This window comes from Streptoverticillium olivoreticuli subsp. olivoreticuli, from assembly GCF_003391135.1.
GTDB lineage: Bacteria > Actinomycetota > Actinomycetes > Streptomycetales > Streptomycetaceae > Streptomyces > Streptomyces blastmyceticus.
In genome coordinates this window covers 1,885,913-2,109,709 of record NZ_CP031455.1, presented here as the reverse complement: position 1 = coordinate 2,109,709, position 223,797 = coordinate 1,885,913, and the positions used below count along the sequence as shown (strand labels likewise).

213 protein-coding genes, 5 pseudogenes and 2 riboswitches (2 of these 220 only partly in view) are annotated in these 223,797 nt (G+C 71.9%); of the genes and pseudogenes, 109 read left to right on the top strand and 109 right to left on the bottom strand.

The annotated features are described in order from the left end of the window. Nucleotides 1-304, top strand: the 3' end of a protein-coding gene (locus DXZ73_RS08840) for an alpha/beta fold hydrolase (protein ID WP_116210467.1). It extends 527 nt beyond the left edge of the window; 304 of the gene's 831 nt are visible here — the last part of the coding sequence; the start codon falls outside the window, past its left edge; its stop codon occupies nt 302-304. A gap of 3 nt (nt 305-307) precedes the next feature. Here DXZ73_RS08840 and DXZ73_RS08835 read toward each other — a convergent pair whose 3' ends face one another. The 8 genes from DXZ73_RS08835 to bioB all read right to left on the bottom strand — a co-directional run bounded on the left by DXZ73_RS08835 (nt 308) and on the right by bioB (nt 8,844). Beyond that, nucleotides 308-1,114: an SGNH/GDSL hydrolase family protein gene (locus tag DXZ73_RS08835; protein WP_116210466.1), complete on the bottom strand. Its 807-nt coding sequence runs from the start codon at nt 1,112-1,114 to the stop codon at nt 308-310. A gap of 83 nt (nt 1,115-1,197) precedes the next feature. Next, nucleotides 1,198-2,211 carry a hemolysin family protein gene (locus DXZ73_RS08830; protein ID WP_116210465.1) on the bottom strand — a complete coding sequence of 338 codons (1,014 nt, stop codon included), beginning with the start codon at nt 2,209-2,211 and terminating at the stop codon, nt 1,198-1,200. Further along, a complete protein-coding gene (locus tag DXZ73_RS08825; RefSeq protein ID WP_116210464.1) occupies nt 2,208-3,551 on the bottom strand; it encodes a hemolysin family protein in 1,344 nt (447 codons plus the stop codon). Before DXZ73_RS08825 ends, DXZ73_RS08830 begins: the two co-directional genes overlap by 4 nt. 197 nt (nt 3,552-3,748) lie before the next feature. Continuing rightward, nucleotides 3,749-4,627: an LLM class F420-dependent oxidoreductase gene (locus DXZ73_RS08820; RefSeq protein WP_116210463.1), complete on the bottom strand. Its 879-nt coding sequence runs from the start codon at nt 4,625-4,627 to the stop codon at nt 3,749-3,751. 76 nt (nt 4,628-4,703) lie between these two features. Further along, nucleotides 4,704-5,411 carry a class I SAM-dependent methyltransferase gene (locus tag DXZ73_RS08815; protein ID WP_116210462.1) on the bottom strand — a complete coding sequence of 236 codons (708 nt, stop codon included), beginning with the start codon at nt 5,409-5,411 and terminating at the stop codon, nt 4,704-4,706. 100 nt (nt 5,412-5,511) lie between these two features. Beyond that, nucleotides 5,512-6,231 (bottom strand): dethiobiotin synthase, encoded by a 720-nt coding sequence (gene bioD, locus DXZ73_RS08810; RefSeq protein WP_116210461.1) that lies wholly within the window; start codon nt 6,229-6,231, stop codon nt 5,512-5,514. Between the two features lie 116 nt (nt 6,232-6,347). Then, a complete protein-coding gene (locus DXZ73_RS08805; protein ID WP_116210460.1) occupies nt 6,348-7,652 on the bottom strand; it encodes an adenosylmethionine--8-amino-7-oxononanoate transaminase in 1,305 nt (434 codons plus the stop codon). Next, nucleotides 7,645-8,844, bottom strand: coding sequence for a biotin synthase BioB (gene bioB, locus DXZ73_RS08800; protein ID WP_116210459.1), 1,200 nt, complete (start codon nt 8,842-8,844; stop codon nt 7,645-7,647). The genes DXZ73_RS08805 and bioB overlap by 8 nt, the downstream gene beginning before the upstream one ends. A 197-nt stretch (nt 8,845-9,041) precedes the next feature. Here bioB and DXZ73_RS08795 point away from each other — a divergent pair, with 197 nt between their 5' ends. Then, on the top strand, nt 9,042-10,193 hold the full coding sequence (locus DXZ73_RS08795; RefSeq protein ID WP_116210458.1) for an 8-amino-7-oxononanoate synthase: 1,152 nt from the start codon (nt 9,042-9,044) through the stop codon (nt 10,191-10,193). A 2-nt stretch (nt 10,194-10,195) separates the two neighbouring features. On the opposite strand, the gene DXZ73_RS08790 is transcribed toward DXZ73_RS08795, so the two are convergent. Both DXZ73_RS08790 and DXZ73_RS08785 read right to left on the bottom strand, forming a co-directional pair. Further along, a complete protein-coding gene (locus tag DXZ73_RS08790) occupies nt 10,196-10,450 on the bottom strand; it encodes a DUF397 domain-containing protein (RefSeq protein WP_116210457.1) in 255 nt (84 codons plus the stop codon). Between the two features lie 9 nt (nt 10,451-10,459). Then, on the bottom strand, nt 10,460-11,329 hold the full coding sequence (locus tag DXZ73_RS08785) for a helix-turn-helix domain-containing protein (protein ID WP_116210456.1): 870 nt from the start codon (nt 11,327-11,329) through the stop codon (nt 10,460-10,462). 241 nt (nt 11,330-11,570) lie between these two features. On the opposite strand from DXZ73_RS08785, the gene DXZ73_RS08780 reads away from it, so the two are divergent. Then, a complete protein-coding gene (locus DXZ73_RS08780; protein ID WP_116210455.1) occupies nt 11,571-12,011 on the top strand; it encodes an ATP-binding protein in 441 nt (146 codons plus the stop codon). A 62-nt stretch (nt 12,012-12,073) separates the two neighbouring features. Here the strand turns inward: DXZ73_RS08780 and DXZ73_RS08775 are convergent, their stop codons facing one another. Further along, a complete protein-coding gene (locus tag DXZ73_RS08775) occupies nt 12,074-12,544 on the bottom strand; it encodes a C40 family peptidase (RefSeq protein ID WP_116210454.1) in 471 nt (156 codons plus the stop codon). Between the two features lie 4 nt (nt 12,545-12,548). After that, nucleotides 12,549-12,714: riboswitch (cyclic di-AMP (ydaO/yuaA leader) on the bottom strand. An 801-nt stretch (nt 12,715-13,515) separates the two neighbouring features. On the opposite strand from DXZ73_RS08775, the gene DXZ73_RS08765 reads away from it, so the two are divergent. The 8 genes from DXZ73_RS08765 (at nt 13,516) to DXZ73_RS08730 (ending at nt 20,732) form a co-directional block, all read left to right on the top strand. Then, the gene (locus tag DXZ73_RS08765; protein WP_116210453.1) at nt 13,516-13,818 is read left to right on the top strand and encodes an urease subunit gamma; all 303 of its coding nucleotides are present in this window, start codon (nt 13,516-13,518) and stop codon (nt 13,816-13,818) included. A 14-nt stretch (nt 13,819-13,832) separates the two neighbouring features. Then, nucleotides 13,833-14,144: an urease subunit beta gene (locus DXZ73_RS08760; RefSeq protein ID WP_116210452.1), complete on the top strand. Its 312-nt coding sequence runs from the start codon at nt 13,833-13,835 to the stop codon at nt 14,142-14,144. Further along, a complete protein-coding gene (locus DXZ73_RS08755) occupies nt 14,137-15,858 on the top strand; it encodes an urease subunit alpha (protein ID WP_116210451.1) in 1,722 nt (573 codons plus the stop codon). Before DXZ73_RS08760 ends, DXZ73_RS08755 begins: the two co-directional genes overlap by 8 nt. Continuing rightward, nucleotides 15,858-16,550, top strand: a complete 693-nt coding sequence (locus DXZ73_RS08750) for an urease accessory protein UreF (protein WP_116210450.1) — start codon at nt 15,858-15,860, stop codon at nt 16,548-16,550. Before DXZ73_RS08755 ends, DXZ73_RS08750 begins: the two co-directional genes overlap by 1 nt. A gap of 269 nt (nt 16,551-16,819) precedes the next feature. After that, nucleotides 16,820-17,515 (top strand): urease accessory protein UreG, encoded by a 696-nt coding sequence (ureG, locus tag DXZ73_RS08745; RefSeq protein ID WP_116210449.1) that lies wholly within the window; start codon nt 16,820-16,822, stop codon nt 17,513-17,515. Then, the gene (locus DXZ73_RS08740; RefSeq protein WP_116210448.1) at nt 17,512-18,309 is read left to right on the top strand and encodes an urease accessory protein UreD; all 798 of its coding nucleotides are present in this window, start codon (nt 17,512-17,514) and stop codon (nt 18,307-18,309) included. The genes ureG and DXZ73_RS08740 overlap by 4 nt, the downstream gene beginning before the upstream one ends. Nucleotides 18,310-18,484: 175 nt before the next feature. Then, nucleotides 18,485-20,077, top strand: a complete 1,593-nt coding sequence (locus DXZ73_RS08735; protein ID WP_205519137.1) for an alpha/beta hydrolase — start codon at nt 18,485-18,487, stop codon at nt 20,075-20,077. 262 nt (nt 20,078-20,339) lie between these two features. Then, entirely contained in the window at nt 20,340-20,732 is a 393-nt protein-coding gene (locus tag DXZ73_RS08730) for an SSI family serine proteinase inhibitor (RefSeq protein ID WP_116210446.1), read from the top strand. Between the two features lie 31 nt (nt 20,733-20,763). Here DXZ73_RS08730 and DXZ73_RS38005 read toward each other — a convergent pair whose 3' ends face one another. From DXZ73_RS38005 to DXZ73_RS08710, 5 genes are all read right to left on the bottom strand, one after another. Continuing rightward, nucleotides 20,764-20,922, bottom strand: a complete 159-nt coding sequence (locus DXZ73_RS38005; RefSeq protein ID WP_162890123.1) for a hypothetical protein — start codon at nt 20,920-20,922, stop codon at nt 20,764-20,766. Between the two features lie 102 nt (nt 20,923-21,024). Next, nucleotides 21,025-21,975 carry a cytochrome c oxidase assembly protein gene (locus DXZ73_RS08725; protein WP_116210445.1) on the bottom strand — a complete coding sequence of 317 codons (951 nt, stop codon included), beginning with the start codon at nt 21,973-21,975 and terminating at the stop codon, nt 21,025-21,027. Between the two features lie 103 nt (nt 21,976-22,078). After that, nucleotides 22,079-23,104 (bottom strand): 6-phosphofructokinase, encoded by a 1,026-nt coding sequence (locus tag DXZ73_RS08720; RefSeq protein ID WP_116210444.1) that lies wholly within the window; start codon nt 23,102-23,104, stop codon nt 22,079-22,081. A gap of 131 nt (nt 23,105-23,235) precedes the next feature. Further along, on the bottom strand, nt 23,236-23,964 hold the full coding sequence (locus DXZ73_RS08715) for a type 1 glutamine amidotransferase (protein WP_116210443.1): 729 nt from the start codon (nt 23,962-23,964) through the stop codon (nt 23,236-23,238). A 32-nt stretch (nt 23,965-23,996) separates the two neighbouring features. After that, nucleotides 23,997-25,235, bottom strand: coding sequence for a MurT ligase domain-containing protein (locus DXZ73_RS08710; protein WP_116210442.1), 1,239 nt, complete (start codon nt 25,233-25,235; stop codon nt 23,997-23,999). Between the two features lie 166 nt (nt 25,236-25,401). On the opposite strand from DXZ73_RS08710, the gene def reads away from it, so the two are divergent. Continuing rightward, nucleotides 25,402-25,944 (top strand): peptide deformylase, encoded by a 543-nt coding sequence (gene def, locus DXZ73_RS08705; protein WP_116210441.1) that lies wholly within the window; start codon nt 25,402-25,404, stop codon nt 25,942-25,944. A gap of 92 nt (nt 25,945-26,036) precedes the next feature. On the opposite strand, the gene DXZ73_RS08700 is transcribed toward def, so the two are convergent. Continuing rightward, a complete protein-coding gene (locus DXZ73_RS08700) occupies nt 26,037-26,693 on the bottom strand; it encodes a TetR family transcriptional regulator (RefSeq protein ID WP_116210440.1) in 657 nt (218 codons plus the stop codon). A 162-nt stretch (nt 26,694-26,855) separates the two neighbouring features. Here DXZ73_RS08700 and DXZ73_RS08695 point away from each other — a divergent pair, with 162 nt between their 5' ends. From DXZ73_RS08695 to DXZ73_RS08685, 3 genes are all read left to right on the top strand, one after another. After that, nucleotides 26,856-28,073 (top strand): acyl-CoA dehydrogenase family protein, encoded by a 1,218-nt coding sequence (locus tag DXZ73_RS08695; RefSeq protein WP_425315905.1) that lies wholly within the window; start codon nt 26,856-26,858, stop codon nt 28,071-28,073. A 139-nt stretch (nt 28,074-28,212) separates the two neighbouring features. Next, nucleotides 28,213-28,827: a DUF4352 domain-containing protein gene (locus tag DXZ73_RS08690; protein ID WP_162890122.1), complete on the top strand. Its 615-nt coding sequence runs from the start codon at nt 28,213-28,215 to the stop codon at nt 28,825-28,827. Nucleotides 28,828-28,991: 164 nt separating this feature from the next. Then, a complete protein-coding gene (locus DXZ73_RS08685; RefSeq protein ID WP_116210437.1) occupies nt 28,992-29,756 on the top strand; it encodes a thioesterase II family protein in 765 nt (254 codons plus the stop codon). 82 nt (nt 29,757-29,838) lie between these two features. On the opposite strand, the gene DXZ73_RS08680 is transcribed toward DXZ73_RS08685, so the two are convergent. The 3 genes from DXZ73_RS08680 to DXZ73_RS08670 all read right to left on the bottom strand — a co-directional run bounded on the left by DXZ73_RS08680 (nt 29,839) and on the right by DXZ73_RS08670 (nt 34,228). Further along, on the bottom strand, nt 29,839-31,980 hold the full coding sequence (locus tag DXZ73_RS08680; protein WP_240351272.1) for a PIG-L family deacetylase: 2,142 nt from the start codon (nt 31,978-31,980) through the stop codon (nt 29,839-29,841). A gap of 290 nt (nt 31,981-32,270) precedes the next feature. Further along, on the bottom strand, nt 32,271-32,957 hold the full coding sequence (locus DXZ73_RS08675; RefSeq protein WP_116210435.1) for a response regulator: 687 nt from the start codon (nt 32,955-32,957) through the stop codon (nt 32,271-32,273). Beyond that, the gene (locus DXZ73_RS08670) at nt 32,954-34,228 is read right to left on the bottom strand and encodes a sensor histidine kinase (protein WP_116210434.1); all 1,275 of its coding nucleotides are present in this window, start codon (nt 34,226-34,228) and stop codon (nt 32,954-32,956) included. Before DXZ73_RS08670 ends, DXZ73_RS08675 begins: the two co-directional genes overlap by 4 nt. A 177-nt stretch (nt 34,229-34,405) precedes the next feature. Here DXZ73_RS08670 and DXZ73_RS38000 point away from each other — a divergent pair, with 177 nt between their 5' ends. From DXZ73_RS38000 to hemC, 5 genes are all read left to right on the top strand, one after another. Next, complete coding sequence (locus tag DXZ73_RS38000; protein ID WP_162890121.1) at nt 34,406-34,570, top strand: hypothetical protein; 165 nt, start codon at nt 34,406-34,408, stop codon at nt 34,568-34,570. A gap of 40 nt (nt 34,571-34,610) precedes the next feature. Beyond that, nucleotides 34,611-35,186, top strand: coding sequence for an IS607 family transposase (locus DXZ73_RS08665; RefSeq protein WP_116210433.1), 576 nt, complete (start codon nt 34,611-34,613; stop codon nt 35,184-35,186). Next, complete coding sequence (locus DXZ73_RS08660) at nt 35,179-36,633, top strand: IS200/IS605 family element transposase accessory protein TnpB (RefSeq protein ID WP_116210432.1); 1,455 nt, start codon at nt 35,179-35,181, stop codon at nt 36,631-36,633. The genes DXZ73_RS08665 and DXZ73_RS08660 overlap by 8 nt, the downstream gene beginning before the upstream one ends. 128 nt (nt 36,634-36,761) lie before the next feature. Then, a complete protein-coding gene (locus tag DXZ73_RS08655; RefSeq protein WP_116210431.1) occupies nt 36,762-37,199 on the top strand; it encodes a cupin domain-containing protein in 438 nt (145 codons plus the stop codon). Nucleotides 37,200-37,409: 210 nt separating this feature from the next. Next, complete coding sequence (hemC, locus tag DXZ73_RS08650; protein WP_116215500.1) at nt 37,410-38,345, top strand: hydroxymethylbilane synthase; 936 nt, start codon at nt 37,410-37,412, stop codon at nt 38,343-38,345. 34 nt (nt 38,346-38,379) lie between these two features. On the opposite strand, the gene DXZ73_RS08645 is transcribed toward hemC, so the two are convergent. Then, a complete protein-coding gene (locus tag DXZ73_RS08645) occupies nt 38,380-38,697 on the bottom strand; it encodes an ArsR/SmtB family transcription factor (RefSeq protein WP_116210430.1) in 318 nt (105 codons plus the stop codon). A gap of 108 nt (nt 38,698-38,805) precedes the next feature. Between DXZ73_RS08645 and DXZ73_RS08640 the strand changes: the two genes are divergently transcribed. The 4 genes from DXZ73_RS08640 (at nt 38,806) to DXZ73_RS08625 (ending at nt 43,072) form a co-directional block, all read left to right on the top strand. Then, nucleotides 38,806-39,504: an SDR family oxidoreductase gene (locus DXZ73_RS08640; RefSeq protein WP_116210429.1), complete on the top strand. Its 699-nt coding sequence runs from the start codon at nt 38,806-38,808 to the stop codon at nt 39,502-39,504. Nucleotides 39,505-39,606: 102 nt separating this feature from the next. Then, on the top strand, nt 39,607-40,698 hold the full coding sequence (locus tag DXZ73_RS08635) for an alpha/beta hydrolase family protein (protein WP_240351271.1): 1,092 nt from the start codon (nt 39,607-39,609) through the stop codon (nt 40,696-40,698). Between the two features lie 133 nt (nt 40,699-40,831). Then, nucleotides 40,832-41,389, top strand: a complete 558-nt coding sequence (locus DXZ73_RS08630; protein ID WP_116210428.1) for a flagellar hook-length control protein — start codon at nt 40,832-40,834, stop codon at nt 41,387-41,389. A gap of 114 nt (nt 41,390-41,503) precedes the next feature. Beyond that, nucleotides 41,504-43,072: an alpha/beta hydrolase gene (locus tag DXZ73_RS08625; protein WP_240351270.1), complete on the top strand. Its 1,569-nt coding sequence runs from the start codon at nt 41,504-41,506 to the stop codon at nt 43,070-43,072. A gap of 18 nt (nt 43,073-43,090) precedes the next feature. Here the strand turns inward: DXZ73_RS08625 and DXZ73_RS08620 are convergent, their stop codons facing one another. Continuing rightward, a complete protein-coding gene (locus tag DXZ73_RS08620; protein WP_116210427.1) occupies nt 43,091-44,140 on the bottom strand; it encodes a polyprenyl synthetase family protein in 1,050 nt (349 codons plus the stop codon). Nucleotides 44,141-44,192: 52 nt separating this feature from the next. Further along, the gene (locus DXZ73_RS08615) at nt 44,193-45,224 is read right to left on the bottom strand and encodes a tetratricopeptide repeat protein (protein ID WP_116210426.1); all 1,032 of its coding nucleotides are present in this window, start codon (nt 45,222-45,224) and stop codon (nt 44,193-44,195) included. Between the two features lie 342 nt (nt 45,225-45,566). Between DXZ73_RS08615 and DXZ73_RS08610 the strand changes: the two genes are divergently transcribed. Next, entirely contained in the window at nt 45,567-47,195 is a 1,629-nt protein-coding gene (locus DXZ73_RS08610) for a phospholipase D-like domain-containing protein (protein ID WP_116210425.1), read from the top strand. 70 nt (nt 47,196-47,265) lie between these two features. On the opposite strand, the gene DXZ73_RS08605 is transcribed toward DXZ73_RS08610, so the two are convergent. After that, entirely contained in the window at nt 47,266-48,465 is a 1,200-nt protein-coding gene (locus DXZ73_RS08605) for a serine hydrolase domain-containing protein (RefSeq protein ID WP_116210424.1), read from the bottom strand. A 206-nt stretch (nt 48,466-48,671) separates the two neighbouring features. Here DXZ73_RS08605 and DXZ73_RS08600 point away from each other — a divergent pair, with 206 nt between their 5' ends. Next, the gene (locus DXZ73_RS08600) at nt 48,672-49,358 is read left to right on the top strand and encodes a maleylpyruvate isomerase family mycothiol-dependent enzyme (protein ID WP_116210423.1); all 687 of its coding nucleotides are present in this window, start codon (nt 48,672-48,674) and stop codon (nt 49,356-49,358) included. Here the strand turns inward: DXZ73_RS08600 and DXZ73_RS08595 are convergent. Continuing rightward, nucleotides 49,298-50,041 (bottom strand): TetR/AcrR family transcriptional regulator, encoded by a 744-nt coding sequence (locus DXZ73_RS08595; protein WP_162890120.1) that lies wholly within the window; start codon nt 50,039-50,041, stop codon nt 49,298-49,300. The two genes, DXZ73_RS08600 and DXZ73_RS08595, sit on opposite strands and share 61 nt — an antisense overlap. A 157-nt stretch (nt 50,042-50,198) precedes the next feature. Here DXZ73_RS08595 and DXZ73_RS08590 point away from each other — a divergent pair, with 157 nt between their 5' ends. Next, entirely contained in the window at nt 50,199-50,981 is a 783-nt protein-coding gene (locus DXZ73_RS08590) for a phosphatase PAP2 family protein (protein ID WP_116210421.1), read from the top strand. A gap of 137 nt (nt 50,982-51,118) precedes the next feature. Then, nucleotides 51,119-52,306 (top strand): acyl-CoA dehydrogenase family protein, encoded by a 1,188-nt coding sequence (locus DXZ73_RS08585; RefSeq protein WP_116210420.1) that lies wholly within the window; start codon nt 51,119-51,121, stop codon nt 52,304-52,306. A 183-nt stretch (nt 52,307-52,489) separates the two neighbouring features. Here the strand turns inward: DXZ73_RS08585 and DXZ73_RS37995 are convergent, their stop codons facing one another. Then, nucleotides 52,490-52,636, bottom strand: coding sequence for a hypothetical protein (locus DXZ73_RS37995; RefSeq protein WP_162890119.1), 147 nt, complete (start codon nt 52,634-52,636; stop codon nt 52,490-52,492). Nucleotides 52,637-53,484: 848 nt separating this feature from the next. On the opposite strand from DXZ73_RS37995, the gene DXZ73_RS08580 reads away from it, so the two are divergent. Next, entirely contained in the window at nt 53,485-53,805 is a 321-nt protein-coding gene (locus DXZ73_RS08580; protein ID WP_116210419.1) for a hypothetical protein, read from the top strand. 40 nt (nt 53,806-53,845) lie between these two features. Here DXZ73_RS08580 and DXZ73_RS08575 read toward each other — a convergent pair whose 3' ends face one another. Next, complete coding sequence (locus DXZ73_RS08575; protein ID WP_116210418.1) at nt 53,846-54,388, bottom strand: GNAT family N-acetyltransferase; 543 nt, start codon at nt 54,386-54,388, stop codon at nt 53,846-53,848. A 358-nt stretch (nt 54,389-54,746) separates the two neighbouring features. Between DXZ73_RS08575 and DXZ73_RS08570 the strand changes: the two genes are divergently transcribed. The 3 genes and pseudogenes from DXZ73_RS08570 (at nt 54,747) to DXZ73_RS08560 (ending at nt 60,904) form a co-directional block, all read left to right on the top strand. Next, nucleotides 54,747-57,125 (top strand): FxsB family cyclophane-forming radical SAM/SPASM peptide maturase, encoded by a 2,379-nt coding sequence (locus DXZ73_RS08570; protein ID WP_116210417.1) that lies wholly within the window; start codon nt 54,747-54,749, stop codon nt 57,123-57,125. 34 nt (nt 57,126-57,159) lie between these two features. Then, a complete protein-coding gene (locus DXZ73_RS08565) occupies nt 57,160-59,244 on the top strand; it encodes an ATP-binding protein (protein WP_162890118.1) in 2,085 nt (694 codons plus the stop codon). A 724-nt stretch (nt 59,245-59,968) separates the two neighbouring features. Then, a pseudogene (locus DXZ73_RS08560) lies at nt 59,969-60,904 on the top strand (NAD-dependent epimerase/dehydratase family protein). Nucleotides 60,905-60,929: 25 nt separating this feature from the next. On the opposite strand, the gene DXZ73_RS08555 reads toward DXZ73_RS08560, so the two are convergent. Next, a complete protein-coding gene (locus DXZ73_RS08555) occupies nt 60,930-61,853 on the bottom strand; it encodes a LysR family transcriptional regulator (RefSeq protein WP_116210415.1) in 924 nt (307 codons plus the stop codon). Between the two features lie 71 nt (nt 61,854-61,924). On the opposite strand from DXZ73_RS08555, the gene DXZ73_RS08550 reads away from it, so the two are divergent. Beyond that, a complete protein-coding gene (locus DXZ73_RS08550; protein ID WP_116210414.1) occupies nt 61,925-62,809 on the top strand; it encodes an SDR family NAD(P)-dependent oxidoreductase in 885 nt (294 codons plus the stop codon). Nucleotides 62,810-62,835: 26 nt separating this feature from the next. Beyond that, a complete protein-coding gene (locus DXZ73_RS08545; RefSeq protein ID WP_116210413.1) occupies nt 62,836-63,768 on the top strand; it encodes an SDR family NAD(P)-dependent oxidoreductase in 933 nt (310 codons plus the stop codon). Between the two features lie 31 nt (nt 63,769-63,799). On the opposite strand, the gene DXZ73_RS08540 is transcribed toward DXZ73_RS08545, so the two are convergent. After that, nucleotides 63,800-64,543: an SDR family oxidoreductase gene (locus DXZ73_RS08540; protein WP_116210412.1), complete on the bottom strand. Its 744-nt coding sequence runs from the start codon at nt 64,541-64,543 to the stop codon at nt 63,800-63,802. Nucleotides 64,544-64,699: 156 nt separating this feature from the next. Here DXZ73_RS08540 and DXZ73_RS08535 point away from each other — a divergent pair, with 156 nt between their 5' ends. Next, nucleotides 64,700-65,542, top strand: coding sequence for a helix-turn-helix domain-containing protein (locus DXZ73_RS08535; RefSeq protein ID WP_116210411.1), 843 nt, complete (start codon nt 64,700-64,702; stop codon nt 65,540-65,542). Nucleotides 65,543-65,576: 34 nt separating this feature from the next. Here the strand turns inward: DXZ73_RS08535 and DXZ73_RS39380 are convergent. Continuing rightward, nucleotides 65,577-65,993: pseudogene (locus DXZ73_RS39380) on the bottom strand (FAD:protein FMN transferase); the annotation flags it as partial. On the opposite strand from DXZ73_RS39380, the pseudogene DXZ73_RS39375 reads away from it, so the two are divergent. After that, a pseudogene (locus tag DXZ73_RS39375) lies at nt 65,993-66,175 on the top strand (ATP-binding protein); the annotation flags it as partial. The pseudogenes DXZ73_RS39380 and DXZ73_RS39375 overlap by 1 nt on opposite strands. A gap of 13 nt (nt 66,176-66,188) precedes the next feature. Here DXZ73_RS39375 and DXZ73_RS08525 read toward each other — a convergent pair. From DXZ73_RS08525 to DXZ73_RS08520, 3 genes are all read right to left on the bottom strand, one after another. Next, a complete protein-coding gene (locus DXZ73_RS08525) occupies nt 66,189-67,526 on the bottom strand; it encodes a PP2C family protein-serine/threonine phosphatase (protein WP_240351269.1) in 1,338 nt (445 codons plus the stop codon). A gap of 50 nt (nt 67,527-67,576) precedes the next feature. Beyond that, nucleotides 67,577-67,702 carry a hypothetical protein gene (locus DXZ73_RS40060; protein WP_275898573.1) on the bottom strand — a complete coding sequence of 42 codons (126 nt, stop codon included), beginning with the start codon at nt 67,700-67,702 and terminating at the stop codon, nt 67,577-67,579. Nucleotides 67,703-67,818: 116 nt separating this feature from the next. Then, on the bottom strand, nt 67,819-69,393 hold the full coding sequence (locus DXZ73_RS08520; RefSeq protein ID WP_116210409.1) for an AMP-binding protein: 1,575 nt from the start codon (nt 69,391-69,393) through the stop codon (nt 67,819-67,821). 105 nt (nt 69,394-69,498) lie between these two features. Between DXZ73_RS08520 and DXZ73_RS08515 the strand changes: the two genes are divergently transcribed. The 4 genes from DXZ73_RS08515 (at nt 69,499) to DXZ73_RS08500 (ending at nt 75,476) form a co-directional block, all read left to right on the top strand. After that, on the top strand, nt 69,499-70,446 hold the full coding sequence (locus DXZ73_RS08515) for an oxygenase MpaB family protein (RefSeq protein WP_116210408.1): 948 nt from the start codon (nt 69,499-69,501) through the stop codon (nt 70,444-70,446). After that, on the top strand, nt 70,428-72,674 hold the full coding sequence (locus tag DXZ73_RS08510; protein ID WP_116210407.1) for a serine/threonine-protein kinase: 2,247 nt from the start codon (nt 70,428-70,430) through the stop codon (nt 72,672-72,674). The genes DXZ73_RS08515 and DXZ73_RS08510 overlap by 19 nt, the downstream gene beginning before the upstream one ends. Nucleotides 72,675-72,743: 69 nt before the next feature. After that, a complete protein-coding gene (locus DXZ73_RS08505) occupies nt 72,744-73,877 on the top strand; it encodes an NAD(P)H-dependent flavin oxidoreductase (RefSeq protein ID WP_116210406.1) in 1,134 nt (377 codons plus the stop codon). A 48-nt stretch (nt 73,878-73,925) separates the two neighbouring features. Continuing rightward, nucleotides 73,926-75,476, top strand: coding sequence for an acyl-CoA synthetase (locus DXZ73_RS08500; protein ID WP_116210405.1), 1,551 nt, complete (start codon nt 73,926-73,928; stop codon nt 75,474-75,476). A gap of 6 nt (nt 75,477-75,482) precedes the next feature. Here the strand turns inward: DXZ73_RS08500 and paaK are convergent, their stop codons facing one another. The 3 genes from paaK to DXZ73_RS08485 all read right to left on the bottom strand — a co-directional run bounded on the left by paaK (nt 75,483) and on the right by DXZ73_RS08485 (nt 80,512). Then, complete coding sequence (gene paaK, locus DXZ73_RS08495) at nt 75,483-76,778, bottom strand: phenylacetate--CoA ligase PaaK (RefSeq protein WP_116210404.1); 1,296 nt, start codon at nt 76,776-76,778, stop codon at nt 75,483-75,485. A 63-nt stretch (nt 76,779-76,841) separates the two neighbouring features. Then, on the bottom strand, nt 76,842-78,749 hold the full coding sequence (locus DXZ73_RS08490) for a phosphocholine-specific phospholipase C (protein ID WP_116210403.1): 1,908 nt from the start codon (nt 78,747-78,749) through the stop codon (nt 76,842-76,844). Nucleotides 78,750-78,889: 140 nt separating this feature from the next. After that, nucleotides 78,890-80,512 (bottom strand): acyl-CoA synthetase, encoded by a 1,623-nt coding sequence (locus DXZ73_RS08485; RefSeq protein ID WP_116210402.1) that lies wholly within the window; start codon nt 80,510-80,512, stop codon nt 78,890-78,892. Between the two features lie 195 nt (nt 80,513-80,707). Between DXZ73_RS08485 and DXZ73_RS08480 the strand changes: the two genes are divergently transcribed. The 5 genes from DXZ73_RS08480 (at nt 80,708) to DXZ73_RS08460 (ending at nt 85,050) form a co-directional block, all read left to right on the top strand. Next, the gene (locus DXZ73_RS08480) at nt 80,708-81,511 is read left to right on the top strand and encodes a crotonase/enoyl-CoA hydratase family protein (protein WP_116210401.1); all 804 of its coding nucleotides are present in this window, start codon (nt 80,708-80,710) and stop codon (nt 81,509-81,511) included. 56 nt (nt 81,512-81,567) lie between these two features. Then, complete coding sequence (locus DXZ73_RS08475) at nt 81,568-82,512, top strand: Zn-ribbon domain-containing OB-fold protein (protein ID WP_116210400.1); 945 nt, start codon at nt 81,568-81,570, stop codon at nt 82,510-82,512. Beyond that, the gene (locus DXZ73_RS08470; protein WP_116210399.1) at nt 82,512-83,567 is read left to right on the top strand and encodes a thiolase domain-containing protein; all 1,056 of its coding nucleotides are present in this window, start codon (nt 82,512-82,514) and stop codon (nt 83,565-83,567) included. The genes DXZ73_RS08475 and DXZ73_RS08470 overlap by 1 nt, the downstream gene beginning before the upstream one ends. A 20-nt stretch (nt 83,568-83,587) precedes the next feature. Continuing rightward, a complete protein-coding gene (locus tag DXZ73_RS08465; protein ID WP_116215496.1) occupies nt 83,588-84,739 on the top strand; it encodes a thiolase domain-containing protein in 1,152 nt (383 codons plus the stop codon). A 74-nt stretch (nt 84,740-84,813) separates the two neighbouring features. Next, nucleotides 84,814-85,050 (top strand): DUF397 domain-containing protein, encoded by a 237-nt coding sequence (locus tag DXZ73_RS08460; RefSeq protein WP_116210398.1) that lies wholly within the window; start codon nt 84,814-84,816, stop codon nt 85,048-85,050. 44 nt (nt 85,051-85,094) lie between these two features. Here DXZ73_RS08460 and DXZ73_RS08455 read toward each other — a convergent pair whose 3' ends face one another. From DXZ73_RS08455 to DXZ73_RS08450, 3 genes are all read right to left on the bottom strand, one after another. Further along, nucleotides 85,095-86,111 carry an isopenicillin N synthase family dioxygenase gene (locus DXZ73_RS08455; protein WP_116210397.1) on the bottom strand — a complete coding sequence of 339 codons (1,017 nt, stop codon included), beginning with the start codon at nt 86,109-86,111 and terminating at the stop codon, nt 85,095-85,097. A gap of 162 nt (nt 86,112-86,273) precedes the next feature. Then, nucleotides 86,274-86,357, bottom strand: a complete 84-nt coding sequence (locus DXZ73_RS40550; RefSeq protein ID WP_367621043.1) for a putative leader peptide — start codon at nt 86,355-86,357, stop codon at nt 86,274-86,276. Nucleotides 86,358-86,588: 231 nt separating this feature from the next. Beyond that, nucleotides 86,589-86,987, bottom strand: a complete 399-nt coding sequence (locus tag DXZ73_RS08450; protein ID WP_116210396.1) for a rodlin — start codon at nt 86,985-86,987, stop codon at nt 86,589-86,591. A gap of 475 nt (nt 86,988-87,462) precedes the next feature. Here DXZ73_RS08450 and DXZ73_RS08445 point away from each other — a divergent pair, with 475 nt between their 5' ends. Beyond that, the gene (locus DXZ73_RS08445) at nt 87,463-87,963 is read left to right on the top strand and encodes a hypothetical protein (protein ID WP_116210395.1); all 501 of its coding nucleotides are present in this window, start codon (nt 87,463-87,465) and stop codon (nt 87,961-87,963) included. A 77-nt stretch (nt 87,964-88,040) separates the two neighbouring features. On the opposite strand, the gene DXZ73_RS08440 is transcribed toward DXZ73_RS08445, so the two are convergent. After that, nucleotides 88,041-90,053: a peptidoglycan recognition protein family protein gene (locus DXZ73_RS08440; protein WP_116210394.1), complete on the bottom strand. Its 2,013-nt coding sequence runs from the start codon at nt 90,051-90,053 to the stop codon at nt 88,041-88,043. Nucleotides 90,054-90,290: 237 nt separating this feature from the next. Then, complete coding sequence (locus tag DXZ73_RS08435; RefSeq protein ID WP_116210393.1) at nt 90,291-91,400, bottom strand: aminoglycoside phosphotransferase family protein; 1,110 nt, start codon at nt 91,398-91,400, stop codon at nt 90,291-90,293. A gap of 235 nt (nt 91,401-91,635) precedes the next feature. On the opposite strand from DXZ73_RS08435, the gene DXZ73_RS08430 reads away from it, so the two are divergent. Continuing rightward, on the top strand, nt 91,636-93,165 hold the full coding sequence (locus DXZ73_RS08430; RefSeq protein WP_116210392.1) for a hypothetical protein: 1,530 nt from the start codon (nt 91,636-91,638) through the stop codon (nt 93,163-93,165). A gap of 57 nt (nt 93,166-93,222) precedes the next feature. On the opposite strand, the gene DXZ73_RS08425 is transcribed toward DXZ73_RS08430, so the two are convergent. Beyond that, the gene (locus DXZ73_RS08425; RefSeq protein ID WP_116210391.1) at nt 93,223-94,710 is read right to left on the bottom strand and encodes a PP2C family protein-serine/threonine phosphatase; all 1,488 of its coding nucleotides are present in this window, start codon (nt 94,708-94,710) and stop codon (nt 93,223-93,225) included. A 571-nt stretch (nt 94,711-95,281) separates the two neighbouring features. On the opposite strand from DXZ73_RS08425, the gene DXZ73_RS08420 reads away from it, so the two are divergent. From DXZ73_RS08420 to DXZ73_RS08410, 3 genes are all read left to right on the top strand, one after another. Further along, nucleotides 95,282-96,712: a HEAT repeat domain-containing protein gene (locus tag DXZ73_RS08420; RefSeq protein WP_116210390.1), complete on the top strand. Its 1,431-nt coding sequence runs from the start codon at nt 95,282-95,284 to the stop codon at nt 96,710-96,712. Nucleotides 96,713-96,720: 8 nt separating this feature from the next. Then, nucleotides 96,721-97,293, top strand: a complete 573-nt coding sequence (locus DXZ73_RS08415) for a hypothetical protein (protein ID WP_240351267.1) — start codon at nt 96,721-96,723, stop codon at nt 97,291-97,293. 191 nt (nt 97,294-97,484) lie between these two features. Further along, nucleotides 97,485-97,688 (top strand): DUF5302 domain-containing protein, encoded by a 204-nt coding sequence (locus DXZ73_RS08410; RefSeq protein WP_116210389.1) that lies wholly within the window; start codon nt 97,485-97,487, stop codon nt 97,686-97,688. A gap of 12 nt (nt 97,689-97,700) precedes the next feature. On the opposite strand, the gene DXZ73_RS08405 is transcribed toward DXZ73_RS08410, so the two are convergent. Continuing rightward, nucleotides 97,701-98,138, bottom strand: coding sequence for a hypothetical protein (locus tag DXZ73_RS08405; protein WP_162890117.1), 438 nt, complete (start codon nt 98,136-98,138; stop codon nt 97,701-97,703). Nucleotides 98,139-98,513: 375 nt separating this feature from the next. Between DXZ73_RS08405 and DXZ73_RS08400 the strand changes: the two genes are divergently transcribed. Next, the gene (locus DXZ73_RS08400) at nt 98,514-99,527 is read left to right on the top strand and encodes a polyprenyl synthetase family protein (RefSeq protein WP_162890116.1); all 1,014 of its coding nucleotides are present in this window, start codon (nt 98,514-98,516) and stop codon (nt 99,525-99,527) included. A gap of 18 nt (nt 99,528-99,545) precedes the next feature. On the opposite strand, the gene DXZ73_RS08395 is transcribed toward DXZ73_RS08400, so the two are convergent. The 6 genes from DXZ73_RS08395 to DXZ73_RS08370 form a co-directional block, all read right to left on the bottom strand. Then, on the bottom strand, nt 99,546-100,295 hold the full coding sequence (locus DXZ73_RS08395; protein WP_116210386.1) for a Mut7-C RNAse domain-containing protein: 750 nt from the start codon (nt 100,293-100,295) through the stop codon (nt 99,546-99,548). Nucleotides 100,296-100,345: 50 nt separating this feature from the next. Then, the gene (locus DXZ73_RS08390; RefSeq protein ID WP_116210385.1) at nt 100,346-100,993 is read right to left on the bottom strand and encodes a PhzF family phenazine biosynthesis protein; all 648 of its coding nucleotides are present in this window, start codon (nt 100,991-100,993) and stop codon (nt 100,346-100,348) included. Between the two features lie 38 nt (nt 100,994-101,031). After that, nucleotides 101,032-101,310: a hypothetical protein gene (locus tag DXZ73_RS08385; protein ID WP_116210384.1), complete on the bottom strand. Its 279-nt coding sequence runs from the start codon at nt 101,308-101,310 to the stop codon at nt 101,032-101,034. Nucleotides 101,311-101,397: 87 nt separating this feature from the next. Further along, nucleotides 101,398-101,751 carry a hypothetical protein gene (locus DXZ73_RS08380; RefSeq protein WP_116210383.1) on the bottom strand — a complete coding sequence of 118 codons (354 nt, stop codon included), beginning with the start codon at nt 101,749-101,751 and terminating at the stop codon, nt 101,398-101,400. A 99-nt stretch (nt 101,752-101,850) separates the two neighbouring features. Further along, a complete protein-coding gene (locus DXZ73_RS08375; RefSeq protein ID WP_116210382.1) occupies nt 101,851-102,969 on the bottom strand; it encodes an alpha/beta hydrolase in 1,119 nt (372 codons plus the stop codon). A gap of 156 nt (nt 102,970-103,125) precedes the next feature. Further along, nucleotides 103,126-104,118 carry an NAD-dependent epimerase/dehydratase family protein gene (locus tag DXZ73_RS08370; RefSeq protein WP_116210381.1) on the bottom strand — a complete coding sequence of 331 codons (993 nt, stop codon included), beginning with the start codon at nt 104,116-104,118 and terminating at the stop codon, nt 103,126-103,128. Nucleotides 104,119-104,964: 846 nt separating this feature from the next. On the opposite strand from DXZ73_RS08370, the gene DXZ73_RS08365 reads away from it, so the two are divergent. The 8 genes from DXZ73_RS08365 (at nt 104,965) to DXZ73_RS08330 (ending at nt 114,461) form a co-directional block, all read left to right on the top strand. Further along, nucleotides 104,965-107,142: a hypothetical protein gene (locus DXZ73_RS08365; protein ID WP_116210380.1), complete on the top strand. Its 2,178-nt coding sequence runs from the start codon at nt 104,965-104,967 to the stop codon at nt 107,140-107,142. 67 nt (nt 107,143-107,209) lie between these two features. Further along, a complete protein-coding gene (gene pelF, locus DXZ73_RS08360) occupies nt 107,210-108,757 on the top strand; it encodes a GT4 family glycosyltransferase PelF (RefSeq protein ID WP_116210379.1) in 1,548 nt (515 codons plus the stop codon). Continuing rightward, nucleotides 108,754-110,211 carry a hypothetical protein gene (locus tag DXZ73_RS08355; RefSeq protein WP_116210378.1) on the top strand — a complete coding sequence of 486 codons (1,458 nt, stop codon included), beginning with the start codon at nt 108,754-108,756 and terminating at the stop codon, nt 110,209-110,211. The genes pelF and DXZ73_RS08355 overlap by 4 nt, the downstream gene beginning before the upstream one ends. Before the next feature lie 52 nt (nt 110,212-110,263). Continuing rightward, nucleotides 110,264-111,265, top strand: coding sequence for an SDR family NAD(P)-dependent oxidoreductase (locus DXZ73_RS08350; protein ID WP_116210377.1), 1,002 nt, complete (start codon nt 110,264-110,266; stop codon nt 111,263-111,265). Nucleotides 111,266-111,319: 54 nt separating this feature from the next. Further along, on the top strand, nt 111,320-112,033 hold the full coding sequence (locus DXZ73_RS08345) for a nucleotidyltransferase family protein (RefSeq protein ID WP_116210376.1): 714 nt from the start codon (nt 111,320-111,322) through the stop codon (nt 112,031-112,033). Nucleotides 112,034-112,042: 9 nt separating this feature from the next. After that, nucleotides 112,043-112,945 (top strand): NAD-dependent epimerase/dehydratase family protein, encoded by a 903-nt coding sequence (locus tag DXZ73_RS08340; protein WP_116210375.1) that lies wholly within the window; start codon nt 112,043-112,045, stop codon nt 112,943-112,945. Beyond that, the gene (locus DXZ73_RS08335; RefSeq protein WP_116210374.1) at nt 112,942-113,631 is read left to right on the top strand and encodes a spherulation-specific family 4 protein; all 690 of its coding nucleotides are present in this window, start codon (nt 112,942-112,944) and stop codon (nt 113,629-113,631) included. The genes DXZ73_RS08340 and DXZ73_RS08335 overlap by 4 nt, the downstream gene beginning before the upstream one ends. After that, a complete protein-coding gene (locus DXZ73_RS08330) occupies nt 113,628-114,461 on the top strand; it encodes an endo alpha-1,4 polygalactosaminidase (RefSeq protein WP_116210373.1) in 834 nt (277 codons plus the stop codon). The genes DXZ73_RS08335 and DXZ73_RS08330 overlap by 4 nt, the downstream gene beginning before the upstream one ends. Nucleotides 114,462-114,484: 23 nt before the next feature. On the opposite strand, the gene DXZ73_RS08325 is transcribed toward DXZ73_RS08330, so the two are convergent. Beyond that, nucleotides 114,485-114,886, bottom strand: coding sequence for a YchJ family protein (locus DXZ73_RS08325; RefSeq protein WP_116210372.1), 402 nt, complete (start codon nt 114,884-114,886; stop codon nt 114,485-114,487). A 47-nt stretch (nt 114,887-114,933) separates the two neighbouring features. After that, complete coding sequence (locus DXZ73_RS08320) at nt 114,934-115,974, bottom strand: YncE family protein (RefSeq protein WP_116210371.1); 1,041 nt, start codon at nt 115,972-115,974, stop codon at nt 114,934-114,936. Nucleotides 115,975-116,205: 231 nt separating this feature from the next. On the opposite strand from DXZ73_RS08320, the gene DXZ73_RS08315 reads away from it, so the two are divergent. The 3 genes from DXZ73_RS08315 to DXZ73_RS08305 all read left to right on the top strand — a co-directional run bounded on the left by DXZ73_RS08315 (nt 116,206) and on the right by DXZ73_RS08305 (nt 119,988). Continuing rightward, entirely contained in the window at nt 116,206-116,931 is a 726-nt protein-coding gene (locus DXZ73_RS08315; protein ID WP_116210370.1) for a polysaccharide deacetylase family protein, read from the top strand. A 136-nt stretch (nt 116,932-117,067) separates the two neighbouring features. After that, the gene (locus DXZ73_RS08310; RefSeq protein WP_116210369.1) at nt 117,068-119,212 is read left to right on the top strand and encodes an FUSC family protein; all 2,145 of its coding nucleotides are present in this window, start codon (nt 117,068-117,070) and stop codon (nt 119,210-119,212) included. Between the two features lie 125 nt (nt 119,213-119,337). After that, nucleotides 119,338-119,988 (top strand): response regulator, encoded by a 651-nt coding sequence (locus DXZ73_RS08305; RefSeq protein WP_116215494.1) that lies wholly within the window; start codon nt 119,338-119,340, stop codon nt 119,986-119,988. A gap of 10 nt (nt 119,989-119,998) precedes the next feature. Here the strand turns inward: DXZ73_RS08305 and DXZ73_RS08300 are convergent, their stop codons facing one another. After that, nucleotides 119,999-121,537 carry an FAD/NAD(P)-binding protein gene (locus DXZ73_RS08300; protein WP_162890115.1) on the bottom strand — a complete coding sequence of 513 codons (1,539 nt, stop codon included), beginning with the start codon at nt 121,535-121,537 and terminating at the stop codon, nt 119,999-120,001. A gap of 211 nt (nt 121,538-121,748) precedes the next feature. Here DXZ73_RS08300 and DXZ73_RS08295 point away from each other — a divergent pair, with 211 nt between their 5' ends. Further along, the gene (locus DXZ73_RS08295; RefSeq protein ID WP_240351266.1) at nt 121,749-123,305 is read left to right on the top strand and encodes an MFS transporter; all 1,557 of its coding nucleotides are present in this window, start codon (nt 121,749-121,751) and stop codon (nt 123,303-123,305) included. 49 nt (nt 123,306-123,354) lie between these two features. On the opposite strand, the gene DXZ73_RS08290 is transcribed toward DXZ73_RS08295, so the two are convergent. Then, nucleotides 123,355-124,410: a PhlD gene (locus DXZ73_RS08290; protein WP_116210367.1), complete on the bottom strand. Its 1,056-nt coding sequence runs from the start codon at nt 124,408-124,410 to the stop codon at nt 123,355-123,357. An 82-nt stretch (nt 124,411-124,492) separates the two neighbouring features. Further along, nucleotides 124,493-125,317, bottom strand: coding sequence for a helix-turn-helix domain-containing protein (locus tag DXZ73_RS08285; protein ID WP_116210366.1), 825 nt, complete (start codon nt 125,315-125,317; stop codon nt 124,493-124,495). 429 nt (nt 125,318-125,746) lie between these two features. On the opposite strand from DXZ73_RS08285, the gene DXZ73_RS08280 reads away from it, so the two are divergent. Then, on the top strand, nt 125,747-126,979 hold the full coding sequence (locus tag DXZ73_RS08280) for a sodium:proton exchanger (protein WP_116210365.1): 1,233 nt from the start codon (nt 125,747-125,749) through the stop codon (nt 126,977-126,979). A 40-nt stretch (nt 126,980-127,019) separates the two neighbouring features. Here DXZ73_RS08280 and DXZ73_RS08275 read toward each other — a convergent pair whose 3' ends face one another. Then, nucleotides 127,020-128,102: a carboxylate-amine ligase gene (locus DXZ73_RS08275; RefSeq protein ID WP_116210364.1), complete on the bottom strand. Its 1,083-nt coding sequence runs from the start codon at nt 128,100-128,102 to the stop codon at nt 127,020-127,022. 351 nt (nt 128,103-128,453) lie between these two features. After that, a riboswitch (cyclic di-AMP (ydaO/yuaA leader) is annotated at nt 128,454-128,610 on the top strand. Between the two features lie 3 nt (nt 128,611-128,613). Between DXZ73_RS08275 and DXZ73_RS08270 the strand changes: the two genes are divergently transcribed. Next, a complete protein-coding gene (locus DXZ73_RS08270; protein WP_116210363.1) occupies nt 128,614-129,087 on the top strand; it encodes a C40 family peptidase in 474 nt (157 codons plus the stop codon). A gap of 95 nt (nt 129,088-129,182) precedes the next feature. Here DXZ73_RS08270 and DXZ73_RS08265 read toward each other — a convergent pair whose 3' ends face one another. Together DXZ73_RS08265 and DXZ73_RS08260 are read right to left on the bottom strand one after the other, a co-directional pair. Further along, nucleotides 129,183-130,079 carry a S1 family peptidase gene (locus DXZ73_RS08265; RefSeq protein WP_240351265.1) on the bottom strand — a complete coding sequence of 299 codons (897 nt, stop codon included), beginning with the start codon at nt 130,077-130,079 and terminating at the stop codon, nt 129,183-129,185. A gap of 455 nt (nt 130,080-130,534) precedes the next feature. Next, nucleotides 130,535-130,714, bottom strand: coding sequence for a hypothetical protein (locus tag DXZ73_RS08260; RefSeq protein WP_116210361.1), 180 nt, complete (start codon nt 130,712-130,714; stop codon nt 130,535-130,537). A gap of 178 nt (nt 130,715-130,892) precedes the next feature. Here DXZ73_RS08260 and DXZ73_RS08255 point away from each other — a divergent pair, with 178 nt between their 5' ends. From DXZ73_RS08255 to DXZ73_RS08240, 4 genes are all read left to right on the top strand, one after another. After that, nucleotides 130,893-133,874: an AfsR/SARP family transcriptional regulator gene (locus DXZ73_RS08255; protein WP_116210360.1), complete on the top strand. Its 2,982-nt coding sequence runs from the start codon at nt 130,893-130,895 to the stop codon at nt 133,872-133,874. Nucleotides 133,875-134,002: 128 nt separating this feature from the next. After that, nucleotides 134,003-135,091, top strand: coding sequence for a cellulase family glycosylhydrolase (locus DXZ73_RS08250; RefSeq protein ID WP_116210359.1), 1,089 nt, complete (start codon nt 134,003-134,005; stop codon nt 135,089-135,091). A gap of 104 nt (nt 135,092-135,195) precedes the next feature. Continuing rightward, nucleotides 135,196-136,212, top strand: coding sequence for a cytochrome c oxidase assembly protein (locus DXZ73_RS08245; protein ID WP_116210358.1), 1,017 nt, complete (start codon nt 135,196-135,198; stop codon nt 136,210-136,212). A gap of 41 nt (nt 136,213-136,253) precedes the next feature. After that, a complete protein-coding gene (locus tag DXZ73_RS08240) occupies nt 136,254-136,817 on the top strand; it encodes a DUF4291 domain-containing protein (protein ID WP_116210357.1) in 564 nt (187 codons plus the stop codon). Nucleotides 136,818-137,070: 253 nt separating this feature from the next. On the opposite strand, the gene DXZ73_RS37990 is transcribed toward DXZ73_RS08240, so the two are convergent. Continuing rightward, nucleotides 137,071-137,271, bottom strand: coding sequence for a hypothetical protein (locus DXZ73_RS37990; RefSeq protein WP_162889877.1), 201 nt, complete (start codon nt 137,269-137,271; stop codon nt 137,071-137,073). Beyond that, the gene (locus DXZ73_RS37985) at nt 137,268-137,408 is read right to left on the bottom strand and encodes a hypothetical protein (protein WP_162890114.1); all 141 of its coding nucleotides are present in this window, start codon (nt 137,406-137,408) and stop codon (nt 137,268-137,270) included. Before DXZ73_RS37985 ends, DXZ73_RS37990 begins: the two co-directional genes overlap by 4 nt. A 143-nt stretch (nt 137,409-137,551) precedes the next feature. Between DXZ73_RS37985 and DXZ73_RS08235 the strand changes: the two genes are divergently transcribed. Further along, entirely contained in the window at nt 137,552-137,977 is a 426-nt protein-coding gene (locus DXZ73_RS08235) for a hypothetical protein (RefSeq protein ID WP_116215492.1), read from the top strand. Between the two features lie 44 nt (nt 137,978-138,021). Then, the gene (locus DXZ73_RS08230) at nt 138,022-139,791 is read left to right on the top strand and encodes a tetratricopeptide repeat protein (RefSeq protein ID WP_116210356.1); all 1,770 of its coding nucleotides are present in this window, start codon (nt 138,022-138,024) and stop codon (nt 139,789-139,791) included. A gap of 435 nt (nt 139,792-140,226) precedes the next feature. Here the strand turns inward: DXZ73_RS08230 and DXZ73_RS08225 are convergent, their stop codons facing one another. The 3 genes from DXZ73_RS08225 to DXZ73_RS08210 all read right to left on the bottom strand — a co-directional run bounded on the left by DXZ73_RS08225 (nt 140,227) and on the right by DXZ73_RS08210 (nt 141,958). Continuing rightward, nucleotides 140,227-140,526, bottom strand: a complete 300-nt coding sequence (locus DXZ73_RS08225) for a hypothetical protein (RefSeq protein WP_240351264.1) — start codon at nt 140,524-140,526, stop codon at nt 140,227-140,229. 569 nt (nt 140,527-141,095) lie between these two features. Next, the gene (locus tag DXZ73_RS08215; RefSeq protein ID WP_116210354.1) at nt 141,096-141,299 is read right to left on the bottom strand and encodes a hypothetical protein; all 204 of its coding nucleotides are present in this window, start codon (nt 141,297-141,299) and stop codon (nt 141,096-141,098) included. A 200-nt stretch (nt 141,300-141,499) separates the two neighbouring features. Then, nucleotides 141,500-141,958 (bottom strand): ATP-binding protein, encoded by a 459-nt coding sequence (locus DXZ73_RS08210; RefSeq protein ID WP_205519135.1) that lies wholly within the window; start codon nt 141,956-141,958, stop codon nt 141,500-141,502. A gap of 300 nt (nt 141,959-142,258) precedes the next feature. Here DXZ73_RS08210 and DXZ73_RS08205 point away from each other — a divergent pair, with 300 nt between their 5' ends. Next, on the top strand, nt 142,259-143,629 hold the full coding sequence (locus DXZ73_RS08205) for a sporulation protein (protein WP_116210352.1): 1,371 nt from the start codon (nt 142,259-142,261) through the stop codon (nt 143,627-143,629). 7 nt (nt 143,630-143,636) lie between these two features. Here DXZ73_RS08205 and DXZ73_RS08200 read toward each other — a convergent pair whose 3' ends face one another. Then, complete coding sequence (locus DXZ73_RS08200) at nt 143,637-144,557, bottom strand: phosphotransferase enzyme family protein (RefSeq protein WP_116210351.1); 921 nt, start codon at nt 144,555-144,557, stop codon at nt 143,637-143,639. A gap of 218 nt (nt 144,558-144,775) precedes the next feature. Between DXZ73_RS08200 and DXZ73_RS08195 the strand changes: the two are divergent. Beyond that, nucleotides 144,776-144,955 (top strand): annotated as a pseudogene (locus tag DXZ73_RS08195) (DUF4291 family protein); the annotation flags it as partial. 343 nt (nt 144,956-145,298) lie between these two features. After that, the gene (locus tag DXZ73_RS08190) at nt 145,299-146,225 is read left to right on the top strand and encodes an FG-GAP repeat domain-containing protein (protein WP_205519134.1); all 927 of its coding nucleotides are present in this window, start codon (nt 145,299-145,301) and stop codon (nt 146,223-146,225) included. A gap of 111 nt (nt 146,226-146,336) precedes the next feature. Here the strand turns inward: DXZ73_RS08190 and DXZ73_RS08185 are convergent, their stop codons facing one another. Next, nucleotides 146,337-146,522 (bottom strand): hypothetical protein, encoded by a 186-nt coding sequence (locus DXZ73_RS08185; RefSeq protein WP_116210350.1) that lies wholly within the window; start codon nt 146,520-146,522, stop codon nt 146,337-146,339. Between the two features lie 13 nt (nt 146,523-146,535). Then, nucleotides 146,536-147,747, bottom strand: a complete 1,212-nt coding sequence (locus DXZ73_RS08180; protein WP_116210349.1) for a glycosyltransferase family 2 protein — start codon at nt 147,745-147,747, stop codon at nt 146,536-146,538. 515 nt (nt 147,748-148,262) lie between these two features. Between DXZ73_RS08180 and DXZ73_RS08175 the strand changes: the two genes are divergently transcribed. Further along, nucleotides 148,263-149,624, top strand: a complete 1,362-nt coding sequence (locus tag DXZ73_RS08175) for a cellulose binding domain-containing protein (protein ID WP_116215489.1) — start codon at nt 148,263-148,265, stop codon at nt 149,622-149,624. A 200-nt stretch (nt 149,625-149,824) separates the two neighbouring features. After that, complete coding sequence (locus DXZ73_RS08170; protein WP_116210348.1) at nt 149,825-150,328, top strand: hypothetical protein; 504 nt, start codon at nt 149,825-149,827, stop codon at nt 150,326-150,328. A 66-nt stretch (nt 150,329-150,394) separates the two neighbouring features. Here the strand turns inward: DXZ73_RS08170 and DXZ73_RS08165 are convergent, their stop codons facing one another. The 4 genes from DXZ73_RS08165 to DXZ73_RS08150 all read right to left on the bottom strand — a co-directional run bounded on the left by DXZ73_RS08165 (nt 150,395) and on the right by DXZ73_RS08150 (nt 153,841). Then, nucleotides 150,395-150,985, bottom strand: coding sequence for a TetR/AcrR family transcriptional regulator (locus tag DXZ73_RS08165; RefSeq protein ID WP_116210347.1), 591 nt, complete (start codon nt 150,983-150,985; stop codon nt 150,395-150,397). 152 nt (nt 150,986-151,137) lie between these two features. Continuing rightward, entirely contained in the window at nt 151,138-151,767 is a 630-nt protein-coding gene (locus DXZ73_RS08160) for an MBL fold metallo-hydrolase (protein ID WP_116215488.1), read from the bottom strand. Then, nucleotides 151,767-152,852, bottom strand: a complete 1,086-nt coding sequence (locus DXZ73_RS08155) for an S-(hydroxymethyl)mycothiol dehydrogenase (protein ID WP_116210346.1) — start codon at nt 152,850-152,852, stop codon at nt 151,767-151,769. The genes DXZ73_RS08160 and DXZ73_RS08155 overlap by 1 nt, the downstream gene beginning before the upstream one ends. A 104-nt stretch (nt 152,853-152,956) precedes the next feature. Beyond that, a complete protein-coding gene (locus DXZ73_RS08150) occupies nt 152,957-153,841 on the bottom strand; it encodes a LysR family transcriptional regulator (protein WP_116210345.1) in 885 nt (294 codons plus the stop codon). 291 nt (nt 153,842-154,132) lie between these two features. Here DXZ73_RS08150 and DXZ73_RS08145 point away from each other — a divergent pair, with 291 nt between their 5' ends. Next, entirely contained in the window at nt 154,133-154,672 is a 540-nt protein-coding gene (locus DXZ73_RS08145) for a hypothetical protein (protein ID WP_162890113.1), read from the top strand. 159 nt (nt 154,673-154,831) lie between these two features. Here DXZ73_RS08145 and DXZ73_RS08140 read toward each other — a convergent pair whose 3' ends face one another. The 3 genes from DXZ73_RS08140 to DXZ73_RS08130 all read right to left on the bottom strand — a co-directional run bounded on the left by DXZ73_RS08140 (nt 154,832) and on the right by DXZ73_RS08130 (nt 155,924). Continuing rightward, a complete protein-coding gene (locus DXZ73_RS08140) occupies nt 154,832-155,365 on the bottom strand; it encodes a hypothetical protein (protein WP_116210343.1) in 534 nt (177 codons plus the stop codon). Then, nucleotides 155,362-155,607 carry a helix-turn-helix transcriptional regulator gene (locus tag DXZ73_RS08135; RefSeq protein ID WP_116210342.1) on the bottom strand — a complete coding sequence of 82 codons (246 nt, stop codon included), beginning with the start codon at nt 155,605-155,607 and terminating at the stop codon, nt 155,362-155,364. Before DXZ73_RS08135 ends, DXZ73_RS08140 begins: the two co-directional genes overlap by 4 nt. Before the next feature lie 74 nt (nt 155,608-155,681). Beyond that, nucleotides 155,682-155,924, bottom strand: a complete 243-nt coding sequence (locus tag DXZ73_RS08130) for a DUF6372 family protein (RefSeq protein ID WP_116210341.1) — start codon at nt 155,922-155,924, stop codon at nt 155,682-155,684. Nucleotides 155,925-156,125: 201 nt separating this feature from the next. On the opposite strand from DXZ73_RS08130, the gene DXZ73_RS08125 reads away from it, so the two are divergent. Next, nucleotides 156,126-156,332, top strand: coding sequence for a cold-shock protein (locus DXZ73_RS08125; protein ID WP_116210340.1), 207 nt, complete (start codon nt 156,126-156,128; stop codon nt 156,330-156,332). Here DXZ73_RS08125 and DXZ73_RS08120 read toward each other — a convergent pair. The 4 genes from DXZ73_RS08120 to DXZ73_RS08105 all read right to left on the bottom strand — a co-directional run bounded on the left by DXZ73_RS08120 (nt 156,323) and on the right by DXZ73_RS08105 (nt 162,123). Then, on the bottom strand, nt 156,323-157,729 hold the full coding sequence (locus DXZ73_RS08120; RefSeq protein ID WP_116210339.1) for a selenium-binding protein SBP56-related protein: 1,407 nt from the start codon (nt 157,727-157,729) through the stop codon (nt 156,323-156,325). The two genes, DXZ73_RS08125 and DXZ73_RS08120, sit on opposite strands and share 10 nt — an antisense overlap. A gap of 63 nt (nt 157,730-157,792) precedes the next feature. Continuing rightward, a complete protein-coding gene (locus DXZ73_RS08115) occupies nt 157,793-158,953 on the bottom strand; it encodes a MalY/PatB family protein (protein WP_116210338.1) in 1,161 nt (386 codons plus the stop codon). Nucleotides 158,954-159,001: 48 nt separating this feature from the next. Then, nucleotides 159,002-161,383, bottom strand: coding sequence for a glycoside hydrolase family 65 protein (locus tag DXZ73_RS08110; protein ID WP_116210337.1), 2,382 nt, complete (start codon nt 161,381-161,383; stop codon nt 159,002-159,004). Then, nucleotides 161,380-162,123 carry an HAD family hydrolase gene (locus DXZ73_RS08105; protein ID WP_116210336.1) on the bottom strand — a complete coding sequence of 248 codons (744 nt, stop codon included), beginning with the start codon at nt 162,121-162,123 and terminating at the stop codon, nt 161,380-161,382. Before DXZ73_RS08105 ends, DXZ73_RS08110 begins: the two co-directional genes overlap by 4 nt. 109 nt (nt 162,124-162,232) lie before the next feature. Between DXZ73_RS08105 and DXZ73_RS08100 the strand changes: the two genes are divergently transcribed. Together DXZ73_RS08100 and DXZ73_RS08095 are read left to right on the top strand one after the other, a co-directional pair. After that, nucleotides 162,233-162,742, top strand: a complete 510-nt coding sequence (locus tag DXZ73_RS08100) for a hypothetical protein (RefSeq protein WP_116210335.1) — start codon at nt 162,233-162,235, stop codon at nt 162,740-162,742. A 127-nt stretch (nt 162,743-162,869) separates the two neighbouring features. Then, entirely contained in the window at nt 162,870-163,337 is a 468-nt protein-coding gene (locus DXZ73_RS08095) for a hemerythrin domain-containing protein (protein WP_116210334.1), read from the top strand. 35 nt (nt 163,338-163,372) lie between these two features. On the opposite strand, the gene DXZ73_RS08090 is transcribed toward DXZ73_RS08095, so the two are convergent. Together DXZ73_RS08090 and DXZ73_RS08085 are read right to left on the bottom strand one after the other, a co-directional pair. Then, a complete protein-coding gene (locus DXZ73_RS08090; protein WP_116210333.1) occupies nt 163,373-165,121 on the bottom strand; it encodes a glycosyl hydrolase family 18 protein in 1,749 nt (582 codons plus the stop codon). 144 nt (nt 165,122-165,265) lie between these two features. Then, a complete protein-coding gene (locus tag DXZ73_RS08085; protein WP_162890112.1) occupies nt 165,266-165,685 on the bottom strand; it encodes a hypothetical protein in 420 nt (139 codons plus the stop codon). A 297-nt stretch (nt 165,686-165,982) separates the two neighbouring features. Between DXZ73_RS08085 and DXZ73_RS08080 the strand changes: the two genes are divergently transcribed. The 4 genes from DXZ73_RS08080 (at nt 165,983) to DXZ73_RS08065 (ending at nt 169,592) form a co-directional block, all read left to right on the top strand. Beyond that, nucleotides 165,983-166,564, top strand: coding sequence for a TerD family protein (locus tag DXZ73_RS08080; RefSeq protein ID WP_116210331.1), 582 nt, complete (start codon nt 165,983-165,985; stop codon nt 166,562-166,564). A gap of 205 nt (nt 166,565-166,769) precedes the next feature. Next, nucleotides 166,770-167,297, top strand: coding sequence for a DUF6542 domain-containing protein (locus DXZ73_RS08075; protein ID WP_116210330.1), 528 nt, complete (start codon nt 166,770-166,772; stop codon nt 167,295-167,297). After that, nucleotides 167,290-168,855 carry an LCP family protein gene (locus tag DXZ73_RS08070; protein ID WP_116210329.1) on the top strand — a complete coding sequence of 522 codons (1,566 nt, stop codon included), beginning with the start codon at nt 167,290-167,292 and terminating at the stop codon, nt 168,853-168,855. Before DXZ73_RS08075 ends, DXZ73_RS08070 begins: the two co-directional genes overlap by 8 nt. Nucleotides 168,856-168,941: 86 nt before the next feature. Further along, complete coding sequence (locus tag DXZ73_RS08065; protein ID WP_162890111.1) at nt 168,942-169,592, top strand: transglycosylase SLT domain-containing protein; 651 nt, start codon at nt 168,942-168,944, stop codon at nt 169,590-169,592. A 55-nt stretch (nt 169,593-169,647) separates the two neighbouring features. Here the strand turns inward: DXZ73_RS08065 and DXZ73_RS08060 are convergent, their stop codons facing one another. After that, nucleotides 169,648-171,294, bottom strand: coding sequence for a M4 family metallopeptidase (locus tag DXZ73_RS08060; RefSeq protein WP_116210328.1), 1,647 nt, complete (start codon nt 171,292-171,294; stop codon nt 169,648-169,650). A 430-nt stretch (nt 171,295-171,724) separates the two neighbouring features. On the opposite strand from DXZ73_RS08060, the gene DXZ73_RS08055 reads away from it, so the two are divergent. Then, entirely contained in the window at nt 171,725-172,126 is a 402-nt protein-coding gene (locus DXZ73_RS08055) for a hypothetical protein (protein ID WP_162890110.1), read from the top strand. Between the two features lie 182 nt (nt 172,127-172,308). Here the strand turns inward: DXZ73_RS08055 and DXZ73_RS08050 are convergent, their stop codons facing one another. The 9 genes from DXZ73_RS08050 to DXZ73_RS08010 form a co-directional block, all read right to left on the bottom strand. Further along, on the bottom strand, nt 172,309-172,836 hold the full coding sequence (locus DXZ73_RS08050; protein WP_162890109.1) for a hypothetical protein: 528 nt from the start codon (nt 172,834-172,836) through the stop codon (nt 172,309-172,311). Beyond that, the gene (locus DXZ73_RS08045) at nt 172,833-173,990 is read right to left on the bottom strand and encodes a ferritin-like domain-containing protein (protein WP_116210325.1); all 1,158 of its coding nucleotides are present in this window, start codon (nt 173,988-173,990) and stop codon (nt 172,833-172,835) included. The genes DXZ73_RS08050 and DXZ73_RS08045 overlap by 4 nt, the downstream gene beginning before the upstream one ends. Further along, entirely contained in the window at nt 173,987-175,978 is a 1,992-nt protein-coding gene (locus DXZ73_RS08040; protein ID WP_116210324.1) for a GMC family oxidoreductase, read from the bottom strand. The genes DXZ73_RS08045 and DXZ73_RS08040 overlap by 4 nt, the downstream gene beginning before the upstream one ends. After that, on the bottom strand, nt 175,975-176,442 hold the full coding sequence (locus DXZ73_RS08035; protein WP_116210323.1) for a hypothetical protein: 468 nt from the start codon (nt 176,440-176,442) through the stop codon (nt 175,975-175,977). Before DXZ73_RS08035 ends, DXZ73_RS08040 begins: the two co-directional genes overlap by 4 nt. A gap of 163 nt (nt 176,443-176,605) precedes the next feature. After that, nucleotides 176,606-177,319 carry a L,D-transpeptidase gene (locus DXZ73_RS08030; protein ID WP_116210322.1) on the bottom strand — a complete coding sequence of 238 codons (714 nt, stop codon included), beginning with the start codon at nt 177,317-177,319 and terminating at the stop codon, nt 176,606-176,608. 118 nt (nt 177,320-177,437) lie between these two features. Continuing rightward, complete coding sequence (locus DXZ73_RS37980) at nt 177,438-178,079, bottom strand: hypothetical protein (protein WP_162890108.1); 642 nt, start codon at nt 178,077-178,079, stop codon at nt 177,438-177,440. Nucleotides 178,080-178,256: 177 nt separating this feature from the next. Further along, entirely contained in the window at nt 178,257-178,844 is a 588-nt protein-coding gene (locus tag DXZ73_RS08020; RefSeq protein ID WP_116210320.1) for a sugar O-acetyltransferase, read from the bottom strand. A 152-nt stretch (nt 178,845-178,996) separates the two neighbouring features. Continuing rightward, nucleotides 178,997-179,326, bottom strand: a complete 330-nt coding sequence (locus DXZ73_RS08015; RefSeq protein ID WP_116210319.1) for a putative quinol monooxygenase — start codon at nt 179,324-179,326, stop codon at nt 178,997-178,999. A 172-nt stretch (nt 179,327-179,498) separates the two neighbouring features. Beyond that, nucleotides 179,499-180,317 carry an ATP nucleotide 3'-pyrophosphokinase gene (locus DXZ73_RS08010; protein ID WP_116210318.1) on the bottom strand — a complete coding sequence of 273 codons (819 nt, stop codon included), beginning with the start codon at nt 180,315-180,317 and terminating at the stop codon, nt 179,499-179,501. 273 nt (nt 180,318-180,590) lie between these two features. On the opposite strand from DXZ73_RS08010, the gene DXZ73_RS08005 reads away from it, so the two are divergent. Both DXZ73_RS08005 and DXZ73_RS08000 read left to right on the top strand, forming a co-directional pair. Then, the gene (locus tag DXZ73_RS08005) at nt 180,591-182,426 is read left to right on the top strand and encodes a glycosyltransferase family 2 protein (RefSeq protein WP_275898614.1); all 1,836 of its coding nucleotides are present in this window, start codon (nt 180,591-180,593) and stop codon (nt 182,424-182,426) included. A gap of 11 nt (nt 182,427-182,437) precedes the next feature. Next, complete coding sequence (locus DXZ73_RS08000) at nt 182,438-183,097, top strand: NADPH-dependent FMN reductase (protein WP_116210316.1); 660 nt, start codon at nt 182,438-182,440, stop codon at nt 183,095-183,097. Nucleotides 183,098-183,125: 28 nt separating this feature from the next. Here the strand turns inward: DXZ73_RS08000 and DXZ73_RS07995 are convergent, their stop codons facing one another. Then, nucleotides 183,126-184,187: an ATP-dependent DNA ligase gene (locus DXZ73_RS07995; RefSeq protein WP_116210315.1), complete on the bottom strand. Its 1,062-nt coding sequence runs from the start codon at nt 184,185-184,187 to the stop codon at nt 183,126-183,128. Nucleotides 184,188-184,301: 114 nt separating this feature from the next. On the opposite strand from DXZ73_RS07995, the gene ligD reads away from it, so the two are divergent. The 5 genes from ligD to DXZ73_RS07970 all read left to right on the top strand — a co-directional run bounded on the left by ligD (nt 184,302) and on the right by DXZ73_RS07970 (nt 188,427). Then, a complete protein-coding gene (ligD, locus tag DXZ73_RS07990) occupies nt 184,302-185,333 on the top strand; it encodes a non-homologous end-joining DNA ligase (RefSeq protein WP_116210314.1) in 1,032 nt (343 codons plus the stop codon). Between the two features lie 152 nt (nt 185,334-185,485). Then, the gene (locus DXZ73_RS07985) at nt 185,486-185,881 is read left to right on the top strand and encodes an SH3 domain-containing protein (RefSeq protein ID WP_240351262.1); all 396 of its coding nucleotides are present in this window, start codon (nt 185,486-185,488) and stop codon (nt 185,879-185,881) included. 345 nt (nt 185,882-186,226) lie between these two features. Then, nucleotides 186,227-187,390: a hypothetical protein gene (locus tag DXZ73_RS07980; protein ID WP_162890107.1), complete on the top strand. Its 1,164-nt coding sequence runs from the start codon at nt 186,227-186,229 to the stop codon at nt 187,388-187,390. A gap of 88 nt (nt 187,391-187,478) precedes the next feature. Further along, entirely contained in the window at nt 187,479-187,679 is a 201-nt protein-coding gene (iscX, locus tag DXZ73_RS07975; RefSeq protein WP_116210312.1) for a Fe-S cluster assembly protein IscX, read from the top strand. A 70-nt stretch (nt 187,680-187,749) separates the two neighbouring features. Further along, nucleotides 187,750-188,427: an AIM24 family protein gene (locus DXZ73_RS07970; RefSeq protein WP_116215485.1), complete on the top strand. Its 678-nt coding sequence runs from the start codon at nt 187,750-187,752 to the stop codon at nt 188,425-188,427. Nucleotides 188,428-188,506: 79 nt separating this feature from the next. Here DXZ73_RS07970 and DXZ73_RS07965 read toward each other — a convergent pair whose 3' ends face one another. From DXZ73_RS07965 to DXZ73_RS07940, 6 genes are all read right to left on the bottom strand, one after another. Further along, nucleotides 188,507-189,136: a hypothetical protein gene (locus DXZ73_RS07965; protein ID WP_116210311.1), complete on the bottom strand. Its 630-nt coding sequence runs from the start codon at nt 189,134-189,136 to the stop codon at nt 188,507-188,509. Between the two features lie 265 nt (nt 189,137-189,401). Further along, entirely contained in the window at nt 189,402-189,839 is a 438-nt protein-coding gene (locus DXZ73_RS07960) for a CBS domain-containing protein (RefSeq protein ID WP_116210310.1), read from the bottom strand. Between the two features lie 153 nt (nt 189,840-189,992). Next, a complete protein-coding gene (locus tag DXZ73_RS07955; protein ID WP_116210309.1) occupies nt 189,993-190,301 on the bottom strand; it encodes an MTH1187 family thiamine-binding protein in 309 nt (102 codons plus the stop codon). Between the two features lie 67 nt (nt 190,302-190,368). Beyond that, nucleotides 190,369-191,526 (bottom strand): MAB_1171c family putative transporter, encoded by a 1,158-nt coding sequence (locus tag DXZ73_RS07950; RefSeq protein ID WP_162890106.1) that lies wholly within the window; start codon nt 191,524-191,526, stop codon nt 190,369-190,371. Then, nucleotides 191,511-192,044, bottom strand: coding sequence for a hypothetical protein (locus tag DXZ73_RS07945; RefSeq protein ID WP_116210307.1), 534 nt, complete (start codon nt 192,042-192,044; stop codon nt 191,511-191,513). Before DXZ73_RS07945 ends, DXZ73_RS07950 begins: the two co-directional genes overlap by 16 nt. 310 nt (nt 192,045-192,354) lie before the next feature. Then, nucleotides 192,355-193,581 (bottom strand): aromatic acid exporter family protein, encoded by a 1,227-nt coding sequence (locus tag DXZ73_RS07940; protein WP_116210306.1) that lies wholly within the window; start codon nt 193,579-193,581, stop codon nt 192,355-192,357. 188 nt (nt 193,582-193,769) lie between these two features. Between DXZ73_RS07940 and DXZ73_RS07935 the strand changes: the two genes are divergently transcribed. After that, a complete protein-coding gene (locus DXZ73_RS07935) occupies nt 193,770-194,450 on the top strand; it encodes a ScbR family autoregulator-binding transcription factor (RefSeq protein WP_116210305.1) in 681 nt (226 codons plus the stop codon). Nucleotides 194,451-194,649: 199 nt separating this feature from the next. Next, entirely contained in the window at nt 194,650-195,192 is a 543-nt protein-coding gene (locus DXZ73_RS07930) for a hypothetical protein (RefSeq protein WP_116210304.1), read from the top strand. A 28-nt stretch (nt 195,193-195,220) separates the two neighbouring features. On the opposite strand, the gene DXZ73_RS07925 is transcribed toward DXZ73_RS07930, so the two are convergent. Next, a complete protein-coding gene (locus tag DXZ73_RS07925) occupies nt 195,221-195,742 on the bottom strand; it encodes a DM13 domain-containing protein (RefSeq protein ID WP_116210303.1) in 522 nt (173 codons plus the stop codon). Between the two features lie 84 nt (nt 195,743-195,826). Continuing rightward, nucleotides 195,827-196,534: an AAA family ATPase gene (locus tag DXZ73_RS07920; RefSeq protein ID WP_116210302.1), complete on the bottom strand. Its 708-nt coding sequence runs from the start codon at nt 196,532-196,534 to the stop codon at nt 195,827-195,829. A 177-nt stretch (nt 196,535-196,711) separates the two neighbouring features. On the opposite strand from DXZ73_RS07920, the gene DXZ73_RS07915 reads away from it, so the two are divergent. Beyond that, the gene (locus DXZ73_RS07915; protein WP_116210301.1) at nt 196,712-196,945 is read left to right on the top strand and encodes a hypothetical protein; all 234 of its coding nucleotides are present in this window, start codon (nt 196,712-196,714) and stop codon (nt 196,943-196,945) included. 73 nt (nt 196,946-197,018) lie between these two features. On the opposite strand, the gene DXZ73_RS07910 is transcribed toward DXZ73_RS07915, so the two are convergent. Beyond that, the gene (locus tag DXZ73_RS07910) at nt 197,019-197,468 is read right to left on the bottom strand and encodes a MarR family transcriptional regulator (protein ID WP_116215484.1); all 450 of its coding nucleotides are present in this window, start codon (nt 197,466-197,468) and stop codon (nt 197,019-197,021) included. Nucleotides 197,469-197,664: 196 nt separating this feature from the next. Here DXZ73_RS07910 and DXZ73_RS07905 point away from each other — a divergent pair. The 3 genes and pseudogenes from DXZ73_RS07905 to DXZ73_RS07895 all read left to right on the top strand — a co-directional run. Further along, nucleotides 197,665-198,339: pseudogene (locus DXZ73_RS07905) on the top strand (NADPH-dependent F420 reductase); the annotation flags it as partial. Nucleotides 198,340-198,497: 158 nt separating this feature from the next. Continuing rightward, nucleotides 198,498-199,607, top strand: a complete 1,110-nt coding sequence (locus DXZ73_RS07900; RefSeq protein ID WP_116210299.1) for an alpha/beta hydrolase — start codon at nt 198,498-198,500, stop codon at nt 199,605-199,607. A gap of 192 nt (nt 199,608-199,799) precedes the next feature. Beyond that, nucleotides 199,800-202,505: an AfsR/SARP family transcriptional regulator gene (locus tag DXZ73_RS07895; protein WP_116210298.1), complete on the top strand. Its 2,706-nt coding sequence runs from the start codon at nt 199,800-199,802 to the stop codon at nt 202,503-202,505. Here the strand turns inward: DXZ73_RS07895 and DXZ73_RS07890 are convergent. The 4 genes from DXZ73_RS07890 to DXZ73_RS07875 form a co-directional block, all read right to left on the bottom strand. After that, nucleotides 202,481-203,668 (bottom strand): DUF5005 domain-containing protein, encoded by a 1,188-nt coding sequence (locus tag DXZ73_RS07890; RefSeq protein ID WP_116210297.1) that lies wholly within the window; start codon nt 203,666-203,668, stop codon nt 202,481-202,483. The two genes, DXZ73_RS07895 and DXZ73_RS07890, sit on opposite strands and share 25 nt — an antisense overlap. Before the next feature lie 61 nt (nt 203,669-203,729). Further along, entirely contained in the window at nt 203,730-204,407 is a 678-nt protein-coding gene (locus DXZ73_RS07885) for an alpha/beta fold hydrolase (protein WP_116210296.1), read from the bottom strand. A gap of 73 nt (nt 204,408-204,480) precedes the next feature. Next, nucleotides 204,481-205,665, bottom strand: coding sequence for a flavin-dependent oxidoreductase (locus DXZ73_RS07880; protein WP_116210295.1), 1,185 nt, complete (start codon nt 205,663-205,665; stop codon nt 204,481-204,483). Next, on the bottom strand, nt 205,662-206,030 hold the full coding sequence (locus tag DXZ73_RS07875; RefSeq protein WP_116210294.1) for a YybH family protein: 369 nt from the start codon (nt 206,028-206,030) through the stop codon (nt 205,662-205,664). The genes DXZ73_RS07880 and DXZ73_RS07875 overlap by 4 nt, the downstream gene beginning before the upstream one ends. Before the next feature lie 88 nt (nt 206,031-206,118). On the opposite strand from DXZ73_RS07875, the gene DXZ73_RS07870 reads away from it, so the two are divergent. Both DXZ73_RS07870 and DXZ73_RS07865 read left to right on the top strand, forming a co-directional pair. Beyond that, nucleotides 206,119-207,057 (top strand): LysR family transcriptional regulator, encoded by a 939-nt coding sequence (locus tag DXZ73_RS07870; protein ID WP_116210293.1) that lies wholly within the window; start codon nt 206,119-206,121, stop codon nt 207,055-207,057. 101 nt (nt 207,058-207,158) lie between these two features. Beyond that, nucleotides 207,159-207,962 (top strand): thioesterase family protein, encoded by an 804-nt coding sequence (locus tag DXZ73_RS07865; RefSeq protein ID WP_116210292.1) that lies wholly within the window; start codon nt 207,159-207,161, stop codon nt 207,960-207,962. A 15-nt stretch (nt 207,963-207,977) separates the two neighbouring features. On the opposite strand, the gene DXZ73_RS07860 is transcribed toward DXZ73_RS07865, so the two are convergent. The 4 genes from DXZ73_RS07860 to DXZ73_RS07850 all read right to left on the bottom strand — a co-directional run bounded on the left by DXZ73_RS07860 (nt 207,978) and on the right by DXZ73_RS07850 (nt 211,206). Next, nucleotides 207,978-208,949 carry an LLM class F420-dependent oxidoreductase gene (locus DXZ73_RS07860; RefSeq protein WP_116210291.1) on the bottom strand — a complete coding sequence of 324 codons (972 nt, stop codon included), beginning with the start codon at nt 208,947-208,949 and terminating at the stop codon, nt 207,978-207,980. Nucleotides 208,950-209,112: 163 nt separating this feature from the next. After that, nucleotides 209,113-209,226, bottom strand: coding sequence for an MFS transporter small subunit (locus DXZ73_RS40545; RefSeq protein ID WP_425315821.1), 114 nt, complete (start codon nt 209,224-209,226; stop codon nt 209,113-209,115). After that, the gene (locus DXZ73_RS07855) at nt 209,223-210,599 is read right to left on the bottom strand and encodes an L-lactate MFS transporter (RefSeq protein ID WP_116210290.1); all 1,377 of its coding nucleotides are present in this window, start codon (nt 210,597-210,599) and stop codon (nt 209,223-209,225) included. The genes DXZ73_RS40545 and DXZ73_RS07855 overlap by 4 nt, the downstream gene beginning before the upstream one ends. Nucleotides 210,600-210,723: 124 nt before the next feature. Beyond that, the gene (locus DXZ73_RS07850; RefSeq protein WP_116210289.1) at nt 210,724-211,206 is read right to left on the bottom strand and encodes a VOC family protein; all 483 of its coding nucleotides are present in this window, start codon (nt 211,204-211,206) and stop codon (nt 210,724-210,726) included. A gap of 615 nt (nt 211,207-211,821) precedes the next feature. Here DXZ73_RS07850 and DXZ73_RS07845 point away from each other — a divergent pair. The 4 genes from DXZ73_RS07845 (at nt 211,822) to DXZ73_RS07830 (ending at nt 216,184) form a co-directional block, all read left to right on the top strand. Continuing rightward, nucleotides 211,822-212,571: a transglycosylase SLT domain-containing protein gene (locus DXZ73_RS07845; RefSeq protein ID WP_116210288.1), complete on the top strand. Its 750-nt coding sequence runs from the start codon at nt 211,822-211,824 to the stop codon at nt 212,569-212,571. A gap of 131 nt (nt 212,572-212,702) precedes the next feature. After that, nucleotides 212,703-213,713 (top strand): S41 family peptidase, encoded by a 1,011-nt coding sequence (locus tag DXZ73_RS07840; protein ID WP_240351261.1) that lies wholly within the window; start codon nt 212,703-212,705, stop codon nt 213,711-213,713. 144 nt (nt 213,714-213,857) lie between these two features. Continuing rightward, nucleotides 213,858-214,910 carry a chitinase gene (locus tag DXZ73_RS07835; protein ID WP_116210287.1) on the top strand — a complete coding sequence of 351 codons (1,053 nt, stop codon included), beginning with the start codon at nt 213,858-213,860 and terminating at the stop codon, nt 214,908-214,910. A 185-nt stretch (nt 214,911-215,095) separates the two neighbouring features. Beyond that, nucleotides 215,096-216,184 (top strand): amidase domain-containing protein, encoded by a 1,089-nt coding sequence (locus DXZ73_RS07830; protein WP_338059113.1) that lies wholly within the window; start codon nt 215,096-215,098, stop codon nt 216,182-216,184. Between the two features lie 82 nt (nt 216,185-216,266). Here DXZ73_RS07830 and DXZ73_RS07825 read toward each other — a convergent pair whose 3' ends face one another. Next, nucleotides 216,267-217,235 (bottom strand): SDR family NAD(P)-dependent oxidoreductase, encoded by a 969-nt coding sequence (locus DXZ73_RS07825; RefSeq protein ID WP_116210285.1) that lies wholly within the window; start codon nt 217,233-217,235, stop codon nt 216,267-216,269. A 22-nt stretch (nt 217,236-217,257) separates the two neighbouring features. Here DXZ73_RS07825 and DXZ73_RS07820 point away from each other — a divergent pair, with 22 nt between their 5' ends. From DXZ73_RS07820 to DXZ73_RS07805, 4 genes are all read left to right on the top strand, one after another. Continuing rightward, nucleotides 217,258-217,443, top strand: coding sequence for a hypothetical protein (locus DXZ73_RS07820; RefSeq protein WP_116210284.1), 186 nt, complete (start codon nt 217,258-217,260; stop codon nt 217,441-217,443). A 231-nt stretch (nt 217,444-217,674) separates the two neighbouring features. Further along, a complete protein-coding gene (locus DXZ73_RS07815) occupies nt 217,675-219,048 on the top strand; it encodes a cryptochrome/photolyase family protein (protein WP_116210283.1) in 1,374 nt (457 codons plus the stop codon). A 106-nt stretch (nt 219,049-219,154) separates the two neighbouring features. After that, nucleotides 219,155-220,669: an SDR family oxidoreductase gene (locus DXZ73_RS07810; protein ID WP_116210282.1), complete on the top strand. Its 1,515-nt coding sequence runs from the start codon at nt 219,155-219,157 to the stop codon at nt 220,667-220,669. Nucleotides 220,670-220,675: 6 nt separating this feature from the next. Further along, complete coding sequence (locus DXZ73_RS07805) at nt 220,676-220,945, top strand: hypothetical protein (RefSeq protein WP_116210281.1); 270 nt, start codon at nt 220,676-220,678, stop codon at nt 220,943-220,945. A gap of 16 nt (nt 220,946-220,961) precedes the next feature. Here DXZ73_RS07805 and DXZ73_RS07800 read toward each other — a convergent pair whose 3' ends face one another. Further along, a complete protein-coding gene (locus tag DXZ73_RS07800; protein ID WP_116210280.1) occupies nt 220,962-221,681 on the bottom strand; it encodes an MBL fold metallo-hydrolase in 720 nt (239 codons plus the stop codon). A 495-nt stretch (nt 221,682-222,176) separates the two neighbouring features. On the opposite strand from DXZ73_RS07800, the gene DXZ73_RS07795 reads away from it, so the two are divergent. Beyond that, nucleotides 222,177-223,418 (top strand): alpha/beta hydrolase family protein, encoded by a 1,242-nt coding sequence (locus DXZ73_RS07795; protein WP_205519132.1) that lies wholly within the window; start codon nt 222,177-222,179, stop codon nt 223,416-223,418. Nucleotides 223,419-223,576: 158 nt separating this feature from the next. Here DXZ73_RS07795 and DXZ73_RS07790 read toward each other — a convergent pair whose 3' ends face one another. Beyond that, nucleotides 223,577-223,797, bottom strand: the final stretch of a protein-coding gene (locus DXZ73_RS07790; protein ID WP_116210279.1) for a hypothetical protein. 502 nt of this gene lie beyond the right edge of the window; 221 of the gene's 723 nt are visible here — the last part of the coding sequence; its start codon lies off the right edge, out of view — the gene reads right to left on this strand; the stop codon is at nt 223,577-223,579.

Below are 223,797 nucleotides of genomic sequence, written 5' to 3'. Positions count from 1 at the left end.
CGCCCGGCCCGCGCGCCGTTCGCCCGACGCCGTGATCGCCGAGACGCGGGCCCTGCGCGAGGCCACCGGCTTCGACGCGACCCTGGCCGTGGGCCGCTCGGCGCGGTTCACCCACGACGTGCCCGACGTCCCGGTCACCATAGGCTGGGGCAGCAAGGACCGGCTGCTGGTGCCGCGGCAGGGCATCCGCGCCAAGAAGACGATCCCGGGCGCCCGGCTGCTGCGGCTGTCCGGCTGCGGGCACGTGCCCATGAACGACGACCCGGAACTGGTGGCCCGCGTCATCCTCGACGCGTCCCGCTGAGCGTCAGCCGTCGGTGCGCGACGGGCCCAGGACCACCGGCCGGGCCACGCCCAGCCCGGCGTCGAAGTGCGCCCCCACCCGTCCGTCCCCCGACGAGCGGCCCGTCAGCCGGCGCCCGACCCACGGCAGCAGGTGCTCCCGGGCGAACCGCGCGTCGGAGACCCGGCGGGCGGCCCAGCCGGGCCGGACGAACGGGGGCAGCGGGGCGCGCCAGTCGAGCTCCGGCTCATGGCCGAGCGCCTGCCACACGGCCTCGGCCACCCGCCGGTGGCCCTCCGCGTTCAGGTGCAGCCGGTCCTCTGCCCACATCCGCGGGTCACCGAGCACATCGGCCCCGAAGAGGTCCACCACCAGCGCGCCGTGCCGCGCGGCGAGCTCGTCGACGAAGCCGAAGAGCTGCTCCATGCGCGGCCGGAACCGCTCAAGCACCGGACCGTGCCGCCCGGGGCTGCGCATCAGCACCAGCTGCTTGCAGCTCGGCGCGATCCGGTCCGCCGCCTCGGCCAGCCGGGCGCACACCAGGTCCACGTCGCACTTCGGGCGCAGCACGTCGTTGAGCCCGCCGACCAGGGTCGCCAGGTCGGCGCCCATGGCCGCGGCGGCGGCCGACTGCTCGTCCGCGATCTGGCCGATCAGCTTCCCGCGCACGGCCAGATTGGCGTAGCGGAAGCCGGGCGCACGGGCCGCCAGCCGCGCCGCGAGGAGATCGGCCCAGCCGCGGTAGGAACCGTCGGGCAGCCGGTCGGACATCCCCTCGGTGAAGGAGTCGCCGACCGCGACGAAGCTGGTGTATGTGGCATTCATCTGCATGGCGCCGCGATCCTACTCCTGCCCGCTCCGGTCGGGCGGGCGGCCCCGGGGCGGTGCCATACACCGCCCCGGGGCGCGGGCCTCTACGGGCGCTGCCCGACCAGCTCGCGCAGCACGTCCTCCAGGGTCACCAGCCCCACCGGCCGGTCGTCGTCACCGATGACCGCCGCGAGATGGGTGCCGGTGCCGCTCATCGTCGTGATCACGTCGTCGAGCGGGGTCGCCGCCCGTACGGTCGCGATCCGGCGCATCCGCTGCAAGGGGAACGGCTGGTCGCGCGGGGTGGTGTCCAGCGCGTCCTTCACATGGATGTAGCCGATGAGCCTGCCGGTGTCGTCGAGCACCGGGAAGCGGGAGAAGCCGGACTCCGCGGAGAGCCGCTCCAGCTCCTCGGGCGTGACCCCGAGCGGGACGGAGACCACCTGCTCCACGGGGGTGACCACGTCCTTCACCGGGCGGGTGCCCAGCTCCAGGGCGTCCCGCAGCCGCTCGGTCGCGCGGTCGTCGAGCAGCCCCGCCGCGCTGGAGTCGGCGACGATCCGGGCCAGCTGGTCGTCGGAGTAGGTCGCCGCCACCTCGTCCTTCGGCTCGACCCGCATCAGCTTCAGCAGGGCGTTGGCGAGCGAGTTGATGGTGAAGACCACCGGGCGCAGCGCCCGCGCCAGGGTGACCAGCGGCGGGCCGAGGAGCAGGGCGGTGCGCACCGGCTCGGCGAGCGCCACGTTCTTCGGGACCATCTCGCCGAAGAGCATGTGGAGATAGGTCGCCACGGCCAGCGCGATCACGAACGACACCACGTGGATCAGCCCGACGGGCAGTCCGACCGCGTGGAAGACCGGCTCCAGCAGATGGGCGATGGCGGGCTCGGCGACCACACCGAGCACCAGGGTGCACAGCGTGATGCCGAGCTGGGCGGCGGCCATCAGCGCCGAGATGTGCCGCAGGCCCCACAGCACGCTGCGGGCCCGCCGGTCGCCCAGGTCGGCGTGCGGCTCGATCTGGCTGCGGCGCACGGAGATGAGCGCGAACTCGGCGCCCACGAAGAAGGCGTTGACCACGAGGGTCCCCAGGCCGACGATCAGCTGGACGACGGTCATCGGCCCGCCTCCTCACCGGTGCGCGGGCCGTTGCCGGGCGCCGGGGCCGCGAGCCGGACCCGGGCCGCGCGGCGGCCCGTGGCGTCGACCACGTCGATCCGCCAGCCCGCGATCTCGACGGTGTCGCCCGCGGCCGGGATCCGGCCGAGCTCGGTGGCGACCACTCCGGCGAGGGTCTCGTACGGGCCGTGCGGCGCGCGCAGCCCGATGATCTCCAGCTGGTCGGTCCGGACCGCGCCGTCCGCGTCGTAGAGCCGACGGCCCTCGGGGTCCGTGCCGGCGGGCGCCAGGTCGGGCAGCTCGTCGGGGTCGTGCTCGTCGCGGACCTCGCCGACGACCTCCTCGACGATGTCCTCCAGGGTGGCCACCCCGGCCGTGCCGCCGTACTCGTCGATGACGACGGCCATGGTGCGCCGGCCGGACAGCCGGTCCAGCAGCCGGTCCACGGTCAGCGACGTGGGGACGAGCAGCGGCTCGCGCAGCATCGTGGTGACGGGGTGGTGGGGGCGCTGCTCCGCCGGTATCGCCAGGATGTCCTTGACGTGGGCGGTGCCGATGACGGAGTCGAGGTTGCCGCGGTAGACGGGGAAGCGCGAGAGCCCGGTCGCCCGGGTGGCGTCCACGACGTCCTGGGCGGTGGCGTGCGAGTCGAGCGCCGTGACCTGGACGCGGGGCGTCATCACGTTCTCGGCCGTCAGCTCGGCGAGGTTCAGCGTCCGGATGAACAGCTCGGCTGTGTCCGCCTCCAGCGCGCCCTCCTTGGCGGAGTGCCGGGCGAGCGCGGCGAGCTCCTGCGGGCCGCGCGCGGAGGCCAGCTCCTCGGCGGGCTCCAGGCCCATCCGGTGCAGGGCGCGGTTCGCGGTGTTGTTGAGGTGCCGGATCAGCGGGCGGAAGGCGGCGCTGAAGGCGCGCTGCGGCCCGGCGACCTTCTTGGCCATCGGGAGCGGGCGCGAGATCGCCCAGTTCTTGGGGACCAGCTCGCCGATCACCATGAGGACGACCGTGGAGAGCACGGTGCCGAGGACCAGCGCGGTCGAGGAGGCCGTGGCGCGGGACAGGCCGAGCGCCTCCACGGGGCCGGTGAGCAGCGCCGCGATGGACGGCTTGGAGATCATGCCGATGATCAGCCCGGTCACCGTGATGCCGAGCTGGGCGCCGGAGAGCTGGAAGGTCAGGGTGCGCACGGCCTTGAGCGCGCTCTGCGCGCCGCGGTCGCCCTGGGCGGCGGCCCGCTCCAGCTCGCCGCGCTCGACGGTGGTGAGCGAGAACTCCGCCGCGACGAAGACGGCGCACGCCAGCGTCAGCAGCAGGGCCACCGCCAGGAGCAGCACTTCCATCATCGGTTCCACACCTCCGTCCCATGATCGGGCAGGGCAGGGAGGATCGCGCGATGTCGGCTACTGGGAGGCTCGCCCATGGGCGGACGCTCACACCTTTCGAACAAGTGAAGGTACGGGTGACCATCCATGGTAAAGGACGGGCAAAGCGGCGAGTGGATCAGGGGGCGCGGCACCCGCGCCCCCTTCCGGCGTGGGCGTCAGGCGCGCAGCTCCTCCATCACCCGGGCGAACGCCTCCATGTTCGGCTCCAGGATGGTGAAGTAGGTGAAGCCGTACCGCTCGCGGTGCCCGCGCACCTGCTCGGCGATGTCCTTGACCGAGCCGGCCAGCACCGCCGGGTGCTCGATCAGCTCGTCCTCGGTGAGGTCCGGGGCGTGCTCGCCGAGCTTGCGCGCCGTGGCCCGCCGGTCCGCGTCGACGGCCACGACCTGCGACAGGTAGTTCAGCTCGGCGGGCGTCTCGCGGTCGGCGGCGAACTCGTGGTAGACGGCCATCCGCTCCTCGATGACGGCCGGGCTCAGCAGCCGCAGGGCGCCGGAGTCGGTCGTGATCGCCCCGGTGAAGGCGGCGATGTCGGCGTATCGCGCGGCGAGCCGCAGCATGCGCTTGCCGTTGCCGCCGAGCAGCAGCGGCGGGCGCGGAGCCTGCGCGGGCTGCGGTACGTGCTCCGGGTCGCCCAGCAGCCGGGTCAGCTCGGTGACCGTGTGCTCCAGGTGGTCCACGCGCTCGCGCGGCGAGCCGAACGGCAGCCCCGCCCTTTCGTGCTCCTCCTTCACATAGCCCGCGCCCAGCCCGAGTTCCAGGCGCCCGCCGGTGAGCTGGTCGGTGGTCGCCACCTCGCGCGCGAGCAGGGCGGGATTCCACAGCCCGGCGTTGAGCACGAAGGTGCCCAGGCGTGGCCGCTCGGTCGCCTCCGCCGCCGCGACCAGCGACGGGAACGGCGCGGGCATGCCGAGGTGGTCGGGCACGAGGATGACGTCGTAGCCCAGGGACTCGGCCCGGCGGCACTTCTCGCGCCACTCGGCGGCGGAGCCGGGCGAGAGCATGTTGACGGCGAAACGGAACGGACGTGTCATGAGGGCCCCCTTGATCGTTCTCTGCCCGGAATATTAACGGAGGTTCCCTCCGGTTGTTGTCCGCGGGTGATCCGGTTCACGGACCGACGCCGTCGCCCGGCGCGGCCCGCTCCCGCTCGGCCGGACGCCGGGCCACCCCCAGCACACAGGGCGAGGCCGGGGTCGGCACCCTGCTCGCAGGGACCCGCAGCCGCCGGTACTCCCCGAGCTCGAAGCCCGCCGCCTCGATCGCCGCGAGCGGCTCCCTGGCCGTGTGGCAGCCGCCGAACAGCACGGGCCACACCGTGGCGTCCAGCGCCCGCTGCACCGTCCCCAGCACCGGGCCCTCCGCCCGGCCGTGCTCGAAGAACCGCAGCTCGCCACCCGGCCGCAGCACCCGCCGCAACTCCGCGAGCGCCCGCCGCACATCCCGTACGGAACACAGCACCAGCGACGCGACCGCCGCGTCGAACGCCTCGCTCTTGACCGGCAGCGCCTCCGCCGCCCCCGGCACGACGTCGACCGGAACGCCCGCCCGGACCGCGGCGTCCACCGCGCGTCTGCGCAGCAGCCGTTCGGGCTCGATCGCCACCACCTCGGAGACCGTGTTCGGGTAGTGCGCGAAGTTCAGGCCGTTGCCCGCGCCGATCTCGATCACCCGGCCCGACAGCCCGGCCAGCAACTCCTGCCGGTGCGCGGCCACGCCCGCGCGCTCGTCGACGACCGGGCTCAGCTTCGCGTAGAACCGGGCGAACACCGGATGGTGCACGGTGTCGTGCGGCGTCGTGGTGGACCGGAGCGGCATGGCACACCCCTTCCCGGGGATACGGCGGTTACCGCGATTCTTCCCCCGCCCGGCCCACCCGCACCTTCGGCACGCCGCCGGGTTCCGGGGCGCGCCGGTGCTACCGGCCGTGCCCGGCCGCCGCGAAACGGGTCGCGTCCCAGGTGCCGTTGAGCTCCGGCGCCAGCCAGCCGGGGGCCGCGGCGCGGAAGTCCGCGGGCGGCAGCGCGCCCGCGCCCTCCGGCACGGCACCGAGCAGCGGCGCGCCCGCCGCCTCGGGGAGGTCCGCGAGGTTGCAGCGGGCCGCGAGGCCGGGGTCCGCCGGCCAACTGCCGATCACCACACCCTGACAGCGCAGGCCACGGGCGCGCAACGCCTCCGCGGTGAGCGCGGTGATGTTGAGCGTGCCGAGGCCCGCCTGCGCCACGAGCAGCACGGGGGCGGCCAGCAGGCCCGCCACGTCCGCCAGCGTCGAACCGGCCTCGTCGAACCGGACGAGCAGCCCGCCCGCGCCCTCGACCAGGACCAGGTCGTGATCGCCCGCGAGACGGGTCGCGGCCCGCTCGACCTCGCGCGGCCGCACGGGCGCGCGGCCCGCCCGGCGGGCGGCGGTCGCGGGGGCCAAGGGGTCGGGGAAGCGGGCGAGTTCGGCGCCGGTGACCGGGCCGGCGAGCCGCCGCACTTCCGCGATGTCTCCGGGTTCGTCGGGGGCGACGCCGGTCTGCGCGGGTTTGAGGACGGCGACGGTGCGGCTCGCTGCCAGGGCCGCTGCCGCGATGGCCGCGGTGACGACGGTCTTGCCCACTTCGGTGTTGGTGCCGGTGATGACCGTGACGGTCATGGTTCTCTGCCTCCGTTACGTTGTTGGGGGGCAAGCCCCCAGACCCTCAGGGGCGCACAAATTCAGCCCGTCCGGCGCTTGGGCGCTCCCGCCGCAGGCGGCAACCGGGGAGCCGCCTACCCCACCCGCGCGGCAGCGCACACCGCCGCGCAGATCCGGGCCACATCCGAATCACCCGTCACATACGGCGGCATCGTGTAGATGAGGTTCCGGAACGGGCGGAGCCAGACCCCCTCGCGCACCGCCGCCCGCGTCGCCGCGACCACGTCCACCTCGTGGTCCAGCTCGACCACGCCGATCGCGCCGAGCACCCGGACGTCCCGTACCGAGGGAAGCGCCGCCACATCGGCGAGCCCGTCGCGCAGGGCGGACTCGATGCGCTTGACCTCCGTCTGCCAGTCCTGGGACAGCAGCAGGTCGATGGACGCGCACGCCACGGCCGCCGCCAGCGGGTTGCCCATGAACGTCGGGCCGTGGGCCAGCACCGGGACCTCGCCCCGGGAGATGCCGTCCGCGACCCGCGCCGTGCACAAGGTCGCGGCCATCGTGAGATAGCCGCCGGTCAGCGCCTTGCCCAGGCACATCACATCGGGGGTGATCCCCGCGTGCTCGGCCGCGAAGAGCCTGCCCGTACGGCCGAAGCCGGTGGCGATCTCGTCCAGGACCAGCAGCACGCCGTGCTCGTCGCACGCTTCGCGCAGCACCCGCAGATACACCGGGTCGTGGAAGCGCATCCCGCCCGCTCCCTGCACCACCGGCTCCACGATCACGGCGGCCAGCTCGTGCGCGTGGCGCGCGACGACCTCCCTCAGGTGCGCCGAATAGGCGGGCACCGCGTCCGTGTCGTAGTCGTGCGGGGGCGCGTCCGCGAACACCTGCCGGGGCAGCGCCCCCGACCACAGCTCGTGCATCCCGCCGTCCGGGTCGCACACGGCCATCGGCTGCCAGGTGTCCCCGTGGTAGCCGCCGCGCCAGGTCATCAGCCGGCGCTTCTCCGGCCGTCCGACCGAGCGCCAGTACTGCAGGCACATCTTCACGGCGACCTCGACCGACACCGAACCGGAGTCGGCGAGGAAGACGTGTTCGAGACCCTCGGGCGTGATCTCCACCAGGCGGGCCGCGAGCCGCACGGCGGGCTCGTGCGTGAGCCCGCCGAACATCACATGGCTCATCCGGCCCAGCTGTTCCTGCACGGCCGCGTTGAGGACGGGGTGGTTGTAGCCGTGGACGGCGGACCACCACGACGACATCCCGTCGATCAACTCGTCCGCGCCGTGGGCCGGTTCGGCGAGCCGCAGCCGCACCCCCGACGCGGACGCGACGATCAGCGGCTCCGTACGGCCCGGCATCGGGCCGTACGGGTGCCAGACGTGCTGCCGGTCGAGGGCGAGCAGCTCACCGGGGGCGAGGGGGTCAGGCATTGGGCGGCAGGTCCGTCCCCGCGCCGCGGCGGCGGACGGCGACCAGATCCGTGCGCACCTCACCGGCGCCCGCGGCCGGCGCGCCGGCCTCCGCGACGGCGGTCTCCGGCACGGCCTCGGCCCCGCCGTCCCCGCACGGCCCGCAGCCGCCACCGCCGTGCCCGCCGCAGCCGCCGGCCAGGGCGTCGGCGCGGTGCTCGGGCAGGGTCGTGGTGTCCGCGCCCTCCACCTCGAAGCCCGCGTCCTCGATCATCGCCAGGTCGGCCTTGCCCTCCTGGCCCTCACTGGTCAGATAGTCGCCGAGGAAGATCGAGTTGGCCAGGTGCAGGGCGAGCGGCTGCATCGACCGCAGGTGCACCTCGCGCCCGCCCGCCAGCCGGACCTCCACGTCCGGGCAGACGAACCGCACCATCGCCAGGATCCGCAGCGCGCGCTGCGGGGTGAGGTTCCACTCCTTCGCCAGCGGCGTCCCCTCGAAGGGGATCAGGAAGTTGACCGGCACCGAGTCCGGGTCCAGCTCGCGCAGCGAGAACACCACGTCGACGAGGTCCGCGTCGGTCTCGCCCATGCCCGCGATCAGCCCGGAGCAGGCGGACATGCCCGCCGCCTGCGCCTGCTGCACGGTGTCCACGCGGTCGGCGTAGGTATGCGTCGTGGTGATGCCGCCGTACGTGGCCTCGGAGGTGTTCAGGTTGTGGTTGTAGGCATCCGCACCCGCGGCGCGCAGCCGCTCCGCCTGCCCGGCGGAGAGCAGCCCGAGGCAGGCGCACACCTCGACGTCCTCGTTCTGTTCCTTGATCGCCTCGATGGTCCTGGTGACCCGGTCCACGTCCCGGTCCGTCGGCCCGCGCCCACTGGCGACCAGGCAGACCCGCTTCGCACCGCCCGCGACGCCGGCGGCCGCCGCCTGCGACGCCTCCTCCGGCTTCAGCCAGGTGTACTTGAGGATCCCGGTCGTGGAACCGAGCCGTTGCGAGCAGTAGGAACAGTCCTCGGGGCAGAGCCCGGACTTGAGATTGACCAGATAGTTGAGCTTCACCCGGCGCCCGAACCACTTGCGGCGCACCTTGCCCGCGGCAGCCACCACATCGAGCAGTTCGTCGTCGGAGGTCGCCAGTACGGCGAGCGCCTCTTCACGGGTCGGCAGCTCCCGCCGCAGCCCCTTGTCCACCAGCGTGTTCAGCAGGTCCATGGCGGAGATCCTTACGCACCGCACCGTCCCGGGCCAATGGAGATATCGCACAACAGCCACCTTTTGAGGTGTGTGTATTGCCACACCCTGCCCGGACACGGCGAGGACTACGTTCTATGCACTGCATACAAACCGGGCCCCTCGGGCCCCACACTCCCGCCGGCGATCCCCCCGCCACGGAACGAGAAGGACGGCCGATGCCCCAGGACCCGTTCGACTGGATCGACCGGCACCACGAGCGCCGCCTCGCCGCCGGTCTGGTGCGGGACCTGCGCCCGCGCCCCGCCGATTCGCCGCTGGTCGATCTGGCGGGCAACGACTATCTGGGACTCACCCGGCACCCCGAGGTCACCCGGGCGGCCGCCGACGCCGCGCTGCGGTGGGGCGCGGGCTCGACCGGCTCGCGGCTGGTCACCGGCAGCACCGCGCTGCACGCCCGGCTGGAGGAGGAACTGGCCGATTTCTGCGGGTTCGAGGCGGCCCTGGTGTTCTCCTCGGGCTACGCGGCCAACCTCGCCGCCGTCACCGCGCTCACCGGGCCGATGGACAACGGCACCCTGGTGGTCTCCGACGCGGGCAACCACGCCTCGCTCATCGACGGCTGCCGGCTCGCCCGCGCCGAGACGGCCGTGGTCCCGCACGCCGATCCGGCGGCGGTCCGCAAGACGCTCGACGCCCACGGCGGCCGCGCGCTGGCCGTCACCGACTCCGTCTTCTCCGTCGACGGCGACGCCGCCCCGCTGGCCGCGCTCGCCGAGGCCTGCCGGGCGCACGGCGCGGCCCTGCTCGTGGACGACGCGCACGGTCTGGGAGTGCTCGGCGACGGCGGCCGCGGTGCCGTGCACGCGGCGGGGCTGGCGGGCGCGGGCGACGTCGTCACCACCGTCACCCTGTCCAAGTCGCTGGGTAGCCAGGGCGGCGCGGTCCTCGGCCCCGCCCGGGTGATCAGGCACCTCGTCAGCAACGCCCGGACCTTCATCTTCGACACCGGCCTCGCCCCGGCCGCCGTGGGCGCGGCCCTGGCGGGCCTCGGGGTGCTGCGCCGCGAGCCGCGGCTCGCGGCCCGCGCCCGCCACGTCGCCCGCGAGCTGCACCGGAGGGTGACGGCCGCGGGTCTCGAAGCCGTGCGGCCCGACGCGGCGGTGGTGTCCGTACGGGCGCCGTCCCCCGAGGCGGCGGTGCGCTGGGCGGCCGACTGCCGGGCCGCGGGTCTCGCGGTCGGCTGCTTCCGGCCGCCGTCCGTGCCCGACGGGGTCTCGCGGCTGCGGCTGACCGCCCGCGCGGACCTGTCGGACCGGCAGGTCGAGGAGGCGGCCGGCACGGTCGTACGGACCGCACCGGCCGCCTGACGTCAGGACGCGACGTCGGGGCGGTCGAGGGGACGGAGGGAACCGTCGCACAGTCCTCCGACGAAGGAGGACCAGGCGGCGGGGGAGAACAACAGGGCGGACAGGGCGGTGTTCTTCGAGTCGCGCACGGCCAGGAGCCCCGGGCCCAGGCCGGCCGTCTCCACGCAGTTGTTCATTCCGGTGCTGTAGCTGCTGCGTCGCCACACTGCGCCGCACAGAGCCGATGGAGAACGTACGTACCGAGGCATTGCGGACATGGTGCCTCCTTACGCGCCGTCGTTGATCCCGGCGATGAAATCCAGCGAGTTCTCGTGCGAGAGGGCGTGCGCCCGCAGCGTCGTGAATGCCGCGCCGTACGCCCGGAGGTCTTCTTTCCGCTCGAGGTAGAGGCTACTCGTCAAATGGTCGAGAACAACCACGTCCAGATCAGCAATGCGCGGAAATGAGAAGATAACAAAAGGCCCTGTGATGCCAATATGACCGCTGCTGGAGAACGGCAGTACATGCAGCCGCACATGGCGCAGCGAACCCGTTTCCACCAGGTGTCGCAACTGCCCGGCCATGACCTCCCGTCCGCCGACCTCGTGGCGGAGCACCGCCTCGTCCAGCACGGCGCACAGCTCCAGCGGACTGTCGCCGCGGAGCACCGACTGCCGCGCCATGCGCACCCGCACCAGCTTCTCCACCTGCTCCGGCGGCGGGTCGTTGAGCGCCGCCCGGGTGACGGCCCTGGCGTAGGCGGGAGTCTGGAGGAGCCCCGGCACGACCGTGGTCTCCAGCGTGCGTAACCGCGAGGCCTCCGATTCCAGGCTGATGAAGTCCAGATAGGCCGGGGGCAGCAGATTGCGGTAGGCGTACCACCAGCCCCGGCGCGCGCCTTCCGCATCGGCGGTGCCCGCGCCGCACAGCGCCCCCAGCAGCGCCCGCAGTTCGGGGTCCGACACCCCGTACGCATCCAGCAGGAGCGCCACGTCCGAGGACTTCACGCCACTGCTGCCCGTCTCGATCCGGCTGATCTTCGACTGGTGCCAGCCCACCGAGTGTGCGGCCTCCAGGCTGGTCAGCCCGGCGAGTTCGCGCTGGCGGCGCAGCTCCCCGCCGAGTTTGCGGCGGCGCACCGCGGGTCCGTTTCGCATAGCCCTGCCTCCGCCCGTGGTGAACATGGTGTTTCTCGTCAATAGACCAGTGTGCCGTCGATATCCGGTCTCCCGTCGCAGAGTTCACCGCTTCGAGCGACAGATATATGCACATCTTGAGGGATCGCCCGCATCACCACCGTTTTCGGTGGCAGTCTGTCGCTCAGAGCCGTCCGGGAACGCTCTCGACTTCACGACGCATTGCGTCGGAGTCCGTACCCGGCGGGAAAGGGACAGCGTCATGGCAGACCACCAAGAAGCCACCGTCACCCTGCCGAGCGCCCCCGCCTCGGTCTCCACCGCACGCCGCTATGTGGCCGGTGTGCTCGCGGACTGGGGGCTGCCGGGCGACACGGACACCGCCGAGACCGTACGTCTGATCGTCTCCGAGCTCGCCACCAACGCCGTGCAGCACACCCGGGGCCAGTCGCCCACCTTCACCGTCGACGTCCGGCTCGAACTCGACCGGCAGTTGCGGATCGGGGTCACGGACAGCCACCCGCGCTTCCCCCGCCGGCTGCCCGCCGCCGTCCAGCAGGACAACGGGCGGGGCATGGTCATCATCCGCTGTCTCACCGCGGAGCGCGGGGGAAGACTCTTCTTCACCCCGAACCCGGACGGCGGCAAGACCGTGTGGATCTCGCTGCCCTGGACCGTGCCCGCCCTCAGCGCCGAGCGCTGAGGCGCGGGCCGGGCCCCCGCACGCCGTGCGGGGGCCCGGTGCGGCGCGGCGCGTGGGGCCGGTCAGTCCACCCGGCCGTAGAGGACGCTGTTGCTCCAGATCCGCTCCAGGCGGACCACCGCCCCGGTCCTGGGCGCGTGCCAGATCTTGCCGTCACCCGCGTATATGCCCACGTGGTAGACGCCCCGGCCGGACACGAAGAACACCAGGTCCCCTCGCTCGCGGTCGCCGCGGGAGATGTGGGTGGTCCGGTTGTACTGCTCGGCGGCGGTGCGGGGCAGGGTCTTCCCGGCCCGCTTGAAGGAGTAGAGGGTCAGGCCCGAGCAGTCGAAGCGGTAGGGGCCGGTCGCGCCCCACTGATAGGGGGAGCCCTGTTTCGAGGCCGCGATGTGCAGTGCGTTGGTGGCGACGGTCGATGCCTCTGCCCCCGTCGCGCCGCCCGGCACCAGCACCGTGGCGCCGACGGCGGCGAGCGTGAGGGCCGAGGCTGCGCCGGCCCTGGACATCATTGACGGACGTTTGTGCGCGCCCATGTGCCAACCCTTCGTCAGCCGCCTGTGAAGGATGACCTGTCGGGTTCGGGCAGGCGAAGAATGCCCGGCCGTGTCAACGGCTTCACCCCAAGGGCCGACCGCACTACTCTTGGTCGTCCCACCGTGCTCGGGTCCTCCATCCCCACCGGTGCGTTCGGTCGACCCGGCATCCAGACAGCGGCGGGGTTCGGCGTCCGCCTGGACCGCCCCGCCGGGATGGCGGGGTCTTGTCGTCGACGGGATCTTGGCGCAGCCCGGGTACGGATTCCGAGCGGAACCAGAGGTATGTGAGGCTGCTCACTCCCGGGCAATTCCGCTGGACACGGCGGGGATTGTCCGGTTCGGGAAAACCCTGTTGAGCCCCTGGCCTGGGGCCCGTCGTCACCGCTCCGGCGCGGCGTGCGTGCCCGGTTGAAATCGATCACCGCGCGCCGTCTACGACACCGTCCGGCGTCTGGGGGAGCGGTGTTTATTCGCCCGCCGACCCGTGATCCATGGGTGTGGGCGGGAGTGTGAGCGGGACAGCGCCCCGACGCGCCCGCCGAGCCCCCGCCGGGACCGGCATCGGGCGCGCCAGGGTGCCCCCGAGCAACTCCCGCCCGCTGCCCTCGAACACGGCTGCGAGGGACTTCGGCGGCCCGGCGCCGGCGACGGGCGCGGTCTGCTGTGCCCGTAGCCCGCCGTACGTGTCGTGCGGGTGGAGCGGAGTGATCCGGCCCAGGAGATCCCGTAGGTGCAGACGGCAGCTGCACGAACCCTTGGCCCTGACCGCCGGGCCGGCCCGGCCGGACCCGCGCCCTCACCTCTGGCCATGGATGCGCAAAGAGTCAGTTAACGCGTTGGAAAAGGTTCCGCTCTAATCTGCAATCCCTGGCTGTCCGATGAAGAACCCCAGGTCAACAGTGTGTAGAACTCTTGTGTGCCCCCGTTGGGTTCCGCTAGGGGGCCTGGTTCGTCAGTGAGGTGGACGCATGCAACTCTCCCCGCATGAGCAGGAACGCCTGCTTCTCCATGTGGCCGCCGACGTAGCCGAGAAGCGCCGCGCCCGTGGGCTGCTGCTCAACCACCCCGAGGCGGTGGCCCTGATAACCGTCCATGTCCTCGAAGGCGCCCGCGACGGCCGGACCGTCGCCGAGCTGATGTCCTCCGGGCGCAGGGTGATCGGCCGCTCCGAGGTGATGACGGGCATCCCCGAGATGATCCGCGAGGTCCAGGTGGAGGCCACCTTCCCGGACGGCACCAAGCTCGTCACCGTTCACGAACCCATCGGCTGAGGGAAGGGCCCACCGTGATACCCGGAGAGATCCTCCTCGCCGACGCGCCCGTCGCCCTCAACCAGGGGCTCCACCGCACCCGCGTCACCGTGCTCAACGCCGCCGACCGGCCCGTACAGGTCGGCTCGCACTACCACTTCGCCGAGGCCAACCCCGGCCTCGACTTCGACCGCGCCGCCGCCCGCGGCAAGCGGCTCGACATCGCCGCGGGCACCGCCGTGCGCTTCGAGCCCGGCATCCCCGTCGAGGTCGCGCTGGTCCCGATCGGCGGCAAGCGCATCGTCGAGGGGCTGCGCGGCGAGTGCGGAGGGCCGCTGGATGACTGAACTCAGCAGGGCCGCGTACGCCGACCTGTTCGGCCCCACCACGGGGGACCGCATCCGGCTCGCCGACACCGACCTCCTCGTCGAGATCGAGGAGGACCGCAGCGGCGGCCCCGGCCACGCCGGGGACGAAGCGGTCTTCGGCGGCGGCAAGGTCATCCGCGAGTCCATGGGCCAGTCCCGCGCCACCCGCGCCGACGGCGCCCCCGACACCGTCATCACCGGCGCCGTCGTCCTCGACCACTGGGGCATCGTCAAGGCCGACATCGGCATCCGCGACGGCCGCATCACCGGCATCGGCAAGGCCGGCAACCCCGACACCATGGACGGCGTCCACCCCGATCTCGTCATCGGCCCCGAGACGGAGATCATCGCGGGCAACGGCAGGATCCTCACCGCCGGGGCCGTCGACGCCCATGTCCACTTCATCTGCCCGCAGATCGCCGACGAGGCGCTCGCCTCCGGCGTCACCACGCTCGTCGGCGGCGGCACGGGCCCGGCCGAGGGCAGCAAGGCCACCACCATCACCCCCGGTTCCTGGCACCTCGCCCGGATGTTCGAGGCGATGGAGGGCTACCCGCTGAACATCGGCCTCCTCGGCAAGGGCAACACCGTCTCCTACGACTCGATGCGCGCCCAACTGCGCGCCGGAGCCGTCGGATTCAAGATCCACGAGGACTGGGGCGCCACCCCCGCCGTCATCGACGCCTGCCTGTCCGTCTGCGAGGAGAGCGGCGCCCAGCTCGCCATCCACACCGACACCCTCAACGAGGCGGGGTTCGTCGGCGACACCCTCGCCGCGATCGCCGGGCGCACCCTCCACGCGTACCACACGGAGGGCGCGGGCGGCGGGCACGCGCCCGACATCATCACCGTCGTCTCCGAGGCCAACGTCCTGCCCAGCTCCACCAACCCCACCCGCCCGCACACCGTCAACACCGTCGACGAACACCTCGACATGCTGATGGTCTGTCACCACCTCAACCCCGCCGTGCCCGAGGACCTCGCCTTCGCCGAGTCCCGGATCCGGCCCGGCACCATCGCCGCCGAGGACGTCCTGCACGACCTGGGCGCCATCTCGATCATCTCCTCCGACTCCCAGGCGATGGGCCGCGTCGGGGAGGTGGTGCTGCGCACCTGGCAGACGGCACATGTGATGAAGCGGCGGCGCGGCGCCCTGCCGGGCGACGGCGCCGCCGACAACCGGCGGGCCCGGCGCTATGTCGCCAAATACACCATCAATCCGGCCGTCGCGCAGGGCCTCGACCACGAGATCGGCTCCGTCGAGACCGGCAAGCTCGCCGACCTCGTGCTGTGGGAACCCGCGTTCTTCGGCGTCAAGCCGCAGCTCGTCATCAAGGGCGGGCAGATCGCGTACGCGCAGATGGGCGACGCGAACGCGTCCATCCCCACGCCGCAGCCGATCCTCCCGCGCCCCATGTTCGGCGCCATCGGCCGGGCCCCCGCCGCCAACTCCCTGAACTTCGTCACCCAGTGGGCCCTCGACGACGGGCTCCCCGAGCGGCTCGGCCTCGGCAAGCGCTTCACCCCGATCCGCAGCACGCGCGGCGTCACCAAGGCGGACATGCGCAACAACGACGCCCGCCCCCATGTGGAGGTCGACCCCGACACGTTCACGGTCACGGTCGACGGCACGGTGATCGAACCCCAGCCGGTGGCGGAACTGCCGATGGCACAGCGCTACTTCCTCTTCTGATGGCCGTGGGGGAGGCGATACCGCCGACGGCCTCGCGGGCCGCGCTGCTCGTCCTCGCCGACGGACGGTTCCCCGCCGGAGGCCATGCGCACTCCGGCGGGGCCGAGGCCGCCGTCAAGGCCGGCCGGGTCCGGGACGCGGGCACCCTGGAGGCGTTCTGCCGGGGGCGGCTGCACACCGCGGGGCTCACCGCGGCCGGGCTCGCCGCCGCGGCCGCCGCGGGCCTCGACCCGCTCGCGCTCGACGAGGCCGCCGACGCCCGGACCCCCTCACCCGCCCTGCGCGCCGCCGCGCGTCGGCTCGGGCGGCAGCTGACCCGCGCCGTACGGGCCACGTGGCCCTCGCCCGAACTGGACGCGCTGGCGGCGGCCCGGCCGCGCGGCGCCCACCAGCCCATCGTCCTCGGGCTGGCCGCCCGTGCCGCCGGGCTCACCCCGCTGGACGCCGCGTACGCCGCCGTCTACGAGTCGGTCAGCGGTCCCGCGACGGCGGTCGTACGGCTGCTCGGCCTCGATCCGTTCGACGCGACGGGTGTCCTGGCGCGGCTGGCACCGGAGCTGGACGCGGTCGCGGCCCGGGCGGCCGACGCGGCGCGCGGGGGTCTGGACGCGCTTCCCGCGGGTGCGGCGCCGCTGCTCGACATCATGGCGGAGGTGCATGCGGCGTGGCCTGTGCGGCTGTTCGCGACGTAGGGGGACTTTTCCCCAATCCCACCCCTTCCCGAAACTGGGGCTCCGCCCCAGACCCCGGAGCACGCTTCGCGCGCTGTCCTCAATCGCCGGACGGGCTGAAATTGCGCACCCCCGGGGGTCTGGGGGCGGAGCCCCCAGTTTCGGGAAGGGGCGGGGCTGGGGAAACAAACCGGCCGGGCCGCACCCGGGCACGGGTCCGGGGCGGATCCCCGGCCGCGGCGGAGCCGCGCATCAGGCACACGACGACCACCGACATCCCGGGAGGGAAAATGCACCTCGACCACCCTGACGCCTACCCCCACCGCCACACCTACAGCGCCGCCCACCCGCTCCGCGGCGACGGCTCGCGCCGCGCCCTGCGGATAGGGCTCGGCGGACCCGTCGGTTCCGGCAAGACCGCGACCGTCGCCGCGCTCTGCCGCGAGCTGCGCGACCGGGTTTCCATCGCCGTCGTCACCAACGACATCTACACCCGCGAGGACGCCGAATTCCTGCTCCGCAACGCCGTGCTGCCGCCCGAGCGCATCACGGCCGTCGAGACCGGCGCCTGCCCGCACACCGCGATCCGGGACGACATCTCCGCCAACCTCGAAGCAGTCGAGGATCTGGAGGAGGCGGTCGGGCCGCTGGACCTGATCCTCGTCGAGTCCGGCGGCGACAACCTCACCGCCACCTTCTCCAAGGGGCTCGTCGACGCGCAGATCTTCGTCATCGACGTCGCGGGCGGTGACGACATCCCCCGCAAGGGCGGCCCCGGCGTCACCACCGCCGACCTGCTCGTCGTCAACAAGACCGACCTCGCCCCCTACGTCGGCGCCGACCTGGAGGGCATGGCCCGCGACGCGAAGGCCCAGCGCGGCGACCTCCCCGTCGCGTTCACCTCCCTCGCGGCCGAGGGCGGCGTCGGGCCCGTCGCCGACTGGGTGCGCGCGCAGCTCGCCGCCTGGACCGCCGGCCCCCGATGACCACCGCACCCGCACGGCCCGGGCTCGCGCCGGGGATCCGCGCCGCCGCCCGGATCGTCGCCGCCCCCGACGGCAGGGGCGGCACGGCCCTGCCCGTCCTGGACGGCGCGGGCCCGTTCGCGCTGCGCAGGCTGCGGGCGTACGGGCCCGAGGCGCGGGTGGCCCTCGTCGGGGCGATGAGCGCGCCCCTCGGCGGCGACCGGCTCACCCTCACCGCCGAGGTCGAGGACGGCGCCGCCCTGCGCTTCTCCACCACGGCGGCGACCATCGCACTGCCCGGCCGTACGGGCGCACCGGCCACGTACGACACCCGGATCCGGGTCGGCGACGGGGCCACGCTGCACTGGCTGCCCGAGCCGCTGATCTCCGCGCGGGGCAGCGACCTGCGGAGCACCACCCGCGTCGAACTCGCGCCGACCGCGCGGCTGGTGCTCCGCGAGGAGCAGATCCTCGGCCGCGCGGGTGAGCCGCCCGGCCGGCTGAGCGCCCGGCTGACGGTCCACCGGGACGGCCGCCCGCTCTTCGACCAGGAGCTGTGCTACGGGCCCGGGGTGCCCGGCTGGGACGGCGGCGCGGTGCTGGGCGGGCACCGGGCCGTGGGTCAACTCCTCGTCGTCGACCCGGCCTTCGAGGACGCCCCGGTGGCACCACGCGCGCTCGGGGCGACGGCCGTCCTCGCACCGCTCGCCGGTCCGGCCGCCGTGGTGAGCGCCGTCGCCCCGGACGGCCTCCGGCTCAGAAAAGCGCTGGAATCAGGTGACTTGCTGGCGGATGGTGCCATGTGGGCGATTTGAGGCGGCGAGGGGCGAACGTCGCCACATGTGGCATCTTTTGTGTCTTCATTCTTACGGATTAGTAAAGAAACCCCCGCACAACCTGTCCTTTATGGCATGGGAGACGGAAGGATCCGAGCAGCAGTATTGCGATCATCGTCGCGCCAAGCGGCGCACCCAGCAGGGGGATTCCTACGTGAGACCTACATCAATACTCGGCGCGGCCGGCACTGCGGTGACCGGCGCGCTGGTGGCCGGGTTCCTGACCGCCCCGGCCGCCGGCGCCATCGAGCGCGTGCCGGGCGGCGCCGCGGAGGCGCACGGTGTGCAGGTCGCCGCCGCGAAGGCGGCGAAGACGGGCATCAAGTGGCAGGACTGTCCTGCCGATTGGGCCCTGGACAAGCCGATCGAGTGTGGCTTCGTCACGGTTCCCGTGGACTACCGCAAGCCCAACGGCCGCACCATCAAGATCGCCGTGGACCGCGCCCGTTCCACCGGCACCGCCGCCGAGCGCCAGGGCTCACTGATCTACAACCCCGGCGGCCCCGGTAGCTCCGGCATGCGGTTCCCCAAGCGGATCACGACCAAGAGCCCGCTGTGGACCAAGACCGCCAAGGCGTACGACTTCGTCGGCTTCGACCCGCGCGGCGTGGGCCACTCCGCCCCGATCTCCTGCATCGACCCGCAGGATTTCGTGTCGGCCCCCAAGGCCGACCCGGTGCCCTCCAACGAGGCCGACAAGCTCGCCCAGCGCAAGCTCGCCCGCCAGTACGCGGACGGCTGCGCCGAGCGCAGCGGTGACCTCCTCCCGTACCTCACGACGGCGAACACCGCCCGTGACGTCGACGTCGTGCGCGCCGCCCTCGGCGAGAAGAAGCTCAACTACCTGGGCGTCTCCTACGGCACCTACCTCGGCGCCGTCTACGGCACGCTCTTCCCGGACCACGTCCGCCGCCTGATCGTCGACAGCGTCGTCAACCCGGCGCAGGAGAACATCTGGTACCAGGCCAACCTGGAGCAGGACGTCGCCTTCGAGGGCCGCTTCAAGGACTGGGAGGCGTGGGTCGCCCAGCACGACGCCGTCTTCCACCTCGGCACCACCCAGGCCAAGGTCCAGCAGGGCTGGGAGAAGATCCGGGCCACCGCCAAGAAGAGCCCCATCGGTGGCGTCGTCGGCCCGGCCGAGCTCATCAACTTCTTCCAGAGCGCCGCGTACTACGACTCCTCGTGGGTCCCGGTGGCCGACGCCTGGAGCAAGTACGTCGCCGGTGACAGCAAGCCGCTGATCTCCGCGGCCGGCCCGGACCTGGCCGACAAGGCCGGCAACATCACCAAGGAGAACGGCAACGCCGTCTACACCGCGGTGGAGTGCGCCGACGCCAAGTGGCCCACCAGCTGGAAGAAGTGGGACCGCGACAACACCCGCATCGACAAGAAGGCCCCTTTCATGACGTGGGCCAACGCCTGGATGAACCTGCCCTGCGCCACCTGGAAGGGCCCCCAGGGCACGCCCGTCGAGGTCGCCACCCACAAGGGTCTGCCGCAGACGCTCATCGTCCAGAGCACGCGTGACGCCGCCACCCCGTACGCGGGCGCGGTCGAGCTCCACAAGCGCTTCAAGGGCTCGCGCCTGATCACGGAGCAGGGCGCCGGTTCCCACGGCGTCACGGGGCTCGTCAACCCCTGCATCAACTCGCGCGTCGACGCCTACCTCCTCGAGGGCAAGGTCGACGCCAAGGACGTGACGTGCACCCCGCACGCCATCCCGGAGCCCTCGCAGGGGAAGTGACCCCGGGCCCACGCCTCTGAAGCAGCACACCTTGCCCCGGTCCCGCGCGGACCGGGGCAAGGCCGTTCCCGGGGGCCGGAAGCCGCCCGCCGCGGCGCTATCCTCTGTCGCGGCGGAGGGGATTCCGTGCGGCACCGCGGCGCGGCCGGGTGGGTGACGGTGTGCCGCCGGTCGGACGACCGTCCGGTGCGGTCGCTTGCGTCGCGGCTCCCGCGCGCGATGAGCTTGCTCCGGGCACCCCCGCGCCCCAGGAGGCACCGAAATGTCCGTACGTACCGCCGCCACGGCAGCCGCGGCGAGCGCCGCCGCACTGCTCGCCCTCGCCGCGCCCTCCGCGGCCGCCGGCGAATCCGAACACGGGCGGCTCTTCCTGACCGTGTCCGGTGCCCAGAACACCTGGACCCGCGGGCTCCAGCTCACCTGCCCGGAGGCGGGCGGGCACCACCCGCACGGGGCGGAGGCCTGCGCGGCGCTGCGCCGGGCGCAGGGGGAACCGGGCGAGGTGGCCGGCGAGAACCACCTCTGCACGCGGGAGTACGACCCGGTCACCGCGACGGCCGAAGGCGACTGGAACGGGCGCCCGATCGTCTGGCACAAGACGTACCCCAACGCGTGCGCCCTCGATGTGGCGACGGGTCCCGTCTTCCGCTTCTGACGCGGCCGCCCGGGCCCGGCCGGGCGCCCCCTTACGTTCTCCTGGCAGCCGACGCCCCTATCGTCAGCAGCCCCAGCATCACCCATGTGAACCACAGCCAGCCGTCGCCGCCGATCGTCACCGTGTACGCGGTCACGACGACGAGGGTGCCCACCGTCAGCCCCGCCATCGCCTTCGTCGATCCGGGCATGCCCGTACCTCCTCACGGCGGCCCGGGTGCGTGGAAGAACGAAGGGCCGCGGCCAGGAGACCATCGTCTCCCGGCCGCGGCCCCTGCCGCTACGGCGTCCGCCTACTGCCCACGGCCCTGGAGCGACGCCAGGTACGCGTTGTAGGCCGCCAGCTCCTTGTCGCCGTCGCGGTCCGCGGCCCGGTCGAAGCGCCGGGCCTGCCGCTGCTCCGAGCGGTACCACTGGAGGACGAGGGCCAGCAGCACCACGACCGAGGGGATCTCGCTGAACGCCCAGGCGATGCCGCCGCCGGCCTGCTGGTCCTCCAGGGCGTCGATGCCCAGCGACGCCGGGGGGTGCATATACGTGCCGATCATCGGCTCCGACGCCATCATCAGCGCGATGCCGAAGAACGCGTGGAACGGCATGCCCGCGAACAGCTCCAGCATCCGCATCACATAGCCCGGCCGGTGCGGCCCCGGGTCCACGCCCATGATCGGCCAGAAGAACACCAGGCCGACCGCGAGGAAGTGCACCATCATCGCGATGTGCCCGGTCCTGGACTCCATGAGGAAGTCGAAGATCGGGGTGAAGTAGAGCGCGTAGAGGCTCGCGATGAACAGCGGGATCGTGAACGCCGGGTGCGTGATGATCCGCATGTAGCGGCTGTGCAGCAGCGACACCAGCAGCTCGCGGGGCCCCTTGCGGCCCCGCCCGGCCGTGGGCAGCGCCCGCAGCGTCAGCGTCACCGGCGCGCCGAGCAGCAGCAGGATCGGCGAGAGCATGCTGATCACCATGTGCTGCACCATGTGCACGCTGAACATGACCATGCCGTAGTCGTTCAGCTTGGTGCACATCACCAGCGCCACCGTCAGCACGCCGGCCACGAACGCCACGATCCGGCCCACCGGCCAGGCGTCGCCCCGCCGTCGCAGCCGGACCACGCCCCAGCCGTACAGTCCCAGCGCCAGCAGGCAGCCGATCAAGAAGAAGGGTTCGCTGCTGTACTGCAACCCCCGTCCCAGCGTGAACGGCGGCATGTCCATCATCATGCCGTGCCCGCTGTGATCCATCCGCTCTCTCCCATTTCGCACCAATGCGCCTCGTCAAGACTAGAGGCGCTCCTGGCCGGAGCTCCGGGCGGGGGCGGCTTGCGGCGGCGGCCGCCGGGAGCGGCTAGAGCACGCACTCCACTTCCGCGTACCGCTCGTGCGGCACCGTCTTGAGCCGTTCGACCGCTTCCGCCAGCGGCACCAGCGTGATGTCCGTGCCGCGCAGCGCCGTCATCATCCCGAACGCCCGCTGGTGCGCGGCCTCCACCGCGTGCCAGCCGAACCGCGTCGCGAGCACCCGGTCGTACGCCGTGGGCGTACCGCCGCGCTGCACATGGCCGAGTATCACCGGGCGGGCCTCCTTGCCCAGGCGCCGCTCCAGCTCACCGGCGAGCTGCCGGGCCACGCCCGCGAAGCGCTCGTGTCCGTACACGTCCGTGGCGCCGATCTCGAAGGCCATCGAGCCCTCGCGCGGCTTGGCGCCCTCGGCGACCACCACGATCGCGAAGCGCTTGCCGTCCTCGAAGCGGCGGCCGACGACCTCGGTCAGCTCGTCGATGTCGAAGGGCCGCTCCGGTACGACGATGGCGTGCGCGCCCGCGGCCATGCCCGAGTGCAGGGCGATCCACCCCGTGTGGCGGCCCATGACCTCGACGATCAGTACGCGCTGGTGCGACTCGGCGGTCGTCTTCAGCCGGTCCAGGGCGTCCGTGGCGACGCCCACGGCCGTGTCGAAGCCGAAGGTCACGTCGGTCGACGCGATGTCGTTGTCGATGGTCTTCGGGACGCCCACGACGGGCAGCCCGGCGTCCGACAGCAGCCGCGCCGCCTTCAGCGTGCCCTCGCCGCCGATCGGGATGACGACGTCGAGACCGAGGTCGGCGACATGGCCCCTGGCCCGCTCGACCCCGTCCCGCAGCTGCGCGGGCTGCACCCGCGACGAGCCCAGGACCGTGCCGCCGGTGGCGAGGATGCCCGCCACGGAGTCCAGGTCGAGCTTGCGGTAGTCGGCCTCCAGCAGCCCCCGCCAGCCGTCGTGGAAACCGATGACCTCGTCGCCGTGGTCGACCACGGCGCGGTGCACGACGGACCTGATGACGGCGTTCAGACCGGGGCAGTCGCCACCGGAGGTGAGTACACCAATGCGCATGACAGGGAACCTTCACAACAGGGGCCGGAGACCGGACCCCGTCGTCCGGCTGGATCCCCGCCACCCTACAAGCGGTGGGTGGCGGGGAACACAACCGTCCGTCATACGGGCCGAACGGCCCGTACCGCGTACTACGCGGGCTGGGTCGCCGCCGCGATCCGCTCGTCGCGCAGCGCTTCGTACCAGCGGTCGTCGACCGGCGGCAGGGCGTTGACGTCCAGCGCCAGCTTGATCAGCATGTCCGCGATGTGCGGGTTGCGGGCCATGACCGGGCCGTGCATGTACGTACCGAAGACGGTGTCGTTGTACGCGCCCTCGGTGCCGTCGCCCGTGCCGTTGCCCCTGCCGATCCGGACCTGCGCGAGAGGCCGCGCGTTCCGGCCGACATGGGTGATGCCCTGGTGGTTCTCGAAGCCGCTCAGCGGGGGCAGGCCCAGCCGGGGGTCGATGTCGGCCAGCACGTCACCGACGCACCGCTCGGCCTCGCCGCGGGTGCTCACGACGTCCAGCAGCCCCAGGCCCTGCTCGCGCTGGCCCAGGTCGTTGATGAACTCGTTGCCCAGGATCTGGTAGCCGGCGCACACCGAGAAGACGATCGCGCCGTTGGCGACGGCCCTGTTCAGACCGCCGTCACGGCGCAGCCGCTCGGCCGCCAGCCGCTGCGGACGGTCCTCGCCGCCGCCGATCAGGTAGATGTCACCCGAGGTCGGGATGGGCTGGTCGGAGCGGATGTCCACCCGCTGGACGTCCAGGCGGCGCTGGCGCGCGCGCCGCTCCAGGACCAGGGCGTTGCCCTGGTCGCCGTAGGTGCTGAGCAGGTCGGGGTAGACCCACACCACACGCAGACTGTTCTGGCTCATGCTCACAATCCTTCGGTGCTTTTGTGGGGTCTTCAGTTGCCTACGCGACGGCGCACGTCCTGGAACGCCGTGTAGTTCGCGATCAGCTCGATCCTGCCGGGCGGCGCGGACTGCACCGCCTCGTCGACGGTCTCGCAGACCCGGAAGTCCAGGCCCGCGACCTCCAGCCGCACCGCGAGGTCGAGCTTGCGGTCGCCGATCACGAAGATCGGGTGCCCGGCGAGGCGGGTGTAGTCGACGTCCCACAGCCACGAGGTGTCGGTGCCGTCCGCGCCGCGCGCGTTCACGCCGAGGATCACCGGGGCCGGCGGTCCGTCGATGAGGGAGAAGGTCTCCAGCCAGCCGGCCGGGTTCTTCGCCAGCAGCAGCCGGACGTCACGGCCCAGGAACGACACCACGTCGAACCGGCCCGCGACCGCCTGCACCTGGTACATCCGCTCCAGCGCGACCTGCGGCGGCACCCCGAAGGTGGCTGCGACGGCCGCCGACGTGGTGGCGTTCGCCTTGTTGGCCCGGCCCGGCAGCTGCAGGTGGATCGGCCACGCGCTGCCGTGCGGGTCGAGGACGTAGTCGCCCGACAGCGCCCAGCTCGGGGTCGGCCGGCGGAAACCGCACTCGCCGCAGAACCAGTCGTCGCCGGGGCGCTGCATCACGCCACCGCACGACGGGCACGACCAGGCGTCGTCCTTCCACTCCTGGCCGGCCGCCACCCACACCACGTTCGGCGAGGAGGAGGCGGCCCATACGATCAGCGGGTCGTCGGCGTTCGCGATCACCACGGCCTTCGTGCCCGCCAGGCCCTCGCGCCAGTGCTCGGCGAGCATGCGCGTCTCCGCGGCCCGGTCGAGCTGGTCGCGCGAGAGGTTCAGCAGCGCTATGGCCTTGGGCGAGACATCCCGGGCGACTCCCGCCAGGTACTTCTCGTCCACCTCGATCACGCCGTAGCGCGCGTCCGAGCCGCCCGCGAGGGCGGAGGTGATGCCGGCCGGCATGTTCGCGCCCAGCGCGTTGGAGACCACCGGGCCGCTGGCCCGCAGCGCCTCGGCGATCAGCCGGGTCGTGGTCGTCTTGCCGTTGGTGGCGGACACCAGGACCACGTCCAGGTGGGTCGCCAGCCGGGCCAGCAGATCGGGGTCGAGCTTGAGCGCGACCTTGCCGCCGATCACCGATCCGCTGCCGCGGCCCGCGGCTCGCGACACCGCCGCAGCAGCCTTGCCCGCCGTCACGGCCAGCTTGGCCCGCGGCGACAGCGGCCCCGTGTTGCCTGCCATCGTCCTAGATCCTCCTTGCATCCGGCGCCGCTGCCTGTCCCTGGTCCGCCGGTGGAACGCCCCCTCCGCGCCGAATCGCCAGCCAGGAGGCTTCGGTCGGGGCTCAGCCTATCGAGATCCGGCCGCGGGCCCGAACCCAGAGTCCCCGGAACGTACGCTTGACCCCATGCGAACAGGCTCGATTCCCGGCAGTGCAGGACAGGTGCGGCCCATGCGGCTGCTCGGCGACCGGGGTCTCGGCGCACCGTGCGAGGAGGTCACGGACTTCGGTCCCGACCTCGCGAAACTCATCGAGGACATGTTCGCCACGATGTACGCGGCCGAGGGCGTGGGCCTGGCCGCCAACCAGATCGGCGTCCCGCTGCGGGTCTTCGTCTACGACTGCCCGGACGACGAGGACCGCCGTCACCTCGGCCACCTCGTCAACCCCCGGCTGGTGGTGGCCGACGGCGTCACGGTCCGCGGCCCCGAGGGCTGTCTGTCCGTGCCCGGCATCGAGGCGGGCACCCCGCGCTTCGACCACGCCGAGGTGGAGGGCTTCACCGCGGACGGGGCGCCGGTCCACGCGCGCGGCACCGGGTTCTTCGCCCGGTGCCTCCAGCACGAGTGCGACCACCTCGACGGCGGCCTGTACCTCGACCACCTCACCGGCCTGCGCCGCTACCGGGCGCTGCGGGCTGCCCGGAGGGCGCCTTGGGCTGCAGCCTGACCGGTTGACCGTGCGGGCCGGACGGGCTGGATGTGCCGCACCTGATCCTCGACCTGCGGCACATCCAGGCCCGTCCGGCGCTTGAGCCCCGGTCAGAAACCCGGCCCGCCCTCCAGGTCGCCCGCCGCCGCGAGCCGGCCCCACAGCAGATCCGCGAGGTGGCGCACCAGATGCGCGCGCGGGAACGGCCGCTCGCGCAGCCACCAGTCACCCGCCGCGTGCATCATGCCGACGATGCCGTGCCCCCACGCGCGCGCCAGCTCGTCGCTGCCCGGCCCGAGGTCGACGCGCTCGGCTATCACCTGGGCCAGCTCCTCGCCGAGCCGGCGCAGCAGTGGAGCGGAGTGCCGGCCCACGTCGAAGCCCTGCTCGCCGTGGTCGGAGGGGTGGCCCTCGTCGGCGGGGTGCATCAGGAAGCGGTAGACCTGCGGCCGTGCCTCTATGGCCGCGAGGTACGTGTCGAGCGTCGCCTCGACGCGCTCGCGCCGGGTGGCCGCCGGGGCGTCGAGCGCGGCGCGCAGCCCCGCGAGCAGCGCGTCCGTGTGCCGTACGGCCAGGGCGCGGTAGAGGCCGCCCTTGTCGCCGAAGTGCCGGTAGAGGATGGGCTTCGTGATGCCCGCCTCGGCCGCGATGGCGTTCATCGACGCCCCCGGCCCGTCCCTCAGCACCACCCGGTCCGCGGCCTCCAGCAGCTCTTTGCGCCGTCGCTCCGCCGCCCGCTGCTGATCGTCCCGCTGACTGGTTTCCATAGGACCTGCCTCCCCGCCCCTGTGTTCCGGTAACGCCTGCGCAACGTAACACCAAGCCCACTCAGCGAATCCGGGAGGTTGGGCAGTTGACACCTCTACTGGTGGGTAACATACTCATGTTACCGCGAGTAATGACGAGTTGGAGGGGTCGTGACGCAGTTCATGATGGAGCTCGACGAGGATCAGCGGGGCATTCGTGACTGGATCCATGGCTTCGCGGTCGACGTGATGCGCCCGGCCGCCGCGGAGTGGGACGAGCGCGAGGAGTTCCCGTGGCCGGTCGTCCAGGAGGCGGCCAAGATCGGGCTCTATTCCCTCGACTTCTACGCCCAGCAGTTCTTCGACCCCACCGGCCTGGGCGTTCCCATGACCCTGGAGGAGCTCTTCTGGGGCGACGCGGGCCTCGGGCTCGCCATCGCGGGCACCGGCCTCGCCGCGATCGGCGTGCTCACCAATGGCACCGAGGAGCAAGTGGGCACCTGGGTGCCGCAGATGTACGGCGACGCGGCCGATGTGAAGGTGGCCGCCTTCTGCTCCTCCGAGCCCGACGCCGGCTCGGACGTCTCGGCCATGCGCACCCGCGCCGTCTACGACGAGGCCAAGGACGAATGGGTGATCAACGGCACCAAGACCTGGGCGACCAACGGCGGCATCGCCAATGTCCACGTCGTCGTCGCCGTGGTCGACCCGGAGCTGGGCTCGCGCGGCCACGCCTCCTTCATCGTCCCGCCGGGCACCCCCGGGCTCTCCCAGGGTCAGAAGTTCAAGAAGCACGGCATCCGCGCCTCCCACACCGCCGAGGTCGTCCTCGACGGCGTCCGCGTCCCCGGCCACTGTCTGCTCGGCGGCAAGGAGAAGCTGGACGAGCGGCTGGCCAGGGCGCGCGAGCGGGCGGCGGGGGAGCGTGGCGCGGGTTCGCCGAACGCCGCGATGGCCACCTTCGAGGCGTCCCGCCCGGCGGTCGGCGCCCAGGCGGTCGGCATCGCCCGCGCCGCGTACGAGGTGGCGCTCGACTACGCCAAGACGCGCGTCCAGTTCGGCCGCCCCATCATCGACAACCAGGGCATCGCCTTCCAGTTGGCCGACATGCGCACCCGGGTGGACGCCGCCCGCCTCCTGGTCTGGCGCGCGTCCTGGATGGCCACCGCGGGCAGGCCCTTCACCGCGGCGGAGGGGTCGATGTCGAAGCTCTTCGCGGGGGAGACGGCGAAGACGGTGACGGCCCAGGCGATGCAGATCCTCGGCGGCAACGGCTACACCCGGGAGTATCCGGTGGAGCGCATGCACCGGGATGCGGCCATTTACACGATTTTTGAGGGCACGAGCGAGATCCAGCGCCTCGTCATCGCGCGGACGATCTCGGGCATGCCGATCCGCTGAGCGCGACCGCCGGTGACCTCGCCACGGAATCATCGCGGACATGTCACAGGATTCCCACAGGGCCCCCGTTTGGTGATCTTGGCCGAAAAGCGACGCAAGAATGAGCCGGTCAGCAGAACTCACCAGGGGGATTTCCACCATGCGCCGTCAACTCGCCGCCGTCGCGGCCGTCATGGCGATCGCCGCCACGGCCACCGCGTGCAACGAGGACACCAACGCCACCGGCGGTCAGTCGAGCAAGCCCGCCACTGCCGACAAGAGCCCTGGCCGGCAGGGATCCCAGCCCGCCGACGGCGGCAACGGCAAGGGGGACAAGGGGAGCGAGGGAGGGGTCGAGCAGCGCGGCACCGCGGCCACCCTCAAGGGGATGAAGCCCGGCGAGCAGCTCGACGTCACCTTCAAGGACTGGAACGACAAGGTCACCACGACGAATCAATTCAGCCGGCCGAAGCCTGGCGAGAAGTATGTCGCCGCCCAGTTCGAGCTGGTCAACACGGGCACGGTGCAGTACGAGGACAGCCCCCAGAACGGCGCCAAGGCCATCGACGACAAGGGTCAGAGCTACAAGGGGACCATCCTCGGGTCCGCGAGCGTGAGCCCCGAGCTGGAAGCCGGGCTCAAGCTGCCCGTCGGTCAGAAGGCCCTCGGCTGGATCGTCTTCTCGGTGCCCGAGAAGTTCAACGCGCAGACGATGCAGTTCGGCCTGAACTCCGGCCTCGCGTCGCAGTCGGCCCAGTGGTCCATCAAGAAGTGATCGGCTGAGCGCGCTCATCGGACAGGACGTCACGGCCCCATAAGGTGGCGAAGTGACGGTGTGCGGCGGGGCCTCGGCAAGAGCCCTGCCGCACAAGGCTGTTCGTCACTCTTGATCAAGTTTGTTCCGTATGCCGAATTTTCGTTGGAAGGAACGACCGACCCGTGATCGACAACACCGAGGACAACGGCCTGTGGGTCCGCAGGTTCCACCCGCGCCCGGACGCCGTCACCCGGCTGGTCTGCCTGCCGCACGCCGGTGGCTCGGCGAGCTTCTACTTCCCCGTGTCGCAGGCCATGCCGGACTCCGTCGACGTGCTGTGCCTGCAGTACCCCGGCCGCCAGGACCGCCGCGCGGAGCCGCTCATAGACAACATCCCCGACCTCGCCGACCGGGTGTTCGCCGCGCTGCTGCCGTGGGCCGACCGGCCGCTGGCGCTGTTCGGGCACAGCATGGGCGCCACGCTGGCCTTCGAGGTCGCCCGCCGCTTCGAGCGGGAGAAGGGCATCGTCCTCGCCGGGCTCTTCGCCTCCGCCCGCCGCGCGCCGTCCAGGCACCGGCACGAGACCGTGCACCAGCAGGACGACAACGGCATGATCGCCGAGCTGAAGAAGCTGAGCGGCACCGACTCGCAGCTCCTCGGCGACGACGAGATCCTGCGCATGGTCCTCCCGGCGATCCGCGCCGACTACCACGCAGCGGAGACCTACACCTACGAGCCGGGCGAGCCGCTGCGCTGCCCGGTGACCGCGATGACCGGGGACGAGGACCCCAAGGTCACCCTGGAGGAGGCCCGGGCGTGGGCCGGGCACACCGAGGGCCCGTTCGACTTCCACGTCTTCCCGGGCGGCCACTTCTATCTGGCCTCGCACCAGAAGGCGGTCAACACCCTGATGGCCGACCGGCTGCTGGCCCACCAGGGCGCCTAGCCACAACTGCCGCCGCCCTTCCCCGCGATGCGGGGAAGGGCGGCGGTCCCGCCTCACGGGGCGGTGAACTCCTCTGTGGGGACTACGACTCCAGGTCCGCCTGGGCCGTGCCGTCGTGCGACAGCCAGTCCGTGAACCCGGACTTCCCCGAGCCCGTGTGCCGGGCGCTGCTGAGCCTGCCGTCCATGCCGAGGACGACGGCGACCGTGCGGCCCTTGGCGTCCTGGGTCATCCCGGCCGTGCCGCGATGCGGAATGCCCTCGTCCAGCCAGGGGCCCGGGCGGCCCGAGCCGGCCGACAGCCGGACGAGGCCCTTGCCGTCCCGCGCGGCGAGCACGGTCACGGTCCCCGCCTGGGCGAGCGCGACGCGGCCGTAGCCGCTGACCGTCGGGCACTCCGTGGCGACCTTCCAGCCCGCGCTGTCCGTCAGCCGGTCGGCGACGACGATGCGGGAGGTGTCCGGCTGGCGCACCGCCATGCGCATGCCCCCACCGGAGAGGGGGGCCAGGGTCAGCGGGCCGGTCGTGGCGGGGAGCCGGGTCGGCTCGGCCTGCTGCAGCGGCCCGCCGGGGCCCTGGGACATCCAGTGGTGGACGGTCTTGACGTCGGCGGCGACGAGGTGGATCCGGCCCTCGCCGTCGAGCGCGGCGTCCAGACCGTCCTGGAGCTTCATCCGCGGATCGGCGGCGGGCAGCGGGGCCCAGCCCGTCCAGCCCTTGCCACCGGCGCCGCTGCGGAAGCTGATGCCGCCGTCCCAGTTGCGTACGAAGACGTGCACCGTGCCGTCCTTGGCCACGACCGCGACCGGGTAGCCCACCTCCATCGAGCGACGGGGGTCGTCCTCGGGGGAGTCGAGGGACTGCCAGGGGCCGAACGCCGGGGCGCCGCCGGGGCCCATGCCCGTCTGGAGGGCGGTGGTGACCTCGCGCCGGTGGGTTCCGCCCTTCACGGGCAGCACGGTGCGTATGGAGAACAGCTGGAGCTTGCCGTCCTCGTGCCGCACCGCCTGTATCTGGCCCTCCAGCATGGTGCCGCCGACCGCGACGGGCGAGGACCAGATGCCGCTGCCCGCCTTGCGCTCGGTCCAGCACTGGGCGGCGCCGTCGAGGATCGAGAAGGCCGCGAGCCGGCCGTCGGGCAGCGGCTGCACCCAGCGCATGGTGCCCGGGGCGCGGTGGCGGCAATTGCTCGACCAGCCGTGGTACTTGGTGGCGGACAGGTCGCCGACCTTGCGGTCGCCGCAGCCCGCGGCGTCCCCGCAGTTCTTGCCGTTGTCGGCCCAGCCGTAGATGTCCAGGAAGGTGATCTTGCGGTCGGTGGTGGCCTTGTCGAGGTTGCTGCGCAGCACGTCGACCTCGTAGCCGACATAGCTCTCGACGGCGGTGGGCCGGGAGTGCTTGCGGCCCCAGTACTCCGCGAGGGCGGCCTGGGCGAAGAAGGCGGAGCTGGTGTGGTCCTGGTGGTCGTGGCTGTAGATGCCGTCCAGGACCGGCGGGGCGTTGTGGTACTCCGGCTGCTTCGCCAGGTGGGCGGGGTTCGGGTCGAGGGTGCGGACCACGGTCGGCTGGTAGCGCTCGAAGACGGCGGCGAGCGTGTCGATCAGCTGCTGGCGCCCGTACTGGAAGGTGCGGGTGACCGGGGTCCCCGTCGGCGTGAGCGTGGTGAGCCGGGGCGTCGCCCCGAGCCACAGACCGCGCAGGCTGTCCTTGTGCGGGTACCGCAGCGCCCGCGCCTCGATCAGCTCCACGAAGATCAACTGGACGTGGGGGGCGGCGCGCAGCGTCTGGAGCTCGACCTCGAAGCCCGGCAGGAGACGCAGGGTCTCCACGTCCCAGGGGCTGAGGGAGTTGCCGGTGGCCATCTGGGCCGTGGCCGCGCGGAAGCCGTTGATCCGGGCACGGACGAACTCCGGCCGCTTCTGCGGCATGCGCTCGAAACCGCGCGTCGTCGAGAGCGCGTTGCGGCCGTCCGACTCGCCGCCGGTCAGGCATACGGTCACGGCGGGTGCGCCGCTGAGTATGGACTGCTCCAGCTCCGGGTTCATGAAGTAGAGCGAGTCGTCGGGGTGGGCGATCACATGGACGAACGACGCGGACGTCGACGCCTTCGCGGCACGCACCGGGGCGCCGTCGGTGCCGGTCTTCTTCACCTCGGGGGCGAGCCACTGCCAGGCGCCCACGGCACCCGCTCCGACGACAAGGCCCCCGCCGGCGACCTGCAGCACACGGCGACGCGGTATGTGCCCTGGCACAGGTGTCCCCCTACTCTCCTGCGCCAAGAGCGCGTAATGATCAAACGGTCGAACAAGGCGGGGGTTGGAACTGATCACCCCCTGATCGAGAGTTCGATCCTATGACCCGGCACCTGCCGTTTCCCTGCTGTTTTGTAACAGCTGCCCGTCGACCGGATGTAGGTTCCCAGGCGGTTGGGCAACACGACCCCATGGACGCAAGGCAGCGCGCGGATCGGGGGCCGATATGCGAAACCGCGGGACGCGGGGGCGCCGTGAGCGCCTCAGGCCGGGCCGGGCCGGTCCGCGTCGTGGGCGAGCAGGGCGATCTGGACCCGGTTGTTGAGATCGAGCTTCGTCAGGATGCGGGAGACATGTGTCTTGACCGTCGCCACGCTCATATACAGGGCGGCCGCGATCTCCGCGTTGGACTGCCCGAGCCCGACGGCGGCCGCGACCTCCCGCTCCCGCTCGTTCAGCGCGGCCAGCCGGGCCCGCGCCCGGCTGCCATGGGTGTCCGTCCGCTCCCCGTCCGTCACCCGGGCGATCAGCTGACGGGTCACGGTGGGGGAGAGGACGGGCGCGCCCGCCGCCACCCGGCGCACGGCCTCGACGATCTCCGCGGGCGGGGTGTCCTTGAGGAGGAACCCGGCGGCCCCGGCCCGCAGGGCGCGCAACACCTGCTCGTCCGCGTTGAACGTGGTCAGCACGATGACCTCCGGCGCCTGCTCCCGGGCACGCAGCTGCTCGGTCGCCGCCAGCCCGTCCATCGACGGCATCCGGATGTCCATCAGCACCACATCGGGTGTGAGCCGCTCGACGAGGGCGGCCACCTCGGTGCCGTCGGCCGCCTCCCCCACGATCACGATGTCGGCCGGACCGCCCAGCATGAACGACAGCCCGGCCCGGACGAGCGGGTCGTCGTCGACGAGCAGGACACGGATCGGCTGGGGTGTCGACGCGGTGGTCATACCGGCCACGGTAGCCAGCTGCGAACACGGAACCCGCCGTCGGGTGCGGGCCCGTGCTCCAGCCGCCCGCCGGCCAGCGTGGCGCGCTCGGTGAGGCCTATGAGTCCCTGCCCGGATCCGGGCACCGCCGTGCCTCCCGACACTCCGGCCGGATTGGTGACCACAACGGTGAGCCCCTCCTCCGGTGAACCCCCGACGACCACGCCCACCTCCGCGCCCGGGGCGTGCTTACGGGCGTTGGTCAGCGCTTCCTGGACGATCCGGTAGGCCGTACGACCCGTGGCCGCGGGCACCAGCAGCGGATCGGCCACCCGCTGGTCGAGACGGACCGCCATGCCCGCCTGCCGGGACTCCTCCAGCAGTCCCTCCAGCGCCGCGAGGGTGGGCTGCGGCCGGTCGGCGGCGGGCCCGGACCCGGCGCCGGGCGTGCCCTCGGAGGCGGCGGAACCCTCGGGGGCACGCAGCACCCCGATCACCTCCCGCAGATCCTGCAACGCCTGGTGCGCGCTGCTGCGGATCACCCCGGTGGCACGCGCCATCTCGGCGGGAGGCGCGTCCGGCCGGTATTCCAGGGCGCCCGCGTGCACGCACAGCAGCGACAGCCGGTGGGCGAGCACATCGTGCATCTCCCGCGCGATGCTCTCCCGCGCGAGGCGCTGGGCCCGCTCGGCCCGCAGCTCGGCCTCGGCCTCCGCGCGCACCGCGCGCTCGCGCAGCGACAGCACCAACTGCCGCCGGGACCGCACGAACATGCCCCAGCCGATCATGGTGAGGACCAGCAGCACCCCGATCGCGGACGACCCCATGAACCCCAGACCGGGATCGGGCCGGACCGCGGCCTGGACCGGCTGGCTGATCATCGCCAGCCCGCCCGCCACCGCCACCGCGCGGAACGGGCGGTGCACCGCCACGGTGAACGCGGCCACCAGCATCGCCCCCGCCGCGCACGGCGTCACGGCGCTGACCGTTGCCAGCGCCACGGCCAGCTCGGTCGGCCACCGGCGCCGCAGCCACAGCGCCGTGCAGGCCGCGGCCCCCACGATCTGATCGGCGAGGAGGGCCCCGTCCGACACCGCGGCCGCCCGTGCGTCGTCCGCCGCGAGCAGCCCGATGAGAGCGGCGAAGGCGAGGCAGACGATGTCGACCGCCCAGTCGCGCGCGGTCCGCCGCGCCCCGCCGCCACCGGCGCGGGGCTCCATGACGGCGGACGGCAGCAGCCACGGATAGGCCGCGTCCGGCTGGGGCAGGTCCTGAGCTCGCTCGCCTTTCATGACCACAAATCTACTGACCGGCCGAGCGCCCCGGGAGCGCCGGAGAGCGGCCCGCGACCAAAGTCGCACGACCGGAGACTTTGGTCGGCGAAGGCCCGGTGACCTCGCTACTTCCGACCGTGGGCCGCCATCTTCCGGGCGATGCCCGGCCGCCGGGACCGCAGGATGATCGTGGTCATGAAGAAGCTGCTGGAGGGCATCGGCGTCATCCTCCTCATGGGAGGCATCAGCACCGTCGTCCATGAATTCACGGGGTTCTTCCGGCTCTGGGCGCCGTGCGCTACATCGGATTCCTCGGATTCCTCAAGGGGTCTTCACCTGCTGGTTCTCGAAGTCGGTTAAGTGAGCGTAACCATGTATGAGTGAGTGTCGTTGTCGGGGTGTGAATCTGACGGAGTGGGCGAAGACGCAGGGCGTGCATCCGCAGACCGCGTATCGCTGGTTTCGTGAGGGGACGTTGCCGGTACCGGCTCAGAGGGTCGGACCGCGCACGATCCTGGTGAATATCGCTACCGGCACAACTCCGGAACCGGCGGGCGGCCTGGGTCTGTATGCCCGCGTCTCATCGCACGACCAGAAAGGTGATATCGAGCGGCAGTTGGCCCGGTTGTCCGTGTGGGCGGCCAGAGTCGGCGGCAGGGTCGTCCGGGTCGAGTCCGAGATCGCGTCCGGCATGAACGGGGCCCGCTCGAAGGCTCGTCGGCTGTTGGCCGACCCGAATGTGACAACCGTGGTGGTCGAGCACAAGGACAGACTTGGGCGGGTGAACGTCGAACTCGTCGAAGCCGCATTGTCCGCCTCGGGCCGTCGCCTCGTCGTCCTCGACGACGGTGAGGCCGAGGACGACCTGGCGCGGGACATGGTGGAGGTGCTGACGTCGTTCTGCGCCCGCCTATATGGTCGCCGGTCGGCGAAGAACCGGGCCCGCAAGGCGCTGGAAGCCGCCGGGCATGGCTGACTGCGGACTGCGTCCCATCGAGGTACCGTTCGTCGCGCCCGGGCCGTCCGGTGTGGCGGTACGGGACCGCCTCAAGGGCCTCACGCCTGAGGATGAGAAGGTCAGCTGCCAGCTCGCCCACATTCAGTCTCTCGAGGCCGGCGTTGGCATGGTCCGGCGTCGGCTGTCGCTACCGGTCGGAAAGAAAGGTTCCAAGCGGGCGCCGGGCGGATACCGCAGCAGGCAGGAGTGGCATGCGAAGACACGCAGCCTGTGCGTCCTTGAGGATCGTCTGGACCGGGAACGGGCCGATCGTCAGGCTGGTGTCGTGCACGTGGTCCGCGGCGGAAAGCGGCTGGCCCGCAACCGGCACAACCTTGCCGATGCAGGGCTGAGCGAGGCCGAGTGGCGTGAGCGCTGGGAAGCCGGGCGCTGGTTTCTTCAGGCGGATGGCGAGTCGGGCAAGCGGTACGGCAACGAGACGATCCGCGTGACACCCGAGGGCCGGATCAGCATCAAGCTGCCCACCCCTCTCGCCGGGCTGGCGAACGCCAGGCACGGCCGGTACGTCCTCACCGCGCGGGTGCAGTTCCCGCACCGGGGAAACGAGTGGGCCGACCGCGTGGAAGCGAACCGGGCCGTCGCGTACCGCATCCACTTCGATATGCCACGAGGGCGCTGGTACCTGACCGCCTCGTGGCAGATCCCGCCTGCCAGGACCATTCCACTCGGCGCCGCACTTGCCGAGGGCGTGGTAGGCGTGGACACGAACGCCGATCACCTGGCCGTCTGGCGCCTCGATGTCCACGGCAACCCGGTCGGCGAAGCGAAGACGTTCGGCTATGACCTGTCCGGCACCGCACAGCACCGGGAGGCACAGCTACGGCACGCCTTGATCCGACTGCTGCACTTCGCGGCCCGGCACGGGCTCGCGGTCGCGGTCGCGGTCGAAGACCTCGACTTCCAGGCCGAGAAGACCCGCGAGAAGCACGGCAGGCGCAAGCGGTTCCGAAACCTGATCTCTGGCATGCCGGTGGCCAAGCTGAGAGCCCGACTGGTATCCATGGCCGCCGAACTCGGTGTGACCGTCGTTGCCGTCGACCCCGCCTACACCTCCAGGTGGGGCGCCCAGCACTGGAAGCACCCCCTCACTAGCAAGAACAGGAAGACCTCTCGCCACCATGCGGCAGCGGTGGCGATCGGCAGGCGCGCCCTGGGGCACCCGATCCGGCGACGGACGGCACCGCCCCCGCACGACCGGAGCGATCGTGCGGGGCATCGGACCGTCCAGGCAGCACCGGTGGCTCCGGGGCGCGAGGGACCCCGTCCCCGTATTCCCGGACCACGGACACGATCCGTGCGCGCTGGAACGGAGCGAAAACGGGTGACCAGTGTGCCCAGCACCGTTCGGGGCACACGGCTGAGCATGGGTCCTGACAACAGGACTCACTCCCGCTCAGTCTTTTAGAAACGGTACGAGATATTCGCGGGCATCGTGCTCGCGGTGCTGGGCATGGCCCTGCTGATCGCCTCGGACACGGTGAAGGGCGAGTCCGGGAGTGAGACGCGGCGGGGCGTGCGCGAGAAAGGATGAAGATGGCGGACATCTCCGGGCTCGTCACGGCCCTCGGTCTCCAACCGCACGTCGAGGGCGGGTGGTTCCGCGAGACGTGGCGGACCACGGCCGAAGCCGTCCCCGACGGATACGGCGGCCCGAGGGCGTACGCGACGGGCATCTACTACCTGCTGCATCCGGGCGAGGCGTCGCGCTGGCACCGGGTGCGGTCGGACGAGCTCTGGCTGTGGCACACGGGCGGGCCGCTGCGGATACGGCTGGGAGGGGAGGGGAAGGCCCCGAGCGAGGCGGACGCCGTCGAGGCGGTGCTGGGGGTCGCGGTCGAGCGGGGCGAGCGGCCGCAGTTCCTGGTCCCCGGAGGGCGCTGGCAGTCGGCGGAACCGGCCGGCGACGAACCGGTGCTGGTCACCTGCGTGGTGGCCCCGGGCTTCGACTTCCAGGACTTCGAGGAGGTCTAGGAGGGCCGAGTCGGCGCCGGTGCGCCCGCCGGGGCACGAAGACGCCCGGGTCCATGGCTACGCGTTGGCCGCCCGGCCCGACGGCCACGGCCGCGCGCGGCCGACTTCCTCGCACACCTGCCCGAGTCGGCCAAACTCCTTGCCACACCAGTCAGATGGGCGTCAAGGCTGGACGCCGGTGAGTGCCTCCGACGGTCTATCGTGGGCGACATGTCCGCCCCTGAACTGATCCGCATCGTCTCCCGCGACTCACCCATGGCCCTGGCCCAGGTGGAGCGCGTCCGCGCCGAGCTGGCCGCGCTCCACCCCGGCATCCGCACCGACGTCGTCCCCGTCAGAACGACCGGCGACAAATGGATGGGCGACCTCTCCCAGGTCGAGGGGAAGGGGGCGTTCACCAAGGAGGTCGACGCCGCTCTCCTCGCCGGTGAGGCCGATCTCGCGGTGCACTGTGTCAAGGACATCCCCGCCGACCGCCCGCTCCCCGCGGGCACGACCTTCGCGGCCTTCCTCAAGCGTGACGACATCCGCGACGCGCTCGTCCACCCCGGCGGGCTCACCCTCGACGAGCTGCCCCCGGGCACCCGCATCGGCACCTCCTCCGTGCGCCGCGCCGCCCAACTCGCCGCTTCCCACCCGCACCTCGACTGCGTACCGATGCGCGGCAACGCCAACAGGCGGCTGGAGAAGCTCGCCGCGGGCGAGGCCGACGCCCTGCTGCTCGCTGTATCCGGCCTGGAGCGCATCGACCGCCTCGACACGGTCGCCGAGATCCTGTCCGTCGACACGATGTGCCCGCCGATCGGTGCGGGCATCCTGGCCCTCCAGTGTCGCGAGGGCGACACCTCGGTCATCGACACGGTCAGTGGCCTCGGCGACCCCGCCACCTACCGCGAGGCCACTGCGGAACGGATGTTCCTCCACGTCCTCCAGGGCCACTGCAACAGCCCCATCGCCGGTTACGCCCGTGCCGAGCGCAGCGGCGATCTGTCGCTGCGGGCGCGCGTGTTCACCCCGGACGGCAAGACGGTCCTCAACGCCCATGAGTGGGCCGGGCCTCTCGACCCCGCCACTCTGGGCACGTCGGTGGCCGTCGCCCTCCTGCGCCAGGGCGCGCGCGAACTGATCGACAGCATCGCCCACTGAACCACCGCTCGCGACGCGCCCCGGACCCCGGCCCTCACGACCGCCGGGCGGGGGCGGTCGCCGCGAGGACCGCCGTGAGCAGCCCGGGGAAGCGCGTGTCCAGATCCTCCCGGCGCAGCGAGACGGCCTTGGTTCGGCCCACCTTGTGCTCCCGGGTGATCCCCGACTCCCGCAGCACCCGCCAGTGGTGCGTGGCCGTGGCCTTGGTGATCTCCAGCGGCAGGCTGCCGCAGGTGCGCTCGCCGGGCGAGGCGTCCAGCTCGCGCACGATGCCCAGGCGTACGGGGTTGCCGAGGGCCGCCAGCACGTCCTCGATGAGCAGCTGGTCGCGGTCGGGGTGGTAGGCGCTCATGCAGGTGATTGTACGAGGCATCTCGTACTGACCGATTTGCCCGACCCTTCCGTTCGATTGTACGGTTTATTTCGTACCGTCGTACCGAAATCTGCCCGGAAGGCCCCCATGAATCCCGTTGCCATCGTCACCGCCGCCGCCTCCGGGATAGGCCGCGGCATGGCGTCCGAACTGGCCGAGGCCGGGCACCGGCTCGCCCTCCTCGACATCGACGAAGGCGTCCACGACCTCGCCCGCGACCTCGGCGCCATGGCGATGACCGGTTCGCTCACCGCGCCCGCCGACCTCGCGCGTCTCGTCGACGGCACCCTGGAGCGCTACGGCCGGATCGACGCGGTGATCAATGGCGCGGGGCACGCGAAGAACGACGACCTGCTCGACGTCACCGACGAGGACTGGCACGCCGGGCTCGACATGCTGCTGCTCGGCGTCGTGCGGATGGCCAGGCTCGTCACCCCGCACATGGAGCGGGCCGGGGGAGGCGCGTTCGTCAACCTGTCCTCGTACACCGCGTTCGAGCCGCTCGGGATGATCCCCGTCAACTCCAGCCTGCGCGCGGCCCTCACGTCGTTCACCAAGCTGTACGCCGACCGCTACGCGGCCAAGGGCATCCGAATGAACAGCATCATGCCCGGCTACGTCGACAGCTGGCCCGAACAGCCCGAGTTCCTCGCCCGCATCCCCGCGGGCCGCTACGCAACGGTCTCGGAGATCGGCAAACTCGCGGCCTTCCTGGTCTCCGACGCGGCCGCGTACATCAACGGCGAATCCATCCGCATCGACGGCGGCGCCGCCCGCTCGCTCTGATCGGGGGACCGGCCTGGCAGGCCCGCGACCGGGTTCCGTACCGTGCTGATCATGTTGAGAAGATCATCGCTTCCGCACGGTAGGACAACACGGCGGTCCTTCGTGGCCGCCGCGCTCCTGCTGGCCTTTGCCGCGCCCGCCGCACCGGCCGTCGCGGCGGACTCCCCGGGCAGGTCCGCCGTCGAGACGCCCGCACCGACGACGGGGCAGCCGCTCGGCACGAAGACCCTGCACCTGGTCGACACTTCACGCCCCGACCCCTGGAAGCCCTCCGCGGGCCACCGCGAACTCATGGTCTCGCTCTGGTATCCGGCCCTGCCGTCCCGGGTCGGCCGGGCGCCCTACATGTCGGCCGCGCTGTCGAAGGCGATGCTGGGCAGTGATGTGCTGGGCGGTGTACGCACCCATGCCGTCGCCGGTGCGCGCCCCGCGCCCGTGGCCCGGCCGCTGGTCGTCCTGTCGCCGGGCTTCCAGATGAGCCGCCTGACCCTCACCGCGCTGGGCGAGGACCTCGCCTCCCGCGGCTACGCGGTCGCCGCGCTCGACCACACCTACGAGGCGCCGGTGGAGTTCCCCGGCGGCCGCATCGAACCCTGCCTGATCTGCCAGAAGCCGGACCTGAACGCCGTCGTGCGGAACCGGGCCCAGGACATCCGGTTCCTGCTCGACCGGCTCACCGGCCCCGGTGGCGAACTGCGCGTCGACCGGCACCGGATCGCCGTCGTGGGGCACTCCATCGGCGGCGCGAGCGCGGTCGAGACGATGCGCGAGGACCCGCGGGTGGCCGCCGCGGTCAACCTCGACGGCGACTTCTTCCTCGACCCGCCCGCCAAGGGCCCGAACCGGCCGGTCCTGCTGCTGGGCGCGCGGCGGGGCGGGAACACCGAGGACTCCCGGGGCGACTGGGAGCGGAACTGGTCCCACCTGACGGGCTGGAAGCGCTGGCTCGACGTGCCCGACGGCGGGCACATGACCTTCACCGACGTCCCCTGGATCGTGGACCGCTTCGGCCGGCCCGCCCAGATCCCGCCGGAGCAGGTCCCGGGCCAGTTCGGCACCCTCGGCGGCGCCCGCGCGACCGCGCTCACCAGGGCGTACGTGGCCGCCTTCCTCGACCGGCAGCTGCGCGGCCGGCCGAGCCCGCTGCTCGACCGGCCCTCCACGGCGTATCCGGAGGTGACCATTCTCAAGTAGCGGACGGGCAAGGGGTGGTGGATGTCCGGTAACCGACTGTGGAGGACAGGTGAAGGGCGTACAGAATGCTCAGCCCCGACACCTCGGAACGGCGCCTGACATCCATTCACCCCAACCCCCGTGAGGATCCGCCATGCGCTCCGCCCACACCACGCGCCTCGCCAAGCTGGCCTCGACCGCCGGCGCGGCCGCCCTCGCCGCGACCGCGCTCCTCTGTGCTCCCACCGCCGCGCACGCCGCGCCGCCCGCCACCCACCCCGGACTGACCTGGGCGGCGATCTCCCAGGGACCCGACGGAACCGTCCACGTCGGTGGCCTCGGCGGCACCCCGAGCGACCCCTACCGGGGCGACACCCCGGCGAGCGCGGTCCGGCCCGTGCTCTGCCTGAAGGTCGACGGCAGCCCCGCGCCCGACGGCATCACCCCCGACTTCTACGCGGGCTGGGCCCAGGGCACGGTGGCGGCCAGCAGACCCGTACGCGGCTCGCGCCTCAACAGCCGGGGCGCCGCGGACAGCGTCTGCCAGGCCGAGTTCGGCGCCGGCTGGCGGATGGCCGAGTTCCACGACGGGCACTACGGGCCGGACCTCGGCGCGACCGGCGGCTGGTCGTTCTGGGCGTACGGCGACCTGCCCGTGGGCACCCGCCTGTGGACCGCCATCAACGACCAGCGCGCCAACCCCTGGGACTGATCCGCCCCCAGGGGTGCAACTGGTGCCACCCCCGGAACGGATGCCAGTGGGATCGACCGTGATCTTCCCGAACAGGAACATCTGAGGTGCAGGGAGAACACCTCAGGAGGAACGATGTTCGAGTTCAGGAAGTCGCGGTGGACCCGCTCCGCGGTGACGGGTGCGATGGCGACGGCGATCGCGGCCGCGGTGCTCCCGGTGGCCACCGCGGCCGCGAGGACCCCCGGCCCCCCGCCCGTACCCGAGCGCTACACCGCGCAGAAGCTCGCGTGGCAGCCCTGCCGGCAGGGCGACTCGCTGGAGTGCGCGCGGATGAAGGTCCCACGCGACTGGTACCACCCGGGCACCGGTGAGGACCTCACCATCGCGGTCTCGCGGCAGCGGGCGAGCGATCCGGCACGGCGTCGCGGCGTGCTGATGATGGCCGCGGGCGGTCCGGGCGGGCAGGGGCTGCCGCGCCCGGCGACCCTGGTCAAGAAGTCCCCCGAGATCGGCGCGCCCTACGACGTGGTGAGCTTCGACCAGCGCGGCGTCGGGCAGAGCTCGCGGGTGCGGTGCGAGACCGACGCCGAGTTCCAGGGCTACTTCGACGGCGACTCCCGGGACCGCTCGCCCGCGGCCGTGCGGCGCGAACTGGACAACGCCCGCAAGTTCGTGGACAGCTGCCGCGAGCGCAGCGGCAACCTGATGAACTACATCACCACCGACCAGACCGTCCACGACATGGACCTCTACCGCGCGCTGCTGGGCGAGAAGAAGGTCTCCTACTACGGCCCCTCCTACGCCACGGTGATCGGCGCCTACTACGCGACGGAGTTCCCGCAGCGCGTCGAGCGCGTCGTGCTGGACAGCAACATCGACTTCACCGGCACCTGGGAGGGACACGAGAAGGGCCAGCCGCTGAGCTTCCAGCGCCGCTTCGAGCAGGATTTCCTGCCCTGGCTCGCGAAGAACGACGGCACCTATCACTACGGGAGCACCGCCGCCGAGGCCCGGGCGAAGTACGAGAAGCTCCGCCGGCAACTACGGGACCACCCGCTGCCGATCGCCGGGGGCAAGGCCCTCGTCGACCCCAACCGGCTCGACAGCGTCGTGATCTCGGTGATGTACAACGGGGAGAACTTCCCCGGCCTGGCGAAGTCGCTCGCCGTCCTCGACCACTGGGACCGGGCGACCGCCGAAGAGAAGGCGATGATCGACAAGGGCTTCGGCCAGTCCCCGAGCGCGGACTTCTTCGCCGAGTTCTTCTCGGTGACGTGCGCCGACACCCCGTGGAACCGCGACATCGGCCAGTGGACGAAGAGCGCGGCCGAGGACAGCGGGAAGTACCCGCTCGCCGGCGCCCGGGAGCTGACGTACACCGCCGTCTGCGCCAACTGGCCCGAGGCCGGGGCGCCGCAGATCAAGGTCACCGGCAAGGGGCTGCCGCCCGTCCTGATGGTCAACGGCCGCCACGACCCGGCGACGTACTACGAGGGCGCGGTGCGCGCGCACCGCGCGCTGCGGGGGTCGCGGCTGGTCACGGTCGACGGCGGCGACCACGGCCAGTACCAGGACGGGAGCGCCTGCGTGGACTCCGTCGTGAATGACTACCTCCTCAAGGGCACGATGCCCTCGCACGACATCACGTGCGAGGGGGCGCCGTTGCCCTCGCTCTCGCGGGAGGCGGGTCGGAACGGCTAGGTCCGCCCCCTTCGCGCCTCACAGCTGTCGGTCCAGGAAGTATTCGGAGAGCGCCACGATTTCCCGTGTCGCGCTCTCCGCCAGCGGCACCGCGGTCAGGCAGTCGCGCGCGGCGGCCACATGGCGGCGGGCGTCCTCCAGGGCGAAGTCCCTGCCGCCCGCTCCTTCCACGATCGCGGCCGCGCGCTCCGCGTCGGCGGTGGACAGCGGCCCCGGCGAGCCGAGCAACCGGCCGAGCCGCTCGGCCGCCGTGTCGTCCAGGGCCATCGCGGCCAGCACGGGCAGCGTCTTCTTCCGGCGGCGCAGATCGCTGTGCACCGGCTTGCCCGTGGTCCGCGGGTCGCCCCAGATCCCGAGCAGGTCGTCGACCACCTGGAACGCCAGCCCCAACTGCCGCCCCGCCTCGGACAGCGCGCCCACCACCGGCGGCGCGGCACCCGCGAGCACCGGCCCCAGCGCCATCGCACACCCGAGCAGGGCCCCCGTCTTGCGGTCCGCCATGGCCCGGTAGTCGGCAAGGCCCACCGCCTTCGGCCCCGTCCACGGCCGGGTCTCGAAGAGCAGGTCGTCGGCCTGACCGTGGACCAGATCGCCCAGGGTCTCGGCGAGCCGGCACACGGCCGTGGCGCCGTGCTCACCACCGGCCCCGGCCAGCGTCCGCACCCCGAGGGCGAAGAGCGCGTCGCCCGTCAGCACCGCCGGTCCCGTGCCGAACGCCTTCCACACGGTGTCCCGATGCCGCCGCCGCTCGTCACCGTCCATGATGTCGTCGTGCACCAGCGAGAAGGTGTGGATCAGCTCCACCGCGACCGCGGCGGGCACGGCCAGCTCCGCGGGCGCGCCCACCGCCTCGGTGGCGAGGAGGGCGAGCGCCTGCCGTACGCCCTTGCCGCCGGAGCCCGTGCTCGGCGTGCCGTCGGCGTCGCACCAGCCGAGCGAGAACGACGCCATCCGGCGCGGCTGGGGGTGCAGGCTCGCCACGGCCGCCCTGAGCGCGGGTTCGACCGATTCCCGGCAGCGCGCGAGGGCGCTGGGCGCGGTCGTCCGTGGTCCGGCGTGCGTGGTCATGGAAGCTCCTGTGGTGGACCGGTTCGGGTACGGCGGACGGGGGCGGGTGCGGTCAGCCGGCGGCCAGGACACCCAGCTCCGCACGGGCCTTGTCGACCATGTCCCGGGCGTGCAACAGACCGATCCCGCCGAGCGTGCGGTGGAGCTCGTCGAGGTCGGCGGCGGTCTCCGCGGTGTCGCGGCCCAGCCGGGCGCGGGCCTTGACCCACCCCAGCCGGGCGAGCGCCGCGCCGCGCGGCTCGTCCATGGCCCGGAACTCCTCCAGGGCGCCGCTGTAGCACGCCTCGGCCTCCGCGTAACGGCCCGCGCGGAAGAGGACGTTGCCGCGCATCTTGTGGTTGTACGCCAAGGCGCTCACCAGCCGCATCTCCCGGCAGGTGGCCTCCGCCTCCGACAGCAGCGCCAGCGCCCGCCCGGTCTCGCCCCGCAAGGACAGCACGTCCGCTATGCCCCGCAGCGCCCAGGCGCGGCCCCGGGCGTCGTCGGCGCCGCCGGCTATCGAGGCCGCTTCCTCGAACATCGCCAGGGCCGTGTCGTACGAACCGGTGTTGCGGTGCATCTGCGCGATGCCCTCGAGCGCCCACACCGTGTGCCGGGCCTCGCCGCGCCGTCTGGCCTCCGCGAGGAGCTTCTCGTGCAGCTCGCCGACGGCCTGGTAGTCCCCCTGGATGCGGCCCGTCTCGGCGAGCCCCGCGAGCGAGTAGCCGCGGGCGACGACGTCCCCGCCCTGCTCGGCGAGTTCGGCGGCCAGCGAGAGCCACCGCCAGGCCAGGGCGAGGGCGCCGCGCTGCCGGGCGAGGGTCCCGCCGCTCCATACCGCCCAGGCCATCGCCCCGCGGTCCCCGGCCCGCCGCGCGGCCCGGTAGCTGGCCTTCCACGCGGCCTCCGCCTCCGCGACGCGGCCCAGCCGCCGGCATGCCTCGGCGACGGCGAGCCCGGCGTGCGCGGACTCCAGGGCTGCGCCCTGGAGTTCGGCCTCCCGACGCCGCGTCAGGGCCGTCTCCAGGACCTCTTCGAGCGAGGCGTTCACCGAGAGGCCGCCCAGTGAGCCCCGGTACTCGGGTGCGAATGCCTTGCCGTACATGGTGTGCCTCACTTCGGGTCGATCGACGGCGGGTCAGCCGCTGATCAAGAAGCTATGGCCGGGGGCGGCAGGGCGGCATCCGTCCAGGAGTCGGTGTGCCGTACATCTGAGGACCGGTCACCGGACCCCGGGTCATACGAGAGATGTACGAATACCCCTGACGGCTCTCAGGGTTGCGCCCCTGTGAAAGCGGTGGATTCCCGTGGTTGTCAAGGCCCGCAAGCATGATCTTCCGGGCAGCCGTGCGGGGGGTCCGTACCCTTCGGCGGAGGGACGGCGCGGCCCCGTGGGGCTGATAACTTCAAGGTGTTGAACACTTGACACCTCGATAAGGATGCAAAATTGGCTCGCCACCGGCTCCGCCGTTTAAACCGTCTCGCAGGGTGCGCGGCGGCCTCGGCCATCGCGCTCGCCGTGCTGCCCGCCTCACCGGCCCTCGCTGATTCCGCCGACGGCCCGGGCACCCCGCACCTCGACGCCGTGGAGCAGACGCTGCGTCAGGTCTCGCCGGGACTCGAAGGCGATGTGTGGGAGCGGACCAGCGGCAACAAGCTGGACGCCTCCACCGCCGACCCGACCGACTGGCTGCTCCAGACCCCCGGCTGCTGGGGCGACGACAAGTGCGCCGAACGCCCCGGTACGAAGCGGCTGCTCGCCAAGATGACCGAGAACATCTCCAAGGCGAAGCGCACGGTCGACATATCCACGCTCGCGCCCTTCCCCAACGGCGCGTTCCAGGACGCGATCGTCGCCGGTCTCAAGTCCGCCGCGGAATCCGGCAACAAGCTGAAGGTCCGGATACTCGTCGGCGCCGCCCCGGTCTACCACTTGAATGTGGTGCCGTCGAAATACCGTGACGAGCTCAATTCCAAGCTGGGCAAGGCCGCGGGCGACGTCACGCTGAATGTCGCGTCGATGACCACGTCGAAGACCGCTTTCTCGTGGAACCACTCCAAGCTCCTCGTCGTGGACGGCCAGTCGGCGATCACCGGCGGCATCAACGGCTGGAAGGACGACTACGTCGACACGGCCCACCCGGTGTCGGACGTCGACCTCGCGCTGACCGGCCCCGCCGCCGGTTCCGCGGGCCGCTACCTGGACCAGCTCTGGTCCTGGACGTGCCAGAACAAGAGCAACGTCGCGAGCGTCTGGTTCGCCTCGTCCAACGGCGCCGACTGCATGCCGACGCTGCAGAAGGACGCGAACCCCCAGGCGGTCCCCGCCACGGGCAATGTGCCGGTGATCGCCGTCGGCGGCCTCGGCGTCGGCATCAAGGACAAGGACGCCTCCTCGTCCTTCCGCCCGGACCTGCCGAGCGCCTCCGACACCAAGTGCGTCGTGGGCCTGCACGACAACACCAACGCCGACCGCGACTACGACACGGTCAACCCCGAGGAGAGCGCCCTGCGCGCGCTCGTCGGCAGTGCGAAGAAGCACGTCGAGATCTCCCAGCAGGACCTCAACGCCACCTGCCCGCCGCTTCCGCGCTACGACGTCCGCCTCTACGACGCCATCGCCGCGAAGATGGCCGCCGGGGTGAAGGTCCGCATCGTGGTCAGCGACCCCGCCAATCGCGGCGCCGTCGGCAGCGGCGGCTACTCGCAGATCAAGTCCCTGTCCGAGGTCAGCGACCTGCTGCGCAACCGCCTCGCGCTGATCACCGGCGGGCAGCAGGGCGCCAAGGCGGCGATGTGCTCCAACCTCCAGCTCGCCACCGCCCGTAGCTCCGACAGCGCCAAGTGGGCCGACGGCAAGCCGTACGCGCAGCACCACAAGCTGGTCTCCGTGGACGACTCCGCCTTCTACATCGGCTCCAAGAACCTGTACCCGTCCTGGCTCCAGGACTTCGGATACATCGTGGAGAGCCCGGAGGCGGCCAAGCAGCTCGACGCCAAGCTGCTCGCCCCGCAGTGGCAGTACTCGAAGGCGAGCGCCACGTTCGACTATGAGCGCGGCCTCTGCCAGGGCTGACCCGGCCCACGACAGATGAAGGCTCCTGCCGGACGTCCGGCAGGAGCCTTTCCGCACGGTCGGCGCGATGTCAGTGCATCGTCGCCAGCGCCGCCGACAGGTGCGACGGCGCGGCGCCGGGCGCCTTGCCGCAGTACTCCGCCTCGATCAGGGCGCCGGTGTCGCCCGTCCAGTCGGCGTTGAAATTGAAGGCCGCGGTGTGCCGTCCGTCCGGTGTCGAGGAGACGACCGACGTGGATCCGGGGATCCCGCCGTCGTGTGCCCACACCTGCACCCCGCACGACAGCGTCCCGGTGAGGACACCGAGGCCGTACGCGAACCCGGGGCTCCCCGTCGGCACCGTGGTGAGCAACTCCCGCTGCTGGCGCTCCGGGAGGAGCTTCCCGCCGAGCAGCGCGTGGTAGAAGCGGTTGAGGTCGCCGGTGGTGGAGATGATCTCGCCCGCGGAGGACGCCCACGAGGGGTTGAAGTCGGTGACGTCGTGGATCTTCGCGTCCGGGGCGTCGTCCAGCTTGCCGTATGCCCGCCCGTGCGGGTCCGGCATCCACGGCGAGGTGCCCGGCAGCGTCGTGGCCCGCAGGCGCAGGGGCTCGATGACGCGCCGGGTGATCTCGGAGGCGTACGACCGGCCGGACACCTTTCCCGCGATCATGCCGGCGAGGACGTAGTTGGTGTTGGAGTAGTGCCAGCCCTTGCCGGGCCCGAAGTCCGGCGCGTGGGTCATGGCGATGTCCACCAGCTGCCGCGGGGTGTGGACGTCGAAGCGGTGCCGGTAGAAGTCCTTGGTGAGCGTCTTGAGGAGATCCGGGTCCTCGGTGTAGTTGTAGATCCCGCTGGTGTGGTTGAGGAGTTGACGGACCGTGATGCCGCGCCCGTCGTGGCCGTGGCCGCGGACCACGCCCGGCAGCCAGTGCTCGACTGTGTCGTCGAGCCGGATCCTGCCCTCGGCCTCCTGCTGGAGGAGGACGACGGAGACGAATGCCTTGGTGATGCTGCCGACCCGGAAGCGGTCCTGCGCCGCGCGCGGCCGCTGCGTGGTGCGGTCCGCGACCCCGGCGGACCCCTGCCAGACCCCGTCCTCATCCACGCTCCGCCCCAGCACCCCGGGCACCCCGGCCCGTACCTGTGCCTCCATCGCGGCCCGGGTCGCGGCGTGCGGGTCGGTGCCGCGGCCCGGCGCGGCCGAGGCGGGTGCGGTGAGGGCGGTCGCGGTCACCGCGGCGGTGACCAGCGCGCCCACCAGTGCTCTGTGAATCGTGCGTACCTTCATGCTCTGCGGTCCCTCCGCTTCGATGGACAGTGCACGGGGCAGGACTCGTCCAACACCCTGCCAGTTGAGCCGCGTTGACCGCGGCGGGCGGAATCCGGCCATGCGGCACTCTGCGTGCCTGAAGGGAGCGCCCGGCGGTGTCCGGAGCGCCCAAAGGCGACTAAAATGGGCATTCGGTCGTGCGGGGCGTGATGGTGGTGAGCGCAATGGACGTCGAAGAGGTCTGGCGGACGACCGGCGCCGAGCGCCGGAGCCTCGCCGACCTGCTGGACCGGCTCTCCGACGAGGAGTGGGAGCGCCTCTCCCTCTGCGAGGGCTGGCGCGTACGCGACGTCGCCGCCCACCTCGCCCTGTCGCACACCGGCCCCGGCGCCGCGCTGATCGGTCTCGTACGGGCGCGGGGCAGCTTCCACCGCATGGTGCGCGACACCGCCCGGCGCTACGCCGCGCGGCGGCCCACCGCGGCGCTGGCCGCCGAGATCCGCGCGACGGCCGCCTCCCGCCGCCACGCCGTGGGGACGAGCCACCTGGAGCCGCTCCTGGACGTCCTCGTGCACGGCCAGGACATCGCGCTGCCCCTGGGCAGGCCGCGCGAGATGCCGCCGCAGGCGGCGGCCGTCGCCGCCACCCGCGTCTGGACGACGGGCTTCCCCTTCCACGCCCGGAAGAACCTGTACGGGCTGCGGTTCGCCGCGACGGACACCGAGTGGGCCGCGGGGGAGGGCCACGAGGTGGAAGGGCCGATCGGCTCGATCCTGCTGCTGCTCACCGGCCGCCCGGCCGCCCTCGACCGGCTGTCGGGGGCGGGGGCGGAGGAGCTGCGCCGCCGCCCTCAGTGGGAACCGGGCGCAGGGAGCACCCCGTCGAGGATGTGCCGCACGCCCCGGAGGTAGTGGTTCCGCCCCTCGGTCCCGGCCGGGGCGGCCGCCGATGGGAGGCCGGGCCCGCCCGGCCGTGGCACGGTCGCGAGGATCTGCCCGGCCGTGTAGTACCAGATCGTCCGGTGCGCCTCGACCGCCCGCTCCCGGCTGAGCCCGCAGCCGACGAGCGCTCCGACGATCTCCTCCGTCATCCACACCGCGGGCATGTCCGTCGGCTCCCCGCGCGCCACGATGGGCACCACCCACGGGTTGCTCACGAAGGCCTGGTGCATCAGCCCGCAGACCGTGGCCAGCCGCTCCCGCGGTTCCTCGGGCAGCTCCGGCCGCGGCAGCGCGCGGGCGGCGTGCTCAAGGGTCAGCGTCAGCAACTCGTCCTTGTCCCGTACGTGGTGATAGACCGCCATCGCCGTGCTCCCCAGCGCACTGGCCAGCCGGCGCATCGTCAGATTCTCCGCGCCCTCCTTGAGGATGATCTCGTAGGCGGCGGTGACGATGTGCTCGCGCGACAGCCGGGACGGCCGTCCCCGCTTCGGGCGTTGGGGTGTGCTGCCGGTCAGTGTTCTGCCCTCTCTCGTACGCGTGCCGCCGGGTCCGCCGCCGACGGGGGCGCAAGGGCGCCGGGTGACGGTGTTCCGGATCTTCGCAGGCGTTTGAGGATACTGTTTCCGTATGTGTACGGTAACGCGCCGTCGCACTCCGGGGGTCCGGCCGGTGAAGGGGGAGCGGGGCGAGCGGGCGTCGCGTGTAGCTTTGCGTACAGCCGTGCCGACGACCCGCGCGGCATTGCGCTCGTCACCTGCGCGTGTACTGCTGTGCCGGTACCGCCCTACCGATACAAAGGACGCCCCACCCATGCCGTACGTGCGCCACTGGTTGCGCAACTCCATCCTGCTGTTCGCGCTCGCGATCACGCTGGGACTGGTCGCCGCGCACACCCATCTGATCCAGCCGCACGACCTCCAGCTGGACCGCACGATCCAGAAGCTCCGCACCGGCTGGCTGAATCACACGATGGAGGGTGTCAGCTACCTGGCCTCGCCGGTGGCCGGAGTCGTGATCCTCGCGCTCTGGAGCGGCTGGCTGCTGTTCGTGCGGCGGCGGCCGATGCGCGCGGTGGCCACCTTCCTCGTCGTCGCGATCGGCTGGAACGGCACGCAACTGGCGAAGGCCGTCGTGGCCCGCCCCCGGCCGCCCCGGGAGTTCATGCTCGACCCCGAGATCGGCTCCAACAGCTTCCCCAGCGGCCACACCGCCTTCACCGTCGCCGTGGCGGTCGCCGCGTACTTCCTCCTGCGGGAGAGCCGCCACCGGCGGACCGCCGTGGTCTGCGGCGTCCTCGCGGTGCTGCTCGTCGCCTTCTCCCGGATGTACGTCGGCGCCCACTACCCCACGGACACGTTCGGCTCGGTGCTGATCGCCGGTTCCGCGATCTTCTTCGTGACCGGCGTCTGGCACGCCTGGGCGCTGCCGCGACTGCACCGGCTGCCGCTGATGGAGCGCTACGGACTCTCCCGCGAGCTGGGCGAGGGCGACGCGGCGCACGTCCACGGGGCCGTACCCGGCGGGCGCAGGCGGGCGGCGGGCAGCGGCCCCGCGTCCACCGGCGGGCGGCACCGCAAGCACGCGGGGCGCTGACGCCTCCACCACAACCAGCGGGCCGGTCGCCAGTGGCGGCCGGCCCGCCGTCGTTCCCGGCGCCTTCCGGATTTCTGCAACGGGTTCTAGTGTGTGCGCCGTCACCCGCGGCGACGGCGCGACCCTACGGAGGGCCCATGGACCTCAGCCACACACCCGAGCAGCGGCGGTTCCGCGCCGAACTACGGGACTACTTCGCCGGCCTCGTCCCCGACAACGCCTACGCCCGGCACACCGACCCCGCCCTGCAGAAGCGCTTCTACCGCGACACCATCCGCCGGCTCGGTGCCGACGGCCGCCTGGGCGTGGGCTGGCCGAAGGAGTACGGGGGCAGCGGGATGACCCCGATGGAACAGTTCGTCTTCTTCGACGAGGCCGCACAGGCCGGGGTGCCCCTGCCGCTCATGGCGCTCAACACCGTCGGCCCGACGATCATGCAGTACGGCACCGCGGAGCAGAAGGCGTACTTCCTGCCGAGGATCCTCTCCGGGGAGATCGACTTCGCCATCGGCTACAGCGAGCCCGACGCGGGCACGGACCTCGCCTCGCTGAAGACCCGCGCGGTCCGCGACGGCGACGACTACGTCGTCAACGGACAGAAGATCTGGACGACCAACGGCGACACCGCCGACTGGATCTGGCTCGCCGTGCGCACCGCGCCCGCCGAGGACGGCGTACCGCCCCACCGCGGCATCAGCATCCTCCTCATGCCGACCAGCGCCCCCGGCTACTCCTGCACCCCCATCGACACCCTCGCCTCCCACGGCACGACCGCCGGTTACTACGAGGACGTCCGCGTCCCCGTCCGCAACCGGGTGGGGGAGGAGAACAAGGGCTGGCGGCTGATCACCACCCAGCTCAACCACGAGCGCGTCACCCTCGCTGCCCATGGCACCACCGCCATCCGCGCCCTGCGCGACGTCCGCCGCTGGGCGGCGGCCACCCGGCTGCCCGACGGCCGCCGCGTCGCCGACCTCGGCTGGGTACGCGGCCGGCTGGCCCGCACGCACCTGCGCCTCGACGCGATGAAACTGCTCAACTGGCAGATGGTGGACGCCCTCCACCGGGGCACCCTCACCCCGCAGGACGCCTCGGCCGTCAAGGTCTACGGCTCCGAGGCGCGCCGCGACGCCTACGCCTGGCTGATGGAGGTCCTCGCCGCCGCGGGCCCCCTCAAGGAGGGCTCGGCGGGCGAGGCCCTCCACGGCGAACTCGAACGCGGCTACCGCAGCGCCGTCATCTTCACCTTCGGCGGCGGCAACAACGAGATCCAGCGGGAGATCATCTCCTGGATCGGCTTGGGCATGCCGCGGGTGCGGCGGTGACCCGGTGTGGCGACAGGCGATAGTTGACACAAACCAGGGCTCTCATGTGGACACGGGCTCGGAGCTCGCGGCGTCGACGAGGGCGGCGGAGGGTTCGGCAACAGACGAGGCTTCGATCTGGAGCCGGGCGTAGTGGAACGCTATGCGGGCGAGCAGGGAGCTGACCTCGTCGGTCAGCTCCTGTCAGGCGTCTGACGAGGCGGACTCTCCGCCGGTGTAGCGCCACTGGTACTCCAGGAACAGGTGCGTGCGGACGATCTCGACCAGTTCGAGAAGGCTCTTCGAGCTTGTCCGGCGATGCTCATCAGGGTCGTCGGCATCCAGAGGCACAGAGCATCGTCACCGCTGTAGCGGTGCTTTGACGCTGCGCCGAGGGTTGGCGTTGACGCGAGGGAAGCCCTGGGGTGGTTGGCCGTAGGTGGGGTATCAAGGCTCGTCTAAGAAGCGGCTTCCACATCCTCGGCATGCCGATCACACACCAGATCTTCGATGCCGACGGCCGCACCCTGAACGACCACTGGAAGGGCAGCCCGCAGGCTTACCTGGGCGCCATGGTGGACGGGATTTCCGAACGTCGTCCTGCTGCTCGGCCCGAACTTTGGGACGGGGCACTCTTCGGCGTGCACTGTCCTCGAAGCTCAACTCCGGTACCTGACGGACGTCGTCCGCGACCTGGACACCCACGGTGGCACCACCCTGAACGTGCTCCTTGAGTCATAGACCAGTGTTCAGCGTCGAGGTACAGCGCGCCCTGCCGCGCACCGTCTACAACTCCGGCGGCTGCTCCAGCTACTACTTTGATCCGACCGGCCGTAGCACTTCAGCTGGTCATGGTTCACCGGCCATCTCCGTACTCGAATGCATGCCTTCGACGCCACTGCTCACACCATCGACGGCGCATCCCAGAGCTTCTGACGCCGCGCAACCCCGGCGTACTGCGTCTGGTTCGGCAAGCCCACTCGTTCGCCGGCCAACCACCGCAGAGCAGAGATAGGTCGGTCCGTCGGCGTGGCCTGCGGACAGTCCTGACTGTGTACCCAGTCGGCCGACTGGTGGCTCTTCCTCCGGCCGGGCGAAATCTGCGCGATGCAACGGGAGTTCGCGCGGACTGGACCCTATGGCTTCCGTCTGGCAACGGCCTCATGATGGACACGTCACCCTCACCGTGGAGGACTCGAATGGACCCTTTGTCCCTTGCCATCGCCGGAGCCCTCGCCGCCGGTGTCGCCACCGGTGTGGGTGAGTCTACCGGGGCAGCTCTGTCGGCCCTTGTCTGGAGGATCAGGGAGCGTTTCGCAAACCGTTCGAATGATCTGGAGTCCCAGGCGCAGCTCTCGGTGGCCCTCGACGAGGAGTTCACGCGCGACCCTGCGTTTCGGCAGGAGTGCCAGGTCCTATGGAACCAGGCAGCCAGCGAGGGTATCGCCAACTCGTTCCACGGTCAGGCCGAGAACGTTGTTCAGGCCCGTGACATTCATGGTGGGTTCACGATCCAATGAAGCGCTGCCCGTTGCTCCTCGGTGGGCAGCGGGGTTACTGCTACCGGACGTGGGGGAGCTCCATCTCTCTTGTGATGGCCCAGCGTTCGTGGTCGCACCAGACTCCGTCAATCTTGATGAAACCGGGTGAGACGCCCTCCTTCCGGAATCCGAGTTGTCGGACGAGTCTCAGCGAGGCGGTGTTGCCCGGCTGGATATCGGCTTCCACGCGATGGAGCCTCAACTGGTCGAAGGCATAGTGCACCGCGAGCGCGACGCCCGTGGACATGTAGCCCCGACCTGCGTAGGGCAGGAAAGCGGCGTAACCAAGCACGCCCCGTTGGTAGGGGCCTCGAACGATGCCGTTGATGTTGATCATTCCGACCAGGTCGGCCCGCTCCTTGAAGCAGACCACCATGCAGACGGCAGTTGCCTGATCGGATCTCGCCAGATAGGTCGAAAATTCACTCGACGTGCGAGGTGTTCCGACCCACGGGCGATGGAGATCGACGCTCATCCGAGCCAGTTCAATGAATCTTGCTTCGTCCTCTGCCGTGAGCAACCGGAGAGCGATCTGTGATCTCTGAGCCGGTTCGATATTCACCGGCTGAAGTGTACGCGACCTGGGAGCGGAAGTATCCGGAAGCCTGGGAAGGCGGAGGGAGTCGGTGCTATTCTGATACCGCTGGGGGAGGTCCGTGGACCTTGCGCGTGGATGATCGCCGCCTCTGCGCGTGCGCCCCTGTGGGCTCTGCGTGGGTGATTCCTTTCTCTGCGACGGAAAAGGTGACCATGAGCGATGTAAATCTCCCTGGACGTCCCCTCCCGGACATCGGAGAATTAACCCTGGCCGACCTGCGCTCCGATTCGGCTGCCACAGCTGCTGAATTCTGTGCGCTGATCTTGAACCCCAACATGCCCGGGCGGATGGCAGTCTTTAATTCTGAAATCGGAGGCGATGAGTGCCTCCCTACATCGACCAATTCGTCCTGAAGGTGCACGGCGGCTGCAACCTGGCCTGCGATCACTGCTACGTCTACGAGCACGCCGACCAGAGCTGGCGCGACAAGCCACGGACGATGAGTCCGGCAGTCGTGACGCAAGCGGCGATACGTATCGCGGAGCATGCCCGTATTCACCAGCTGCCTGTGGTGCGAATCAGTCTTCATGGTGGAGAGCCGCTCCTTCTCGGAACGAAACGCTTGCGTCAGATCGCCGCAACACTGCGAGATGTCGTGGGTGGTGAATTCGAGCTCAGTCTTCATGTGCAGACCAATGGCGTGATGCTCAATGAAAAATTCTGCACGCTGTTCGATGAATTCGGCATCCAGGTCGGTGTCTCGCTCGACGGTGACCGGACGGCCAACGACCGCCACCGTCGATATGCGAGTGGCCGCAGCAGTCATACAAGGGTGCTTCGGGCTCTCGAGCTGCTGAGGCGATCGGAGTTTCGTCATCTCTATGGCGGGATCTTGTGCACAGTAGATCTGGCGAACGACCCGATCTCGGTTTATAAAGCGTTACTGGAGGAGTCACCGCCCCGCGTGGACTTCCTGTTTCCGCAGGCGACATGGGAGAATCCGCCACCCCGGCACGGAGAATCACCGGCCCCCTATGCTGCCTGGCTGGGACGCATTCACTCCAACTGGCTTGCTGACGGCACACCTGTTCCGATCCGGCTGTTCGAGGCTCTGACGGCCGCATCCCGAGGCGAACCCAGCGGAAGTGAAGCTGTGGGGCTCCGACCAGTCACCCTCGCCGTGGTGGACACTGACGGCTCGTGGGAACAGGCCGATTCCTTGAAGACCGCTTATGCGGGTGCACCTGCCACCGGCATGTCCGTCTTCGGCCACAGCCTGGACAGCCTCATGTCCCATCCAGGCGTGGCCGCGCGGAACGAGCGCTATGCGGAGCTGTGCGAGACCTGCATGGCCTGCCCCGTGGTGCGAACCTGCGGTGGTGGTCTCTACGCCCATCGCTACAGCTCCGGGAGCGGCTTTGACAACCCGTCGGTGTACTGCGCCGACCTTCTGGTCCTGGCGGCACAGGTCCCGGCGGCGCAGGCCGGGCATGCAGCTGGTTCCCGCGCCGGTGCTCGGCAACGAGTCACCGATCACCTACCGGACGGCGCGTTCGACGCGTTCGCCGCAGGTGCGGGGACCGCAGAAGGTATCCATGCGCTTCAGGGCATGCAGGTCACACTGACGAAGACCCTGATAGCGGGCACGGCCGCACGGCCGGTCAGCCGATCGTCCCTGGGATCTGCGGCCTCCGACGGCTGGGATCTGCTGATCGAGTTGGAGAGCCGTCACCCGGCCGAAACTCGGGAAGTCCTGTGCCACCCCTTCGTGCAGGCGTGGGCGAACAGCTGTCGGCGTCCCGTCGGCGATGTGGAGGCCGAGCGGGACAGAGCGCACATCGCCGGCGTCGCGGCCGCCGTCGCCTGGCAGGTGGGCGTGAACGTGAGCCTGCCGTTGCCGGTGAGAGCCGGGCTGGTCCATCTGCCAGGCGTGGGCGCGCTACGGGTCCAGGGCGATGGGCCCATCGCGGTCGTGTCGCTTAACGGTGTCGGCCTGGCAGGGGGCGAACCGCTCATGATCAGATGGCTGACCGCAGTCTCGCTGCCCGTTGCTGTCGAGGACCTCGACCCGTATCGCGCCGACGACGACTTGCCTGCTCTCGGCCGCCTTTCCGCACCGGAATGGGATATCTGGCGTACCGCGCTGGTCGACGCGGGAATCGAACTCTCGCGGCTGGTCCCCGCCTACGCCGCGACGTTGAGGGCGGGACTGCGCGCGGTCGTCCCGCTCCGTGACGCGGTGACAGAGTACGGCGTCCGATACCACGCTTCGAGGCGCGCGTTCGGGGGCGTCGGCTTGGGGGCGAGAAGGGGGCCTGCCGGCAGTGCCGTTGCGGACCCAGCTGCTGCCCTGCTCTGCGAGTTCCAGCACACCAAGCTGGCTGCACTGCTGGACGCGTACGCATTTTTCACGGCGGCAGACGCCGCCCTGGTGTCCATACCGTGGTGGCGTGAACCGCTGCCGGTCCAGCAGGTGCTCCACGGTCTCTATGCCCAAGTGGCCCTCGTGGAGCTGTGGCGCGCGCGTTCGGTCGAGATCTCGCGCCCGGTGGCTTCGGAGGAGCACCGGGAAGCCACGGCAGCGTTCCGGCGGTACCTGAACTGGGCGGACATCACCGTGGATGCTCTGGCGGCCGAGGCGCCGATGGAACCGGCCGGTGTCCACTTCGTGGCCGGCCTGCGCGCCACCGTCGACCGGCTGGCCGCCGGTGCCCGCCCGGGCGCACGTCGCGTTCCGGCCGACGGAACAGGGACAGTCTGACACGTACAAGCAGCCAGACCCGGAGAGAAGGCACATGGTCGCAAACGGTAAAGCCAACGCCTTCGCCGGACAGGCCACGCATGTCGTGCAGGCCGCGAACATCTACGGAGGCTTGAACAGTGGGCAGCACGTGTTGCCGGTGCCGAGGCAGCTGCCTCGGGCCGCGACCCACTTCACGGCACGCACCGATGCCCTCGACAGGCTGGACGAGCTGGCCGCGGCTGAGAACGGCATCGCTACAATCTCGGGGCCGGCAGGGGTGGGCAAGAGCGCCCTCGCCGTTTACTGGGCGCATTCGCGCAAAGAGGTGTTCCCCGACGGTCAGCTGTACGTCAACCTCTGTGGTTACGACCAGCGGGCCCCGCTGCGGCCCGAGGACGTACTCCACGGTTTTCTCTATGCCTTAAACGCGCCGGCCGACCGGGTAGTGGGTGATCTGGACGCTGCGTCGGCGCTGTTTCGCTCCCTGATCGACGGGAAACGGCTGCTGGTCGTGGCAGACAACGCAAGCAGCGCAGACCAGGTACGGCCGCTGCTTCCGTCGTCGCCAGGCTGTTTCACGCTCGTTACGAGCAGGAACCGCTTGGGCAGTCTGACCGTGGTGGACGGAGCCACGCTGCTGCCCGTCAGGCCGCTCGACACCCCGGAGGCGGTTCAGCTGTTCCAGAGGCTCTCAGGTCACCAGGACACGCGGAGTGTCACTCAACTCGTGCTCCGCTGTGGTTGTATACCGCTCTTCGTCAGGATCACAGCTGAAAGGGCGAGTGCTGTCACGTATCTGAGCGGGTTGGTCGAAGATCTCACGCGCGACAGTGATCGACTCGAAGCACTTTCCACACTGGACGATGGAATGGATGCCCGCATGGTGCTCTCATGGTCTTACAGGGGACTGCCTTCATCGGCCGGCCGAGCTTTCCGGTTGCTTGCTCTCCACGCCGGTCCTGACTTCTCCATCACGGCAGCCGCCGCGTTGATCGACCGTCCCGAGAACGAGACCCGGCGCATCCTTGAGAAGCTGGGTGCCGTCAACATGCTCGAGGAAGTGGGAGGAGGGCGGTACCGGTACCACGACGTGCTGCGGGACTATGCCCGGGAGCGGGTGGTGGAGGAGGAGACGCCGTCGGTGAGACTGAGCGCGCTGCGCCGGGAGTTGTCGTACTACCTTCGGAGGGTGGACGCCTGCGACCGCATTCTGGCTCCCGAGCGACAGCATGTGCCGCTGGACCAGGGGATGGAACAGGGGCCGGCGCCATTCTCGGGTCCCGATGCCGCCCTTGCCTGGTGCGAATCCGAACTGCCGAGTCTCGTTGACGCTGTCGGACAGGCCGTCGAGCTCGGCTTCGACGATATTGCATGGAAGTTACCGGTGGCGCTGGTCTACTTCTTGCGTTTGCAGAGGCGCGACACGTACCGGTTCGAACTGTCCGCGATCGCGGTCGATGCGGCGCGCCGAGAGGGTGACCCGTGGGCCGAGGTCTGGAGTCTGATCTGTCTCGGAGGGGCGAGTTCCGACCTGGAGCGCCACGAGGATGCGCTCGGGCATTTCACCGAGGCGCTACGGATCAGCCGGGAGATTCAGGACCGCCGCTGGGAGGCTATCAGCATCTACAACCTGGCCTGGACATTGCGTCTGCTGGGACGGAACGCTGAAGGGTTGGAACGGCAGCGTCAGGCGCTGGTGATCCAGCAGGAGAGCGGTGACCGGCGCAGCGCGTCGATCACCTTGACCGAGATCGGTGCACTGGAACTCAATCTGGGCAGGCCCGACCGGGCGCACATCGAGTTCGAGCGGGCGCTCGCCGGAGCACGTGCGACGGCCGATCTGCCCACGGAGGGCAAGTCGTTGCACGGGCTCGGCGATGTGTGCCGCACAGCCGGCCGGACGAGCGAGGCGATCGAGTGGTACCGGCAGGCTGCCGACGTTCGTCAACGGGTCGGCGATCGCTTCGGACTGGCCTGCTCGCTCTTCGAATTGGGCAAGCAGCTCGCCACTGTCGGCCGACCGGCCGAGGCAGGCCGGACGCTGGCCCAAGCCGTTGTGATCCTCGACGACCTTAAGGACCCGCTCGTAGAAGATGTACGGCGCTGTCTCGCGGACAACGGGGGTGAGATGGACTGAGCATGGCATGTGCCCAGCCGGTTGGGCGCCCTTCTGATGGGGGCGGACGCGCGCGTTGCCGACGGGTGAGGACGTGTCCGTGAACGGGCCCGTGCGCGGTTGTCCCTCGCGGGGCGCGGCGCTATAGCTGGGCTGATGTACGGGGATCCGGGTCGGGGCGGTCGGTTGCGGCTGCGTGGGCGCCGCGTGCAGACCGCCTTTACCGAGCTTCTCTCCGAACCGGGCGACGGCTGACGTGGCGACACCAGCGGGTCGTGCATTACATATCGGCACTCACACTGAGAATCAGCCGAAATGCGGCTTGTGAGGTGGTGAAAGGTCGCATTGTGCAGAGCGCGTGCCTCGTCTTCGACGTGAGCGGTGGCCGACTGCTCGGTACCGGCGTATTCAAGGTCATCGTTGAGGCAGGTGTGGACGAACGCGACGAGCGCCTCGTGCTGCCACCGGTCCGGGTCGCAGGATCCAGTACCAGCCTCGGCTGGGGCGGAACGGGGCCTCGGCGAGGCGGTAGGTGAGCCAGCCAGTCCGGCCGCGTCGCAAGGTTCGCGCTCCGGGCGGCAGCGGGCGGTGGTAGCCGGCGCAGAAGTCTTCGTACTTGTTCATGCCATTGTCATGATTGCGCTGGCCCGCCGTCAGGGCTTGCCAGGTAAGTGGTGGGCACGGTGGCGGCGTACTTGCAAGCACCCGGCACGAGAGCAACACCCGCTCGCGCTAGTGTGCGTGCGTGAGTCTTTATGTCGTCGTGGGATTCGGGCCCGCCGGGGCGGCCACTGCTCGGTTGCTGGCCGGGAAGGGGCACTCGGTACGGGTCGTCACCAGGTCGGGCCGGAGCCCGGCATCGAGCACGTCGCGGCGGACGCGACCGACAGCGAGCGGCTGACCGAGGCGGCGCGGGGCGCGGCCGCGATCTTCAGCTGTGCCGCACCGCCCTACCACCGCTGGGCGAGCCAATGGCCGCCGCTGGCCTCGTCGGTCTGCGCGGCGGCCGAGGCGACCGGGGCCGTCCTGGTGATGCTGGGCAACCTCTACGGCTACGGTCCGGTGGACGGTCCCATGACCGAGTCGCTGCCGCTCGCGGCGACCGGCACCAAGGGACGGGCGCGCGCCGCCGTTTGGGAGCAGGCACGGAAACTGCACGAGCAGGGTCGTATCAAGGCGGTCGAGGTGCGGGCCTCGGACTTCTTCGGGCCCGGCGTGACCGATGGCGGACACCTGGCCGCGCGGGTCGTGCCACGGCTGCTGCGCGGCAAGCCGGTCTCCGTGCTTTGGGGATCCGGACGCCCCGCACAGCTGGAGCTATCTCCCCGATGTGGCCGGGGCCTTGGCCGAGGTCGCGGGCGAGGAGCGGGCCTGGGGACGGGCCTGGCACGTCCCGACGGGGCCCGCGCTGTCCACCCGGGAGATGATCGGCCGCCTTGCCGACCGGTCGCGAACGGGACCGGTCGCGGTGCGCGGGCTCTCGCCGGCCGTGCTGGGTGTCGTGTCGGTCTTCTCCCCGCTGATCCGCGAACTGAAGGAGATCCGCTATCAGTTCGACCGTCCGTTCGTAGTCGACTCAAGCGCTTACGAAGCCGAATTCGCGGTACGGGCCACCCCCGTCGACGAGCAGGTCGAGGCGACGGTGGACTGGTGGCGAGAGCGATCGGCCACCACGGGATGACATTCCGGGACGCCCGGTCGTAGGTCTACAGCGGGGCGTCCGCGTCGAGGGCCGCCGTGCGCAGGGCGTCCGCGACGAGGCCGGCCGCTTCGGTCAGTTGGGCCGGGAGGTGCGCCAGGAGCAGGCGGCGCTGCTCCTGCGGGCCGCCGCGCACGGGCAGGACGCGTACGCCCGGGGGCGCGGCGGGGACGAGTGAGGCGGGCACGGTGGTCAGGCCGCAGCCCGCGGCTACCAGGTGCAGTTTGGCCAGCCAGTCACGAGCGGTGTGAGCGATCTCCGGCCGCTCGTCGAGGCCGGGCCACACCCCCATCAGCTTGTCCTCGCCCGCGGAGGGACCGGCGATCCAGCACTGGCCCCGCAGGTCGGCGACGTCGACGAAGTCGCCGCGGGCGAGCGGATGGGCGGCCGGCACGGCGAGGCGCAGGCTGCGTTCGGTGAGGGTCCGCAGGGTCAGCGGGGGCGACTCGGTGTCCGGCGGGCGGAACGGCGGCGCGGTGGCCAGCAGCGCGAGGTCCACGCTGCCCGCCCGCAGCGCGCGGACCAGCGCGGGCGTGGTGCCCTCGCGGGTGGTGACGGTGATGGCGGGGTGGCTGCGGCGCAGGGCGGTGACGGCCCGGGGCAGCAGGGCGGCGCCCGCGCTGGGGATCCAGCCCACCCGTACGGTCCCGGCCTGGGCGGGCAGCCCCGCCAGCTCGCGGGCCGTGGCGTCGATCTGGTCGAGGACCGTCGTGGCCCGCCGCAGCACGAGGTGCCCGGCGGCGGTCAGCCGTACCCCCTCGCGGCGCCGCTCCAGCAGTTCCGCGCCCGCCGCCCGCTCGAGGGAGGCGATCTGCCGGGACACCGCGGACTGGGTGTAGCCCAGCGCGGTCGCCGCGGCGGTGAAGGTACCCCGCTCGGCCACCTCGCGGAAGACCCGCAGTGCGGTCAGTGAGACATCGCTGAAGTCCATGACTTCTACGCATACCAGATATGCGTAACTTTCGTTGGCCTCATGGGCGGGAGGTCCCTAGCGTGGATGCCATGACAGCTTCACGCATCGCTCTGGTCACCGGCGCCAACCAAGGACTGGGCCGCGCGCTCGTCGAGGGGCTCGCCGCCCGGATGGGCCCGGACGACCTCGTCCTGCTCACCGGCCGCAACGCCCGGCGGGTCGCGGAGGCCGCCGAGGACATCGCGTCGTCCGGCACGCGGGCCGGGGTCGAGGGCCGGGTCCTCGACGTCACCGACGCCGACGCCGTGGCCGCGACCGCCGCCGAACTCGCCGAGCGCCACGGCGGGGTGGACATCGTGATCTCCAACGCCGTCGCCCGCTTCATGCCCGACCGGTCGCAGGCGGAGCAGGCCGACGAGGCCATCGACGTCGCCAACGGCGGCACACACGCCGTCCTGCGCTCCTTCGGCCCGGTGCTGCGCCCCGGCGGACGGCTGATCGTCGTCGCCAGCTCCCTGGGCACCCTCGGTCACCTCGACCCCCGGCTCCACCCGCTGTTCGACGGCGCGTCCCTCGACCAGGTCGAGTACGCCGTCGAATCCTGGCGCAGCGCCGTCCACTCGCGGACGGCGGAGGAAGCGGGCTGGCCGCGCTGGCTGAACGTGCCGTCCAAGGTGGCCCAGGTCGCCGCCGTGCGGGCGGTCGCGGCCGAGCGGCGGGACGCCGACCTCGCCACGGGCACCCTGGTCGCCTCGGTCTGCCCCGGCATGGTCGACACCGCCACCTCGCGGCCCTGGTTCAGCGACTTCAGCCAGGCCCAGGCGCCGGCCGACGCCGCGCGCGCCGTGCTCGACCTGGTGCTCGCCGAAGAGGTCGACCCCGCGCTGTACGGCGAACTCGTGCGCTTCGGCAAGGTCCTGCCCTGGCACGACGGGACACCCCCCACCGAGCAGGACGAGCTGCTCACCCCATGACCGCCCCACTTACCGAGGAGTTCCCCATGAGCGCGCTCATCCGGACGCCGTTCGGCTTCGCCAGCACCGCCGGTGAGGTCGCCGCCGGCATCGACCTCACCGGCCGCCGCGCCGTCGTCACCGGCGCCTCGTCCGGCATCGGCGTCGAGACGGCGCGCGCCCTGGCCGGCACCGGCGCCGAGGTCACCCTCGCCGTCCGCGACACCGCCGCGGGCGAACGCGCGGCCAAGGACATCACCGGGTCGACCGGCAACCGGGCGCTGCGCGTCACGCGCCTGGACCTGGCCGACCCCGCCTCGGTCGCGCAGTTCACCGCCGCCTGGCGGGGCCCGCTGCACATCCTGGTGAACAACGCCGGTGTGATGGCCTGCCCCGAGCAACACACCCCACAGGGCCGGGAGTTGCAGTTCGCCACCAATCATCTCGGCCACTTCGCCCTGGCCACCGGCCTGCACTCCGCGCTGGCCGCCGACGGCGCGGCGCGGATCGTGGTGGTCAGCTCCACCGGCCACCAGTCCTCGCCGGTGGTCTTCGACGACGTCGACTTCGCCTTCCGCGCCTACGACCCGTGGCTCGCCTACGGCCAGTCCAAGACCGCCAACGTGCTCTTCGCCGTGGAGGCGACCCGCCGCTGGGCGGACGACGGCATCACCGCCAACGCCCTGATGCCCGGCGCCATCTACACCAACCTCCAGCGCCACACCGGCGGCCGGGGCAGCGGAAAGGTCCCCGCCGAACTCATCAAGACGACCGAGCAGGGTGCGGCCACGTCCGTCCTGCTCGCCACCTCACCGCTCCTCGAAGGCATCGGCGGACGCTACTTCGTCGACTGCAACGAGACGGAGACCGTCGACCGGCGCTCCGGCACCCTGGGCGGAGTGGCCCGCTACGCCCTCGACCCCGACAACGCGCGGCGCCTGTGGACCCTGTCCGAGGAACTGCTCGCGGGCGCGGCCTGAGGCAACGGCTCCGCTGGAGCGGGGGCCCGCGTCAGCCCTGGACCGTGGGCCTGATGACGATTTCGTTGACATCGACCTCCAGAGGCTGGCCGACCGCGTAGTCGATCGCTTCGCCGATGGCCGAGGCGGGGATGGCCATGCCCATCTGGCCCTGGACCGCCTCGCGTACCCCGGTGTCGCTGATGCCCTCGGTCAGCTCGCTTCGGGTGAAGCCGGGGCTGATCACGGTGACGCGCAGGTCGCGGCTCTCCTGCCGGAGCCCCTCCGAGATCGCGCGGACCGCGAACTTGGTGGCGCTGTAGACGGCCGCGGTGGGGTCGACGCGGTGTCCCGAGACGGAGGCCACGTTCACGATGTGCCCCGCACCCTGGTCGCGCATGAGGGGGAGGACCGCGGCGATGCCGTGCAGGACCCCGCGGATGTTGACGTCGATCATGCGGTTCCACTCGTCGACCTTCAGCGCGTCCAGCGTCGACAGCGGCATCACCCCCGCGTTGTTCACCAGGACGTCCACCCGCCCGTGCCGGTCGTGCGCCTCCCGGACGAAGGACCGCATGCTCTCCAGGCCGGTGACGTCCAGCTCGCGGTGGTCGGCCGCGCCGCCGGCGGCCCGGATGTCCGCGGCGACGGCGGCGACGCGATCGGCACGCCGGGCGCCGAGGACGACCCGGTGGCCGGAGGCGGCCAGGCGCCGGGCCGTGGCCTCGCCGATCCCGCTGCTCGCCCCCGTGACCAGGACGACCTTGCTGCGGGAGGTGGTGGGCGGGACGGTCATGGGAACCCCTTCGGTCGGGAGCCGGTGATCGCGGCGGTTTTCCGCCACGGACTTTCGAGCATGCGCCGGGCCCCGCCGATCAGGCAGGACGTGACTTCCTGGGTGCGCCACACCCAGGAAGAGGCGGCGTAGCCTTTTTCGCATGGGCGGCGACGAATGAGTGGTGACGAACTGGGCGACTTCCTGCGCGCGTGTCGCTCCCGGGTCGGCCCCGCGGACGTGGGCCTGGCGCCAGGTTCGGGCGCGCGCCGGGTCGCGGGGCTGCGGCGTGAGGAAGTGGCCGTGCTGGCCGGGGTCAGCGCCGACTACTACGCCCGCCTGGAGCAGGGCCGGGAGCGAAACCCCTCCAGCCAGGTGATCGACGCCATCGCCCGGGCCCTGCGCCTGGACGCCGAAGCCCACTGGCACGCGTACCGCCTCGCCGGTCTCGCGCCGAAGCAGACACCCCCGGCGCGGCCCGACCACGTCGACGCCGCGCTGTCGCGGCTGATGGACGCCTTCCCCACGGCCGTCGCCTACATCGTCAACCGCCGCCTGGAGATCCTCGCCTCGAACGCGCTGGCCGACGCCCTGCTCTCGCCCCTGGCCGACCCGCGCGGCATGATCCGCTCCCTCTTCCACGACCCCGCCGCCCGGGAACTCTTCGCCGACTGGCACACCGTCGCACGCGACTCGGTAGAGGCCCTGCGGCTGGCCGCCGGGCACGACCCGAAGGACCCCGGGATCACCGCGCTCGTCGCGGAACTCCTCGCGGGCAGCGAGGAGTTCGCGGCGCTGTGGCGCACCCACGGCGTCAGTGCCCTCGGCCGCCGCACCAAGGTCTTCCAGCACCCCGAAGCGGGCCGGATCGAGCTGACGTACCAGACCTTCGACGTGCAGAGCGCGCCCGGGCAGCAGCTCCTCGTCGGCATCGCCGAGCCGGGCGGCCCGGACGCCGCGGCCCTCGCCCTCCTCGCGAAGGAGACGGGGGATACGCCACCGTCGGGCTCTGCCGCGTGAGGCCGAGGGTGTCCCCACCCGACACCGGCCGGGGTCAGGCATCCGCGCCCGGAAACCCCGGTGTGCGGTCCGCGCGGCCGGTGGTGTCGATCGTGAGGGCCTCGTGGCCGTCGAGGGACGACACCCAGGCCAGGGCGGCCGCCGGGCCCATGGCGAACGCCGCCGTCGCGTAGGCGTCCGTCGTGGTGAGGCGCCGGCCCACCATGGTGACCGAGGCGCAGCCGGAGGCGGGCTCGCCGGTGTGCGGGTCGAGGATGTGCGGACCGCGTTCTGCGGTGCCCGAGGTGGCGACGGCCAGGTCGCGGCCCGTCACGACGGCGGCCACCGCGCCGGGGCGCAGCGGGTGCGCGATGCCCACCCGCCAGGGGACGCCCGGCGCCGCCTCCCCGCGCAACTGGAGGTCGCCGCCGCCGTTCACGCAGGTGTTGCGCGCCCCCGCCGCGTGGAGGAGAGGTGTTCGGGCGCTTCGTCCGCGCGGACCTCAGCCGTTCGCGGGCCGCGGGCCCCACCGGCCCGGGCCTGGCCATCGTGCGCGCCGTCGTCACCGCGCACGGCGGCACCGCCGAGGTGAGAAGCCGGCCGGGGCACACAGCCTTCCGCATCACCCTGCCCGGGCGGGAGGCCGCCGGCTGAACCGGCCCGGCGCTCAGCTCTCGTCGGGCGCGCGCAGGGCGAGTACGGCCATGTCGTCGTGTCCGTCGCCGGGCCGGGCGTCCGCGACGGCCCGGGCCAGCACTTCGAGAGGCTTTCCGGCATGCGCCGCGGCGACATCCGTGATGATGCGCAGGCCCTCGTCGAGGTCGCGGCCCGGGTGCTCGACCAGGCCGTCGGTGAACATCAGCACGGTGGCCCCCGGCGGCAGCGTGTACCGGTGGTCGCACCGCGCGAGCCCGGCGTCGACCCCGATCGGCACATCGGCCTCGGCGTCGAGGAGACGCGCGTCGCCGTCCGTGGTCACCACGAGCGGCGGAGGATGGCCCGCGCTGCTCCACAGCAGCGACCAACCGCCCTCGCACGGCGCGATGCGGGCCAGGCACACGGTGGCCATCGTCGGCTCCGTGACGGCCTCCAGGGTGCGGTCGAGGCGGCTCAGCAGCTCGCTGGGCAGCGCGTCGGAGTCGAAGGCCAGGGCGCGCAGCATGTTGCGGATCTGCGCCATCGTGGCGGCAGCCCGCACGTCGTGGCCGAGGACATCGCCGACGATCATCACGCGGGTGCCGTCGGGCAGTACGAGCGCGTCGTACCAGTCGCCGCCCAGCAGCGCCGGATCCGCGGCGGGCTGGTAGAAGGCCCAGGAGTCGAAGGGGGAGAGGTCGGGCAGGCTCGGCAGCAGCAGCCGCTGGAACTGCTCGGCACCCGCGCGGACCTGGCCGTACAGGCGGGCGTTGTCGATGGCGACACCCGCCGCGCCGGCCAGCGCGACCACCACGGCCTCGTCGGCGGCGTCGAAGGCGGCGCCGTCCTCGCGGTCGGTGAGGTAGAGATTGCCGTAGACCTTGCCGCGCACGGTGATGGCGACCCCGAGCAGCGAGCGCATCGGAGGGTGGCCCGGCGGGAACCGCGCCGCCTGCGGGTGCTCGGCGATCGCCTCGACGCGCAGCGGCTCCGGGTCGCTGATGAGCAGGCCCAGCAGCCCCCGGCCGTGCGGCAGCGCCACCCCCGCCAGCCGCTCCCGCTCCTCCTCGGTCAGGCCCACGGGGATGAACTCGGCGAGCTCCGTGCCGTCCTCGTCCAGGACGCCGAGGGCTCCGTAGCGGGCCCCGACGAGGTCCATGGCGGTGGTCACGATGCGACGCAGCACGACGGGGAGGTCCAGCTCCCCGCTGACCGCGAGTATCGCCCCCAGTAACCCGCGCATGCGCTCTTGCGTGCGGGCGAATTCGGCCAGCTGCTCACCGAGCCGGTCGAGGTCCGCGTCCAGGGCCGGCCGGCGGCCGGTGAGATCGTGGTGGGGATGTCCGTTGTCTGTCTCGCTTGTCGCCACCGCTCAGACACTAGTGAATCGGCAGCCGCGGGGTGGGCAATGACCGCATGTCAGCGCGGTGATCGCCGCATGGGCCAAGGCACGGCGCGGGCGTGCGCGGCCAGGACGTCGAGGAACGCGGTGGTCAGCGGGCCGGTGGCGGGACCGGGCCCGGTGGCGGCCTGTTCGGTGCGCACCGCCGCGCGTGGCCGGAATCCGGCGGCGGCACACGTACGGTCGAGGATCCGGTGCCATGACCGCCGCCGAGTCCAAGGACGGCCCCAACGCGCTGCTCCCGCCGCCCGGTTGACGGCTACGCGGTGCGGCCCGGTGTCGCGTACGTGGCCCGGAGCAGCTTCTTGTCCGGCTTCCCCACCGGGGTCAGCGGGATGGCCGCGCGCACGTGGACGGCGCTGGGCGCGTACATCGCACCCTTGCGCGCCGTGACGAACTCGCGGAGCGAGTCGGTGGTGACGCTCCGGCCCGGCGCGGGGACGACGGCCACGTGCACCTCCTCGCCGCCGTCGCGGCCCGGCGCGCCGAAGGCGGCGCAGGCGGCGACACCGGGGTGGGTGAGCAGCAGCTCCTCCAGTTCCGTCGGGTACACATGCCCGCCGACGACGATGATCATGTCCTTGAGGCGGTCGACCAAGTAGAGGAAGCCCTCGTCGTCCAGGTAACCGACGTCGCCCGTGCGGACCCAGCCGTCGCGCAGGACCTCGGCGGTGAGCTCCGGCTGCTGCCAGTAGCCGGTCATGGCCTGCGGGGAGCGGACGGTCACCTCGCCGGTGCGGCCCGGGGCCACGGGGTTCCCGTCCTCGTCGCGGACGGCGATCTCGACCCCGGGCGCGGGCCTGCCGACCGTGGCGTGCGTGGTCAGCCGGGCCGGGGTGTGCTCCTCGGGGGCCAGCTCGGTGATGTGCCCGGCCTCGGACTGGCCGTAGCCGCCGTACAGGACCGGACCGAACAGCTCCTTCGCCCGGAGCAGGCGCGCGGGGGAGGCGGGGCTGCCGCCATAGGTGATCCTGCGGAGGCTGGAGAGGTCGGTGGTGGCCGCGGCGGGGTGGTCGAGCAGCCGGTGGAGCAGCGGTGGCAGCAGCCACAGACAGGTGATCCGCTCGCGCTCGACGGCGGCGAGCACCTCGCCCGGGTCGAAGGCGCGGTGCAGGACGACCGACCCTCCGCACAGCAGGGTCGCGTCGGCGACCATCCCGGCGAAGTGGGCGAGCGTCGAGCAGGCCAGGAACCGGGGCGGGGAGCCCGCGTCGACGGCGATCCGGGCCAGGGCGTGGGGATAGGCGGCGAACGACAGGCGAATGCCCTTGGGGACGCCGGTGGTTCCTCCGGTGTGGCGGATGCACCAGTCGTCGTCGGGGCGCGCCGCGCCCGGCACGGGGTCCGCCGAGCGGCGTGCGGCGCACGCGAGGAGGTCGTCGCCGAGCGGGCTCGGGCCGAGGGCCAGCACCGTGGGAGGCCGCACGTGGGACAGGAGCTCGTCGGCGGCCTCCCGCGCCCGCGGCTCCACGATCAGCACGGCGGGCTCGACGCTCGCGGTGATCCCGGCCAGGGCGGCGGGGGCCATGCCCTCGTAGAGGGAGACGATCCGGGCGCCGAGCAGGTTCGCCGCGTACCGGGCGGCGAGGGCCTCGGGCCGGTTGCCCGAGAGCAGCGCCACCGTGCCGCCGCGCCGCACGCCGCGCGAGGCGAGCTCCCGCGCCATGCGGTGCACGCCGTCACGGAACGGACCGGCCGCCGTCTCCCGGCCGTCCGCCTCGGTGAGGACCACCCGCCGCGGGTCCTCCGAGAGGGCGTCGAGTATGGACTCGGCATAGCTCACGAACCGGCCCGGGGCGCCGACGGGCGCCTGCGCCGTGGGGCGACTGCTCATGGGAACTCCTCGTGGAACGGACAACGGCCTTGGTACCGCCGGGGATTGAGCGGCCTCGGCAGCACGTATCGTATGAGTCGCAGCCGACCACCGGAGGTGCGCCCCATGCCGCAAGCCGACCCCGGGCTCTTCGGACCCGCCTCGGTCACCTGGCAGCTGCACGGTGACCCGATGATGTGGATCGCGGGCGTCCGCGCGCTGTGGCTCCAGGCGCTGCACCCGCGCGCGGTCCGCGGCGTCACCCAGAACTCCGCTGCATTTAAAAAGGACGAGAGGGGCCGGCAGGACTCCTGGGGGCGGCTGCGGCGCACCGCGAACTTCGTGGGCACGACCATCTACGGCACCACGGAGGCCGCCGAGCGCGCGGGCGCGGCCGTCCGCGGCATCCACCGGCGGCTGTCCGCCGTCGACCCGGACACCGGCGAGCGCTATGGCGTCGACGACCCCGAACTGCTGCTGTGGGTGCACTGCGCCGAGGTCGACTCCTACCTCCAGGTCGTCCGCCGCTCCGGCGTGGCGCTCACCGCCGCCCAGGCCGACGCCTTCCTGGACGAGCACCGGGTCTCCGCCCGGCTCGTGGGCCTCGACCCCGCCGACGTCCCGGCCACGACACGGGCGATGGCGGCGTACTTCGAACGGGTGCGGCCCGGCCTCGCGCTCACCCCCGAGGCGCGACAGATCGACGACTTCCTGCGCCGGCCCCCGGTCCGCCCACCGCTGGGACCGGCGCGCGACCTGCTGTGGGGGAGGGTGGCCTCCCTCGCGTACGGGGCGCTGCCCGCCTACGCCCACGAGCTCTACGGGCGGCCCGCCCCGGCCGCCCCCGTCGTCACCCGCCGGCTGCGACTCGCCGGTACCGTCCTGCGCTCCGTCCCCTCCACCGTACGATGGCAACTCCCGCCCAAACACATCCTCCGGGCCGTCGGCAGGCTGGGCGCCGGTAGCCGCCCTTCCTCCTACAACCTGCAAAGACGGGCCGCCATACTGGTCGGGCCGGGGGAGGCACAGCGACGCGACGGGGGCGGCGGCGAGGGATGGCGGAATCCAGGCTGATCCAGGGCCGGTACCTGCTGCTCGAACGGATCGGGCGGGGCGGCATGGGCGAGGTGTGGCGGGCGCGCGACGAATCACTCGGCCGCCAGGTGGCCGTCAAGTGCCTCAAACCGATGGGACCCCAGCACGAGCAGTCGTATCTGCGGGTGCTGCGCGAGCGGTTCCGGCGCGAGGCGCGCGTCGCGGCGGGGCTCCAGCACCGCGGCATCACCGTCATCCATGACTTCGGCGAGTCCGACGGCGTGCTGTTCCTGGTCATGGAGCTGCTCGACGGCCGCAACCTCAGCGAGCTCCTGGAGGACAACAAGCAGCACCCCCTGCCCGTGCCCGAGGTGATCGGCATCGCCGAACAGGTCGCCGCGGCCCTCGCCTACACCCACCGGCAGGGCGTGGTGCACCGCGACCTCAAGCCCGCCAACATCATGCGGCTCACCGACGGCGCCGTGAAGATATGCGATTTCGGGATCGCCCGGCTCGGCCACGACATCGGCCTCTCCGCGCCGTCCTCCCGCCTCACGGGCACCGGCATCGCCATGGGCACCCCGCACTACATGTCGCCCGAACAGATCGGCGGCGGCCAGGTCGACCACCGCAGCGACCTCTACTCCCTGGGCTGTGTGCTCTACGAGATCGCCACCGGCGCCCCGCCCTTCGACATGGACGACGCCTGGGCCGTCCTCGTCGGCCACCGCGACACCCCGCCCACCCCGCTGCGGGAGGTTCGCCCCGAACTGCCCGGAACGTTCGAGGAGATCGTCCTCGACCTGCTCGCGAAGGATCCCGAAGCCCGTCCGCCCGACGCCGGTGTCCTCCATGAACGGCTGCTGGAGCTCGCCCTGTCCGGGCACGCCACGACGGTGCCCCGCACGCTCCCCGAGGCGCGGCCGCGCCCCCTGCGGGCCTCCGTCCGGCTGCCCGAACCGCCCCGGCTCCCGCACTGGGCCCGCAACATGACCACCGGCTCCAAGGCGACCGGGACCGGTCTCCTGCCCGCCCCGCCGTCCGGCCCCGTCGCCTCGCTCACCGGTGCCTGGACCGGCCCCGCCGCGCCGCGCCCCGAGGCCGCCCTGCCGCCGCCGTCCCCGGAGGTCCTCGCCGACCTCACGACGCGCCACCAGGAGGCGCTGCGGCTGGGCAGGCTGGGCCGCTGGGCCGAGTCGGGCGAGGCGCACCGCGAGGTCGCCGCCGAGCGCGAGCGCGTCCTCGGCGCCGACCACCCCGACACCCTCGCCAGCCGGTACGAGGCCGCGTTCACCCTCAGCAGGCAGGGCCGCCCCGCCGACGCCCTGCGTGAGTACGCCCGCGCCGCGGCCGGGCGCGAGCGCGTCCTCGGCCCCGACCACCCCGACACCCTCGCGGCCCGCCAGGAGACCGCCTATGTGCTCGGGCAGCTCGGCCGGCACGTCGAGGCCCACGAGGTCTACGCCGCCGTGCTCGCCGTCCGCGAGCGCACCATGGGCCCCGACCACCCCGACACCCTGCGCTGCCGCCACAACCTCGCCTTCAACCTGGGCCGGCTGGGGCGCCCGGAGGAGTCGTACGGCATGGCGCGCGAGGTCGCCGACGCCCGCGCCCGCGTCCTGGGCGCGAGCCACCCGGACACCCTCGTCACCCGCTACGAGGTCGGTTACGCCCTCGGTCAGCTGAACCGCTGGACCGACGCGCTGCGGACCTACCGCGAGGTGGCCGCCGCGCGGCAGCGGACACTCGGCGCCGACCACCCCGACACGCTCGCCGCCCGCTACGAGGCCGGGATCTGCCTCGGGCGGCTCGGCCGCAGCGCGGAGGCGCTCCGGCTCTTCCGCGACCTGGTGGACGAGCGCACCCAGGCCCAGGGCGAGGACCACCCCGACACCCTGCGGGCCCGGCACTGTCTCGGTGTCAACCTGGGCCGGCTCGGCCGCTGGGAGGAGGCCCTCGCCGAGGCGCGGGACGTGTGCGTGATCCGCGAGCGGGTGCTGGGCGCCGACCACCCCGAGACCCTCGTCAGCTGCCGCGAGATCGCGGTCGCCCTCGGTTGGCTCGGCCGCTGGACCGAGGCCCTCGCCCGCTACCGCGAGGTGGCCCAGGCCCGCCAGCGGGTGCTGGGCGCCGACCACCCCGACTCTATGACCAGCCGCAGCGACGAGGCCCACTGCCTGGAGCAGCTCGGCCGCTCCACCGAGGCCGTCGAGCTCCACCGCCAGGTCGCCGCGCTGCGCCGGACGCGGGCCACCCGGGGGAGATGACCTCCGTGAACTGACGTTGCGTCAGAAAACCTCTTCCCTCGCCCGGCCCGCTGCGGCATCCTGCCGCCCATGCAGACGGACCTGAGCCGGCGACTGGGAATCGAGCACGCGCTCTTCGGCTTCACCCCTTTCCCCGCGGTGGCCGCGGCCGTCACCCGCGCCGGGGGCCTCGGCGTGCTCGGCGCCGTGCGGTACACCGACCCCGGAGCCCTCGCCAGGGACCTCGACTGGATGGCCGCGCACACCGACGGCAAGCCGTACGGGCTCGACGTCGTCATGCCCGCGAAGAAGGTCGAGGGGGTCACCGAGGCCGACGTCGAGGCCATGATCCCCGACGCGCACCGGCGCTTCGTCCGCGAGACCCTCGCCCGGTACGGCGTACCCGAACTCGCCGCCGGGGACCGCTCCGGGTGGCGCATCACCGGCTGGATGGAGGAGGTCGCCCGCGCCCAGCTCGACGTCGCCTTCGACCACCCCGTCAAGCTCCTCGCCAACGCCCTGGGCCCACCGCCCGCCGATGTCGTCCGCCGGGCCCACGACCACGGCGTCCTCGTCGCCGCGCTCGCCGGGAGCGCCCGGCACGCCGTCCGGCACGCCGAGGCGGGCATCGACATCGTCGTCGCCCAGGGCTACGAAGCGGGCGGCCACACCGGCGAGATCGCCACCATGGTGCTCACCCCCGAGGTCGTACGGGCCGTCGACCCGCTGCCCGTCCTGGCCGCCGGCGGCATCGGCAGCGGCGAACAGATCGCCGCCGGGCTCGCGCTCGGCGCGCAGGGGGTCTGGCTGGGATCGCTCTGGCTCACCACGGAGGAGGCCGAGCTGCACTCGCCCGCCCTGACCGCGAAGCTCCTGGCCGCGGGCTCCGGTGACACGGTGCGCTCCCGCGCGCTCACCGGCAAACCGGCCCGCCAGCTGCGCACGGCCTGGACCGACGCCTGGGACGACCCGGGCGGCCCCGGCCCGCTGCCGATGCCGCTGCAGGGCCTGCTCGTCGCCGAGGCGCTGTCCCGTATCCAGAGATACGAGGTGGAGCCGCTGCTGGGCACGCCGGTCGGGCAGATCGTGGGGCGGATGGACGAGTGCCGCAGCGTCCGGGCGGTCTTCGACGACCTGACCGCGGGCTTCGAGCGGGCGGTCGCCCGCCTGGCCCGCATGGCCGAGCACGTACCGGATTCTTCTCAGCCCCGCCCCTTCCCGTGACCGGGGGCTCCGCCCCCGGGGCCGCACCCGAAAGGAGCCCGCACCCACATGCCGAACCCACCCCGAGGATTCTGGGCCCAGGCCACCGCCGACCCCGACCGCACCGTACTGATCACCCCGCACGGCGGGGCCTGGACCGCGGGCGAACTGCACGGCGCCGCCAACCGGCTCGTGCGGGGCCTGCGCGCCGCCGGCCTGCGGACGGGCGACTCCTTCGCCGCCGTCCTGCCCAACGGCGCCGAACTCCTCACCGCCTACCTCGCCGCCACCCAGGCCGGTCTCTACCTCGTGCCCGTCAACCACCACCTCCTCGGCCCGGAGATCGCCTGGATCGTGGCCGACTCGGGGGCGGGGGCGCTCATCGCCCACGAGCGGTTCGCCGCCACCGCGACCGCCGCCGCCGACGAGGCGGGACTGCCCGCCGCCCGCCGCTACGCCGTCGGCGACATCCCCGGCTTCCGCCCGTACGAGGGGCTCCTCGCCGACTGCCCCGACAGCCCGCCGCCCGACCGCACGCTCGGCTGGGTCATGAACTACACCTCCGGCACCACCGGCAGGCCCCGGGGCATCCGCCGCCCCCTGCCCGGGAAGCCGCCCGAGGAGTGCCATCTCGGCGGATTCCTCGGCATCTTCGGCATCGAGCCGTTCGACGGCAACACCCACCTGGTCTGCTCGCCGCTCTACCACACCGCCGTCCTCCAGTTCGCGGGCGCCTCCCTGCACGTCGGCCACCGGGTCGTGGTGATGGACAAGTGGACGCCCGAGGAGATGCTGCGCCTCATCGACGCCCACCGCTGCACCCACACCCACATGGTCCCCACGCAGTTCCAGCGGCTGCTGGGGCTGCCCGGCCACATCCGGGCCGCGTACGACGTCTCCTCCATGCGGCACGCGATCCACGGAGCCGCGCCGTGCCCCGACCACGTCAAGCGCGCGATGATCGAATGGTGGGGAAGCTGCGTCGAGGAGTACTACGCGGCCAGCGAGGGCGGCGGAGCCTTCGCCACCGCGAAGGACTGGCTGAAGAAGCCCGGCACGGTCGGCAAGGCCTGGCCCATCAGCGAACTCGCCGTCTTCGACGACGACGGCGCACGGCTCCCCGCCGGTCAACTCGGCACCGTCTACATGAAGATGACCACCGGCGGCTTCGCGTACCACAAGGACGACGACAAGACCCGGAAGAACCGCATCGGCGACTACTTCACCGTCGGCGACCTCGGCTTCCTGGACGAGGACGGCTATCTCTTCCTCCGCGACCGCAAGATCGACCTGATCATCTCCGGCGGGGTCAACATCTACCCCGCCGAGATCGAATCCGTGCTCCTCGCCCACCCCGCCGTGGCCGACGCCGCCGTCTTCGGCGTCCCGCACGACGACTGGGGCGAGGAGGTGCGAGCCGTCGTGGAGCCGGCCGACGGCCACGCGCCCGGCGCCGCCCTGGCCACGGAGCTCCTCGCCCACTGCGCCCGCCACCTGGCCGGCTACAAGCGCCCCCGGTCCGTCGACTTCATCGTCGTCATGCCCCGCGACCCCAACGGCAAGCTCTACAAACGCCGGTTGCGCGACCCGCACTGGCGGTCCCGGGGGCGCGCGCTGTGACCCCGCTCAGGGCTTCGGCGCGCGCTCGTCCACGACGCGCCCGAGCTTGCCCGTCGAGCGCTCCAGGGTCCCGGGATCCACGATCTCGACGGCGACCGTCACCCCGATGCCGTCCTTCACCCGACGGGCGATCTCCCGGGCGGCCGCGGCACGTTGCCCGGGTGCCGCGCCGGGGCGGGCCTCGGCACACACGGTGAGCCGGTCCATCCGGCCCTCACGGGTGAGCCGCAGCCGGAAGTGCGGAGCGACGCCCGGTACGCGCAGCACGATCTCCTCGACCTGGCCGGGAAAGAGATTGACCCCTCGCACGATGATCAGGTCGTCGCTGCGCCCGGTGATCCGCTCCATGCGCCGGAACACCCGGGCGGCGGTGCCGGGCAGCAGCCGGGTGAGATCGCGGGTGCGGTAGCGGACGACGGGCATGGCCTCCTTGGTGAGCGAGGTGAGGACCAGCTCGCCCCGCTCGCCCTCGGGCAGCACCTCGCCCGTGACCGGGTCCACGACCTCGGGGTAGAAGTGGTCCTCCCAGATGTGCAGGCTGCCCTTGGCCTCCGCGCACTCCTGCGCGACGCCCGGCCCCATGACCTCGGAGAGGCCGTAGATGTCGACCGCGTCGAGCGCGAATCTCTCCTCGATCTCACGGCGCATCCCCTCCGTCCAGGGCTCGGCCCCGAAGATCCCGATCCGCAGCGAGGTGGAGCGGGGGTCGACGCCCTGGCGCTCGAACTCGTCGAGCAGGGTGAGCATGTAGGACGGTGTCACCATGATGACCTCCGGGCGGAGGTCCTGGATGAGCCGGACCTGGCGCGCGGTCATCCCGCCGGACGCGGGGATCACCGTGCAGCCCAGCCGCTCCGCTCCGTAGTGCGCGCCCAGGCCGCCGGTGAACAGGCCGTATCCATAGGCCACATGGACCTTGTGCCCCGGCCGGACGCCCGCGGCCCGCAGGGAGCGCGCGACGACCTCGGCCCATGTGTCGAGGTCGCCCCGGGTGTAGCCGACGACGGTCGGGGTGCCCGTGGTGCCGCTGGAGGCGTGGACGCGCCGCACCTCGGTCTCCGGCACGGCGAGCATCCCGAAGGGGTGGTTCTCGCGGAGGTCGGCTTTCGTGGTGAACGGGAACCGTGCGAGGTCGGCCGGCGCCTGGCAGTGCTCGGGGCGGGTGGCGGTGGCGTCGAAGGCGCGCCGGTAGAAGGGAACGCGCTCGTAGACGCGCCGCAAGGTGTCGCGCAGGCGCGTCAGTTGCAACTGGTCGAGCTCGGCCCGTGACATCTGCTCCGCTGCGTCCGCCATAGCGGGGATCTTCCCCAGCCCCGCCCCTTCCCGAAACCGGGGCTCGTGCCCCGGCTGAAGGGACCCCTGCCGTCAGTCGAAGACCCGTCCCGCGAAGCGCCGTTCGAAGCCGTCGCCCACGTCGGCCGTGACGGTCACGTCATACGCACCGGACGCAGGCACGGCAACCGGAACCTCCACCCGCCCGCCGCCCGCGACAGCGGCAGTCGTACCGTCCGACACGGTGAAGAGCACACCCGCGCCCCCGCCATTGGTCAGAGTCAGCCGCAGCCCCTGCGAGGAAGCCGTCACGGACGCCTCCGGGTGCCCCTTGGCCGGGTTCGTCCACGTCCGGACGTCCCCCTTGAAGCCGCGCAGATAGCCGTCGGGGCCGTGCAGGTCGATGTCGTACTTGCCGCCGCCGTAGGTGAGGGCGCTGAAGTAGTCGCTCGCGCCGCCGCCCACCGGGACGGTGTAGTGCCAGGCCTCGTACGCGCGGTGGTTCACCGTGTAGGCGGTGAAACCCGCGCCCAGCCGACCGGTGTTGACGACCTTGAACCACAGGCGGTTGGTGGAGGTATCGGTCCAGGACGTGGTGTCGAAGCCGTAACCGGTCGGCCGGGCAGGGCGGGTCCCCTCCTCTTGGACGGGCCGGGTCGCGGTGGCCGGGGGTCTGGCGTCGGGCAGGGAGTCCTGCTTGTCGCAGGCGGCGACGAGGGCCGTGGTGTCCGGCAGGGCGGGGAAGGAGGCGTTCTTCGAGGAGAAGTCGAAGGCGCTCATCAGGTCGCCGCACACCGTGCGCCGCCAGGCGGAGATGTTGGGTTCCTTGACGCCGGTCCAGTTCTCCAGGAAGCGCAGCGGCGAGGTGTGGTCGAGCACCTCGGAGTGGACGTGGCCGCCCCGGCTCCACGGCGAGATCACGGTCATCGGGACCCGGGGCCCGAGCCCGATGGGCGCGCCGCCGATGAACTCGTCCGGGGTGCCGGACGGCGGCACCGGCGGGGCGACGTGGTCGAAGAAGCCGTCGTTCTCGTCGAAGTTCAGGAAGACCACCGTCTTCGCCCAGACCTCGGGGTGCGCGGCCAGCGACTCCAGGACGTACTTCGCGGTGTAGTCGGCGCCGTACGCGGGCGGATACGCGGGGTGCTCCGACTGCCGCTCGGGCGCGACGACCCAGCTCACGGCGGGCAGCGTGCCGTTCGCGACGTCCTGGTTGAAGGCGTCGGCCGAGCGGCGCTGCATGCCGCCCACGTACAGCGGAGAGTCCTGCTTCGCGCTCTTGAACCGGCCGAACCAGGCCAGCGGGTTGTCGTCGTAGTTGTCCTGCTGCTGATAGACCCGCCAGGAGATCCCGGCGGCCTCCAGCCGCTCCGGGTAGGTGGTCCAGGAGTAGCCCTTCTCGGAGTTGTCGGTGACGGGGCCGCCGTTCCTGCCGCCCGGGTCGATCATGCCCGTCCACTGGTAGAGCCGGTTGGGGTTGGTCGGCCCCTGCACGGAGCAGAAGTACTGGTCGCAGATGGTGAACTCTTCGGCCAGCGCGAACTGGAACGGGATGTCGGCGCGCTGGTAGTACCCCATGGTCCAGGCGCTCTTGGCGGGTATCCAGTTGTTGTATCTGCCGCCGTTCCAGGCGCTGTGCGTCCCCTGCCAGCCGTGGTCGAGGTCGCGGACCCGCTGGGCGTCGGTGGTGGCCGTGTCCAGGTGCCAGGGCGTCAGCACACTGCCGCCGACCGGCCCGAGCGTCGTCTGGCGCAGGACGTCGGAGCCGCCCGGAAAGCGCAGCAGGGAGCGGTCCCCGAAGCCCCGCACGCCCTTGAGGGTGCCGAAGTAGTGGTCGAAGGAGCGGTTCTCCTGCATGAAGATCACCACGTGCTCGACATCGTCCAGCACGCCTGACGGTGAGCTCGCGGCCATGGCCTGCTGGAGCGAGGACGGCAGGGCGCCGAGCGCGGCGGCGCCGGCGGCCGCGCCGAGGAAACCACGACGGGACAAGGGGGTCACGGTGACTCCTGGAGGCAGGGGCGGAAGGGGACGCGCCGATTGAAGGGCCACGCGGCCACCGGCGCCCCAACGCGCGCGGAGTGCGCCGTGTCCACCGCGCGCACAGCAGGTGGCCCGTGCGTCAAGACCTGGCAAAGGCGCTATGGGGTCCGCTCACCGGACGCCACCGCCCGCGCCCACCGGTAGTCCGCCTTGCCGCTGGGCGACCGCTCGATGCGGTCGGTGACGACGAGGCTGCGCGGCACCTTGTACCCCGCCAGCCGGGCGCGGCAGTGCGCCTGGAGCGCGCCGAGCGTCAGCGCGCCCGCTCCGGGCCGCGGCTGTACGACGGCCGCGACGCGGTGCCCCCACCGGGCGTCGGACACGCCGGTGACCAGCACGTCGTAGACGTCCGGATGCGCCTTGAGCGCCTCCTCGACCTCTTCCGGATACACCTTCTCGCCGCCGGTGTTGATGCACTGCGAGCCGCGCCCCAGGACCGTGACGACACCGTCCGTGCCGACCGTCGCCATGTCCCCGAGCAGGACCCACCGCTCGCCGCGCGCCTGGAAGAACGTCTCCGCGGTCTTCGCGGGGTCGTTGTAGTAGCCGAGGGGGACGTGGCCGCGCTGGGCGACCCGCCCCACCTGGCCGGGCCCCACCGGTTCGTACGTCGCCGGGTCGATCACGGCCGTACGGTCGTTGACGCGCACCCGCAGACCCCGTCCGCGGTCGTCGGTGGCGGTGCCGTTGAAGCCGGACTCCGAGGAGCCGAAGTTGTTCAGCAGCGCCACGTGCGGCAGGAGCGCCGCGAACTCCTCGCGCACGGTGTCCGAGAGGACGGCCCCCGAGCTGCTGACGCTGAACAGCGACGAGCAGTCGGTGCCCCGCAGCGGCCCCGCCAGCGCCTCCACCAGGGGCCGCAGCATCGCGTCACCGACCAGCGAGACGCAGGTGACCCGCTCCTCGGCGACGGTTCGCAGCACCTCTTCCGGCACGAACTTGCGGTGCAGGACGACCTTCTGGCCGAAGTCGAAGGCGACGAACGCCGTCAGCGTGGACGTGCCGTGCATCAGGGGCGCGGTGGGGAAGAAGACGAGCCCCTCGCCACCGGCCGCGACCCGCTCGGCGAGCTCCTCCGGCCGCCGCACCGGCTCGCCCGTCGGCGCGCCGCCGCCGAGCCCCGAGAAGAAGAGGTCCTCCTGCCGCCACATCACGCCCTTGGGCAGGCCGGTGGTGCCGCCGGTGTAGATGATGATCTGGTCGTCGCCGGAGCGCGGCCCGAAGTCGCGCCCCGGCGCGCCCGACGCCTCGGCGTCCGCGAAGGGCACCGGCTCGACGCGGGGTTCGGGGGCGTCCCCGGACGGGGAGCCGACGCGGACGAGGTGGCGCAGCCGCTCCGCCCCGGGCAGCGCCGCCGCGACCCGCCCGGTGAACTCCGCGTCGAAGACCAGCGCCGCGAGATCGGCGTCCCGGTAGAGATAGGCCAGCTCCTCCTCCACATAGCGGTAGTTGACGTTGACCGGCACGGCCCGGAGTTTCAGGCACGCCCAGAGGGTCTGGAGGTACTCGACGCCGTTGTAGAGGTGCAGGCCCACGTGCTCGCCGGGCCGGATGCCGCTGTCCCGCAGGTGGTGGGCCAGGCGGTCGGCCGCCGCGTCGAGCTGCGCGTACGTCAGCCGCCGCTCGGCGCCGTCGCCCGGGCGGCCGACGTGGACCAGGGCCTCGCGGCCGGGCACCGTGTCGACGACCGACTCGAAGAGGTCGGCGAGGTTCACGTCCATGTCTCCTCCTGCCGGGCGGTGCGGCGCGGTGCGTCGGTGGTGCGGCGATGGGGCGGCCCGGCGGTCATTAGAGCGCCGGGCGCGGTGGGTGGGAAGGGGAGGCGCCCAAGAAATCTGACGGGAAGTCAGAAAAGCCTTGAAGTGCGGCCCCGCCTCCGCCACCCTGTTCTGCGTCGCCGGACAGGAGGACACCCCATGGGCGGGACCGCACACCTGAAGGCCGAACGCGTCGGCGCCACGCTGGTGCTCACCCTCGACCGGCCCGAGGCCAGGAACGCCCTCTCCCTGCCGATGCTGGTCGGGCTCCACGACGGCTGGGCCGAGGCCGACGAGGACGACTCCATCCGCTCCGTCGTCCTCACCGGCGCGGGCGGAGCCTTCTGCTCCGGCATGGACCTCAAAGCGCTCGCCGGGCAGGGCGCGGCCGACGACGACACCTGCCGGGACCGGCTGAAGGCGGACCCCGACCTCCACTGGAAGGCCATGCTCCGCCACCACCGCCCCCGCAAACCCGTCATCGCCGCCGTCGAGGGCCCCTGCGTCGCGGGCGGCACGGAGATCCTCCAGGGCACCGACATCCGCGTCGCGGGCGAGAGCGCCACCTTCGGCCTCTTCGAGGTCCGCCGCGGCCTCTTCCCCGTCGGCGGCTCCACCGTCCGCCTCACCCGCCAGATCCCCCGCACCCACGCCCTCGAAATGCTGCTCACCGGCCGCGCCTACTCCGCCCGCGAGGCCGAGCGCATCGGGCTCGTCGGCCGGGTCGTGCCCGACGGCACCGCCCTGGAATCGGCCCTGCAGACCGCCGAACTCATCAACGCCAACGGCCCCCTGGCCGTGGAGGCAGTCAAGGCGTGCGCGTACGAGACCGCCGGCCTGGCCGAGCCCGAAGCCCTCGCCCTCGAACTCGAGCGCGGCATGCGGATCTTCGGCACCGCCGACGCCAAGGAGGGCACCCGCGCCTTCGCGGAGAAGCGCCCGCCCGTCTTCCGGCGCGCCTGAACACGGCCGGGAGCGCCCGGCCGCCCGAGACAGTCCAGACAAGGAGAGCCGCGGCCGTGTCCGAGATCCTCACCGCGCCCCTGGTCGTCGAGTTCCCCTTCACCCGCTCCCTGGGCCCCGTCCAGAGCGCCTTCCTCACCGGGCTCCGCGAGCGCGTCGTCCTCGGCGTCCGCACCACCGACGGCCGCGTCCTCGTGCCGCCCGTCGAGTACGACCCCCGCACCGCCGACGAGATCCGCGAGCTCGTCGAGGTCGGCGCCACCGGCACCGTCACCACCTGGGCCTGGAACCCCGCCCCCCGCCCCCGGCAGCCCCTGGCGACCCCCTTCGCCTGGGTCCTCGTCACGCTCGACGGCGCCGACACCGCCCTGCTCCACGCCCTCGACGCCCCCGGCCCCGACGCCGTGCGCACCGGCATGCGCGTCCGTGTCCGCTGGGCCGCGGAGCGCACCGGGGCGATCACCGACATCGCGTGCTTCGAACCGCACGAAAGCGGCGGAGCGGGCCCCGCGACCCCGCACACCGGTGTCTTCGCCGACCCCGTCACCGGCATCACCACCCCTGCCCGCCTCGACTACACCTACGCCCCCGGCCGCGCCCAGAGCCGCCACCTCGCCGCCCTCGCCCGGCACACCACCATCGGCGAACGCTGCCCCGCCTGCCGCCGCGTGTACGTACCGCCCCGCGGCGCCTGCCCGACCTGCGGCGTCGCCACCGGCGAACAGGTCGAGGTCGGCCCGCGCGGCACCGTCACCACCTACTGCGTCGTCAACATCAAGGCCAGGAACGCCGCGATCGACGTCCCGTACGTCTACGCCCACATCGCCCTCGACGGCGCCGACCTGGCCCTCCACGGGCGCATCGCCGGGATCCCCTGCGACCAGGTGCGCATGGGCCTGCGCGTCGAGCCCGTCTGGACCGAGGGCGCCCGCCACCCCGACCACTACCGGCCCACCGGCGAACCCGACGCCGCCTACGACACGTACAAGGAGCTGCTCTGATGCGGTACGCCCGCGACGTGGCGATCGTCGCCTTCGCGCAGACCGCCCACCGGCGCTCCTCGCAGGACGTGTCCGAGACCGAGATGCTGCTGCCCGTCCTGCGCGAGGTGCTCGACCGGGCCGGACTGGCGCCCGGAGAGCCCGGCTTCACCTGCTCGGGGTCGAGCGACTACCTCGCCGGACGCCCCTTCTCCTTCACCATGACCCTCGACGGCGTCGGCGCGTGGCCGCCCGTCGCGGAGTCCCACGTGGAGATGGACGGCGCCTGGGCGCTCCACGAAGCCTGGGTCGAACTCCTCACCGGCGCCGCCGACACCGCCCTCGTCTACGCCTACGGCAAGTCCTCGGCCGGCGACCTGGGCGCAGTCCTCACCCGCCAGCTCGACCCCTACTACACCGCCCCGCTCTGGCCCGGCCCCGTCGACCTCGCCGCACTCCAGGCGCAGGCGCTCATCGACGCGGGCGAGACCGACGAGCAGGCCCTCGCGGACATCGCCGCCCGCAGCCGCACCGCCGCCCGCGCCAACCCCCACGCACGGCTGCGCGGTCCGGTGCCCATGGGCGACCACGTCGCAGGGCCGCTGCGCACCGGTGACTGCCCGCCCGTCAGCGACGGCGCCGCCGCCCTCGTCCTGGCCGCCGGGGACACCGCCCGCCGGATGTGCGAACGGCCCGCCTGGATCCGCGGCATGGACCACCGCACCGACCCCCAGGGCCTCGGGCTGCGCGACCTCACCGACGCCCCCTCCGCCCGGCTCGCCGCCGAGCACGCCGGGGCGTTCGACGCGCCCGTCGACACCGCCGAGATCCACGCGCCCTTCACCGCGCAGGAAGTGATCCTGCGCAAGGCACTCCGGCTCGGCGACGACGTGTCGGTCAACCCCTCCGGCGGCGCCCTCGCCGCAGACCCGGTCATGGCGACCGGGCTGATCCGCTTCGGCGAGGCGGCCGTTCGCGTCCACCGGGGCGAGTCGGACCGGGCACTGGCCCACGCCACCTCCGGCCCGTGCCTCCAGCAGAACCTCGTCGGCGTCCTGGAAGGGGAGAGCCGGTGAACCCCGCGAACAACGAACCCGTGGCCGTCGTCGGCATCGGCCAGACCGAACACGCCGCCGCCCGCCGGGACGTGTCGATCGCCGGGCTCGTCCGCGAAGCCGCCCTGCGCGCCCTCGCCGACGCGGAGCTGACCTGGTCCGACATCGACGCCGTCGTCATCGGGAAGGCGCCCGACTTCTTCGAGGGCGTCATGATGCCCGAGCTCTACCTCGCGGACGCGCTCGGAGCGGTCGGCAAGCCCCTGATGCGCGTGCACACCGCCGGTTCCGTCGGCGGCTCCACCGCCCTCGTCGCCGCCAACCTCGTGGCCTCCCGCGTGCAACGCACCGTACTCACCGTCGCCTTCGAGAAGCAGTCCGAGTCGAACGCCATGTGGGGGCTGTCCCTGCCCGTCCCCTTCCAGCAGCCCCTGCTGGCCGGTGCCGGCGGCTTCTTCGCCCCGCACGTACGGGCGTACATCCGCCGTACCGGAGCGCCCGAACACGTGGGCTCCCTCGTCGCCTACAAGGACCGCCGCAACGCCCTGAAGAACCCCAGCGCCCACCTCCACGAGCACGGCATCACCCTGGAGAAGGTGCAGTCCTCACCCATGCTGTGGGACCCGATCCGCTACTCCGAGACCTGCCCCTCCTCCGACGGGGCCTGCGCGATGGTCCTCACCGGCCGCCGGGGCGCCGCCCGCGCCCCGCGCCCGCCCGCCTGGGTGCACGGCGGCGCCATGCGCAGCGAGCCGACCCTCTTCGCGGGCAAGGACTTCGTCTCGCCCCGCGCGGGACGCGACTGCGCCGCCGACGTCTACCGCCAGGCCGGGATCACCGACCCGCGCCGCGAGATCGACGTGGCCGAACTCTATGTGCCCTTCAGCTGGTACGAGCCGATGTGGCTGGAGAACCTGGGCTTCGCGGCGGAGGGGGAGGGCTGGAAGCTCACCGTGTCCGGCGCGACCGAACTGGACGGCGACCTGCCGGTCAACCCCTCGGGCGGCGTGCTGTCCACCAACCCCATCGGCGCGTCCGGCATGTTGCGCTTCGCCGAGGCCGCGCTCCAGGTGTGCGGCCGGGCCGGCGCGCACCAGGTCGACGGCGCCCGCAGGGCCCTCGGCCACGCCTACGGCGGGGGAGCGCAGTTCTTCTCCATGTGGCTGGTGGGCGCCGAGCCGCCCGCCGGCTGAGGCCGCGCGGCCTGTCCGGCGCACGCCGCGCTCGCTAGTGTGGGCCGGGACGACGACCGGGAGGAGCTACGGACGTGGCGAAGAGCACGACGGACCAACTGGCCGGTGGCACAAGGCCGGAGCTCGACCTCGCGAACGCCGCATGGCAGCCGGGCAGCCAGGGCGTCGGTGACGTCCAGATCGCCTTCGTCGAGGGCTTCATCGCGATGCGCCACGGGCGTGCGCCGGGTGGTCCGGCCGTGGTCTTCACCCCGATGGAGTGGCGCGCCTTCGTCCGCGGCGCCCGCATCGGCCGCTTCGACGCTCCCTGACCCCCGCCGCGGGCGGCGCACCGCCCGCGGCGGGACACAACGCGTCAGCCGACCGGGCTGCCCTCCGTCAGGAGCCCCGAGTGGTAGCGGCGGGCGACCTCCGGGTGGGCGCGCAGCCAGCCCTTGATCTCGTTGCGGCCGTACTCCGCGAACAGCGGGTTGGAGGAGTCCTGGGTGACCCCGGGCGCCCGGTGCGCGTGCGGGAAGGGCACGGGCTCGATGCGCGCGTCCAGCCTGGGGTTGTAGAAGAACGGGACGGAGTAGCGCTCCCGGGTGCCGGGCGGGCTGACCACGCGGTGGTTGGTGGCCTTGAGGTAGCCGTTGGTCGCCACCTCCAGCAGCTCGCCGAGGTTGATCACGAACGCCCCGGGCATGGGCGGCACATCGCGGAACACCCCGTCCGCCCCCTCCACTTGGAGGCCCCCGACCTCGTCCTGGAGCAGCAGCGTCAGGAAGCCGTAGTCCTTGTGCGCGCCCACGCCCTGCGCCGCGCCGTCCGGAGCGCTGCCGGGGTAGCGGACGAGCTTGAGGTGCAGGTGGGGGCGGTCGGCGAAGGCGTCGTCGTAGAAGGTGGCCGGGGCGCCGATGGAGGCCAGCAGTTCGTGCAGCAGCCGCTCGGCGACCGTGCTCAGCCTGTCGATCCAGTGCAGGGCGGCGGTCCGCAGCTCGGGGAGGGCGGCGGGCCACTGGTTCGGGCCCTCCAGCCACCAGTAGCCGGGCTCGTCCGCGCCGGGTATGCGGGGCGCGCGCTCGGCACCTATGTCGATCTGGTCCCGCCAGTCGGGGCTGCCGCCGGTCCGCTCGTCGCCGATCCGGGTGTAGCCGCGGAAATGGGGCGAGTTGAGGTTGCTGATGGACAGCCGCTCCGCCTCGGGGAGGGCGAAGAACGCGCGGAGTGTGCGCATCAGTTCGGCGGTCTCGGACTCGGTGATCCCGTGACCGGTCAGGTGGAAGAAGCCCACGTCGCGGGCTGCGCCGTGCAGCGCCTCGTGGAAGGCGGCGCGGGTCGCGGCGTCACCCGACGCGGCGGAGAGGTCGATGACGGGAAGCTTGTTGCTCATGAGGACATCCACTTGCGTGAAGGCCCGGTACGTACGGCGGTGCGCCGGACGGCCGCGCTGCCGCCGCGGGGTGTGCGGACAGGGCAGGCGGGGGGACCGGGAAGCGGCAGGAAGGAAGAAAACAGGCCACGGCCCGGGAAAGCGGGCTGGGCGGGGTGAAGGTCAGCCGTAGCGGCGACAGGACATGCTCGTGACGCGGAGGAGGTCCACGTGGCGGCGTTTCACGAGCATGGTCACGTCGCCCATCGTATACGACGCCGTAACAAACGGATCCGGGGCAGTCGCCCCTCGGGCTGCCGGTCGACGGCCGGACCCGGGCGGTCCGCGGCCTTGTTAAGTCGATATGCAATTCCGATACACGATTTCGGTGCATGGTGCTTGACCGGCAGATATTCCGGTCAGCATACAGAGAAACCCCCTTCCGCGGGGCCCGTGCACCCGCGGAAGGGGGAATTCTGTTCGAGCTTCTCGGCGCTGCTAGAGCCCTCGGTTGCCCGAGCCGTTGCCCGAGACGACCGGGATCTCGTCGAGGATGTGCGACAGCGGGTCGTCCCCGTCGCTGATCGTCGAGTTGTCGGTGCACTGCTGCTGCTGCTGAGAGCTGAGGATCGGGACGTCCTGGACGCCGATGTTCAGCAGCGCGATCAGGGACTGCAGACCGATCTTGCCGATGCCGAGGCACGGCTTGTTGAGCGTGCCCTGGACCAGGCTCATCTGCGGGCTCTGCTCACCGCCGGTCTTGGTGTTGCCGTAACCGGTCTTGGAAGCGTTGCCGTTCGCGACGTCGCTGTCGTTGCCGATCGCCATCGCGGGTGCGGCGACGGCGCCGACCGCGGAGGCCGTCAGCGCGGCCGTGGCGAGTACCTTCTTGAGCACGTCTGTGCCTTTCGATCGATTAGCGCCTTCTCAGGGGAAGTGACCTGAGTAACTCGGCCCCAATTGATGAGGTTTCGGGCATTCACTCATTTGCGTCACGGAGCGGTCGGTACGGAAATATCGGGAGTGTCGCCGCCGCCCCGGGTTATTCCTCCGCTAATGCGGCGCATTTGAGTGATGGCGGCGGAACCGTACGTATATGCCTGGTAGCGTGCTGTGCGCGGCGGATCTTCGGCCGTCAGTCCGCCCGGACAGCGCCCCCACAAGCTGCGTCCGGGCGGGCTTTTGCGTACGCGGGCCGGGCGGGTCCGCCGTCCACGGTGCACTTGGCTTGCCCATGCCAAAAGCCACCCGTTCGGCCCCACGGCCGCCGCGTGCGCCACCTGCCCCGTGGGCCGCCGTGGCCCCGCGTCGCGGCCCGCGCCGGGGGTCTCCCCGGCGTCACGGCGCGGTGCGGGGCACGTACGATGTGAGCATGTCGTTCCTCCGCCGCCGCAGCGCCGCCACGCCCACCGGGCCGGACTTCGACGTCCTCGCCATGGACCCGGGGGACTGGCCCGGCGACCTCGGCGCCGGGCTGCTGCCCGCGCCCGATGGCAGCTGCCAGGGCGTCTTCCTCCGCTACGACCTCTTCGGCGGGCGCGGCCCGGCGATGATCATCGGCAATCTGCCCGAGGGCTCCCCGGCCCGGGAGCTCGGCGAGGGGCAGGTGCCCTTCGAGGTGGCACAGCTGCTCGTGGCGCTCGGCAACGAGGAGCCCGTGCAGGTCCTGGAGACCGAGGACATCCCGGTCATGCACGAGGACAACCTGCTGATCGTGCGCCGCCTGAAGTGCTCCGAAGGCCGCATCTCCTGCACCCAGTTCGACCGCAGCGACGGCGTCCTCGTCACCATCGCCAGCTGGGACCGCCCCATCACCGACGAGCTCTACCAGCTGCTCAAGCCGCTGCCCGCGGAGATGTTCCAGCAGGTCTGACCGCGCCCGCGGAGATCCCCGACCGACACCGGAGCCCGGTACGCCTGCCGTACCGGGCTCCTTCGCTGCCCGCGTCCTCAGCGATCGGACGGGTGCACGGTCACATCGGCTGCCTTGACGAAGGCCACCCGGTGACCGAACTGGATCTCGTAGTAGACGTCCTTGCCCCGGATCACCTTGTGGCCGGCCGGATCGAAGGTCTTCGACCACAGATACTCGCTCGGCACCCGCCCGCCCAGCGCATACGCCTGCCCCGCGAGCAGCTTGTAGGGCAGCGGTGTCACGTCCTGCACGGGCACGCCCGCGGGGTACGCCTCCTTCTCCGGATAGGCCCGCCCGTACACCGGGATCCCGGCCACGCCCGGCCTCGGAGTGACCACGGGCCCATAGGCGTTGACCACGGTGGGCTGCCACCACGGGTTCCGGAACCACGCCTTCTGGCCCAGGTACCAGATCGCCGTCCACCCGCCGTGCCGGTCGGCGACCGCGAACTGCTGGCCGGTGGAGGCCCGGGCGCCCGTGTCATTGACGTCGGTCGTCGACGGGCTCCCGTCCGGACGCAGACCGATGTCCTTGACCAGCGGAGCGTCCTCCGTCGGCGCCGTGTACAGCCGGACCGCGCCCGAACCGTGCGGAGCGCAGGGCTTCCCCGGCTCCACACAGCCGGTGTACGGCGGGGTGTTGACGTCGTAGTCGGGCCGGATGGTGACCATCCCGCCGAACATGCCGCCCGTGGGGTAGAAGGGCTCGCCCAACAGCTCGAAATAGTGGTCCCAGTCCCAGAAGGGGCCCGGGTCTGTGTGCATCCCCCTGATGGTCGCCGGGGTCGTGCCCGGGACGTTGTCGTGGCCCAGGATGTGCTGCCGGTCCAGCGGGATGTCCAGCTCGTCGGACAGATAGCGCACCAGACGGGCCGACGTGCGGTACATCTCCTCCGTGTACCAGGCGTCGGGCTGGGCGAGGAAACCCTCGTGCTCGATGCCGACGGACGTGGAGTTCACGTACCAGTTGCCCGCGTGCCAGGCCACGTCCTTCGTCGGCACGTGCTGGGCGATGTGCCCGTCCACGGAGCGCACGGTGTAGTTCCAGGAGACGTACGTCGGGTCCTTGATCAGCTTGACGCTCGTCTCCCACGACCCCTCGGTGTCGTGGATGACGATGAACCTCACCTTCTGCGAGGGCTTCTCGGGCCGGTCGGCGACGTCGTGATTGCCGTAGTCCGAGCCCTGCAACTGCTGGTACGGCGCCGGGATCGACTCGCACGCCACCGACTCCGGGCACTCCACACCGTCCCGCGAAGGCGCCGTCAGCCCCAGCCGCCGCACCAGATCCGCACGGTCGGCCAGACGGGGGCTCGCCTCCAGGGCGACCAGTTGACCGGCATCCGTCGTGCGCCGCTCACCGGAGCGGATCACCTCGAAGACATCGTGCGCGAACGTGCCGGCCGACACCGCGTCCGCGGCACCCGGATAGCTCGCCACCGCGCCGAACCAGTCCGCGGGATCGGTGCTCGGCGGGAGCCCCAACCGCCGCTGCGCGGCGGCCAGCAGGGCCGCGCCGCCCTGGACATTGGCCGTCGCGTCCCGGCGCAGTGCCTCCGCCGACAGGCCGGAGAGCCCGGCGGCCCGGTCCAGGGTGCGCAGCCGCGCCGGGACCTCGGCGGGCACCGCAAGCTCCGGACGGACGGAACGCGTCGCCGCGAGCGGCCGGGCGCCGTCGCCGCGCGGGTCCTGAAGAGCGTCCGCGTGCCGACCGGCCGCGGCGAGCGCGGCGGAGGCATCGGTGAGATGCATCGGGCCGTAGCCGCCGGTGACGCTGGGCGCGCCGCCATGGCTGTTCCAGCGGGACTGGAGATACGAGACGCCCAGCAGCACGCTCGTGGGAACGTGATACTTCGCGGACGCGGCGACGAAGGCCCGTTGCAGCGCGCCGGGGCCCGGCTGCTCGTCGGCGCTCGCCGTGGGACTGCCCGCGAGGGCGGGCAGCAACAGGGCGGCCGACGCCACGACGCCGGCCGCCTGGAGTCTGCGGCGGTTTCTTCGCCGGGCTCTCGGCGGGGTGGTCCGGGGTACGGGGGCTGATCCTCGCAATGCGGCCTCCTCGGGACGGCAGTGCCACCGAGCTGGGATGGTAGGTGCGCGATCGGGCGTGTGCGGGACCGGACGTACCAGAGGTAGCCGCTGGATGACGATCCGTCAATCATGCTGATGCGCCCGTGTGAGGGACACACGGGCGCATGGGGGGATCGTCGTCCGTACCGGTGAACGGCGACACGCCGCGCGGGGAGGGTGCGCGGCGTGTCGGGGCGGACCGGGCGGGAGGGGCGGTCAGCGGGTGCCGACCGCCGCCCGTACGGCACGCCTGGCGAGCGCGCAGTCGTCATGCAGGCGACGCAGCAGCAGCCGCTGCTCCTCACCGGACTCGGCAGCACCGGGTGCGGTCGGCGCGGGCTCCTGCAAGGCGCGCTGAACGGCCGTTTCGTACGTGCGGATCTCCCGTGTCAGCACGAGCATCAGATTCACCAGAAAGGCGTCACGGGAGACCGGGCCGGCCTGCTGTGCGTACTGGCTGATCTGACGGCGGGCCCCCGGGGCGTCGCCCAGGACGGTCCACAGCGTGGCCAGGTCGTACCCCGGGAGATACCAGCCGGCCTGGTCCCAGTCGACGAGCACCGGACCGGCGGGGGAGAGGAGGATGTTGGAGAGCAGCGCGTCACCGTGGCAGAACTGCCCCTGGACATGGGCCAGCCCGTGCAACAGCTTCTGGAGGTCGCCCAGATCCCGGTCGGTGAGCAGGCCCAGCTCGTGATAGCGGGTGATGCGCTTGCCGTAGTCGAGCGGCATGTCGAACATGCCGGCCGGTGGCCGCCAGAGGTTGACCCGGCAGACCGCGCCGAGCGCCGCGCGGACGTCCGCGCGGGGCGGGGAGTCCGCGGGGTGCCGCTGGGCGGCGGCCGGCCGGCCGGGCATCCGCTCGATGACCAGGGTGCAGTTGTCGGGGTCCGCGGCGATCAGCCGGGGCACCCGCACCGGCGGGCGGTGCCGGACGAACGCCCGGTACGTAGCTATTTCGTGGCGGAACCGCTCGGCCCACGCCGGAGAATGATCCAGTAAACACTTGGCCACGGCTGTGCTGCGGCCGGTGGATCCGACCAGCAGGACCGAGCGGCCGCTGCGGCGCAGCACCTGGACCGGGTTGAACTCCGGGCAGATGCGGTGCACCGCGGCGATCGCCGTGCGCAGTTGCGTGCCCTGAGGGCCGGACAAGTCGATTCTCCCGCTGAGCGGTTGGCCGCCGAGCCCCGGGGCCCGCCGGGCCCGTCCGCCCCCGAAGGCAGCTCCCGCGGCGTGGGAGGGGTCGAGGTACGGCCCGCCGCCGGCGTGCTGCGGACGGAGCTGCCGGGGCGGGGCGGACACGGAGGACGAGGCTGCATACATGTGCGGAACAGATCCCTTCGTGTGCCGGCGAATTACGGCGCTCCCCGGTCCCCGGGCCATGGGGCACCCTGGGGAATGCCTTCCGGCTGCGGGGTGGCCGGGGTGGCGCGTTCCTACATCACACCCAGTCGCGGGTGGCACACCATCTGGCGGACCCTGGCGAACCCTGGCGAATACTCGCTTGGCCCATGACGGCCCGCTACCTTCAAGTCAGCCGAGAACCTGGGGGCTTGACGTGACGAGGGAACCCAACACCCGCCTAGCGGATCTGTTCGGCCTGGCCGGATGGTCCAAGGGCGAGCTGGCGAGACTGGTGAACCGGCAGGCGGCCGTCATGGGCCACCCACAGCTGGCCACCGACACCTCGCGAGTGCGGCGTTGGATCGACATGGGGGAGTCCCCGCGCGATCCCGTGCCCCGTGTGCTGGCAGCCCTTTTCACCGAGCGGCTCGGTCGTGTCGTGACCATCGAGGACCTCGGGTTCGGCCGGCGAGGGCGCGCGGGTAAAGGGCAGTCCGCGGACGGGCTGCCCTGGCCGCCCGAGCGGACCGCCGCGGTCCTCACCGAATTCACGGGAATGGACCTCATGCTCAACCGACGCGGCTTGGTGGGCGCGGGCGCCGCGCTCGCCGCAGGCTCAGCACTCAGCAGCGCTATGCACGACTGGCTGCACTCCGATCCGGTTCTCGCCTCCGACGCTCCTCGCTTCACCGACCCCCTGCACCTGGACTCCACGCACGCCGAGGCGGCCGGGCTCGACCGCTATGAGGCGGCGCCCGTGGGCTCCACGGAGATCGACGCCCTGGAACACTCGGTCGATGTCTTCCGCGCCTGGGACGCCCAGCGCGGTGGCGGGCTCCAGCGCAAGGCCGTCGTGGGCCAGCTCAACGAGGTGGGCGGGATGCTCGCCTACCACCACCCCGACCACCTCCAGCGGAGGCTGTGGGGGGTCGCCGCGAACCTTGCGGTGCTCGCCGGCTGGATGTCCCACGACGTGGGCCTGGAGCCCACCGCGCAGAAGTATTTCGTCATCGCCGCCCACGCGGCGCGCGAGGGCGGCGACCGCCCACGGGCGGGCGAGGCGCTCTCCCGCGCCGCGCGCCAGATGGTCCACCTCGGCCGCCCGGACGACGCGCTGGACCTGATGAAGCTCGCCAAGTCCGGCTCCGGCGAGGAGACCCTGCCCCGCACCCGCGCCATGCTCTACACCATCGAGGCCTGGGCACAGGCGTCCATGGGCCGGGGCCAGGCCATGCGGCGCACCCTGGGCGAGGCCGAGGAGCTCTTCGTCTCGGACCGGGGGGACGTGCCACCGCCCAGCTGGATGCAGTCGTTCGACGAGGCGGATCTCCATGGCATGGAGGCGCTGGCGTACCGCACGCTCGCGGAGCACGACCCGGCGGCCGCGGCCGTCGCCCAGCAGCACGCCAGGGAGGCGCTGGCCCTCCGGGGGAACGGCTACCAGCGCTCCATGATCTTCGACTACATCTCCATGGCGTCGGCCTGCTTCATCGGCAACGACCCGGAGCAGGCGGACACCTATGCCCGGCTGGCGCTGGTGTCCATCGGAGAGACGTCCTCGCACCGCACCTGGGACCGGCTGCGCGTGATGTACCGGCTCACCGGGCGGTATGCGGGCTACGGCCGGATCGAGGAACTCCGGCAGGAGATCAAGGAGGCCCTCCCCAAGGCTCCCAGGAGCCCGGGGAAGGCCACCCGCAAGGACCCGGGGGCGGACAAAGGCGGCAAGGGCATGGCCGTGTAGGGCCGGTCTGGAACGGTCCCGCGATCGATCCCCATGCGGAGCCCTGCGCGGCGACCTTCAGCGGCGAATACGGGCGATCAGCACGCAGGCGTCGTCCTCGCGCTCCTTGCCCCCGAACTCCTCCAGCACGGCTCTCACGCACTCCTGGGCACTCCTGGCCACGGCGAACCGTGGTGCGAAGCCCAGCAGCCGCTCCGCGATCGAATCGGTCGGCTCGGTGCTGCGGGGTGACAAGCCGTCGGTGTGCAGCACCAGCACATCGCCGGGCTCCAACTGCTCTTCGGCCTGGGCGTACGAGGCATCGGGGACCGCCCCGAGCAACATGCCCTCCGGCGGCCGGAGCGCGATTCCGCTCCCGTCGCGGAAGAGCAGCGGGGCGGGGTGGCCGGCCTGCGACCAGCCCAGCGTCATGGTCGTGGGGTCGTAACGACAGCAGACCGCGCTGCCGAGCGCAGGCTGCGCGGAGGCGTCGAGGAGGTGATTGAGCCAGCCCATCAGAGGGCCCGGCTCGGCCCCGGTGATCGCCATGCCGCGCAGCGCGCCCAGCAGCATGGCCATGCTGGAGGTGGCGGCCACACCGTGCCCGGTGAGGCCGCCCACGCTCAGCAGCGTCCTGCCGTCGGGCAGTTGGAGGGCGTCGAACCAGTCCCCGCCGACCAGGGCGCTGCTGGCGGAAGGGAGATAGTGCGCGGCGAGATCGAGGGTGCCGGGGGCCGCTTCGGCCTCCGGCACCGTGCTGCCCGGGAAGCGCAGGGAGCCGCGCCACGGTGGCAGCACCGCTTCCTGGAGCTCGACCGCGAGCCGGTGCTCGGTCCGCGCGGCGTGCTGGTGGTGCCGCAGCGAGTCACGGGTCTCGTGCACGGCCTGACGACTGCGGCGCAGCTCGCTCACATCCCGTAGGACCGCCCACATGGAGGCCGTGGCACCGTCGGCGTCGAGCACCGGCTCGCCCATCATGTGCACGGTGCGCAGGGAGCCGTCGCCGCGCACGATGCGGAATTCCCCGTCGATCGGCTTCCCGTCGACCAGACAGTCGGTGACCATCGCGGTCAGCAGCCGGGTGTCCTCCTCCAGGACCCAGGAGGGAAGTTCGTCCAGGGTGGGCGCGCCGTCCTCGGGCCGACGGCCGAAGAGCTCGAACAGGTCGTCGGACCAGGCGACGTCGTCGGTGAGGAGATTCCACTCGGCGCTTCCGGCCCGGCCGAGCGGTGCGCCGGCCCGCTGTCCGCACGCCCCGGCCGGATCCGTCGGCGCCGTGGGTGTCTCCGGGCCGGGCTCCCCGGGCCGGGCCGCGGAGCCGTCGTCGGGCGGCCCTTCCCGCAGCTGGTCCAGGTGCTCGCCGAGGTCGTCGAGCTGATGGACGGCGAGCTCGCACAGGGCGCGCTGCCAGCGCGCCCGGGGGTCCGTCGGCAGCTCCTCGCCCACGGTCTCGCGGCGCACGGCGTCGATGTCGCCACGGAGCCGGCGCGTGAGCGAGATGAGCGCGTCGACGGTCTGCTCGGGCGGCTGAGCGGCGGAACGATCCGTGTGGAGAGGGGACGGCATGACGTACTCCGATACGGGCGCGGCGCGGCCGGCGCTGGGTCCGGGGAAAGGGCCGGTAACGACTGTTGCACAGGGAGCGAGGGCCTGTAAGCGGTTTGGCAACACCCGATCTGGTGGTGTCATCGGCATATGTCATGGGCAATAGGGGGTTTTGTCAGGGGCATGAAATGCGGATCGTCGCGCGTGTGACAGGGGGCTGCCGGAGGTGGGGAAGGGGGGTGTCGTGGACATGGAGGGCCGATGTCGGGCGGGGCGCCGGGAGGGGAAGGCCGTCAAATGCGGTCAAAGATCAATTGCGCGGTCATCCCGGACCTCGGGCGAAGCCGCCATGGGCGCGGAAGCCGGGAGTCCGGGGGTGGGGGCGCCGGTGGCGGCAGGTGGTCGCGGGAGGGGCGGAGCCGGGCAATTCGGGCGCGACTCGGCGGAATGCTCGGCTCCGGGTAGGCTGCGGGCGCTCGGAAGACCGCGAGTTCCCCCTGTTCACCAGGCATAGCACCAGTGGACACCGGCAAGAATGCCGGACGACGGAAATCCCGTTGCCAGCCGACTCCCCGCACCGGATGCTGACCCCATGTTCGATCCAGACATAGCGCCCAGCGGCACCCTGCTCGGCCTCCTTCAGCGAGGCCGCGGCGACGGGACCCTGCATGCCCTCGCGGCGCCGCGGGCGGAGGCGCTCGCGGCGCTGCACCACTGCGTGCTGCACGACCCCAGGCGTGACTGGCAGGTCGAGAACCGCTCGCTCTATTACGCGCGCCTCCACCTGGATCTCGACGGCGGGCTCGACGAGATGGAACAGCACCTTTTCCACGTCGACGACCTGCTCGACACCGCCGAGGAGCGCACCGGGCTCGCCCTCGCCGTCCTCGGCCACCTCGCGTCCTACGGCCGCACGGACGCCCTGCTGCTGCTGCGCCGCTACGCGATCTCCGGGGCGAACTGGGCCTGGGCCCTCGACGAGCTGGCCCTGCGGGACGACGACGCCGGACTGCTCGGCATCGGCGAGAGCATCCTCGCCCGCTTCCCCGCCACCCCCGCGGGCGAGACCGCGCTCGCCGCGGCCGTGCGCGACGCCTTCGAGCCCCGCCCCTGGCGGCTGTGGGCCGACGGCCGGCAGTCGCCCTCGACCGCCGAGCGCGTCCGTGCCGCCGGGGAACAGGGCTCCTTCGACCGCTGGCAGCGCCAGCTGCGCCCGACGGGCCCCCGGCCGGGCTGGAGCGTGCGCGAGGTCCTGGACTGGGCCCAGGAGGGCCTCGCCCTGCACCCCACCCAGCTGCGGCACGTCCCCGCGACCCGCTGCCTCACCGCCGTGGCCGGCCCCGAGGACCGGCTGGAGATCATCCAGGCGGCCGCGTCCGGCCCCGAGGCCGCGCGCGCCACCGCCCTGCGCTATCTCGCAGAGCACCACGACCCCCAGGCCCTCGACCTGATCGAGGCCGCCGCGGCCGACCCGGCCGAGCTGGTCGCGGAGGCCGCCGTCACCGCCTTCGAGCGCATGCGCAGCACCGCGGCCCTGGAGCGGGCCCGCGGCTGGATCCACCGCGCCGACGGCCTCGGCGCCGCCGCCGCCGGCATGCTGGCCTGCCGGGGCGCGGCGTACGACTCCGCGCTGGTGCTCGGCGCCCTGCGCCGCACGGTGCGGGCCGAGGGCCCGGACGCGACGGTGCTGTGGGAGCTCGTCCAGGGGGCCGGGCGGCTGTCGATCGGGTGCGCCGCGCCCGTCCTGCGCCACATCTACCGCGAGACCTCCTCCTCGCAGCTGCGCGGGCGCACGGCGCGCGCCCTGGCGGCCACGGACCCGTCGTTCGCGGCCGGCTTCGCCGTCGAGTGCCTGTGGGACTGCGAGGAGACCACCCGCGAGCTCGCCGCCCACCACGCCACCACGGCCGACGCCCGCGTGGTCGAGCAGCTCCGCAGACTCGCCGCCGACCCGGCCGAGGAGGCCGAGGTCCAGACGGCGGTCCGCAGCCGCTTTGGCCCCGAGGCGTCATCGGCGGGATGATCTCCGGCATGACTTCCACGATCATGCCGCGCATGGCGGCGGGCGGCCGGGCGCTGCTGCTGTCCGCCACCCTCATATCCGTCGTCGCCGTCCCGCTCGCGGCCGGGCCCGTCGCCGAGGCCCGGCCGCGTGCCGCTGCCGCCGCGAACAGCGACACGGCCGCCGTCCGGATCACCGAGGGCCAGGTCGCCGAGGCCGGGCCCGGCAGGCCGATCCTCTACCCGAGCGTGACGAGCTGCCTGACCGTGACCGTCCGGCTGCGGGACGGCGGCAAGGCGGGAGCTCACGCCAGCCTGTTCCAGGTGCCCGGTGAATACCGCTCCGACCAGATCCTCGCCGCCCTGAAGAACCGGGTCGGCAAGCGGGCCGTGAGCCGCGTCGAGGTCAAGGGGGCGGTCGGCGCCTGGTATCCCGGCTACTTCACCAAGGCCATCGAGAGCTACGGCGAGGGGGAGACCGTTCCCTACCCCACGGCGCCCGACGCCGAAGGGATCGCGAAGGCGGTGGCCGCGGGGCTCGGCGTGCCCCGCGCGAAGATCGCCGTCGAGGACCTCCCCGACGGCGATCTGACCATTGACTGATTCCCCCGGAACCGCAATTCCCGGTGCGCGCGGGCAGATCCGGCCGACCGCCGTGCGCCCGGCCGGCCGCCGATGACGGCTTTCCCGCCGTTACCTGCTTCAATCGGCTCAGCTGAACGTCAACCGGACTTCAACTGAACGAGCCGTCGTGCGAAGCTGGGGCGACGGCCGCCATGACCAGGAGGTTTTTGATGACGGACAGCACCGCGTCCCAGGACACGCCCGAGACCGGCGCCGAGGACGATGTGAAGCGGAAGTTCCGCGAGGCCCTGGAGCGCAAGCGCGGTCAGTCGGCCGACGGCGCCGCGGGCGGCCAGGGCCGTGACGGCTCCAAGATCCATGGCACCCACGGCAAGGCGGGCGGCCAGCGTTCGTTCCGCCGCAAGAGCGGCTGACCGCCCGATCGGTCAGGTACGGCGGCGCCCGAAGGCCCGCCGTGCCAGCCGGATCGCCAGCGCGATCAGCACCACCACGAAGAGCACGACGAGGATCAGCACCACCAGCAGGAAGATCCCCAGCTTCGCGAAGAAGCCCTTCTTCTTTTTCTTCGCCTTCGCCGCCGTGACCACCCGGTGGTCGGCGGCGGTGCGCCCGGTCAGCCGCACCGAGCGGTGCGCGGGGGCGAGCGCCGCGCCGCCGCCGGTGTCCGCGGCGGTCACCGACCGGCCGACGGAGGTCACCGTCCGGGCCGGGCTCTCCGCCGACGCGGGCGGTACGAGCAGTGCGGCACCCAGGGCCAGGGCCGCGACGACGGCCGCGCGGCGGGTACGGCGGCCCCGGCGGCGCCCGGCGGATGCCACCCGCCGGTCGCGCGGTGGCCCGTCCAGTTCCAACTCAGCGATCATCCAAGCCCCCATGGTGTGCCGGGTGTCCCCCGGCAGCGCAGGCGGTACCGGCGGGCGAGCCGCCGGCGTCCCCATTATCGGCCCACCGCACATGCCTTGAGCAGGGCGCGTTCCGGACCGAAGGGCGCGACGGAATTCCGGGACACGCGCCCCGCGACCGGGTCAGGCCGTGGACGACCGGCGCGCCACCACGAACCGGCGCCCCCTTCCCCGGCGGCGCGCGCTCACGTCAACACCCCACCTGTCACTGTCACCCCACGGGACCGTCCCGCATCGCGTCGCGCCCCCGGCACCCGCCGCCCGCCTGGAAAGCTGGACCAGCGAGGCCCCGGCCCCGCCGACGCCTCCGATTCCCGAACGCACCCGCGAGGACCCGTGAACCTCGACCCGCCCCTGCACTCCGCCGCCGAGCGGTCCCCGGCCGCCCTCTTCTCGCGCTACTACACCCGGCGCGCGGAGGAGCTGTGGCCCAAGGCCGACGACGCCCTCGACTCCCTGGCCCGCTACGCGCTGCTGCCCCACGGCAAACTCCTGCGCCCCAGGCTGTTCCTGCTGTGCGTCGCGGCGCTCGGCGGCGACCTCGCCCAGGCCTCGGTCATCGCGGCCGCCCTGGAGAGCCACCACACCGCGAGCCTGGTGCACGACGACCTCATCGACGGGGACGCCGAGCGCCGGGGCCGCCCCTCGGTCCACGCGCGCTTCGGCACCGACCAGGCCCTGCTCGTGGGCGACGCCCTCGTGTGCCGCTCCTTCGCGGACGTCGCCGACTGCCGCGGCGAGGGCCTGGCCCCCGAACTGCTGCTGGACATCGTCGCGCTGTCGGGCAACACGGGCGTCGAGATCTGCCGGGGCCAGCTGCTGGAGGACCGGATGCGCACCGACCTGGCCTGCGGCCTCGACGCCTATCTCGCCATGGTCACCCTCAAGACCGCGGCCCTGCTGCGGGCCACCTGCCGCATGGCGGCACTCCTCACGGGAGCCGGCCCCGAGGTCACTGCCGCGCTCACCGCCTACGGCGAGACCCTGGGCATCGCTTTCCAGATGCGCGACGACCTGCTGCCGTACCGCGTCCAGGACGTACGGTCGCAGCCCGGCAAGCCGATGGCCAGCGACCTGCGGAACCGCCGGCCCACGCTGCCGCTGCTGCTCGCCGTGGAGCGGGCCACCCCGCGGCAGGCCCGGCAGCTGCGGCGGCTGTTCCTGCGGGGCGAGGGACGGCGGGCGCGCCGCCGGCTGACGGCGTTGGTGCACGAACTGAAGGCCGTGGAAGCGGCGGTGGGGATGCTCGACGCGTACGTGGAGACCGCGCGCACGCATCTGAACCGGTTGCCGGACACGTCGCACCGGGAGCAGTTGCACCGGTTGACGTACGCGATGAGCACGAGCTGAGGGATCCTCAGGGCCCCTTCACCCCGGCCGGACCGCCGTGGCCGGTGTGCCGAACTCGCGCAGGGCCTCGTTCACGATCGCCTCCAGGCGCTCGTGGTGCGCTCCCCGCCAGTACACGCGCTCGCACTCGACGCACTGGGCGAAGACGTCGTACGTGGAGCGCGTGCCGTGTTCCAGACGGTCGCCGACCGACTGCTTGTCGGCGTCGCGGAGCGGGCCGTTGCAGGCGGTGCACCGGCTCCAGGGCGCGAGGCGCGGGGCGAAGCGCCCGAGGATGTCGCGCAGTTGCTCCTCGGGCCGGTCGCTGTAGACGTACGCGCCCGCCCAGATCTCCCGGCGCCGCAGCAGCCCGCGGTCGCGGGAGAGCAGCACGCGGCGCTCGGCCGCCGAGAGCGCGGCGAGCGCCGGGTCGCCGAGGTCCTCGCTCTCGTACGCCGCGTCCACGCCCAGCAGCCGCAACCGCCGCGCCAGCGTGCCCAGGTGCACGTCGAGGAGGAACCGCAGCGGGGCGCCGGGCACCTCCTGCGGGCGCGCGACCGAGCGCACCTCGACCTCCTCGTCCGTCCCCGGTACGTAGGACACCGGTACCCGCCGCCCGTCGACCAGCAGCGCGCCCACCTCGGTGAGCGGGACGCCGAAGGACTCGACGACGTGGCCGAGCGAGGACGAGCCGTCGGTGGCCACGGGCGTGCGCTCCGCGCGGCGGTCGGCAGCCGCGAAGAGCCGCAGTTCGGGGGCGAGGGTGAGGCGGATCCGGCAGTGGTTCACACCATCAGCATAGGAAACGGCCCCGGCCCTGTGGCCGCCGCCCCGAAGGCTCAGGCGGCGCGCGCCACCCGGCCGCCGATGTCGATCGTGCCGTCGGCGCGGGGCCGGGTGAGGATCTGCGAGGCCGCGCCCTGGCGGATGTCGAGGGCACGGTCCAGCCGGTCGGTGAGCACCAGCGCGGCAGCGCCCGTCGCCTCGTCCTCGACGATGCCGTCGCCGCGGCGGGGAAAGCCGCGGGCGCGCACCCGCCCCGCGCGCTCGTCCTGCCAGGCCCAGGCGTACAACCAGCCCTCGCCCTCGGGCGGCGCGGGCAGCTCGTCGACCTCGGCGGCCGACGCGTACCGCTCGGTGTGCCGTCCGGCGGCCCACGCGGCGCGGCCGCGCACCCAGGTGAACTCGCCGTCCCCGTGGACGTGGACCTCGCCCGCGGGCGGCCGCAGCACGTCCGTCCCCAGCAGCCACCCCACGCCGACGAGCGGGTGGCCGGCGAAGGGCAGCCGGACGCTGGGCGTCCAGATGTCGACGACGCCTCGCTCGGCGTCGTCGACGAACACGGTCTCGCTGTAGCCGAGTCCGGCGGCGAGTTCCTTCCTGGCGGCGTCACCCCGCACGGCCGCGCCGTCGCGGACGACGCCGAGGGCGTTGCCGCCCTCGCCGTCGGGCCCGGTGAAGACATGGAGCACCTGGATATCGATCATCCCGGCATTCAACATCAGGCCGTGTGCGCCGGTCGGGGTCAGGGCTGCCGGGCGTCCGGGGCGGCGGTGGACTCCTGACGCAGGAACAGCAGCAGCCTGGCGAGCCTTCCGGGCGGCCGGGGGACGGCCCGCAGGACGCGTTCCGGCGGAGCGGCGGCCGGGGCGTCCGGCTCCGCGACCGAGGGGGAGCGGTCGGGGGGTTCGGGCCGGTCCGAGGGCCCTTCGGGGGTGACGGCGGGCGGTGGCCCGGAGGCGTGGTCGCGGTAGACCTGGGCGCGCAGATAGGCACCCATGGCACGCGCGGGGTCGAGGGGCATGACGACTCTCTCTGCTCTCGTACCTGCTGGATGTGCGGGGGCGGTGGACGGCGCGGCGGCCCCCGGGCAGGGGCCCGCGCCTCACCCTCAGCAGCGCAGGACGGTGTGACCCGCGCGGGCGGCGCACGCCGGAGCGGCGTCGGCGCGGGAGACGAGCAGGGGGACGCGCAGGCGGGCGACCGGCGTGGTCGGGCCGGTGAGCAGGGGGACGCGGTGCCCGGAGCGTCGCCCCTCGCGCACGGCGCTGCCGGGGAGCAGCAGCACGGAGGTGGCGCAGTCGTCGGACGGCGTGAACTCCAGCGAGGAGGAGCCCTCTTCGCGGTCGTCGCCGTAATCGACGGCCTGGACGCCGCCGCCCGCGAGGATCAGCAGCAGGGAGATCAGCACGGCGGCCGCGGCGCGGAGCACGGACTGCGGCAGAGCGAGACCCCAACCAGGCATGCGCTCAGCGTAAGATTGCCATTACTTTGCGCGCATTCCCGCGTTCGGGTGATTTTTCGGGATCCGGCATGGAGCCGGGATCCCGCATGGAGCCCGGAGCTACTTCTTCGCGGAGAGCTCCTTGTCCAGCCAGCCCAGCACGAGCGGGTACTCCTCGCGCCACGTCTGGAAGTTGTGTCCCCCTTCGTCGCGGATGAGCTTGGTGACGTGGGTCGGAGCCTTTGCCTTGGCCGCGAACTTCAGGGTCGGCTCGTAGTTCTCCTCGCCCGTCTTGCTCGTCGACACCAGCAGGGACACCGGCGGCGGGGGCATGTGTTCGAGGCGCCAGGTCAGGTCGTTCTCGTTCTTGTACGCCTTGCTGCCGGCGTAGAGGTCGCCGGTCTTGCCGTCCTGCCGGGCGAAGTAGTCCGCGGACAGGCCCGCTGCCGCGCCGTACCGCGCGGGGTTGGTCATGGCGAGCTTCAGCGCGCAGTAGCCGCCGGTGGAGTTGCCCACGGCGCCCCAGCTGCCCGGGGTGTCGGCCGCGCGGTACTGCTCGTACACGGCCAGCGGGAGGTCCTGGTTGAAGAAGGTCAGCGCCTGCGGGCCGCCCGGCACGTCCGTGCAGTTGGTGTCGCGGTCGGCGACGACCGAGGGGCGCACCAGGAGATAGATGGTCGGCCGGATCCGCTTCGCCATGATGGCGGACGAGGCCGACTGCGGGACCTTGAGCTGGGTGATGAGGTTCTTGGAGACCCCCGGCTGGCCCGTGATCGCCACGACCACGGGGAACTTCTCGTTCGCGTGTTCCTTCTGGAAGTACTGCGGCGGCAGATAGGCGTAGCCGTCCATGCCCAGCCCGCTGACCGGTCCGCGGATCTCGATCCGGTCGACCTGACCGGCCTTTTCCCGGCCGCCCTTCAGGCCCGCGGACTCCTGGCCCTTGACCGTGAGCGCGGGCACCCGCTCGCCGCCCTCCGCGCCCGGCTGGAGCGACTGCCGGCTGGAGGCACGGCCGAGGAGCTCGTTCCAAGTGGAGTAGAAGCCGTAGATGTTGTTCCCGGCGACCAGGAGCAGCGCCAGGATGCTGACCTGGGTGACGACCAGCAGCCCGATCCGGCCGGCCAGGGCGAGGAGGCCCTTCTTCGCGACGCGCGGCCACAGCCAGATCACGAGCGCGCACACCGCGAGGGCGACGAGCGCGAGGACTGTCAGCAATGCCTGGGACGTGAGGCCCACGGTGGTGACTCCTCTTGGAGGGGATTTCTCCAGGGGAGACGGGACAGGACCGGTACGGGTTTACCGTTCGATGATCATTGTCATTTTATGTCGGCGGGTGCGGCCCGGCGATTCCGGCACCGGGCGGGCCGTCCGGCCCGCCCGGCACGCGAGGTGTCAGCCGCCGGCGCCCAGGACCTTCGCCTCCAGTTCGGGATCCAGCCCCGGAGCCGGGCGGTCCGGCCGCTGCGGTGCCACGCCCCCCAGCGACCGCAGCCACGCCCACGTGTCGGCCACTGTCTCCTCCGCGGGCCGGCACCGCAGCCCCGCGGCCAGGGCCTTCGCCGCCGACCCCCGGTGCAGCGTGTCGTACAGCTCGCCCCGCGGCACCCACACCGGAAGGTCCGTCCAGGGCCGGACGCCCGCCGCGAGGATCGGTTCGGGGTCGGTCCAGCGCAGCTCCGCGTCGGAGCCGGTGACGCGTACGCAGGCCTCCAGCAGGGCGCCCGTCGTCGTGTGGCCCGGCGGGGCGATCAGGTTGTACGGGCCCGCGAGCCCGTCCGCGACGGCGTCCAGGGTCCAGGCGGCGAGGTCGCGCACGTCGATGAACTGCAACTCCAGATCGCGCGGCCCCGGCGCCAGGACCGGCCCGCCGCGGGCGATCCGGTTCAGCCACCACGGCAGCCGGCCGATGTTCTCGCGGGGGCCGAGGATCAGCCCGGAGCGCACCAGGAGCGTCGCGTCGTCACCGAAGGCCGCGGTCGCCGCGAGCTCTCCGCCGCGCTTGTCCCGCGCGTAGTCCACGGCGTCCGCGTCCGGCGAGCCGTCGACCACGGGGTGGCTCTCGTCGTGCCCGTCGGGCGAGGGGTAGGTGTACACGGAGCCCGTCGAGACATACGCGTACCGCCCGACCCGCCCGGCCAGGGCCCGTGCCGCGTCGCGCACGGCCGTCGGCGCCGCCGACCAGGTGTCGACGACGGCGTCCCACTCGCCCGCGCCCAGGGCCGCGTATCCGCCCGGCGCCGTGCGGTCGCCGTGCAGGGCGACCGCGCCCGCCGGTGCCGCGTGCCGCCCCCGGTGGAAGACGGTCACCTCCCAGCCGCGGGCCAGGGCCGCCTCGGTGACGGCGTGGCCCACGAATTCCGTTCCGCCCAGTATCAGTAGCCTCATGCGGGAAACCCTGCCTGGTCACGGGCGTTCACGGAAGTGCTCCGAGCGCTGAGCGGATCTGCCGGGAGCAGATAACCGGGGGATAAAATTCCGTTTCCTGCGAGCGATTCTCCAACATGCTGCGGGTCAACCGGAGTTGATCCATCCCCCAAGGATTTGAGGACAACCTTACTTAGAGGGGGGAGCGTTGCTTCCGGTTGCCTTTCCGGCTTTGAATGGATCTTGAAAACCGCGGTCACGGAGATCGACGAGCGGGGGATGTATCCGACAATTGACGGGTGCAACGGGCAAGCCGGACAGTAATCATCAGGCCGATCTCCGGGCGCTCCGTTCCCCGGGTGACCCGTGCGACACGGCGCGACGACGGTGCGCATCACGGCGGTGCACACCAATGTCGGCACAGGTCACCCCGGAGGTGACCGCGGCAGTCGGCGTCCCACGGCCCGGCCGGGGCCCCGGCGGCGGTGCGCTCAATTCCGGACAGACCCCGGTCACATGCGTCCGGGCTACTCGGCAGTGCGCCAGCGAGACGTTCGGCCATGGCGCACTATATGGCTGGGCGGTCGAGAGGCATCGGTGCCTCTCGAGGTCGCGGCACCGCCGTGCCCTGCGCTCGCGGACACCGTCGTACGGCATCGGCTCCGGCCGTACGGCATCGGCGACGGACATGGCGTCCGCGCAGGGTGCGGGAGAAGCGGGCGGTCGGGTGGGGAGGCGCGACCGCGAAGGGGCCGCTCCTGGGGACTTATTCGATGTGCCGTGGTGCCGGGTCCGGTGCTGCGTGCACGCGTTCTTACCGGACGGCGGCGCACGGGGTGCGCGTGCCCGTTCTGGGGGGAGAAAATCATGGGTCGTTCGACCCGTCTTGCCGCGGCCTGCGCTGCGGGCGCCCTGCTCGCCATGGCCGTTCCCGCGGCCGGGGCGCAGGCCGCCGACACCACTGCGAGAATCGATCTGCGGGTGCTCGTCGTCGACGACGGCGGTCCCGCCACCGAGGCGATACGCGCCGAACTCGACGGCGCCGGCACGCCGTACACGAGCATCGCGCTCTCCGACTCCGGGCGCGCCCGGATCGACGACGCGTTCCTCAGCGACACCGTCGACGGCAGACCCAGGGCGAAGTTCCAGGGCGTGGTGCTGCCCAACGACAGCCCGTTCGGCGCCAATTCGCCGGAGATGGCGGCGCTGGCGTCCTACGAGAAGCGCTTCGGCATACGCCAGGTCGACGCCTATACGTACGCCCGCCCGGCCGTGGGCCTCAACACCCCGCAGGACTCCGGCTACAGCGGCAGCCTCGACGGCAAGTCCGCGCAGGTGACCGCGGACGGGGCCGCCGGGCCGTTCGGATACCTGAGGAAAAACGTTCCCTTTGAGGACAACGATCCCACTGTGAACGAGAGTTGGGGCTATCTCTCCACCCCGCTGGACAAGCAGGCGGACGGCGCCACGTACACCAGCTACCTCGACGCGCCCATACCCGGCGGCACCGGGCGCGGCTCGCTGATCGGCCAGTACGCCCACGACGGCCGCAGCGAGCTGGTCGTGACCTTCGTCTACAACCAGTACCAGCAGCAGTTCCGGCTGGTCTCCCGCGGCATCGTGGAGTGGCTGACGCAAGGGGTCCACCTCGGCGCCTCCCGCAACTACTTCGGGGTGCACGTCGACGACGTCTTCGCCTCGGACGACCGCTGGGACACCAAGCTCAAGTGCACCCCCGGCGACGTCGACTGCCCCGGCAACCCCACCCCCGACCACCCGGCGCTGCGGATGACCGCGGCCGACGCGCAGTACGCCAAGCAGTGGTCGCAGAGCCACAACCTCCCCATCGACTTCGCCTACAACGGCGTCGGCAGCGAGGAGTACCGGGCGGACCACGGCGGGGCGCCCGACCCGCTCCTGAACCAGCTCGTCGCCGACCAGAAGTCCTTCCGCTGGATCAACCACACCTACACCCACGCCTTCCTCGGCTGTGAGCAGAACACCACCGTCGTGCCGTGGAAGTGCCAGACCGACCTCTTCGGCAACACCAAGTGGGTCAGCGGCGCCTACATCAACAGCCAGATCAACGACAACCTCAACTGGGGCGCCCGGCAGGGGCTCACCCTCGACAGGGACGAACTCGTCACCGGCGAGCACTCCGGCCTCAAGACGCTCCCGCAGCAGACCCAGGACAACCCCAACCTCGCCCCGGTGCTGGCGCTCAACGGTGTGAGCTGGGTCGGCAGCGACACCTCGCGCGAACCGCAGCAGCGCCCGGTCGGCGCCGCGCTCACCGTGCCCCGCTACCCGATGAACATCTTCTACAACACCGGCACCGCCGCCGAGGAGACCGACGAGTACAACTGGCTCTACACCAAGAAGGCCGACGGCGGCAGCGGCATCTGCGAGAACTCCAAGGTGACCACCTGCCTGAAGACCCCGCTGGACGTGAAGACGGGCTTCAACTCCTACATCGTGCCCCTGGAGACCCGGATCGCCCTCGGCCACGTGCTCGCCAACGACCCGCGGCCGCACTTCATGCACCAGTCCAACCTCTCCGAGGAGCGCATCGGTTACGCGGTCCTGGAGAAGGCGCTCTCCGACTACGCCGGCCTCTACGCCGACAGCACCCCGATCGTCAACCTCCGCATGCGGGACATCGGTACGGAGCTGAGCAAGCGGGCCGCCTGGAAGTCGGCGCTCGCCTCCGGCAAGGTCACGGCCTACCGCATCGGCTCCGCCGTCACCGTCAGCGCCCCCGGTGGCGTGCAGACCACCGCGACCTTCCCCGAGGGCACCGTGCAGCTCCAGGGCGGCACCACCGCCCCCTTCGGCACCGCCTACGCCGGAACGCGCTCCGGCTGGGCCGCGCCCGCCGCCGGACAGCCCCAGCTCTCCTTCACCCTGCCGACCGCCGCGACCCCGGCGACCTCGTCGCCCACGGGCCACGCCGCACGGGTGCAGGCCCCGGCGGCCCGGCTCACCGTTCCCCAGGGCGTCGCCCACGCCGTGCCGTACGGCCCGGTGCCGACCGCCCGCCGCTGAACCCGCTCGCAGGCCCTCCGCGCACCCCACCACCTCAGGCCGCGCCACCTCTGGAGAACCGAATTTCATGCACGGACCGCTTGCCGAAACGGCATCCGACACCCTCTCGGTGACGCTGCTCACCGAGGGGACCTACCCGCACAGCCATGGCGGAGTGAGCGTGTGGTGCGACCAGTTGGTGCAGGGCATGCCCGACGTCGACTTCCGGGTCATCGCGGTCACGGGCACCGGCCGGGAGTCCCTCGCCTGGGAACTCCCGGCCCACGTCCGCGGCGTCGAGTCCCACCCGCTGTGGGGCCCGCCCCCGGCCGGCCGCGCCCCGCGCGGCCGGGCCCTGCGCTCCTTCCTCGCCTGCTACGAACAGTTCCTGCTCGCCCTCCTCGACCCCGCGCAGGAACACCACTTCCCGCGCGCCTTCTACCGACTGGCCGACCACGCCGCGGCGGGCACCCTCGCCCCGGCCCTGCGCGGCGAGGCCGCCGCCCGCGCCCTCGTCCGCGTCTGGAACCGACCCGGGCTCGCCGCGGCCGCCGCGCGCCCCACGCTCCACGACGCGCTGACCGCCACCGACCTGCTGGAGCACGCGCTCCGCCCGCTCGCCGCCGACCCGCCCGCCGGGGGCGTCACCCACGCGGTGAGCGGCGGACTCGCGGCGCTCCCGGGCCTGATCGCCCACCACCGGCACGGCACCCCCTTCCTCCTCACCGAACACGGCATCTACCTGCGGGAGCGCTACCTCGGCTTCCGCGCGGAGCCGTACACCTGGCCGGTCAAGGCCCTGATGCTGGGCCTGTTCCGGCTGCTCGCCGTCGAGAGCTACCGCTGCGCCGCGCTCGTCACCCCCGGCAACCGCTACAACCGGCGCTGGGAGGAGCACGGGGGCACCCCGCCCGCCCGGATCCGCACCGTCTACAACGGCGTCGACCCGGCGGCGTTCCCGCCCGCCGGACCGGAACCGAAGACCCCGACGCTCAGCTGGGCCGGGCGCGTCGACCCGATCAAGGGCCTGGAGACCCTGATCCGGGCGTTCGCGCTCGTACGGGCCGAGATACCCGAGGCGCGGCTGCGGCTCTTCGGCGGCACCCCGCGTGGCGGCGAGGCCTACCGCACCTCCTGCGAGAAGCTCGCCGCCGAGCTCGGCGTGGGCGAGGCCGTCGTCTTCGAGGGCCGGGTCGAGGACATCCGCGACGCCTACGCCGCGGGCAACGTGGTGATGCTCTCCAGCATCAGCGAAGGCTTCCCCTTCACCCTCATCGAGGCCATGTCCTGCGGCCGCGCCACCGTCTCCACCGACGTGGGCGGGGTCTGCGAAGCGGTCGGCGACGCCGGGCTCGTCGTCCCGCCCCGCGACCCCGAGAGCATGGCGAAAGCGGCCCTGAAGCTGCTGCGGGACGACGGGCTGCGCGCCCGCATGGGCGAGGCCGCCCGGCTCCGCGTCATCGAGCAGTTCACCCTCCGCCAGACGATCAGCGCCTTCCGCGACATCTACCGCGACCTCGCGGGCGTCGGACAGCGGCCCGTGGAGCGCCCCTGGCGCCGGCCGCAGCCGCAACCGCTCCTCGACGAGGCCGCTCTCGGCCCCGTCATGGCCATGGCGGCAGGTGACGCCGGATGAGCGGCTTACTGCGCCTCGTGCCCGACGAGCCCGAGCCCACCCACGATCTCGCCGCCACCCCGGGGTCCCTCCGCCCGAGACCCCGGCCGCGTTGGGCCGCGGACCCGATCGACGAACTCGCCGAGGAACTGGCCGAGGTGTGCGCCGTCGCCGTGCACCCCGACGAGATCGCGGCCGTCCTGGAGGCGGACGGGCTGACCGGGGAACAGATCACCGAACGCTACGGCCGGGCCGACGCCTTCGAGCTCGCGGCGGAGCTCTACGCACGCGTCCCCCGCAGCCATCCCGAGCCCGGCCCCCGCCCCGACCCCTGGCGGGTGCACCCCGCCCAATTCCTGCTCAGGGCCCTGGTGTTCACCCTGCCCGGCTTCGGCTACGCCATCGGCGCACCGCTGATGGCCGGCGCCCGGGACGGCTACGGACTGCCCCGGGGCACCGTCGGACTCGTCGTCTCGGCGCTCGTGGCCTGGGCCTGGAACCAGGGCTTCGCCCACCGCGCCTACCTCCGCCTCGCCGTCGGCCGCCCCGCCGCCGGGCGCTGCCTCCAATGGGGAGCGCCGCTGGGCGCCCTGCTCGCCACCGCGGCCACCCTGACGGCACCCCGGAGCACCGGGGTCACCTCCTTCGCCGCGGGTCAGGCCGTCTATCTCGCGGCGGCCACCGTCCTGCTCGTCCTCGGCAGGGAACGGCTCCTGCTGCTCACCCTGCTGCCCACCGCCGCCGGGGGAACCCTGCTCCTCGCCGTCCCCCTGCCCGCCGCCGTGCGGATCGCCCTGCTCCTCGCCACCGTCACCGCGGTGACCGGCGCCGCGGCGTACGAGATCCTCCGCACCCGCAAGAGCGACACCCCGTACACCCCGCCGCCCTCGCTGTCACCGCTCGCCTCACTGCCGTACGGGCTGTTCGGCCTGGGCTGCGGAGTACTCACCACCCTCGCCGCGCTGGGCGACGTCCTGCGCCACAGCCCCGGAGCCCGCACGGCCGGTGCCGCCGTCATCGCGCTCACCCTCAGCATGGGAGCCGCCGAATGGCTGCTCTACCGCTGCCGGAGCATGGCACTCGCCGCGCTCACCCGCGCCACGACCCCCCGCGGACTGCTGACCGGCGGGGCCCGGGTGCTCGCCCTGTGCGCGACCGCCTACCTCGCCGCCCTCACCGCCCTCGCGCTGACCACCGGCGCGCTCTGGCCGGACGGACCGCCGGTCACCGCCGTACGGCTCACCGGCCTGCTCGCCCTCGGCACGGTCCTGTGGGCCGGACTGCTGCTCCAGGCGTTCGGCGTCGCCTGGGCCCCGGCCCTGCTGTGCCTGGGCGCGGCCGGTGCCGAATCGGCCGCGCTCGCCCTGCGGACCCCGGCACCGGCCACGGCCCAACTCGTCATCTGTACGGGCGCGGCGGCCACCCTGCTGGCCGTCGCCGCCCAGCGGCTCGGACGGCTCACCACGCACCGCTGACCCACAGCACACGCACCGCCAAGCACACAGTCCGTCACCAAGGGAGACCCTCATGCCCGCACCCGCACTCGTCGCCGTCACCGGCGCGGAAGGCTTCATCGGCTCGCACCTCGTCGAGACGCTCGTCGCCTCCGGCCACCGGGTCCGCGCCATGGTGCAGTACAACTCCTTCTCCTCGTACGGATGGCTGGAGACGCTGCCCGAGGACGTGATGGAGCAGGTCGACGTCGTCCTCGGCGACGTCCGCGACCCCGGCTCCGTCACCGGGCTCGTCACCGGCACCGAGGCCGTCTACCACCTGGCCGCCCTGATCGCGATCCCGTACTCCTACCGCGCCCCGCACAGCTATGTGGAGACCAACGTCACCGGCACCCTCAACGTGCTCGAAGCCGTACGCCACCTGGGCATCCCACGCCTCGTCCACACCTCCACCAGCGAGACCTACGGCACCGCGCGGACCGTGCCCATCGGCGAGGACCACCCCATCAACACCCAGTCCCCGTACGCCGCTTCGAAGGCCGGCGGTGACCGCCTCGCCGACAGCTACCACGCCAGCTTCGGCGTGCCCGTGGTCACCCTGCGGCCCTTCAACACCTTCGGGCCGCGGCAGTCGATGCGCGCCGTCATCCCCACCGTCATCGGGCAGGTCGCCGCCGGACAGCGCGTCATCACCCTCGGCGACCTCCGCCCCACCCGCGACTTCAGCTACGTCAAGGACACCGTCGCCGCCTTCCTCGCCGTCGGCACCGCGCCCGCGGACGAGGTCGTCGGACGCACCTTCAACTCCGGTACCGGCGAGGAGATCTCCATCGGCGACCTGGTGTCCCTGATCGGCAAGCTCATGGACGCCGATCTGGACGTACGCCCCGACCCCGAGCGCATCCGGCCGGAGAACTCGGAGGTCATGCGGCTCGTCTGCGACGCCACCAGGCTGCGCGCCGCCACCGGCTGGGCCCCCGCCCACACCCTGGAACAGGGCCTCGCCCGGACCGTCGAATTCTTTCGCGACCCGCGGAACCTCGGCCGCTACAAGGCCGGAATCTACAACGTCTGACGCGGCGGGACCGCTCACCGCCACGACGTCACCCACGCAGAGAGGACGGCACCCATGCACGCAGTCATACTTGCCGGAGGCAAGGGCGTCCGGCTGCGCCCGTACACCACGGCGCTCCCCAAGCCCCTCGTGCCCATAGGCGAGGAGCACGCGATCCTGGAGATCGTGATGCGCCAGCTCGCCGGGGCGGGCTTCACCAGCTGCACCCTCGCCATCGGCCACCTCGGTCACATCATCCGCGCGTACGTCGGCGACGGCTCCCAGTGGGGCATGAGGGTCGACTACACCACCGAGGAGAGCCCCCTCGGCACCATGGGCCCCCTCCTCACCATGATCGACCGGCTGCCCGAGCACTTCCTCGCCATGAACGGCGACATCCTCACCGACCTCGACTTCGGTGACGTCCACCGCACCCACGTGGCCTCGGGGGCACCGCTCACCATCGCCACCTACGCCCGTCAGGTGAACATCGACTTCGGGGTGCTCACCACCGACGCCGGTCGCGTCGTCGGCTTCGCCGAGAAGCCGAGCATGGACTACCGGGTCTCGATGGGCGTCTACGGCGTGTCCCGCGCCGCACTCGCCCGCTACACCCCCGGACTCCCGCTCGGATTCGACGAGTTGGTCCTGGACATGCTGGAGGAGGAGACCCCGCCGCACGCCTACGACTTCGACGGCTACTGGCTCGACATCGGCCGCCCCGACGACTACGACCGGGCCAACCGGGAGTTCTCCGGCCACCGCGATCTGCTGATCAAGGGAGCGTGACCGGCCCGCATGCGCATTCTCGTCCTGGGCGTCACCGGCTTCCTGGGCCGGCACACCGCCGAGCTCCTGCGCGCCCTCCCGGGCGCGCAGGTCCTCGACGCCGGCCGCGGGCCGGGTGCCGGACTGCCTCTCGACCTGGCCACCGCCGATCCGGGTCCGCTGGCCGCCGCCCTGCGGACCGCCGCCCCCGATGCCGTCGTCAACTGCGCGGGCGCGGTCGGCGGCAGCCCCCTGACCCTCACCGCCACCAACGCCCGCGGCCCCGCGGCCCTTTGCGAAGCGCTGCGCGAGGCGGCGCCAAGGGCCCGCCTGGTCCACCTCGGCTCCGCCGCCGAGTACGGCGCCACCGAAGGCCGTACGCCCCTCACCGAATCCGGCACCACCTGCCCGGCCGGCCTCTACGGCGCCGCCAAGCTGGCCGGCACCCTCGCGGTCACCGGCTCCGGCCTCGACGCCGTCGTCCTGAGGGTGTTCAACCCCGTGGGCCCCGGCGCGCCCGCCGCCTCCCTGTCCGGCCGCCTCGCCGCCGAGCTGCGCCGGGCCGGACCCGACGGCCGGGTCCGCGTCGGCGACCTCTCCACCCACCGCGACTTCGTCGACGCCCGCGACGTGGCGGAGGCCGTCGTGCGCGCCGTCACCGCCCCCGGGCCCCTGCCACCCGTCGTCAACATCGGCAGCGGCACCGCCCGTTCGGCCCGGGAGCTCGCCGAGGAACTGATCCGGGCCGCGGGCTTCCGCGGCCGGCTGGACGAGGACGGCGACGGCTCGCACCGCTCCGCCGCCGTACCCTGGCAGCAGGCGGACATCACTCTCGCCACACGCGCCCTGCACTGGCAGCCGCGCCGCACCCTCGCCGAGTCCCTCACCGACCTGTGGGACGGGACCGCCCGACCGCCGGAGTCCGCCCCATGAACCGTACGGCCGCGGAGCCACGCGGACTGCTCGTCCCGCTCTACGTCCATCCCGCCGTCGACCCCGGGGCGTGGACCGCGCTGGAGGCGGCCGCCCCCGCGCTGCGCGGAGTGGTCCTCAACGTCGCCGACGGGCCGGGCGGCCGTCCCGACCCCGCCTTCTGCGCCGCGGCCGCACGCCTGCGCGCCGCGGGCGTCCCCCTGCTCGGCTACACCGACACCGGCTACGGCCACCGCCCGGCCCGCGAGGTTGTCGCCGACATCCGCCGCCACCGCAGGTGGTACGAGGTCGACGGGGTCTTCCTCGACCAGGCCGCGGCCCACCCGGCGCTGCTGCCCCGCTACCGACGGCTGGTGCTGCTCGCCAAGGCGCTGGGCGCGCGGACGGCCGTGCTCAACCCCGGCATCCACCCCGACCCCGGCTACGCCCACCTCGCCGACCTGCTTGTCACCTTCGAGGGCGACTGGGAGGCGTACCGGCGGGCCGAGGTGCCGGTCTGGACCGCTGATCACCCGCCGGAGCGCTTCTGCCACCTCGTCCACGGAGTGCCCCAGGAGCGCGCCGAGCAGGTGGCGCGCACCGCCGAGCGGCGGGGCGCGGCCGTGCACTGCGCGGTGCCGGGCGAGGGGCCCAACCCCTGGCAGGCCGTGCCCCGGGCGGCCGCGATCGCGGGGGAGGCGCGATGAGCCGCAGGTGGTGGGCCGTGCTGCCGGCCGTGCTGTTGCTCCTCGCCGGCTGTTCGTCCACCGGCTCGTCGCAAGGGGAGCCGGACGACGGGGCGGACCCGACGGCCCGCCCCGCGAGCCCGCCGTCAGGTCACTGGCAGCCCCGGCCCGGCACCCGCTGGCAGTGGCAGCTCGACGGGAAGGTCGACACCGGCGTGGACGTCCCCGTCTACGATATCGACGGATTCGAGAACTCCGCCGAGGTCGTCGACCGGCTCCACGCCCGCGGCCGGAAGGTGATCTGCTACATCAACGCCGGTGCGTGGGAGGACTTCCGGCCCGACCGCGGCGCCTACCCCAAATCCCTGCTCGGCGACAAGAACAAGGGCTGGAACGGTGAGAAGTGGCTGGACATCCGCCGCCTCGACACCCTCCGCCCGATCATGGCCGCCCGCATGGACATGTGCCGCAAGAAGGGCTTCGACGCGGTCGAACCGGATCTGACGGAGGGCTACCGCAACCACACCGGCTTCCCCCTGACGGCCGCCGACCAGCTCGCCTTCAACCGCATGCTCGCCCGGCTGGCCCACGACCGCGGCCTCTCCATCGGGCTGAAGAACGACCTCGAACAGATCCCGAAACTGGTCTCCGACTTCGACTTCGCGGTGAACGAGCAGTGCGCGCAGTTCGAGGAGTGCGACGCGCTGACGCCGTTCGTGAAGAAGGGGAAGGCGGTGTTCCATGTGGAGTACGAGCTGGCCCGGGGCGATTTCTGCGCCGAGGCGAAGAGCCTGGGACTGAGCTCCATGCGCAAGCGGTTGGCGTTGGACGCCTGGCGCGAGCCGTGTTGAGCGCGGGGCTCCGCCCCGGGCCCTCAGTCGAGCGCGTCGACGTAGACCCACTCGCCGTTCACGCGCGCGAAGCGGCTGTTCTCGTGCTGGTCGCCCGCGCGGCCCCGCGCCGTGAAGTGGGCGCGGAATTCCACGGTGCCCTCGTTGTGGAACGCCGTGCCGCCCGTCGTGCCGAGGATCTCCAGCCGGGTCCACCGCTGCTCCGGGTCGAAGTCGAGGCTCTCCGGCCGGGTGTCCGGATGCCACGACCGCAGCAGATAAGCGGCGTCGCGCACGGCGAACGCGCTGTAGCGGGACCGCATCAGCGCCTCGGCGGTGGCCGCGCTCCGGGCGCCCCGGTGGAGGGCGCCGCAGCAGTCGCCGTAGGGCTTGCCGAGACCGCACGGGCAGTCGTCGGTGAGGGGGGTGGTGCGTGTGTTGGACATCCTCCGATTGTCCATGCCGCGGGGGAGCACCCGGCCCGGCACCCCGGTCAGCGGGCGGCCGGGATGTAGGCGAGGCCGTGCGCGCCCGCCTCCCCGGCCCGGTCCACCTCCAGCGTCGTGATCACCCGCAGCCGCTCCACATCGACGACCGTGACCGTGCTGGACAGGACGTTGGAGACGTACGCCACCGCACCCGACGGCGACGAAGCGATCGTCAAGGGGAACCGGCCCACCTCCACCTGTCCGGCCACCTCCAGCGTGCCCGGCGCGAACACCGTGAGCACGCCGTCGGTCTGCGCCCCCAGCGAGCCGCCGCCACCGGCCATCCGCAGCTCGCCCGCGAGGACCGCCCCGGTGGCGGTGGTGTGCACGGGGAAGACCACACCGCCGGTGGGCAGCGTCCGTACGGTACGGCCGGTGGCGACGTCGATCACCCGGACCCCCGGCGGCTCGGCCGGCCCGTCGCCGAAGTCGCCCTTGAGGGCCGCCACGAAGACCTGTGTGCCGTCGGGCGAGACGGCCAGCCCCTCGCTCCCGGGGACCGCGACGCGCCCGACGAACTCGTCGCGCTCCAGGTCGACGACGGACACGAACGGGGCCTCCTTGTTGGTGGAGTACCCGCGCCGCCCGTCCGGAGTGATCGCGAACCAGTGCGGGCCGTCGGCCATCAGCGGGATCCTGCCGACCGGCTTGTGGGTCCGCGTGTCGAGGACGAGCACCGCCCCCGGCCCGTCCGCGGTGGCCTCGACGCTCACATAGAGCCGGTGGCGCGCCCGGTCCAGGGCGAGCCCGTGCGGCGCGTGGTCCGGCCCGATGTCGATCGTGTCGACGACCGCGCGGGCGTCCACGTCGACGACCGCGATCTGCCGCGCCCGCCCCTGGTGCGCGTGGTAGTAGCCGGCCACATAGGTGCAGGCGCAGTACAGCAGCCGCCGGTCCGGGTCGAAGCACAACTCGTGCGGCTGTGAAGGGACTTCGAGCACGTCCAGCCGCTCATGGGTGACCGCGTCGAAGAAGGTGACGGTCGGTCCGGTCTGGCTCACGACAGCCAGCAGGTCACGGGCGGAACCCGTATCGGTGAGGTTCATGGCCCGTATCCTCGGCGCTCCCGCCGCGCCGCTCCAGTGCGTTCCGCTCACGTCATCCTTGTCCCGCGCGCAATGACTCAGGTGAGGCCGCGGGTACCCCGGAGCGGGAGTGACCCGCATCACATCGGAGCTCGTCGCGCCGTGCGGCCGACACGCCTCCCCGCTGCTGGCGGCGCGCCCCGGCCGCCGGGATGATCGGACCCCCATTGCGGCCGGAAGAGGAGTCCCCGGATGTCCGGTTATCGGAAGAGCAGGCGAATCGCGCTGGTCGCGGCCCTGACCACCCTGGCGCTGGCCCTCGCCCCTGCCACCGTCAACGCCGGTGCGCACCGGGCCGTCCCGTACGACCACCAGCGCTGCGGCAACACCTCGGGCAGAGTGCTGCTGACATTCGACGACTGGTCCTACGACGACCCGGACCTCACGGTGGAGGTGGGGGACTATCTGCGGAGCCGGGGCATTCGCGCCGCGTTCTTCCTCATCAACGAGTTCGCCTCCCAGTACCCCGGCATCACCGAGACCTTGCGCGCCCAGGGCCACTGGGTCGGCAACCACACCTACTCCCACCGGCGCCTGACGGAACTCTCCGAAGCGGACGCCCGCGCGGAGATCCGCGACGGGCTGGACAGCACACTGCTGCGGCCGCCCTTCGGCGACTACGGGGACCGGGAGACCCGGATCGCCACCGAACTCGGTTACCGCATGTGCACATGGACCGTGGACACGCTCGACTGGGACGGCTCCGGCGGGAGCCTTCCCGGCGCGGCCACCGTACGGGCGCGAGTGCGTGAGGCCCCGGCGGCGGACAAGCGGGGCGGAGTGGTGCTCGGGCACCTCTTCACGCACTTCCCCGAAGCGTTGCCGGGGATCATCGACGACCTCCGCGACGACGGCTACGGGCTGTGCCGCAATTCGGGGTCCACGTCGCGGAACATCCCCATGCCCCTGAATTGCTGAGCGCGGTATTCGCCGAATTCCATTCCGGCCGTCCGGAGACCGGGGGCGGAAAGCGGTACTGCTCGCCGCGCATTCCCCGGGTTGCGGCCGACAAGGGTTCACTTAACGTGAGGAAGGTGACGGCCGGTACCCGCCCATGCGCATGAGAGCGCTCCTGCGGCTGCCGGACGCGCGGGAGTCGGCACGCCGCGCGCTCTGGGTGGCCGCGGCGGGCTGCCCGGGCTTCTACCTCTTCCGCTACGGGCTGCACGACCCGGTCATCGCCATGTACTCCATCTTCGGCGCCCTGCCCCTGATCATGTTCTGCCAGGTGCCGGGGGCGCCGCGCGAGCGGACCCGTACGCTGCTGACGGCCCTGCCCGTCGGCGCTCTCCTCGTCACCGCGGGCACCCTGCTCGCGGTGAGCTCCTGGGCGGCCGCCTGCGGGATGTTCGTCGTGGGGTTCGTCATCTCCTACTGCTCGGTGGGCGGCCCCCGCCTGACCGGACTCGCCACCGCCTTCCAGCTCTACTACGTCCTGCCGTGCTTCCCGCCCTACGCCCCCGAGACCCTCGGCTCCCGGCTCCTGGGCCTCACGCTCGGCGTCCTGCTCACCGTCCTGGCCGAACGGTTCCTGTGGCCCGAACCGGCGCCGGAGCCCTACCGGATGCGCCTCGCGGGCGCCGCGGCGGCCGTCGCCGACTGCACCCGCGCGGCCGCCGACCGGCTCGCGGCCGGCTCCGGCGCGCCCCTGGCCCCCGACACCCGCGCGGCTGCCGACCGGGCCCTGGACGGGGTCCGGCTGTCCCGCGTGCCCTTGATGGAGCGGCCCGTCTCCCCGGCGGCCCGGGTCCGGGCGCTGCGCCACACCCACGCCGCGATCCGGCATGTGATGGACCAGTTGGACCGCCTGTTCACCGGGACCGGCGGCGCGCCCGGCGCCCCGCCCGCCACCCTGGCCCTGCTGCGGCACACCGAGAGCGGCCTGCGCCGCGCCGCGGCGGCGCTGCGCGCGGGGACCGCCGAGGACGACGGCACCCTCCCCGAGGAGCTCGACGCCTTCGACGCGGCCCGCGCGGAGACGCTCCCGGGTGCCACGGCCGGGCGGCTGCGGCAGGACGCGGTCGTCCGCGCGGTGGCCGAAGGGGCCCGCCTGGTCACGGAGGCCGCCCGGATCGCGCTCGGCGGCCGGCCGCCCGGAGGCCGTACCCCGCGCTCCCCCTTCACCTACGCCGCGACCCCGGCGCCCGTCCTGTGGTGGCGCAGACTGCGGATGCACCTCACGCTCCGCTCCGTGCACCTCCAGAACGCCCTCCGGGTCGCCGCCGCCCTGGCCTGCGCGCGGCTGCTGGTCGGCGCGCTCGGCCTGGCGCACGGCTTCTGGGTGCTGCTGGCGACCCTCAGCCTGATGCGCACCTCGGCGGCGGACACGCGCGCGGGTCTGGGCCCGGCCTTCGCCGGTACGGCCGTCGGGGCGGCGGTCGCCGCGGGGCTGTTCTATCTCGTCGGTGAGGTCCCCGTCTTCTACGCGGTCGCGCTCCTCGTCGTCGTCCTCGTCGGTTTCACGGTGGCCCCCCTGCTCGGACCGGCCTGGATCCAGGGGGTGTTCACCCTCGCCTTCGTCCTGATCTTCACCCAGCTGTCCACCGCGGACTGGCGGATCTCCGAGGTGCGGATCGTCGACGTCCTCCTCGGAGGGGCGATCGGCGCGGTGGCGAGCCTCCTCGCCTGGCCCCATGGCGGCCAGGGTGAACTGCGGCGCGACATGGCCGACTTCCTCGCCCGGGGCGCCGCGTCCTGCCGTGCCGTCATCGCCCGGCTCGGCGGCGCGCCCGGTCCGGCCGACCTGCTGCTGCCCGTGCGCCACGCGATGCACTTCGCGGAGGCGTCCTCCGCGCAGTACCACATCGAGTGCGGGGGCCGGCATCCCTCGGACCGGCCCTGGGAGGCGGTCCTGACCGTCGGCTACGACATGGTGCACGGCGGAGACCTGATGCTGATGAGCCATCAGCAAGCGCCGCTGCCGGCGGCCGTGGCCGTCGAACTGACCGGCCTGGCCGAGCGGGTGGCGGCGGAGGTCCTCCGGGCCGCGGACGCGCTGCGGGCCGGTGACGGCGGCGGCGCGGACCCGGCGTGGACGCCTCCGGCCACCTGTCCGCCCGAGGCGTCCGGGCCGCTGCGCTACGTCGAGCACGGGACGCCCGGCATCCCGGACGCCCAGGCCCTGCTGATCGCCGACGCCGAGGCCTGGCTCAGCGGAGTGGCCCGCGCCGCGGCCCGCATCCGCGGGGCGCCGGGCTGACGGGAGCCGCCGGGCCCGGCTCCCCGCCGTCCGGCACATCCGGCCGCCCCGGGAGAACCGGCCTATCGTGGTCCACAGGAACGGCGCCGCTGTCGGAGGCGGCGCGCATGCGGGAGGACGGTCCCATGGAGTCCGATTCCGGCGCGCCGGTGACGGTGGTCGTCGCCGACGACCACCCCGTCTACCGCGAAGGCATCGCCCGCGGCCTGCGGCTCAGCGGCCGGATCGAGGTGCTGGCCGAGGCCGGGGACGGCGCGGAGGCGCTCCGGGTGATCCGGGAGCTGGAGCCCCAGGTCGCTCTGATCGACTACCGCATCCCCACGATGGACGGCATCGCCGTCGTGCACGCCCTCGTACGCGATCAGCTGCCGACCCGCGCCATCCTGCTGTCGGCCACGACCGACGCCGCCGTGGTCTACCGCGCCGTGGAGGAGGGAGCCGCCGGCTATCTCGCCAAGGACGCCAAGCGGGCCGAGATCGTCGACGCCGTGCTCAGGGTCGCGAGCGGCAAGCAGGTGGTCTCGGAGGACCTGGCCGGCGGGCTCGTCGACGAGATCCGGCTGCGGGCGGACCGGGACACCACGATCCTCTCCGAGCGCGAGCGGCAGGTGCTCCACGGCTTCGCCGAAGGCAAGAGCATCCCCCAAGTGGCCGCGGAGCTTTATCTGGGCGCGAGCACCGTCAAGACCCACACCCAGCGGCTGTACGAGAAGCTCGGCGTGTCCGACCGCGCCGCCGCCGTCGCCGAGGCGATGCGGCGGGGGCTGCTGGAATAGCGCCCCCGGCTCATACGGCGATCTCCGCGCCCGACAGCTCCCGCGCTACCTGCCGCGCCTGCCGCACCACGTTGCGCAGGTGATTGGCGAACGGGATGCGGACGTGCGTCCCCACCCCCACCACCCAGACCCGCTCAGGCGCCGCCCCGGCCGCCCGGCGCACCCGGAGGTCCCCCTCCAGATGGTCGACGGCCGTGGCGCGCGCGGGCGGATCGCCCAGGTGCAGCGCGGAGCCCTCGCGGTCCCAGTGGAGCACGGGCGGGTGATAGCCGGTGGCGTTGACGACGTAGTCGAAGCGGTCCACTCGCCCGTCCGGCTGTTCGACCCGCCAGGCGCCCTGGGCGAACGAGACGGCGGAGGGATAGGAATCCGCCATCCGCAGCGCGCCTGACTCGAAGCAGGCCAGCAGGCGGCGGGCATTGACGACGGTCATCGCCGTGGCGTACCGGCCGGTGAACCAGGAGAAGCGTGCCATCAGCGCCCGGCGACGCGCGGGCCGCAGCGAGGGCGCGAGGGCGATCACGGTCTCGATCAGGGGCACCATCACCTCCGCCCACGGACAGGCACCCTCCTCCACCAGCGCCGTCTCCTCGCGCAGCCGCCGTACGGGGTCGGCCGCCCGGGAGGTCTGGAGCCGCAACGGCCGCCGGTCCAGCAGTCGGATCGACTCCACCACACAGCGCATCAGCCGCTCCTCCAGCAGCGGGTCGGCCGGGTCGAGCAGGGAGATCCGGTCCAGCGGCGGTAAGTCGCGCGTGGCCATCGACAGCGACACCCGTGCGGGCGGCAGCAGTCCCGAGGGCGAGGTCACCGTCGTCCGGTGGCCGTCACGGCACAGCAGCAGCGCGGCGTCGACCGCCGACAGGCGGCTGCCGAGCACCAACACCCGGGAGTCCGGCGGAAGCCGGCGGATCCGGTCGGCCGGGTAGGGGCTGTCCAGATAGTGCGGGTGGCCCTCGAAGGCGGCGAAGCCGTCCGGTGTGCGGGGGCGGTGCACGCCGGTGCAGACGACGACCTCGTCGGCCCGCAGCTCGCGCCCGTCGGCCAGCCGGACCCGCTGCGCGCCGTCCGCGCCGCCCACGTGGACGGATTCGGCCGTGCCGTGCACCTGGCGAACGGCGACACCGCGGGCCGCCGCCTGTTCCCGGGCCCACGCGTAGCGGTCGTGACCGTACTCGGCCATCCGGGCCCGGGGGACGCAGTCCTTCCCGCCGCCCGTCCAGCCGTGCTGGCGGAGGTAGCCGACGAAGTCGTCGGGCCGGTCCGCGAGCAGGGAGTTGATCTCGACGGCCGTGTTGCACAGCAGCAGCGGGTCGGTGTCCCCGAAGGCCAGCCCCCAGCCCGCCGGGTGGGGGTCCACCAGTCGGACGGACCTCACCGGGCTCTCCCCGGGGCCGGGGTGCTCCGGGTCGAGGAGCGCGCGCACCAGGTGCAGCACGACGCTGGTCCCGGCGACACCGGCCCCGATCACGACCACATCCCGCCCCGCCCCGTGCCCTGGCCTCCGTTCGGACTCCCTCGCCCCGGCGGACTCCGCGATACGTCCCACGGGCACCTCCTTTCCGTAGAGGCACCCTGCCCAATCGGCGGTTCACCGGAACCCGTGCCACCGACAGCGGCGGGAAAGACGCACGGCGCGGCCGCCGGGCGGGACATTCCCCGGGATGCGGCCCGCCGGACAACGGATTAGGTTCCGTTCCGGGACGGGGACCACCCCCGCCCCGGGATCGCACGTGATCCCCCAAGGGACGGGACGTCGCGTGGACCATGGCACCTCGGCAGCCCCTTCCGGCCCGGACGCGCCCGACCCCGCCCGCTGGGCGATGCTCGCGGTCCTCTGCGCCAGCCTCCTCCTGGTGGCCATGGACGCCACCATCCTCAACGTGGCCCTGCCGTCCCTCATCAAGGAGATGCGGCCGGACGCCCTGGAACAGTTGTGGATCATCGACATCTACGGGCTGGTGCTGGGCGGACTGCTCGTCACCGCGGGCGCGGTGGGCGACCGGGTGGGCCGGAAGCTGCTGTTCGTCGCCGGGTTCTCCGTGTTCGGGGTGGCCTCGGTGCTCGCCGCCACGGCCGGGCTCACCGAGAGCGTCCTCCAGCTGATCGCGGGCCGGGTGCTGCTCGCCATCGGCGGGGCCATGGTGATGCCGTCCACCCTCTCGCTGATCCGCACCATCTTCACCGACGCCCACGAACGCACCCTGGCGATCGGGGTCTGGGCCGCCGTCGCGGGCGCGGGCGCGGCGATCGGCCCGCTGGTCGGCGGCGCGCTGGTGAACGCCTTCTCCTGGTCGGCGGCCTTCTGGGTGAACGTGCCGGTCGTCGTGATCACCGTCGTCGCGGCGGTCCTGCTGCTCCCCGAGTACCGCAGCCCCTCGCACCACGACCTCGACCTCTGGTCCGCCGTGCTGTCCGTGGCCGGCGTCATCGCCACCGCCTGGGGCATCAAGCACCTGGCGGGCGGCTTCCGGCCAGTCGACCTGGCCGCGCTGCTGGTCGGCCTGGCGGCGCTCACCTGGTTCGTACGCCGTCAACTGGTCGCCGCGGACCCGCTGCTGGACGTCCGGCTCTTCGCCAGCCGCCCGTTCCTGGCCGCCGCGCTCGCCACCCTGACCGCGATGATGGCGATCGGTGCCGCCCTCTACCTGATCTCGCTCTGGCTCCAGTACGTCCACGGCTACGACGCCCTGGCGGCCGGGCTGCGGACGCTCCCCGTCGCGCTCGCCCTGCTCGCCTCGTCGCTGCTGACGCCCTGGCTGCTGCGCCGGATCGGCGTGCGGACCGTGCTGACGGTGGGTCTGGCCGCGCTGCTGTGCGGCTTCGCGCTGCTGGCCGCGGCCCCGCAGCCGCTGGCCTACGGCGTGGTGGCGATCGCCCTGGTCACCTTCGGTATCGGCGACGGCATGGCCATCACCGCCTCCGCGGCGGTGATGGTCTCGGCCGTGCGCCCGGAGCGCGCGGGTCAGGCCGGCGCCGTCTCGGAGAGCGCGTACGAACTGGGCATCGGCTTCGGCGTGGCGCTGCTCGGCAGCATCCACACCAGGCTGTTCCGCTCCGGGATGACCGGCCTCCCACCCGGGCTGCGGGGCGCGGACCTGACGGCCGCGCGGCAGTCGGTGGGCGGCGCGGACGAGGTGGCCCGCTCCTTCGGCACCGACAGCGGGGTGGGCCGCGCGCTGCTGGCGACGGCGCGCTCGGCGTTCAACGACGCGCTGACCACCACGGCGCTGGTGTCCGTGGCCATCGTCGCGGTGGCGGTGGCCCTGGCGGCGATCCTGGTTCCGAAGAACTTCCGCGCGGATTCGGCGCATTGACGGCGGCCCTTCCCCGGCCCCGGTGCGGACACGACAGCTCCAGGGTTCCTCACGCGCGCCAACGACCGCGGCACGCGGCCGCCAGAAAGCCCGGCCCGAACGACAGCAACAGCCCCCGCTCGTCGTCGCACGGCGGGTCCTCGTGCGTGCGGGCGAGGACGTCCAGGACCGCGACGCCGCCCAGGTTCCCGTTCTCCGCGAGGCTGTCCCAGGAGTGCCGCAGCATCTTCGCGTCGACGCCCAGGCCCCGCGCGGTGTCGTCGAGGACCCGCGGCCCGCCCGGGTGGACGACCGTCCACTGCGGCTCGGCGGGCGGTGCCTGCACGGTCTGCAGCCAGGCGCGCAGTGCGGGCATCACCTCGCCCGTGGCCTCGGCGGCGGCGCGGGTGGAGTCGAAGTGCAGACCGGCCCCGTCGAGCCGGCCCCGGTAGCGGTGGCCGCTCTCGGGCAGCAGGTACTCCCAGGTGTCCTCGACGCACAGGCCGGGCCCGAGCGGGGCGTCGGTGACGACGCAGGCGCCGGAGCCGTCCCCGAACAGCGCCTTGTAGATCATCGACTCGAAGGTGGTGTTGCGGTGGTTGTAGATGGTGCTGATGGTCTCCGCGACGACCACCAGGACCCGGCTCCCGGGGTGCGCCCGCACATGGTCGGTGGCGCGGACCAGGGCCTGCGCCCCGCCCACGCAGCCGAGGGACGTCATGGGGATCCGGCGCACGTCGGCGCGCAGCCCGAGCGCGCCGATGAGGTGGATGTCCAGGCCCGGCACGGCCCATGAGGTGGAGTGGCTGGTGACGACGCAGTCGACGGCCGACGGCTCGAGGCCGGTGTCCGCGAGCGCGGCCCGCGCCGCCCGGGTGGCCAGTTCGGCGGAATCGGCGAACGCCACCCGGTTGCGTTCCTCCACCGTCGCGGTGCCGGAGACCGTGGGGGAGTCCAGGGGCTGGGTGAAGCGCCGGGTGCGGACACCGGTGGCGCGGGCGACGCGCAGCACGGATTCCAGCCGTGGGTGGTCCGCGTGGTGCTCGCGGATGTCCTCGACGATGTCCTCGGTGGTCACACGGTGCCGGGGGAGGGCTATGGCGGGGCGTGAGACGTGCGCTGTCACGGGAGCTCCACGGGTCGGGGCGGCCGTCGGCCTGGGCCGGCGGGGGCGGTGCCGGTACCCGGCGCGGGCCGCCCCCGCACGGTCATCCTGCACGCAGCATGGGCCGGCGGGTGGGTCCGCTCCGGTCACCGGGGCGGAAGACCAGCACCATAAGCCGGGCACGCGGTGACGCGAGAGGCTCGGCGCTGCACAGCGACACCCAGCCGGGGCCCCGCACCGGGTGCAGCAGCGGCCGTTCGTCGCCGTCGGGATGGACGTACGCCCGGCCGCCCGCCTCGTACAGCGGTCCCACCACCGGGTCGGCGAGGATGTCCGCCTCCAGTTCGGCGAGCGTTTCGTCGTGGGGCAGCGCGGCCATGGCCGCGCGCATCTGCGGCAGGATCATCGGCACCCAGTGCTCCTGCCAGCCGGTGAGGATCGTACGGGCCTCCGGGTGGAGCGTCATCCACCGCATGGTGTTCTCCGGCACCTCGCGGCGCGGGAACATCTCGGTGAACGCCTGGTTGTGCGCGAGCACCCGCCAGGACTGGTCGTTGATGTACGCCATGTGGGACTGGCCCTCGACGACGTCCTGCCAGGCCCGGGGCACCTCCGTGCCCGAGCGCTGGTGCAGCGGGTAGGGCGGGTCGCGGCGCACGGCGTAGAGCCACAGCGACGTCCACTCGTGCTCGGTGAACGCCAGCAGCCGGGCGACGTCGCGCAGCAGGTCCTCCGGCGGATGGGGGTAGGCGCCCGTCTCCAGCCGGTTGAACGTGCCGTGGGTGCGGTGCAGCAGCTGGTCGATCTGGCTCTGGGTCAGCCCCGGGGCGCGCCGACCCTGACGCGAGGGGCGGAGGAGCCCGTGGTCCTCCGGCGCGATACGGCCCCGGCGTTCCCGGAGCAATGCCTGAAGGGCTTCCTTGTCCAACGGAGGTTCCCCCAATATCACGAACGGCGCCGCCAGGGGAAGCCGATTTCATAGGCGAGTTTTTCCTGCAAAAAGTTCTCAGCAGAAATGATCGCATCCCTCCTGCATGATCTACCTGCGGGTCAGCAGCCACGGGGGTGCCGCTGACCTGGCCGACTTCACCGCATCCTGCGGTTGCGAGGGAGCTGGAGGGAGGGGAACACCATTCGTTCGCTGACCGACCGACAGGGACAGCAGTGGGCGGGGAACATCCGCCGGCAGCTTCCGCGAGCGGCGTTATGTAGACGGCGGGGTCATGGCCCCGCCCCCGCGACCGTGCCCGTCTGCTCCGAACGGGCGTCGCCCGGCTCCGCGCCGGGCTGTCCACGCGGCTCCGCCGGTACCTGCTGATAGAGCGACGGGTACAGGCGCGACGCGAAGGAGCCCGTCATGCGCGAGACCCGAGGGGTGCCCTCCGCGGCGGCGAGCGCCGTACGCATCGGTGCCGCCTGCGCCGGCGCGGTCCCCGCGGCGGTGCTGCGCCTGAGCGGGACCGAGCTCTCACCCGGGTGGGCCGTGGCCGTCTTCGGCCTGGGCGTGCTGTGCTCGGCGCTGCTGCTGATGTGGGCGGCCGAGACCGCACGCGCCGACATGGCCGGCGCGCTCGCGCTCGCCCTGCTCGCCTTCATCGCGGTGCTGCCCGAGTATGCCGTCGACCTGTACTTCGCCTACGCGGCCGGCTCCGACCCCTCGTACGCCGCCTACGCCGCGGCCAACATGACCGGCGCCAACCGGCTGCTCGTCGGCGTCGGCTGGCCGTTGGTCGCGCTCGCCTCGGCGCTCGCGCTGCGCCGGCGGTCCGCGCCGGACACCGGGATCGTGCTGGAGCCGCACCGGCGCATCGACGTCGCGTTCCTCGCGGTGGCCGCCGTCCTCGCCTTCGTGATGCCGCTGACCCGGGAGATCGGCTGGTACGTCCCGGTGGTGCTCGTCCCCTGGTACGGCTACTACCTCTACCGGATCGGCAAGTGCAGTTCGGGCGAGATGGAGGAGCTCGTCGGGGTCCCCGCGCGGCTCGCCACGCTGGCAGCACCCCGCCGCCGCGCCACCACCGCGACCCTGTTCGCCGCCGCCGCGGCTGTCGTCTTCGCCTGCGCGGAGCCCTTCGCCAACGGTCTGGTGGAGGCGGGGGCCTCGCTGGGGATCGACCGCTTCGTCCTGGTGCAGTGGCTCGCGCCGCTGGCGTCGGAGGCCCCGGAGCTCATCGTCGCCGTGGTCTTCGCCTGGCGGCTGCGGGCGAGCGACGGGCTCGGCGCGCTGCTCTCCAGCAAGGTCAACCAGTGGACCCTGCTGGTCGGTTGCCTGCCCCTGGCCCATGCGCTGGGCGGCGGCGGGGCGGCCCTGCCGCTGGTGACCCGGCAGGTCGACGAGGTCGCGCTGACCGCCGCCCAGACCGTCCTGGCCGTGGTGGTCCTGCTCGACCTGCGCTTCGCCCGCCTCCAGGCCGCCGGGCTGTTCGTCCTCTTCGCGGTGCAGTTCGCCCTGCCGGGGGAATCCGCCCGGCTCGTCCTGACCTATGTGTATCTGGGCCTCGCCGTCCTGCTGCTGACGACCCGCGTCCGCCATCTCCCCGCCACGGCGCGCGCCCTGGGCGGCCGGATCGAGGGCGACCCGCACCGCTGAGGCGGCGGCGCGCGGCCCGGGGGCCCGTGGCGGCCGCCGGTCACGGTTCGGTGATGAGGTCGGTGAGGGCCTTGATGCCGTCGGCGGCCAGCACCCGGCGCTGCCGGTCCGCCGGGGTGCCCCGCCGCAGCAGACGGTGCACCGACGAGCTCACCTGACGGATGTCACCGGCCTCCTCCAGCGCCTGCCCGATGTGCCCGAGCAGGGAGCGGACGACGTCGTCGGCGCCGCGGCGCCTGCCCTCGGGGTCGACGAGCACACCCTCCAGACCGTGCCGGGCGGCATGCCAGTTCGCGGCACTGAGCAGCTCCGGCGGGCAGTGCGCAATCCGGCGGCCGCTCTTCTCGTCACGGATGGCGGTCGCCACCATGCCGCGCACTATCCCGGCGAACATCACGGCGTCGTCGGCGCGCAGCTGGACGTCCAGGCAGCGCACCTCGATCGTGGGGTAGCGGTCGGACAGCCTGGCCTGCCAGTACAGCTGCCCCCGGTCGCTGATCGCCCCGGCGACGAACAGCGCCTGGATACGCTCCTCGTAGTCGGCGAGATCGGTGAAGTGCGGGGGCGGACCGCAGACGGGCCAGCGGCTGTAGACCACGGTGCGCCAGCTGGCGAAGCCGGTGTCCTGGCCGTGCCACATCGGTGAGTTGGCCGCCATGGCCACCAGCACCGGCAGCCAGGGGCGGACGCGGTTGAGGACGGCGACGCCCATCTCCCGGTCGGGGATGGCGATGTGCACGTGCATCCCGTTGACCAGCTGTTCGTCGACCAGTTGGGCCGCCCGGCCGCGCATCGCCAGATAGCGCGGGTTCCGGGTGACGGGTATGGGCACCAGGCCCGCGCGGGGCGACGTGCCGCTCGCGGCGATCCGGCAGCCGTTCCGCTTGGCGGCGGAGCTCACGGCGTGGCGCAGGCGCAGCAGATGGCTGCTCGCCTCCGCCAGGTCCGCACAGACCGGAGTGGCCACTTCCACCTGGGCCTGCAACAACTCCGCCTGAATCTCCCGCTCGTGCACGACCGGTTCCAGGTCCACCGCTGCGCAGACCTGCTCTGCCTTGGGGACGGGCAGTGCGGTGGCCGGGTCGAGCAGAAGATACTCCTCCTCGATCCCTAGGGTGAGCATGTCGTAGGGCTACCCCCACGCTGTCACGGCGAACCGCACGTCCCCCGTGGTCGCGTATTTCTGACGCAAAGACGTCACGCCCTCGTGCGCGTACTCGCGGCGGACGGAGTCGTATGACTGGATTTCAGTCCCGGATTTCCCTCAACTCCCAAGATTGAATGGGAGTTGACCGGGTTGTGTGCGACGGGAAAGTACCCCGGTTCCATGAATGCCGGGAAGTGAAGAAGTTCACAGAAAGCCGTCCTGGCTCCGGTTTCCGGCTCTTCGTGATGCAGGATCGTGACTCGAACACAAGATCCCGTCACCGAGACGGGCACCCCGGGCGGACGCCGAGTCCTGCCGCCGTTCCGGGTGCGGAGCAGACCGAATGGATCGGCAGGAGCGGGAGACCCAGGTACGACGGACCACGATGGCGGTGGTCCTTGGGGTGAAGCCACGTATGTGGCCGGGCAACTTCGACAGCCCGAACCCGACAGGTCATCTTTCGCAGGCGGATGACGAAGGGTTTGACATGTCTGCGTTCCCCGGCATATCCACGCTCGTGTCCAGGGCCGGCGCCGCGACCGTCCTCACCGCCGCCACCGTCACCGCCTCGATGCTGCTGCCCGGTGTGGCGGCCGACGCCCAGGCGGCGACCCCGGGTCAGGCCGCGCTGAAGGTCGCCGCCTCCAAGAAGGGCTCGCCCTATCAGTACGGCGCCGCGGGCCCCAACCGGTTCGACTGCTCGGGCCTCACGCTCTACTCGTTCAAGAAGGTCGGCAAGAACCTGCCGCGTACCGCCCAGGACCAGTACAACAGGACCCGGCACCTGTCCGCGGGCTCCCGCCAGACCGGCGACCTCGTCTTCTTCCACTCCGGCAGCAACGTCTACCACGTGGGCATCTACGCCGGGGACAACAAGATCTGGCACTCGCCCAAGCCCGGCGCGTCCGTCCGGCTGGAGAAGATCTGGAGCAACAGCGTCTGGTACGGCCGCGTCAACTGACCCGGGCCCTGCCGCGGCGAACGGCCCCCGGCGCCGGAAGGCGCGCACAGGGGCCGTGTGCCGGTGGCCGGGCGGTGCAGCTGTCCGGTGGAGGATCAGGGCAGCTGCGCCCCGAGGGCCTGGAGGGCCGCGGGAACCGGCTGGAAGAAGGTCTCGCCACCGGACGAGCAGTCACCGCTGCCGCCCGAGGTGAGCCCCAGCGCCGTGTCGCCGTCGAACAGCGCGCCGCCGCTGTCGCCCGGCTCGGCGCACACGGAGGTGTCGATCAGGCCGTCGACCGTGCCCTCCGCGTAGTTGACGGTCGCGTTGAGGCCGGTGACCTGGCCGCTGTGCAGGCCGCTGGTGCTGCCGCTGCGCTGCACCTGCTCGCCGACCGTCGCCTCACCGGCCCGGCTGATGTTCTGCTGGCTGCCGTTGTAGAGGTCCACCGCGCTGGAGTGGTCGGCCGAGCCCGTGTAGCGCACCAGCGCGTAGTCGTTGCCGGGGAAGACCGAGCTCTCCGTCGTACCGGCCTGGGGGCCGCCCTGTGAGTCGGACCAGTCGGCCGAGGCGTTGCCGCAGTGCCCGGCCGTCAGGAAGTAGGGCTGCCCGTCCTTGGTCACGTTGAAGCCGAGCGAACAGCGCACCCCGCTGCCCCAGATGGCGTCGCCGCCCGCGATGAGCGGCCGGAAGGTGCCGGCCGTCCTTCTGAGCGTGGCCTTGTCGCCCAGGCTCGCGACGACCTTGCCGAGCCGGCTCAGGCGCGCCCCGCGGACCGTGCTGTCGGCGGTGACCACGACCTTGTCGGTCCTGGGATCGACCGACCAGGCAGTGCCCGGGATGGACGCCTGCGCCTTCAGGGTCGCCCTGGCCGACGCGACGTCGGCCGCCGAGTGCGCGGCCGGGGCGGGCGTCGCGTGGGCGGCGGGCAGGGTGAGCGCGGCGGTCGCCAGGACCGCGGCGGCCGTACCGGCCATGGCGGAGCGGCGTGCGGATATGCGAGGACGTTTCACGAGACCTCCTGTGGGGGGTGCCCGGTGAGACCGATGTCCGGGCACGGAGGGTGCATGTGACGTGACGACAGGGGCGTGACGGCCGATGCGCGGCCCGGCGGTGGCCGGGAGACGCTAGTCGCGTCCATGTCAATTCCCGGAGTATCCCGACCGTCCGCGTGAACGTTCAAGAGCGACATTCGGTCGTACGGGCCGTGCTCCGGCAAGCCCCGCGCGTCACAGGGGCATCGCGAACCGTCCCCGTAAACGCCTGTGACGGGCGCGGATGGGCGCTGGGCGGTGAGCGGACAAGAAGGGGTGCGGCTGTCCGGTAATCGCTCTCTTTGGGAGCGGGCGGACGGTTTCTTTGCGCTCCCTTAACGGACCGTCAGACGCGCCGACGACGACGGGCCCCCGACCGCTTCCGCGATCGGGGGCCCGTCGGTGCCGGCCGCTCACGGCCCGGCTGCCGCGGCCTACTGCGCGCCCGTCGTGTGGGTCGGGTGGATCGGACCGCTGTGCTCCGTGCCCGGGATCGGGGCGCCCTCCGTGTGCTCGATGGGCGCGCCCAGTCCGGCGAGGATGGCCTGCTCGCTGGGCGTGTTCTGCTCGGCGGGCTGCGCGGCCTCGGCGGGCTTCGGGGCCTCGGTGCTCATGGGAACTCCTGTCATGCGGGTCGAACACGGTCTTTCCCCGCAGTATGTGACACCGCGATCAACAGACGATCAATAGATGAGTACCGGCCAGGTCACGGGCGGCTCCTGCGGCACGGAGCCCTGAGATACTGTCCCCCTTGTCGCCGGGCGGAGTGTGCGCGGCGAGGTCGGGGGAGACATGGGCGCCAGCGGAGCGACAACCGGAGCACAGCTCTCTTTCCAGCTGCTCGGCCCGGTGCGCGCGCAGCTCGACGGGCGGCAGATCGAGCTCGGAGCGCGCCAGCAGCGCGCCATGCTCGCCGTCCTCCTGCTGCGCGGAGGCCGCACCGTCTCCAGCGACGAACTGATCGACGCCCTGTGGGGCGAACTGGCACCGCCCCAGGCGCTCGGCACCATCCGCACCTACGCCTCCCGCCTGCGCAACCTCCTCGAACCCGGCCGCGTGGCCAGGACCCCGGCCACCGTCCTCGTCTCCTCCGCCGGCGGCTACGCCCTGCGCATACCGCCGGAACAGGTCGACGCCGTCGTCTTCCAGCGCCGCCTCGCCGAGGCCGCCGACGCCCGCGAGGCGGGGGACACCGAGACCGCGCACAGCCGCTACGCCGACGCCCTGGACCTCTGGCACGGCGCCGCGCTGGCCGGTCTCCCCGGCCCGTACGCCGAACGGCAGCGGCACCGGCTCTCCGAGGCCCGCCTCGTCGCCCAGGAAGGGCTCTTCGACTGCGCCCTCGCCCTCGGCCGCCACTCCGAGATCGTCCCCGAGCTGAGCTCCCTCGCCGCCGAACACCCCCTGCGCGAACGCCTCCGCGCCCTGCTGATCCTCGCCCTCTACCGCTGCGGACGCCAGGTCGACGCCCTCGCCGCCTATGCCGACACCCGGCGCCTGCTGGTCGCCGAGCTCGGCGTCGAACCCGGCCCCGAACTGACCGAACTGCACGCCAGGGTGCTCGCCGCCGACCCCGCGCTGTCCTACGCCCCGTCCGCGGGCCCCGGCCCCGCGCCGGCCCCGGCCGAGCCCGCGGGCCCCGCCCGCCCCGTGGCCGTCCCCTTCCAGCTGCCGGCCGGCATCCCCGACTTCACCGGCCGCGAAGAGCTCGTCCAGGACGTGCTCGCCGCCCTCACCGGCACCTCCGGGCCCGCCGTGATGATCGCCATGCTCACCGGCATCGGCGGTGTCGGCAAGACCACGCTCGCCGTGCACGCCGCCCACGCCGCCCGGCCGGAATTCCCCGACGGCCAGCTGTACGTCGACCTCCAGGGCGCCGGGCCGCACCCCGCCGACAGCGGCAGCGTCCTGTCCCACTTCCTCCAGGCCCTGGACGTCCCCGAACCCGATATCCCCGACGAACTGGGGCAACGCGCCGCGCTCTACCGCTCCGTGCTCGCCGACCGGCGCGTCCTGCTCCTCCTCGACAACGCCAGCGACGCCGCCCAGATCCGCCCCCTGCTCCCCGGCACCGCGGGCTGCGCCGTCCTCGTCACGACCCGGTCCCGCGCCATCACCCTCGGCGGCGCCCGCCACTTCCACGTCGGTGTCGCCACCGCCCCCGAGGCCCTCTCGCTCCTCGCCACCATCGTGGGCGCCGAGCGGGTCGCCGCCGAGCCGCGGGCGGCCGCCGCGCTCGTCGCGGCCTGCGGGCATCTGCCGCTCGCCGTGCGCATCGTGGCCTCCCGGCTCGCCGCCCGCCCCGGCTGGACCATCGCCTCCCTCGTCACCCGGCTCGACGACGAACGCCGCAGGCTCGACGAACTGCAGGCCGGCGACCTCACCGTGGAGGCCACCTTCAGGCTCGGCTACGGCCACCTCGCCGACGACCAGGCCAGGGCCTTCCGCCTGCTGGCCCTCGCCGCCGCCCCCGACCTGTCGCTGTCGGCGGCCGCCGCCCTCCTCGGCTGCGACGAGTTCACCGCCGAGGACCTCGCCGAGGGCCTCGCCGACGCGGGCATGCTGGAGTCGTACGCCACCGGCCGCTACCGCTACCACGACCTGCTCCGGCTCTACGCGCGTCGGCAGGCCGAGCAGACCGACACCGGGCAGGAGCGCCACGCCGCCGTCCAACGGCTCCTCGACCACCACCTCGCCACCGTCGGCAACGCCTCCCGGACCCTCGAACCCGACCACGCCCTCCAGCGCCACCTGCACCCCGTCACCCTGCCGGGCGTGCCCTTCACCGACGCCGACGGCGCCCGGCAGTGGCTGCGCCACGAGCACATACCGCTGGCCTCCGTCCTCGCCCAGGCCGTACCCGGCGCGCCCGACGCCCTGCGCCCCGCGGGCGACCTGCTGCTCACCTGGTCCGGTCTGATCGAGGGCCCCGCCCACCGCGAGGAGCTGCGCCGCCTCTCCGAGCTCACCGCCGACACCGCGCAGGCCCGCGGGGAACCCCGCGTCGAGGCCCGCGCCCGCTACACCCTCGGCAACCTCCACTACCTCACCGATGTGTACGACGCCGCCGAGCGCGAACTCTCCACCGCGCTGCGGCTCGCCGAGGACTCCGGGGACAGCCTCTGCCGCCACCTCGCCGCCAACGCGCTCGGCATCCTCCACCTCGCCACCGACCGCCCCACCCGGGCGCTCCCGCTGCTGGAGCTCGCCCGCTCCCTGTGCGACGGACTCGACGACAAGGGCAGCGAGGCACGGGTCCTCGCCAACACCGCCCGCGTGCACCTCGCCCTCGACCAGCCCGAGCAGGCCGAACGCGCCGCCGCGGACGCCGTCCGGCTGGCCGAGGCGACCGGCAACGGACCGACCATCGCCATGACGCTCTACCAGCACGGCTTCGTGCTGCGCAGGACCGGCGCCCCGGCACTCGCCGCCGACCGGCTGCGCGGCGCGCTCGGCCACTTCATCGCCCAGCACCAGCGCGGCTGGGAAGGGCTGGCCTGGGCGCGCCTCGCGGAGTGCCGCCTCGACGAACGGCGGGACGAGGACGCGGTCTCCTGCGCCGAGGAATCCCTGCGGATCGCCCGCGACCTGGGCAAGAGCTACTGCCAAGGGCTCGCCCACGCCGTACTCGGCCAGGCCCTCCCGCGCCTCGGCCGCCCGGACCGCGGCCACGACCACCTCCGCGAGGCCCTCACCCTCTTCACCCGCCTGGGAGTCCCGGAGGCGGCCCCGACCCGCGCGCTCCTCGACGCGGCGACGACACCGGCCACCTGAGGTCGCGGTCGGGAAGCCCGAGCCTCTTTGCCGTCCCTTCGAACGGACCCGGGCGCGGAGCCACCTGTACGGGTGACGGCCGTGCCGGAGCGCGGGAACGCCCGCCCGCGACTGCCAGGCTGACCCCCATGAGCCGTCGTACGTTCGTCGTCTCGGCCGCCGGAGCGGCTCTCGCAACGCCGGCCACCACGGCCCGCAAGGCCCCCGCCACCTCCTCCTCCACCACACCGGACCGTACGGCCGACACCGCGCCCCCCGTCCTCGGGGTGCCCTTCCCCGGCACGGGGGACGGCTACTGGCAGGACGGCAGGCCGAGCCCCGCCCTCCACCGCGACCTGGACACCCTGCGGGCGTACGGCGTCGAAGTCGTCCGCGTCGACGTCTCCTGGCACCGCAGCCAGCCCGAGGACAGCGCCCCCTGTGCCGGGCACCCCTACAACCAGCGCCTGGCGGGAGTGCTCGACGCGGCGGCGGAACGCCGCATCGCCGTCCTCGTCACCCTGCACGAATCGCCCCTGTGGACCCGCGGCGGCGCCGCGCCCCGGGGCTCGCACGCCCGATTCCCCGACGACCCCGACACCATCCGCCCCTGGGCGAAGTGGCTGGCCGCCACCTACGGCGACCGGGTCCTCGCCTGGGAGGTGTGGTGCGAACCCAACCAGCCCGCCACGACCGGCGTGACCGCCCCCGCGGAGCGCGCCGCCCGCTACGCGGCCCTCCTCCGCGCCTGCGCCGCGGGCCTCAGATCCGTCCCCGACCCCGCCCCCGTGGTGCTCGGCGGCCCCTGCCACACCGACCACCGCTTCGTCCGCGACATCTATGCCGCGGGCGGCCGCGACCACTTCGACGTGCTCGCCCTCCGGCCGCGCCTGGACGGGCGGGCACCCGACGCCTGGTCGGAGGAGGCGCCGGGGATCGACCGGGTGACCAACTTCCCGGCGGTGGCCGAGGCGATGCGCGCCTACCGGGACGGGGACAAGCCGGTGTGGTGGACGGAGTTCGGCTTCGCGCCGCAGTCAGCGGAGGAGACGCCACGGGGGCTGCACGAGCCGGCGGAGGCGACGCGGCTGCTCGTACGGTCCTTCGAGCTCGCCCGCGTGCGCTATCCGCAGGTGCGGCTGGCGGTGATCAGCACGGTGCCGTGGCCGCTGCGGCCGCAGCTCCCGGGGCTGCGCGACTACTTCGCCGCCCACCCCGCAACCCGTCCCCTCCTCTGAGCCGCCCTCGCGGGTTGGGGAATGGATTCCAAGCCTTTGACCTGCGCTTTGCCACCCCCGACCTGCCCGTAGATCCACTACGGGCAGGGCTACGCTGGGCGACCGTGGCACTGACAAACCTCACCCCCGCCCGGGCCATCGGCACCTGGCAAGCGGACCCCTTCGGCCTCGCCCTCATCATCGTTCTCGGCGGGCTCTACGCCTGGGGCGTCCTGCGGGTGACGCGGAAGGGGGAGCGCTGGCCCGTCGCCCGTACGCTCGCGTTCGTGACCGTCGGGCTCGGGACGATCGCCGTCGCGACCCTGTCGTCCCTCGCGGTGTACGACCGGGTCCTCTTCTGGCCCGCCGCGGTGCAGAACATCCTCCTCGACCTCATCGCGCCGCTCGGCCTCGCCCTCGGCGACCCCCTCGCCCTCGCCCGCCGCGCGCTGCCCGCCCGCGGCGCCGAACGGCTGGGGCGGGCGATGCGTGGGCCGGTCGTGCGGGCGCTGACGTTCCCGCTGGTCAGCACCCTGCTCGTGCTCACCACGGAGCTGTGCGTCTACTTCACGCCCTACTTCGAGGCTGCCCTGCGGAACGAGGCGGTCCATCGGCTGATGTACCTCCACCTCCTCGCGGCGGGCAGCCTGTTCGTCCTGCCCATGCTCTCCCGCGAGGACCTGCTGCCCGCTTGGTGCAGCCACCCCGTGCGGGCACTGCTGGTCTTCCTCGACGGGCTCGTCGACGCCGTCCCCGGCATCGTCGTGATGACCAGCGGCACCCTGATCGCCGGCGGCTGGTACGGGTCGCAGCAGCGGGGCTGGGGCCCGAGCCCGGAGCGGGACCAGGCGCTGGGCGGCGGACTGATGCTCTCGATCGCCGAGCTCGTCGGCATGCCCTTCCTCATCGCCGTCTTCGTCGAGTGGCGCCGCGCCGAGCGGGCCAGGACCGCCGAGCTGGACCGACAGCTCGACGAGGAACTCACCACGATCCCCGCCCCCGCGGCCTCCGCGAACTCCGTGACCCCCGTGGCCCCGGAGCGGGCCGACGCGCCCCCCGCCCCCGAGCTGACGCGCCCCTGGTGGGAGACCGATCAGGGCGTCGTCGGCGAGCGCTACCGGCAGAGCCGGGACAGCCGCTAATTCGCTTTCCCCGCCGCCCGGATCACCGACAGACTTGCCGCATGCACGATCAGAACCGCCGGATCCGGGCGGCGCACACCGCGACGACCATCACCGTCTACCAGGCATACGCCCCTCACCTCGGCCACCCCGCCGCCCGCGACGGCCGCTTCCCCCCGGCCTGGAAGCGCGACCGGATGACGTGGATCAAGCCCTCGTTCCTCTGGATGATGTACCGCTGCGGCTGGGCCACCAAGCCCGATCAGGAGTGCGTCCTCGCGATCGAGATAGACCGCGCCGGCTTCGACTGGGCGCTGAGCAACGCCTGTCTGTCCCACTTCGACCGCGATGTGCACCCCGACCGCGAGACTTGGCAGCGCGAGCTGAAGTCCTCACCGGTCAGGGTCCAGTGGGACCCCGAGCGCGATCTGCACCTCCGCGCGCTGCCCCACCGCTCACTCCAGCTCGGCCTCGCGGGCGAGGCCGCCCGCCGCTACGCCGACGAGTGGACGGTCTCGATCACCGACGTGACCCCGCTCGCGAAGGAGATCCACCACCTGCTCACCACCGGCAACCCGGAAGCGGCCGCCCGCCTCCTCCCGGAGGAGCGCCCGTACGGCGGCTGACATCTTTCGGCGGTCGGGGCCCTGGCTGCCGTAGCCTGCTGGGTGATCAACGTGGTGACCTCGATCGGAAGTCACGCGGTATGACGCGGTGAGGGCATCTGTGGGTGTTCTCACCTGAGCCGAACAGTGGGGTCAGCGGATAGCGCCGGTGCCGCGGCAGCAGCGCCGCCATCGTCCGGAGCAGGTCGTGAGGCGTCGTTCGCCCTTGCGGACGGGGTGCCACGCGGGGCGCATGGGCATGCAGGAGCCTCGGTCAGGGGTGGGTGTGGGTGAAGCCGGACAGGCACCAGGTCACGAAGCTGTTGATCGCGAAGATCACCGGGGTCTGACCCAGATAGGTGCCGAACAGGCCGATCAGCACGGCCTCCCACCAGCGCACGTCACGGGAGCGGACCAGGAGGATGGTGATGATCCCGAGCGTCACCATCAGCGGGAGAACAGCAGAGTCCTTCACGCCTCCTCACCCACCCCGGCCATCAGCAGCGCCCGCCTCACCTTGAGCAGCTCCGGGGTGAGGTGCATACAGGCTGCGGCGGTCTTGCGGGAGACCTTGATGGTCGTCAGGTGGAAGCGTGCGTCCCGTGTCACCATCCGCAATCGCCTCGCTTCCTTCGTCGCTTACTGGCGAAACTGGTGCTGTTCGGGCTGTGTTCGGTCCCTTTTGGCTTATGGCTTTGCCGTGCGGGCGGAGGCCACGCTGGGAGTAGTCCGATGCGGCGGCGGTGGGGGTGGGGATGGATCCGGTGACGATGGCGGCGGGTTCGGCGCTGGTGGCGGCGATGGCCACCGATGCCTGGCAGCAGGCCCGCGACGGTGTGGTCGCCCTGTGGCGGCGTGTGCATCCGGAGCGGGCCGAGGTGGTGGGCGGTGAGCTGGAGGTATTGCGTACGCAGGTCCTGGAGGCCCGCCAGGCCCAGGACCCGGACACCGAGCAGGCCCTGGAGGGGGTGTGGCGGGTGCAGTTGCAGGCATTGCTGCGGCGGGACCCGCAGGCGGCCGGTGAGCTGCGGCGGCTACTGGACGACCAGCTTGATCCAGTACTCAACCCTGGAGAGCGCGAGAGGGTGCATTCCATCATCCAGAACGCCACCGTCTCCGGTGGTACCAGCATCCAGGTCGGGCGCGACTACCACGGGAACCCACCGGCCCCAAAAGCCTGACCGCCCCTGGTGAGCCGCCGGTTTCACCGGTCAACCAGCAGGCGATGCTCTACAGCGGCGCGTCCATGCAGGCGGGGCGGGACATCAACCGGCCCACCATCATGGAGGCGCCAGCCCCGGTCCGGCCGACGGTGACCCACAGCCTGCCCCAGGACATTGCAGACTTCACCGGCCGTGACGCCGAGCTGCAACGCCTGCTGGCCGCCGCAGCCCCGGGACAGGTGGCGACCGTCCATACGGTGGACGGGATGCCCGGGGTCGGCAAGACCGCCCTGGTCACCCGCGCCGCGCACCTGCTCGCAGAACGGTTCCCTGACGGGCAGTTCTTCCACGAGCTGCACGCCCACACCCCTGGCCAGGCCCCGGCCCAGCCCGTCGATGTCCTCGCGGTGCTCCTGACCGACCTGGGGATTGATCCCCGTAACCTGCCCCCCACTCTGGAAGGGCGCTCGGCTCTGTGGCGTGACCGGCTCGCCGGTAAGCAGGTGCTGCTGGTGCTGGACGACGCCGCCGACCATGCCCAGGTAAGGCCGCTCCTGCCAGGCAGCATCGGCTGCCTGACGCTGATCACCAGTCGGCGCCGTCTGGTTGCCCTGGACGGCGCCCGCCCCCTGCCCCTGGCGGCCGCCCTCGATGGCGCCCCCCTCGCCGCAACACGTCGCCGGCTGGAGATGCTCTACACCGACCACCTCCTAGACGAAACTGCCCCCGGCCGATACCAACCCCACGACCTCCTACGCACCTACGCCCACACCACCCACAACGATCCGGCCGACGACCGTGAGCACTCCGCCGAACGGCTGTGGGACTACTACCGGCACACCGCCCAGACCGCCGACCACCTTCTCTCAGGTGCCCCCCAACCCGACGCTCCACCCACAGCCGCCCCGACTCTTCCCGACCGGGCCAGCGCCCTGGCCTGGATGCGTACCGAACGTGCCAACCTCATCGCCTGCCTCGACACCGCCACCACCGACCAGGCAACCCGCATGGTTCACCTGACTGCTGCCATGGCAGCCTTCCTGATCCTGGAAGGCCCCTGGACTCAGGCAGCAGTCCTCCACCAGCGCGCTGCTACCGCCGCCCACCACCGCGCCGACGCCCGCGCTGAAGCCATTGCCCTCGATGACCTGGGCATCGTGCGGGTGGCGACCGGGGAGTATGCGGAGGCGGCCCGGCTCTACTCGCGGGCCCTGGCCCTGTACGAGGACCTCGGCGACCGGTACAGGCAGGCCAACACCCTCAACAACCTGGGCATCGCGCGGCTGGCGGCTGAGGAGTATGAGGAGGCGGCCCGGCTCCACTGGCGGGCCCTGACCTTGTACGAGGACCTCGGCAGCCAGTACGGGCAGGCCGACACCCTCGACAACTTGGGCAACGTGCGGTACATGGCCGACGACTATGCGGAGGCGGCCCGGCTCTACGAGCAGGCCCTGGCCCTGTTCCAGGACCTCGGCGACTGTCGCGGCGAAGCCAACACTCTCAACAGCCTGGGCAACGTGCGGTATGTGGCCGACGACTATGCGGAGGCGGCCCGGCTCTACAAGCGGGCCCTGGCCCTGTACGAGGACCTCGGCAACCGGTACGGGCAGGCCAACGCCCTCGACAGCCTGGGCAACGTGTGGCAGGCGACTGAGGAGTATGAGGAGGCGGCCCAGCTCCACGAGAAGGCCCTCGCCCTGTTCCAGGGCCTCGGCAACCGTCTCGGCGAGGCCAGCACTCGCAACGACCTGGGCAAGGTACGGCAGGCGACCGGGAAGCACGCGGAGGTAGCCGCGCCCGAACTGGACTCGTCCGCTCAGCCCAAGATCTGATCCCTGCCGATTGCGCCTGGTGACACGATTCCTACCGACACCCTGAGACCGGCGATCGGTCGAAACCTTGTTCACTTACTCAAGGGCGCGCCTGCGGCGCGCCGGGCGGCGGGGCCGCCCCGGTCCGGGCTGCGGCCTGGCGGCCGGTCCCGGCCGGGCGCCCCACCGCCCGCACCCGCACCACGCCCCGAGCAGTGCAACGGCCGGACGACGACGCGCAGCACGCAGCGGCGAGGGCCAAGCCGAAGACGCCCGCAACCGTGACCGCGGGCCGCGCGCCGTGACGTTCACAAGCAGATATCTTGGCTGAGACCGGAACATGGTGCAGGTGGCACACGTGGCGGGTAATCATTCGGCTGCCCGCATCGTCGTGGCTGGCTTTCCGTGGCCAAGGCCCAAGCCGGCGACCGTCCCAGCCTCCGCCGTCATCACCGCTCAGCTCGCCTTCCCGAACCGCGCAGCCAGCTGCGTAACCTCCAGGGCCGCCGCCGTCGACAGCTCCAGCCGCACCACCCCCGAGCCGTCCGCCGCCGAGCCCGCCCGCAGCCGCACCCCGGACGCCTCCACGCCCGCCGACACCAGCGCCTGACCGAGCTCCGCCGCCGCGTCACGCGCCGCAGCCCAGCCCGTCACGTAGTCCACCCCGCGCACCCACAGCGCCGCGTCCGGGTCGAACCCCTCAGCCCCGAACTCCACGTTGCCGATCTCGAACGGCTCGTCACCCGGCCCGAACATCAACTCTCCACCCCTCAAAGAACCTTGGATGATTCTGGGTCTTGCGGGGCGTCACGTGAACGCACGACGAGCGCCCCGGTACCATCGGCACCGGGGTCGCTCTCGATCCCTGCCGGACCACCCCCGCCTGCCAAGGTATTTAGGGGTGGTCCGGTCTCGTATCCGGCTGTTGTGTGCGGTCCTGCTCCGGTCACCAACCGGAGCAGGACCGCGGGCGGCGCACGGACAACACCGCCTCTCCCAGGTGCGGGCCGACCTGCCCAATGGTGGAGACGCACACCTGAGGACTCAGGGGGCAGGAGCCGTCTGACGGCTCTGCCCGGTCTACGGGGGAGACGGCCGCGCTTCGGTCCGCGTCGCGCGGAAGAAGCTCGTGTGCACGGCCCTGAACATTGTGTGCCCGGTGCGACTGGCGTGCTTCAGTGCCCACTCCTGCGGCTCTGCCGGGGCCCCCGCCGCCTCGGACGACGTGCCGCACGAAGTGCACTCCAGTTCAAAGATCGGCGGACTCCCTGACGTGTCGAGGAGCAACACCCAGTTCACGAACCGGAATACGGACCTGACGGCCATCACCGCCTCCCGCGCGGATTGCGCAGGACGTCGATCTGCTCCGTCGTGCCCACCCGCATCGAGCGCGAACCTTTGAGGACCAGGACCACCTCCCGCTTGCCCAAGCGATCCAGGTCCGTCCGGATCGCCTTGACCTCCGCCCACCCGCCGCGGACGCCCACCATGTCCCCGGGGCGAACCGTCAACCCCAACACCCGTGCCATCAGGTACGCCCTTCTCTTTTCGAAGCCGTCGGTGCGGCTTGTGGTGATTCGTTGGACGCGGCCCCTCGCGCGGGAGGGGGCCCGGGGGAGGGGCCGCGTCGAGCCGGACAGGGAGGTCAGTTCCTGTTCCGGCAGGGGCCTGCTGCCTGCTTCCCGTGGTCGCGCAGGGAGGCTGTACGAAGGGCAGCGGCCAGCTTTCTCTACGGCGACTGGGTGCCGGACCCCGCGCTCAGGTTGAAGCGGCAGAGCACTGTCTTGCCGCCCGTTTCCCCCGGGGACCACCACACCGCATCGGCCAAGCGCTGGATGATGAGGAGCCCGCGCCCATGGTCGGGGATCAGTGCCTCTTGAAGGTCGCCGACCAGTTGTGGGGAGAACCCTTCGCCGATCGGGAGCGTGGGAGGATGCGAATCCTCGTCCGTCACCCCGATGACCAGCCAGTCCGGCCACTTTCGAAGCGTTACGTCGATGCGGCGAGGAGCGCCGGGGACTGCCAGGCAGTCATCCGGAATTGCATGATGGAGCACGTTGCCGACGAGTTCCGAAATCGTCAACCGTACGTCTTCCGCCAACTCGTTCAGGCCCCAGTCCTCCAGCGCGGTCCGTGCCATGTTGCGCGCAGCCTGCACCGTGTCCGGCGCCTCGGCGAAGAGCGTCATTGCCCGAAACGACTCCAGCGGAGCAGATGGCGTTACGTCGCACGAGGGGATCACAGACAGGGCCGCTGCCGTGCCTCTGATCTTTCTTGATCTCACTGCTCGCCCTCCGTCCGTCGACGGAACCTCTGTTCCGCTGCCGTGTGACGAACAGTGAACGGCTTCGCATCGGAGAGCGGGAGCGTTCACCAGGAGGTTCATGCGAACACCCAGGACAGGTAAGGGGGTTCACGAATGAACCCCCGGTGATGGTCGGCTGTGCCACGATGAACCCCAGCCGTCGACCAGGGGTTGGCAAGGGACATGAACCGAGAGCCGAACGCGCAGTTGATCTCACTCATGGATGAGGCCAACGTCTCGAACAAAGGTCTGGCCAAGCGCATGCGAGATCTCGCCATGCAACGCGGCGAGGTAGTGGGCACTACGCATGTCTCCGTGCAGCGGTGGCGCGATGGATCAGGTATCCAGCCCAAGACGGCCGCCATCATGGCGAATGCCCTCAGCGCCAAGCTGCAACGGCGCATCAGCCCGAGCGACCTAGGGTTCTTCGGCGGGACCGACACGGCCGCCGCCGTGACCGAGAGCTACCCCGCTACATCCACAGAAGCGTTGGCCAGGCTGGACAGCCTGAGTTCGCAGAGCTCGGATGTTCCCGAGACCCGGGGGCTGATCATCGCCGACGGCGACTTGAATGCGGCGGTGCTGTCCTGGATCACCGCTCGCCCTGACGGCATCACCGCCGACCGGCCAGGGCGTCAGCGTGTGGGCATGCGAGACGTTCGGGCAATCCGCACAGCAGGCAAAATGTTCATGGAGCTCGACTTCCAGTTCGGCGGTGGGCACGGCCATAAGGCGCTGCGGCATTACTTCCGCCATGAAGTGCTGCCTCTGCTCAGTGTCAGCTACAGCGAAAAAGTGGGCACCGCGCTCTTCGGCGCCGCTTCGGAGATCGCTCAGTTACTCGGATGGACGGCATACGATTCCGGGAATCACCGGATTGCCCACCGCTATCTGACTGCGACCCTGCGCCTGTCTCAATTCACGGATGACCGAATGTTCGGCGGCCGCATCCTCTCCAACCTCAGTCACCAGGCGAACTACCTCGGGAACTACGCGCAGTCGACCCAGCTGGCGCGTGCCGCACTCGAAGGCGCCAGGGGCCGAGCCACCCCGCGGGCCATGGCCATGTTCGCCTCCATGGAGGCGCGCGCCCTGTCCAACGCCGCCGATCCCGTCGGAGCAGGCCGGGCCATGAATGAGGCCGAGCGGTACCTTGAGCGGGCCGATACCACGACCGACCCTGAATGGCTCTCGTACTTCACCCCGGCCGAGCTCATGGGAGAGTTCTGCCACTGCTTCCGCGACCTCAAGCAGCGCAAGGAAGCCCTACGTCATGCTCAACGGGCCGTGGACATCACCGATCCCAAGTACGCGCGGAGCGTCGGCTTCTGCCGCATGGTCCTCGCTCAGAGCCAACTCCTCAACGGCGAGCTGGAAAGCGCTCTCACCACAGCCGGCCTGGCGGTCGAAGCAGGCGACTCCCTCCAGTCTGCCCGCTTCCAACGCTACGTCGGAGACTTTCAGACCGAGGTCAACGCTCACTCCGGCAACCGAGCCGTGGCCGAGTTCAACGAGCGCGTACGGGAGGCAATCGCCCGTCTCGAAGAGGAGTAAACCCCTTCTACCAAGGACGCCAGTTCCGCGGCGAGTCGTCATCCCGTAGGGAAGCGATACGCCGTGCGTATTCCTCGGCAACCTTCGTATTCTCGGCAGCGTTCTGCATGAGCCACGTGGTCATGTGGAACTCCTGTATGCCGCGCACTGTCTTGAAGCCGGGCCAGTCCCGCAGGTCGCGCCCGTAGGACTTGACGAAGTCGGCGTACTGCTTCTCAGTCTGCCACCGCAGGCTGTGATGCTCGACTGCCGTCACCATCAGGTCCCACTCGGGGTGATCGAAGCTGAAGCCTTCGAAGTCGATGAGGATGACACGATCCCGATCGTCCACCATGAGGTTCTGCCTGTGGGCATCCCCGTGCACAGGACCCTTGGCGGAGTCGAAGCACAGCTTCGTGACTTCCTGCCGAAGTGTTTCGTGACGCTCACGCAAGAACTCTCGATCGTCATCCGACACGCCCCGAGCCTGCTCGATGCGGAGCTCCGACCGGCCGAACACGTCGTACGGTGGAAGTTCCAGCCCGGCGGGGAGCGGCAGCGAATGGAGGTCGCGGAGGACTGCACCCAGCTCTCCGTATGTCGGCTTACGGTCACCTTCGTTGATCAGGTGCCAGAAGGTCACTGGGTGCCCGTCGACGAGAACCGGCTGTTCCAGGTCTTCTACCACGCGACCGGCGGGAAATCCCTCCCGCGCCAACCAACGCGAGACCGCCACTTCGTTTCGCACTGATGGCAGATATCGCGCTGAGCGAGCCACCCGTACGATCACTGGATCGGAAGCCAGCCGGAAAAGGGCGTTCTCCCCGAAGCGGATCAACTCCGCGCCTCTGGCGTCCAGTTTCGCTGACTGGCAGGCAGCAGCCATCACCTGCGTCATTCCTGCCGTGGTGAACCCCTCTAGCGATGTCCGTGCAACGTCAGACGCCATGCCGGTACCAACTCCCCAAGTCGTGCGCGACCTTCCGCCGCGCGCAACTAACTGGTGACCAACCGGCGCGCGCCGGACACGACAGAGACCGTACCCATGTCGGGAGGCGTGAGACGAGGGCGGGGCTGACTGCTGACCTTTCGGCCCCCGGATCGGTTGGCCGACGGAGCGTTGTTGCCCGAACGGCGTCACACTTTCGAGGTGGCCGACCGCCTGACCTGTGCGAATTCGACCAGATAGAAAAGGAATACGAACACTGCTTGACTTGGATCAAGCCCTCGTTCCTGTGGATGATGTACCGCTGCGGCTGGGCCACCAAGCCTGATCAGGAGTGCGTCCTCGCGATCGAGATCGACCGCGCCGGCTTCGACTGGGCACTGAGCAACGCCTGCCTGTCCCCGCCTCCTCCCGGAGGAGCGCCCGTACGGCGGCTGACGCCCCCATTGCGAGGGCAGCTTCGGCGTAGACCGTAACCGGACGGATTTCGGGCGCCCGGAGAGTCGCCGCTGCACCGGAGGGGCGCTGCCCCTGACCGGGATTCCGCTGGTCGCAAGCCGTGACGTGCCTGGACCGAACCGATCCGGGACGCACCGCCCACCGGACACGGTGAGCCGACCGGACCGTTCAGCTCACCGACCACTAGCCCCTCGGCTCCCGGCTGCGCCATCCTCGAGCCGTCACACCCGAACGCACATCCCGACAGACGTGAATCCGCAGTTACTCGGTCCGGGAGGTTCGCAGATGAGAATGGGTCCGATTCGAAGACTGGCGGCTCTGATAGCCGCAGGAGCGGCTGCCCTGGCCCTCGCCGGTGCCACCACGAACGCCTCCGCCAGTGTGGCCGGGAACTCCTCGGATGTGTTGTGGCACAACACGACCACCGGTGAGCTCGCTGCGTGGTTGCTCGATGGTAGGGGCAATGTGACGGGTGACCCGCGTCTGTCGTGGAGGTGCGGTCCGGATTGCACCCGCGACTGGAAGGTGGTCGGCACCGGGGACTTCAACGGTGACGGCAGGACTGACGTCCTCTGGCACAACACGACTACGGGTGAGCTGGCTACGTGGTTGCTCGATGGCAGGGGCAATGTGACGGGTGACCCGCGTCTGTCGTGGAAGTGTGGCCCGGACTGTACTCGTGACTGGAAGGTCGTTGGTACGGGGGACTTCAACGGTGATGGCAGGACTGATGTGTTGTGGCACAACACGACCACCGGTGAGCTGGCTACGTGGTTGCTCGATGGAAAGGGCAACGTGATGAGTGATCCGCGCTTGTCGTGGAAGTGTGGCCCGGACTGTACTCGTGACTGGAAGGTGGTCGGTACGGGGGACTTCAACGGTGACGGCAGGACCGATGTCCTCTGGCACAACACGACCACCGGTGAGCTCGCTGCGTGGTTGCTCGATGGAAAGGGCAATGTGACGAGTGACCCGCGTCTGTCGTGGAGGTGCGGTCCGGATTGCACCCGTGACTGGAAGGTGGTCGGTACGGGGGACTTCAACGGTGACGGCAGGACCGATGTCCTCTGGCACAACACGACCACCGGTGAGCTGGCTACGTGGTTGCTCGACGGCAAGGGCAACGTGACGAGTGACCCGCGTCTGTCGTGGAAGTGTGGCCCGGATTGCACCCGCGACTGGAAGGTCGTCGGCACCGGAACCTTCGGCTGATCCAGCGCTACCGCCCGGCGTCACCGCTCAACGCGTCCACAGCGCTTTCCCGCGACCTGCCCGATCACGCACCGAGCATGCAAAGGCAGGCGCGGGGGCTTCGGTCCGTCACTACTCTCCGGCGACGCGGTGGTCCCTCCGGCGTCGCCTGATGGATGCCGCGTACGTGATCAGGCACATGGTGATGATCACGACGGTGGCGCCGAGCAGCAGCTGGTCGGTGTCCGCCACCCGGGTCAACGCGTAGGCAATGCCCGCAAGCACCGCGCAGACCCCCAGGCCCTTGAGGGAATTCATTGTTCTCCTTGAATCATTTCCACGCGGATACGCGGGTCACATAGGACTTCACGATGGACGAAACGAGCCAGTAGGTCCGCACCACGGTGAACACCAGCTCCGGAATCAGCAGGGCCTCGACCAGCATGGCCTTCCATCCGAGATTCCGTACTCGGAGTGCGGGATAGACGATCCAGAAGGCGAAGAGCAGCAGGAAGAGCGGCCGCTGGGAAAAGCCGTTCTTCGCGGCCATCACGAGGTGGGGCGAGCCCCAGCCCAGAATGTAGGCGGCGCCGATGAGCCCCAGGATCATGGTGGCGATGGAATGCCAGGTGAACTTCGTCCAGCCGCGGGCGCGCAGGGTGTCCACGGTGCCGCGGCTCCACCGTTCGCGCTGCTGGATCAGTTCGCGCAGCGTGGGCATGAGGTCGGTGTACGCGATGCAGAGCTGGTTGGCGGTGACCTTCCAGCCGGATTCCTTCAGAGCGAGCGTGGTCTCGTAGTCCTCGACCAGATTGCTGTGGTCCTCCCAGAAGACCTCGCCCCGCCAGTCGAGCAGGCTCTGCAGGGCCTCGGCCCGGTAGAAGGAGCCGGCCCCCGACATGGTGTGGACGTCCCTGCGGAACCGGGTGTTCGCGGCCCGGCCGTACTCGATGATCTGCATGCCGAGGAGGTACCGCTGCCACGGGTTGCGCCACAGGCCTGTGCGGCCGAGGCAGGCGGCGCTGACGCCGCCGAGCTCCGGATCGGACGCGATGACGTTGCGGGCCCGCTCGATGAACTTCGGGTGCAGCTCGGTGTCGGCGTCCATGACGAGGACGTGCCGCACCTTGTTGGTCAGCCGGCCCCCGACGGCCTCCCTGAGCCAGCGGAGGCCGTGGTTGAGGGCGCCCGCCTTCTTGTGCGGATTGTCGTCGAGGACCAGCACGACCGTCGGCGGCGTCTGCTCGTCGTCCGCGAACTGACGCGCGAACTCCTCGGTGCGGTCGGTCGAGTTGTTGACCACCACGACGATGAGGTCGGGGCGCCGGGTCTGGGAGGCCAGGGACCTCAGCGAGGTGAAGACCCCGACTTCCTCGTTCCGCGCCGGAACGAGGATCACGGTGTCGTAGAGGGCGGCACCGCCCACCTCGTCGGGGGAGACGCGGCCCCTGCGGTGCCGGCTGCTCGTCGTACGCGGCGCTTCGGCGCGCGGACGACGGCCGCGGCGCGCACGGTGATCCCGGCGCGCAGTGGTGCCCGACAAGGTCTTCCCCCCGCTTCACATCAAACGCACAAGACCGGCATGTTGTGCGGATCCCGTGAAAACAGAACAAGAAGGTACCTCACGCGCACGGCCGCCCGAACAGGTTCGATCCGGTCGATAGGCCTTAGTGATCATGCAATTAGAGATCATTAAGCCGTTCGACCCCGGTAAATCGGGGTCGATCGGGCTTCGTGGGTACATGTCGATGGTAAAGCAGTGATAAAGAACACCTATAGCGGTTGCCTCGTCGCGGCATCGGCCCGGGACGCTCCGGGCGCGGGCCCCGACCCCGGCTGACAGGGGTGAATGGCGTGAACCGGCGGGTTGTCGATGGCTCGGGGACCCCGGCGGGGGGTGGTTACGATGGTGCGGAATATGACCATTCGTGAATGTGATGCGAAGTGCGTGCGCCCGGCGCCGACCCCGCATCTCAATCTCACCAAGGAGCTTTAGTGAGCCGCGCCCTCCGCAATTCCCGTCATCGCGGACGGGTCGTTTTCAAAATACTGCTCGCCATGGCCGTACTCGTCGCCGGCGGCACCGCGGCCTATTTCACCTGGTGGGGTTCCGACGACTCCGGATCCGCGCAGCTCACGGTCCGGTACCGGACCGATGCCCCGGCCAAGACCGGCACGGCCAAGCCGTGGCTGGAAGTCATCAACGATTCCAAGAAGACCGTGCCCCTCGGTGATGTGACTCTTCGGTATTACTTCACCGCGGACGACGGGGCCGCGTACGGCGCCAACTGCGTCCAGACGAGTGTCGGCTGCTCGAACATCACCCAGAAGATAGGCGCGACGACCGGCAAGGCGGCCAACGCCGACCATTACCTCGAGATCGGCTTCACGAAGGGGGCCGGCGAGCTGGCGCCCGGCGGGACCAGTCAGGCGATCGGGCTCCAGCTCTACCGGCTCGACCGCAAGGAGCTCAACCAGGCGAACGACCGCTCGTTCGACGCCAAGGCCACGCACTACGCGCCGTCGAAGCTGGTGACCGCGTACCACCGCGGAGCGCTCGTCTGGGGCGAGGAACCGGGCGGCGGCACCCCCGGCCCGGGGCGGGGAACGTCCGACGCGGCGCCCGCCGGGGTCGTGTTCGACAACTTCCACTACAGCGGGGCCGACGACCCCGCGCTCGCCGCCAACGGCTGGCGGGCCCGTACCGAGGGGGGCGGTCCCGGTATCCCCAGCACCTGGTCGGCCGACGGCGTCACCTTCCCCTCCGAGGCGAGCGCCAGGGGCGGCCAGGCACTGCAGCTGCGGGTCACCAGCGACGGGACCAAGGAAGGCACCAAGCAGGCCGAGCTGCAGAGCACCCGCCCCGAGTTCTTCACGGGGACCATCGCCGCCCGGGTCTATTTCAGCGACAAGCCCACCAGCGGCCGCACCGGCGACCACCTCAACGAGTCCTTCTTCGCGATCTCCCCGAAGGACAAGTCGAACAATTACAGCGAACTCGACTACGAGTACATGCCGAACGGCGGGTGGGGCGCGCCCGGCCCCCGGATCGACACCACGAGCTGGCGCAGCGGCAGCGGCAGGCCGGAGGACCGGGTCACCCGCTTCCAGAGCCGGAGCCTCCAGGGCTGGCACACGATGATGATCACCGCGGTGAACGGGACGGTCACCTACTCCGTGGACGGCCGCGAGCTGTTCAGCCACGACGACAAGAAGTACTTCCCGCGCGAACGCATGGGCGTCCACTTCAGCGCGTGGCTCGTCGACCTCCCCTTCAAGGGCCCGCGCACCTGGGACATGAAGGTCAACTGGCTCTACTACCAGGCCGACCGGGCCGTTCCCCTGGCCGATGTCCAGAAGGCCGTGGACGGCTTCTACGCCGGCGGCACCAACTACGTCAACACCCTGCCGAAGTCCTGACCTCAGGGGGGCGGCGGCAGCACCCCTCGTCGAGCTTCGCCCGCAACCGGGATCCGCTGTCCAGATCTCACGCTTGTCGGGACTCGTGGGGAGCAGGAGAGTGGGGCGCGATCACTTCTGCCGCGATGAGGAAGAAAGGGATCACCATGGGCAGACGCACGGTTCGGTCCTGCCGAAGAGCGCTTACGATCCTGCTGGGAATGGCGTTGGGTACCTGCCTGATCAACGCCGCGCCCGCGTCGGCTGTCGGCAACGAGGATTTCAAAGCATTCAACATGTGGTTCGACGTCACCAGCCTGTCCAACACCAATGAGTGCATCCCCTCGTGGGTCACGGCGCGCTACCGGGACCCGGTGTCCGGCAGCGACACATGGACCAAGCTCGTTCGGACCAACAACAACGGCTGCGAGACCGACCAGGAGCGCCTTCAGAAGTTCGGCGACTTCCAGAACACGTGGAGCAAAGTCAATCTGCTGGGCGGGCCGAAGCCGGGACAGCATCTGTATTGGAAAGACCTCACGAGCCTGACGCTGACCGTGACCACTCCGAACACCCCGCCGGGGCGGCAGAAGTGCGTGAGCGTCAACAAATTCGGCATCTGGGCGCTGGACACGAACAACTACTGGCACGAGCTGGTCAACGAGCAGTTCGACTATGTCTTCTGCGACGGCCACAACGACCTTGAATTGTTCGTCAAGCACTGAGCCCCGGCCGTGTCAGGAGCGTGACGTCGCTGCTCGTGACGACCGTCAGCACTCGCCCTCCCGGCCTCATGGCAGGTCGGCCAGGGCGGGGTTGGGGGTGAGGATGCGGCGGAGGATGTCCTCCACCTCGGCCCGGGTCGGGGCGTGGGAGCCGGCCAGGCCGCGGAGGGTGAGGCCGTTCATGGCCACGGCCGCGGTGCGGGCGGTCAGCGGGTCGACATAGTTGAGCAGGGTCTCGAAGCTCAGCTCGATGTACTGATCGGCGATCGGGCGCAGGTGCGGGCGGCGCAGCGCGGCCACATAGAGCTCGAACTCCATGACCTGCGTGTCCCGTTGGCCCACGAAGGCCGGCATCAGCGCGTCCGTGAGCAGGACCACGAGCTGGTCCACGGTGAGCCGGGGCCGCTGGGCGACCCACTCCTGGAGATAGGCGGCGAAGCGGTCGACGGCGGCGCGCAGGGCCGCGGTGATGAGGTCGTCCTTCGTCGCGAAGTGGTAGGTCGTCGCGCCCAGCGGGACACCGGCCTCCTCCGCCACGGCCCGGTGGGTCAGCCCCTCGATGCCCCGGGCGGCGATCACGATCTCGGTGGCGGCGACGATCTCGGCGATCCGCTTCTGGGGGTCGCGGCGGCGCTTCGCGGGGCCCGTCTGCTGCATGGCACTGCTCCGGATGTCGGGGAAGAGCCATGGTAGTACGCATGTCCCGCGCCACCCACCTGAGGCGATCGGCACGGGAGGGGACCGTACGGGACAGACGTACAGCTCCGGAGGTGAGGGCGCCCCGCCCAGTGGCGGGGCACCCGGCCCGGTCAGTGGCCCCGGGCGATCCAGTCCTCCAGCGCCGGTGCCTCGGCACCGATCGTGGTCGTGTCGCCGTGGCCCGTGCGCACCACCGTCTCCGGCGGCAGGGACAGCAGCCGGTCCCGGATGGAGCCGATGATGGTGGGGAAGTCCGAGAAGGACCGGCCCGTCGCGCCGGGGCCGCCCTGGAAGAGCGTGTCGCCGGTGAAGACGGTCCCCAGCGCCGGTGCGTACAGGCAGATGCCGCCGGGGCTGTGGCCCGGGGTGTGCAGCACCGTCAGCTCGACACCGGCGACCGACAGGACCTGGCCGTCCGTCAGTTCCCTGTCGGGCGCGACGTCCGGGTGCGTCCGGTCCCACAACTCGCGTTCGGCCGGGTGCAGCAGCACCGGCGCGCCCGTACGGTCCGCCAGCGCGGGGGCCGCGTCGATGTGGTCGTTGTGGGCGTGGGTGCACACGATCGCGACCAGCCGGCGGCCGGCCACCGCCTTCTCGATCGCGGCGGCGTCGTGCGCCGCGTCGATGACGAGGACCTCCTCGTCGTCGCCGACGAGCCAGACGTTGTTGTCGACGTTCCAGACACCGCCGTCGAGGGCGAAGGTCCCGGACGTGACCAGGTGCTCGATGCGCGCCGTCATCACAGCATCACCACCGAACGCAGCACGTCGCCCTTCTCCATCCGGTGGAAGGCGTCCTCCACCTCGTCCAGCGCGATGGTCTCGCTGACGAACGCGTCGAGGTCGAGGCGCCCCTGGAGGTAGAGGTCGATGAGCATGGGGAAGTCGCGGGAGGGCAGGCAGTCGCCGTACCACGAGGACTTCAGCGAGCCGCCGCGCCCGAAGACGTCCAGCAGCGACAGCTCCAGCTTCATCTCCGGCGTCGGCACGCCGACCAGGACCACGGTCCCGGCCAGGTCCCGGGCGTAGAAGGCCTGCTCGTACGTCTCGGGGCGGCCCACCGCGTCGATGACGACGTCCGCGCCGAAGCCGCCCGTCAGTGAGCGGATCGCCTCGACGCCGTCCACGGAACGGGAGTTGACGGTGTGTGTGGCACCCAGCGCCTTCGCCGTCTCCAGCTTGGCGTCGGCGATGTCCACCGCGATGATCTTCGAGGCGCCGGCCAGCCGGGCGCCCGCGATCGCCGCGCCACCGACACCACCGCAGCCGATGACGGCTACCGTGTCGCCGCGCCCCACCGCGCCGGTGTTGATCGCCGCGCCCAGACCGGCCATCACACCGCAGCCCAGCAGGCCCGCGGCGGCCGGGGAGGCGGCGGGGTCGACCTTGGTGCACTGCCCGGCGGCCACCAGGGTCTTCTCCGCGAAGGCGCCGATGCCCAGGGCGGGGGAGAGCTCGGTGCCGTCGGTGAGCGTCATCCTCTGCTTGGCGTTGTGGGTGTTGAAGCAGTACCACGGGCGCCCGCGCAGACAGGCCCGGCACTGGCCGCATACCGCACGCCAGTTGAGGATCACGAAGTCGCCCGGGGCCACCTCGGTCACCCCGGCGCCGACGGACTCGACCACACCGGCCGCCTCGTGACCGAGCAGGAACGGGAACTCGTCGTTGATCCCGCCCTCCCGGTAGTGCAGATCGGTGTGGCACACCCCGCACGCCTGGATCTTCACCACGGCCTCGCCCGGACCGGGGTCGGGGACCACGATCGTCTCGACCCGGACCGGTTCGCCCTTGCCTCGGGCGATGACACCGCGTACTTCTTGCGCCATGGGGTGCAGCCTGCCTTTCTCGGTGAGTCAGCTGCTCCCACTCTGCGCCGGAAGTGACGCTGTGTCCAACATCCCGTTCCGATCACATTCAGCAGCAGGGCTGCTCAATCGCCGTCGCGATGCCCGATCGTCGCCAGGAGCGCCCGCGCCGCCGCGGTCGGCTGCCCCGCGGCGGGTACGGCGACCCCCACCTTCCACCGCACCGGCCCTTCGAGCGGCACCGCGCTCAGCCCCCGCGCCTGCTCCTTGAGCGTCACCGGGCGGGGCACCACCGCGGCCCCCAGGCCCCGCGACACCAGATCGAGCAGCGTATAGACGTCATTGACCTGGAGCGCCACCTTCCGGACCACGCCCGCCTCGGCGAACGCGAGATCCGCCGCCCGCCGCGCGCCCCAGTCGGGATGGAGGTCCACGAACACCTCCCCGGCCAGCCGGGCCGGTGCCACCGGCCCGCCGATCCCCGCCAGCGGATGGTCCGCCCGGCACAGCAGCATCAGCGGCTCCTCGGCGATCCGGCGCAGCCGCACCCCGTCGTGGACGTCGTCGTGCACGACGAAGGCCAGGTCGAGCTCGCCCCGGCGCACCTGCTCCAGCAGCCGCCCGGAACCCGCCTGCTCCATGTGCATCTCCACCTGCGGATGGAGCGCGTGGAAGGAGGCGAGCAGCGCTCCGGCGTCGACCGTGCCCATGCACTGCTCGGTGCCGACCGACAGCGTGCCGCCCATCAGCCCCTGCACGGCGGCGACGGCCTCCCGGGCGGCCGCCGCGCAGGCCAGCGTCCGCCGCGCCTCGACCAGCAGCGCCCGCCCGGCGTCCGTCAGCCCGACCCGCCGGGTGGTGCGGATGAACAGCTCCGCACCCAGCTCCCGCTCCAGGGCCCGCACGGACGCCGACACCCCGGACTGGGCGACGCGCAGCCGCTCGGCGGCGCGTGTGAAGTGCTGCTCCTCCGCGACCGCCACAAAGTGCTCGAGGTGTCTGAGTTCCATGATTGAGCATGGTAGGTGCTGGATGCGCGAGCCTCTGAATGATCGGGAGCGGTGTACGGGCAGGAGGAAGGTCCGCGACGGCCGACAGGAGCCCGGCGGGCGTCATGGGGGCGTCTCCACACCCCCTCCACATGGGCATCACCAACACTTCCCGGCCAACTCGCAACATCGCCGCAACACTGTCACATGGCTCACACCTGCTCCGGAGGTCACATTCCGGTTGGGGGCGTTGGCCGGTCCTGTTCGGTGGGTGCAGCCAAGACGCGGGGGTTCTGTCTAGTGTCCCTCGCCATGCGCAGAACAACATTGGGACGGCTCAGCCTGTCCGCAGCCCTCGCGTCCGTCGTCGCCCTGCTCGGCCTGGCCCAGCCGGCCTCCGCCGCACCGGTCGAGCCCATGAGCATCACCGTGGACAAGACGTCCGCGACCCCCGGATCCACGGTGAACATCACCCTGAAGTTCACCAACGACCAGGCCACGAACGCCCAGTTCGTCTACCAGTCGATCCAGCCGACCTACGCCACCACGTCGGACCCGGCCGTGAAGTACGCGTTCACCACGTGCACCGGTGACACGAGCTCCTGCACCGTGCCCACCAAGCAGAGTGGTGCCGCCGTCTTCAACGCGCCCGTCCTGCCGGGTGCCTCCAAGACCGTCACCATGAGCTACCAGATCGCCGCCGACTCCGCGTGCGGCCCGTCCCGGCGGGTCGAGTTCTACACGTACCTCTACTACGAGTACCAGGGCGGTCAGCTCAACAAGAGCGGCCTCTTCCCGGTGGGCGGCACGGACATCGCGTGCAAGCCGGCCCTGGCGCACTCGGGGCGCTGACACACCGGCCCCGTAGCTGATCAGGCGCCGGACCGCGCCGCTTTGCTGAGCGCGTCGGCACTCGCGTACCACCGGCACAGCAACAGCCAGAGGTTCGGCCCGGCCGGGAACGCCCCGGCCGGGCCTGGCCGCGCGCGGCGGCGGCGATCCCCGAGGGGCTTACAGCCCCGCCACGTCGTCCGTCATCTCGTCACGGGCCGTCAGGCCCGCCGTCCACAGCGGCATCAGCCACAGCGTCACCAGCACGACCACGAGCACCGGCAGCAGCGCCGCCGACCTGAACTCGCCCTGAACCGCGCCGATCGCCCCGAGCGCGACGACCGCGCCGAACAGTCCGGCCACCGACAGGCGGTGCGCCCGGGCCTGCACCCGGTGGCGGTCCGCGAGCTGACGCTCGTCCAGCATCCGGGCGCGCAGCTCCAGCAGGCCCCGCGTGCAGCCGTTGATCGCGCCGGTCGCGAAGCACCACAGGGGCAGCAGCACGACCACCCCGCCCAGTATCAGCCAGGGCAGCCGTTCCGCGATGCCGCCGAGCAGCACGGCCAGCAGCGCCGCGGTCAGCGCGATGTGCGCGGCGACGAGGCCGCGGCGCCGTGCGGCGGTGGCGTACAGCGGCCGCCCCGCCGGATTGTTCATGATCTGGACCATGCGCCGGTCGTAGCGCGTGACCCGGTCGAGCTGTCGCGTCGTCATGACGTCCTCCCGTAGACCTCGTCGGTGAGCGGCCGGAACGGCTCCAGTGAGAACAGCGCCTCGACCGGCAGCCGGAAGAAGCCGGCGATCCTCAGCGCCAGGTCGAGGCTCGGGTTGTACTCGCCGCGCTCGATGTAGCCGATGGTCTGGTAGTGGGCCCCGACCGCCTCCGCGAGGCTCTGCCGGGACACCTTGCGCTCCGCGCGCACCATTGCCAGCCTGTTGTGCACCTGCTCGCTCATGTATAAGAAGTACTACATCGCGTCCAAGATCCGCAACGCGTCGATCCGCAGGTGGGGAGAGCGGGCGGGTGCCGTCAGGCCGCGGGGTGTTCGTGCCACCGCGCCGACGCCGCGTCGAAGCACGGGCCGCAGACGGGGAAGGAGACCTCGCCCACCGCCGGGAGGTGGAAGGTGAGCCGGAGGTCCGGATAGGCGTCTTCCGAGCAGACGTGCTGCCCGTGGTGGGTGACCGAGCACATGCAGTGGCAGGGCTCGATCTGCTCCATCGAGGCGATCTGCGGAGAGGGGATTCTCTTCAGGCTCCCAAAGATGGCCATGCGTCGATTGTAGGTTCGATGCCTCTTTCCGTCCTGGTGTGGCCGGGACCCCCGTACGGGAGCCCGTCGCCCCCGTCGTTCCCCCCGGAGGGTGAACGACGGGGGCCGAAGAGATTCCCCCGCCCGCGGGCAGGGGAAGGTTCCGGGGCCGGGACCGGTGCGTCGAGGTCGTGCCGGTGGCAAGGAAGAAGGAAAGCGCACATGTCAACAGGCAAAGTGAAGTGGTTCAACGCGGACAAGGGCTTCGGCTTCATCGCGCAGGATGACGGGGGCCCGGACGTGTTCGTCCACTTCTCGGCCATCCAGAGCACCGGCTTCAAGGAGCTCTACGAGGACGACAGGGTGGAGTACGACGTCACCCAGGGCCCCAAGGGACCCCAGGCCGAGAACGTCGTCCGTCAAATGTAGCAGTAGGAGTCCGAGGACGCGTCGCCGCCCTGCAGCCGCGTCTGATGCACCCGGAGGCCCGCGAACTCCGCGCCGTGCGGGAAGAAGCGCGGATCCACCGCGAGGTCGCCCCGGGCGGTGTCCGCGTCCAGTTTGATCAGCCACGGCTCGATGCCGTCGGGATAGAACTGGTCGTCCCACGAGCCGTACAGCGAGTTGGACAGATACACGCGCCGCCCGTCCCTGCTCAGCTCGACCATCTGTGGTCCGCCGCTGAGCGGGGAGCGCGGCGCGGTGGGGTGCGGGGCCCGGCCGGTGATCCCGCCGAGGCGGACGGAAGCCGTCCGCCTCGGCCGGAACGGGTCGCTCACGTCGTACTGCAGGAGCTCGCCCGTCCCCCACGCCGACACGTACAGCCAGCGGTCGTCCACCGACAGATTGATGTCCGTGACCAGGGGCGGCACGGCCGTGAACGGCTGGAGCGCAGACGGCAGGTCCTCGGGCTTCGCGGGCTCCGCCGGGATCGTGATCACCTTGCGGACCGTGAAGGAACCGGCGGCCTCGCGGTACCACAGCCACACGGACGCCGACAGGTCCACCGCGCTGACGACGACCCCGGCGAAGCCCCACGCCGCCTGCGGGGCGTGCGCCGGGCGCAGCTCCAGCACCATCTGGTGCTCGTCGCCGAGATCCACGCGCTGGAGATGACGGCCGGAGTCCAGCTCCCAGAAGTGCAGGGCGTGGCCGTAGGCCCGGCCGAGCAGCAGCTCGGGGTCGAGCCCGTCCTCGATCATCGACGGGGTGCCCCACTCGCTGGTCACCGCGGTGTTGTGCCGCAGGTGCCACCACACGTCGTACGCCAGCCGCTGCGGCCCGCGGTCGGTCTCCCACGCGCGCAGCACCTCGGTGCCGTCGTGGGAGAGCAGCGCGATGCCCCCGGGCCCGTCCCGGCCGTCCGCGCCGCCCAGGCAGGAGAGGAAGACGCCGTCGGGCCCGCAGTGCAGGGTGTGCGGCCGTGAATAGCCCGCGCGCTCGGCCAGTTCACCGGCCTCGACCACCTTCACCAGCCGTGGCCGGACCGGGTCCGGGCGCGTGTCGAAGACGTACAGCCGGGACGAGCGCAGCCCCGGCACGAGCAGATGGCGCCGCTCGGCGTGGTGGTGCCCCTCGTGCGCCAGCGCGCTGGAGCACGCGTTCCAGCCGAAGTGGTGCAGCTCGTCACCCAGGTGCGGCACGTCCGCACGGCTCAGCACCCGGCCGTACGACGGCGAGGCCGGGTCCGTGCCGATGGTGAACAGGGCGTCCGGGCGGCGCGCGCTCCGGTCGAACCCCACCACGTAGGCGAGCTTCTCCGGCGGTGCCGCGATGGCGTCCGCCGGAGACCGGTAAAGAGTCGGGTCGTTCACATGGGGCGCCACGACGGCGAGCCTGACACAGGCCGCCGAAGCTGCCAAGTGTACGTAGACATGCGGTAGTTGAGGTCAGGCCAGCGCCTGCCGCATCCTGCCGACCGCCTCCGTGAGCAGCTCCGGCGACGTCGCGAAGTTCAGCCGCACATGCCCCGAACCCCCCGTGCCGAAGGGCACGCCGCTGGTGAGCGCCACCCGGCCGCGCTCCAGGAAGACCGAGGCCGCGGTGTCGCCGAGGCCGAGCGCGCGGCAGTCCAGCCACGCCAGGTACGTCGCCTGCGGCGGCGCGTACCCCACCTTGGGCAACTGCCGCGCCAGCAGGTCGGCGAGCAGCCGCCGGTTCTCGTCCAGCCCGGTCAGCACGGCGTCCAGCCAGTCGCCGCCGTGCCGCAGTGCGGCCGCGTGCGCGATGATGCCGAGGTGGCTCGGGCCGTGGCTCACCTCCCCGGGCAGCCGCGCGAGATCGGCGGCCGCACCCGGGCCCGCCACGGCCAGCGCCGCCTTCAGCCCGGCCAGGTGCCACGCCTTGGAGGCCGACATCACGCTGAAGGCGCTCTCCGCGCCCGGGACCGACAGGTACGGCACGAACCGCGCGCCGGGCAGCACGAGCGGCGCGTGGATCTCGTCGACGACGACCCGCACGCCGTGACCGGCCGTCAGCTCCGCCACCGCCGCGAGCTCCTCCGCGGTGTGCACCGTCCCCGTCGGGTTGTGCGGGCTGCACAGCAGATACGCGGCCCGCCGCCCGCCCGCCACGGCCTCCCGGCACGCCGACTCCAGCGTGGCCGGGTCGATCCGGCCCGCCCCGTCCAGCGGCGCCTCCACGATCCGCCGGTCCATGTGCTCCACGAAGGCGTAGAACGCCGGATAGACAGGGGAGTTCACCACCACGGCGTCCCCGGGCGCGGTGATCAGCTTGAGGATCTCCACGATGCCGAGCATCACGTCCGGCACGATCGCCGTGCGTTCCGCGACCACCCCGTCCCAGCCCCAGCGCTCGCGCGCGAAGACGTCCAGCGCCCGCGCGTACTCCGTGCCGCCCGCATAGCCGGTGTCGCCCCGCTCCATCGCCCGCGTCACCGCGCGCACCACCGGCTCGGCGACCGGGACGTCCATCTCGGCGACCCACAGGGGCAGGACGTCCGGCGGATAGGCCGTCCACTTCGTGCTCGTACGCAGCCGCAGCTCTTCCAAGGAGAGCCGGCGCAGCGGGTTTATCTCATCGGTAGTCATGGCAACCATTGTGCGCATGATCGTCAACCCGCCCCAGGGGGTGGCGGATCAGCCCATGCGCTCGCCCTCGACCCGTGCCGCCGCCCAGCCGCGGTGCGCCGGGCGACGGCCGGGCGGCTGGGCCGGTTCGGGCCTGTCGGGCGTCGCCGGCACCTTCCTGGCCACCGGGTGCTGCCGCGTCACCGTCAGCCGCTCCGCGTAGTGGTCGACCTCCAGCCGGTCGCCCTCCGCGAGGGAATAGGTGACGGTCTCGTCGGTGATCTCGACCCGCAGACGGCAGCGCAGCACCTGCACCGTGAAGGCCAGCCGCCCCAGCTGCTCGGGCAGCTTCGGCGCGAAGGAGACCGTGCCGTCGCAGTGCCGCATCCCGCCGAACCCGGCCACCAGCGCGATCCAGGTGCCCGCCAGCGAAGCGATGTGGACCCCGTCCCGGGTGTTGCTCTCCAGGTCGGAGAGGTCCATCATCGCCGCCTCGCCGAGATAGTCGTACGCCAGCCGCAGATGGCCCACCTCGGCCGCCATCACCGCCTGGACGCACGAGGACAGCGACGAGTCCCGCACGGTCAGCGGGTCGTAGTACGCGAAATTCCGCGCCTTCTCCTCGTCCGTGAACGCGTCACCGCGCAGATACATGGCCAGCACCAGATCCGCCTGCTTGATCACCTGCTTGCGGTAGATGTCGAAGTACGGGAAGTGCAGCATCAGCGGATACTGGTCCGGCCGCGTCCCCGCGAAGTCCCACTGCTGGTGACCGGTGAAGTCGGCGGACTGCTCATGGACCCCGAGCGTCTCGTTGTACGGCAGCGTCATCCGCGCCGCCGCGTCCCGCCAGGCCGCCGTCTCCTCGTCGTCCACCCCGAACGCGGCCGAGAGATCCGGGTGCCGCTCCGCCGCGTCCGCCGCCTCCCGGAGGTTCTGCTGCGCCATCAGATTGGTGTAGACGTTGTCGTCGGCGATCGCGCTGTACTCGTCGGGCCCCGTCACCCCGTCGATGTGGAACTGCCCTTGGTGGTCGTGGTGCCCCAGCGAACGCCACAGCCGGGCCGTCTGCACCAGCAGCTCCAGCCCCACCTCCCGCTCGAAGGTCTCGTCACCCGTCGCCGCGAGATAGCGCACGACCGCGTCCGCGATGTCCGCGTTCACATGGAACGCCGCCGTACCCGCCGGCCAGTAGGCCGAGCACTCGTCGCCGTTGATGCTCCGCCACGGGAACGCCGCCCCCTCCAGGCCCAGCGTCCGCGCCCGGTTGAGCGCCGCGGGCAGCGTGGCGTGCCGCCACCGCAGCGGCTGCGCCGCCGCGAGCGGCACCGTGCCCGTCAGCACCGGCAGTACGAAGGTCTCGGTGTCCCAGAAGCTGTGCCCGTCGTACCCCGGCCCCGTCAGACCCTTCGCCGCGATCGCCCGGCTCTCCGCCCGCGCCCCTGCCTGCAGCACGTGGAACAGCGCGAACCGCACCGCCTGCTGGATCTCCGCGTCCCCGTCCACCTCGACGTCGGCCCGGTCCCAGAAGTCGTCCAGATACGCCCGCTGCTCGTCGCACAGCCCCTGCCAGCCCGTGCTGGTCGCACCCGCCAGCGCCGCGTCCACCTGGTCGTGCATCGCGGGCAGCGACCGCCTGCCCGACCAGCCGTACGCCACCGTCTTCTCCAGCCGCAGCCGCTGACCGGGCTTCAGCGACGACGTCACCGTGAACCGGGCCAGGTCGTCGCTGCTCTGCGAATACGTCCGGGTCTCGTCCGGGCCGTCCACCGTGTGGACCGCGGCCGTGGCCACCCGCAGTCCGCTGCGCACGGTCCGGTGCACCAGCCGCAGCGCGCCCCCGTCCGCGCTGTGCTCCTCGGGGACCAGCGGTGACTCCAGCACCGCCGCGACCCGGGGGTCGCCACCCGCCTCGGGCAGCTGCTCATTGGCGACCAGCTCCGACTGGAGGACGATCCGGGTCTCCTCGTCGACCGCCTCCACCTCGTAGCAGACCGCCGCGACCGCCCGCTGGGTGAAGGAGACCATCCGCGTCGAGTACACCCGCACGGTCCGCCCGGAAGGGGACGTCCACTCGGTCGTACGGCGCAGCACGCCCGCCCGGAAGTCGAGCAGCCGCTCGTGCCGGATCAGCCGGCCGTAGCGCAGGTCGAACGGCTCGTCGTCGACGACGAGCCGGATCACCTTGCCGTTGGTGACGTCGATGACGGTCTGGCCGGACTCCGGGTAGCCGTAGCCGGCCTCGGCGTAGGGCAGCGGCCGCAGTTCGTACACGCCGTTGAGATACGAGCCGGGCAGGCCGTGCGGCTCGCCCTCGTCCAGATTGCCGCGCCAGCCGATGTGCCCGTTGGCGAGCGCAAACACCGACTCGCTCTGCGGCAGCACCTCCAGATTGAGCTCGGTCTCCCGCAGGCACCAGGGTTCGACCGCATACGCCGGATGGGTGATCACGGGGCGCCTCCCAGCAGCTGGTCCAGATCCTGCACGACCACGTCCGCGCCGTGGCTGCGCAGCGCGTCGGCCTGGCCGACCCGGTCCACGCCGACGACGAATCCGAACCTGCCCGCCCGTCCCGCGTCCATGCCCGCCAGGGCGTCCTCGAAGACCGCCGACCGCCCCGGCTCCACGCCCAGGTCGTGGGCCGCGGCGAGGAAGGTGTCCGGGTGCGGCTTGCCGGGCAGGCCCCGTTCCGCGGCCACCAGGCCGTCGACGCGGACCTCGAAGAGGTCGTCGATGCCGGCCGCGACCAGCACGTCGTGGCAGTTGGCGCTGGAGGAGACCACCGCACGGCGCAGTCCGGCGGCGCGCACGGCGTGCACATAGCGCACGGAGCCCTCGTACGCCTCGACGCCCAGCTCCTTGATCTTCTGGAGGACGAGCGCGTTCTTGCGGTTCCCGAGCCCCCGCACGGTGTCCCGTTCCGGTGGGTCGTCCGCGGTGCCCTCGGGCAGCTCGATGCCCCGCGAGGCGAGGAAGGACCGCACGCCGTCGGCCCTCGGCATCCCGTCCACGTACTCGTCGTAGTCCTTGACCGCGTCGAACGGCCGGAACCCCGCCCCGTCGCGGGCCAGCAGGAACGCGTCGAACGTCTCTTTCCACGCGGCGGCGTGCACCGTCGCCGTGCGCGTGAGCACGCCGTCGAGGTCGAACAGACAGGCGCGGATGCCGGAGGGAAGTCCGAGGCTCGTCACCCGGCCATGATGCCTTGTCCCCGGCGGGACCGCAGGGCTTGGGGACCGTCTGCTGCACGACCGTGCAGGGCCGTGCGGAGCGCACGGGTCCGCACCGTAAAGTGATCAAATGACCCAAGCCGTTGACGCCGTCGAGGCCGCCGCGATCGCCCTGGGCCAGGGCGCCTGGACCCCCCGAGGCGAGGAACAGGCCATGGGAGGCATGTTCCTCTCCCACCGTGACGCCCTGGAGCCGCGCCGGCTCCCGGACATGCCCGCGAGCCGTGACCCGCAGGGCTGGGTGTCCCAGCACGTGCTGTGGCTGGAGGACGTCGCCGCCCTCGCCGCCTCCGTGCGCGACCAGTGGTACGCCCACCTGCCCACGAGCCATATGACCGCGCTGATCTCCGCCTACGCCGACCAGGCCGCCGTCGCGGTGCCGCTCGCGGACCGGCTGCGGGCATCCTGGGACGCGGAGCGGCCCGACTCCCTCTCCCAGGAACAGGTCACCTGGTGGGAGCAGTGGCATGTGCCGGCCGCGGAGCGGCAGCAGCTCGACGCGGTGACGCACCGTCTGATCGTGATCGGCTCGGTCGTGGTGGCGGCCGTCACGGGGGCGTGGAGCGGCGGCCGGTCCTGAACCAGGGCTTCCGATCCCCGCCCGTCGGAGGCGGGCCCTCACCCGGAGCGATTTCGGGAAGCGCGCGGGCGTGAGAATATGTCGAAAAGTGCGATATGCGGCACGTGTGACCCGAAGGGACGGCCCGATGGCACGCACCGACATCCTCACCGAGCTCGAGACCGACCACCGGGTGATCGAGGCGCTGTTCAACTCGATCCACCGGACCCGCCTCGAGGATGTGCGCCGTGAGGACCTCCTGGAGGAGGTGGCCACCGCGCTCGCACGGCACTCGGCGGCCGAGGAGGAGTACCTCTACCCGGCGGTACGCGAACAGCTCGCCGAGGGCGACACCTTCGTTGAGAAGGAGCACGGCGGCCAGGAGCGCCTGACCGCCATGCTCCGGGGGCTGGAGTCCAGCACGGTGTACGAGCCGGGCTTCGACGCGCGGGTCCGCGCGCTGGAACGCGAGGTCGGCCAGCACGTCCGGCACGAGGAGCGCGACGTCTTCCCCATGCTGCGGCACGCCTGCCCCCTGGAGATGCTCCGCCGCCTCGGCGAGCAGGTCAGGGAGGGCAGGCACGGGTCGCTGCGCGGCCCGGCGGGAGAGAGCTGAGGCCCGGCGTCCGCAAGCCTGGGGACGGCCGGACGTCAGGTGAGCGTGAAGTCGTCGGCGTAGACGTCGCCCTGGCCGTACCAGCCGTGGACGTACACCGTCACCTTCCCCGACGCGTCGGTCGTGAACGGCACCGACAGCCGCGTCCAGGTCCCCGCCGACACCCACTGGCTCGCCGTGGCCCCGCCGCCGACCCCGATGAATGCGTAACCGCCCTGCACCCAACCGGTCAGCGTGTGCGCCGTGTTGGGGGCGAGCGTCACCGTCTGCTCGCACTGCCCCGTCCGGTCCGCGGCCGGTGCCACCTTCAGGGCGTGCCCGCCCCCGTGGACCGGCGAGCCGACCACCGCGCTGCCCGGCTGGCACGACCACGGGCTCGCGGCGCCCGTCTCGAAGTCACCGTTGACGAGCGGGCCCGTGCTGCCGGAGCCCGTGACGGTCAGCGTGTACGTGGCGGTGTGCCCGCCCGACGGCGCGGAGCCCCGGACCGTGATCGGGTAGGTGCCGGGCGCGGCCGACGCGGTGGCGGCCACCGTCAGCCGCGCGGAGCCGCCCGCCGTCACCGAGGAGGGGCTGAGCGACAGGCTCACCCCCGAGGGCGCGCCGTCGGCCGACAGGTTCACGGTCTGCGCGGACCCGGCGACCACCGCGGTGTTCACCGTCGCGCTCGCCGAGCCGCCCGGAGGCACGGACGCGGAGGCGGGGGAGACGGACAGCGAGAAGTCGGGCGAGGTGGGGGAGCCGCCACCGGTGAAGGGCGCGAAGGTGTGGCTGAAGTACCACGTGTCCTGCGCTATCCCCGAGCAGGAGTCGGAGCCCTTGGTGCCAGGGCAGCCGCCGTTGTCGCGCTGGAGCGCCCAGAAGGAAAGGGTGTTGACGCCCTGGGCGACCGCCCAGTCGTAGACCTTGACGGCGTCCTGGGTGCCGAAGGTCTCGGCGGGGCCGTAGTCGTCGATGCCCGGCATCTCGGTGATGCCGGTCATGGCCCAGAGTTCGGCGGAGGACTTCGCGGGGTACAGCCCGCCCAGCTGTCCGTGCAGCCCCTCGGCGGCGGTCCTGGTGTCGGCGGCCATGTCATGGGTCGCGCCGTCGTAGTAGTCGAACGTCATGATGTTGACGACGTCGACGCGGGCGCCGTTGGCCACGGCGCTGCGCAGGACGGCGAGCCCGCTGTCGGCCAGGCCGTGGGTGGTCGTCGGCAGCGTGTACGAGAACTGCACCGTGCGGCCGGTGCTCGCCGCCCAGTCCTGCACCAGCTTGATCGCCTGGTTGCGGCGGTCGATGCCCGCGCTGTTCGTCAAGGAGTTGTCCTCGATGTCGAGGTCGAGGCGGGACACCCCGTAGGTGGTGATGACGTTCTCGTACGCGGCGGCGATCTTCGCGGCATCCGCGCAGCTGTCGGCGAGTTCGGTGCCCGTGTTGTCGGCGGCGTAGCCGCCGAAGGACGGGATGACATCGCCGCCGTTGTTCCGGATGGTGGTGATGTCGGAGCCGAAGACGGACTGCGAGACGGGCTTGCCCGTGTCGCCGTTCCAATAGGGCGTGCAGGAGCCCTTCGCCTCGGTCTGGAGGAAGGCCATGGTCAGGAATTTCGCGCCTGACTGTGCGGACAGCGCGGCGGGGCTCTCCGAGCCGTAGGTCTCGAAGTAGGGCGCGAAGACGTGGGCGGGCAGGGGTGTTGACGCGGCGTGCGCCGTGCCGCCGGCGCCCAGGGCGAGCCCGGCGGCGGCGGTCACGGTGGCGAAGGCGGTCAGAAGGGTCCGAAGAGGGCGGAGTCGTCTCAACTGATGCTCCCGGTGGGCCGGTCGTGCGTGACAGGTGGGGGACCGGTTGCGCGGTGAACATCGTTGGACTGGACCAGAGTTGCGTCAAGGGTTCGGACGGGACCTCCGTCGCTCGTAGGGGCGACGCCTGCCGGGCGCGGGCGGTCAGCGCACGGGAACGGTCGTGACGGGTGAGCTCCGCAGCTCCTCCGGGTGGGGATCGTCCCGCTCGCTCAAGCCGTAGAGCACGCCGCGCAGCTGGAGGATGCCGCCGTGCCTCGGCCGGACGTCCGCCTCCACCCTGGCCCCTGCGCCCGAGGTCATCACCGCGCCGCACCCCGCGGTGTGCCACGCGCCGTGGTCGCCGCCGCGCTCCTGGACGCACGCGCGCAGGAAGCGGGCCGCGTCGTCGTCACCCTTCCCGCTGATGTGCACGAGTCGGCCGGTGCGTACGGGATGCGTGGGTACGGTGATGTCCATCGCGCCCTTGGCGAAGGCCGGGGCCGCGGTGAGCGCGAGCACGGCGGCTCCGAGGAATCCGGCCGCGGCGACATACGGAATTCGGCGTTTCATATCGAGTGTCATGGCCCACCTCTCCAGTAATTCGCTCTTCCACGCCGGGCCCTTTCCGGGTGTGCCGCCGTGAACTCGGCAGGGAAGACGGCTCGTTGCGGGAGGGCGTTGTGCCCTTTTCCGTCACTGTCGGGTAACGGTCGTGGGCGGGGTGTCATGGAGACGCTACGGGTCGGCGGGACCCGCCGCCCGGCGCGGTGGCGTGTGGCAGACTACAGTTTCGCAGTTGCGCAATAACTGAAATGACCGGGCCGCGCGGCCGCTCGTGCCGTGCCGCAGGTGGAACGACCGAGTGTGTGGAGGTAATTCATGGGTGTGACCTTGGCCAAGGGCGGCAACGTCTCCTTGAGCAAGGAGGCTCCGGGGCTGACGGCCGTCGCGGTCGGCCTGGGCTGGCAGGCGCGCACCACCACCGGCGCCGATTACGACCTCGACGCGAGCGCGCTGCTGTGCGGTGAGTCGGGCAAGGTCATTTCCGACCGGCATTTCGTTTTCTTCAACAATCTCGCCAGCCCCGACGGTTCCGTCCAGCACACCGGTGACGAATTGACCGGCGGCACGGGCAGCAGCGACGACGAGACCATTCACGTGGATCTGGCGCGCGTCCCCGCCGAGATCACCAAAATCGTCTTCCCGGTCTCCATCTACGAGGCCGACATCCGGGGCCAGGCCTTCGGCCAGGTGCGGGGCGCCTATATCCGGGTGGTCAACCGCGCGGACGACCGCGAACTGGCCCGCTACGACCTGACCGAGGACGCCTCGACCGAGACCGCGATGATTTTCGGCGAGCTCTACCGCCATGCTTCCGAGTGGAAGTTCCGGGCCGTGGGCCAGGGTTACGCCTCCGGCCTGCGCGGCATCGCGACGGACTTCGGCGTCAACGTCGGCTGACGCGCGGCACCGGCCGGGCGGCCGTACGGGCGGACGTGTGCCCGTACGGCCTCGCGCCGACGGGGCATTTCCGGTACACCCATCCTGTTGTCGGGGTCCCCGACCACGCTCGGGTGACCTATGACCAACACTTGCTATATTGCGCAATTGAGCAAGTAAAGTGGCTGTCGCCCGCGGCGGCTGCCTGAACGGATGGGGAGCGCGCATGGCCGGCAGGCGAACCGAGACCCTGGGGGAGGAGGCGGGACGCCGCGGCGCGCGGTCCCGCACCGCGCCCCATGCGTCGGCCCGGGTGCCGGACCCCAGATCCGCGCGCACCACGGCGCGCAACACCCGCGCCCGCACCCGCGACGGCCGTCCCCTGCTGCTCGGCGCGGGAGCCCTGCTGGTGGTGGGCGCCGTCGTCGACGAGGCCCGCGGCACCGGGCTGGGCTGGCTCTTCGTCCTCGCCGCCGCCGCTTCCGCCGTCCTCGCCGCCCTCGCCTGCTCCCGTGAACTGACCTGGTGGGCCTTCGCCCTGCCCCCGTGGGCCATCGCCGTGGTGGGGCTGACCGCCCAGCTCCTCGCGGACTCGTCCGCCAAGGGCGGCAACACGGCGACCACCATGACCACGGCACTGCACTGGGCCATCGACACCTTCCCCGCCATGGCGGCCGCCGAGACCTCGGTGCTCGCGGTGGGCATCTTCCGTACCGTACGGTCCAGGCGATACAGGAGGGCCGTCCATGCGTGACCGACACCGTTCCGCCGACCGGGCACAGGCCCGCCGCGACCCCCGCGGCCGGAGCCGCGCCGGCCGCCCCGTACGAGCCGCGGCCGCCGCCCGGATCGCGGTCTGCGTCACCTCGGCGGCCGTCATGCTCACCAGCGGCGTCGGCTGGTTCGCCTACCACTGGGTGAACAACGGCCTCATCACCTCCAGCGCGCTGGACGCCCTGCGCAAGGGCGCGCCGCCGAGGCTGGACGACTCGGTGAACCTCCTGCTGATCGGCCTCGACAGCCGCAAGGACATGGACGGCAACGACCTCCCCAAGGAGTTCGTCCAGCAGGAACTGCACGCCGGCTCCAGCGGCATCGGCGGCTACAACACCAACACGCTGATCCTGATGCACATCCCGGCGGACGGCGGCAAGGTCACCGCCTTCTCCATCCCGCGCGACGACTACGTCGAGATCGCGGGCGGCCGCGGGGAGCACAAGATCAAGGAGGCGTACGGCATCGCCAAGGCGGAGGCCGAGGACAAGCTCACCGCCCAGGGAATCAAGGGCGCCGAGCTCGAACACCGCGGGCGGGAAGCCGGGCGGGAAGCCACCCTGGCCACCGTCCAGCAGTTCCTCGGCGTGCCGATCGACCACTTCGCCGAGGTCAACCTGCTCGGCTTCTACGACATCGCCAAGGTGGTGCAGCCGGTCCAGGTGTGCCTGAAGAAGCCCGTGCGCGACCGGTACTCCGGCGCGGACTTCCCCGCCGGCCTGCAGGACCTCGACGCCCGGCAGGCCCTGGCCTTCGTGCGGCAGCGGCACGGCCTGACCGGCGGCGACCTCGACCGCACCCACCGCCAGCAGGCCTTCATCTCGTCCGTCACGCACAAACTCAAGTCCCAGGGCGTGTGGAGCGACCTCGGCAAGCTCCAGGGGCTGTTCGACGTCGTCAAGAAGGACGTCGTCATCGACGACCGCTGGAACATCCTGGACTTCGCCCGGCAGGCCCCCAACCTCACCGGTGGCAACGCCGAGTTCCACACCCTCCCGATCGCCGGATTCGCCACCCGTAAGGGGGAGGACGTCAACCTGGTGGATCCGGTGAAGGTGAGATCCCTCGTTCAGGCGATGATCGGCCGCCAGGCGCCCACGCCGGACGAGCCGTCCGCGCCCGCCCGGAGCGCCGCCCCCGCGGACGCGGCCTCGACCACCGTGGACGTGCACAACGCCTCCGGCGTCGTGGGCGCGGCCGCGACCGAATCCAAATCCCTGAGCGCCCTGGGCTACCGCACGGGCCAGGTCGCCAACGCGCCGGTCTCCCGCACGACGACCGTCGTGTACGGCAAGGGGGCCGAGGCCGCCGCCCAGCGGATCGCCGCCTCGCACGGGGTGAGCGCGGTCCCGGGCGCGGCCGTTCCGGCCGGACACGTCGTCGTGACCCTCGGCGTCGGCTTCACGACGTCGGCCCCGCCGTCCCCGTCGCCCCACCCCTCCGGCGGCGACGCGAAGCCGGCCGCGCCCTCGCCCGTGCCGTCGGACGCCTTCCAGGGCGATGCCGTCAAGATGGGCGGCGTGCCCTGCGTCGACTGAGGGTGCGCCCCGGCGCGGGCGGGGGTCCGGGGGACAATCGACGGGGACGGCCACCCCGGAGCGGTGGCGCGGCGGAAGGAGCGAGCGTGCGGCACCCCTGGAAGCGACGGGCAGGACTCGTCGCCGTGACCACCGTGACGATCGCCGCGGCGGTGGCGTGCGGCGGGCACGGACCGGCCGCGGACCCCACGCGCGCCCCGTCCGCGGCCGCCGGAACCCCCGGCCCGAGCGCGTCGAAGGCCACCGGCAAGCAGGACGTCGCGCAGTGGGCCCCGCAGGTCACCGCATACGCGAAGAAGGCGGCCGTCGACCCCAGGCTGTTGATGGCGATCCTGTACAACGAGTCCTACAAGCCGCACGACCCCGAACTGGAGCGTGCCTGGCAGCGGCTCAAGCCGGACTCCGCCTTCGGCATAGCGAACATGCACAAGGCGGCGTTCGACGACACCAAGCCCGGCCGCTTCGCCGACCGGGACTGGCAGGAGCTCCCCGACGACCCGAAGCTCGCCGTCGAGGCCGCCGCGTGGTACCTCCACGACCTGGCCGCCCAGCTGCCGTCCTCGCCGTCCGGCACCTACACCAGGAACGAACTGCTGGCCCTGGGCTACAACGCCGGTGCCGGGAACATGCTGGCGTTCGCGCGGGGCGCCAAGCCCGGCTCGATGGCACAGTCCTATCTGGACCGCCTGCACCAGAACTGGGACAAGGCGGGCGAGGCCGTCGGCAAGCGGGGATGACGGTGAGTCGCCGGACCGCCGTCCGGCGACTCACCGTCGTATGCCCGCCGGTGCGTCAGTTGACGTTGACCGCGGTCCAGGTGGCGGCGACGGCCTGGTACTCGCTGCCGCCGGTGCCGTACAGGTCGCCCGCGGCCTGGAGGGTGGCCTGACGGGCGGCCGCGTAGTCGGTCGTCGACGTGAAGTACGTGGTCAGCGCCTTGTACCAGATGGCCAGGGCCTTGTCGCGGCCGATGCCCGTGAGGGTGGAGCCGTCGTAGGTCGGGCTGTTGTACGAGAAGCCGTTGACCGTCTTCGCGCCGCTGCCCTCGGACAGCAGGTAGAAGAAGTGGTTGGCGATGCCGGACGAGTAGTGCACGTCCACGTTGCCCGCGTCCGCGCTCCAGTAGTCCAGCGACGAGCCGTCCTTGCTGGGCTGGTCCATGTAGCGCAGCGGTGTGCCGTCACCGTTGATGTTGATCTGCTCGCCGATGAGGTAGTTGGCCGGGGTCTTCGGGTTGTTGGCGAAGAACTCGACGCCGGTGCCCATGATGTCGCTGGTGGCCTCGTTGAGCCCGCCGGACTCGCCCGCGTACTCCAGACCGGCCGTCGCGGAGGTCACACCGTGCGACATCTCGTGGCCCGCCACGTCGAGCGCGGTCAGCGGGTTGTTGTTGCCCTGGCCGTCCCCGTAAGTCATGCAGAAACAGGAGTCGTCCCAGAAGGCGTTCACATAGTTCTGGCCGTAGTGGACGCGGGAAGACGAGGCGACGCCGTCGTTGCGGATTCCGCTGCGGCCGAACGTCTGCTTGTAGAAGTCCCAGGTCTCCTGCGCGCCGTAGTGGGCGTCGACGGCGGCCGTCTGCCGGTTGCTCTGGCTGCCGTTGCCCCACGTGTCGGAGGAGTTGGTGAAGAGCGTGCCGGCGCCGGAGGTGCCCTGCTTGAGGTCGGTCGTCCGGTGGGCGCCGCGCGTGTTGTCCAGCAGCTGGTAGGAGCTGCCGCTCTTCGTCGTCCCGATGGTGACCCGGCCGTTGTACTGGCCCGTGCCGGTGCCGGTCTCGATGCCGTCGAAGGAGTACAGCTTCTTCCCGGTGGTGGCGTCGGTGATGACGTGCAGCTGGCTGGGCGTGCCGTCCTTCTGGACGCCGCTGACGACCGACTCCCAGGCCAGGACCGGCTTTCCGGTCACGGCCCAGACAACCTTCCGGACGACGTCCGGCGTCGGCTTGGCGGTCTTGGCGTCCGAGGCCGCCCGCAGCGCGCTCTTCTGCGCCGTGGCCGCCGGGACCTTCGGGGTGGTGCTCGGCACGGCCACGCTGCGGGCGGTGGACGCCTTGGTGACGGTCTGCCGCTTGCCCTTGGCGTGGACGACCAAGTCGCCGCCGAGGACCGGCAGTCCGGCGTACGTGCGGTCGTAGCGGGTGTGCACGGTGCCGTCGGCGTCCTTGACGACATCCTTGACGACGAGCTGCTCCTGCGCGCCGAGGCCAAGGGAGCGGGCGGTGGCCGTGCTGCCGCCCTGGGCGGCAGCTATGAGGGCGGAGCGCTGGGCCGTGGAAAGGGGGGCGAGAGGGGCGAGGTGGGCGCCGGACGCGTCCACGTGGTCGGCGGCCGGCGCCGCTCCGGCCGGGCCGGCCTGGACACCCGCGGCCACCAGGGCGGCGAGGGCGATGACGGTGGCGCTGCTCCTGACGCGGCGCGAAGAGTGGGGGGTCGATCTCACACGGACTCCTTCTGCCTGGCCGCTGGTGGCGGCCCGCTGTGCGACGGCACGGATGTGCCGCCGGTGGTGCGTGGAGGCGAACGGCGCTCACCGATGTGCGCTCTGTTCGAACCGAGGCGAGCGTGCCACCGAATCCGCGAACTTGGCAGGTTCACGGCGAAGAGTTGGCCGTGAGTTGACCGATGGGCGAATCTCCGCGTCCGATATCCGGAAAGTGGCACCCGTGGGCGGCTGTTCACCCCGACGCGAGGCCACCGCCCCGCGGCCCGCTCGCCCGTGCGGGTGATATCTCGTGACCCGGTGACGCCGGACAGCGGCCCCCGCGCCCCGGCGCGCGACCATTCCCGGGTGGGGGTTCGTGACGATCGGCCCCAGCCCAGACCGTTTCCCCTTGCGTGGAGGTGCCGTGTACACCACCGAGCCAGTCGCCATGTCACTTCATCCGTCGTCCCAGGAGGACCAGCTGGCCGAGGACTACGCCAGCCTCCTCGGCACCGTCTCCCGCATCGACCAGGCCGTGCGCGACGGCGCCTGGGACGGTGTGCGTGACGAGCTCGACCAGCTCATCAGCGCGGCCGAGGACATGTGGGCCACCCTTTCCGAGACGGACGACGACGCCGAGGACGGCGACCGCTACCAGGCGCCCGTGACCATCTCCGCCGACTCCGCGACGGTCCGCCGGCTGGTCGCCCTCTACGCCGAGCCCCACAGTGTCGGCCGGCTCCTCCACCCCGCGCCGTCCGACATCCGGGCCGACGACGTCGGCGGCCCGGAAGCGGCACTCCTCGACGAGGACTTCCTGGACGAGGAGCTGCCCTCCGCCGCGCACTGACGCGAACCCCCCGTCGGCCTCCGCCGCGGCCTTCCGCCAGGGCCCGGTGGAAGGCCGCACCCATCCAACCGTCACCGAGGCACAGCAGCCCCTGCTGTGGTCCACGCCCGGCTGCTCGGACTGCTGCCCGGACGGCGGCGGCTGCATATCGGCGTACCCCTGATGACGGGGCTCACCAAGATTTAACGGCCCTGCGCAAGGGCCGCAAGGCCAAGGAAGTGGACACCAGCGGCGTCGGGTTCGGCCACCGCCTGATGGCCGGACCCTTCATCGCCTACGGCTCGTTCTGTCTGCGCGCCACCCGGAGCGCGGGCCGCCGACAGGAACTCGCCGCCGACCGGATGGCCGCCCGCATCGCGGGCCGCGACGCCGCCGCCTCCGCCCTCCGCGAGGTCGCCGTGCTCGATGCCGCCCACGACTGCTACCTCGGCGACTACGCCTCCGCGGGCGCCCCCGCGGGACTGCTGCCGCCGCACGGGCAGTTGCTCCAGGCGCTCCCGGACGACGGCCGCGCCACCCGCACCCCCGAACGGCACGCCCTGGCACTGCTGCACGACCCCGAGCGGGTGTACGCCGACCTCGAAACGGCCACGTTCGCCCCGGAGGCCCTGGCCATGCGGCCGCGCGCAGTGGCCCGAGCCGAGGGTTGCCGGACGGGCTTCGAGGGCGAGCGCGTCCGGCAAGCGCGGTCCGGGGGAACTCTCGGTCACGGAGTGCCCAAGTGCCCACCGCGCGCCCGCGCGAAGTGCTCGTCCGTGACCTCGTATGTCGCGCTCGCGTGCAGCCCCCGCTCCCGCCGCGCCGGGTCGGGGTGCGGGTTGCGGGAGAGCCGCTCGGCCAGCTCGCGCAGCGCCAGCATCCCCGGCACGGCCCTGCCGAGGGTCTCCGGATCCCCGGTGAACGCGCCCTCAAGAACGCACAGCAGCTGTGCATACCCCTCGTTGAACCGGTCGGCGGCCCGACGCACCTCGCTCCCCGCCGGGAAGTCCGCCGCCTTGGCCTCCGGGTCGATGGGATACGCCGCCGCCCAGTCCACGTCGAGGGCCGCCCCCGTGGGCCCGGAGGCGGGCGTGTCGTACGGCCCGTACTTCCGCTGCCGGAGGATCTCGTCGAACCGGAAGTAGTGCGCGGGCTCCCTGACCTCGCCGAAGATCCGGTCGTCGGTGTTGTAGACCGTGTGGTCCACGCCTTCGCCCTGCTCGGTGATGACCCGCAGGGCCTCCAGCGCGGAGGGCAGGTCCGTGACGCGGAAGATCTCGCCGCCGGAGTTGTAGAAGTGCTCGGGGCCGACCTGCCGCCGGGGGTCGCCGCGGAAGAGCTCCGCCTCGCCCAGCTCCCCGGCCAGCCGGACCAGGCCCGCACCGATCGTGTTGTAGAACTGCCCGATCGAGGTCCAGCCGTCGTCGTCCGCGACGGAGGGGTGCCCGGGCGGCTCGGCCACGTACTCCGGGCGCTCGATGTGGAGGAACGTCTCCAGCGCCGCGACCCCGAAGTGCCGCAGTGCGACGGGGAAGCGGTCCTTGCTGTACGGCAGCCGGGCGGGGTATCCGGTGACGAATCGCGAGTGGGCCACCCGGGGCCTGCCGTCGACCGCGTTGAGCACATTGGCGACGAGTGCCATGTGGAGCATCTCCTCCAGCACGACGGCCCGGACGGCGTAGAAGGCGGGGCGGTTGGCGCCGGGGTGCAGGGTGTACATCGCCGTGAGGTAGGGCGGGATGGTGAGGTGCTCCAGAGCCAGCGCGGCCTGGAGGAAGAGGTGCAGGTCGGCGCGGTCGCGCGGCACCCTGAACGGGGGCTCCTCGACCAGCGCGAGCTCACCCGCCACATCGGTGTGCCCGGCAGGCGGGCGGACGGTCGTCACGGTTGCCCCTCCGGGCCTCGGTGGTGGGTGACAGGGGTCGGCCCCGGTGCGGTGGCCGGTGCGGGGACCGCACCGCCGGAGAGTGGCGCGGGAGCGGGAGCCGGCACGGCCCGTACGACCACCGGCCGGTGCAGCTCCGTCAGGTCGCGGTGGATCTGCTCACTGCTGCGCAGGGCGAGGGCCGCCAGCGTCAGCGACGGGTTGGAGGTGCCGACCGACGGCATGCTGCCGCAGCCCACGGCATAGAGGTTGGGGTGCTCCCAGCAGCGCTGCCACGCGTCGACCACGGAGGTGTCGCGCGAGTCGCCCATGATGTGCGTGCCCGCCCCGTGCCCGGCGCCGTGGAAGACCCAGTCGCGGCCGGCGAAGCGGAAGTGGCCGGGGGAGAAGGGGCCGGGGCCGTACGCGGTGCGGTCGTCCGCGCCGAGCCGGGCGAAGATCCGGTCGGAGACGGCCTTCGCGGCGACCATCCCGCGCTTCACCCGGTCCGAGAGGTCGTAGGTGAGCACCGGCCGGGGGATGCCGAGCCGGTCGCGTCGGCCCGGGTCGACGGTGACCCGGTTGCGGTCCTCGGCGTCCTGCTCCAGCGCGAACTGGAGGGAGAACTGCCGGCCGATCTCGTCGCCCAGGGTGGCCCGCAGCGCGCTCCCGAACAGGCCCTTCCCGCGCGGCTGCCCGGAGTCGCCGGTGATGCCGAGCAGCCGGGCCACATCGCTGCCGGGGGCGCCGGTCGGCCAGCTCCACCCCCAGTTGCTGATCTCGATCCGGAACGGGGCGCGGTCCCGCCGGGCGCGGCCCGCGCGGAAGCTCTCCAGCCCGGAGGTCGAGCCGGGACCGCGGAAGGGCCCCGTCGGCGCGCGCAGCAGCCCCCAGGTGAGCAGCACCGGATGGTCCATGAGATTGCGGCCCACCTGGCCGCTGTGCCCGGCCAGCCCGGAGAGCAGGAGCAGCTTGGCGTTCTCGACGGCGTGCGCGGCCAGGACGACGATGTCGGCCTCGGCGGTGTGGGTGGTGTGCGCGGGGGCGGCGGGGTCGTCGTAGGCGAGATACTCGACGCCGAGGACCCGGCCGTCGCCCCGCGTCAGGACGCGGCTGACCACGGCGTGGGTGACGAGGGCGACCCGGCGGTCCCAGCGGGCCTGGGTCTTGAGCGGGGTGTATTTGGCCTGGACGGGGCAGATCGGCACGCAGGAGGCGTTGCCCACGCACCGCTCGCCGTAGTTGGGCAGCCCGGCCGCGCCCACCGGGCGGTAGCCGCGGCCCCCGTCGTACCGCGGGTCGGGAGTGCTGTTGCGGGCGTGCGGGGTGGTGACCACCCGGAGGACGGTGTCCGGCGCGCCCTCCGATTCCTTGACGGGGAACCCGTCGAGCTCGGTGGCGAGGAGGCGGTCGAGGTGGCTGCGGGGGATCTCCCGCATCGGATAGACATAGCCCTCGGGGAAGGGCAGCCCGATGGCCTCGGACTGCTCCGCGGCGTCGCCAGCGACCCCCAACTCACCTTCGGCCGCGCGGTAGTGGGCCTCCAGGTCGGCGTATCCGATCGGCCAGTCCCTGCCGTATCCGTAGGCGCGGCGGACGGTGAAGTCCTCCGGGAGCATCCGCGGCGTCAGGCCGAGCCAGTGCAGTGTGGTGCCGCCCGTGGCCCGCAGATAGTCCGTGCCGTAGGGCAGGGGGCCGTCCTGGAGGAAATAACCGTGGCTGCGGTAGCCGCCGCCGGGCAGGCCCTCGATGTCGAGGAGATCGGGGGAGGGCGCGGCGGGGTTGGGCCGGTAGGGCGAGTTGGGGACCTTGGCCGTCGCGGAGTAGAAGGTGTCGAGCGCGTCGAGGTGGCCGGGCCAGGTGCTCAGGGTGTCGGTGCCCGCCTCCAGGACGAGGACGCGCCAGCCCTGGTCGCCCAGTTGCTTGGCGACGAGCGTGCCGGCCAGCCCGGCGCCGACCACGATCACGTCGTACCGGCGCGCGCCCGGGTGCGGCGGCGTCGCGGTCATGAGGCATTGCCCCGTCCCGCACCGGCCCGGGCCGGTGCGCTCGCGTCGGGTGGCGGGTCGGCCCAGGTGCCGAAGCCGGGCGCCTTGGCGCCCGCGGGGTGGCCATGGAAGGTCCGCCACACCAGGCCCTCCGTATACGCCTCGGGCGAGACCGTGAACGCGACGTTCGCCTGCTCCCGGCCCAGCGCGGCGTGGACGGGCCGGGAGAGCTGCGGCCAGACGCCCAGATACCACAGGTGCGTGATGGCGCGGGCGATGTCACGGGAGGTCTCGTCGACGAGCCGGTCCGGGTCGCCTCCGACGGACTCCAGGTCCGCCAGGAAGCGGCCGATCGCCTCGCGCCCGATCTGGTCGAGCGTCGTGTCGTGGTACAGCCGGACCATTCCGGTCGCGTGCAGGTCGAAGGCGTCGAAGCCCGTCAGCCGGACGGAGAGGCCGACGAATCCTGTGAGTTCCGCTGTCATCCGCGACCACCCGTGTGTGAGGACTTGCCACCTTTCTAGCGGAGGGTCCGGTAAGCGGAGAAGGAGAATGAACTCACTTCACCCGTAAGGGTGTTCGCAAGGGGCGGGCTCGAGGGCGCGGGCAGGCGCGCACCGCCGAGCCCGTCCGGACCGCCGGACCGGCTCAGGTGCCGGGCTTCCGGCCGTAGACGAAGACGTTGTCGCCGTTGTGGAGCATGGACCAGTACTTCTTCGCGTCGCCCGTACGCATGTTGACGCAGCCGTGCGAGCCGGGCGGTGACCAGACGCTGCCGTCTATCGCGTGGAACGCCTGCCCGCCGTCGAAGAACTGGGCATAGGGCATACGGACGTTGTAGAGGGTGGACCAGTGGTCGATCGAGCGCCAGTAGATCTTCTTCGCGCCCGTCCGCGTCTCATAGCCGTTCCGCCCCGTCCGCACCGGCACCGGGCCGAACTTGACGGACTTGCCGTCCTGTATCCAGCTGATCTGGCGGGTGAGGTCGACGCAGGCGATGCGCCCCTTGTTCACTGGGCACTTACCGGCCGCGTTGGGATCGCGCCGGGTGGCCTCGGCCTGCATGGCGGCCCATGTCACCGGGCCCGCGTAGCCGATGTTCGGGCTGATGCCGTTCTTGGTCTGGTAGCTCTGGATCACCCGGCAGTCCGCTTCCGACTGGCGCCCGTCGACCGGTCTGCCCAGGAACTTCTCGACGTCCTTCTGGTACGGGCCGGTCCGCGTCGTGCAGGCCGGCGTCGCCGCCTGCGCCGTGCCGCCGACCGCGATCGTCAGGGGGGCCACGATGCCCACCGCGCCGAGCAGGACGCCCAGCCGGCACGCGAGGACCGGGCTCGCTTTCCTCTTCGCTTCTGCACTCATGATAAGTATGACAACGCAGGCTGTTGAGGGGTTGCAGGCCGCGCCCCACGGGACGGAAAAGTCCACGGCGGCCGGAGGGCCCGCCCGGGGCGTGGGCGGGCCCTTGTGCGCCGGGTGGTCAGGAGATGGGGGCGCCGGTCGGGATGTTGGCGAGGGCGCCGGAGGGCACGCCGGCGATCTTGTTCCAGGCGAAGAAGTACTTGTCCATCGCCGCCGGACTCGTGATCCAGCGCTTCACGCCATTGCTGATCAGGTAAACCTCGGGCGCATTGGGGGACTTGCCGAGGATGGCGCCGTCGGACAGCTGCCCGCCGTCGTCGATATTGCCGATGTCGATGACGGACTGAATGCCGTCCCAGCTGCGGAACAGATTGTTGTAGGTCGCCGGGTTGGGGATCCAGCGGCGCTTGCCGTCGAGGACGAGATAGACGGCCGCGCCGTTCACGGCCTTGATGCGTTTGCCGTTGAGCTCCGGGTGCGGCCGGGAGAGCCGGCTGTCCGACTGGTGAACGGCCGTGCCGCCGGAAGCGCTGCTCGCGGCCTCCGCCGCGGGCACGGCCGTGAGCACGGCCAGGGGGACGAGGCCGAGACTCAGTGCAGCGAACCACGAGCGTCTTTTCACGGGTTCCTCCGCGGAATCGAGAAAGGCGGCAGAGATCCTTGATTCCGCAAGGATCTCCATCTCCTTTACGGCTGCTTCACATTCCACGGTGTGCGACATGATTGTCAATGCGCGGACCCGAGCCCGGAAAACGGTCATCGATTCTCCGCCAGGGGCGGTGGCGGCAATTCCGCGGGAGCGCCGACCGGCTTCCCCCGCTGTACGGAGCCGGTCGGCGCGACGGGGCCGGCCCGCGCCGACAACGGACCGTCAGGACCCCGGACGGCGGCGACATGGCCGGAACCCTCGGCCTCCGCTACGGGCGGGCGCCCCGGCTCACCCGGACGCCGGCGGAGGCACGGCGTCGCGGCCGTCCAGCGCCCGCACGACACGGGCCGGATTCCCGACCGCCAGCACGCCGGCCGGCAGATCCCTGGTCACCACGGCCCCGGCCCCGACCACGGTGTTCTCACCGATGGTCACCCCGGGACAGACGATCACCCCGGCACCCAGCCAGACATTGTCGCCGACCACGATGGGCAGGCCCCGCTCCCACCCGGCCCGCCGGCGCTCCGGGTCCAGCGCGTGAGTCGGCGTCACCAGCTGCACGTTCGGACCGATCTGGACATCCGCGCCGATCGTGATGGGCGCGGCGTCGAGGAACACCGCACCGAAATTGACGAACGTATCGGCACCGATGCTGATGTACGAGCCGAAGTCGCAATGGAAAGGCGCCCGGATGCGCACCCTTTCCCCTACCGAACCGAGCAGTTGTCCTAGAATTTCCCGGCGCTCCACCGGAGAGCGCGCGGCCGTGTTGTAGGCGGCGCACAGCTCGGCCCGGCGCTCGGACTCCCTGCGCAGATCCTCGTCGTCGGGGACGTACCAGTCCCCGGCCAGCATCCGCTCCTTGTTCTCGCCCACGCGAGTGTCCTCTCCTCGGATCGGCACACGTTTCCGGAGCGCCGGGGAGATCGTCAAGGAGTTTTGCCGCAGCGCACGGAAAAGGGCCGGTCGGCGGTGCTGACCACATCACCGCCGACCGGCCCCGTGTTCCGCCGGGCGCCGCGCGCCCGCTACACGTGGCGAGGCGTGAGCTCCGCCATCGCGGACCAGCCGCTGCCGGGCGCCTCGGTGCTGATGATCTGCGGGGTGGTGGCGATGGCATCGGCCATCTTGTCCATGGCGGCCTTGAAATGCAGCGAATTGACGTGTGCCTCGCCGGCCTCGCGGGAGGCGAAGCCCTCGACCAGGACGAAGTGATTCGGGTTGTCGACACTGGTGGACCACTCGAAGAAGAGGTTGCCCGGCTCGTCGCGCGTCGCCCGGGTGAAATCGTCGACGAGCTCCAGCCAGTCCTTGGTGCGCTCGGGTCGTACGTTCATCTTCACGACGATGAAGATCATCGATGTCTCCTGCGGTCTCGTGCGGCAGGGCCGTGGATACGGCGCCGAAGGTGAGGGGCGGGCGGGGAAGTGCCCGTGTCGTTGTCCACGGTGCGGCAGACGGCGGCGATTGCCGAAGCGGACACGGGCCCGATTCCGGCCCTGCCGGAAAATTGAGCCGAGCGGGAGCCCCCTACCCCTCGGCCGGCAGCGTCCGAGCCTCCACGGGCCGCCGCGTGGCGGGGGCCGCGAGCCCCTCCGCGCCCTCGGGCACGGGCACCGACGCGAAGATCGCGCCCTGCTGCTCCTGGAGATCCTTCGCGCGAGTGGGGGGAGTGCTGGGAAGCCGCTGCTCCTCGTAGAGCTTGTGGGTCACTTCCTGCGCCCACTTGCTCGACGGGGTGTGGAACTGGACCTCGAAGACGTGCCCCGACCGGATATCGCGCCAGGCGGAGTTGATCCCCTTGTAGCCGTTCCTGCGGCCCCAGGTGTTGGACCATTTGGTGCTGTCGTTGCCCCAGCTCGCCAGCATCGACGAGGCCGCGGCGACACCTTGGGTGTACCGGCCGTCCGGCCACTCCAGCGTGTAGCGGATCGAGTCGCTGATCCTGGCGAGAGCCGCGTCGACGGTCTGACCGGGTTCGGCCTGCAGTGACGTGGCGACCTTGCGCTTGAGCGAGTCCGGGGACTTCAGCCGCTGGTCGAAGCCGATCAGGGTGGCGTGGCTGACCTGGGCGACCGCCCTCATCTCGGGGCTGATCGACTGCTCGGCCCGCTGGGCGTGGGAGAGGAAGTCGTCGACCTTCCTGTTCTCCGCGGCGTCGAGCCACAGTCCGTCACCGTGCCAGCCGTCGTCGTCCAGTTGGCGCCCGGCCTTGACCACCGTGCCGGAGGGCCCCGGGTGAGGCCCCGCCGCCCCCTGCGCGAAGGCGCCCGAGACGGAGCCGGCGCCGAGCGCGGCGGCCAGCGCGGCGGCGGCCGCGAAGCGGTTGAGAGTGCGGTTGATCATCATTCGTGAGTTTCGTCCTTGTCTCGGCGGGCGCCGCCCGCACTCCCTGAAGCGCGGATCGAACGGCATGCGGCGAGAGGTACAACGCGGGAGGCGCCTCCGAGTAACCACGAAGTGGGGCTGTACGGGTGGTTTATGAGTGCGCAATGAGTGTGATGGTCACATAAATCACTTGATGGGTGGTTAGGTTTTTTGGGCTGGTTGTGGTGGTTGGTTCGGTGGGGGGAGTGGGTGGTGGTTGTGGTGGGTGGTGTGTGGGTGCCGGGGCCGGCGGGTGTGGTGTCGGGGGGTGTGGGTGGTGTTGGGGGTGCCGGGGGTGGGGGTGGTTATGACTATGTGGGTTTTAGTGAGTTGGCGGGGGTGGTGGTGGATCCGCCGGTGGGGGTGTTCCGGGTGGGGTTTCGGAGGTTGCGGGAGGGGGGTGGGGTGGGGGGTTTGTTGTTTTTGGTGTGTGGGGCGCCGTTGGTGTCGTTGGTTTTGTTGGTGTGGTTGTTGTGGCCGGTGCATTGGGTGGTGCGGGGTGGGTGGTTGGGGTGGGTGGATGGGTTGATGTTGGTGTCGGTGGGGTTGGTTGAGGTTTTTCGTGTGGTGAATGTGGTGTCGGTGGCGCATGCGTCGTGGGTGGCGCGGGATCCGGTGCCGGTGCGGGTGCAGCCGGGGTGGCGGGTGGCTTTCTGTACGAGTTTTGTGCCGGGGAAGGAGCCGTTGTCGATGGTGGAGGCGACGTTGGAGGGGGCGGTGCGGGTGGGGTATGAGGGGGTGGTGGATGTGTGGTTGCTGGATGAGGGGGATGATCCGGGGGCGCGGGCGTTGTGTGCGCGGTTGGGGGTGCGGCATTTTTCGCGTAAGGGGGTGGCGCGGTGGAATCGTCCGTCGGGTCGTTTTCGGGCGCGGACGAAGCATGGTAATTACAATGCGTGGTTGGATGCGCATGGTGATGGTTATGATTTTTTGGCGTGTGTGGATACGGATCATGTGCCGTTGCCGAATTTTCTGGAGCGGATGCTCGGGTATTTCCGGGATCCGGATGTGGCGTTTGTGGTGGGGCCGCAGGTGTACGGGAATTATGTGTCGGGGGTGACGAAGGGGGCGGAGTCGCAGCAGTTTTTGTTTCATGCGTTGGTGCAGCGGGCGGGGAATCGTTATGGGTCGGCGATGTTCGTGGGGACTTCGAATTGTGTGCGGATTAGTGTGCTGCGGCAGATCGGGGGGTTGTTCGATTCGATTACGGAGGATATGGCGACGGGGTTGGAGATTCATCGGCGGCGGAATCCGGTGACGGGTGGTCGGTGGTGTTCTGTGTATACGCCGGATGTGTTGGCGGTGGGGGAGGGGCCGTCGTCGTGGACGGATTTTTTTTCGCAGCAGTTGCGGTGGTCGCGGGGGACTTTTGAGACGTTGTTGTGTCAGTTCGGTGGGGCGGTGTGGGGGTTGTCGTGGGGGCGGTTGTGGAATTATGGGTTGTTGGTTGCGTATTACCCGATGGCTGCGTTGACGTGGGTGTTGGGTGGGGTGTCGTGTGTGTTGTTTTTGGGGTTGGGGGCTGCGGGGTTGGGGGTGTCGTGGCCGGTGTGGTTGATGTTGTATGGGGATGCTTTGGTGTTGCAGGTGGTGTTGTATGTGGTGAATCGTCGTCATAATGTGTCGCCGCATGAGCCGGTGGGGTCGTCGGGTGTGGCGGGGATGGTGATGTCGGCGGTGTCGGCTCCGTTGTATGCGCGGGCGTTGGGGCAGGCGTTGTTGCGGCGGCGGTCGGGTTTTGTGGTGACGCCGAAGGGGGGTGCGGTGTCGGGGGATTGTGTGGGGACGTTTCGGACGCATGTGGGGTGGGCGTGTGTGTTTGGTCTGTGTCTGGTGGCGTCGGTGGTGTGGGGTCATGATTTTGTGGTGATGCGGGTGTGGGCGGGGTTGGCGTTGGTGACGGCGTTGGGTCCGTTGTGTTTTTGGTGGGTGGGCCGCCTGCGGGGTGGTGTGGGGGGTGGTGCGGTGCCGGTGGTGAGGGATGAGGGTGGTGTGGAGTCGGCGGGGGTGGGTGGCCGGGTGGGTGAGCGCAGCCCGGTGGGCGTGCGGAGCGGGGTGAAAGAGCGGACGCTGGACGCGGGATCACCATGAGGAGGGCTCGTATGGTCACCGACGCTTCGCCCCCGCCGATGCGCGTACTGGTCCTCGGCGCCTCGCTCCGGGCCGGCTCGCTCAACGCCCGTCTGGCCGCGCTGGTGGCCCGGCTGGTCCAGGAGGCCGGGGCCACCGTGGGCCTCGCCCATCTGGGGGAGTTCGCCATGCCGGTGTACGACGGCGACATCGAGGCCGCCGAGGGTCTGCCTCCCGGGGCGCTGGCGCTGAGCGAGCGGCTGAGGCTCAGTGACGCGGTCGTGATCGCCTCACCGGAGTACAACGCCTCGGTCCCTGGCGGGCTCAAGAACGCCATCGACTGGGTGTCCCGGATCCGGCCGCAGCCGTTCAAGGACAAGCACGCGCTGCTGGTCTCGGCGTCGCCCTCTCTCGTCGGCGGCAACCGCGGCCTGTGGGCCCTGCGCGTGCCGCTCGAACACCTCGGCACCCGCGTCTACCCCGACATGTTCAGCCTCGCCCAGGCGCACGAGGGCTTCACCGACAGCGGGGACCTCACCGACAGCGGGCTCCACGAGCGGCTGGTCGAGGCGGTCGCCGCGTTCCTCCAGCTGGTGGAGGCGGACACCCGCTACGTATGCCTGCGGCGCCGCTGGTACGAGTTCCTCGGCGACCGTACGAACGCCGAGGTCACCCAGCGCGCACAGGACTGACCCGCCACCAGCCCGTACGGCCGCGTGATCAGCCGCCGAGGACGTCGGCGAGGTCGAAGCGGACCGTCTCCTCCAGCTGTGCGTACGTGCACTGTCCGGGTTCCCGGTCGGGACGCCAGCGGCGGAACTGGGTGGTGTGGCGGAAGCGGTCCCCCTGGAGGTGGTCGTAGGCGACCTCGCAGACCCGCTCCGGACGCAGCGGGAGCCAGGAGAGGTCCTTGGTCCCGGTCCACCGGGACGGGCCGCCGGGCAGCCTCCCTGTGGCCTGCGCCTGCGGGTCGGTCCACTGCTGCCAGGGGTGGCCCTCGGCGCTTTCCATGCGCAGCGGTTCCAGCTCGGTCATCAGCTCCTGGCGGCGGCGCATGGGGAACGCCGCGCACACGCCGACGTGCTGGAGCCGGCCCGTCGCGTCGTACAGCCCCAGCAGCAGGGAGCCGACGACGGGACCGCTCTTGTGCAGCCGCAGGCCCGCGACCACGCAGTCGGCGGTCCGCTCGTGCTTGACCTTGATCATGACGCGTTCGCCGGGCCGGTAAGGGAGGTCCGGCGGTTTGGCGATCACACCGTCCAGACCGGCCCCTTCGAACTGCTCGAACCACGCCTGGGCGACGGCCGGGTCATGGGTCACCGGCGCGAGGTGCAGCGGCGCCGAGGCGCCGCGGAGCGCGGCGGCGAGCGCCTCGCGGCGGGCGTGCTGCGGGGTGTCGAGCAGCGAGTCGTCGCCGAGGGCGAGCAGGTCGAAGGCGACGAAGCTCGCCGGGGTGACCTCGGCCAAGTGGGTGACGCGAGAAGCGGCCGGGTGAATGCGTTCGAGCAGGGCGTCGAAGTCCAGGCGGCCGCCCCGGGCGATGACGATCTCGCCGTCCACGACGCAGCGCGGCGGGAGTTGCGCGAGCAGCGTGCGGACGACCTCGGGGAAATAGCGGGTCAGCGGCTTGGTGGTACGGCTGCCCAGTTCGATGGAGTCGCCGTCGCGGAACACGACGGCCCGGAAGCCGTCCCATTTCGCCTCGTACTGCATGCCGGGCGGAATGGCCGACGCCGTCTTCGCCAGCATCGGCCGCAGCGGCGGCATGACGGGGAGTTCCATGACGGCGATTGTGCGGGCTCGTGGATCCCCGCGCCCGTCGGCCCCTCGCGGCCGGGTACGCGGAAGCGGACGCGGTGTGTTGTGGTGCGCCGGGGGCGCGCTTAGCGTGAGGGCATGGGCGAGGCAATGGAACTCACCATCGGTGAACGGGTCGTGCGGCTGTCGAACCCGGACAAGGTGTATTTCCCGGAGCGCGGTTTCACCAAATACGACGTGGCCCGCTATTACCTCGCCGTCGGGGACGGAATCGTCCGCGCGCTCCGGGACCGGCCGACGACGCTGGAGCGCTATCCGGACGGGGTCGACGGCGAGTCGTTCTTCCAGAAGCGTGCGCCGCGCAACCTCCCCGACTGGATCCCCACCGGCCGGATCGCCTTCCCCAGCGGCCGTTACGCCGACGAGCTGTGTCCCGGCGAGGTCGCGGCCGTGGTGTGGGCGGCGAACCTGGGGTGCCTCACCTTCCACCCCTGGCCGGTGCGGCGCGGCGACACCGACCACCCCGACGAGCTGCGCATCGATCTGGACCCGCAGCCCGGCACGTCGTACGCGGACGCGGTACGGGCCGCCCTCGATCTGCGCGGCGTGCTGGAGGAGCTGGGGCTCTTCGGCTGGCCGAAGACCTCCGGCGGGCGGGGCCTGCACGTGTTCGTGCCGATCCTGCCCCGGTGGACGTTCGTCCAGGTGCGGCGCGCGGCCATCGCCGTCGCCCGTGAGCTGGAACGCCGGACACCGCTGACCGTCACCACGAAGTGGTGGAAGGAGGAGCGCGGGGAGAAGGTGTTCGTCGACTACAACCAGACCGCGCGCGACCGCACCATCGCCAGCGCCTATTCCGTACGGCCCCGTCCGCACGCCCCGGTGTCCGCGCCCCTCCTGTGGGAGGAGGTGCCGAGCGCCGTGCCGGAGGACTTCGACCTCGGCAGCATGCCGGCCCGTTACGCGGACGTGGGGGACGTGCACGCGGGCATGGAGGACCGGCCCTGCGGCCTGGAGGCGGCGCTGGAGCTCGCGGACCGCGACGAACGCGACCACGGCCTGGGCGATCTGCCGTATCCGCCGGAGCACCCCAAGATGAGGGGCGAGCCGAAGCGGGTCCAGCCCAGCCGCGCCCGCAAGGGGGCGCCGCCGGCCGAGCCCGGCGGCTGAGCCGGGCGCCCGGCGGGAGCGGGGCGGAGGGGCGCGGTCCGGGCGACCATGAGGTCTGGATGGGTTTGTCTGTGTTTATTCCGGTTTACTGCTGCTTGAGGGGTGGGAAATTGGGCAGTGCGTTATCCACTCCGGACAACAGGGAGCTGTTTATGACCCAGACACTCGTGGCCCGTGGCGTGGCATTCTCGGTGGCCGTGCTGGCCGGGGGGATGCTGGCCGCCACGCCCGTACAGGCGTCGGCGCCGGTCCCGGTACCGGGCAAGCCGTACGGCACCGTCAGCAGCACGACGGGCCTCAACGAGCGTGCTTACCCCAGCACCGACTCCGCGGTACGGTCCACCCTCGCCCGCGGGACCAAGGCCGCACTGCGCTGCAAGGTCCGCGCACAGGAGGTCGGCGGCAACAACGTGTGGTACCAGCTGAAGGACCGCCCCACCTGGGTGCACGCGTCGTACGTCACCAGCAACGGCGCCGTCCCGCTCTGCCGGGACATCAACCGCACCGCGCTGGACGACAGTCCGACCGTCCGGGCCGCGATGGGCTGACGCGGTTCGGGCGGGGGCGGCGGCGCGCGGCGCCGCCGCCCCTCCTGGCTGCGGCCGTCGCGCCCGGATCGCACCGATTCCGGTAGCAGGGGCCGGATTTGGGCGCGTCCCGGGCGCGGTGGCCGTGGGGCATCCCGCCCCCGACGGGGGCCATGGCCTCTACAGTTGCTGTTGCCTCCCCGTGCCGCCCGGGGTGGCGGGGGTGCGGCTGGGGGAGCGCGGTCGATGCACTGGCAGGCCGGAGGGATGTGGGCTGTGAATCACCCGAGTCGGGGTTGTGTGCTGTTGCTGGACGGCACGCCTGACCGGCGTCGTGGTGCGGTGCCGAATCCGACATTGCACGCAGTGGTGGGGGCGGATCCACGGGGGCTGGTGGCGGCGGACGCGGTCGACGTCGTCCAACTCCCCGGCGCGGCCGGACAGCAGAGCGTGCTCGCCTATCTCCAGCACGCCGCCGCGGGCCCCGGCCCGCTGCTGGTGTGGGTGACCGGGCGCCTGATGGCGTCCTCCTCGCGCCGTGGCGGCGGTGAAGTGCACCTCGCCCTGTCGGGCAGCACCCCCGGGAACGTCCGCTATACGGGACTGCCGTGGTCATGGCTGACGCGCACACTCGGCGCGCACGCGGGTCCGGCGCTGCTGGTCGCCGATGTCGAGGCCGACGCGGCCACCTGGCCGAAGGTCGTGTCCGCCGCGGAGAGCGGGCAACTGTCCGAAGGCATCGCGCTGTTCGGTGCCGTCACCCCCGCTCCGCCCGCACCCGCGCAGGAGGCGGGACCGTACACCCGAGGCTTCCTCGGCGCGCTGCGCGCGGGCAGTCCGGGCGCGGGGCCCGCCGTGGACGTGGCGGCGGTGCACCAATGGGCGCTCGCCGAGCCGGGGCCGGCCGGCCAAGTGCTGCCTCTGGCCTACGGCGCGCCGGGACCGGTCCTGAACAACGCCGCCCACCGGGCCCGTTCGTCCCACCCCGATCCCGTACCCGCGGCGGCGCCGGTGCGCGACGCCGTGCCGGCGCCCCGGGCCGAGCCCTCACCGGCCGCGCCCGCCGACGCCGTGCCCGCCCCCGCCCCTGCGGTGCCCGTGCAGGACGACCTGCTGGCCGGGATCCTCGCCTCCGCCCGCGCCGGGCGGCACAACGAGGCGGCCGCGATGGCCGCGGCGTGGGAGCAGCAGGCGCTGCGTCAGTACGGTCCGCACAGCCCGGAAGCGGGGCTCTGGACGGAAGTGCGGGCCGACCTGGCCCGGCTGGCGGGTGATCACGGCCGGGCGGCGGAGCTGTGGATGTCGGCCGCGCACGCGCGGCTGGAGCGCGGCGGGGCCGGGGACGCCGAGGCGGTCGCCGCGGTGAAGCGGGCGCACTACTGCTGGCAGCACAGCGGTGAGCAGGCGCCCGGCCTGGCCGCCGAACTGCTCGCCCTGTGGGAGCGGGTGCCCGGTGGCGCGGGCGCCGCCGACCACGTCCGCACGCACCTGCGCACCCTCCAGGGCGCGCCGCCCGCGGCCGCCCGCTGAGGCGTCGGCCTTCCGCCGCGCCGGGTGGGCGGGAAGAGCGGCGGGTGGTGGCCTGGACCCAGCGGGCCGCGTGGGACACACTCGGCCCATGCAGTGGACTGACATCGATCGGATCGCCGCGGGTCTCGCCGAGAAGCACCCCGCCGTGGAGCCCCTGAAGGTCGACTTCCTGGACCTCCGGGACCGGGTCGCCGGGCTGAGCGGCTTCAGCGGCGACCCCACCCGGGTGAACATGCGCATCCTCGAATCCATCCAACTGGCCTGGCTCGACCGGATGGGCATGGGCTGACCGCCGGCCCCGTCCTCCCTGGTGGGGCCGCTTTTTGCCGATCGGCGGGCTGCCGTGGATCATGCTCCTCATGCACAGCGACCTCTTCGCCGCCGAGAACATGGTCATGCCCGCCACCGCGCCGGGCATGACCCTCCAGAACGCCAAGTCGATCAAGTACGTCGTCCAGGGCGAGTGTTACGCGCGCCAGGGAGCGATGGTCGCCTTCCGCGGCAACCTCCAGTTCGAGAAGCTCGGTCAGGGCGTGGGGAAGTTCCTCAAGCGCGCCATGACCGGCGAGGGCCTCGCGCTGATGACCGTGAAGGGGCAGGGCGACGTGTGGTTCGCGCACGAGGCCGCCAACTGCTTCATCGCGGACATCACGCCGGGGCAGAGCCTCACCATCAACGGACGTAACGTCCTCTGTTTTGACCCCACCCTCTCCTACGAAATCAAGGTCGTGAAGGGCGCGGGCATGACCGGCGGCGGAATCTTCAACTCCGTCTTTACCGGCCACGGCAAGCTGGGCGTCATCTGCGAGGGCAACCCCATCGTCATCCCCGTCGCCCCCGGCGCCCCGGTCTTCGTCGACACCGACGCCGTCGTCGGCTGGACCAACGACCTGCACACCTCCCTCCACCGCTCGCAGAGCCTCGGCTCCATGCTGCGCGGGGGATCGGGCGAGGCGGTCCAGCTGAAGCTGGAGGGGCAGGGGCACGTCATCGTGCGGCCCAGCGAGGCCAAGCCGGAGCGCACCGGCGGGCACTGACCGGGTGTGAGGGCCGGGGCGGCCCCGTCGCTGTCCCGTCGGGTCCAGCCGTACGGGGCCGCCGCTTCCGGGTCGGCGGTCAGAGCAGGGTTTCGAGGAGGCCTCTGACCAGGAACGACAGGCCGTTGGCCAAGGGGCTGAGGGCGCCGACGAGGCCGCCGACGAGTCGGGTCGCCACGGTCAGCAGGCCACCGCCGAAGTGCATCCCGTTCACGTTGCGCGTGTCCGGGGCGATGCCGATGTCGTCCTTGGCGAGCTGCGCCGTCGCCCCGACGGCCTCGGTCGTCGCCCCCGCGATGGCGTTGACGTCGGGTGCCGCGGCCGTCGACTGCTTCTGGAGCGCGGCCCGTGCCGTGGTGAGCGCGGCCAGTTGCTGCTTGACGGCGGCACAGTTGCGGATGTCCTTCTGGGGCGCCGGCTGCGCCGCGTCACAGCTCTGCGCGGCCGTGTTGGCCGCCGCCGTGACGACGTTGGTGTCGATGGCCTTCATGCCGTCCGCGGCGGCCCGCCGCAGCGCGTCGGGTGCCGGAACGGCGGATGCGGTATGTGCGGCGGGCGCCGCCGGTACGACAGGCGCGGTGACCGCGGCCTTGGTGATGTGCGGGGGAGCCGCGGGTGCGGGCGTCGCCAGAGTGGTCGTCATGACGAGGGCGACGGTGCCGCACGCTGCGCTGACGAGGACGAGGCCGGTGGTGCGAGGAGCGGGCATTGACGTACTCCTTGGAGCGGAGGGATCTTCACGATCACCTTGCGGCCGCCTCCGGGACCCCGCAATCGGACAGCGGCCAAGGGGGTGTCCCGCGGCCGCTTCCCGCACCGTCTTTCCCTCCGTCAGAAACCCCGCCCACCCTCCATTCCACCTGTGTTTACGGCCCCTTGACGGGATGCCAGTCACATTTTCGGCAGCTGATGGGCCGTCCGGTACGGGGGTGACGCCCTGTCGGCCGATCAGCCGAAAGCCCGTCAGGGACGGGTCAGTGGGCGGCCGCGTAGACCCTCGCCGCGAACTCCGCGATCTGCTCGTCGCTGAGGTTCTTCGCGAGGTTCGCCTCCGTGATCATGCCGACCAGGCGGTGGTCGTTGCGGACGTCGATGACCGGGAGACGCTTGATCTGGTGCCGTTCCATGGTCTCCAGCGCCTCGGTGGCGTCCGCCTCGGCGTCGATCCAGTGCAGCTGCGAGCCCAGCTCACCGGCCTTCATGCCTGCCGGGTCATGGCCCTCCGCCACACACTTGACGACGATGTCCCGATCGGTGATCAGGCCCTTGAGGCGGTTGTCGGAGCCGCAGATGGGCAGGCAGCCGACCGCCAGGTCGCGCATCATCTCCGCCGCGTCGGCCAGCGACTGCTGCTCGTCGACACACTGCACGCCCGCGGACATGATCTCGCGGGCCTTGAGCTGCTTTCTCATAGCCATGATCGCTCCTGACTTGCGCGCACGACGACGGTGTGTGCCGGGCCGCGTCCGGCGGCCCCTTGGGCCCCGGGCCGTGAACAGACCGGCCGGAGGGCCCTCCACTTCCTCCATCGCAACACGGATGGCCCAACGCCGCCACGCTGGACGTCACCCCGCGGCGTAGCCGTCCGGCACGTGCCGCTCCATGAGCTCGACCTTGCCGTCGAGCGGGCGCTCCATCCCCGGCCACAGATCGGCCTGGAGGACGAGCTGGACCCGCGGCGCCCTGGCGGCGACGGCCTCGGTGGCGCGCTTGACGACGTCCATCACCTCGTCCCACTCGCCCTCGATCATCGTGGACATCGCATTGGAGCGGGTCGGCAGCCCCGACTCGCGAATGATCTTCACCGCGTCCGCGATGTGTTCCGGGAAGGACTCCCCGACGCCCAGCGGCGTCAGCGTGAAAGAGATGAGCACAGTGCTTTTCCTTTGTCGAGAGACGGAGAGACGGAGAGACGGAGAGAGGGACGGGGCGGGAACCGGATCAGGCCGGGCCGCCCAGTGAGGCCCGGTAGGCGTGCACGGCCGGTGACCGGTACGCCGACGCGACCTCGAGCAGGCTGCCGATCTCCTCCGCGAGATCCTGTGCCCCGGGGCCCGCCAGATTGGCCGTCTGCGCCTGCGGGTCCAGCCCGGAGCGCTTGGCGTGCAGGGCCGCGGCCAGCCAGCACGCCGTCACGTGCGCGTCGACCAGGGGCTCGGGCACGCCCTGGCCCGCGACGTGTGTACGGACGACGCCGAGGGTCGAGGGCGGCACGTAGTTCCGCAGCACGATCATCGCGTCCCTGATCTCGATGACCCTGCGGTAGAGCAGCAGCTGGAGCGGCACCGCCGCCGCGCCCAGCCGGTTGCCCGGCCGCAGCACCACGTCCGGCGTGGTCGACGTCAGGTCCTGCCACAGCCGGTCCAGCCCGCGGTACGACCTGCGGTCCCGCAGGTGGTCCCGGGTCCGGGCCAGTACGGGCAGCGCCGCCCCGACCGCCATGAACGCCGCCTCCACGCCGGTCACCGGCGAGAACAGCGGGGCGAAGGCCGTGGAACGCGTCTGCAGGTAGAACAGCTTCAGCACCCACAGCAGGGACGCCAGCAGGATGCCCGTGCCGAACAGCCGCAGCCCGAGGCGCAGCAGCCGTGGCGTGCCCGGTCTGCGGCCGTAGCTCCAGCACACGATGCCGCACGTGGTGTCGGCGGTCAGGTGGAAGGCGAAGAACACCCACCAGTAGGCGTCCGGCACGCTCGCGATGTCCCGCGACGGGGCGATCTGGTTGCGGGCGTGCGCCGGCCCGCCGAGGTCCAGCAGCACCAGCGTCACCATCACCGCGAGCGCCGCGCCGAACACCGGTGCCGTACGGCGCTGTCTGCTCGCCGCGCCGAAGATGAACCACAGCACCGCGGCCGCGTCGACGATGCTGAACAGATGCGTGGACAGGTCGATCCAGTGCGCGTCCGCGATCAGCCGCGACAGCACGGCGGTGACCGGGTCCAGATGCATCGACATCGCCAGCGCGATCATCACGATCGCGAACCACAACGGCCGCTGCTCACGGTGCCGGATGCCCTGCGGAGCCCGGACGACCGCCACCGCCCACAGCGCGACGATGCCGCCGTTCTCCACCCACGGCTGGTCTAACCAGCGGAACACGACGCCCCCGTACGATGACCCGTCCGCAGCCCCATGGCCGATTCCAGCCCGCCCAGCATCCCCGACAGCAGCGTCGGCGCGGGGACCCGGCCGGCGGCCTCCAGGATCAGGGTGGCGATCATCTCCGCCTCCTGCTCCTGTTCGTCGCCGTAGCGGATGCGGGCCAGCACCTGCCGGACGGACCGCGGGTCGCCGATGTCGAGGTGGCGGTGGAGCTCCCGGTCGTCCACCGCCGAGCGGTGGTTGCAGACCAGGTGCCCGATCTCGTGCACGATGATGTGCTCCTGGTGCAGGGGACTGGTCTGCGCGTCGTAGAGGATGAAGTCCTCCGTGTCCACCGCCAGCAGCAGTCCTGACGGAGTGCCGGGAACCGTCGGGGTGGGCAGCGCGAGCAGCCGCAGCGGCCGGTCGCGCTCGACCGCCAGCCGGGCGCACAGCTCCTGGGCGGAGAACGGGTCGGGGATCGGAATGCCGCCGATGACCTGCTGACATCGACGGCGCAGACGCCTCCAGTGCATCTCGGTCGGCTCTCCAGGAAGGGTCGGGACGGGGGGACACAGAACCCGGTAGCCGCGGCGCGTCACGGTGCCACCGCGAGAGAACGGCGGCCGGGCGTGCGCACGGTGCGGCTCCCTCGCTGCCTCTTCCCCCGGACAGTCACTGGCAGCATCACGAGCCCCTTCGCGCTTGTGCCACGGCCGGTGCGATCGTAGATCGTCACGACGCCTCCTGCCAGGTCCTGGGCCATAGTTGACCGTTACGGTCCGTATGGTCACGCCAACTTCGCGCAATGTCGCCCGTATTCCCCGCGCCGCGCCCGGCGGCGGCTCAGCCCAGGGTGCTGCGGCGGCCGGAACGGCTGCTGCGCAGGCGGCGCTTGAGGCTTTCCAGCACCGGATGGCGTTCGCGCTGCTCCTGCGAACGGCGGTCGAGCTCCTCCACCAGGCGCTGCGACCGCTTCTCCACGTCCAGCTCGTCCAGGATCCGGTCGACCTCGGTCAGCAGCGCTCCGTGCAGCTGCCACTGGCGCGGATGCTCCAGGACCTTGTCGAGCAGCAGGTCGGCCGCCCGGTCGCGGGCGGCGCGCCCGGCGGTCAGCGCCTGGCCAAGCCGGGCCTCCGCGTCCTGCGCGTTCGCCGTCACCTGGGTGGTGATGACCACCGCGAAGCTCTCCACCGCCCGCGCGAGCCGGTCGAAGACCTCCTCCAGCGCCGCCGCCACGTCCTGTGGGAACAGCGGCTCGTCGGTGCGCTCCTTGGCCAGGTCGGTCAGCGTCCTGGCGGTGACCCGCAGCACCACCGCCGAGATCTCCAGCGCGTCCAGCCCCGTCCGCAGCACCACCCGGAACAGCAGGCCCTCCCGTACACGGGGGTTGAGCCGCAGGCTGTCCTCCGCCTGCCGCAGGGCGGCGTCGACCTCGACGATGTCGTGGTCCAGCTTCCGTGCCTCGTGCAGCCGGGCCGCCGCCTGGGCGACGGAGGTGTGACCGCTGATCTCGCCGCCGATGTCCTGGAGCAGCCGGCGCATCCGGCCCGCCAGGTCCTCGATGGCCTCCCCGGCCGGCTGCACCCACACCGGCGGCACGAACAGGACGTTGAACAGCATCCCCACGACCGCGCCGATGAGTGTCTCCAGCACCCGGTCCCAGGAGGTCTCCGCGACCCGGGTGACGCCGAGCACGAGCATCGCGCTGATCGCCACCTCGGGAACGAACTCCCCCACCCGCACGAACCGGCCGATGACCAGCGACGCCAGGATGATCAGCCCGAGGCTCCACCACGTCAGCCCCACGAGCACGCTGAAGCCGATGGCGATGAGCACGCCCGCCACCACCGAGTTCACCCTGCGGATGCCGGTGGTCAGCGTGGCGTACAGCGTCACCTGCACCACCAGCAGCGCGGTCAGCGGCGCGGTCAGCGGCGCCGGTTCCCGGCTGAGCCACAGGGCCACGACATAGGAGATCACCGCGGCCAGCGTGGAGCGCACCGTCTGCACGACCGCCGGTTCCCGGCCGCGCCGCACCAGTGTCGTCAGAGGGTCGGAGAGCGCGGGCACCCTGTGCCCCTTCCCCCTCACCACCACCCCGGACACCCCATCGGCCGTCGCGCCACTCGGGCGGTCGCCCGTCACCGGGCCGGTTCCCGTACGCGATAGCGTCCAGGGACGGCGCCGGGCGGTTCAACGGCCGATTATAAGATACGAACTGGCCGGTTTGATCTTCGTCCGACACAGGAGGTGCCCTCGTGGCGAAGCAGGCGCGGGCGATCCAGACCCGCCGCACGATCCTGGAAGCGGCCGGCGCCGTCTTCGACGAGTTCGGGTACGAGTCCGCGACGATCGCGGAGATCCTCTCACGGGCGGGCGTGACCAAGGGCGCGCTGTACTTCCACTTCGCGTCCAAGGAGGAGCTGGCGCGCGGGGTGCTCGACGCGGCGATCACCACCGAGGGCGTCATACCGCAGGAGTCCAAGCTCCAGGAGTGGGTGGACGTGGGGATGGTGCTCGCCCACCGGCTGCCGCGGGAGCCGCTGCTCAGTGCCCCGATCCGGCTGTCCGCCGACCGCAGGGCGCGGGAGCTGTTCGGTACGTCGTGGGCGGGCTGGATCGACTATCTCGCCGAGATGCTGACCGTGGCCAAGGAGCGGGGCGAGCTGCTGCCGCACGTCGACCCGCGGCAGATCTCGATGCTGTTCGTGAGCGCGTGGACCGGTGTGGAGATCGTCGCCACGGCGGCGGTCAGCGACGGCGACACGCTGGAGGACCGTATCGCGATGCTCTACGACTGCTTCCTGCCGAGCATCGCCGTGCCCGGTGTCCTGGGCCGGCTCGACACCGCCCCGGACCGCGGCGGCCGGATCTGGGAGGCGCACAAGGCGCAGGCGCTGGCGGCCGCAGATGGCGACGGGCAGGCCCTTCGGCGCTGACCTGTCGACAGAAGGCCGGGCCGCGGGAGAGGCAGCCCGGCCTTCTGTGTGCCTGGGGCAGGGCGGAAAACCGACCGGTTGGCTCTCCGTTCCGTCTGTTGACTTCTCGGTCAGGTCGTGGGACCCATGACGCGTACACGTCACTCGGCTTTTCGTGTCCGTCCGGCAACCCCCACCCCGGACAGGAAGGAAGCACACGATGCGTACGACCAAGAGACCCCCCGGCCGCACCCGGACGATCACCGGGGCGGCCATGGCCGTCGTCCTCGCGGGCGTCGGCGTCGGGCTCGCCGCACCGCCCGCCCTGGCCGACACCGTCGCCGTCCAGTACACCTGCACCGGACCGGGCGCCCCCAGCGGCGTCCAGTCCCTGAGCATCGCCGTGACGGCTCCGGCCAGTGTCCAGCAGGGCGGCACCGCGGACCTCACCGTCGATGTGATCACGACCCTCACCGCCCCCATCGACCTCCCGGCGGGCAGCGTGAGCGGGGAGCTGACCCTCGACCTCGGCGGCGTGGCGACGGGCAGCGTCACCGCCACCGGCTTCGGCAACGCCGACACGATCCCGAGCGGCACCCCGGTCACGGTGACCGGCGGCAAGGCGTCGGCCCAGCTGGACAGCGCGGGATCCGCGACGTTCTCGCCCGGCGCCGCCACCGTGCACGTCTTCGGCATCACCGTCGCCTGCTCGATATCGGGCACCGCCCCGGTCGCCGCCACTACCGTGGTCGTGGGCTCCTGACCGATGACCGACGCCGCCGGGCCACGTGTCAGACGCGGGTGAGCCCGGCGGCGCCGAACGAGACGTCGAAGCGGTCGCACCAGATGCTGACGCTCGTGAACCGGTCGAGGTCCAGACCGGCGGGCAGGGCGTAGTTCTGGTCGCCCTTGTTGCCCTTGAGCGAGCCGAGGCTGCGGTGGGCCCCGTCGTCGAAGACGTACCAGCCGGCCCGGCCCTCCTTCACCGGGGCGTCGGTGATCAGGACGCGCAGGTCCGGGCCGTTGCTGGTGTCGAGGTTCTCCAGCCGCAAGGTGCGGGTGCCGTCGGGCAGTTCGAGGATCCGCACCGTGCCGCTCGTGCTGTGCTCATGGCTGATCAGCTCGCCCACGGCCAGGGTCCGCGGGCCGCGGCCCGGCCCGTCCGCCGCCGCGGGCACGGTCTCCCGCACCGTGGTGTCCACCCACAGCTTCCACGGCTGGAACCAGACCACCCCCGCGCCGACCGCCACCAGCCCGGCCACCAGCAACCCCACCACGACCGGCCTGCCGAGCATCCGTCGTACGCGTCCCATCTCGTCCTCCTGAAGCCATGTGCTGTCAGTGGTTCCAACGGGCCACGGCGGCGGATGCGATCCGGGACGCCGATGACGAAAGTCTTACGCGCCCTCCCGGAGCGCGGGTGCCGGGGCGGGTGCCGTCCGCGGTCCGGGAACGCCCGGGGCGGCAGGGCGGAACTCCACCGCCGCCACCAGCTGCCGCGACGCCCGGTCGAGCAGGACGACCGAGGCCGCCTCCGGGACGGCGCCCGCCCCGCCGGGGCCGGACAGCGCCCGCAGCAGCAGGCCGAGCCGCCGGTCGTGCCGGGCGAAGACCCGGCCCGGAGCCCACCGGCCCCGGGCGTCCTGGCCCGCCAGCGCCTCGGCCGCCCCGACGTCCAGCAGCACCAGATGCAGCTCGCGGCCCCGCCGTCCGGCGGTCCGGGCGAGCCACCGCCGCAACCACGGGCGACTGCCGCAGTCGTGCACCAGCACCGGGTCCCCGGTGCGCACCGCCGCGCGCAGCCACCGGACGTGCTCCAGCCGTGCCCACGGCCGGTAGACCGCGTACGGCAGGGCTGCGGGCATCACCGCCTCGCACGCCTCGTGGACATCGCGCGGATCCACCGCGGTGGCGGCCGCCGACCAGCGGCGCAGCAGGGTGCTCTTGCCGCTGCCGGGCAGGCCCGACACGACGACCACGGCGCCCGGCGGATACGACAGCAGCGCGGGAGCGCCGCCCGATCCCCGGAAGTCCACCAGGCCGAGTGGCCGCAGACTCCCCGCCGCCTCCCTGCCGGCCGTGCCCGACCTGCCCGAATCACTCATCACTGCCCCCTGCCCGAACTGTTGACCACAGCTTCGCACGGGCGGTCGCCATGGGATCTGACGCGCCGTCGACAGCCGGACGGGTCCGGCGGTGCGGACCGCACGCGCGCTTCAGCCCGTCCGGTGCTCGCGGCCGTGGGGCAGTGACCTGCCGCAGGAATATCCGTTTACCAGGACATGAAGCGCATTTCCGCAGTTCTCGTACTCGCCGCCTCGGCGCTGGCCCTCGCCCCCACCGCCCACGCGGACGACCCCGTGTCCCAGCTGGCCCGGCTGAGCGACGCACCGAAGCGGCTGCCCGCCAACGGCATCCACAAGATCAAGGGCGTGGGCGAGGCCCTCACGAGCCATATCGAGCAAGGGAAGTTGGTGCCCGACAGCGAAGCCTCGCTCCGCCTGACCCACCGCTGAGAACCGGCCCCGCGCCGGGAACGGTCACCGCGCGCCCCGGTCCTGCACCTGTCGGCAGGGCCGGGGCAACGCCCTACGGCAGGTCGCCGTCGCCACCGAGGTTGGCGACCATCCGCCGCAGCACATCGACCGTGGCCGCGTACTCCTCCGCCCCGATCCCCGCGTGCATCTGCTCGTGCGCCCGCCCGTTCCGCTCCGCCGCCCGGATCCGGCCCGCCTCGCCGTCGGCGGTGAGCGTCAGCCGCCCCGCCTCCTCCCTCATCCACTCGCGCGCGAACAGGTCGTCGTAGACCGCCTCGAAGTCGATCCCGAGGTCGTCGAACGGGCGCAGCCGCTCGGTGAGTCGCGCGCGGTCCCACGCGCCCGGTGCGCCCGCGACGTGGTTGAGCGTCCACCAGTGCGGCTGGGTGAGCTCCTCCACGGCCAGCTCGGCGCGGAGCCGGCCGACCACGGCACGGTAGGCCTCGCCGCTCCAGTGGCCGATCGGCTGCGCGGCCAGTTCCTCCCGGGTGTACTCCTTCATGGTCACAGCCGCTCCTCTTTCTCCTCGCCCGCCTCGCTGATGCGATCACCGTAGAAGCTCGAGCAAGGTTGAGGTCAAGGCGCTTTTTCCGCCCGAGTTTCCCGTCCGGAAGCGGAAACACTTCGTACGCGCCCCGTGTTACTCCCGTGACGGCCGGAGTTCCGCGACACCCGCCGGCCTACCCCGTAGCGCGACACGGAAGGTGCGTCACATGAAGATCGGCATCATCGGAGCGGGCAACATCGGCGGCAACCTCACCCGCCGGCTCACCGCCGTCGGCCACGACGTGGCGGTCGCGAACTCCCGCGGCCCGCAGACCCTCACCGAACTGGCCGAGGAGACCGGCGCCACCCCCGTCACCGTCGAGCAGGCCCCGCGCGGCGCGCGTGTCGTCATCGTCACCATCCCGCTCAAGAACATCCCCGGCCTGCCCGCCGGGCTGTTCGCCGACGCCCCCGAGGACCTGGTCGTCATCGACACCGGCAACTACTACCCCCAGCAGCGCGACGGCCGCATCGCCGAGATCGAGGAGGGGCTGACGGAGAGCCGCTGGACCGAGCGGCACCTCGGGCGTCCCGTCGTCAAGGCGTTCAACGGCACCTACGCCCAGGACCTGCTCGACCGCCCCCGCCCCAAGGGCGACCCCGGCCGGGTCGCGCTCCCCGTGGCCGGTGACGACCCGGAGGCCAAGCAGGTCGTCCGGGCCCTCCTCGACGACCTGGGCTTCGACACGGTCGACACCGGCGGTCTCGACGACTCCTGGCGCCAGCAGCCGGGGACGCCGGTGTACGGGGAGGCGGCGGACGCGGAGACGGTGCGCAAGCTTCTCGTGGCGGCGACCCCCGAGCGCACGGCGGAGTGGCGCGCCTGACCTTTCGCGGGGCCGGACGGGCCGGACCTTCCGGCCCGTCGGGCAGAATGACCAAGGTCACGGTCTCCGGCGGGAACCCCCGGCGGGCTTCGGCGCTCCAGTAGGACGGAACAGACCATCATGTCCTTCGGGGCAGCAGCATCATCCGGAGCGACGCGATGACGCACTCACCTTCCGGGGCCTACCAGTCCCGGGGCCACCGCCGTGCATCCCGCGCCAAACGATGGACCATCGTTGTGGCGTCCATAGCCGTACTCGGGCTGATCACCGGAGGCGTTCTCGATTACCTCAAGATCGGGCCGTTCTCCGACAAGGGTGAGAAGGTCAGCTTCGGCCAGCAGGCGCCCGCCGGGAGTGGTGGTCAGGCCGGTGGGAACAACGGCGCCCAGCCCGCGGCGGACTCCAAGGTCCTGATGCCGACCGGCCCCGCCGCCGAGTTCAAGAACGTCAACACCCTGGGCGACGGCACGCACATCGCCGTGACCACCCTGGAGGGCAAGAAGTCCGGTTTCACGGGCAAGGTCTGGGTCTGGGCCCCGAAGGAGTACGGGGACCCCAAGTTCGCGAACAGCGGCTTCCCCGTCCTCGTCGCCCTGCCCGGCGGCCCCGGCTTCCCGGACAACTACTGGATGGGCACCAACCTCAAGCTCCAGTCGTCCATCTCCAAGTGGTACGCGGAGGGCAAGAGCAAGCCCTTCCTGCTGGCCATGCCGGTGCTGAACCCGAAGAACAACGGGACCTACTGGGACGGCAGCGACATTCCCAACCAGCCGAAGATGGGCACCTGGCTCACCGACGACGTCCCGGACCTGATGAAGCAGAACTTCCGGACCATCAAGTCGCGTGACGGCTGGGCCTTCATGGGCTCCTCCTCCGGTGGCTTCGCGGGCATGAAGGCCGTTCTGAAGCACCCCGACCGCTTCAAGGCGGCCATCGCCTCCGGCCCGGACATCGTCCCCGACTCCCCGCTGTGGAAGGGCCACCAGAAGGAGATGGACGAGAACAACCCCGAGCTGCTGGCCAAGGACCTCATCGCCAAGGGCGGCCCGGACGTCTACATCGCGTTCCAGTACGGCACGCGGGAGGACCCCATCACGATCAACGGGGTCAAGAAGTTCGTCGCCACCTACGGCAAGGGCCCGGTGCACACCGACGTCAAGGTGATCGAGGGCGGCAAGCACGACGCGTACACCTACGTCCCGAGCATGGGCCAGGGGCCGATCCAGTGGATCAGCGAGCAGCTGGAGGGCCCGGTCCCGGCCTCCTGACGCAGCGCCCCTCCCGAAGCCGCGAGACCACGCCCGGTCTCGCGGCTTTCCGCTTGTCAGGGGGCGTCGCGCACCACGGCGCCCCCTGCGAGGGCGGCCGGAACCGTCCGTCGCACGACGGCTCCCGCCCGGATCGCTCACCGGCACTTACCCTGTGATCAGGGAATCTTTGTGCGAATAGGGGCTTTGGGCATGGGTGGGGCAGAACCCGCGGATCCGTTGCGTTTCACCGTCCTCGGGCCGGTCCGCGCCTGGCGGGGAGGCACGGAACTGCCGCTGGGCGCGCGCCAGCAGCGCTGCGTCCTGGCCGTGCTGCTCCTGCGCGGCGGCACGACCGTCTCGGCGGAGGAACTCGTCGACGCCCTCTGGGGCGACCGGCCGCCGCCCTCGGCCCTGGGCACCGTGCGCACCTACGCCTACCGGCTGCGCAGGGTCCTGGGGCACGGCACGCTCGGCCCCGACGCCGGCGGCTACCGCGTCGTGACCGCCCCCGGGCACCTCGACTCCGCGGAGTGCGAGCGCCTGGCGGCGGAGGCGGCCCGCCACCGCGCCGCCGGGCGTACGGGAGAGGCCCTCACGGCCCTGCGCCAGGCCCTCGCGCTGTGGCGCGGCGAGGCGCTGCCCGGCCTCCCCGGCCCGTACGCCGAACGGCAGCGCGCCCGCTGGTCGGAGCGCCGCCTCGAACTCCTCGAAGCCCGGCTGGCGGCCGAGCTGGACCTCGGCCGCCACGACCGGATCACCGGTGAGCTCGCCGAGCTGGCCGACGAGCACCCGATGCGCGAGCGCGTCTCCCAGCTGCGGATGCTCGCCCTCTACCGCGCCGGACGCCAGGCCGAGGCCCTGGACGCGTACGCCGCCGCGCGCCGCACCCTGGTCGTCGAGCTCGGCGTCGAACCCGGCCCGGAGCTGCGGGAACTGCACTGCCGGATCCTCGCCGCGGACCCCGCCCTCGCCCTGCCCACCGACTCCGCGGACCTCGCGGCGTCGCCACTCCACTCCTTCGGGGAGCCGGCCGCCACCCCGCCGGCCGAGCCCGCGCCCCCGCCCGCACCCCGGCAACTCCCCTCCAGATCGGCCGACTTCGTCGGGCGGCGGGCCGAGACGGCCGCGCTGCGCGAGACCCTCCTCGCCCCCGACGCCACGCCCGTCGTGGCCGTCTGCGGCCTCGGCGGCGTCGGCAAGACCGAGCTCGCCGTCCACCTCGCCCACTCCCTGGCCCCGCGCTTCCCCGACGGCCAGCTCTACGCCGACCTGCACGGCGAGGCCGGCCGGCCCGTCCCGCCCGAGGAGATCCTCGGCTCCTTCCTCCGGGCCTTCGGCCTCTCCCGCGAGGCACTGCCCACCGGGCTCACCGAACGGTCCGTCCTCCTGCGCTCCGTCCTCGCCGGACGCCGGGTCCTCCTCGTCCTCGACAACGCGCGGGACGCCCGGCAGGTGCGGCCGCTGCTGCCGGGCGCACCCGGCTGCGCCGTCCTGGTCACCAGCCGCGCCCGGCTCACCTCCCTGACCACGGCCCGCTCCACCGAACTCGGCGTACTCGGCCCCGCCGAGGCCCTCCGGCTGTTCACCGGCATCGTCGGAGAGGGCCGTGTGCGGGCGGAGGAGACCGCCGCGCGGGAACTGATGGCGGCCTGCGGCCACCTCCCCCTGGCCGTCCGGATCGTCGGCGCCCGGCTCGTCAACCGCCCGCACTGGACCCTCGCCGGACTCCTGGACCGCCTCGCCGACGACCGGCGCCGCCTCGACGTCCTGCGCACCGGCGACCTCGCCGTGGAGACCACCTTCCGCCTCGGCTACGACCGGTTGGCGCCCGCCCAGGCCCACGCCTTCCGGCTGCTGGCCGTCCCCGCCACCCCCGACCTGCCGGTCGACGCCGTCGCCGCCGTGCTCGACCTGCCCCGCCACGCGGCGGAGGACCTCGCCGAATCGCTCGCGGACGCCTCCATGCTGGAGACCCCCGCCCCCGAGCGCTACCGCTTCCACACGCTCCTGCGCGACTTCGCCCGCGGCCTCGGCGCGGACCGGACCGGCGCGCTGGACCGGCTCGTCCGCCACTACCGCACCGCCACGGCCGCCGCCCTCGGCCCGGCCGCCGCACGCCGCGCCGGACTCCACACGCCGGACACCCCCGACGCGCCGGGCCCCGTACGGGTGGAACACCGGGGCATCGCCGAACTGATCGTCCAGTGCGCCGGGGAACCCGATCCCGGCCTCGACCTGCGCCCGGTCGGCGAACTCCTGCTGGGCGCCGCCCTGCTGTACGGGTCCGGGCAGGCCGCCCGCGAACTGGCCCGTGCCGCGAACGCGCTCCTGCACGCCGTCCGGCAGCGCCGGGACCACTCCGGCGAGGCCCGTGTCCGCCTCGTCCTCGGCGGACTGCTGCTGGAAGCCGGCTCCACCGCCCCCGCCCTCGCCGAACTGCTGCGGGCCCGCGAGCTGTGCGGGACGCACGAGCTGCCCCGCGCCCTGCACGCGCACATCCACGCGGCGCTCGGCGCCTGCCACACCCACAGCGGCCGGCACGAGGACGCGATCACCTGCTTCATGGCCGCCGCCGACATCCGGCACGGACTCGGCGACCCCGCCGGGGCCGCCGTCGAATCCCTCGGCATCGCCGGGGTGCTCGCCGGGCTCGGCCGCTTCGACGACGCCGTGCGCGTCGCGGCCGCCGCCCGGACGGTCTGTCACCGGCACGCCGACACCGATGGCGAGGCCCTCGCCGGGAACGCCCTGGGGCGCATCGCGCGGGAGCGCGCCGACCACGCGCAGGCCGCCGGGCACCACAGCGCGGCACCGTGCCCGCACGGTCTCCTCGCGGTGATCGGCGCCTCCGAGGCCGGCACGCCGCCGCCCTGGCAGTCCCGGACACCGCGTCAGGACGCGGGCGGTGCCGTCTGAGCGTGGCCGAGTGTCATGCGCAGGAAGCGGGGCCGGTAGATGTCCGCGCGACGGATGACGTCGTCCGGGACGAGGCTGTTGACGTTGTAGGAGACGACGAGCTCGCCGCGGCGTTCGAGCTCCGGGTGCTCATGGGGGTTGTAGGCGAAGACGTTCCGGTTGCGGTAGGTGCCCGTCGGCCCTGCCTCCGGGGCGGTGAACACCGTACGGGGGCGGGTGAACGGCCCGCTGGGCGTACGGGACCAGGCGAGCTGCACCTCGGCGCTGAACGGCTGGTCCGCGCGCTGGGTGCACAGCGCGTACCAGCCGCCGTGCCGTACCACGCTCAGCTCGTCGGAGGCGCGCAGCGCGGTCCCGTCGGGCCCGGACAGCCGGGCGGAGCGGCGCTCGTCGCCGGACCAGGTGCCGTGGCCGGTCCAGAACTGCCAGGGCCCGCGCAGGTCCGACCCGGGGACCCGGGCCAGGTGGAGATGGTTGCCGGGGCCGCGCGCCTTCTCGGTGCCGTAGACATAGGTGTGCCCGTGTTCCCTGGACAGCCACGCGCCCCAGGAGATGCCGGCCGACGACGGCAGCGGGGTCAGCGACCGCGGCCGGGACATGCCGCCGGGGCCGAACCGGCCCAGCGCGTTGCCCCGCCAGGCCACGTCCAGGGGACCGGGCCCGGTCCGTGCGTAGCGGGCGTAGACCACCTCGACCCCGCCGCCGTCGGGGATGCCGGCCCGCGACCAGTACCAGTCGCCGGGCCCCGCACCCGACACGATCGACGCGGGTCCACCGGCCGCGTCCCGCCCGGTGACGGTGTGCGGTCCGGTGGCGTCCCAGCGGACGAAGCTGTTGTGGACGAAGGGCGTCGAACCGCCGTCGTCGGTGACCGGGGAGCGCGATCCGTCGGGCCGTACGGTGCCGAGGAAGGTGTCGGAGAAGATCCACAGCTCGCCCCCGGGCACCGGCACGGAGTACGTGCTGTCGCCGCCGGTCCAGTGCCCCGGCGCGCGGACCCGCTCGGCGTACCTCCCGAACGCGTCGCCCGTCGCCGCGTCCGCCCGCACCCGGGTGACCTCCGGCGGCCGCGCCACGGACGGCACGAACGCGCAGGTCGCGACGAGAGCGCAGACCAGCAGCCCGGGGGAGCGCAGCCGGGGGAGGGGACGGGGAGTTCGCATGACGCCAGTCCCAACGAGCGAACGCCCACGGGGTTGCCACCGGCCACCCGCCCTGGCCGCGTCAGCCGGCCGACACCGAGCCCAGCGCCACCTTCAGCAGCTCGTCCGGCGCGTTCCCCATGACGTTGTGCGTGGACGCCAGCGCGTGCACCTTCCACTGCGGGTCGTCGAGCAACCGCTCGTACGTGGGCCGGAACGGCGTCTCCCCTTCCCAGAGCTCCGCGTACACGTAGTCCCTGCGCCGCACCTGGTCGAGGCCGCCCCGCAGGCGGATCGACTGGAGCAGGCTCGCCAGCGGATGCGCGGTCGCGCGCGGGTCGAGGAACGGCAGCGGCGCGGTCGCGTACCCGAGGGTGCCCACGCCCCGCAGATACCAGTCCCGTACACCGTCGTTGGCCAGCGTCCAGCAGGAGTCCCCGTCCGCGGGGACGAACGCGTCGACGTATATCAGGCCCGCCACGCGCTCGGGCAGCCGGTCGGCGGCGCCCGTGATCACCATGCCGCCGTAACTGTGCCCGACCAGCACCGCGTCGGTGATGTCCTCGTCCACCAGCAGGTTCACCACGTCGTCGATGTGCGTATCGAGGTTCACCGAAGCGCCGAGGAGGTGCTTCCGCGCCCCGAGCCCGGTCAGCGTGAGCGGATACGCCTCGTGACCGTGCTGCCGCAGTTGGCGCGCCAGCGGCTCGAAGCACCAGGCGCCGTGCCAGGCGCCGGGAACGAGTACGAAAGTGGCCATGTGAGGCTCCTTTTGACGCAGTGTCGGATCAGTGAATGTCAGATCAACGGATGTCGGGTCATTGAACGTCAGGTCAGCGAGGTGTCAGGGAAGCGCGTGCGTTGAGCGTGTCCACGTCGCTCCCCGTGGTGTGCCGATAGGTGTCGGTGATGCGGGCCAGGTCGTGCGGGGTCCGCCCGCCCGCACGGTTCATTCTGCGGTTGGCCAGGACGACTGCCGACGTCGCCTCCCGGCGGGCGTCCTCATAACGGGCGAGCCCCTGGGCCGCGTCGTCGGCCCGCGCGAGTTCGTACGCGAGCACCCGCGCGTCGACGACCGCCTGCGAGGCGCCGTTGGCGCCCACGGGATACATCGGGTGCGCGGCGTCACCGAGCAGTGTGACCCGTCCGCGACCCCAGGCCGGGAGCGGGTCGCGGTCGACCATGGGGTAGGTGAGGATCTCCCCGCTCCCGGCCAGCAGGGTGGGCACGTCGAGCCCGCCGAGCTCCCACCCTTCGTAGTGCGGCAGCACGTCGGCCACGCGGGCGGTACGGTTCCAGCCCGCTTCCTCGGCGAGGGGCACAGGAGCGGACTCCCGCACCTGGCACACCCAGTTGAGCCGGCCGCGGCCGATCGGGTAGGCGATGAGCTGAGTGCCGCCGTCGCGCAGGATCGCCATGGAGCGCCCCGCGCGGAACGGTTCGGCCGGGGTCGTGCCCCGCCACATCCGGACGCCCGACCACAGCAGCGGCCCGCCGTCCGGGTGCAGCCGGGCGCGCACCGCCGAGTGCAGCCCGTCGGCGCCGACGAGGACGTCGGCGGCCATGGGGGCGGTGGTTCCCGTCGCCCGGTCGAGGAGGCGGGCCCGTACGCCGCCCGCTTCCTCCTCGAAGTCCGTCAGGCGGGTTCCGGTACGGACCGCCGCGGCGCCCAGCCGTTCGCGGACCGCCGACAGGAGCAGCATCTGGAGTTCGCCGCGGTGGACCGAGTACTGCGGCCAGCGGTAGCCCTGGGCGACGCCGCGCGGTTCGGAGAAGATCTCCCGGCCGTGCCGGTCGCAGTGGACGATCTCGGCGGTCGCCACCCCGAGGGAGGCGAGGGCGCCGCCGAGGCCGAGTTCGGTCAGTTCGCGCACGGCGTGCGGCAGCAGGTTGATCCCGACGCCGAGCGGCCGGATCTCCCGGGTGCTCTCCACCACGACCGCCCCGATGCCCGCGGCGTCAAGGCTCAGCGCGGCGGTCAGGCCGCCGATGCCCGCCCCGGCTATCAGTACGGTCATCGGTCGGCCGGGAGCTCGGGGCGGTCGATGACGCGCAGCCAGGTGCCGTCCGGCTGACGGCGCGCCACCTGGACGCGGCCGCCCGTGCCGTCGGAAGGCCGGGTGGAGGTGAGGGCGAGGTCGCCGTAGCGGACCGTCGGCAGGGGCTCCTCCACCACGAAGGGCAGCGGTGCGTGGGCGAGCATCCGCTCGCACACGGCGCGGATCGCCTCCCTGCCGACCGTCGCGGTCCCGGGCGGGAAGGCGAGCACGGCGTCGGGAGCGTAGAGCTCGGCCAGGCCCTCGGCGTCGCGGGCGTTGGCGCGCTCCACGAACAAGCGGGCCAGGTCCTCGGGGGTGCGGGCGGGTTCGCGGTTGTCGGTCATGGTGACGTCCTTTCTCCTGCCTCCACTCTGTGCCGACGATGATCAGAAGTCCAAGAGATGGTTTTTCTGATTGCTAGAATCAGCAGTTATGGAACTCCGCCAGCTCGCCTACTTCGTGGCCGTGGCCGAAGAGCGCAACTTCACCCGCGCCGCGGAGAGGGTCCACGTGGCCCAGCCCGGCGTCAGCGCCCAGATCCGCAAGCTCGAACGGGAGCTCGGCCAGGAGCTGTTGGACCGCTCGGGCCGCGAGGTGCGGCCGACCGAGGCGGGCGAGGCCGTCCTCCCGTACGCCCGGGCCGCCCTCGCCGCGGTCGAAGGCGCCCGGCTCGCCGTCGACGAGCTCACCGGACTCGTCCGCGGACACGTCGCCGTGGGGACCGTGACCTCGCACAACGTCGACCTGCCCGGACTGCTGGCGGGATTCCACGACGACCACCCGGCGGTGGAGATCACCCTGACCGAGGCGAACTCGGACCAACTCATGGACGACCTGCGGGCCGGCCTCCTCGACGCGGCGATCATCAGCATCGGCGGCACCACCCCCGCCGGGCTCGATATCCGGGTGGTCGACGACCAGCCGATCGTCGCCGCCGTCGCCCACGACCACGAACTCGCCATCCACCAGGCCGTGTCGGTCGACACCCTGCGTGAACGCCCCCTCATCAGCCTGCCCAGGGGCACCGGCCTGCGCACCCGGCTCGACGAGGCATGCGCGGCCGCGGGCTTCACCCCGCGGATCGCCTTCGAGGCGAGCGACCCCGGCGTCCTCGCCCAGCTCGCCGCCCGCGGCCTGGGCGCGGCGATCCTGCCCGGCGCGTTCGCCGAGGCGCGGGCGGACGAGCTGCGCAGCATCGCGATCGACCGCCCGGCGCTCCGCGGCCGCCTCGCCTTCGCCTGGCGCACCGACGGCCCGAGCAGCCCCGCGGGCCGCGCCCTCATCGCCCGGGCCCGGCACGGCCTGGGCGCGGCAGCGCATCCCGCCGCGCGGGCCGATGAGCGTACCCCCGCCGACGGCACACCGCCATGACCGGCATCGCACCATCCGCCCCTGGTGACGCCCGCACGCCGTGCCCGAGACTGTCCCTGCGACGGCGCACCGACCACACGGCGACGAGGTGAGGCGCTCACATGACGTCAGGCTCCACGAGGCTGCCCGAGTCCTTCTACCGGCACACCGGCGACGGGAGCTACCACAGCACACCCGCCACCGCGGGCCCGTGGAGCCCGAAGGCCCAGCACGCGGGCCCGCCGTCCGCCCTGCTCGGCCGCGCCCTCGAACGGCACGACGCGCGCGACGGCTTCCGGGTCGCGCGCGTGACCCTGGAGATCCCGCGCCCCGTCCCCGTCGCCGAACTGCGCGTCGACGTCCGTACGATCCACTCCGGCGGACGCACCGAACTCGTCGAGGGCGAACTCACCGCGGACGGCAGGACCGTCATGCTGGCACGGGCCTGGCGCATCGCCTCCGGCCCGGCCGACACCCCGGCGCTGCGCCCTGAGCCGGTCCCGCCGCCGATACCGGGACCCCAGCCGTCACCCACGATGACCGGCGCCCACCTCGACGGCTATGTCGCGGCGATGGAGTGGCGCTTCGTGTCCGGCGGGGGATTCGACACCCCCGGGCCCGGCACGGCCTGGGCGCGGCAGCGCATCCCGCTCGTCGCGGGCGAGGCGGACACCCCGCTGACCCGCGCCCTCACCCTCGCCGACAGCAACTGGGCCGTCGCCTCCGAACTCGACCACATCCGCAAGCTCGTCATCAACACCGACATCACCCTCGCCCTGCACCGCGACCCTGTCGGCGAGTGGCTGTGCCTGCGCGCGGCGACCGCCGCGAGCCCCACCGGCTCGGGCCTGGCGTCCGGCCGCCTCGACGACGAGTCCGGGGACTGCGGCCGCGTCCTCCAGACCCTCCTCGTCGCCGAACGCTGACCCCGGCCCGCCCTGTCACGTCCCCTCCGCGCGGCCCGGCAGCCGGGGGAGCACCTTCGTGCGGTAGAAGTCGAAGAAACCTTGCTGGTCGGGGCCGATCTGGTGGATGTAGACCGTGTCGAAGCCCGCGTCCGCGTACGCCGAGACCGCCTCGATGTGCGCGTCCACGTCGTCGCCGCAGAGCACTGCGTCCGCCACCTGATCCACCGTCACCAGTTCGCAGGCCTGCTCGAAGTTGCGTGGCGTCGGAAGCAGTTGGATCAGTTCGCCGGGGAGCCGGTCGACGGCCCACAGGCGGTGTGCCGTGCGGACGGCCTCGTCGCGGTCCGGTCCCCAGCACACCTTCAGCCCGGCCTGCGCCGGCTTCACCCCGCCGCCGCTGCGCCGGAAGCGGTCCACCGCCTCGCCGTCGGGCGCCATGGTGATGAAGCCGTCCCCGATCCGCCCGGCGAGCTCGGTCGCCGCCGGGCCGAACGCCGAGATGTCGATGGGCACGGGTTCGTCGGGCACCGTGTGGAGCCGGGCGTTCTCCACCGTGTAGTGCTTGCCGTGATGGCTGACCTCACCGCCCTCGAACAAGAGCCGCATCACATGGACCGCCTCCTGGAGCATCTCGAGACGGACGGCCGTCTGGGGCCAGGGGTCGCCGAGGATGTGCTCGTCGAGCGCCTCACCGCTGCCCACACCGAGCCGGAACCGCCCGCCCAGCTGTACGGCACAGGTGGCGGCGGCCTGTGCCGTCACCGCCGGGTGCATCCGCATCGTCGGACACGTCACCGCCGTCTGCACCGGCAAGGACGTGGCCTGGGACAGCGCGCCGATCACCGACCACACGAAGGGGCTGTGGCCCTGCGCCGAATTCCACGGGTGGTAGCGATCGGAGATCCACAGTCCGGTGAAGCCCGCCTGCTCGGCCATCCGCGCCTGCTCGACCAGCTCGTCCGGCCCGTGTTCCTCACTGGAGAGGAAATAGCCGTATTCCGTCATCGGGATGACCTCCTGGAGGGCGGCTCTCAGCCACCGGGTAACCATCCGGCCGCACGGGAAACCCCCGGTCATCGGTTGCGCTGCCCGCGATCCCGGCACAGGCTGGAACGGACCGTTTCCCCGTTCGAGCGCCCGGCGAGGCACCCGGGACCGGCCGCTCTCCTCAGCCGGTGAACAACTGCCGCAGCTTGAGGGTGAGTTCGTAGACCCCGTAGGCGAAGGGCGCTCCCACCCACAGCCAGGCGGACACGAGCAGGGCCTTGCGGGCGGGCGTCATGGCGTCACGTCCTTCTCCGGCGCCGCGTCGGTGCGCTCCTCTTCGGCGGGCGGCTCGTGGTGGCGGAGGTGGACGGGCCGGACGAGCTCGTTGGCGGCGAAGCCCACGACCAGCAGCCCGATCATGATGACGAAGGACGTGGTGTAGAGGTCGGGGCCGGTGCGGCCCGCGGACTTCCCCGCGTCGGCGACGGCGTTGACGATCAGCGGCCCGAGGATCCCCGCGGTCGACCACGCGGTCAGCAGCCGACCGTGGATCGCGCCCACCTGGAAGGACCCGAAGAGGTCCTTCAGATAGGCGGGGACGGTCGCGAAACCACCGCCGTAAAAGGACAGGATGACCGCGGCGCAGACGATGAACACCGGCTTCGAGGAGTCACCGGCCAGCGCGAGCACCAGATACATCAGCGCGCCGGCGCCGAGGTAGAGCCGGTAGATGTTCTTGCGCCCGACCCGGTCGGAGGCGGAGGACCAGCCGATCCGGCCGAGCATGTTGGCGAACGAGAGCAGGCCGACGAAGCCCGCGGCCGCGGAGGCGCCGACCGGCGAGGAGGAGCGGGCGAAGAAGTCCGTGATCATCGGCGCCGCCTTCTCCAGGATGCCGATGCCCGCCGTGACGTTCGTGCACAGGACGACCCACAGGCACCAGAACTGCGGCGTACGCAGAGCCGTGCGGGCGGACACCCGCGCCGTGGTGACGAGGGGGTCCCGCAGAGCGGGGTCCCGCACGGCGGGGGAGGGGGCACCCGGCGGCCGCCACCCCTCGGGCGGTACGCGCACGAGCAGCACACCCAGCGTCATGAAGACGGCGTACGCGGCGCCCATGACCAAAAACGTACGTGCGATGCCGGGCGCGCCCGAGCCGAAGGCGGACAGCAGTTCGGCCGACCACGGCGAGGCGATGAGGGCGCCACCGCCGAAGCCCATGATGGCGATGCCGGTGGCCATCCCCGGGCGGTCGGGGAACCACTTGATCAGCGTGGAGACGGGGGAGATGTAGCCGATGCCGAGCCCGATGCCGCCGATGAGGCCGTACCCGGCCACCACGAGCCAGTACTCCCGCGTCGCCGCCCCGAGCGCGGCCACCAGGAAGCCCGACGAGAAGCAGACGGCCGACACCGACATCGCCCAGCGCGGGCCGTTCCGCTCCACCAGGGTGCCGCCGAAGGCGGCCGACAGGCCCAGCATGACGATCGCCACCTGGAAAGGCAGCGCCGACGCCGTGCCGGACAGGCCGAGCGAGGACTCCAGCGGCGGTTTGAAGACGCTCCAGGCGTACGCCTGGCCGATGGCGAGATGAATGGACAGCGCGGCGGGCGGGACAAGCCAGCGGCTCCATCCCGGTGGCGCGACGGTACGCGAGCGGGCGGGCATGAGGGGGAAGGTACAGCGCCCGACAATCTCGCGGAAAGGCCACCGGCCTTGTGACGGAGGCCAGTTCGATCGATCCGGGCCGTAGGTGGGGCGCGGCTTTCCGCACCCCACCCCCTTGCGGGGTTTACGCCCCGCTGCTCCCGTCCGCCGCGGCCCGCAGCGCCGCCAGGTCGAGCTTCTTCATGCCCAGCATCGCCTTCATGGCCCGCTGCGCCCGCCCCGGGTCCGGATCGGCGAGCAGCGACTTCAGCTCGGCGGGCACGACCTGCCAGGACAGCCCGTACCTGTCCTTCAGCCACCCGCACGGCCCTTCCTCCCCGCCCTTGGAAAGGGCGGCCCAGTAATGGTCGACCTCCTCCTGGTCCGCGCAGTCGATGCTCAGCGAGATCGCCTCGTTGAAAGTGAACTGGGGTCCGCCGTTGAGCGCGAGGTACTCCTGCCCGTCGAGCGCGAACTCGACGGTCATCACCGTGCCGGCGGGCTGTGGGCCGGCCTCTCCGTAGTACTGAACGGTCTTGATCTCCGAATTGGGGAAGATCGATACGTAGAACTCGGCGGCTTCCTTGCCTTCGGTATCGAACCAGAGGTTGGGCGTGATCCGCGGCATGGGGCTCTCCCGTTTGTGTGGGGTGCTGTCCGTTGTACGACGGTGACACCGCGGCGAGGGGGCCGCTACTCCGTGCGCGGGTCCGTTGCCGCCTGCGGCGGGAGCGGCCTGCGGCCGCGTCCTCAAACGCCGGACGGGCTGATTTCAGCCCGTCCGGCGTTTGAGGACAGCGCGCGGAGCGTGCTTCGGGGTCTGGGGCGGAGTCCCCCACGCGGCGGAGCCGCATATCGGATGCAGCCGGGAAGGGGCGGGGCTGGGGAACAAGCGCCCGCCGGGCCGCACCCGAGCACGGGTCCGGGGCGCAGCCCCGGCCGCGGCGAGCCGCGCATCAGGACCTGCTCCCCCGCCGCACACGGGCGCTCACGCGTAGTGACCCGCGCACCCCCCGGGTGTGAGCCCCCGCATAGGGCCCACGTCACGTACGACTCCGGCTAGTGGCCCCGACCCGCCCAAATCGGACGTTCCGGGCGTGGTGTGGGGGTGTGTGCCTACGAGCCCCGGTCGTAGGTCACACCTTTGCCACCCCCGTTTCCGGCCGCTAACAATTGCCGAGTCGCACCGCGCCGCACCGGCCTCCGTACGACATCCGCGAAACTGGAAGAGGTTCAGCTCCGTATGCGCTCCACCGTCTCCCGCCACCGCCTGACCGCCGCCCACAAGCTCTCCGCCGCCGGCCTGACCGCCGCGGGCCTCACCGCCCTCGCCCTCGCCGCGGTCCCCGGCCAGGCCACCGCCGCCCAGTCCATCGACGTCAAGCACGTCGCCTGGACCACCCACGACGCCGGCACCAGCGACCAGGAGCAGCAGGAGCGCCTCACCCAGGCCACCGGCCAGGCAGCCGACCGGGCGAAGACCGAAGCCGCAGCGCAGCACAGGACCGCCACCGACGCCGCCGCCAAGGCCACCGCCCAGGCCAAGGCCAGGGCCGAGCAGGACCGCGCCGCCAAGGAAACCGCCAGCCGCTCCCAGGACCGCACCCCCGTCCAGAACACCCCCGCCGCCCCCGCCCAGCAGGCCCCGGCCCCGGCCCCCGCGAAGGCCTACGGCGACAACCTCGACGGCTGGATCAACCAGGCCCTCGACATCATGCACACCAAGGGCATCCCCGGCACCTACGAAGGCCTCAAGCGCAACATCATGCGCGAGTCCACCGGCAACCCCCAGGCCATCAACAACTGGGACTCCAACGCCGTCGCCGGCATCCCCTCCAAGGGCCTGCTGCAGATCATCGACCCCACCTTCAAGGCCTTCCACGTCGAGGGCACGTCCTGGGACATCTACGACCCGGTCGCCAACATCGTCGCCTCCTGCAACTACGCCGCCAAGACCTACGGCTCCATGGACAACGTCAACTCCGCCTACTGACCGGACCGACACACAGCGGGAACCTCACACGCCGAAGGGCGGCAGCACCACACCGGTGCCGCCGCCCTTCGGCGTACTCAGAGGCCCTGCAGACGCTCCAGTTCGCGCCGGTCCCGCTTGGTGGGGTGGAGATGCGCACACCGGGCGCCAGGCGGAGCCGTCTCGTCGCCGTGGCGGTCCTCGCGTCCGCCGTCGGCTGCTCGTCCTCCCCAGGTCTCGCGCCGGGCGGGTCGATGGCGCCGGAGGCACGGACGTACCTCGCGACGGCGTTGGACATCATGGAGAAGAACGCGCTCGTCCGGGACGACGTGGACTGGCCCGCATTACGGCGCAAGGCGTTCGCGACGGCAAAGCGGGCTCGGACCTCCGGGCAGACCTACGAAGCCGTCGACGCGGCGCTGATGTCCTTGGGGGACCGGCACAGCCGTTTCATCGCCCCTGGCGATGCCAAGCGGAACGCCGAGGCCCCGCTCGACTCCTCCGGCACGTCACGCGGCCGGATCCTGCCCGGCGGCATCGGCTACCTGTCCCTTCCTGCCATCCACTCCCTTCGGGCGGCCCCTGAGTACATACGCCAGGGGCGCGCTGTCGTCGGCAGTGTGGACCGGGCGGGGGCGGACCGTTGGATCATCGACCTGCGGGACAACCACGGCGGGAACATGTGGGCGCCGCTCGCCGTGGTCGGCGCGATCCTCGGTGACGGCGATGTCGGCGCGTTCGTGGCGGCCGACGGTACGAGGCAGCCCTGGACGATCAGGAACGGCACGCCGCCGCAGTACGCGAACTCCCCGGGCCCCGCCGAGCCGCTGTCCCACCCGCGGCCGGCGGTCGCCGTTCTGACGGGAGGTGTCACCGCCAGTGCCGCGGAAGCGGTCGCGATCGCCTTCCGCGGCCGCCCCACGACCCGCGGTTTCGGTGAGCCCACCGCGGGTCTCCCCACGGGCAACGTGGCCCACACCCTCTCCGACGGCGCGGAGCTCGTCCTCACCGAAGCCCGGGAAGCCGATCGCACCGGACGCCTCTACGACGGGGCGATCCCGCCCGACGAGGAGGCGCCCGAAGGTCCCTCGGACAGGGGGCCCGACCGGGGTGTGGAAGCGGCCACCCGCTGGCTCGCCGCACAGCGTGCCTCGGGCTCCTGAACGTCTGCGTCGCCAGTCGGGAGTCAACGCCGTTCTGGTCCAGACTTATTGACGGTTCATCAGCCCCGCCCTACCTTCCCGGTGAGCCGAGCCGCGGGCGTGACGTGCGGTCGTCCGTGGTCGGCCCCGGGAAGGGAGTGCCGTATGAGCCGTCGAATGTCGCGCCTGCTGGGTGTCGCCCTGGCCGTCGCCTTCGTGGCGCAGGTTCCGGTCGCCGGTGCGGTGGGTGCGCCGCGTGAGGACACCTGCGCCGTCAAGCCGAGACCGGAGGGCAAGGTCCTCCAGGGGTACTGGGAGAACTGGGACGGCGCCGCGAACGGCGTCCACCCGCCGCTCGGCTGGATCCCGGTCACCGACGCCCGTATCCGCGACCACGGCTACAACGTCGTCAACGCGGCGTTCCCGGTCATCCGCTCCGACGGGACCGCGCTGTGGGAGGACGGGGTGGACGCGACGGTGAAGGTCGCGACCCCTGCCGAGATGTGCCGGGCCAAGGCGGCCGGTGCCACGATCCTGATGTCCATCGGCGGCGCGGCCGCCGGGATCGACCTCGGTTCCAGCGCCGTCGCCGACCGCTTCGTCGAGACGCTGGTGCCGATCCTGAAGGCGTACAACTTCGACGGCATCGACATCGACATCGAGACCGGCCTCACGGGCAGCGGTGACATCACCCAGCCGTCGGCGTCCCAGGCCAATCTCATGCGCATCATCGACGGCGTCCTCGACCGGATGCCCGCGGGCTTCGGGCTGACGATGGCGCCCGAGACGGCCTATGTCACCGGAGGAAGCGTGACATACGGCTCGATCTGGGGCGCATACCTGCCGATCGTGAAGAAATACGCGGACAACGGCCGGCTCTGGTGGCTGAACATGCAGTACTACAACGGCAACATGTACGGCTGCTCCGGGGACTCCTACTCCGCCGGGACCGTCGAGGGATTCACGGCGCAGACGGACTGCCTGGACAAGGGGCTCGTCGTCCAGGGCACCACCATCAGAGTTCCCTATGACAAGCAGGTCCCCGGATTGCCCGCGCAACCGGGCGCCGGGGGCGGCTATATGGACCCGAATTCGGTCGCCCAGGTCTGGACCAATTACCGCGGTGGACTGAAAGGTCTGATGACCTGGTCCCTCAATTGGGACGGTTCGCGAGGGTGGACGTTCGGCGACAACGCGAAGGGTCTGGAAGGGCGCTGAAGCGGTCCGGAACAAGCGTCTTGCGGACATGTTGTTGCGTTGTCCGATCCGTGATCCGATCACGCGTCCACGGCGGCGGAAATTTGTGCGAAGATCCCTTTTCCCCGGTCCGCCCGGACCGGGGATACAAGGGGAAACACGTGAAAGCAACGACGTTGAGAACCGCCGTCGGGGCGGTATTGGCAGTGACCGTGACGACCGTGCTGCTGCCCTCGGGTGCGAGCGCGTCGCAGACGAAGCAGCCGAAGCAGGCGGACGGCAGGACGGTCGAGTCCTTCGGCCGCGTCGCCGACGCCGTACTGAAAGACCGTACGGCCGCACTCCTGGACACCAAGTCCACGCGGCGAATAGCCCCGCCGCTCCGCGACGGGAATGTGAGCGTCGCGTCGAGCCTGGCGCGGACGGAGGACGGCGCGCTGTCCTCGCTGCGCACCCGCAAGGCGCGCCTCGCCTCCCTGGGTGAGGCGTACACCGCCGCCGACACCCAGGTGTCCGTGGACAGGACCCAGGTCAAGAACGGGCGGGCCACGGTCGAGGTCACCGAGACCACGACGCTCGCCTACAAGAAGATCCGTGGCGACGAGCCCACGACGACGGGCTTCAAGGCCCACCACGAGCTCAGCTTCTCCAGCACGTCGAAGGGGAAGTGGGAGCTGACGGGCATCAGGCCCACGGACGCGGGCCCCCGGGCGGTCAACGAGCCCCGCACCGCGGTCGCGGCCACCCCCGAGGTAGCCCCCGACGGCACTCCCGCCGACATCTCGTGGCCCGCCCCGGCGAAGCCCAAGAAGTTCACCGGCACCGGTTACAACTACGCGGCCATGGCGGCCTATGCGGAGAAGTACTGGAGGAACTACAACCCGGACTACCGCCAGTTCAACGACGCGGGCGGCGACTGCACCAACTTCATCAGCCAGTCCCTCAAGGCGGGCGGCTGGAAGACGGTGCCCGGCGCGTATTCCGACTACCACAATTGGTCGTACGGCCCCTCCGGTCAGACGGATTCCTGGGTGGGTGCCAACGAGTGGGCGTGGTTCACGCTGTCCTCCAAGCGGGCGACCAACCTGGCCAGCGTCTATCAGCTGGACGTCGGCGACATCCTGCAGATGGACTTCGAGGGCGACGGGTCCAAGGACCACTCGATGATCGTCACTTACCGGAGCCGGATCGGCGTCCCGTATCTGACGTACCACTCCACGAACACCTACCGGAAGTCGGTGGCGAGCATCATCGCCTCCAACCCGGACGCGGTCTACTACGCCTACCGCACCTGACAGCCCGTGTCGGGCCCCGCCCGTGCGGGGCCCGGCACTCGCGGATTTCACCGCTCCCGGCACGCGTCGAGCACGTCCCCTTTCAGGCCGCCTTCGCCGGGAACGCGTTCAACCCGGTGAGCTCGCCGGAGAGTTCCCACAGGCGGGCCGCCGCGGAGGGGTCGGTGGCCCAGGGTTTGACGCCGCCGACGAGCATGTCGTCGGTGGTGGCCGGAGCGGCGATGTCGCAGTCCTGGCAGTACGCGCCCCCGCGGTCGTCGAGCAGGGGCGACGTGGCCGCCCACACCGCCGTCGCCGCACCTTGCTCCGGAGTCTTGAAGCCGGCCGCCGGAGCGCCGTCCTCGGTCACCCAGCCGAGCGCGCGCCACTCCTCGCGGGGGATGTGCCGTTGCAGCGGCGTGAGGATGCTGCCCGGGTGCACGGCGAAGGCGCGCAGCCCACTGTCCGCGCCGAGGGCGTCGAGGTGCACGGCGAAGAGCGAGTTGGCCGTCTTGGACTGGGCGTAGGCCGCCCAGCGGTCGTAGCCGGTGCGGAAGTGGGGGTCGTCCCAGCGGATGTCCGACAGGAAGTGCCCGGCCGAGGCCACGGACACCACCCGGGCCCCGCCGGGTGCGAAGGCCGGACGCAGGCGGTTGACGAGCGCGAAGTGGCCGAGGTGGTTGATCGCGAAGTGCGCCTCCCAGCCGGGCCCGACACGGGTCTCCGGGCAGGCCATCACACCGGCGCCGTTGATCAGGACGTCGAGGGTGCGGCCCGTTTCGAGGAAGCGGTCTGCGAAGACCCGGACGCTCTCCAGGTCCGCCAGATCGAGCGCGTGCACCTCCGTCCCGGGCAAGCCGCGCAGGGCGGCCTCGGCGGTGTCGGGCCGCCGGGCGGGGACCACGACCCGGGCCCCGGCCCGTACGAGCGCGCGGGTGGTCTCCAGGCCGAGCCCGGAGTAGCCGCCGGTGACCAGCGCCGTACCGCCCGACAGGTCGATCCCGGCGAGCACCTCGTCGGCCGTGCTGTGAGCACCGAATCCGGTGCCGATCCTCTGCTGCTTTGTGATCATGAATCCGACGCTAGGACCTGGAGTGCACGCGAAGTCAAGCGAGCGGACGGCCGCGCGACCACGCGACGTCAGGGCCGACGGCTCCGGCCGCCTCGAACCGGGCGCCCGGACCATGGCGGCCGTCAAGCTCCGCACCCCCGCCGACCTCGACGCCGAGCTCTTCGCGACGTGGCTGCGCCTGGCACGGGAGCTGGAGGAGCGCTCTTGAACGACAGGAAGGCCCTCGCCACCGCCTACGCGGCGCTCGTCCTGGTCCTGGCGGCCGACGCGCGGTGCGGACGGTTCGCCTGGCGGCCGCGCGTGAAGGACGACGCGGCGGGGGATCCCGTACGCGATACCCGACGTGAGCGATCGGCCGCGCCGGGCCCGCGCGCGACCGGGGCGGACCGTACGGTGGCCGTACGTGCCAGTACACCCGGTTCACGAAGAAAGCGCTGTCATGACGGTTTCCGTCGTCCTGTTCACCTCGGACCTCAGGCTGCACGATCACCCGCCACTGCGCGCGGCCTTGCGGAGCGCGGACGAAGTGGTGCCGCTGTTCGTCCATGACGACGCCCTCGCCGCCACCGGATTCGCCGCACCCAACCGGCGGGCCTTTCTGGCCGATTGCCTGGCCGACCTCGACGCCGGGCTGCGGGCACGCGGCGGCCGCCTGGTGGTGCGCTCGGGCGACGTGGCCGACCGGGTCCGCGAGGTCGCCGCCGAGGCGGGCGCCGGAGAGGTGCACATGGCCGCCGGCGTCAGCGGCTTCGCCCAGCGGAGGGAGCGGCGTCTGCGCGACGCCCTGCTGGCGGACGGACGCCACCTGCGCGTCCACGACGCGGTGGTCACCGCGCTCGCGCCCGGCGCCGTGACACCGGCGGGCTCGGACCACTACGCGGTGTTCACCCCGTACTTCCGCCGCTGGTCGCGGGAGCGGCTGCGCGACGTGACGGGCGCCCCGCGCGCCGTACGCGTCCCGGACGGCATCGGCTCCGGACCGGTCCCCGCGCGCGAGCGCGTCGACGGGGTGTCGCCCGGCCTCGCCACCGGCGGGGAGAGCGAGGGCCGCGGACGCTGGACGGCCTGGCGGCGCCGGGGGCTCGCCGCCTACGAGGACCGCCACGACGACCTGCCGGGGGACGCCACCTCACGGCTCTCCCCGCACCTGCACTTCGGCACGCTCTCACCCGTCGAACTCGCCCACCGCGCACGGGCGTCGGACGGGCCGGGCGCCGCGGCGTTCGTCCGGCAGCTGTGCTGGCGCGACTTCCACCACCAGGTCCTCGCCGCCCGCCCCGACGCGGCCACGGCCGACTACCGCCCCCGGCACGACCGCTGGCGCACCGGATCCACCGCCCGGGAAGAGATCACGGCGTGGAAGGAGGGACGCACCGGCTACCCCGTCGTCGACGCCGCGATGCGCCAGCTCCTCCACGAGGGCTGGATGCACAACCGCGGCCGCCTGCTGGCCGCGAGCTTCCTCACCAAGACGCTGTACGTCGACTGGCGTGTCGGCGCCCGCCACTTCCTGGACTGGCTGGTGGACGGCGACGTGGCCGACAACCAGCTCAACTGGCAGTGGGTGGCCGGCACCGGCACCGACACCCGCCCCAACCGGGTCCTCAACCCCGTCGTCCAGGGCAGGCGCTTCGACCCGGACGGCGCGTACGTACGCCGCTGGGTGCCCGAACTCGCCGGGATCGACGGGCCCGCCGTGCACGAGCCGTGGAAGCTGAGCGGGGCCGAGCGGGCCCGGTACGCCTATCCCGAACCGCTCGTCGACCTCTCCGACGCCCTGACCCGCTTCCGACGGGCCCGCGGGCGGGAGTGAGGACGCCGCACGGCCGCACCCGCCGGATCTCTCCGTGCGGCACCCGGCAACCGGTGCGAGGGTGGAGGGAACCACGACGGCGACGACGAGGAAAGGCGCCCGGCCCATGCCCCCACCACCGGCGGGATCAGGTCAGTCGTGCCTGGTCACAGGGGTGACCGGGTACATCGGCGGACGGCTGGTGCCCGAACTGCTGCGCGCCGGCCACCGCGTGCGGTGCCTGGTCCGCGACCCTCGGCGGGTGCGCGACCAGCCCTGGGCCGCCGACGTGGAAGTGGTCCGGGCGGATGTGACCCGCCCCGACACCCTGCCGGCCGCCTTCGAGGGCGTCGCGGTCGCCTACTACCTGGTGCACGCGCTCGGCACCGGCCGGGACTTCGAGGCGACCGACCGGCACGCCGCACACGCCTTCGCCGCCGCGGCCAGGGCCGCGGGCGCCCGCCGCATCGTCTACCTCGGCGGCCTGGCCCCGGCGGGAGTCCCCGAGGAGGAGCTCTCACCGCACCTGCGCTCCCGCGCCGAGGTCGGTCGCATCCTGTTGTCCAGCGGAGTGCCGACCGCCCATCTGCGTGCCGCGGTGATCATCGGCTCCGGCTCGGCGTCCTTCGAGATGCTGCGGTACCTCACCGAGCGCCTGCCCGTCATGGTCACCCCCCGCTGGGTGCGCACTCGCATCCAGCCGATCGCCGTCCGCGACGTCCTGCACTATCTCGTGGGCGCGGCCGCCCTGCCGCCGGACGTCAACCGCGGCTTCGGCATCGGCGGCCCCGACGTGCTGACCTACCGGCAGATGATGCGGCGCTACGCCGCCGTCGCGCGGCTGCCGCACCGGGCCGTCATCCCCGTACCCGTGCTCTCCCCGGCCCTGTCCAGCCTCTGGGTGGGGCTGGTCACCCCCGTGCCCCACACCATCGCCCGCCCGCTGGTGGAATCCCTGCGGTACGAGGTGGTCTGCGGCGAGCACGACATCGCCGCGTACGTCCCCGACCCACCCGAGGGGCTGACCGGCTTCGACGGAGCTGTACGCCTCGCCCTCCAACGCATCAAGGACGCGGACGTGACCACCAGATGGTCCTCCGCGACCCTTCCGGGTGCGCCCAGCGACCCGCTGCCCTCCGATCCCGACTGGTCGGGCGGCAGCCTCTACGAGGACGTCCGCAGCGTGCGCGTCGCCGCGGACGCCGCCACGCTGTGGGACGTGGTCGAGGGCATCGGCGGGGACAACGGCTGGTACTCCTTCCCCCTCGCCTGGGCCGCCCGGGGCTGGGCGGACCGCCTCCTGGGCGGGGTCGGCCTCCGCCGGGGCCGCCGCGACCCACGGCGGCTGCGGGTCGGCGACGCACTGGACTTCTGGCGGGTCGAGGACATCGTCCCGGGGAAGCTGCTGAGACTACGGGCCGAAATGCTGCTGCCCGGCCGCGCCTGGCTGGAACTCACCGCCACCCCCGACGGCCCCCACCACGCCCGCTACGAACAGCGCGCCCTCTTCCACCCCCACGGCCTGGCGGGCCACGCCTACTGGCACTCCGTCGCCCCCTTCCACGCCCTCGTCTTCGGAGGCATGGCCCGCAACATCGCCCACCACGCGGAGTCCAGGGCGGGCGGGCCCGAGGTCGGCTGACTTGTCGTGGACGTGACGCGTCACAAGATCGTTGAGCAGAGGATCGCTCGCGCGCTCGGCGAAATCGAAGGGCGGGCATTCGGCCGTCGGCACGGGTTGCGTTACGACCGGCTGTCCCTGGCGGGACTGCGGGAGATGCGCGACGAACTCCTCGACCACGTCGCCGCTCGCGCCCTGCAGGACCCTGCGCTCACCGCCCCGCGCACGGCCGGCAGCCGGGCATCCGCTCCGGCTACGCGCCCGATGGGCTACTGCGCGGCCTACAGCCGTAGCTGATCCCCCATCAGAAAACTCACACCCAGTCACCCTCCGGAGCGGCCGACCGGAGCACCGCGCCCCCGTCCCTCACCAACGGCCGGCCATGAGGCACACACACGGTCTCCACCTCCAGCGCGGCGAGCCGTCGGAAGGAGGCGATGGCCTCCTTCCTGTCCACGTTGAACGGGCCGAGGATCGCCCGGCCCTCCGCGGTGGCGACGATGTCACCCGGGAACAGCACGCCGCTGGAGGTGAGATGGAGCGCGACGCCTCCCGGCGTGTGACCCGGCACGTGCAGGACGCGGACGGGCTCGGCCCAGCCGTCGAGGGTGTCGCCGTCGCGCAGCTCGATGTCCACCGGCACATGCTTCACAGGAGGCATGTTCGCGTCGGCGAATCCAGCGGTGATCTGCTCGTGAAGGGTGCGCTCCGAGGCGGTGAACACCGGCTCGGGTTCGGGGGTGGTGCCGCGGATGAACGGCGCGTCCAGCGCACCGGCCAGGACACGGGCGCCGGTGGCCGCGACGAGATCCGCGGCCGAGCCCATGTGGTCGACGTGAAAGTGGGTCAGAACGATCTGCCGCACGTCTTGAGGGCGGCTGCCGAGCTGTTCCAGGGCGTCCAGGATCGCCGGGGCGGACCCCGGCACACCGGTATCGATCAGGGCGTACCCGTCCGGCAGGCGCACGAGGTGAACGTGCCCGACCGGGAACGACAACTGCCAGACGGCGGGGGTGATCTGAATGAGTTCCATGGCGTGACGCTAATCGGTGGGCGAGCCACGGCCGACTGCTTTGCGCTGCGGGCGAATTGTGTGTGGGGGTATTCGTCCGCACTGGTGCTGGCCCCACGGCCGGCACGGGGGCTTCCTCGATCGTCGGCTGCGGGAAGGGCCCGTAGCGTTGCCGACATGAAACCTGGCCGTCCGGCATTGAGCGGCGCCCTGGCAGACGGTCACCGTGTGATCGGTGCCAAGCGGCGTGTCCACACAGTTCTTCTCCTCGCGGTTGTCGTCCTGGCGGGCGCGTTCACGGACGCGGCGACGGCGGCGCCATCGATGCCGACACCGATATCAGCACCGGCATCGGCATCGATATCGGCCCGGGAACCGGCAGACGGACCCGCGGCGGATCCGATCCGCGAAGAAGTTTCCTTCCGCAGCCACGGCCTGACCCTGCATGCCACCGTCGTCGCACCCGCCACCACCGCGGGGCGTGGCACAGGAACGACGTCACGCCACCCGGGAGTCGTGCTCGTGCACGGGTCGGGCCCCGGTCCTCGCGAGGAGTACATGCCGGAGGCCGAGGCATTCGCCCGTGCGGGGATCGCAGCGCTCGTCTACGACAAGCGGACGGTCGGCTACTCCCACCTCCACCGCGACTTCCCGCTGCTCGCCGACGACGCCCGCGCCGCGATGGAGACCCTGCGCGCCCGCGGTGACGTGGACCCGGCGGAGGTCGGGCTGTGGGGGTTCAGCGAGGGCGGCTGGGTGGCACCTCTGGCAGCGACGAAGGCCCCCGGTACGGCCTTCCTGATCACGGTCGGCGGACCGGGCGTCACGCCGTTGCGCGCACAGACCTGGAACCTCGGCAACCAGCTGCGCCACGGCCATGTCTCCGGATCGATACGCGACGCGGTCACCGTGCCCGCGGCCCATCTCCTCTCCGGCGCGGGCCTGTTCCCCGCGGCCGACTACGACCCGGTGCCGGTCCTGGAGCACGTACGTCCTCCCGTGCTGGCCCTCTGGGGCGAGTACGACACCCAGGTGCCGCCCCGGGAGAGTGCCCAGGTCTTCCGGCAGACCCTTGCCCGCGCCGGGAACCGGCATGTGACGATCCGTTTCGTCCCCGGCGCCGGCCACAACGGACACCGCACGAAGGACGGATTCGAGAAGCTCGGCGGCCCGGTCGTCGACGGCAAACGCCTAGGCGCCCTCGGCCCCGGCTACGCGGACGTCATGACCTCATGGGTCCAGGCCGTGGCCGCCGGGCAGCCCCCGGTCTCCAGCGCCGCCTCGCCCCCGCGCCAGGAGTTCACCAGCCGCGCGGCGACAACCGGCGTCTGGTACGAGTCGATTTCCCTCCAATACGCGGTCCTCGCGCTCTTCCTCGTCGCGTTCGCCGGGTACCCGGTGATCGCGGGAGTACGCCGGATCACCGGACACCGCGGGCGCCCCGCCGCCTCCCGCCCGGCACTCTGGCTGGCCGCCACCGGCGCCGCGGCCGTGGCGGGCACGTTGACGTTCATGACCTCGGTCTTCGCCCTCGGGGGCAAGAGCGTGACGCCTTTCGTCCTCGGCCGGCCGCTGCCCTGGATCGTGCTCCAGGCCCTCGCCCTCGCAGTCGTCGTGGCGACCGCGGCCACCGGCCTGTCCTGGTGGCGCGCCCGGCACGAGGTGAACGGAACGATCCGCATCCGACTCGCGCTCCTGCTCACCGCCGGGACGGTGTTCGTCCCCTGGGCCCTCTACTGGCGTCTGCTCCTCCCGTAGGCCGACCCATCCGGCCCAGCCCCGCTGCCGCTGCCGCCGCACAGAGTCGGGCGGCCATCCTCTCCCCGTGTGGATGGCCGCCCCTTGCTTTCGTACGGTCCCTCGGCATCGCGTGGCCGGGACGGCCCGCGGTGCGTCGGAAATCCTCCGAGCAGTTGTCAGCCGCTGCCGCTGGCCAGCAACGCGGCTTCCCCTGTGGTGATCCAGACTTCGTCATCGTCGGCTGGATGCTCCGCCACGGCAGTTCTGGCCAGGCGTTGCGCGGTGCTCAGCAGTCCCTGAAGGCGTCGGCGCGTTCGCGCCGCCGTGGCTCTGCGGATGCTGTTCGCCATCGCCCTGTCCCGATCTCCTCCTCCCGGCACCGGTTCACCTCGTAGCT

Excerpts from the sequence above, each read along its gene's own strand:
- DXZ73_RS08835 (WP_116210466.1), bottom strand. The coding sequence starts at position 1,114 with ATGCAGATGAATGCCACATACACCAGCTTCGTCGCGGTCGGCGACTCC.
- DXZ73_RS08830 (WP_116210465.1), bottom strand. The coding sequence starts at position 2,211 with ATGACCGTCGTCCAGCTGATCGTCGGCCTGGGGACCCTCGTGGTCAAC.
- DXZ73_RS08825 (WP_116210464.1), bottom strand. The coding sequence starts at position 3,551 with ATGATGGAAGTGCTGCTCCTGGCGGTGGCCCTGCTGCTGACGCTGGCG.
- DXZ73_RS08820 (WP_116210463.1), bottom strand. The coding sequence starts at position 4,627 with ATGACACGTCCGTTCCGTTTCGCCGTCAACATGCTCTCGCCCGGCTCC.
- DXZ73_RS08815 (WP_116210462.1), bottom strand. The coding sequence starts at position 5,411 with ATGCCGCTCCGGTCCACCACGACGCCGCACGACACCGTGCACCATCCG.
- bioD (WP_116210461.1), bottom strand. The coding sequence starts at position 6,231 with ATGACCGTCACGGTCATCACCGGCACCAACACCGAAGTGGGCAAGACC.
- DXZ73_RS08805 (WP_116210460.1), bottom strand. The coding sequence starts at position 7,652 with ATGCCTGACCCCCTCGCCCCCGGTGAGCTGCTCGCCCTCGACCGGCAG.
- bioB (WP_116210459.1), bottom strand. The coding sequence starts at position 8,844 with ATGGACCTGCTGAACACGCTGGTGGACAAGGGGCTGCGGCGGGAGCTG.
- DXZ73_RS08795 (WP_116210458.1), top strand. The coding sequence starts at position 9,042 with ATGCCCCAGGACCCGTTCGACTGGATCGACCGGCACCACGAGCGCCGC.
- DXZ73_RS08790 (WP_116210457.1), bottom strand. The coding sequence starts at position 10,450 with ATGTCCGCAATGCCTCGGTACGTACGTTCTCCATCGGCTCTGTGCGGC.
- DXZ73_RS08785 (WP_116210456.1), bottom strand. The coding sequence starts at position 11,329 with ATGCGAAACGGACCCGCGGTGCGCCGCCGCAAACTCGGCGGGGAGCTG.
- DXZ73_RS08780 (WP_116210455.1), top strand. The coding sequence starts at position 11,571 with ATGGCAGACCACCAAGAAGCCACCGTCACCCTGCCGAGCGCCCCCGCC.
- DXZ73_RS08775 (WP_116210454.1), bottom strand. The coding sequence starts at position 12,544 with ATGGGCGCGCACAAACGTCCGTCAATGATGTCCAGGGCCGGCGCAGCC.
- DXZ73_RS08765 (WP_116210453.1), top strand. The coding sequence starts at position 13,516 with ATGCAACTCTCCCCGCATGAGCAGGAACGCCTGCTTCTCCATGTGGCC.
- DXZ73_RS08755 (WP_116210451.1), top strand. The coding sequence starts at position 14,137 with ATGACTGAACTCAGCAGGGCCGCGTACGCCGACCTGTTCGGCCCCACC.
- DXZ73_RS08750 (WP_116210450.1), top strand. The coding sequence starts at position 15,858 with ATGGCCGTGGGGGAGGCGATACCGCCGACGGCCTCGCGGGCCGCGCTG.
- ureG (WP_116210449.1), top strand. The coding sequence starts at position 16,820 with ATGCACCTCGACCACCCTGACGCCTACCCCCACCGCCACACCTACAGC.
- DXZ73_RS08740 (WP_116210448.1), top strand. The coding sequence starts at position 17,512 with ATGACCACCGCACCCGCACGGCCCGGGCTCGCGCCGGGGATCCGCGCC.
- DXZ73_RS08730 (WP_116210446.1), top strand. The coding sequence starts at position 20,340 with ATGTCCGTACGTACCGCCGCCACGGCAGCCGCGGCGAGCGCCGCCGCA.
- DXZ73_RS38005 (WP_162890123.1), bottom strand. The coding sequence starts at position 20,922 with ATGCCCGGATCGACGAAGGCGATGGCGGGGCTGACGGTGGGCACCCTC.
- DXZ73_RS08725 (WP_116210445.1), bottom strand. The coding sequence starts at position 21,975 with ATGGATCACAGCGGGCACGGCATGATGATGGACATGCCGCCGTTCACG.
- DXZ73_RS08720 (WP_116210444.1), bottom strand. The coding sequence starts at position 23,104 with ATGCGCATTGGTGTACTCACCTCCGGTGGCGACTGCCCCGGTCTGAAC.
- DXZ73_RS08715 (WP_116210443.1), bottom strand. The coding sequence starts at position 23,964 with ATGAGCCAGAACAGTCTGCGTGTGGTGTGGGTCTACCCCGACCTGCTC.
- DXZ73_RS08710 (WP_116210442.1), bottom strand. The coding sequence starts at position 25,235 with ATGGCAGGCAACACGGGGCCGCTGTCGCCGCGGGCCAAGCTGGCCGTG.
- def (WP_116210441.1), top strand. The coding sequence starts at position 25,402 with ATGCGAACAGGCTCGATTCCCGGCAGTGCAGGACAGGTGCGGCCCATG.
- DXZ73_RS08700 (WP_116210440.1), bottom strand. The coding sequence starts at position 26,693 with ATGGAAACCAGTCAGCGGGACGATCAGCAGCGGGCGGCGGAGCGACGG.
- DXZ73_RS08695 (WP_425315905.1), top strand. The coding sequence starts at position 26,856 with ATGATGGAGCTCGACGAGGATCAGCGGGGCATTCGTGACTGGATCCAT.
- DXZ73_RS08690 (WP_162890122.1), top strand. The coding sequence starts at position 28,213 with ATGCGCCGTCAACTCGCCGCCGTCGCGGCCGTCATGGCGATCGCCGCC.
- DXZ73_RS08675 (WP_116210435.1), bottom strand. The coding sequence starts at position 32,957 with ATGACCACCGCGTCGACACCCCAGCCGATCCGTGTCCTGCTCGTCGAC.
- DXZ73_RS08670 (WP_116210434.1), bottom strand. The coding sequence starts at position 34,228 with ATGAAAGGCGAGCGAGCTCAGGACCTGCCCCAGCCGGACGCGGCCTAT.
- DXZ73_RS38000 (WP_162890121.1), top strand. The coding sequence starts at position 34,406 with ATGAAGAAGCTGCTGGAGGGCATCGGCGTCATCCTCCTCATGGGAGGC.
- DXZ73_RS08660 (WP_116210432.1), top strand. The coding sequence starts at position 35,179 with ATGGCTGACTGCGGACTGCGTCCCATCGAGGTACCGTTCGTCGCGCCC.
- DXZ73_RS08655 (WP_116210431.1), top strand. The coding sequence starts at position 36,762 with ATGGCGGACATCTCCGGGCTCGTCACGGCCCTCGGTCTCCAACCGCAC.
- hemC (WP_116215500.1), top strand. The coding sequence starts at position 37,410 with ATGTCCGCCCCTGAACTGATCCGCATCGTCTCCCGCGACTCACCCATG.
- DXZ73_RS08645 (WP_116210430.1), bottom strand. The coding sequence starts at position 38,697 with ATGAGCGCCTACCACCCCGACCGCGACCAGCTGCTCATCGAGGACGTG.
- DXZ73_RS08640 (WP_116210429.1), top strand. The coding sequence starts at position 38,806 with ATGAATCCCGTTGCCATCGTCACCGCCGCCGCCTCCGGGATAGGCCGC.
- DXZ73_RS08630 (WP_116210428.1), top strand. The coding sequence starts at position 40,832 with ATGCGCTCCGCCCACACCACGCGCCTCGCCAAGCTGGCCTCGACCGCC.
- DXZ73_RS08625 (WP_240351270.1), top strand. The coding sequence starts at position 41,504 with ATGTTCGAGTTCAGGAAGTCGCGGTGGACCCGCTCCGCGGTGACGGGT.
- DXZ73_RS08620 (WP_116210427.1), bottom strand. The coding sequence starts at position 44,140 with ATGACCACGCACGCCGGACCACGGACGACCGCGCCCAGCGCCCTCGCG.
- DXZ73_RS08615 (WP_116210426.1), bottom strand. The coding sequence starts at position 45,224 with ATGTACGGCAAGGCATTCGCACCCGAGTACCGGGGCTCACTGGGCGGC.
- DXZ73_RS08605 (WP_116210424.1), bottom strand. The coding sequence starts at position 48,465 with ATGAAGGTACGCACGATTCACAGAGCACTGGTGGGCGCGCTGGTCACC.
- DXZ73_RS08600 (WP_116210423.1), top strand. The coding sequence starts at position 48,672 with ATGGACGTCGAAGAGGTCTGGCGGACGACCGGCGCCGAGCGCCGGAGC.
- DXZ73_RS08590 (WP_116210421.1), top strand. The coding sequence starts at position 50,199 with ATGCCGTACGTGCGCCACTGGTTGCGCAACTCCATCCTGCTGTTCGCG.
- DXZ73_RS08585 (WP_116210420.1), top strand. The coding sequence starts at position 51,119 with ATGGACCTCAGCCACACACCCGAGCAGCGGCGGTTCCGCGCCGAACTA.
- DXZ73_RS08580 (WP_116210419.1), top strand. The coding sequence starts at position 53,485 with ATGGACCCTTTGTCCCTTGCCATCGCCGGAGCCCTCGCCGCCGGTGTC.
- DXZ73_RS08565 (WP_162890118.1), top strand. The coding sequence starts at position 57,160 with ATGGTCGCAAACGGTAAAGCCAACGCCTTCGCCGGACAGGCCACGCAT.
- DXZ73_RS08555 (WP_116210415.1), bottom strand. The coding sequence starts at position 61,853 with ATGGACTTCAGCGATGTCTCACTGACCGCACTGCGGGTCTTCCGCGAG.
- DXZ73_RS08550 (WP_116210414.1), top strand. The coding sequence starts at position 61,925 with ATGACAGCTTCACGCATCGCTCTGGTCACCGGCGCCAACCAAGGACTG.
- DXZ73_RS08545 (WP_116210413.1), top strand. The coding sequence starts at position 62,836 with ATGAGCGCGCTCATCCGGACGCCGTTCGGCTTCGCCAGCACCGCCGGT.
- DXZ73_RS08540 (WP_116210412.1), bottom strand. The coding sequence starts at position 64,543 with ATGACCGTCCCGCCCACCACCTCCCGCAGCAAGGTCGTCCTGGTCACG.
- DXZ73_RS08535 (WP_116210411.1), top strand. The coding sequence starts at position 64,700 with ATGAGTGGTGACGAACTGGGCGACTTCCTGCGCGCGTGTCGCTCCCGG.
- DXZ73_RS08520 (WP_116210409.1), bottom strand. The coding sequence starts at position 69,393 with ATGAGCAGTCGCCCCACGGCGCAGGCGCCCGTCGGCGCCCCGGGCCGG.
- DXZ73_RS08515 (WP_116210408.1), top strand. The coding sequence starts at position 69,499 with ATGCCGCAAGCCGACCCCGGGCTCTTCGGACCCGCCTCGGTCACCTGG.
- DXZ73_RS08510 (WP_116210407.1), top strand. The coding sequence starts at position 70,428 with ATGGCGGAATCCAGGCTGATCCAGGGCCGGTACCTGCTGCTCGAACGG.
- DXZ73_RS08505 (WP_116210406.1), top strand. The coding sequence starts at position 72,744 with ATGCAGACGGACCTGAGCCGGCGACTGGGAATCGAGCACGCGCTCTTC.
- DXZ73_RS08500 (WP_116210405.1), top strand. The coding sequence starts at position 73,926 with ATGCCGAACCCACCCCGAGGATTCTGGGCCCAGGCCACCGCCGACCCC.
- DXZ73_RS08485 (WP_116210402.1), bottom strand. The coding sequence starts at position 80,512 with ATGGACGTGAACCTCGCCGACCTCTTCGAGTCGGTCGTCGACACGGTG.
- DXZ73_RS08480 (WP_116210401.1), top strand. The coding sequence starts at position 80,708 with ATGGGCGGGACCGCACACCTGAAGGCCGAACGCGTCGGCGCCACGCTG.
- DXZ73_RS08470 (WP_116210399.1), top strand. The coding sequence starts at position 82,512 with ATGCGGTACGCCCGCGACGTGGCGATCGTCGCCTTCGCGCAGACCGCC.
- DXZ73_RS08455 (WP_116210397.1), bottom strand. The coding sequence starts at position 86,111 with ATGAGCAACAAGCTTCCCGTCATCGACCTCTCCGCCGCGTCGGGTGAC.
- DXZ73_RS40550 (WP_367621043.1), bottom strand. The coding sequence starts at position 86,357 with ATGGGCGACGTGACCATGCTCGTGAAACGCCGCCACGTGGACCTCCTC.
- DXZ73_RS08445 (WP_116210395.1), top strand. The coding sequence starts at position 87,463 with ATGTCGTTCCTCCGCCGCCGCAGCGCCGCCACGCCCACCGGGCCGGAC.
- DXZ73_RS08435 (WP_116210393.1), bottom strand. The coding sequence starts at position 91,400 with ATGTATGCAGCCTCGTCCTCCGTGTCCGCCCCGCCCCGGCAGCTCCGT.
- DXZ73_RS08425 (WP_116210391.1), bottom strand. The coding sequence starts at position 94,710 with ATGCCGTCCCCTCTCCACACGGATCGTTCCGCCGCTCAGCCGCCCGAG.
- DXZ73_RS08420 (WP_116210390.1), top strand. The coding sequence starts at position 95,282 with ATGTTCGATCCAGACATAGCGCCCAGCGGCACCCTGCTCGGCCTCCTT.
- DXZ73_RS08415 (WP_240351267.1), top strand. The coding sequence starts at position 96,721 with ATGACTTCCACGATCATGCCGCGCATGGCGGCGGGCGGCCGGGCGCTG.
- DXZ73_RS08410 (WP_116210389.1), top strand. The coding sequence starts at position 97,485 with ATGACGGACAGCACCGCGTCCCAGGACACGCCCGAGACCGGCGCCGAG.
- DXZ73_RS08405 (WP_162890117.1), bottom strand. The coding sequence starts at position 98,138 with ATGATCGCTGAGTTGGAACTGGACGGGCCACCGCGCGACCGGCGGGTG.
- DXZ73_RS08390 (WP_116210385.1), bottom strand. The coding sequence starts at position 100,993 with ATGATCGATATCCAGGTGCTCCATGTCTTCACCGGGCCCGACGGCGAG.
- DXZ73_RS08385 (WP_116210384.1), bottom strand. The coding sequence starts at position 101,310 with ATGCCCCTCGACCCCGCGCGTGCCATGGGTGCCTATCTGCGCGCCCAG.
- DXZ73_RS08380 (WP_116210383.1), bottom strand. The coding sequence starts at position 101,751 with ATGCCTGGTTGGGGTCTCGCTCTGCCGCAGTCCGTGCTCCGCGCCGCG.
- DXZ73_RS08370 (WP_116210381.1), bottom strand. The coding sequence starts at position 104,118 with ATGAGGCTACTGATACTGGGCGGAACGGAATTCGTGGGCCACGCCGTC.
- DXZ73_RS08365 (WP_116210380.1), top strand. The coding sequence starts at position 104,965 with ATGGGTCGTTCGACCCGTCTTGCCGCGGCCTGCGCTGCGGGCGCCCTG.
- pelF (WP_116210379.1), top strand. The coding sequence starts at position 107,210 with ATGCACGGACCGCTTGCCGAAACGGCATCCGACACCCTCTCGGTGACG.
- DXZ73_RS08355 (WP_116210378.1), top strand. The coding sequence starts at position 108,754 with ATGAGCGGCTTACTGCGCCTCGTGCCCGACGAGCCCGAGCCCACCCAC.
- DXZ73_RS08350 (WP_116210377.1), top strand. The coding sequence starts at position 110,264 with ATGCCCGCACCCGCACTCGTCGCCGTCACCGGCGCGGAAGGCTTCATC.
- DXZ73_RS08345 (WP_116210376.1), top strand. The coding sequence starts at position 111,320 with ATGCACGCAGTCATACTTGCCGGAGGCAAGGGCGTCCGGCTGCGCCCG.
- DXZ73_RS08340 (WP_116210375.1), top strand. The coding sequence starts at position 112,043 with ATGCGCATTCTCGTCCTGGGCGTCACCGGCTTCCTGGGCCGGCACACC.
- DXZ73_RS08335 (WP_116210374.1), top strand. The coding sequence starts at position 112,942 with ATGAACCGTACGGCCGCGGAGCCACGCGGACTGCTCGTCCCGCTCTAC.
- DXZ73_RS08330 (WP_116210373.1), top strand. The coding sequence starts at position 113,628 with ATGAGCCGCAGGTGGTGGGCCGTGCTGCCGGCCGTGCTGTTGCTCCTC.
- DXZ73_RS08325 (WP_116210372.1), bottom strand. The coding sequence starts at position 114,886 with ATGTCCAACACACGCACCACCCCCCTCACCGACGACTGCCCGTGCGGT.
- DXZ73_RS08320 (WP_116210371.1), bottom strand. The coding sequence starts at position 115,974 with ATGAACCTCACCGATACGGGTTCCGCCCGTGACCTGCTGGCTGTCGTG.
- DXZ73_RS08315 (WP_116210370.1), top strand. The coding sequence starts at position 116,206 with ATGTCCGGTTATCGGAAGAGCAGGCGAATCGCGCTGGTCGCGGCCCTG.
- DXZ73_RS08310 (WP_116210369.1), top strand. The coding sequence starts at position 117,068 with ATGCGCATGAGAGCGCTCCTGCGGCTGCCGGACGCGCGGGAGTCGGCA.
- DXZ73_RS08305 (WP_116215494.1), top strand. The coding sequence starts at position 119,338 with ATGGAGTCCGATTCCGGCGCGCCGGTGACGGTGGTCGTCGCCGACGAC.
- DXZ73_RS08280 (WP_116210365.1), top strand. The coding sequence starts at position 125,747 with ATGCGCGAGACCCGAGGGGTGCCCTCCGCGGCGGCGAGCGCCGTACGC.
- DXZ73_RS08275 (WP_116210364.1), bottom strand. The coding sequence starts at position 128,102 with ATGCTCACCCTAGGGATCGAGGAGGAGTATCTTCTGCTCGACCCGGCC.
- DXZ73_RS08270 (WP_116210363.1), top strand. The coding sequence starts at position 128,614 with ATGTCTGCGTTCCCCGGCATATCCACGCTCGTGTCCAGGGCCGGCGCC.
- DXZ73_RS08260 (WP_116210361.1), bottom strand. The coding sequence starts at position 130,714 with ATGAGCACCGAGGCCCCGAAGCCCGCCGAGGCCGCGCAGCCCGCCGAG.
- DXZ73_RS08255 (WP_116210360.1), top strand. The coding sequence starts at position 130,893 with ATGGGCGCCAGCGGAGCGACAACCGGAGCACAGCTCTCTTTCCAGCTG.
- DXZ73_RS08250 (WP_116210359.1), top strand. The coding sequence starts at position 134,003 with ATGAGCCGTCGTACGTTCGTCGTCTCGGCCGCCGGAGCGGCTCTCGCA.
- DXZ73_RS08240 (WP_116210357.1), top strand. The coding sequence starts at position 136,254 with ATGCACGATCAGAACCGCCGGATCCGGGCGGCGCACACCGCGACGACC.
- DXZ73_RS37985 (WP_162890114.1), bottom strand. The coding sequence starts at position 137,408 with ATGGTGACACGGGACGCACGCTTCCACCTGACGACCATCAAGGTCTCC.
- DXZ73_RS08235 (WP_116215492.1), top strand. The coding sequence starts at position 137,552 with ATGGATCCGGTGACGATGGCGGCGGGTTCGGCGCTGGTGGCGGCGATG.
- DXZ73_RS08230 (WP_116210356.1), top strand. The coding sequence starts at position 138,022 with ATGCTCTACAGCGGCGCGTCCATGCAGGCGGGGCGGGACATCAACCGG.
- DXZ73_RS08225 (WP_240351264.1), bottom strand. The coding sequence starts at position 140,526 with ATGTTCGGGCCGGGTGACGAGCCGTTCGAGATCGGCAACGTGGAGTTC.
- DXZ73_RS08215 (WP_116210354.1), bottom strand. The coding sequence starts at position 141,299 with ATGGCACGGGTGTTGGGGTTGACGGTTCGCCCCGGGGACATGGTGGGC.
- DXZ73_RS08210 (WP_205519135.1), bottom strand. The coding sequence starts at position 141,958 with ATGACGCTCTTCGCCGAGGCGCCGGACACGGTGCAGGCTGCGCGCAAC.
- DXZ73_RS08205 (WP_116210352.1), top strand. The coding sequence starts at position 142,259 with ATGAACCGAGAGCCGAACGCGCAGTTGATCTCACTCATGGATGAGGCC.
- DXZ73_RS08200 (WP_116210351.1), bottom strand. The coding sequence starts at position 144,557 with ATGGCGTCTGACGTTGCACGGACATCGCTAGAGGGGTTCACCACGGCA.
- DXZ73_RS08190 (WP_205519134.1), top strand. The coding sequence starts at position 145,299 with ATGAGAATGGGTCCGATTCGAAGACTGGCGGCTCTGATAGCCGCAGGA.
- DXZ73_RS08185 (WP_116210350.1), bottom strand. The coding sequence starts at position 146,522 with ATGAATTCCCTCAAGGGCCTGGGGGTCTGCGCGGTGCTTGCGGGCATT.
- DXZ73_RS08175 (WP_116215489.1), top strand. The coding sequence starts at position 148,263 with ATGGCCGTACTCGTCGCCGGCGGCACCGCGGCCTATTTCACCTGGTGG.
- DXZ73_RS08170 (WP_116210348.1), top strand. The coding sequence starts at position 149,825 with ATGGCGTTGGGTACCTGCCTGATCAACGCCGCGCCCGCGTCGGCTGTC.
- DXZ73_RS08165 (WP_116210347.1), bottom strand. The coding sequence starts at position 150,985 with ATGCAGCAGACGGGCCCCGCGAAGCGCCGCCGCGACCCCCAGAAGCGG.
- DXZ73_RS08160 (WP_116215488.1), bottom strand. The coding sequence starts at position 151,767 with ATGACGGCGCGCATCGAGCACCTGGTCACGTCCGGGACCTTCGCCCTC.
- DXZ73_RS08155 (WP_116210346.1), bottom strand. The coding sequence starts at position 152,852 with ATGGCGCAAGAAGTACGCGGTGTCATCGCCCGAGGCAAGGGCGAACCG.
- DXZ73_RS08150 (WP_116210345.1), bottom strand. The coding sequence starts at position 153,841 with ATGGAACTCAGACACCTCGAGCACTTTGTGGCGGTCGCGGAGGAGCAG.
- DXZ73_RS08145 (WP_162890113.1), top strand. The coding sequence starts at position 154,133 with ATGCGCAGAACAACATTGGGACGGCTCAGCCTGTCCGCAGCCCTCGCG.
- DXZ73_RS08140 (WP_116210343.1), bottom strand. The coding sequence starts at position 155,365 with ATGACGACGCGACAGCTCGACCGGGTCACGCGCTACGACCGGCGCATG.
- DXZ73_RS08135 (WP_116210342.1), bottom strand. The coding sequence starts at position 155,607 with ATGAGCGAGCAGGTGCACAACAGGCTGGCAATGGTGCGCGCGGAGCGC.
- DXZ73_RS08130 (WP_116210341.1), bottom strand. The coding sequence starts at position 155,924 with ATGGCCATCTTTGGGAGCCTGAAGAGAATCCCCTCTCCGCAGATCGCC.
- DXZ73_RS08125 (WP_116210340.1), top strand. The coding sequence starts at position 156,126 with ATGTCAACAGGCAAAGTGAAGTGGTTCAACGCGGACAAGGGCTTCGGC.
- DXZ73_RS08115 (WP_116210338.1), bottom strand. The coding sequence starts at position 158,953 with ATGACTACCGATGAGATAAACCCGCTGCGCCGGCTCTCCTTGGAAGAG.
- DXZ73_RS08100 (WP_116210335.1), top strand. The coding sequence starts at position 162,233 with ATGACCCAAGCCGTTGACGCCGTCGAGGCCGCCGCGATCGCCCTGGGC.
- DXZ73_RS08095 (WP_116210334.1), top strand. The coding sequence starts at position 162,870 with ATGGCACGCACCGACATCCTCACCGAGCTCGAGACCGACCACCGGGTG.
- DXZ73_RS08085 (WP_162890112.1), bottom strand. The coding sequence starts at position 165,685 with ATGACACTCGATATGAAACGCCGAATTCCGTATGTCGCCGCGGCCGGA.
- DXZ73_RS08080 (WP_116210331.1), top strand. The coding sequence starts at position 165,983 with ATGGGTGTGACCTTGGCCAAGGGCGGCAACGTCTCCTTGAGCAAGGAG.
- DXZ73_RS08075 (WP_116210330.1), top strand. The coding sequence starts at position 166,770 with ATGGCCGGCAGGCGAACCGAGACCCTGGGGGAGGAGGCGGGACGCCGC.
- DXZ73_RS08070 (WP_116210329.1), top strand. The coding sequence starts at position 167,290 with ATGCGTGACCGACACCGTTCCGCCGACCGGGCACAGGCCCGCCGCGAC.
- DXZ73_RS08055 (WP_162890110.1), top strand. The coding sequence starts at position 171,725 with ATGTCACTTCATCCGTCGTCCCAGGAGGACCAGCTGGCCGAGGACTAC.
- DXZ73_RS08040 (WP_116210324.1), bottom strand. The coding sequence starts at position 175,978 with ATGACCGCGACGCCGCCGCACCCGGGCGCGCGCCGGTACGACGTGATC.
- DXZ73_RS08035 (WP_116210323.1), bottom strand. The coding sequence starts at position 176,442 with ATGACAGCGGAACTCACAGGATTCGTCGGCCTCTCCGTCCGGCTGACG.
- DXZ73_RS08030 (WP_116210322.1), bottom strand. The coding sequence starts at position 177,319 with ATGAGTGCAGAAGCGAAGAGGAAAGCGAGCCCGGTCCTCGCGTGCCGG.
- DXZ73_RS37980 (WP_162890108.1), bottom strand. The coding sequence starts at position 178,079 with ATGACCGTTTTCCGGGCTCGGGTCCGCGCATTGACAATCATGTCGCAC.
- DXZ73_RS08015 (WP_116210319.1), bottom strand. The coding sequence starts at position 179,326 with ATGATCTTCATCGTCGTGAAGATGAACGTACGACCCGAGCGCACCAAG.
- DXZ73_RS08010 (WP_116210318.1), bottom strand. The coding sequence starts at position 180,317 with ATGATGATCAACCGCACTCTCAACCGCTTCGCGGCCGCCGCCGCGCTG.
- DXZ73_RS08000 (WP_116210316.1), top strand. The coding sequence starts at position 182,438 with ATGGTCACCGACGCTTCGCCCCCGCCGATGCGCGTACTGGTCCTCGGC.
- DXZ73_RS07995 (WP_116210315.1), bottom strand. The coding sequence starts at position 184,187 with ATGGAACTCCCCGTCATGCCGCCGCTGCGGCCGATGCTGGCGAAGACG.
- ligD (WP_116210314.1), top strand. The coding sequence starts at position 184,302 with ATGGGCGAGGCAATGGAACTCACCATCGGTGAACGGGTCGTGCGGCTG.
- DXZ73_RS07985 (WP_240351262.1), top strand. The coding sequence starts at position 185,486 with ATGACCCAGACACTCGTGGCCCGTGGCGTGGCATTCTCGGTGGCCGTG.
- iscX (WP_116210312.1), top strand. The coding sequence starts at position 187,479 with ATGCAGTGGACTGACATCGATCGGATCGCCGCGGGTCTCGCCGAGAAG.
- DXZ73_RS07970 (WP_116215485.1), top strand. The coding sequence starts at position 187,750 with ATGCACAGCGACCTCTTCGCCGCCGAGAACATGGTCATGCCCGCCACC.
- DXZ73_RS07965 (WP_116210311.1), bottom strand. The coding sequence starts at position 189,136 with ATGCCCGCTCCTCGCACCACCGGCCTCGTCCTCGTCAGCGCAGCGTGC.
- DXZ73_RS07960 (WP_116210310.1), bottom strand. The coding sequence starts at position 189,839 with ATGAGAAAGCAGCTCAAGGCCCGCGAGATCATGTCCGCGGGCGTGCAG.
- DXZ73_RS07945 (WP_116210307.1), bottom strand. The coding sequence starts at position 192,044 with ATGCACTGGAGGCGTCTGCGCCGTCGATGTCAGCAGGTCATCGGCGGC.
- DXZ73_RS07930 (WP_116210304.1), top strand. The coding sequence starts at position 194,650 with ATGCGTACGACCAAGAGACCCCCCGGCCGCACCCGGACGATCACCGGG.
- DXZ73_RS07925 (WP_116210303.1), bottom strand. The coding sequence starts at position 195,742 with ATGGGACGCGTACGACGGATGCTCGGCAGGCCGGTCGTGGTGGGGTTG.
- DXZ73_RS07920 (WP_116210302.1), bottom strand. The coding sequence starts at position 196,534 with ATGAGTGATTCGGGCAGGTCGGGCACGGCCGGCAGGGAGGCGGCGGGG.
- DXZ73_RS07915 (WP_116210301.1), top strand. The coding sequence starts at position 196,712 with ATGAAGCGCATTTCCGCAGTTCTCGTACTCGCCGCCTCGGCGCTGGCC.
- DXZ73_RS07910 (WP_116215484.1), bottom strand. The coding sequence starts at position 197,468 with ATGAAGGAGTACACCCGGGAGGAACTGGCCGCGCAGCCGATCGGCCAC.
- DXZ73_RS07900 (WP_116210299.1), top strand. The coding sequence starts at position 198,498 with ATGACGCACTCACCTTCCGGGGCCTACCAGTCCCGGGGCCACCGCCGT.
- DXZ73_RS07895 (WP_116210298.1), top strand. The coding sequence starts at position 199,800 with ATGGGTGGGGCAGAACCCGCGGATCCGTTGCGTTTCACCGTCCTCGGG.
- DXZ73_RS07890 (WP_116210297.1), bottom strand. The coding sequence starts at position 203,668 with ATGCGAACTCCCCGTCCCCTCCCCCGGCTGCGCTCCCCCGGGCTGCTG.
- DXZ73_RS07885 (WP_116210296.1), bottom strand. The coding sequence starts at position 204,407 with ATGGCCACTTTCGTACTCGTTCCCGGCGCCTGGCACGGCGCCTGGTGC.
- DXZ73_RS07880 (WP_116210295.1), bottom strand. The coding sequence starts at position 205,665 with ATGACCGTACTGATAGCCGGGGCGGGCATCGGCGGCCTGACCGCCGCG.
- DXZ73_RS07875 (WP_116210294.1), bottom strand. The coding sequence starts at position 206,030 with ATGACCGACAACCGCGAACCCGCCCGCACCCCCGAGGACCTGGCCCGC.
- DXZ73_RS07870 (WP_116210293.1), top strand. The coding sequence starts at position 206,119 with ATGGAACTCCGCCAGCTCGCCTACTTCGTGGCCGTGGCCGAAGAGCGC.
- DXZ73_RS07865 (WP_116210292.1), top strand. The coding sequence starts at position 207,159 with ATGACGTCAGGCTCCACGAGGCTGCCCGAGTCCTTCTACCGGCACACC.
- DXZ73_RS07860 (WP_116210291.1), bottom strand. The coding sequence starts at position 208,949 with ATGACGGAATACGGCTATTTCCTCTCCAGTGAGGAACACGGGCCGGAC.
- DXZ73_RS40545 (WP_425315821.1), bottom strand. The coding sequence starts at position 209,226 with ATGACGCCCGCCCGCAAGGCCCTGCTCGTGTCCGCCTGGCTGTGGGTG.
- DXZ73_RS07855 (WP_116210290.1), bottom strand. The coding sequence starts at position 210,599 with ATGCCCGCCCGCTCGCGTACCGTCGCGCCACCGGGATGGAGCCGCTGG.
- DXZ73_RS07850 (WP_116210289.1), bottom strand. The coding sequence starts at position 211,206 with ATGCCGCGGATCACGCCCAACCTCTGGTTCGATACCGAAGGCAAGGAA.
- DXZ73_RS07845 (WP_116210288.1), top strand. The coding sequence starts at position 211,822 with ATGCGCTCCACCGTCTCCCGCCACCGCCTGACCGCCGCCCACAAGCTC.
- DXZ73_RS07840 (WP_240351261.1), top strand. The coding sequence starts at position 212,703 with ATGCGCACACCGGGCGCCAGGCGGAGCCGTCTCGTCGCCGTGGCGGTC.
- DXZ73_RS07835 (WP_116210287.1), top strand. The coding sequence starts at position 213,858 with ATGAGCCGTCGAATGTCGCGCCTGCTGGGTGTCGCCCTGGCCGTCGCC.
- DXZ73_RS07825 (WP_116210285.1), bottom strand. The coding sequence starts at position 217,235 with ATGATCACAAAGCAGCAGAGGATCGGCACCGGATTCGGTGCTCACAGC.
- DXZ73_RS07815 (WP_116210283.1), top strand. The coding sequence starts at position 217,675 with ATGACGGTTTCCGTCGTCCTGTTCACCTCGGACCTCAGGCTGCACGAT.
- DXZ73_RS07810 (WP_116210282.1), top strand. The coding sequence starts at position 219,155 with ATGCCCCCACCACCGGCGGGATCAGGTCAGTCGTGCCTGGTCACAGGG.
- DXZ73_RS07800 (WP_116210280.1), bottom strand. The coding sequence starts at position 221,681 with ATGGAACTCATTCAGATCACCCCCGCCGTCTGGCAGTTGTCGTTCCCG.